The sequence below is a fragment of the Sphingomonas kyeonggiensis genome (assembly GCF_014204495.1).
GTDB lineage: Bacteria > Pseudomonadota > Alphaproteobacteria > Sphingomonadales > Sphingomonadaceae > Sphingomonas > Sphingomonas kyeonggiensis_A.
The window spans coordinates 57672-288357 of the sequence record NZ_JACHLN010000002.1 but is presented as its reverse complement, the minus strand read 5'-3'; the positions used below and the strand labels follow the sequence as shown (position 1 = coordinate 288357).

At 67.2% G+C, this 230686-nt stretch carries 176 protein-coding genes and 1 tRNA gene (2 of these 177 only partly in view); 92 read left to right on the top strand and 85 right to left on the bottom strand.

Annotation, left to right across the window (positions count from 1 at the left end; genetic code table 11):
* Positions 1-228 carry the 3' portion of a hypothetical protein gene (locus HNP52_RS08975; RefSeq protein WP_184165720.1) on the top strand. The gene continues 87 nt to the left of window position 1, outside the view, so only the last 228 of its 315 coding nucleotides appear in the window; its start codon lies off the left edge, out of view; the stop codon is at positions 226-228.
* Here the strand turns inward: HNP52_RS08975 and ssuD are convergent.
* The 3 genes from ssuD to HNP52_RS08960 form a co-directional block, all read right to left on the bottom strand.
* Complete coding sequence (ssuD, locus tag HNP52_RS08970) at positions 225-1433, bottom strand: FMNH2-dependent alkanesulfonate monooxygenase (protein ID WP_184165717.1); 1209 nt, start codon at positions 1431-1433, stop codon at positions 225-227. The two genes, HNP52_RS08975 and ssuD, sit on opposite strands and share 4 nt — an antisense overlap.
* 69 nt (positions 1434-1502) lie before the next feature.
* Positions 1503-1946: an Rrf2 family transcriptional regulator gene (locus HNP52_RS08965; protein ID WP_184165713.1), complete on the bottom strand. Its 444-nt coding sequence runs from the start codon at positions 1944-1946 to the stop codon at positions 1503-1505.
* Between the two features lie 98 nt (positions 1947-2044).
* The gene (locus HNP52_RS08960) at positions 2045-4918 is read right to left on the bottom strand and encodes a TonB-dependent receptor domain-containing protein (RefSeq protein ID WP_184165710.1); all 2874 of its coding nucleotides are present in this window, start codon (positions 4916-4918) and stop codon (positions 2045-2047) included.
* Between the two features lie 229 nt (positions 4919-5147).
* Here HNP52_RS08960 and HNP52_RS08955 point away from each other — a divergent pair, with 229 nt between their 5' ends.
* The 3 genes from HNP52_RS08955 (at position 5148) to HNP52_RS08945 (ending at position 10003) form a co-directional block, all read left to right on the top strand.
* Positions 5148-6245 (top strand): membrane dipeptidase, encoded by a 1098-nt coding sequence (locus tag HNP52_RS08955; protein ID WP_184165708.1) that lies wholly within the window; start codon positions 5148-5150, stop codon positions 6243-6245.
* Positions 6246-6401: 156 nt separating this feature from the next.
* On the top strand, positions 6402-8465 hold the full coding sequence (locus HNP52_RS08950) for a phosphocholine-specific phospholipase C (RefSeq protein ID WP_184165705.1): 2064 nt from the start codon (positions 6402-6404) through the stop codon (positions 8463-8465).
* Between the two features lie 182 nt (positions 8466-8647).
* Entirely contained in the window at positions 8648-10003 is a 1356-nt protein-coding gene (locus tag HNP52_RS08945) for an MFS transporter (RefSeq protein ID WP_184165702.1), read from the top strand.
* Here the strand turns inward: HNP52_RS08945 and HNP52_RS08940 are convergent.
* The 7 genes from HNP52_RS08940 to HNP52_RS08910 all read right to left on the bottom strand — a co-directional run bounded on the left by HNP52_RS08940 (position 9961) and on the right by HNP52_RS08910 (position 18198).
* On the bottom strand, positions 9961-10728 hold the full coding sequence (locus HNP52_RS08940) for a DeoR/GlpR family DNA-binding transcription regulator (protein ID WP_184165699.1): 768 nt from the start codon (positions 10726-10728) through the stop codon (positions 9961-9963). The two genes, HNP52_RS08945 and HNP52_RS08940, sit on opposite strands and share 43 nt — an antisense overlap.
* Positions 10729-10828: 100 nt before the next feature.
* The gene (locus HNP52_RS08935) at positions 10829-13792 is read right to left on the bottom strand and encodes a TonB-dependent receptor (RefSeq protein ID WP_260396035.1); all 2964 of its coding nucleotides are present in this window, start codon (positions 13790-13792) and stop codon (positions 10829-10831) included.
* A 201-nt stretch (positions 13793-13993) separates the two neighbouring features.
* A complete protein-coding gene (locus tag HNP52_RS08930) occupies positions 13994-14932 on the bottom strand; it encodes a copper resistance protein B (protein ID WP_184165693.1) in 939 nt (312 codons plus the stop codon).
* Positions 14929-16602: a copper resistance system multicopper oxidase gene (locus HNP52_RS08925; RefSeq protein WP_409372631.1), complete on the bottom strand. Its 1674-nt coding sequence runs from the start codon at positions 16600-16602 to the stop codon at positions 14929-14931. Before HNP52_RS08925 ends, HNP52_RS08930 begins: the two co-directional genes overlap by 4 nt.
* Before the next feature lie 326 nt (positions 16603-16928).
* A complete protein-coding gene (locus HNP52_RS08920) occupies positions 16929-17495 on the bottom strand; it encodes an RNA polymerase sigma factor (protein ID WP_184165687.1) in 567 nt (188 codons plus the stop codon).
* A complete protein-coding gene (locus HNP52_RS08915) occupies positions 17492-17929 on the bottom strand; it encodes a Spy/CpxP family protein refolding chaperone (protein ID WP_409372615.1) in 438 nt (145 codons plus the stop codon). The genes HNP52_RS08920 and HNP52_RS08915 overlap by 4 nt, the downstream gene beginning before the upstream one ends.
* Positions 17929-18198, bottom strand: a complete 270-nt coding sequence (locus tag HNP52_RS08910; RefSeq protein WP_184165684.1) for a hypothetical protein — start codon at positions 18196-18198, stop codon at positions 17929-17931. The genes HNP52_RS08915 and HNP52_RS08910 overlap by 1 nt, the downstream gene beginning before the upstream one ends.
* A gap of 297 nt (positions 18199-18495) precedes the next feature.
* Between HNP52_RS08910 and HNP52_RS08905 the strand changes: the two genes are divergently transcribed.
* Positions 18496-20856 carry a heavy metal translocating P-type ATPase gene (locus HNP52_RS08905; protein ID WP_184165682.1) on the top strand — a complete coding sequence of 787 codons (2361 nt, stop codon included), beginning with the start codon at positions 18496-18498 and terminating at the stop codon, positions 20854-20856.
* A gap of 16 nt (positions 20857-20872) precedes the next feature.
* A complete protein-coding gene (gene cueR, locus HNP52_RS08900; protein ID WP_184165679.1) occupies positions 20873-21262 on the top strand; it encodes a Cu(I)-responsive transcriptional regulator in 390 nt (129 codons plus the stop codon).
* A gap of 6 nt (positions 21263-21268) precedes the next feature.
* On the opposite strand, the gene copD is transcribed toward cueR, so the two are convergent.
* The 7 genes from copD to HNP52_RS08865 form a co-directional block, all read right to left on the bottom strand.
* Positions 21269-22132, bottom strand: coding sequence for a copper homeostasis membrane protein CopD (gene copD, locus HNP52_RS08895; protein WP_260396034.1), 864 nt, complete (start codon positions 22130-22132; stop codon positions 21269-21271).
* A 4-nt stretch (positions 22133-22136) separates the two neighbouring features.
* Positions 22137-22511: a copper homeostasis periplasmic binding protein CopC gene (gene copC, locus HNP52_RS08890; RefSeq protein WP_184165676.1), complete on the bottom strand. Its 375-nt coding sequence runs from the start codon at positions 22509-22511 to the stop codon at positions 22137-22139.
* 67 nt (positions 22512-22578) lie between these two features.
* On the bottom strand, positions 22579-25764 hold the full coding sequence (locus HNP52_RS08885) for an efflux RND transporter permease subunit (protein ID WP_184165673.1): 3186 nt from the start codon (positions 25762-25764) through the stop codon (positions 22579-22581).
* 2 nt (positions 25765-25766) lie between these two features.
* Complete coding sequence (locus tag HNP52_RS08880) at positions 25767-26894, bottom strand: efflux RND transporter periplasmic adaptor subunit (protein WP_184165670.1); 1128 nt, start codon at positions 26892-26894, stop codon at positions 25767-25769.
* 54 nt (positions 26895-26948) lie between these two features.
* Positions 26949-27281, bottom strand: coding sequence for a hypothetical protein (locus HNP52_RS08875; protein WP_184165667.1), 333 nt, complete (start codon positions 27279-27281; stop codon positions 26949-26951).
* A gap of 42 nt (positions 27282-27323) precedes the next feature.
* The gene (locus tag HNP52_RS08870; RefSeq protein WP_184165665.1) at positions 27324-28244 is read right to left on the bottom strand and encodes a FecR family protein; all 921 of its coding nucleotides are present in this window, start codon (positions 28242-28244) and stop codon (positions 27324-27326) included.
* Entirely contained in the window at positions 28241-28768 is a 528-nt protein-coding gene (locus HNP52_RS08865) for an RNA polymerase sigma factor (RefSeq protein WP_260396033.1), read from the bottom strand. The genes HNP52_RS08870 and HNP52_RS08865 overlap by 4 nt, the downstream gene beginning before the upstream one ends.
* Before the next feature lie 190 nt (positions 28769-28958).
* Between HNP52_RS08865 and HNP52_RS08860 the strand changes: the two genes are divergently transcribed.
* Genes HNP52_RS08860 through HNP52_RS08850 form a run of 3 tightly spaced genes read left to right on the top strand, consistent with a single transcriptional unit; the run spans position 28959 to position 35564 of the window.
* The gene (locus HNP52_RS08860) at positions 28959-32336 is read left to right on the top strand and encodes a TonB-dependent receptor (protein ID WP_184165662.1); all 3378 of its coding nucleotides are present in this window, start codon (positions 28959-28961) and stop codon (positions 32334-32336) included.
* Positions 32336-34069 carry a gamma-glutamyltransferase gene (gene ggt, locus HNP52_RS08855; RefSeq protein ID WP_184165659.1) on the top strand — a complete coding sequence of 578 codons (1734 nt, stop codon included), beginning with the start codon at positions 32336-32338 and terminating at the stop codon, positions 34067-34069. Before HNP52_RS08860 ends, ggt begins: the two co-directional genes overlap by 1 nt.
* Positions 34070-34085: 16 nt before the next feature.
* Positions 34086-35564 carry an amidohydrolase gene (locus HNP52_RS08850; RefSeq protein WP_260396032.1) on the top strand — a complete coding sequence of 493 codons (1479 nt, stop codon included), beginning with the start codon at positions 34086-34088 and terminating at the stop codon, positions 35562-35564.
* A 154-nt stretch (positions 35565-35718) separates the two neighbouring features.
* Here HNP52_RS08850 and HNP52_RS08845 read toward each other — a convergent pair whose 3' ends face one another.
* Complete coding sequence (locus tag HNP52_RS08845; protein ID WP_184165653.1) at positions 35719-36183, bottom strand: YbaK/EbsC family protein; 465 nt, start codon at positions 36181-36183, stop codon at positions 35719-35721.
* Positions 36180-37799 (bottom strand): MFS transporter, encoded by a 1620-nt coding sequence (locus HNP52_RS08840; RefSeq protein WP_184168258.1) that lies wholly within the window; start codon positions 37797-37799, stop codon positions 36180-36182. The genes HNP52_RS08845 and HNP52_RS08840 overlap by 4 nt, the downstream gene beginning before the upstream one ends.
* 281 nt (positions 37800-38080) lie before the next feature.
* On the opposite strand from HNP52_RS08840, the gene HNP52_RS08835 reads away from it, so the two are divergent.
* The 3 genes from HNP52_RS08835 to hppD all read left to right on the top strand — a co-directional run bounded on the left by HNP52_RS08835 (position 38081) and on the right by hppD (position 40947).
* Entirely contained in the window at positions 38081-38347 is a 267-nt protein-coding gene (locus tag HNP52_RS08835; RefSeq protein ID WP_184165650.1) for a DUF6356 family protein, read from the top strand.
* Positions 38348-38365: 18 nt separating this feature from the next.
* The gene (locus tag HNP52_RS08830; RefSeq protein ID WP_184165647.1) at positions 38366-39712 is read left to right on the top strand and encodes an FAD/NAD(P)-binding protein; all 1347 of its coding nucleotides are present in this window, start codon (positions 38366-38368) and stop codon (positions 39710-39712) included.
* Positions 39713-39909: 197 nt separating this feature from the next.
* Positions 39910-40947: a 4-hydroxyphenylpyruvate dioxygenase gene (hppD, locus tag HNP52_RS08825; protein WP_184165644.1), complete on the top strand. Its 1038-nt coding sequence runs from the start codon at positions 39910-39912 to the stop codon at positions 40945-40947.
* 184 nt (positions 40948-41131) lie between these two features.
* Here the strand turns inward: hppD and HNP52_RS08820 are convergent, their stop codons facing one another.
* Entirely contained in the window at positions 41132-42475 is a 1344-nt protein-coding gene (locus tag HNP52_RS08820) for a dicarboxylate/amino acid:cation symporter (RefSeq protein WP_184165641.1), read from the bottom strand.
* A gap of 161 nt (positions 42476-42636) precedes the next feature.
* Here HNP52_RS08820 and hmgA point away from each other — a divergent pair, with 161 nt between their 5' ends.
* The 4 genes from hmgA (at position 42637) to HNP52_RS08800 (ending at position 45867) form a co-directional block, all read left to right on the top strand.
* Positions 42637-43917 (top strand): homogentisate 1,2-dioxygenase, encoded by a 1281-nt coding sequence (hmgA, locus tag HNP52_RS08815; protein WP_184165638.1) that lies wholly within the window; start codon positions 42637-42639, stop codon positions 43915-43917.
* Positions 43914-44270 (top strand): Rieske (2Fe-2S) protein, encoded by a 357-nt coding sequence (locus tag HNP52_RS08810; RefSeq protein WP_311768430.1) that lies wholly within the window; start codon positions 43914-43916, stop codon positions 44268-44270. The genes hmgA and HNP52_RS08810 overlap by 4 nt, the downstream gene beginning before the upstream one ends.
* Positions 44271-44350: 80 nt before the next feature.
* Positions 44351-45502 carry an isovaleryl-CoA dehydrogenase gene (locus HNP52_RS08805; protein WP_184165635.1) on the top strand — a complete coding sequence of 384 codons (1152 nt, stop codon included), beginning with the start codon at positions 44351-44353 and terminating at the stop codon, positions 45500-45502.
* The gene (locus tag HNP52_RS08800) at positions 45499-45867 is read left to right on the top strand and encodes a hypothetical protein (protein ID WP_184165633.1); all 369 of its coding nucleotides are present in this window, start codon (positions 45499-45501) and stop codon (positions 45865-45867) included. The genes HNP52_RS08805 and HNP52_RS08800 overlap by 4 nt, the downstream gene beginning before the upstream one ends.
* 37 nt (positions 45868-45904) lie before the next feature.
* Here HNP52_RS08800 and HNP52_RS08795 read toward each other — a convergent pair whose 3' ends face one another.
* Positions 45905-47974, bottom strand: a complete 2070-nt coding sequence (locus tag HNP52_RS08795) for a M13 family metallopeptidase (RefSeq protein ID WP_260396030.1) — start codon at positions 47972-47974, stop codon at positions 45905-45907.
* A gap of 127 nt (positions 47975-48101) precedes the next feature.
* On the opposite strand from HNP52_RS08795, the gene HNP52_RS08790 reads away from it, so the two are divergent.
* Positions 48102-49703 carry a carboxyl transferase domain-containing protein gene (locus tag HNP52_RS08790; protein WP_184165627.1) on the top strand — a complete coding sequence of 534 codons (1602 nt, stop codon included), beginning with the start codon at positions 48102-48104 and terminating at the stop codon, positions 49701-49703.
* 20 nt (positions 49704-49723) lie between these two features.
* Here the strand turns inward: HNP52_RS08790 and HNP52_RS08785 are convergent, their stop codons facing one another.
* Positions 49724-50155: an endonuclease domain-containing protein gene (locus HNP52_RS08785; protein WP_184165624.1), complete on the bottom strand. Its 432-nt coding sequence runs from the start codon at positions 50153-50155 to the stop codon at positions 49724-49726.
* Positions 50156-50231: 76 nt separating this feature from the next.
* Here HNP52_RS08785 and HNP52_RS08780 point away from each other — a divergent pair, with 76 nt between their 5' ends.
* From HNP52_RS08780 to HNP52_RS08760, 5 genes are all read left to right on the top strand, one after another.
* Positions 50232-50735 carry a hypothetical protein gene (locus tag HNP52_RS08780; protein WP_184165621.1) on the top strand — a complete coding sequence of 168 codons (504 nt, stop codon included), beginning with the start codon at positions 50232-50234 and terminating at the stop codon, positions 50733-50735.
* Positions 50732-51055: a DUF3088 family protein gene (locus tag HNP52_RS08775; protein WP_184165618.1), complete on the top strand. Its 324-nt coding sequence runs from the start codon at positions 50732-50734 to the stop codon at positions 51053-51055. The genes HNP52_RS08780 and HNP52_RS08775 overlap by 4 nt, the downstream gene beginning before the upstream one ends.
* Complete coding sequence (locus tag HNP52_RS08770) at positions 51052-52995, top strand: acetyl/propionyl/methylcrotonyl-CoA carboxylase subunit alpha (protein ID WP_184165615.1); 1944 nt, start codon at positions 51052-51054, stop codon at positions 52993-52995. The genes HNP52_RS08775 and HNP52_RS08770 overlap by 4 nt, the downstream gene beginning before the upstream one ends.
* Before the next feature lie 98 nt (positions 52996-53093).
* Positions 53094-53549, top strand: coding sequence for a MaoC family dehydratase (locus HNP52_RS08765; protein ID WP_184168256.1), 456 nt, complete (start codon positions 53094-53096; stop codon positions 53547-53549).
* A complete protein-coding gene (locus HNP52_RS08760) occupies positions 53546-54757 on the top strand; it encodes an NAD(P)/FAD-dependent oxidoreductase (protein ID WP_184165610.1) in 1212 nt (403 codons plus the stop codon). The genes HNP52_RS08765 and HNP52_RS08760 overlap by 4 nt, the downstream gene beginning before the upstream one ends.
* Here HNP52_RS08760 and HNP52_RS08755 read toward each other — a convergent pair.
* The 8 genes from HNP52_RS08755 to HNP52_RS08720 form a co-directional block, all read right to left on the bottom strand.
* The gene (locus HNP52_RS08755) at positions 54754-56220 is read right to left on the bottom strand and encodes an NAD(P)/FAD-dependent oxidoreductase (protein ID WP_184165607.1); all 1467 of its coding nucleotides are present in this window, start codon (positions 56218-56220) and stop codon (positions 54754-54756) included. The genes HNP52_RS08760 and HNP52_RS08755 overlap by 4 nt on opposite strands.
* Before the next feature lie 52 nt (positions 56221-56272).
* On the bottom strand, positions 56273-60499 hold the full coding sequence (locus tag HNP52_RS08750) for a translocation/assembly module TamB domain-containing protein (protein ID WP_184165604.1): 4227 nt from the start codon (positions 60497-60499) through the stop codon (positions 56273-56275).
* Positions 60499-62799, bottom strand: coding sequence for a BamA/TamA family outer membrane protein (locus HNP52_RS08745; RefSeq protein ID WP_311768429.1), 2301 nt, complete (start codon positions 62797-62799; stop codon positions 60499-60501). Before HNP52_RS08745 ends, HNP52_RS08750 begins: the two co-directional genes overlap by 1 nt.
* A 109-nt stretch (positions 62800-62908) precedes the next feature.
* Positions 62909-64942 (bottom strand): malate synthase G, encoded by a 2034-nt coding sequence (locus HNP52_RS08740; RefSeq protein ID WP_184165602.1) that lies wholly within the window; start codon positions 64940-64942, stop codon positions 62909-62911.
* A 79-nt stretch (positions 64943-65021) separates the two neighbouring features.
* Positions 65022-65471, bottom strand: coding sequence for a MarR family winged helix-turn-helix transcriptional regulator (locus tag HNP52_RS08735; protein ID WP_184165599.1), 450 nt, complete (start codon positions 65469-65471; stop codon positions 65022-65024).
* A 369-nt stretch (positions 65472-65840) separates the two neighbouring features.
* Complete coding sequence (locus tag HNP52_RS08730; RefSeq protein WP_184165595.1) at positions 65841-67253, bottom strand: coniferyl aldehyde dehydrogenase; 1413 nt, start codon at positions 67251-67253, stop codon at positions 65841-65843.
* Positions 67250-68008, bottom strand: a complete 759-nt coding sequence (locus HNP52_RS08725) for an SIMPL domain-containing protein (RefSeq protein WP_184165592.1) — start codon at positions 68006-68008, stop codon at positions 67250-67252. Before HNP52_RS08725 ends, HNP52_RS08730 begins: the two co-directional genes overlap by 4 nt.
* A gap of 28 nt (positions 68009-68036) precedes the next feature.
* Positions 68037-68804: an A24 family peptidase gene (locus tag HNP52_RS08720; protein WP_184165589.1), complete on the bottom strand. Its 768-nt coding sequence runs from the start codon at positions 68802-68804 to the stop codon at positions 68037-68039.
* Between the two features lie 105 nt (positions 68805-68909).
* Here HNP52_RS08720 and HNP52_RS08715 point away from each other — a divergent pair, with 105 nt between their 5' ends.
* Complete coding sequence (locus tag HNP52_RS08715; RefSeq protein WP_184165587.1) at positions 68910-70097, top strand: acetyl-CoA C-acyltransferase; 1188 nt, start codon at positions 68910-68912, stop codon at positions 70095-70097.
* 96 nt (positions 70098-70193) lie between these two features.
* Positions 70194-70478, top strand: a complete 285-nt coding sequence (locus HNP52_RS08710; protein ID WP_184165584.1) for a hypothetical protein — start codon at positions 70194-70196, stop codon at positions 70476-70478.
* A gap of 190 nt (positions 70479-70668) precedes the next feature.
* On the opposite strand, the gene HNP52_RS08705 is transcribed toward HNP52_RS08710, so the two are convergent.
* Positions 70669-71145 carry an SH3 domain-containing protein gene (locus HNP52_RS08705; RefSeq protein WP_184165581.1) on the bottom strand — a complete coding sequence of 159 codons (477 nt, stop codon included), beginning with the start codon at positions 71143-71145 and terminating at the stop codon, positions 70669-70671.
* 99 nt (positions 71146-71244) lie between these two features.
* On the opposite strand from HNP52_RS08705, the gene HNP52_RS08700 reads away from it, so the two are divergent.
* On the top strand, positions 71245-72243 hold the full coding sequence (locus tag HNP52_RS08700) for a D-glycerate dehydrogenase (RefSeq protein WP_184165578.1): 999 nt from the start codon (positions 71245-71247) through the stop codon (positions 72241-72243).
* Between the two features lie 159 nt (positions 72244-72402).
* The gene (locus tag HNP52_RS08695) at positions 72403-72849 is read left to right on the top strand and encodes a PilZ domain-containing protein (protein ID WP_260396029.1); all 447 of its coding nucleotides are present in this window, start codon (positions 72403-72405) and stop codon (positions 72847-72849) included.
* A 50-nt stretch (positions 72850-72899) separates the two neighbouring features.
* Here HNP52_RS08695 and HNP52_RS08690 read toward each other — a convergent pair whose 3' ends face one another.
* From HNP52_RS08690 to HNP52_RS08680, 3 genes are all read right to left on the bottom strand, one after another.
* Positions 72900-74303 (bottom strand): nitronate monooxygenase, encoded by a 1404-nt coding sequence (locus HNP52_RS08690; protein ID WP_184165572.1) that lies wholly within the window; start codon positions 74301-74303, stop codon positions 72900-72902.
* Positions 74304-74369: 66 nt separating this feature from the next.
* Positions 74370-75503 carry a glycosyltransferase gene (locus tag HNP52_RS08685; RefSeq protein ID WP_184165569.1) on the bottom strand — a complete coding sequence of 378 codons (1134 nt, stop codon included), beginning with the start codon at positions 75501-75503 and terminating at the stop codon, positions 74370-74372.
* Positions 75504-75610: 107 nt separating this feature from the next.
* A complete protein-coding gene (locus HNP52_RS08680) occupies positions 75611-76474 on the bottom strand; it encodes an alpha/beta fold hydrolase (RefSeq protein WP_184165566.1) in 864 nt (287 codons plus the stop codon).
* An 18-nt stretch (positions 76475-76492) separates the two neighbouring features.
* Here HNP52_RS08680 and HNP52_RS08675 point away from each other — a divergent pair, with 18 nt between their 5' ends.
* From HNP52_RS08675 to HNP52_RS08625, 11 genes are all read left to right on the top strand, one after another.
* The gene (locus HNP52_RS08675) at positions 76493-77857 is read left to right on the top strand and encodes a protein adenylyltransferase SelO family protein (protein ID WP_184165564.1); all 1365 of its coding nucleotides are present in this window, start codon (positions 76493-76495) and stop codon (positions 77855-77857) included.
* A gap of 99 nt (positions 77858-77956) precedes the next feature.
* On the top strand, positions 77957-79372 hold the full coding sequence (gene astD / locus HNP52_RS08670) for a succinylglutamate-semialdehyde dehydrogenase (RefSeq protein WP_184165561.1): 1416 nt from the start codon (positions 77957-77959) through the stop codon (positions 79370-79372).
* A 7-nt stretch (positions 79373-79379) separates the two neighbouring features.
* The gene (locus HNP52_RS08665; protein WP_184165558.1) at positions 79380-79742 is read left to right on the top strand and encodes a hypothetical protein; all 363 of its coding nucleotides are present in this window, start codon (positions 79380-79382) and stop codon (positions 79740-79742) included.
* Positions 79743-79971: 229 nt separating this feature from the next.
* Positions 79972-80679, top strand: coding sequence for a Bax inhibitor-1/YccA family protein (locus tag HNP52_RS08660; protein ID WP_311768428.1), 708 nt, complete (start codon positions 79972-79974; stop codon positions 80677-80679).
* A 5-nt stretch (positions 80680-80684) separates the two neighbouring features.
* Positions 80685-80975: a zf-TFIIB domain-containing protein gene (locus HNP52_RS08655; RefSeq protein WP_184165555.1), complete on the top strand. Its 291-nt coding sequence runs from the start codon at positions 80685-80687 to the stop codon at positions 80973-80975.
* A gap of 154 nt (positions 80976-81129) precedes the next feature.
* On the top strand, positions 81130-82428 hold the full coding sequence (locus HNP52_RS08650; RefSeq protein WP_184165552.1) for a cellulase family glycosylhydrolase: 1299 nt from the start codon (positions 81130-81132) through the stop codon (positions 82426-82428).
* 66 nt (positions 82429-82494) lie between these two features.
* Positions 82495-83292 (top strand): uroporphyrinogen-III C-methyltransferase, encoded by a 798-nt coding sequence (cobA, locus tag HNP52_RS08645; protein ID WP_184165550.1) that lies wholly within the window; start codon positions 82495-82497, stop codon positions 83290-83292.
* Entirely contained in the window at positions 83289-83585 is a 297-nt protein-coding gene (locus HNP52_RS08640) for a DUF2849 domain-containing protein (RefSeq protein ID WP_184165547.1), read from the top strand. Before cobA ends, HNP52_RS08640 begins: the two co-directional genes overlap by 4 nt.
* Position 83586: 1 nt before the next feature.
* Complete coding sequence (locus tag HNP52_RS08635; protein ID WP_184165544.1) at positions 83587-85218, top strand: nitrite/sulfite reductase; 1632 nt, start codon at positions 83587-83589, stop codon at positions 85216-85218.
* Positions 85211-85636, top strand: a complete 426-nt coding sequence (locus HNP52_RS08630) for a DUF934 domain-containing protein (RefSeq protein ID WP_184165541.1) — start codon at positions 85211-85213, stop codon at positions 85634-85636. The genes HNP52_RS08635 and HNP52_RS08630 overlap by 8 nt, the downstream gene beginning before the upstream one ends.
* Positions 85629-86405, top strand: coding sequence for a phosphoadenylyl-sulfate reductase (locus tag HNP52_RS08625; RefSeq protein WP_184165538.1), 777 nt, complete (start codon positions 85629-85631; stop codon positions 86403-86405). The genes HNP52_RS08630 and HNP52_RS08625 overlap by 8 nt, the downstream gene beginning before the upstream one ends.
* A gap of 159 nt (positions 86406-86564) precedes the next feature.
* Here HNP52_RS08625 and HNP52_RS08620 read toward each other — a convergent pair whose 3' ends face one another.
* From HNP52_RS08620 to HNP52_RS08610, 3 genes are all read right to left on the bottom strand, one after another.
* Positions 86565-88004 (bottom strand): S41 family peptidase, encoded by a 1440-nt coding sequence (locus tag HNP52_RS08620; protein WP_184165535.1) that lies wholly within the window; start codon positions 88002-88004, stop codon positions 86565-86567.
* 189 nt (positions 88005-88193) lie between these two features.
* On the bottom strand, positions 88194-90671 hold the full coding sequence (locus HNP52_RS08615) for a PAS domain-containing protein (protein WP_260396028.1): 2478 nt from the start codon (positions 90669-90671) through the stop codon (positions 88194-88196).
* Between the two features lie 100 nt (positions 90672-90771).
* Positions 90772-92265, bottom strand: a complete 1494-nt coding sequence (locus HNP52_RS08610; protein ID WP_184165533.1) for a replicative DNA helicase — start codon at positions 92263-92265, stop codon at positions 90772-90774.
* 83 nt (positions 92266-92348) lie between these two features.
* Here HNP52_RS08610 and HNP52_RS08605 point away from each other — a divergent pair, with 83 nt between their 5' ends.
* From HNP52_RS08605 to HNP52_RS08595, 3 genes are read left to right on the top strand one after another with little or no spacing between them, the layout of a single operon-like run.
* Positions 92349-92834 carry a UPF0262 family protein gene (locus HNP52_RS08605; protein ID WP_184165531.1) on the top strand — a complete coding sequence of 162 codons (486 nt, stop codon included), beginning with the start codon at positions 92349-92351 and terminating at the stop codon, positions 92832-92834.
* A 5-nt stretch (positions 92835-92839) separates the two neighbouring features.
* Positions 92840-93532, top strand: coding sequence for a GH25 family lysozyme (locus tag HNP52_RS08600; RefSeq protein ID WP_184165529.1), 693 nt, complete (start codon positions 92840-92842; stop codon positions 93530-93532).
* Positions 93529-93969, top strand: a complete 441-nt coding sequence (locus tag HNP52_RS08595) for a cytidine deaminase (protein ID WP_184165528.1) — start codon at positions 93529-93531, stop codon at positions 93967-93969. The genes HNP52_RS08600 and HNP52_RS08595 overlap by 4 nt, the downstream gene beginning before the upstream one ends.
* A 294-nt stretch (positions 93970-94263) precedes the next feature.
* Here HNP52_RS08595 and HNP52_RS08590 read toward each other — a convergent pair whose 3' ends face one another.
* The 3 genes from HNP52_RS08590 to HNP52_RS08580 are packed head-to-tail and all read right to left on the bottom strand — an operon-like array spanning position 94264 to position 96355.
* Positions 94264-95097 carry a hypothetical protein gene (locus HNP52_RS08590; protein WP_184165526.1) on the bottom strand — a complete coding sequence of 278 codons (834 nt, stop codon included), beginning with the start codon at positions 95095-95097 and terminating at the stop codon, positions 94264-94266.
* Complete coding sequence (locus tag HNP52_RS08585; protein WP_184165524.1) at positions 95097-95654, bottom strand: hypothetical protein; 558 nt, start codon at positions 95652-95654, stop codon at positions 95097-95099. Before HNP52_RS08585 ends, HNP52_RS08590 begins: the two co-directional genes overlap by 1 nt.
* A 56-nt stretch (positions 95655-95710) precedes the next feature.
* Positions 95711-96355, bottom strand: a complete 645-nt coding sequence (locus HNP52_RS08580; protein WP_184165522.1) for a response regulator — start codon at positions 96353-96355, stop codon at positions 95711-95713.
* 146 nt (positions 96356-96501) lie between these two features.
* On the opposite strand from HNP52_RS08580, the gene HNP52_RS08575 reads away from it, so the two are divergent.
* On the top strand, positions 96502-96870 hold the full coding sequence (locus HNP52_RS08575; RefSeq protein ID WP_184165519.1) for a VOC family protein: 369 nt from the start codon (positions 96502-96504) through the stop codon (positions 96868-96870).
* Between the two features lie 277 nt (positions 96871-97147).
* Here the strand turns inward: HNP52_RS08575 and HNP52_RS08570 are convergent, their stop codons facing one another.
* Positions 97148-99694 (bottom strand): glycosyl hydrolase 115 family protein, encoded by a 2547-nt coding sequence (locus HNP52_RS08570; protein ID WP_184165515.1) that lies wholly within the window; start codon positions 99692-99694, stop codon positions 97148-97150.
* A 97-nt stretch (positions 99695-99791) separates the two neighbouring features.
* Here HNP52_RS08570 and dcd point away from each other — a divergent pair, with 97 nt between their 5' ends.
* Positions 99792-100343: a dCTP deaminase gene (dcd, locus tag HNP52_RS08565; protein WP_184165512.1), complete on the top strand. Its 552-nt coding sequence runs from the start codon at positions 99792-99794 to the stop codon at positions 100341-100343.
* 114 nt (positions 100344-100457) lie between these two features.
* Here the strand turns inward: dcd and HNP52_RS08560 are convergent, their stop codons facing one another.
* From HNP52_RS08560 to HNP52_RS08540, 5 genes are all read right to left on the bottom strand, one after another.
* Positions 100458-100823: a tetratricopeptide repeat protein gene (locus HNP52_RS08560; protein ID WP_184165509.1), complete on the bottom strand. Its 366-nt coding sequence runs from the start codon at positions 100821-100823 to the stop codon at positions 100458-100460.
* 185 nt (positions 100824-101008) lie between these two features.
* A complete protein-coding gene (locus tag HNP52_RS08555; protein WP_184168252.1) occupies positions 101009-101431 on the bottom strand; it encodes a biopolymer transporter ExbD in 423 nt (140 codons plus the stop codon).
* A gap of 31 nt (positions 101432-101462) precedes the next feature.
* The gene (locus HNP52_RS08550; protein ID WP_184165506.1) at positions 101463-101945 is read right to left on the bottom strand and encodes a biopolymer transporter ExbD; all 483 of its coding nucleotides are present in this window, start codon (positions 101943-101945) and stop codon (positions 101463-101465) included.
* Positions 101946-102043: 98 nt separating this feature from the next.
* Positions 102044-102805, bottom strand: coding sequence for a MotA/TolQ/ExbB proton channel family protein (locus tag HNP52_RS08545; protein ID WP_184165503.1), 762 nt, complete (start codon positions 102803-102805; stop codon positions 102044-102046).
* Between the two features lie 88 nt (positions 102806-102893).
* Complete coding sequence (locus HNP52_RS08540; RefSeq protein ID WP_184165500.1) at positions 102894-103568, bottom strand: energy transducer TonB; 675 nt, start codon at positions 103566-103568, stop codon at positions 102894-102896.
* Positions 103569-103798: 230 nt separating this feature from the next.
* Between HNP52_RS08540 and HNP52_RS08535 the strand changes: the two genes are divergently transcribed.
* Positions 103799-104635 (top strand): hypothetical protein, encoded by an 837-nt coding sequence (locus tag HNP52_RS08535; RefSeq protein WP_260396027.1) that lies wholly within the window; start codon positions 103799-103801, stop codon positions 104633-104635.
* 86 nt (positions 104636-104721) lie between these two features.
* On the opposite strand, the gene HNP52_RS08530 is transcribed toward HNP52_RS08535, so the two are convergent.
* Positions 104722-105093 carry a dihydroneopterin aldolase gene (locus HNP52_RS08530; RefSeq protein WP_184165498.1) on the bottom strand — a complete coding sequence of 124 codons (372 nt, stop codon included), beginning with the start codon at positions 105091-105093 and terminating at the stop codon, positions 104722-104724.
* Between the two features lie 182 nt (positions 105094-105275).
* On the opposite strand from HNP52_RS08530, the gene HNP52_RS08525 reads away from it, so the two are divergent.
* The 4 genes from HNP52_RS08525 (at position 105276) to HNP52_RS08510 (ending at position 108350) form a co-directional block, all read left to right on the top strand.
* Positions 105276-105797: a GNAT family N-acetyltransferase gene (locus HNP52_RS08525; protein WP_184165495.1), complete on the top strand. Its 522-nt coding sequence runs from the start codon at positions 105276-105278 to the stop codon at positions 105795-105797.
* A 224-nt stretch (positions 105798-106021) separates the two neighbouring features.
* Positions 106022-106588: a DUF1285 domain-containing protein gene (locus HNP52_RS08520; protein WP_184165492.1), complete on the top strand. Its 567-nt coding sequence runs from the start codon at positions 106022-106024 to the stop codon at positions 106586-106588.
* Positions 106585-107175 (top strand): CoA pyrophosphatase, encoded by a 591-nt coding sequence (locus tag HNP52_RS08515; protein WP_184165489.1) that lies wholly within the window; start codon positions 106585-106587, stop codon positions 107173-107175. Before HNP52_RS08520 ends, HNP52_RS08515 begins: the two co-directional genes overlap by 4 nt.
* Positions 107163-108350, top strand: a complete 1188-nt coding sequence (locus HNP52_RS08510) for a CCA tRNA nucleotidyltransferase (protein WP_184165486.1) — start codon at positions 107163-107165, stop codon at positions 108348-108350. The genes HNP52_RS08515 and HNP52_RS08510 overlap by 13 nt, the downstream gene beginning before the upstream one ends.
* Here the strand turns inward: HNP52_RS08510 and HNP52_RS08505 are convergent.
* Entirely contained in the window at positions 108323-109939 is a 1617-nt protein-coding gene (locus HNP52_RS08505) for a bifunctional diguanylate cyclase/phosphodiesterase (RefSeq protein WP_184168250.1), read from the bottom strand. The two genes, HNP52_RS08510 and HNP52_RS08505, sit on opposite strands and share 28 nt — an antisense overlap.
* 160 nt (positions 109940-110099) lie before the next feature.
* Positions 110100-112340 (bottom strand): DNA topoisomerase IV subunit A, encoded by a 2241-nt coding sequence (parC, locus tag HNP52_RS08500; RefSeq protein WP_184165483.1) that lies wholly within the window; start codon positions 112338-112340, stop codon positions 110100-110102.
* A 425-nt stretch (positions 112341-112765) separates the two neighbouring features.
* Here parC and HNP52_RS08495 point away from each other — a divergent pair, with 425 nt between their 5' ends.
* Together HNP52_RS08495 and HNP52_RS08490 are read left to right on the top strand one after the other, a co-directional pair.
* Positions 112766-113401, top strand: a complete 636-nt coding sequence (locus tag HNP52_RS08495; RefSeq protein ID WP_184165480.1) for an outer membrane protein — start codon at positions 112766-112768, stop codon at positions 113399-113401.
* Between the two features lie 241 nt (positions 113402-113642).
* Complete coding sequence (locus HNP52_RS08490; protein ID WP_260396098.1) at positions 113643-114254, top strand: outer membrane protein; 612 nt, start codon at positions 113643-113645, stop codon at positions 114252-114254.
* 236 nt (positions 114255-114490) lie between these two features.
* On the opposite strand, the gene HNP52_RS08485 is transcribed toward HNP52_RS08490, so the two are convergent.
* Entirely contained in the window at positions 114491-115417 is a 927-nt protein-coding gene (locus tag HNP52_RS08485; protein ID WP_184165473.1) for a LysR substrate-binding domain-containing protein, read from the bottom strand.
* A gap of 115 nt (positions 115418-115532) precedes the next feature.
* On the opposite strand from HNP52_RS08485, the gene HNP52_RS08480 reads away from it, so the two are divergent.
* The 8 genes from HNP52_RS08480 (at position 115533) to HNP52_RS08445 (ending at position 121982) form a co-directional block, all read left to right on the top strand.
* Positions 115533-115853: a UrcA family protein gene (locus HNP52_RS08480; protein WP_184165470.1), complete on the top strand. Its 321-nt coding sequence runs from the start codon at positions 115533-115535 to the stop codon at positions 115851-115853.
* Between the two features lie 173 nt (positions 115854-116026).
* Positions 116027-116944: a hypothetical protein gene (locus HNP52_RS08475; RefSeq protein ID WP_184165467.1), complete on the top strand. Its 918-nt coding sequence runs from the start codon at positions 116027-116029 to the stop codon at positions 116942-116944.
* Positions 116945-117304: 360 nt separating this feature from the next.
* Complete coding sequence (locus HNP52_RS08470) at positions 117305-118201, top strand: DUF4349 domain-containing protein (RefSeq protein ID WP_184165464.1); 897 nt, start codon at positions 117305-117307, stop codon at positions 118199-118201.
* A 198-nt stretch (positions 118202-118399) separates the two neighbouring features.
* Positions 118400-119317 carry a DUF4349 domain-containing protein gene (locus HNP52_RS08465; protein WP_184165462.1) on the top strand — a complete coding sequence of 306 codons (918 nt, stop codon included), beginning with the start codon at positions 118400-118402 and terminating at the stop codon, positions 119315-119317.
* Between the two features lie 104 nt (positions 119318-119421).
* On the top strand, positions 119422-120201 hold the full coding sequence (gene purC / locus HNP52_RS08460; RefSeq protein ID WP_184165459.1) for a phosphoribosylaminoimidazolesuccinocarboxamide synthase: 780 nt from the start codon (positions 119422-119424) through the stop codon (positions 120199-120201).
* A 176-nt stretch (positions 120202-120377) separates the two neighbouring features.
* Positions 120378-120608 carry a phosphoribosylformylglycinamidine synthase subunit PurS gene (purS, locus tag HNP52_RS08455; RefSeq protein ID WP_184165456.1) on the top strand — a complete coding sequence of 77 codons (231 nt, stop codon included), beginning with the start codon at positions 120378-120380 and terminating at the stop codon, positions 120606-120608.
* Complete coding sequence (gene purQ, locus HNP52_RS08450) at positions 120605-121270, top strand: phosphoribosylformylglycinamidine synthase subunit PurQ (RefSeq protein WP_184165452.1); 666 nt, start codon at positions 120605-120607, stop codon at positions 121268-121270. The genes purS and purQ overlap by 4 nt, the downstream gene beginning before the upstream one ends.
* Before the next feature lie 337 nt (positions 121271-121607).
* On the top strand, positions 121608-121982 hold the full coding sequence (locus HNP52_RS08445; protein WP_184165449.1) for an SEL1-like repeat protein: 375 nt from the start codon (positions 121608-121610) through the stop codon (positions 121980-121982).
* Between the two features lie 105 nt (positions 121983-122087).
* Here HNP52_RS08445 and HNP52_RS08440 read toward each other — a convergent pair whose 3' ends face one another.
* The 4 genes from HNP52_RS08440 to HNP52_RS08425 all read right to left on the bottom strand — a co-directional run bounded on the left by HNP52_RS08440 (position 122088) and on the right by HNP52_RS08425 (position 125575).
* Entirely contained in the window at positions 122088-123392 is a 1305-nt protein-coding gene (locus HNP52_RS08440; protein WP_260396024.1) for a methyl-accepting chemotaxis protein, read from the bottom strand.
* A 204-nt stretch (positions 123393-123596) separates the two neighbouring features.
* The gene (locus HNP52_RS08435) at positions 123597-124427 is read right to left on the bottom strand and encodes an alpha/beta hydrolase (protein ID WP_184165443.1); all 831 of its coding nucleotides are present in this window, start codon (positions 124425-124427) and stop codon (positions 123597-123599) included.
* Between the two features lie 55 nt (positions 124428-124482).
* The gene (locus HNP52_RS08430) at positions 124483-124821 is read right to left on the bottom strand and encodes a hypothetical protein (RefSeq protein WP_184165440.1); all 339 of its coding nucleotides are present in this window, start codon (positions 124819-124821) and stop codon (positions 124483-124485) included.
* Positions 124822-124825: 4 nt separating this feature from the next.
* The gene (locus HNP52_RS08425; RefSeq protein WP_184165437.1) at positions 124826-125575 is read right to left on the bottom strand and encodes a queuosine precursor transporter; all 750 of its coding nucleotides are present in this window, start codon (positions 125573-125575) and stop codon (positions 124826-124828) included.
* A 59-nt stretch (positions 125576-125634) separates the two neighbouring features.
* Between HNP52_RS08425 and HNP52_RS08420 the strand changes: the two genes are divergently transcribed.
* From HNP52_RS08420 to nagE, 6 genes are all read left to right on the top strand, one after another.
* Positions 125635-125711, top strand: a tRNA-Arg gene (locus tag HNP52_RS08420).
* A gap of 34 nt (positions 125712-125745) precedes the next feature.
* Positions 125746-126504: a copper homeostasis protein CutC gene (locus HNP52_RS08415; RefSeq protein ID WP_184165435.1), complete on the top strand. Its 759-nt coding sequence runs from the start codon at positions 125746-125748 to the stop codon at positions 126502-126504.
* Positions 126505-126541: 37 nt separating this feature from the next.
* The gene (locus tag HNP52_RS08410; RefSeq protein WP_221416230.1) at positions 126542-127582 is read left to right on the top strand and encodes an SIS domain-containing protein; all 1041 of its coding nucleotides are present in this window, start codon (positions 126542-126544) and stop codon (positions 127580-127582) included.
* A complete protein-coding gene (gene nagA / locus HNP52_RS08405) occupies positions 127579-128712 on the top strand; it encodes an N-acetylglucosamine-6-phosphate deacetylase (RefSeq protein WP_184165428.1) in 1134 nt (377 codons plus the stop codon). Before HNP52_RS08410 ends, nagA begins: the two co-directional genes overlap by 4 nt.
* Before the next feature lie 74 nt (positions 128713-128786).
* Positions 128787-131276 (top strand): phosphoenolpyruvate--protein phosphotransferase, encoded by a 2490-nt coding sequence (gene ptsP, locus HNP52_RS08400; RefSeq protein ID WP_311768427.1) that lies wholly within the window; start codon positions 128787-128789, stop codon positions 131274-131276.
* A complete protein-coding gene (gene nagE, locus HNP52_RS08395; protein WP_184165425.1) occupies positions 131273-132982 on the top strand; it encodes an N-acetylglucosamine-specific PTS transporter subunit IIBC in 1710 nt (569 codons plus the stop codon). The genes ptsP and nagE overlap by 4 nt, the downstream gene beginning before the upstream one ends.
* Before the next feature lie 120 nt (positions 132983-133102).
* On the opposite strand, the gene galA is transcribed toward nagE, so the two are convergent.
* Positions 133103-136015, bottom strand: a complete 2913-nt coding sequence (gene galA, locus HNP52_RS08390) for a beta-galactosidase GalA (protein WP_184165421.1) — start codon at positions 136013-136015, stop codon at positions 133103-133105.
* 58 nt (positions 136016-136073) lie between these two features.
* The gene (locus HNP52_RS08385) at positions 136074-136811 is read right to left on the bottom strand and encodes a GntR family transcriptional regulator (protein WP_184165418.1); all 738 of its coding nucleotides are present in this window, start codon (positions 136809-136811) and stop codon (positions 136074-136076) included.
* Between the two features lie 240 nt (positions 136812-137051).
* Between HNP52_RS08385 and HNP52_RS08380 the strand changes: the two genes are divergently transcribed.
* The 10 genes from HNP52_RS08380 to HNP52_RS08335 all read left to right on the top strand — a co-directional run bounded on the left by HNP52_RS08380 (position 137052) and on the right by HNP52_RS08335 (position 156282).
* A complete protein-coding gene (locus HNP52_RS08380) occupies positions 137052-139376 on the top strand; it encodes a beta-N-acetylhexosaminidase (RefSeq protein WP_184165414.1) in 2325 nt (774 codons plus the stop codon).
* Positions 139373-141958, top strand: a complete 2586-nt coding sequence (locus HNP52_RS08375; protein ID WP_184165412.1) for a glycoside hydrolase family 2 protein — start codon at positions 139373-139375, stop codon at positions 141956-141958. Before HNP52_RS08380 ends, HNP52_RS08375 begins: the two co-directional genes overlap by 4 nt.
* Complete coding sequence (locus HNP52_RS08370; protein WP_184165408.1) at positions 141959-144532, top strand: glycoside hydrolase family 3 C-terminal domain-containing protein; 2574 nt, start codon at positions 141959-141961, stop codon at positions 144530-144532.
* A gap of 2 nt (positions 144533-144534) precedes the next feature.
* Positions 144535-145956, top strand: coding sequence for a glycoside hydrolase family 125 protein (locus HNP52_RS08365; RefSeq protein ID WP_184168248.1), 1422 nt, complete (start codon positions 144535-144537; stop codon positions 145954-145956).
* Complete coding sequence (locus HNP52_RS08360; protein WP_184165405.1) at positions 145953-148277, top strand: GH92 family glycosyl hydrolase; 2325 nt, start codon at positions 145953-145955, stop codon at positions 148275-148277. Before HNP52_RS08365 ends, HNP52_RS08360 begins: the two co-directional genes overlap by 4 nt.
* 14 nt (positions 148278-148291) lie before the next feature.
* Positions 148292-150214 (top strand): alpha-L-fucosidase, encoded by a 1923-nt coding sequence (locus tag HNP52_RS08355; protein WP_184165401.1) that lies wholly within the window; start codon positions 148292-148294, stop codon positions 150212-150214.
* Positions 150215-150485: 271 nt separating this feature from the next.
* Complete coding sequence (locus HNP52_RS08350; RefSeq protein WP_184165398.1) at positions 150486-151484, top strand: N(4)-(beta-N-acetylglucosaminyl)-L-asparaginase; 999 nt, start codon at positions 150486-150488, stop codon at positions 151482-151484.
* A gap of 34 nt (positions 151485-151518) precedes the next feature.
* Positions 151519-154548 (top strand): TonB-dependent receptor domain-containing protein, encoded by a 3030-nt coding sequence (locus HNP52_RS08345; RefSeq protein ID WP_184165394.1) that lies wholly within the window; start codon positions 151519-151521, stop codon positions 154546-154548.
* A 370-nt stretch (positions 154549-154918) separates the two neighbouring features.
* Positions 154919-155761: an NPP1 family protein gene (locus HNP52_RS08340; protein ID WP_184165391.1), complete on the top strand. Its 843-nt coding sequence runs from the start codon at positions 154919-154921 to the stop codon at positions 155759-155761.
* 53 nt (positions 155762-155814) lie between these two features.
* Positions 155815-156282, top strand: a complete 468-nt coding sequence (locus tag HNP52_RS08335) for a hypothetical protein (protein ID WP_184165387.1) — start codon at positions 155815-155817, stop codon at positions 156280-156282.
* Between the two features lie 208 nt (positions 156283-156490).
* Here HNP52_RS08335 and HNP52_RS08330 read toward each other — a convergent pair whose 3' ends face one another.
* Positions 156491-156724 carry a hypothetical protein gene (locus tag HNP52_RS08330; RefSeq protein ID WP_184165384.1) on the bottom strand — a complete coding sequence of 78 codons (234 nt, stop codon included), beginning with the start codon at positions 156722-156724 and terminating at the stop codon, positions 156491-156493.
* Positions 156725-156808: 84 nt separating this feature from the next.
* On the opposite strand from HNP52_RS08330, the gene HNP52_RS08325 reads away from it, so the two are divergent.
* Positions 156809-157963, top strand: a complete 1155-nt coding sequence (locus HNP52_RS08325; RefSeq protein WP_184165381.1) for an aminotransferase — start codon at positions 156809-156811, stop codon at positions 157961-157963.
* 112 nt (positions 157964-158075) lie between these two features.
* Positions 158076-158783: a hypothetical protein gene (locus HNP52_RS08320; protein ID WP_184165378.1), complete on the top strand. Its 708-nt coding sequence runs from the start codon at positions 158076-158078 to the stop codon at positions 158781-158783.
* A gap of 31 nt (positions 158784-158814) precedes the next feature.
* Here the strand turns inward: HNP52_RS08320 and mtnA are convergent, their stop codons facing one another.
* From mtnA to HNP52_RS08295, 5 genes are all read right to left on the bottom strand, one after another.
* Entirely contained in the window at positions 158815-159861 is a 1047-nt protein-coding gene (gene mtnA, locus HNP52_RS08315; protein WP_184165375.1) for an S-methyl-5-thioribose-1-phosphate isomerase, read from the bottom strand.
* Positions 159858-160499 (bottom strand): acireductone synthase, encoded by a 642-nt coding sequence (mtnC, locus tag HNP52_RS08310; protein WP_184165371.1) that lies wholly within the window; start codon positions 160497-160499, stop codon positions 159858-159860. Before mtnC ends, mtnA begins: the two co-directional genes overlap by 4 nt.
* A gap of 84 nt (positions 160500-160583) precedes the next feature.
* Positions 160584-161132 carry an acireductone dioxygenase gene (locus HNP52_RS08305; protein WP_184165368.1) on the bottom strand — a complete coding sequence of 183 codons (549 nt, stop codon included), beginning with the start codon at positions 161130-161132 and terminating at the stop codon, positions 160584-160586.
* On the bottom strand, positions 161129-161746 hold the full coding sequence (locus HNP52_RS08300; protein ID WP_184165365.1) for a methylthioribulose 1-phosphate dehydratase: 618 nt from the start codon (positions 161744-161746) through the stop codon (positions 161129-161131). Before HNP52_RS08300 ends, HNP52_RS08305 begins: the two co-directional genes overlap by 4 nt.
* A gap of 45 nt (positions 161747-161791) precedes the next feature.
* Positions 161792-162502, bottom strand: a complete 711-nt coding sequence (locus HNP52_RS08295) for a L,D-transpeptidase family protein (protein ID WP_184165362.1) — start codon at positions 162500-162502, stop codon at positions 161792-161794.
* A 263-nt stretch (positions 162503-162765) separates the two neighbouring features.
* On the opposite strand from HNP52_RS08295, the gene HNP52_RS08290 reads away from it, so the two are divergent.
* Positions 162766-163482, top strand: a complete 717-nt coding sequence (locus HNP52_RS08290; RefSeq protein WP_184165359.1) for a murein L,D-transpeptidase catalytic domain family protein — start codon at positions 162766-162768, stop codon at positions 163480-163482.
* A 254-nt stretch (positions 163483-163736) separates the two neighbouring features.
* Here the strand turns inward: HNP52_RS08290 and HNP52_RS08285 are convergent, their stop codons facing one another.
* Positions 163737-165248: a hypothetical protein gene (locus tag HNP52_RS08285; RefSeq protein WP_184165356.1), complete on the bottom strand. Its 1512-nt coding sequence runs from the start codon at positions 165246-165248 to the stop codon at positions 163737-163739.
* A gap of 95 nt (positions 165249-165343) precedes the next feature.
* Here HNP52_RS08285 and HNP52_RS08280 point away from each other — a divergent pair, with 95 nt between their 5' ends.
* Positions 165344-167395: an NAD(+) synthase gene (locus tag HNP52_RS08280; protein ID WP_184165353.1), complete on the top strand. Its 2052-nt coding sequence runs from the start codon at positions 165344-165346 to the stop codon at positions 167393-167395.
* Between the two features lie 153 nt (positions 167396-167548).
* The gene (locus HNP52_RS08275; protein ID WP_184168247.1) at positions 167549-169762 is read left to right on the top strand and encodes a glycoside hydrolase family 3 C-terminal domain-containing protein; all 2214 of its coding nucleotides are present in this window, start codon (positions 167549-167551) and stop codon (positions 169760-169762) included.
* A gap of 97 nt (positions 169763-169859) precedes the next feature.
* Here HNP52_RS08275 and HNP52_RS08270 read toward each other — a convergent pair whose 3' ends face one another.
* The 7 genes from HNP52_RS08270 to HNP52_RS08240 form a co-directional block, all read right to left on the bottom strand.
* Complete coding sequence (locus HNP52_RS08270) at positions 169860-170882, bottom strand: oxidoreductase (protein ID WP_184165350.1); 1023 nt, start codon at positions 170880-170882, stop codon at positions 169860-169862.
* Positions 170883-170986: 104 nt separating this feature from the next.
* Entirely contained in the window at positions 170987-172330 is a 1344-nt protein-coding gene (locus HNP52_RS08265; RefSeq protein WP_184165347.1) for a Gfo/Idh/MocA family protein, read from the bottom strand.
* Positions 172331-172356: 26 nt separating this feature from the next.
* Entirely contained in the window at positions 172357-173502 is a 1146-nt protein-coding gene (locus HNP52_RS08260; protein WP_260396021.1) for a Gfo/Idh/MocA family protein, read from the bottom strand.
* Between the two features lie 29 nt (positions 173503-173531).
* Positions 173532-173975: a cupin domain-containing protein gene (locus HNP52_RS08255; RefSeq protein ID WP_184165341.1), complete on the bottom strand. Its 444-nt coding sequence runs from the start codon at positions 173973-173975 to the stop codon at positions 173532-173534.
* A gap of 78 nt (positions 173976-174053) precedes the next feature.
* Positions 174054-175997 (bottom strand): glycoside hydrolase family 97 protein, encoded by a 1944-nt coding sequence (locus HNP52_RS08250; protein ID WP_260396020.1) that lies wholly within the window; start codon positions 175995-175997, stop codon positions 174054-174056.
* A 140-nt stretch (positions 175998-176137) separates the two neighbouring features.
* Positions 176138-176878, bottom strand: coding sequence for a GDSL-type esterase/lipase family protein (locus HNP52_RS08245; protein ID WP_260396019.1), 741 nt, complete (start codon positions 176876-176878; stop codon positions 176138-176140).
* A 237-nt stretch (positions 176879-177115) separates the two neighbouring features.
* Positions 177116-178450 carry an MFS transporter gene (locus HNP52_RS08240; protein WP_184165338.1) on the bottom strand — a complete coding sequence of 445 codons (1335 nt, stop codon included), beginning with the start codon at positions 178448-178450 and terminating at the stop codon, positions 177116-177118.
* A 207-nt stretch (positions 178451-178657) separates the two neighbouring features.
* Here HNP52_RS08240 and HNP52_RS08235 point away from each other — a divergent pair, with 207 nt between their 5' ends.
* The gene (locus HNP52_RS08235) at positions 178658-180151 is read left to right on the top strand and encodes a L,D-transpeptidase family protein (protein WP_184168244.1); all 1494 of its coding nucleotides are present in this window, start codon (positions 178658-178660) and stop codon (positions 180149-180151) included.
* Between the two features lie 20 nt (positions 180152-180171).
* The gene (locus HNP52_RS08230) at positions 180172-180477 is read left to right on the top strand and encodes a hypothetical protein (protein WP_221416224.1); all 306 of its coding nucleotides are present in this window, start codon (positions 180172-180174) and stop codon (positions 180475-180477) included.
* Positions 180478-180604: 127 nt separating this feature from the next.
* Here the strand turns inward: HNP52_RS08230 and HNP52_RS08225 are convergent, their stop codons facing one another.
* From HNP52_RS08225 to HNP52_RS08195, 7 genes are all read right to left on the bottom strand, one after another.
* Positions 180605-181810: an MFS transporter gene (locus tag HNP52_RS08225; RefSeq protein WP_184165336.1), complete on the bottom strand. Its 1206-nt coding sequence runs from the start codon at positions 181808-181810 to the stop codon at positions 180605-180607.
* A gap of 34 nt (positions 181811-181844) precedes the next feature.
* On the bottom strand, positions 181845-182900 hold the full coding sequence (locus HNP52_RS08220; protein ID WP_184165333.1) for a LacI family DNA-binding transcriptional regulator: 1056 nt from the start codon (positions 182898-182900) through the stop codon (positions 181845-181847).
* Positions 182900-184453 carry a tryptophan halogenase family protein gene (locus HNP52_RS08215; RefSeq protein ID WP_184165330.1) on the bottom strand — a complete coding sequence of 518 codons (1554 nt, stop codon included), beginning with the start codon at positions 184451-184453 and terminating at the stop codon, positions 182900-182902. Before HNP52_RS08215 ends, HNP52_RS08220 begins: the two co-directional genes overlap by 1 nt.
* Positions 184450-186000: a tryptophan halogenase family protein gene (locus HNP52_RS08210; RefSeq protein ID WP_221416220.1), complete on the bottom strand. Its 1551-nt coding sequence runs from the start codon at positions 185998-186000 to the stop codon at positions 184450-184452. Before HNP52_RS08210 ends, HNP52_RS08215 begins: the two co-directional genes overlap by 4 nt.
* A 111-nt stretch (positions 186001-186111) precedes the next feature.
* The gene (locus HNP52_RS08205) at positions 186112-189228 is read right to left on the bottom strand and encodes a TonB-dependent receptor (RefSeq protein WP_221416218.1); all 3117 of its coding nucleotides are present in this window, start codon (positions 189226-189228) and stop codon (positions 186112-186114) included.
* 89 nt (positions 189229-189317) lie between these two features.
* Positions 189318-191603, bottom strand: coding sequence for a glycoside hydrolase family 3 protein (locus HNP52_RS08200; RefSeq protein ID WP_260396018.1), 2286 nt, complete (start codon positions 191601-191603; stop codon positions 189318-189320).
* 314 nt (positions 191604-191917) lie between these two features.
* Positions 191918-192799, bottom strand: coding sequence for a transglutaminase-like cysteine peptidase (locus HNP52_RS08195; protein ID WP_184165324.1), 882 nt, complete (start codon positions 192797-192799; stop codon positions 191918-191920).
* 414 nt (positions 192800-193213) lie between these two features.
* On the opposite strand from HNP52_RS08195, the gene HNP52_RS08190 reads away from it, so the two are divergent.
* The 5 genes from HNP52_RS08190 (at position 193214) to paoC (ending at position 210767) form a co-directional block, all read left to right on the top strand.
* Positions 193214-194878 (top strand): ShlB/FhaC/HecB family hemolysin secretion/activation protein, encoded by a 1665-nt coding sequence (locus HNP52_RS08190; RefSeq protein WP_184165321.1) that lies wholly within the window; start codon positions 193214-193216, stop codon positions 194876-194878.
* 80 nt (positions 194879-194958) lie between these two features.
* Complete coding sequence (locus HNP52_RS08185; RefSeq protein ID WP_184165319.1) at positions 194959-206817, top strand: S-layer family protein; 11859 nt, start codon at positions 194959-194961, stop codon at positions 206815-206817.
* A 159-nt stretch (positions 206818-206976) separates the two neighbouring features.
* A complete protein-coding gene (gene paoA, locus HNP52_RS08180) occupies positions 206977-207624 on the top strand; it encodes an aldehyde dehydrogenase iron-sulfur subunit PaoA (protein WP_184165316.1) in 648 nt (215 codons plus the stop codon).
* Positions 207621-208571, top strand: coding sequence for a xanthine dehydrogenase family protein subunit M (locus HNP52_RS08175; protein WP_184165314.1), 951 nt, complete (start codon positions 207621-207623; stop codon positions 208569-208571). The genes paoA and HNP52_RS08175 overlap by 4 nt, the downstream gene beginning before the upstream one ends.
* 3 nt (positions 208572-208574) lie before the next feature.
* Entirely contained in the window at positions 208575-210767 is a 2193-nt protein-coding gene (gene paoC / locus HNP52_RS08170) for an aldehyde oxidoreductase molybdenum-binding subunit PaoC (protein WP_184165311.1), read from the top strand.
* A gap of 220 nt (positions 210768-210987) precedes the next feature.
* Here paoC and HNP52_RS08165 read toward each other — a convergent pair whose 3' ends face one another.
* Both HNP52_RS08165 and HNP52_RS08160 read right to left on the bottom strand, forming a co-directional pair.
* Complete coding sequence (locus tag HNP52_RS08165) at positions 210988-211767, bottom strand: alpha/beta hydrolase (RefSeq protein WP_184165308.1); 780 nt, start codon at positions 211765-211767, stop codon at positions 210988-210990.
* Between the two features lie 33 nt (positions 211768-211800).
* Positions 211801-212631, bottom strand: coding sequence for an alpha/beta fold hydrolase (locus HNP52_RS08160; RefSeq protein ID WP_184168240.1), 831 nt, complete (start codon positions 212629-212631; stop codon positions 211801-211803).
* A 285-nt stretch (positions 212632-212916) separates the two neighbouring features.
* On the opposite strand from HNP52_RS08160, the gene HNP52_RS08155 reads away from it, so the two are divergent.
* Entirely contained in the window at positions 212917-215937 is a 3021-nt protein-coding gene (locus tag HNP52_RS08155) for a sensor histidine kinase (protein ID WP_184165305.1), read from the top strand.
* The gene (locus HNP52_RS08150; RefSeq protein ID WP_260396016.1) at positions 215930-216577 is read left to right on the top strand and encodes a response regulator transcription factor; all 648 of its coding nucleotides are present in this window, start codon (positions 215930-215932) and stop codon (positions 216575-216577) included. Before HNP52_RS08155 ends, HNP52_RS08150 begins: the two co-directional genes overlap by 8 nt.
* Before the next feature lie 24 nt (positions 216578-216601).
* Here the strand turns inward: HNP52_RS08150 and cydX are convergent, their stop codons facing one another.
* From cydX to HNP52_RS08135, 3 genes are read right to left on the bottom strand one after another with little or no spacing between them, the layout of a single operon-like run.
* Entirely contained in the window at positions 216602-216709 is a 108-nt protein-coding gene (cydX, locus tag HNP52_RS08145; RefSeq protein WP_184165302.1) for a cytochrome bd-I oxidase subunit CydX, read from the bottom strand.
* 12 nt (positions 216710-216721) lie between these two features.
* A complete protein-coding gene (gene cydB / locus HNP52_RS08140) occupies positions 216722-217867 on the bottom strand; it encodes a cytochrome d ubiquinol oxidase subunit II (protein ID WP_184165300.1) in 1146 nt (381 codons plus the stop codon).
* Between the two features lie 27 nt (positions 217868-217894).
* Positions 217895-219469 (bottom strand): cytochrome ubiquinol oxidase subunit I, encoded by a 1575-nt coding sequence (locus tag HNP52_RS08135; RefSeq protein ID WP_184165297.1) that lies wholly within the window; start codon positions 219467-219469, stop codon positions 217895-217897.
* Positions 219470-219605: 136 nt separating this feature from the next.
* Here HNP52_RS08135 and HNP52_RS08130 point away from each other — a divergent pair, with 136 nt between their 5' ends.
* Both HNP52_RS08130 and HNP52_RS08125 read left to right on the top strand, forming a co-directional pair.
* Positions 219606-221129 (top strand): ABC transporter ATP-binding protein/permease, encoded by a 1524-nt coding sequence (locus tag HNP52_RS08130; protein ID WP_184165295.1) that lies wholly within the window; start codon positions 219606-219608, stop codon positions 221127-221129.
* Complete coding sequence (locus HNP52_RS08125) at positions 221126-222706, top strand: ATP-binding cassette domain-containing protein (RefSeq protein ID WP_184165292.1); 1581 nt, start codon at positions 221126-221128, stop codon at positions 222704-222706. Before HNP52_RS08130 ends, HNP52_RS08125 begins: the two co-directional genes overlap by 4 nt.
* 400 nt (positions 222707-223106) lie before the next feature.
* Here HNP52_RS08125 and HNP52_RS08120 read toward each other — a convergent pair whose 3' ends face one another.
* A complete protein-coding gene (locus HNP52_RS08120; RefSeq protein WP_184165289.1) occupies positions 223107-223784 on the bottom strand; it encodes an OmpW family protein in 678 nt (225 codons plus the stop codon).
* Positions 223785-223909: 125 nt separating this feature from the next.
* On the opposite strand from HNP52_RS08120, the gene hemN reads away from it, so the two are divergent.
* Both hemN and HNP52_RS08110 read left to right on the top strand, forming a co-directional pair.
* Positions 223910-225232: an oxygen-independent coproporphyrinogen III oxidase gene (gene hemN, locus HNP52_RS08115; RefSeq protein ID WP_184165287.1), complete on the top strand. Its 1323-nt coding sequence runs from the start codon at positions 223910-223912 to the stop codon at positions 225230-225232.
* Between the two features lie 25 nt (positions 225233-225257).
* Positions 225258-226004, top strand: coding sequence for a Crp/Fnr family transcriptional regulator (locus tag HNP52_RS08110; RefSeq protein WP_184165284.1), 747 nt, complete (start codon positions 225258-225260; stop codon positions 226002-226004).
* Here the strand turns inward: HNP52_RS08110 and HNP52_RS08105 are convergent.
* Positions 225991-226455, bottom strand: a complete 465-nt coding sequence (locus HNP52_RS08105) for a hemerythrin domain-containing protein (RefSeq protein ID WP_184165281.1) — start codon at positions 226453-226455, stop codon at positions 225991-225993. The genes HNP52_RS08110 and HNP52_RS08105 overlap by 14 nt on opposite strands.
* A gap of 153 nt (positions 226456-226608) precedes the next feature.
* Here HNP52_RS08105 and HNP52_RS08100 point away from each other — a divergent pair, with 153 nt between their 5' ends.
* Entirely contained in the window at positions 226609-227880 is a 1272-nt protein-coding gene (locus HNP52_RS08100) for a serine/threonine protein phosphatase (RefSeq protein ID WP_184165278.1), read from the top strand.
* A gap of 66 nt (positions 227881-227946) precedes the next feature.
* Here HNP52_RS08100 and HNP52_RS08095 read toward each other — a convergent pair whose 3' ends face one another.
* Positions 227947-230686 carry the 3' end of a right-handed parallel beta-helix repeat-containing protein gene (locus HNP52_RS08095; RefSeq protein ID WP_184165276.1) on the bottom strand. The gene runs 14108 nt beyond the window's last position, so 2740 of the gene's 16848 nt are visible here — the last part of the coding sequence; the start codon falls outside the window, past its right edge — the gene reads right to left on this strand; the stop codon is at positions 227947-227949.

The following is a 230686-nucleotide window of genomic DNA, read 5'->3' as shown; positions in this document are numbered from 1 at the left end:
TCCACCGCCTGCACCGCCCCGCCCCGCGCGGCGGAGAAGCGCTCGGCGGCCAGCCATGCCAGCCTGCTCGATGAAGCCCGGCGCACCGGCGCGGGCAATTTCCTCGGACGCGGCCTGATCCCGACCGCGCCCGGCGACGCGCGTGCCGGCAAGCCCTCGGCAAAGGCCGCGCCGGCCGCGGCGCCGGCCAGTCGCCCTGGTACCTGCCCGCCCTCTCCCGAGCGCTAGGTGAACCGCCCCGCCGGCACCGGCTCCTTCGCCAGCCCGTCCGCCGCCAGCTTCACATCGGCCGGGGTGAAGAAGGGCCTGAGCGGCGGCAGCGTGGCACCGCGGCGATGCGGCAGGTTGAGCCTGGGGAAGAGCAGCTCCGCCACGCGATAGGCTTCCTCGAGATGCGGATAGCCCGAGCCGATGATCGTATCGATACCGATATCGGCATATTCCTGCAGCCGCTCGGCCACCGTATCCGGATCGCCGACCAGCGCGGTGCCCGCGCCGGTGCGCACCAGCCCGATGCCGGCCCACAGGTTGGGCGCGATCTCCAGGTTCGCGCGGCTGCCCTTGTGCAGCGCCTGCATCCGCGATTGCCCCACGGAATCGCTGCCCTTGGTGAGGAAGGACTGGAACAGCGCGATCTGCTCGTCGGTGACGTGGCGGATCAGGTCGTTGGCGGCATCCCAGGCCTCCGCCTCGGTCTCGCGGACGATGAAGTGGATGCGCAGCCCGAAGCGGATCGTGCGCCCGCGCTTCGCCGCGCGCTCGCGGACATCGTCGATGATCTCCTTGAGCTGCGACGGCGGCTCGCCCCAGGCGAGATAGACGTCGACATGCTCGGCGGCGATCTCGCGCGCGATCTCCGAGGATCCGCCGAACCAGATCGGCGCGTGCGGCTCCTGGACGAAGGGGAAGATCAGCCGCCCGTCCTCGATGCTGAGATACTCGCCCTGCTGCGTCACCGTCTCGCCGCGCGCGAGCTTGCGCCAGATGTCGAGGAACTCGGCGGTCTGCTCGTAGCGCTGGGTATGGTCGAGGAAGATGCCGTCCTGCGCCAGCGCCTTGGGGCTGCCGCCGGTGACGACGTTGAGCAGCGCGCGGCCGTTCGACAGCCGGTCGAGCGCCGCCGCCTGGCGTACCGCCTCGGCCGGCGCGGTCAGGCCCGGGCGCAGCGCTACCAGCAGCTTGAGGTTCTCGGTGAAGGGCGCGATCGAGGCGGCGGTGATCCACGCATCCGCGCACATCGCGCCGGTGGGCATCAGCACGCCGTAATAGCCGAGCCTGTCCGCCGCCACCGCCACCTGGCGCAGATATTCAGGATCGGGCGCGCGCTCCCCCTCGGGCCAGGCGAGCCGGCGATTGTCACCGCCCGACGGGATGAACCAGAGGAAATTGAGCGGACTGCGCTCCGCCGCGCCTGCACCGATGAAACCCGCCATGGCCGTCACTCCTGCCCTTGGGATGGAGCGCACAGACCAGCCTTTCCGCCGCCGATCGGCAAAGCAGGATTAATTGTCTACATTATAAGTAGAGTTTAGTGCCTCGGGCAGCGGATTGGCCAGGGTGACGCCGTCGAGGATGCGCGCGGTCTCGTCGCGCAGATAGAGCATGAGGTGGTGCAGCCGGCATTCCTCCTCGGCCACGCAATTGTCGCACTTCTCATAGGCGAAGCGGCTCGCACAGGGCACCAGCGCCAGCGAGCCATGCGTCTTGCGGACCAGGTCGCCGATGCGGACCTGCTCGGGCGGCTGCGCGAGCATATAGCCGCCGTCCCTGCCCCGCTGCGAATTGACCAGCCCCTCGCGGTTCATCTCGGAGAGGATGACCGTCAGGAACTTGCCGGGGATGTTCTGCTTCTCGACGATCTCGGCCAGCGGCACCGGGCCCTGGCCATAGCGATCGGCGAGATGCTGGAGCGCGCGGATGGTATAGCGGGTCTTCTGCGAGAGCATGGCGCCGCTCTATGCGCGAGCGGCCCGCCCGATACAATCCGATCGCCCAGCATTCGGATATCCCCGGAGAGCCGCAAGGGCTCCCCGGGGATGCCGCATCAGAAGCGGAAGTCCACGCCCGCATAGAGCAGGCGGCCATAGAGGTCGTAGGTGGTCGCGGAAGTCTGGGTACCCGGGAAGGTCACCAGGCTCGTGTCGCTGAAGATCGGCGGCTTCTTGTCGAACACATTGTCCACGCCGAGATAGAAGGCGTAGCGCGTGCCCAGCGGCTCGAAGCGCACCTGCGCGTCATGGTACCAGAAATCGCCGGTCCGCCGCGGCGTCGCCGAGGTCAGGTCATCGACCACCGACGACAGGTAATTGACCCGCCAGTTGACCGACACGCCGTCGAAGCCGAGCGTCGCCGACGCGTTCACCTTGTCCCGGAAGCCGGTGCCCAGGCGGCCGCAGGCATAGCAGTCGAGCTGGCCGAGTTCGTCCTGGGTCGGCCCGCCCGGATAGGAGGTCTGCTCCTGCTTGAGCAGGTGCGTCCAGCGCAGGTTGAAGTCGATCTTCGCGAACGGCAGCTTGGTCGAATATTGCGCCTGGGTGTCGATGCCCGAGACTTCGAACGAGCCGGTGTTCAGGTTGATCGCGTTGACGCTGGTCAGGTGGCCGGTGTTGTCGCGGACGATGTTGTTGCAGAAGATCGCCTCGCCGCCGCCGGTGTAGCACTCGTCGAGCGAGGTCTGCTGGCCGATGATGCCGATCGCGTTCTCGACCTTGATCTGGTAATAATCGACCGACAGGCTGAAGCCGCGCGCGAAGCGGGGCTGGAAGACGCCGCCCAGGGTGAGCGTCTTGGCGGTTTCCTCGCGCAGGTTCGGATTGCCGCCGGTGAAGCCGTTGATCGTCTGGATCTGCGCGGTCGAGTAGACGAAGCCGCCGCCAGCCGCCGCCGCGGCGATCGCCGGGACCGCGCGGCACGCCGCCGACAGGTTGGTCACCGATATCGGCGCGCCGTCACCATTGCCCGCGCGCTGGTCGCACGGATCGATCACCGCCGGGAACGTCTCGTTCTGCGCCGAATAGAGCTCCGAGATGTTCGGCGCGCGCGTCGCCTGCGAATAGACGCCACGGAAGCGGATGTCGGGGATCGGCGCCCATTCCGCGCCGGCCTTCCAGCTCCACACGCCGCCGACCGTCGAATAGTCGGCATAGCGCGCAGCACCTTCGATGCTCAGGCTGTGGAAGAAGGGCTTGTCCTTCAGGATCGGCGCGTTGAGCTCGATAAAGGCTTCCTTGACGTTGTACGAACCGCGCGTGTCGCTCAGCTGGTTGCCCAGCGTCAGGCCCAGGTTGGTCGCCTCGTCGAAATCCTCGGTGCTCTTCTCATGGCGATACTCGCCGCCGATCGCGAAGCCGAGCGGGCCGCCCGGCAGGCGGAACAGATCGCCCGAGACCGTCGCCGAGACGACGTCCTGCTTCACCCGAGCCTCGTAGCGGGTCTGCTCGCCATTGCGCGTCACATAGGCCGCGGCGGCGGCCGAGACGGTGTTGAAGCCGAAGATGTTGATCGGCACGCAGGCCGCGTCGTTGTTGTTCGGATTGGCATCCGCGTTGATCGCGCAGACCGGCCCGTTCGGGCCCGCCACGGCGTTCAGCGCATTGGCGTAGTTCGGGCCATAGACGGTGCCCGACTGGGTGACGTCGCGGGTCTCGCCATGCGTGTAGTAGACGTCATAGTGCAGCGTCGGCGAGAGGTCGCCGCGGATGCCGGCGACGCCGCGCCAGGTCTCACGATCATTGCGGTTGCTGCGGTCGAAGATGTCGTTCGAACGGCGGCGGAACGGCAGCGCGGTAACCCCGGCAGTGACCATCGCGTTGCGGATCTGGGTGGGGATCAGCGGGTTGGTGATCGGGATGCCGGCAAAGGCCGAACCGTCGGCATAGACCAGGTCGGTCGAGGCCACGGCCTGCGGCTCGAGCGAGCTCTGCGACTTGGACTTGGCGTACTGGAACTCGCCATAGACGGTTGCCGCCGGCGCGATCTCGAACTTGGCGAGCGCCGAGCCGAGATAGCGTTCCACCGGCAGCGCCAGATAGCGATCGAAGTTACGGTTATAGCCGTCGATGTTCGCGCTCTGATACTGCTTGAGGTTGTTCAGCGCGTCATAGGTGAAGGTACCCGCGCCCGGCGCGAAGGTGCCGCTCGGGCTGAACAGGCCCTGTGCCGAGAAGGAGCTGCGATTGGGATTGTCCGTCGCGGAGAAGCTGCGGTCGCGCGAGCGCAGGCCATGGTCGAAATCATAGCTGCCCGACAGCACGATATGGCCGCGGCCATCGGCGAAGCTGGCGCCGGCCACGGCCGAGACCAGCTGCCGGGGCGCATCGCCCTTGTCGCTGACCGTCCCCTGCCCGTGCAGGCGCAGGCCGACGAACTCGTCGTCCAGGATGAAGTTGACCACGCCCGCGATCGCTTCCGAGCCATAGACGGCCGAGGCGCCGCCGGTCACGACGTCCACCCGCTTGATCAGGTCGGTGGGGATCGTGTTCAGGTCGACGATCGACGTGCCCGGAATACCGGCGACGTAGCGACGGCCGTTCACCAGCACCAGGGTGCGCGACGAACCGAGGCTGCGCAGGTTCACCGATGCCTGGCCGTTGCCCGTGGTCGAGAAGTTGGTCGAGGTGCGGCTGATGTTCTGGCCCACGGCCGGCAGGTCCGCGAGCACATCCTGGATGTTGGCGGCGCCGGTGCGCGCGATATCCGCGCTGCTCACCACGGCTACCGGAACCGACGCTGCAAGATCGGAACGCGCGATGCGCGAGCCGGTCACGACGATGTCACCCTGTGATTCCTGGGCATCCGCAGGTGCGGTGGGACCATCGGCCTGCTGTGCATGGGCAACGCCGCCCGCGCATAGCGCAAGCGCGGTCGCCACGGGCGAGACCGCCCGGAACAGAGCCTGTCGATTAGGAAATTGACGCATGTTTCCTCCTGTTGATGCCATTACCCGAAACCCCGCGCGCACGGCTCCGACACACCGTGGTAACGCGGTTGAAACAAGGCTAGGTCAAATCCCACTGGATTAATATGGTATTTTGTGAACGATTGTTTTCGGGTTCGAAACAATTGATTGCTGCCCGCTCGCAGCCGCTTGCGCATCCTTGCGCCGGTCCGGCGATATCGAGTCGGCCAGTTCCTCGGGAGAAAAATGCATGGTGACGCGGCGCGGCGCAGTGATCGGAATGGCGACGACGGCTCTGGCGGCGCCCATGGTCGCCCGGGCATCGCGGGCGCCCCGGCTGTTCTTCGACTCGCTCAGCTTCCTGCCCGAAGACCTGAACGAGATCACCGCCGCCGGGCTGGGTGGGATGATCGCCGACGTCTCCGACCTGATCGAGGTACGCGGCGCGGACGGCGTGCCGCGCTACAGCCGCAACTTCGCGGCGAACGATCCGGCGATCGACCGTGCCGTCGCGAAGCTCAAGGACTCCAAGGTCGCCTGGCTGGCGCGCAAGGGCAGCGAGATCGGCACCCGCCCCGGCTGCGCGGTCTTCCTGCAATTCCAGTCGACCGAGATGATGGGCGACGATCTCGCGCGCATCGCCCATTTCCACGACAAGGGCCTGCGCGTCCTCCAGTTCACCCATCACAACAACACGCAATATGCCGGCGGCGCGCTGGAAACGGTGCAGACCGGGCTCACCCCGCTCGGGATCGAGGGGCTGGAGGAGATGAACCGCCTGCGCATCCTGCCCGATGTATCGCACGGATCGGTGCCGACGATGCTCGAGGCGGCGCGCCGCTCGAAGACCCCGATCGCGCTCAGCCACGGCTCCGCGCGCGCCATCGTCGATCACCCGCGCTGCGCGCCCGATGAAGCGATCCGCGCGATCGCCGAGCGCGGCGGCGTGATGGGCATCTTCATGATGAGCTTCTGGCTCACCCGCAACAAGGTGCCGACCGTCGCCGACTATGTCGCGCAGATCCGCCATGTCGCGCGCGTCGGCGGGATCGACGCGGTCGGCGTGGCCAACGACTTCCCGATGGCCGGCCAGACCAACCTGATCAAGCTGAACAACGACAATGCCAGGGGCGTCGAGGAATATCTCGAATGGTGGCGCGCGTTGCGCCGCCAGGGTGTGCCCGGCTTCGAATGGACGCCCGAGCATGTCGTCATCCCCGAGCTCAACCGCATCGACCGCATGCAGCGCATCGCCGCAGCCCTCACCGCCTCGGGCTTCCGCGCACGCGAAGTCGACAAGATCATGGGCGGCAACTGGCGCCGGTTGCTCACCGACGTGCTCGGCTGAGCTACTCGCCGCACGGCATGTGGATATTATGCCCGCATCCCGCAAAAACTTCGCGAAACCCGATTTTCGTCACATCCCTTGCACATAGCGCGCCTAGGCGCGACCAAGTCTCGCCGGCACGCCGCCGGGCCGGGACCAATGCGTACGGGAGTAGTCATGCCGATCGATCGCCGCACCTTCATCCTCGGCGCCTCGGGCGTTGCCGCCGCCGAGACGGGCGCCGCGACCGGCCTTGCCCGCGCGGCGAAGGGCCGGAAGGGCTCGATCCAGGATATCGAGCATGTCGTGATCCTGATGCAGGAGAACCGCTCCTTCGATCATTATTTCGGTACGCTGCGCGGCGTCCGCGGCTTCGGCGATCCGCGCCCGATCGCGCTGCCCGGCGGCAAGTCCGTCTGGGCGCAGCGCCGCGCCGATCGCGACGGCGGCCAGGTCGCCTGGCCCTTCCGCCTCGACTATAACGGCAGCAACGCCCGCTGCTTCACCGGGCTCGACCACAGCTGGAAGGACAGCCAGGCGCGCTGGCGCAACTGGGACGTCTGGGCCGACCAGAAGGGCCCGCTGACCATGGCCCACCTCACCCGCGAGGACATCCCTTACTATTACGCGCTCGCCGACCAGTTCACGATCTGCGACAGCTATCACTGCTCGCTCCAGGGGCCGACCGGCCCCAACCGCCTCTATCATTTCAGCGGGACCAACGGCCTGAGCGTCGGCCAGGAAGGCGAATATTGCGTCACCAATGGCGGCACCGATCCCAATCCGGGCGCCGACATGGCGAAGGACGACGCGAGCGAGGGCCTGCCCTGGCGCAGCTATGCCGGCCGGCTCGAGGAAGCCAGCATCTCCTGGAAGCTCTATCAGGAGATCGCAAATTATTCGGACAACCCGCTGGGTTACTTCAAGGAATTCCGTAAGCTCGACCGCGCCTCGTCGCTCTACAAGCGCGGCCGCGCCTATGTCGACTGGGTCGACGGCATCGCGCCGAAGAACCCGGAGAAGACCCGTGCGAAGCACCTGATCGCCGCCTTCGCCGCCGATGTCGCCGCGGACCGGCTTCCCGCCGTCTCCTGGATCGTCCCGATGATGGAGATGAGCGAGCATCCCGACGCGCCCGTCCCCTTCGGCGAAGTGCTGATCTCCAGCCTGGTCGCCGCGCTCGCCGCCAATCCCAAGGTCTGGGCCAAGACCGCCTTCATCCTCAACTATGACGAGAATGACGGCTTTTTCGACCATGTCCCCGCCCCGATGCCGGCGATCGCCCCGCAATATGGCGCGAGCAATGTCGATGTCCGCAGCGAGACCTACCAGGGCGAGCCGGTCGGCCTCGGCCCGCGCGTGCCGATGATGGTGATCTCGCCCTGGACGCGCGGCGGCTGGGTCAACTCGCAGTTGTTCGACCACACTTCGGTGCTGCGCTTCCTCGAGAAGCGCTTCGGCGTCGCCGAGCCCAACATCTCGCCCTGGCGCCGCGCGATCTGCGGCGACCTCACCTCGATGTTCGATTTCGATGTGACCGAGCGCCAGCGCCTCGACACGCGCTGGGCCGCCGCCCTGCCCTCGGTCGCCAGCTATTTCGAGGAGACCGAGAAGCTCTGCAAGACCGCCCCGCCCCCGAAGATCGCGACGGGCAAGGGCGTCCCGGCCCAGGAACCCGGCACCCGCCCCGCCCGCGCCTTGCCCTATCGCTTCACCGTCGAGCCGGCCTGGTCCGAAAGCGGCCTGACCCTGCGCTTCGTCAATGACGGACCCGAAGGCGTGGTGTTCGGCGTGCAGGACGAGACCGCCTTCCCCGGCTGGCGCTATTTCACCGTCGCCGCAAATTCACGGCTGGAGGAGCAATGGCCGCTTCGCCGCGACCGGGCGCATGCGCTGGTCGTGCAGGGCCCGAACGGCTTCCACCGCGAATATCGCGCGAACGGCGCCGCCCGGATCGAAGCGACGATCGCCTGGCAGGGCAGCACCGGTACGCTCCACCTCGCCAATCGCGGCACCGCGCCGGTGACGCTCGCCAGCCACTGCGCCCATAGCGACGCGCGGGCGAGCCACGCCCTCGCGCCCGGCGCCGAGATCCAGGCGCCGGTGCCACTTGCCGAGCATCATTGGTACGACCTGCTGCTCACCGGCGCAGACGGCACCCGCCTGCGCCTCGCCGGCCATGTCGAGACCGGCAACCCCGGCACCAGCGAACCGGCCGCTGCCTTCCCACATCGAGTTTAATACCCTTCAGTTCCCCGGCGAAAGCCGGGGCCCAGGGTTTCTCTGCCGTCCCGCCTGTTACCCTGGGCCCCGGCGTCCGCCGGGGAACAGCTAGTACACGCGGCAGCCCCTCCACGATCGCCCACTGTCATAACCCTGTTGCGAACCGCCCCTAGCAGCACCGCCGGACAAAGGCGGACGCAATGGAATCGGGCGCTGCAACGGACAAACTGCTGAGCCCCCGCTTCCTCGTCCTCGCGGCGATGGAGTTCTGGGAGCGCTTCGCCATGTCCGGCATGAAGTCGCTGCTCGTGCTGATCCTGGTCGATCACGTCCTCGCCGGCGACCTCTCCCGCATCCTCGGCGCAGCCGCGGTCCGCGACGCCAGCACCGCGCTGTTCGGCCCGGTCTCGACCACCGGGCTCGCCTCCCAGCTCTATGGCTATGCCAATGCGCTGATTTATCTCTCGATCCCGCTCGGCGGACTGGTCGGCGACCTGGTCGGCGGCCGCCGCCGCATGGTGGCAAGCGGCGGCGCGCTGATGCTGCTCGGGCTGATGCTGATGCTGAGCAACCAGAGCTTCCTGATCGGCCTGGTCCCCTTCGCGATCGGCACCGGTCTGCTCAAGGGCAACCTCTCCGCCCAGGTCGGCCTGTTGTTCGAGGACGAGGCCCAGCGCCGCCGCGGCTATGCGCTCTATCTCGGCTTCCTCAACGCCGGGATCATCTGCGGGCCGCTGGTCTGCGGCACGCTCGCCGCCCTTGCCGGCCCAGCCTATGCGATCGGCGCGGCGGCACTGGCGCTGCTGGTCGGCCTGGTCTTCTACGCCCGCAACGGCACCGAGCCCGCGCGCAGCAAGGCCCATGCCGCCACCAGCGCAAACACCAGCCCGCTCGCCGCCACCGCGCTGCTGATCGTCGCCCTCGCCGCGATCTATCTCTGCTATTCGGCCTATGAGCAGCTCAGCAACATCTTCCTGGTCTGGTCCCGCGCGCATCTCGACCTCAGGCTCGGCAACTGGGCCATGCCGGTCGCCTGGTTCCTGTCGCTCGACGGCGCCTTCACCCTCGTGCTGATCGCGGTCTCACAACTGGCGATGCGCGCGCTCGAACGCCGCGGCATCACGATCAGCGCCGCCACCCAGATCCTCATCGGCTGCCTGTTCTGCGCGGCGGGCTATCTCGTCCTCGCGCTCGGCACCACGCTCACCAGCGGCGCGCTGCCTTTGGCCTGGGCGCTCGCCTATCTGCTGCTGATCGACATGGCGATCGTGCTGATCTGGCCCTCGGGCCTCAGCCTGATCGCTGGGATCGCGCCAGGCCGGCTGGTCGGGCTATGGATGGGGCTCTTCTACCTCCACGGCTTCTTCGCCAGCCTGTGGGTGGGGTTCAGCGGCGTGTTCTACGAGCGGATGCCGGCCGGCCAGTTCTGGCTGCTCCATGCCGGCGTCGCGGCGGCCGGGGCGCTGCTCATGCTCGCCGCCGGCCTGCCGCTGCTGCGCGCCGTCCGCGCGCGTCAGGCGATCACCACCTCGGCATGCGCGAAGGCCTTGGCATAGTCGCTGTCGAGCGGCTGGTCGGTCACCAGGATGTCGACATCGGTCAGCGCCGCCGTCTGCACCAGCGCATAGCGCCCGAACTTCGACGAATCCGCCGCCAGCAGCACGCGCTTCGAGGTAGCATAGGCGATCCGGCTCATCTCTGCCTCGCCCGGATGGAAGTCCATCAGCCCGCGCTCGATGCTGATCCCGCCGACCGACAGGATCGAGAGATGTGGCGAGAAGCCGCGCACATAGTCCTGCGCACTGTGATCGGAGAAGGCGCGATAGTCATAGTCCATCTGCCCCCCGGCCAGGAACAGCCGGTTGTTGTTGATCCCGCCCAGGTCGTTCGCCACGCGCAGCGAATTGGTGATGACCGTCAGCGAGCGCCGCTCGACCAGCTGGCGCGCGATGAAGCAGCTCGTCGTGCCGGAATCGATGAACACGATCCCGCCATCGGGCACGAACTCCGCCGCGACCGCCGCGATGCGCTGCTTGGCATCGGCATTCTCCTCCATCCGCTGGTGGAGCGGCCCTTCGAGCACCGGCGCGGCGATGCGCGCGCCGCCATGTTCGCGGATGATGACGCCCTGATCCTCGAGCGCACGCAGCTCGCGGCGGATCGTCTCGTCCGAAACCGCGAGATCCGTCGCCAGCGCCGTCACCGACAGCGTTCGTCCGCTGCGCAGCCGCGAGATGATCTCGCGCTGGCGCTGTGACCTCTTCTCTATCGCTCCCTCCATCGCTGTCTCCGCTGGTTGCGCGGAGAGACATGCTGGGCACCCGGTAATTTGCAAGCAGGAATGCCGGGGCCGGCACGAAACCGGCCCCGGCCTGCGCGCCTCAGAAGCCGAGGCGGGCGGTCAGCCGCATCGAGCGCGGCGCCTGGTAGTTCACCGGCGAACGGTAATCGGGGTTGGTCGAGCCATCCCCCTGCTCGCCGAAATTGTTGTACGACGTCACCGACTTGCTGTTCAGCAGGTTGAAGATGTCGACGCGGATCGACGCATCCACGCTGTACGGCAGCGGCAGGCGGAGCGACGCGCTGACGTCGATCTGGGTGCGCCAGTCGCCGTTGAACGCCGTACCGCGCGGGATCAGCTTGCCCTGGCAGTAATAGCCGTAGCCGCGATAGGTGTTGGCATAGGCGTCGACGCTCAGCGGCACCGCGCCGATGCAGCTGTAATGCTGCGGCGACTGGACCACGGCATTGGCGCCCACGTCGAGCATGTCGTTCAACCGGTAGCTGCCATAGGCCTTGAAGTTGTGCCGGCGGTCGCTGGGCAGATAGCCATAGGCGCCGTTGACGAAGCCCGGCGAGTCGAAGTCCGCGGTGCGGTTGATCGCGAGCTGGCCGTTCTCCGAGCGGACACCGCCCTCGTAATTACCCTTGTTGAACGCGAGCGTGTACGAGGCCGAGAGGCTCCACTTCTGGTCGAAGGTGCGATCGAAGGTGAGCGTCACCGCGTCATAGTTGCGGCTCGGCTTGGGATAGCCGAGGTCCGATGCCTTCAGCGTTACCACCGGGGTCGAGCCGTCGGGCAGCGAAGCGAGCTGCACGGTCACGTCGCGACCCGGATTGGCGATAACGAACTGGCGGCCGCCCGGGAACGACGCCTGGCACTGCGCCGCGGTGAAGCCCTTGGTCATGCAATAGGCGCGGGCGCCGATGTCGACCGAGATATCCTCGATCACGTCCTTGAGCCGGCGATGGGTGAAATAGGCACCGATGCGGACATGGTCGGCGAACTGGTGCTCGGCGCCGAAGATGAACTCATTGTCCGACTGCGGCTTGATGTTGCTGGCGATCGCGCCCGAGGGGTTGAACGCCGAACCGTCGGCCGAGACTTCGCAATTCTTCACCTTGGTGTCCGGGCAGGCAGTGGTGTTGGCCACCGTCAGGATCGCCGCACCCGCATTGGGCACGTTGCCCGCGCCGCTGGTGCCGGTGAACAAATTGTAGCGGGTATAGGTGATCAGGCTGCCCGCGACGTTCAGATTGAGGTCGCCGGCCATCGGCAGGTAGTACTGCGCATAGGATCCGAAGATCTTGGTGCGCCCGTCGCCCAGCGGATCGAACGAGGCGCCGACGCGCGGTGCCCAGAGGTTGCCCGATTCGAAGAACGACTTGCCGTTCACGCCCTGGTTGCTGAAGCGGTCGTTGCGCAGGCCGAGGTCGAGCCGCAGCCGGTTGTCGAACAGCGACCACTGGTCCTGGATGTAGAAGGCTTCGTTGCGCACGTGCGCGGTGCCGTTCTGCGCATAGACGCGGGTGGTGTAATATTGCGTGCCGACCGCCTGGCCGATGCGCGCCGCCGATTCCGCGGTGACGGTGTAGATCTTGTACGCGCCGCCGCCGATCGTCTCGAAGGTCTGTTCCTGCGTGTCCTTCTCATGGTCATAGCCGATGCGGACATGGTGGCTGCCGAGCAGGTGGAACTGCAGGTCGACATCGCCGCGATAGAATTCGCGCTCATTGTCGGTCTTGCTGTAGGCGTCGGTCACCTTGTTGGCGCCGATCTGGATGCCGGCCGGATCGGTCCGGTAGTCGGTCACCTGCGGGTTGGTGATGTCGAGCGGGACGTTGCCCGAGCGCAGCTTGTTGACGCCGTAGGCGCCCGAAACGGTCAGCCAGGGCGTGATCGTGCCGGTGTAGCGGCCGACATAGTTGGCGCCGCCCGAGCGGGCATCGGTGCCGCCGGTCTTTCCACCCAGCGTGAAATTGGTGCGATCCCAGTTCTGGCTGCGGTTGCGGGTGTCGTTGGTGGTGTCGAAATAGGTGAATTCGAGGTGGTGGTCGCCGGTGATGTACGCGTCGACCTTGCCGCCCCAGAACGGGCTGGTGTTGACCACGCTGGTCGCGTTGTTCTGGTTCGCCGACGGGGTCATCGAGCGGATGTTGCGGAAATTGTAGAGGCCGTAGACGAACAGGTGATCCTTGATGATCGGGCCGCTCGCCTGGAAGATCAGCTCCTGCCGGCTCGCCGTCGCATGGCGATAATCGGTGGTGCGGGTCGAGGGCGAGGTGCTGCGCAGGTCGTTCGGCTCCCAGATGCCGGTCACGCTGGCATGATACTGGTTCGAGCCCGACTTGGTGGTGGCGACGACATAGCCGCCGGTCGCGCGGCCGAACTCGGCCGGGGCGCCGCCGGTCTTCACTTCGACGGTCTCGTAGAAGTCGAACGGCACTTCGGTCGGCTGGCCGCCCGAGACGAAGTCGGTGACGTTCAGGCCGTTGATGAAGAAGGCATTCTCGGTGAACGCCGCGCCGGCGATCGAGACCTGGTTGGCGAAGCCGCCGTTCGAGGGCGAGCTGCCCTGCACCGTGCCGGGGGTCAGCAGCATCACGTCGCGCAGCGAGCGGCCGATCGGCACGCGCTGGGTGAGCGAGGCGAGGTTGATCGTCGCGCCGACGGTGGTGTCCTGGAAGTCGGCGGTGCGCTGGCGCGAACCGTTGACCACGATCTCGTTGCCGTCTTGGGCAGCGGGGGCAAGGCGGAAGCTGTTGGCGCCGCCGGTCTCGCGGGTCAGCGCGATCGCGCTCTCGGTATAGGTCGCATAGCCCTGGGCGGTGACGGTGAAGTCATAGTTGCCCGGGGTGAGCTGCGGGAAAGTATAGGCACCCGCGCTGTCGGTGGTGACCGTGCGGCTCACGCCCTTGTCCGACGAGGTGATCTTCACTTCGGCGCCGGCCAGCGGCGTGCCGTCCTCGGCCGTCACCCGGCCCGATGCGGCGATGTTGGTATAGTCCTGCGCATGGGCGGAGGGAGCGGCGAGGATCACGGCCGGAGCCGTGGTGCTGAGCATCAACAGCGCGCGCAGGACTGCGCGCGACGAAAGTCGCGTATGGGCGAGCATGGGACCCCCAATGGTGATCGAAATTGCTGCGACCGGCGGGTTACCGTGCCGCAGCCGGGGCACTAGGCGCGCTGCGTGGATATTTTGTGACAATCGGGCATTAAACGCACAAAAATCCCACAAGCCGGTATTTGGGTGCGCCGGGCCTCCTCAGAACCAGGCCCGCACCCCGGCCACGAAGCTCACCCCGCCCGTGCCGTCGCCGCGCGCCCGCGCATAGTCGGCGGTCCGCCCGAAGCTCCGCTCCCAGCTCACGCCCACATAAGGTGCGAACTCGCGCACCCGCTCGTAGCGCAGCCGCAGCCCCAGCTCGGCGCTCGACAGCCCCGCGCCCACGCCGTTCGCGGGCATGTCCTGCGCCGACAGGTTGAGCTCCGCGCGCGGCTGGAGGATCAGGCTCTGGGTGATCCGCTGGTCATAGCTCCCCTCGATCCGCGCGCGCACATCGCCCTTGCCGGAGAGGAACACCGATCCTTCGAGGTCGAACCAATAGGGCGCCAGTCCCTCGACAGCGAGCACCGCCCAGGTCCGCCGCGGCCCGCGCCCGAGATCCTGCCGCACGCCGGCCTGCAGGTTCCAGTAGGGATCGATCGCCCGGCCATAGAGCGCCTGCACCTCGGCACTATCGATCCCCTTGCGGAACACGCCCTCGCCCTGCGACTTGATCCACAGCCGGTGGATGTCGCCGCCCCACCAGCCCTCGCCCTGCCAGCGATAGCCGGTCTCGCCGCTGCGCAGCTGCACCTCGGCCAGATCGAGCATCACCTTGCTCAGCGCCATCCCGCCATGTTCCATCCGCACCGCGCGCTGGGCATCGGCCATCGCCTCCGCCCCCCAGAAGCGATCCGCCGCGCGGCCCGGCACCGGCGCCGGCGCGGTCGCATTGCCCGCCGGCAGGTCGGTCCCGGACTTCTCCCCCGCGCCCGCCATGTCGTGCCCGGCATGCGGATCGGCCGGCACAGGCGTGGGAGAAGGCGCCGGCATCGGCATCGCCGACATGTCATGCCCGGCATGCCCCGAATGGTCCTGCGCCATCGCCGGCACCGCCAGCACCAGCGCCGCCGCGCCGCTCAGCCACCGCGCCTTCATGCCGCATCTCCGGCAAGCGGGCGGACCTGGACGGTCTGCATCATCCCGGCATGCATGTGGTAGAGCAGATGGCAGTGGAACGCCCAGTCGCCCGGCTCGGCGGTGACGTCCCAGCTCACCTTGCCCCCCGGCGCGACATTGACCGTGTGTTTGCGCGGCGCATGGTCGCCATGCCCGGTCACCAGCTCGAAGAAATGGCCGTGCAGATGGATCGGATGCGCCATCATTGTGTCGTTGATCAGCGTCACCCGCACGCGCTCGCCGGTCTCGAACGCCAGCGGCACCTTCGCGTCGGAGAATTTCACCCCGTCGAACGCCCACATGAAGCGCTCCATATTGCCGGTCAGGTGCACCTCCATCTCGCGCCCCGGCGCCCGCACATCGGGATTGCGCTCGAGCGCCACCAGATCGCGATAGGTCAGCACCTTGTGCCCGACATCGCCCAGCCCCTGCCCCGGCTCGCCGGTGCGGTCGACCGGCATCGGCGCGATCGTCTGCACGCCCGGCCCCATCACCACCTGCGGCGCATTGGCCGGATCGCGCATCTTCATGCGCATCGACCCGTGATCCATGCCCGGCATGTCGGCCATGCCGCCCATCGCGCCGTGGTCCATGCCGGACATGTCCATCCCCATGTCCTTCATCGTCGCGATCGGCCGCGCCCGCAGCGCCGGCACTTCGGCGACCATCCCGGCGCGCGGCGCCAGCGTCGCCCGGCCCATGCCCGAGCGATCGACCGCCTCGGAAACCAGCGTGTACGCCCGGTCCTCGGGCTCGACGATCACATCATAGGTCTCGGCCACGGTGATCTGGAACTCGTCCACCGTCACCGGCCGCACGTTCATCCCGTCCGCCGCCACGATCGTCAGCTTCAGCCCCGGGATGCGCACGTTGAAGATCGTCATCGCCGAGGCATTGATGATCCGCAGCCGCACCCGCTCGCCGGGGCGGAACAGCGCCGTCCAATTGTCCTTCGGCCCATGCCCGTTGACCAGGTAACTATAGGTCGATCCGGTCACGTCGGAGATGTCGGTCGGGTCCATCCGCATCCCGCCCCAGTCGAGCCGGTCCTTCGCCGTCTGCCCCCCGGCGCTGGTGAGCGTCTGTTTCTGCCGGTTGAAATAGCCCGGCTGCTGCTTGAGCTTGCGGAAGATCGCATGCGGATGCAGCGGACTATGGTCGGACAGCATCACGACATGCTCGCGATCGAAGCGCACCGGATCGGCGTCGCGCGGCTCGATCACGATCGGCCCGAACAGCCCGACCTGTTCCTGCAGCCCCGAATGGCTGTGATACCAATAGGTCCCCGCCTGCACGATCGGGAACTCATAGGTGAAGCTCGACCGCGGCTTGATCCCGGGAAAGGAAATCCCCGGCACACCGTCCATCTGGAAGGGCAGCAGCAGCCCGTGCCAATGGATCGAGCTGTCCTCGTCGAGCGCATTCTCGACATGCACGCGCAGATTCTGCCCCTCGCGCAGCCGCAGCAGCGGACCCGGCACGGTGCCGTTGATCCCGATCGCATGGCTCTCGCGGCCATCGACCTTCAGCATCTGATGGGCGATGCGCAGATGCAGGTCCTCGCCGGAGACCTCGGGCAGTGCCCCCGCCGTATTGGACTGCGCCCAGGCCGGGAACCAAGCCCCCAGCGCCACCCCGCCCCCGGCCATCAACACCTGCCGCCGATCCAACACGCTAGTCTCCTCAGCGCGAGAACCGCGCTTATGGGAGTTACGCGGGGGAGCGGGGTTGCCCTCCCCAAAATTCGTCATCCCCGCGCAGGCGGGGATCCAGAGTCACAAAGGACCTCGCTCTGCCACCCTGGATCCCCGCCTGCGCGGGGATGACGGAATAAGGCGGGAATGACGGCGAAAAACTGTTCCCCGGCGAAAGCCGGGGCCCAGGGTCACAAGCGAGACAGAAGAGAACCCCTGGACCCGGGCTTTCGCCGGGGAGCAGAAAGCGTTGAAGGCGCCCCCATCGAGCAAGTGAGCGCCTAGCCCCCCAAAACCTCCCCCAGCCGCAGCCTTGCCCGCCGCAACCTTGTCTCCACCGCCTTCTCGCTGACCTCCAGCGCCGCCGCCGTCTCGGCCTGCGACAGCCCCTCGATCGTCCGCAGCACGATCACCTCGCGCAGTGCGGAAGGCAGCCCCGCGATCGCCCGCGACGTCCGCGCCAGCGCCTCGCGATCGGCGACCTCCACATCATGCCCCGGCCGGTCCTCGGCGACCCGCTCCGCCGCATCGTCGATCGGCAGCGCAAGGGCGATCCACCGCCGCACCGCGCGCCGCCGGCCCCAGTCGCGGCACTTGTTGATCGCGATCGTGGTCAGCCAGGCCCGCATCGGCCGCGCCGGATCATAGCGGCGCAGCGCGCCATGCGCCGCGAGGAAGGTCTCCTGCACCAGGTCGAGCGCCTCGTCGGGATCGCCGATCGACCCGACGACGATCCGGTAGATCGCCTCGCGGTGCCGCTGCAATATCTCGGCGAACGCCGCCGTCCGCCCGGCAAGGCTCAGCGCGGCCAGCTCGCCGTCGCTCAGGTCTTTGAAATCGAGGCTCACCGGCTCTCGGCGGTCAGCGCCTTCACCACCGCCTTGTCGAACTTCGCCGCCTGGTCGGCACGCAGCACCGCGCGCATCGCGAAGATATGCGCCAGCGTCTCCTTCTGCATCTCGCCCATCGTCACATGGATATGGTCGACCGCGGCGCGCACGTCCGGCCCGGCCGAATGCTCGCTCTCGATCGCCGCGGCCAGTCGGGCATTGTCGGCGCGCTGCGCCATCTCCAGCGCCTGCTTGCGCAGCGCGAACTGCCGCTCCAGCGTCTCGATCTTCGCATGCTGCGCGGCATCGAGGTCGAGCCCCGAATGGAGCAGCGCATGCAGCTCGCCCCCGGGCGGTTGCGCCGCCGGCCACAGGAACCGTCCGGCCGCCACGCCACCCAGCGCCGCCACGAACGCGATCAGCGCGATCAGCAATACCCGCCGCGCACCCATCAGCTGCCGCCCAGCAGGGTCGAGGGCGCCAGCGCCAGGCTGCTGTCGAAGGTCGCGACCTTGTGCGCGGGCGCCTGCATCGCCCAGCTGCCGCCCAGGCCCATGCCCACCGCCAGCACCGCCGCCAGCGCGCCGGTCACCGCGAAGCGGTCCTGCCGTGGCCGAGGCGCGGCGATCCGGTCGAGCACCGACGCCGACATATCCTCCAGCCCCGGATGCACCGGCCGCGCCGCCAGCCGCCCGAGCATGTCATCGAGATCGTCACGCATGGTCTTCTCCCCAGCCCCTTACGCACTGCGCGCCGCCTGCCCTCAAAGCAAAGCGAAATTTTCGCCCATCCAATTCCCCTCCCTGCAAGGGAGGGGCTAGGGGTGGGTCAGGGATTGCCGGGCTCGATGCCCGGCAATCCCTTTATTCCCCAGCGACTGGCTGAGCTCGCTACGCTCGCAACCCACCCCCAACCCCTCCCTTGCAGGGAGGGGAGTGAAACGCGCACCCGAAACCAAACCACCCCTTGACCCTGACATGATGTCAACCTCTACATAGCCCGGCATCGGAGGAACGTCATGCCAAGCCACACCCACCACGATGCCAGCCACGACCACCAGCACCACGCCTGTTGCGGCAGCGCCCACGCCCAGCCCGACAGCGTGAAGGACCCGGTCTGCGGCATGACCGTCGATCCCGAAACCACCCCGCACCACGCCTTTCACCACGACGCGGAATTCCACTTCTGCAGCGCCGGCTGCCGATCGAAATTCCTCGCCGATCCCGAGCGCTACCTCTCCCCCCAGCCACAGCCCGAAGCCCCGGCCGGCACGATCTACACCTGCCCGATGCACCCCGAGATCCGCCAGATCGGCCCCGGCTCCTGCCCGATCTGCGGCATGGCGCTCGAGCCCGAGACGATCACGCTCGACAGCGGCCCCAATCCCGAACTGGCCGACATGACCCGCCGCTTCTGGTTCGGCCTCGCCCTCGCCCTGCCCGTCTTCATCCTCGAAATGGGCGGCCATTTGTTCGGCCTCACCATGGCGATCGGCCAGCAGCTGTCCAACTGGATCCAGTTCGCCCTCGCTACCCCGGTCGTCCTCTGGGCGGGCTGGCCGTTCTTCGAGCGCGGCTGGGCTTCGCTCCGCACGCGCAACCTCAACATGTTCACCCTGATCGCGATGGGGGTGAGCGTCGCCTATACCTATAGCCTGGTCGCAGTGCTCGCCCCCCGCATCTTCCCCGCCGCCTTTCGCGGGCATGATGGCGCCGTCCCGGTCTATTTCGAGGCCGCCGCGGTCATCACCGTCCTCGTCCTGCTCGGCCAGGTGCTGGAACTGCGCGCCCGCGACCGCACCTCGGGCGCGATCAAGGCTTTGCTCGATCTCGCCCCGCGCACCGCGCGCCGCATCCGCGAGGATGGCAGCGACGAGGAAGTCACGCTCGACCTGATCCAGGTCGGCGACCGGCTCCGCGTCCGCCCCGGCGAGAAGGTCCCGGTCGATGGCGAACTGCTCGAAGGCCGCGTCGCGATCGATGAATCGCTGGTCACCGGCGAGTCGATGCCCGTCACCAAGGAGCCCGGCGCCAGCGTGATCGCCGGCTCGCTCAACACCACCGGCGCCTTCGTCATGCGCGCCGACAAGGTCGGTGCCGACACCCTCCTCGCCCGCATCGTCCAGATGGTCGCCGAGGCGCAGCGCAGCCGCGCGCCGATCCAGCGCATGGCCGACAAGGTCTCGGCCTGGTTCGTCCCCACCGTCATCGCCGTAGCCCTCGCCGCCGCGCTCGCCTGGGGGCTGGTCGGCCCCGAGCCGCGCTTCGCCTATGCGCTGGTCGCCGCCGTCTCGGTCCTCATCATCGCCTGCCCCTGCGCGCTCGGTCTCGCCACGCCGATGTCGATCATGGTCGGCGTCGGTCGCGGCGCCCAGGCCGGCGTACTCATCAAGAATGCCGAAGCGCTGGAGCGGTTCGAGAAGATCGACACGCTGATCGTCGACAAGACCGGCACCCTCACCGAAGGCCGCCCGGCAGTCACGCTGGTCCGCCCCGCCCCCGGCCAGGACGAAGCCGAGCTGCTCCGCCTCGCCGCCAGTGTCGAGCGCGCCAGCCAGCATCCGCTCGGCGAAGCGATCGTCCGCGCCGCAACCGATCGTGGCCTCCCCCTCGCCGAAGTCACCGATTTCGACGCCCCGATCGGTCGCGGCGTAACCGGCACGATCGAGGGCCACGCGCTCCTGCTCGGCGGCCCCCGTCTGATGCGCGAGAACGGCATCGATCTCGCCAGTCTCGCCGATCCGGCCGAGGCGCTGCGCGGCGAAGGCGGCACCGCGATCTTCGTCGTGATCGACGGCGCGCTCGCCGGCCTCATCGGCGTCTCCGATCCGATCAAGGCCAGCACCCCCGAAGCGGTCCGCGCCCTCAAGGCCGAGGGCATCCGCGTCGTCATGCTGACCGGCGACAACCGCACCACCGCGCTGGCGGTCGCCGCGAAGATCGGCATCGACGAGGTCGAAGCCGAAGTCCTGCCCGAGGACAAGGCGGCAGTCGTCCAGAAGCTGCGGGCGGAAGGCCGCGCCGTGGCGATGGCCGGCGACGGCGTGAACGACGCCCCCGCGCTCGCCGCCGCCGAAGTCGGCGTGGCGATGGGCGCAGGTTCGGACGTCGCGATCGAGAGCGCGGGGGTTACCCTGCTTCAGGGCGACCTGAACGGTCTGGTCCGCGCCCGCCGCCTGTCGCGCGCGGTGATGCGCAACATCCGCCAGAACCTCGTGTTCGCGTTCGCGTACAATGTCGCGGGCGTGCCGATCGCGGCGGGGCTGCTCTATCCGTTCACCGGCATCCTGCTTTCCCCGGCGATCGCGGCACTGGCGATGGCGCTGTCTTCGGTGAGCGTGATCAGCAACGCGCTCCGTCTCCGTCTGGTCCATTTGTGATGCGAAGGATTGTACGATGAACATCGGACAGGCCGCACAGGCGAGCGGCGTCTCCCAGCGGATGATCCGCCACTATGAGAAGATCGGCCTGATCCCGGTCGCATCGCGCCGGGAAAGCGGCTATCGGGACTATTCGGACGCCGATGTTCACAGGCTCCGTTTCATCGCCAATGCCCGCGATCTCGGCTTCCCGATCGACGAGATCGGAAAGCTGCTCGACCTGTGGAACGATCGCGCCCGCTCGAGCGCCGAGGTCAAGGCGCTGGCCACCGCCCGGGCGGAAGAGCTCCGCCGCAAGGCCGAGGCGCTGGAGGCGATGCGCCGCACATTGCTGGATCTCGCGGGCCGCTGCCACGGCGACGCGCGGCCCGATTGCCCGATCCTGGAGTCGCTGGCGAAGGGGTAAGTGCGACTATCCGAGGCCGGAAGGATCAACTGTGCCAAGCCAGGCAACGATCAGCAGTATGGAAGCCCCGATCCCGGCCTCGATCGCCAGGCTGGCCCGCAACCGCCCCAATACCCTCCCGGAATCGCCCTCGGCCATGGCGGTCTCGAACCCCGGCACCAGCCGCCAGCGATTGGCCGCGGCCAGCCCCAGCATGAGGCCGAACAGCGTAACCTTAGCGACGATCAGCGTACCATAGAGAGCGCCCGGAAGCGCCCCTCCCGTCACCGCGATCAGGTTGACGATCCCGGTCAGGATCAGCACCCCGACCACCGCCGTTCCGGTACTCGAAAAGCCCCGCAACACCCTGTGCAGGCGCCATAAATCGGCCTGTTCCCTGGGTCGCCCCGCCAGCCACACCATGGCGATCAACGCGCCGATCCAGATGCCGGCGGCCAGCAGATGCGCGATGTCGGCACCCAGCTGCAGCCAGCTCCCCGCCGCCCCGTGCCCGCCCCAGGCCAGGCTCGCCAGCGCGACCGCGCCGAAGGGCAAGCCACCCCGTCCGAGCATGAGGTCCAGGGCCAGCACGGCCACCCGCACCAGCCAGGCCGTCCCCCCGCTCATCCCGAACAGCACCGCCTCCAGCACCTCGCGGTCCGGAGCCAGCAGGCCGGTGCCCCCAAGGCTCGCCACCAGCCCCGCCAGCCCCAGCAGGGAGAGCCCCAGCCCCAGCCCGGCGGTCAGCCGGAACAGCGCCTTGAACGGCAGTACCGCCCCCGAAACCCGCTCGTCCCGGCGCAGGGCGTGGAGGCCGAAGGCCCCCAGCCCGAACAGCGCCATCAGGTCGAGATAGAGCAGGAAGCGAACCGAGATGGCGAGCGCTTCCAAGAGCTTAGCGAACCTTGAATTCGATCGCGCCTTCCACCTTGTGGGTGTCGGCGGAGACGACCTGGTAGCTCAGCCTGTAGCTCCCCGCCGCCAGCGGCCGCGCGAAGGTGACGACCAGGCTCTTGCCGTCCGGCCCGATCGCCACCCGGCCCTGCATCGGCATCGCCGGGTGGTCGGCCATGCCCGGCATCCCGGTCATCACCAGCTGCGCGGTCGAGAGCCGCGCCACCAGCGCCTCGGAGAAGGACAGCTCCACCTTGGCCAGCGGCTTGACCGTGGCATTGGCCGCCGGGGTCGAGGCGAGCAGCTTGGGATGGGCAAGCGCCGGCGCCGCGACGATCAGGGTGGTGGTGGCAAGGGCGGAAATCAGGCTACGCATTCTGGGGGTCTCCAGCCAGCGGCACCAGCGCCGCCACGATCCCTTACGCAGCCCGGCCGCCGCCCCCTCATGTCGCCTCGCTCGCCCCTGGTTTCCCGAAGCGCGCATAGAGCGTCGGCAGCACGAACAGGGTGAGCAACGTCGCCGAGATCAGCCCGCCGATCACCACCGTCGCGACCGGCTTCTGCACTTCGGCTCCGGCCCCGTGCCCCAGCGCCATCGGCACGAAACCCAGGCTGGCGACCAGCGCGGTCATCACCACCGGTCGCAGTCGCTGCATCGCCCCGGCCCGCGCCGCCTCGACCCGGTCCATGCCCGAGCGGACGAGGTCCTGGATCGACGAGACCATCACCAGCCCGTTGAGCACGGCGATGCCCGACAGCGCGATGAACCCCACCGCCGCCGAGATCGAGAAGTCCATACCCCGCAGCGCCAGCGCGAGCGCACCCCCGACCAGCGCCAGCGGCACGCCGGTGAACACGATAGCGGCATCCCGGATCGACCCCAGCGCCCCGTAGAGCAGCAGCAGGATCAGCGCGAAACAGGCGGGCACCACCAGCGCCAGCCTCTGGCTCGCGGCGGCAAGGTTCTCGAATTGCCCGCCCCATTCCAGATAGTTGCCCGGCGGCAACCGCACCTCTCGGGCCACCGCCGCCTGCGCGTCGGCGACCACGCCGCCCACGTCGCGCCCGCGCACATTGGCCTGCACCACCACCCGGCGCTTGCCATTCTCGCGGCTGATCTGGTTGGGCCCGTCGACCACCGCCAGCTCGGCCACGCTGGAGAGCGGCACGAACCCGCCGGCGGCCACCGGCACAGGCACCTGCCGCAGTGCCTCGAAGTCGCCGCGCTGCGCTTCGGACAGGCGCAGCACCACCGGGAAGCGACGATCGCCCTCGAAGATCATCCCCGCCACGCGCCCGCCCAGCGTCGCTTCGATCGTGTCCTGCACGTCCTGCGCGGTGACGCCGAGCCGGGCCATCGCATCGCGGTTCACCCTTATGTCGAGCATGGGCAGCCCGCCGGTCTGCTCCACCTTCACATCCGTCGCCCCGCGCGTCTCGCGCAGGATCGCCGCGATGCGCTCGGCGGTCGCGTTCATCGCCGAGAAGTCGTCGCCGAACACCTTCACCGCGATGTCGCCGCGCACGCCGGCGATCAGCTCGTTGAAGCGCATCTGGATCGGCTGGGTGATCTCATAGGCATTGCCCGGGATCTTCGCGAGCTGCCCCTCCAGCCGCTCGACCAGCGCTTCCTTGGACAGGCCCGGGTCGGGCCACTGGTCGCGTGGCTTGAGGATCACGAACATGTCGGTGGCGTTGGGCGGCATCGGATCGGAGGCCAGCTCCGCCGTGCCGGTCTTGGAGAAGGCGAACTTCACTTCGGGCTGGCGCGCGGCCAGCCGCTCGATCGGCACCTGCATCGCCTGACTCTGCTGCACCGACGTCGCCGGGATGCGCAGGGCCTGGATCAGCAGGTCGCCTTCGTCCAGCTGCGGCAGGAACACCTGGCCGAGCGATACGAAGGCCAGCGCCGCCACGCCCAGGCTGGCCAGCGCCGCGCCCAGGGTGATTCGGGGATGTGCCATCGCCCGGCCGAGCCCCGGCTGGTAGCGTCGCCGCAGCCAGCCCAGGATCCGCCCTTCCTTCTCCTCCACCCGCTTCGACAGCCAGATCGCGATCGCAGCCGGCACGAAGGTGAGCGACAGGATGAAGGCGCAGGCGAGCGCGATCAGCACGGTCAGCGCCATCGGGACAAAGGTCTTGCCCTCCACCCCGCTCAGGGTGAGCAACGGCACATAGACGAGCATGATGATCGCCTGGCCATAGACCGAGGGCCGGATCATCTCGCGCGCCGCCTCGGACACGGTCTCGAGCCGCTCGCTCTCGGATAGCGGCCGCCCCGCCGCGTGCTGGCGCTCGGCCAGCCGCCGCAGCGCATTCTCGACGATGATCACCGCGCCATCGACGATCAGGCCGAAGTCGAGCGCCCCCAGGCTCATCAGGTTGGCCGACACGCCAACGCGCAGCATGCCGAAGCCGGTCAGCATCATCGTCACCGGAATCACCGCCGCCGCGATCAGCGCCGCGCGGAAATTGCCCAGCAGCAGGAACAGCACCGCGATGACCAGCAGTGCGCCCTCGCCCAGGTTGCGTCCCACCGTCTGGATCGTCGCGTTGACCAGCGCGGTGCGGTCCAGCACCGGCTGGACGACGACATCGGGCGGCAGCGAGGCGTTGATCGACTTGAGCTTGTCCGCCACCGCCGTCGCCACGGTACGGCTGTTCTCGCCGATCCGCATGATCGCGGTGCCAACCACGACCTCGGTACCGTTCTCGGACGCCGACCCCATCCGCACCGCCTGCCCGGTACGCACCGTCGCTACCTGGTCGAGCGTGATCGGCACGCCGCCACGGCTCGCGACCACGACACGGGCAAGCTCCGCCGCGTTGCGGATCCGGGCATCGGCGCGCACCGCCAGCCCCTCGCCATTCCGGTCGATCGAGCCGCCGCCGCTGCTGAGGTTGTTGCGCTCGATCGCGGTGGCGAGATCGGTCAGCGTCAGCCCGAGCGAGGCGAGCTTGGCCACGTCCGGCACCACCAGATATTGCCGGGCATAACCACCGATCGAGTCGATGCCCGCCAGCCCCGGTACGTTCTTGAGCAGGGGCGCCACGATCCAGTCCTGCGCGGTACGCAGATAGGTCGCCTTCTCGGTCTCGCTGGCCAGCCGCTCGCCCTCGGGGGTGATGTAGCTGCCATCGGGCTGCATGCCGGGCTCGCCGGGCTTGTGCGTGTCTTCCTTGCGATGGTCGAGCCGGACGGTCCACATATAGACTTCGCCCAGCCCGGTCGCGATCGGCCCCATCTCGGGCCGCACGCCGGGCGGCAAGGCATCGTCGATCCCGCCCAGCCGCTCGTTCACCTGGGCGCGGGCGAAATAGATGTCGGTCGCGTCGGAGAAGACCGCGGTGACCTGGGCGAAGCCGTTGCGGTTGAGCGAGCGGGTATATTCAAGGCCGGGAATCCCGGCCAGCGCCGTCTCGATCGGGAAGGCGACCTGCTTCTCGACCAGCTCGGTGGAGAGCGCGGGCGCGCGGACGTTGATCTGGACCTGGTTGTTGGTGATGTCCGGCACCGCGTCGATCGGCAGCCGGTACAGGGCGGCGGCGCCGACGATCGCGGCGATGGCGGAGAGCAGGACGACAAGCCAGCGCTTGTCGACCGCCCAGCTGGTGATGCGGGCGATCATGCTCAGTCCTCGTGGCTCGCTTCGCCCTTGCCGAGTTCGGCCTTGAGCGTGAAGGTATTGGTCGTCGCGACCTGGTCGTCGCCGGAGATCCCCGAGAGGATCGCGACCATCGCTCCGTCACGGGCACCCAGCGTGACCGGCACCACCCGGAAGCCCTGCGCGGTCCGGACGAACAGCACCGGCCGGTTCTCCAGCGTCTGCACCGCGGTGGCGGGGACCATCAGCGGCGCGTTGCCCGCTCCGCCGATCGCAATGCGCGCCTGCACCGGCTCGCCGACACGCCACTGGCCGCGCCGGTTGTCGAGATCGGCGATCACACGCACCAGCCGCGTCTGCGGATCGAGCGCCGGCGAGACGAGCCGCACCCGCGCCACCGCCATCCGCCCCGCGCCGGTCACTTCCATCGTGTCGCCCGCGCGAACGCGCGCCGCATCGGCGGCGGCGATCGACAGGGCCACGTTCAGGCGATCGAGCGCCGCGATGCGGAACAGCTCGGTCTCGGCCGCGTCGGCGGCGAATACCTGTCCCAGCGAGGCAGTGCGAGCCACCACCCGGCCCGAGATCGGCGCGGTGATGACGATGCGGTTGAGCGAACCGCCGCGCACCCCCGAGGCGGAAACGCGCTGGCGGGCAAGCCGCAGGTCGGTCGCCGCCTGCTCATGCGCGGCCTTCGATATCTCGACTTCGCGCAGCGGGCGGAAGCCGCGCGCATACAGCGCCTCGTCGCGCGCCAGCGTGGCACTGGCCAGGGTCAGGCGGCTGCGTGCCTTCTCCACCTCTGCCTGCAGGTTCGCCGCCTCGCGGCTCTCGATCACCGCGAGCACGTCGCCGCGCCGCACCGGATCGCCGATGTTACGGGTGAGCGAGACGACGCGCCCCTCGAGCGGTGCCGCCACAACGCGCGTGGCATCGGGATCGCTCTCGATCAGCGCGGGCGCTTCGATCGCCGCACCGGCGCCTGCGCGACCGGGCCGGGCAAGCGTGATGTTGGCCGCTGCGATCTGTTCGGCGGTGAGCGTGATCGCGCCATCGCCATGCGCCTCGGCGGCTTCCTTCTCGGGCTCGGGCGCGGGCTTGCCGCAACCGACAACGAGCGTCGCGACGCAAAGCGCCGCTGCAATTCGGTTCATTCTTGAAAACTCCTGACAGGGACAGACGCGCCGCACAGGCGCGGGCAGTCGCTGTCAGGCGATGGGTGGCCGAAGCGGCGTATCGGTCATCCGCGCGACCAGCACGGCGGTCACAGCCGGGCGCAGCATTCCCAACGGGCGGTACGCAACCGGCGCCGCTGGCACCTTCGCGGAGGCCGCAAGGTCATGACCGTGGCAGATCGAATGGTGGTGCGGCGTATCCTTGTCCGGATCGCCCTGCACTTCGTCGGCATCCCCCGGCGCGTGCCAGGCGGCCATTTCCGCCGTCGACACGCCACCGTCCGGTGCCTCGGTCGCATGCGCGATCGAGGTCAGGCTGGTGAGCACCAGCATCAGACAGGCAAGGAAGGGCAGCAACGCACGCATCGCCGCTCCCTTAACACATCACGGCACCGGCGTAAGGCCCGATCAGGGCTCGCGCGGCTCGACCGCGACTGCACCGGGATTGGCGACCAGATCGCGGATCGCGGCGGTGTCGCCCTGGTTGATCACGCCATAGACGCGCACCGATCCCGCCTTGGGATCGGCCAGTACCAGCCGGTCGCGCGAATAGCGGTTCACTTCCTCGATCACTTCGCTCAGCGGCTCGCCCTGGAAGACCAGCCGCCCGCGCGTCCAGGCAACCGCGCTGTCCGCATCGATGTCGGCTGCCTGGCGGATGAAGCCGGTATCGCCGCTCGTGCCCTTGGCGATACCGAAGGACAGGCGCTCACCCTTGTGCGCCAGTTTCTCGATCGGCTCCGCAGCGCCCGGCCGGCCGGGTTCGGACAGGGCAACCCGCACCACGCCCTCGACCACCGTCACCTCGGCTTCGCGCCTGCCGACGCTGACGTCGAACATCGTGCCGACCGCGATCACTTCGCCGTGCCGGGTCTCGACCACGAAAGGGCGGCTCTTGTCATGCGCGACCTTGAACAGCGCCTCGCCCGCGACCAGCCGCAAGCGGCGTTCCTTCGCGACATAGGCGACGTCCACCCGGCTGTCGGCCGCGAGCGTCACCACCGACCCGTCGCTGAAAGCAATGCGGCGACGCTCGGCATGGCCGGTCGCGATGCTCTGCACCGTCTCATGGGTGGGCTGCGGATGCGTCATCCAGAGCGTTCCGCCGAACGCGAGCAGCACCGCGACGCTCGCCGCGATGGCCCGGCCGATCCACACCGGCCGCTGGCGTATCGGCACGGGCACCGGGCCGGGCCGTTCGAACTCGCCAAGCCAGTTCCAGAATTCCGATGCTTCGGCGCGATCCGCCGGATGAAGGTCACCTTCGCGCCCATCCAGGAACGCCTCGAACACTGCGGGCGCGCGCTTGCCGAGATCGCGCTCGCTCATGCTCCGCGCTCCATGAGATGCGCAAGCCGATCGTAGAGATGCGCGACCGCGTGGTTGAGGTGCTTCTGCACCATGCGCGGCGAGATGCCGAGCTCGCGCGCGATCTCGCCGGTGCCGCGCTCGTCGAAGCGGCGCATCACGAACACCTCGCGGCAACGCGGCGACAATTCCGCCAGCGCCCCCTCGAGCGCGGACTGGAGATCGGCCACCCGGCGGCGATCTTCCTGCACCGGACGCACCGGCGGGTGGATCTCCGGCCCCAGCGGCACCACCGGCAGCGCGCGGCGGTGGCGATCGGCGATCAGGTTCGCGGCGATGCGGAACAGATAGGCCTGCGGCTCGTCGACCGTCCGCTCACGCGCGCTGGCGACCAGCCGGGCGCAGGCTTCCTGCACCAGGTCGTCGACCTCGGAAGGGTTGTCGATCCGCCGCGCGACGAATGCCCGCAACGCGGCACGATAGGCGTCGAACGCGCCTTCCTCGCCCTGCGGCACCCGCTGCATTTCCGATCGTCCGGCGGACAATTCCGCGCCTCCCCCAATTGCGCGAATGCGCGCTTTCCTCCTGCCATGACGCGCCATTATCGCAAAGGCGAACCGTGCAAGCGCGCAACACTCGAAAAAAATTGATCCGTTCCGGTTCGCGTGTGTGTCGCACCAGCGTCATAAACCGTGATTGCCGCGTCCAGGCATCGATTCAGGGGGGTCGATAATCATGAACACACGCCAGTTGCTTCTCGCCACCGTCGCCGTCTTCGCCGCGGTTCCCGCCGGCGCCCAGGCCCGCGAGACGCTGCGCCACGAAATCCATTTCGCCGGCGGCCGCCTTGATACCGCGCTGATGCAGGTCGCGCAGCAGACCGGCGTGCAGCTGGTCTTCACCGATCCGGCGATCGCCCGCCTCAAGGCGCCGCGCCTCGATGGCCGCTACACGGTGGGTGACGCGCTCGAGCTGCTGCTCGCCAACAGCCGCTACACCTATCGCTTCACCGGCCCCAACAGCGTCCGGGTGATGCCGCGCAGCGACGTGCCCGCCACCGCCCGCCCGGTCGCGCTCTACCAGGACGCGCCCACCCCTACGCCGAGCGGGGACCAGCAGGCCTCGGCCGAGACCAGCGCGGTTGAGCAGGCCGTCAATGGCGACGGTCCTCCCCCGGCCGAGATCGTCGTGGTCGGCTCGCAGATCCGCGGCAGCAAGGTGACCGCCGCCCTCCCCGTCACTGTGGTCGACGAAGCCCAGATCGGCGCGACCGGCGCCACCTCGGGCGACGAGCTGTTCCGCTCGATCCCGCAGCTCGGCGACGTCAGCTTCAACAGCTCCTACCTGCCGAACAGCTCGAACTCGGCGCGCGGTGACGTCGGCTCGATCAACCTGCGCAACCTCGGCGTCGGCAACACGCTGGTGCTGCTCAACGGCCGCCGCGTCGTGAACCACCCGACCAGCCGCGCCGACGACAATCTCGTGCCGGTGCTCACCGTCAACACCAATGCCATCCCGGTCTTCGGCCTGGAGCGCATGGAAGTGCTGCGCGACGGCGCCGCCGCCATCTACGGCTCGGACGCGGTCGCCGGCGTGGTCAACACCGTGCTCAAGACCGACTATAACGGCGTCGAACTCGAAGGTCAGGTCGGCTGGGGCGAAGGTTCGCAACTGTTCGAGACCAACACCCACCTGCTCGCCGGGCGCAACCTGGGCGATCGCGGCAACATCACCCTGTTCGCCAGCTACGACAAGCGCCAGGGCGTGATGGCGAACGACTTCGACTATACCCGCACCAACGACCTGCGCGCGCTGTTCGCCGACACGCGCTTCGCCGGCTCGACCTCGCTCGACGGTCGCTCGACGATCACGCCCTGGGGCTCGTTCCAGACCGTCGGCAACGTCGTCGTCCGCCAGGGCACGACCGCGCTCACCAACACCTCGGGCCAGTTCCACATCCAGCCGACCAGCTTCACCGGCTGCCCGGCGGGCAATGCCGGCATCATCAACGGCACCAACTGCGTCGCCACCGGCACCAGCTCGACGGCCGGCATCCGCGAGCTGCGCTTCGACGCGCCGCTCGCCTTCAACACCAACGTCACGCCGAACATCCGCCGCATCAACCTGTTCATGAACGGGCATTACGAGCTGGGCGGCGGTGTCGAGCTGTTCGGCGAGGCCGGCTATTACAACGGCAAGAGCAACAGCACCCAGGCCTCGACCGGCACGCTGTCCTCCGGCCCGCTGACTATCGCCGCCAACGCCTATTACAATCCCTTCGGCCCCACCGGCAGCGCCAACCGCCTGCCCGGCATCAACGCCGCCGCCGCGGGCCAGGCGATCACCCTGTCGAGCTACAATTTCGCCGATGTCGGCCCGAACCATGTCGATGTGCTCAACACCCAGTTCCGCCTGCTCGGCGGCGTGCGCTTCAACGTGCTGGGCCTGCAGTGGGAAAGCGCGGCGGTCTATTCGGAAGCACGGGTGCGGGACACCTCCGACGGCATCAGCCAGACCCTGCTCCAGCGGCAGATCAACCTGACCACGCCGGACGCGTACAACCCGTTCAACGGCAGCGGCCTCACCCCGCCGAGTGGTTCGGACAATGTGCCGAGCAGCCTGGCCGCGATCAACGCGGTCAAGGTGAAGACCACCCGCATCAGCAAGTCGACGCTGGCGATGTGGGATATCAAGGGCTCGACCACCAACCTGATCAGCCTGCCCGGCGGCAATGTCGGCATGGCGATCGGCGGCGAAGTACGCCGCGAGACCCAGAATGACGACCGCGACGGGCGTGTCGACGGCACGATCCAGTTCACGGACTCGATCACCGGCGCGGTCAACGGCTCCGACCTGATCGGCACCAGCCCCTCGCCCGACACGAGCGGCCGTCGCACCGTCGCCGCGGCCTATATGGAACTGGCGGTGCCGGTGATCTCGCCGGACATGCATATCCCGCTGATCCGCAACATCGAGCTCCAGCTCGCCGGCCGCTTCGAGCATTATTCGGACGTCGGCTCGGTCGCCAAGCCGAAGATCGCCGCGGCCTGGGACATCGTCCGCGGCATCCGCGTGCGCGGCTCCTATGCCGAGGGCTTCAAGGCGCCGAACCTCGAGCAGATCAACGCCACCCTGGTCACCCGCTCGAACACCCGCACCGACTATGTCCGCTGCGAGGCGCAGCTGCGCACCGGCGCGATCTCAAGCTTCGCCAATTGCTCGCAGGGCTTCGCCACCACCGCGCGGCGTTCGGGCAATCCGGACCTGAAGCCCGAACAGTCCAAGACCTGGACGGCGGGCATCGTGCTGGAGCCGCACTTCCTCGATTCCACGATCGGCCGGATCACCTTCACCGCCGATTACTGGCATGTCGACCAGAAGGGCATTGTCGGCCTGTTCGGTGAGGGCAATGCGCTGATCAACGACTATCTGCTGCGCGTGCAGGGATCGAGCGATCCCAACGTCATCCGCGCCGCGCCCACTGCCGAGGACAACGCGCTGTTCGCCGGCTCGGGTCTGACCCCGGTGGGCCGCGTGCTCTACGTCAACGACAAGTACGTCAACCTGCTGCCGCAGGAAGCGGCCGGCGTCGACCTCAGCATGAACTGGCGCCTGCCCGATTTCGGCGCCGGCAAGATCACGCTCAACGCCAATGCCGCCTATCTCGACAAGTTCTTCCTCGAGCCTTCGCCGCCGATCCAGAACCTGATCGCCGCGCGTACCGCGGGGACGATCAACGCCGGCACCAACATCGCCGATGCCGGCGATCTCGTCCGCCAGAACGGCAAGCCGCGCTGGAAGGTCACCGGCTCGATCACCTGGGAGAAGGGTCCGTTCCAGATCGGCGGCTTCACCCAGTACACCAGCGACGTGGATGACACCGGCCTGCTCGATTCCGCCGGCGCCGCCTGGCTGATCGAGGACCGGATGACCTTCAACCTCTATGGCCAGGTCACGGTGGGCAAGCGCAGCGACGGCGGCCGCTACCGGCTGCGCATCGGCGTGCGCAACCTCACCAACGAAGCGCCGCCGCTCAGCTCGGGCGGCTTCCTCGGCTCGCTCTACAGCCCCTATGGCCGCTACTGGTATGCCAACATGCGGGCGAGCTTCTGATGCGGATCGCCCTGATCCTCGCGCTGGCGTCGCTCGCGACGCCGGCCTTCGCCCAGGAAGCCCCGGAGGCGCCCGCCACGCAGCGCGTCTCCGGCGGCGACATCGTCGCCTATGACCAGATCCACAAGCCCGTGATCGGGCGCGGCGGCATGGTCGTCAGCCAGAACAGGATCGCGGCCGATATCGGCGCGGCGATCCTGCGCAAGGGCGGCAATGCGGTCGATGCCGCGGTCGCCACTGCCTTCGCACTCGCCGTCACGCTGCCGCGCGCCGGCAATGTCGGCGGCGGCGGCTATATGCTGATCCACATGGCACCGAAGGACGGCAAGCCCGCCCAGACGATCGCGATCGACTATTATGGCCAGGCGTCGCGCAACACGACGCCCGACCTGCTGCTCGGCGCCAACGGCAAGTTCGATGCCGCCAAGGGCTACTCGATGAAGGGCGTGGCGATCCCCGGCACCGTCGCCGGGCTGTGGGAAGCGCACAAGCGCTTCGGCGCGCTGCCCTGGGGTACGCTGATCGCCCCGGCCATCGCCATGGCCCGCGACGGCGTGATCCTGTCGGACGACGAAGCGCAGGCGAACGCCGACCAGAAGAAGGCGATGCATGACGATGCGGCCGCCCTCGCCGTCTTCTTCAAGCCCGACGGCAGCGCCTATGCCCCCGGCGAGCGCTGGAAGCAGCCCGAGCTCGCCGCAACGCTGCAGCTGATCGCCGCCAAGGGGCGCGATGGCTTCTACACCGGCGCGATCGCCCGGAAGATCGCCGCGGGCATGAAGGCCGGCGGCGGCGTGATCGACGAGCAGGATCTCGCCGCCTACCAGCCGGTGATCTCCGAGCCGATCTGGTCGAGCTACCGCGGCATGCCGATCGCATACATGCCGCCCACCGCCTCGGGCGTGAGCGTCGCCGAGGCAATGAACATCCTCGAGCGCTTCCCGGTGCGCGAGCAGCGTTGGGGCAGCGTCGCCAACCTCCATCTCCTTGCCGAGACGCTCAAGATCGTCTGGGCGGACCGCAAGCTGATCGGCGGCGGCCCGGACTGGCGGACGCCCGCCAAGGGCCTGGCGAGCAAGGAATACGCCGCCGAGCGCGCGAAGCTGATCCAGGCCGCCTCGTCGCTCGACGCGAAGACCCTGCCCGACGGCAATCCCTATCCGTGGGAAAGCAAGGACACGACGCACTTCTCCGTGGTGGACGCGGCCGGCAATGCGGTGAGCAACACCTACACGCTCTCCGCCTCCTATGGCGCGCATGTCGTCGCGCCTGGCACCGGCATCCTGCTCAACAACTCGCTCGGCAACCTAGCCTGGGGCCGCAGCGGCCCGGACAGCAAGGCGACCCAGCCGGTTCCCGGCAAGCGCGTCGGCTCGACGATCACCCCGATGATCGTGTTCAAGGACGACAAGCCCTGGCTGGTCACCGGCACGCCGGGCGGCGGCTACATCATCGCGACGATGGTGCAGATGCTGTCCAACGTCATCGACCACCGCCTCAACGTCGCCGAAGCCGCCGAGCGCCCGCGCATCAACCAGTCGGGGGGCGACGGCCCGATCGAGCTGGAGGAAGGCTTCTCGCCGGACATCATTCCCCTGCTCGAGGCAAAGGGGCACAAGGTACGCAGCTCGAACACCATGGGATCGGTCCAGTCGATCATGGTCGAAGGTGACAAGTTCCTGGGGTCGGCCGACACGCGCCGTCCCGATGCCGCGGCTGTCGGCGCGAAATAAGGGGAGAATGCAGGATATGAAGATCAGGACCGCGCTGCTGCTGGCGAGCATGTTCGCGCCGCTTTCCGCCCACGCCCAGGCCGTGCCCGAGGCGCAGCGCGGCGCGATCCTGTCGGGCATCGACAAGCGCGCACCCGAACTGGAGAGCACCGCCAGGGCGATCTGGGGCTGGTCCGAAGTCGGCTATCAGGAGAGCAAGTCCTCCGCCCTGCTCCAGGCCCGGCTCAAGAAGGCGGGTTTCGCGGTCACGCCGGGCGTCGCCGGCATGCCCACCGCCTTCGTCGCGAGCTTCAAGCAGGGCAACGGCCCGGTGATCGGCATCCTCGCCGAATATGACGCCCTGCCCGGCCTCGCCCAGACCAATGCCCCCACCAAGACCGCGATTGCCGGCAAGGCCGCCGGCCATGGCTGCGGCCATAACCTGTTCGGCGCCGCCAGCGTCGAGGCCGCGATTGCGATTCGGGAATGGATGATCGCCAACAAGGTCCAGGGCGAGCTGCGCGTCTATGGCTCGCCGGCCGAGGAAGGCGGCTCGGGCAAGGTCTATCTCGTCCGCGCCGGGCTGTTCGACGATGTCTCCGCCGTGCTCCACTGGCACCCCGGCGACGCCAATGGCGTCTCCACCGGCAAGAGCATGGCCAACATCTCGGGCAAGTTCCGCTTCCACGGCGTCAGCGCCCATGCCGCCGCCTCGCCCGACAAGGGCCGCTCGGCGCTCGACGGCGTCGAAGTGATGGACGTCGCGGTCAACTTCATGCGCGAGCACATCCCGTCCTCGACGCGCATCCACAACATCATCACCGCCGGCGGCGAAGCCCCGAACGTCGTGCCCGACTTCGCCGAGAGCTATTACTATGTCCGCAACGTCGATCCGCTGATCGTCCGCGACGTATGGGGCCGCGTGGTCAAGGCGGCCGAGGGCTCGGCGATGGCAACCGGCACCACGGTCGACTACGAGATCACCGGCGGCGTCTATTCGATGCTCGCCAGCGAGACGCTCGCCAAGGTCATGAGCAGCAACCTCAACGCGGTCGGCGGCGAGACCTGGACGCCCGAGGAAATCGCCTGGGCGACCGAGCTGCAAAAGAGCCTGCCGACGCAGAAGTCGCTCGACAGCGTCAGGCAGACCAGCTCGCGCGAACGCGGCCCGGACGGCGGCGGCTCGACCGACGTCTCCGACATCAGCTGGACCGTGCCGACGATCGGCCTCAGCACCGCGACCTGGGTGCCCGGCACCCCGGCGCACAGCTGGCAGGCGGTCGCCGCCTCGGGCTCGTCGATCGGCATCAAGGGCGCCACCGTCGCCGCCAAGACGATCGCGCTGACCGGCGCGGACCTGTTCCTCTCGCCCGAGGTCCTGAAGGAAGCCCGCGCCGAGCTCGACAAGGCGCGGGGCCCGGACTTCAAGTACAACGCGCTGCTCGGCACCCGCACGCCGGCGCTCGACTATCGCAAGCCGACCCCGGCCTGGGAGGGGTCGACCAAGTCGAAATAGCAGCGCGCTTCGAGAAAGCTGCTCCCCGGCGAAGGCCGGGGCCCAGTTGCAGTGCCATAGGAGAGGCTCCTGAGCCCAACCAGGTGCGCCGAAGCTGGACCCCGGCCTTCGCCGGGGAACAGCGACACCTTGTCTCACAAACTCTGAGCAGGCCTCAGGCCAGCTTGCAGACGTCCACCCAGCGTTGCGAGACCAGCCCGGCCAGCCGCTCGGGCTCGACTTCCACCGATGCCGTGCGCGACCCCGCCGCCGGGAACACCGTGACGAAGCCGCGGATCGACACATCGCAATAGACCGGCAGCGGCGTCGCCAGCCCGAAGGGGCAGACGCCGCCCACCGGATGCCCGGTCAGCGCTTCCGCCGCCTCCGCGCCGAGCATCGATGCCCGGCCACCGAACGCCGCCTTGGTCCTGGCATTGTCGAGCCGGGCATCGCCGCGGGCGACGACGAGCAACACCGCATCGCCCACCCGCAGCGCCAGCGTCTTGGCGATGCGCCCGGGCTCCACCCCGAGCGTCGCCGCCGCTTCCGCCACCGTCGCGGTGCTTGCCGATTGCTCGATCAGCTTGAGATCGGGCGCATGTTCGGCAAGCCACGCGCGAACGGTTTCTACCGTCAATCCTCGATCTTCTTCTTGAAGGTCTCGGGGAGCAGCAACAGGCCGAGGATGAAGGTGCAGGCCGCGGCCACCACCGGATACCAGAGCCCGTAATAGATATCCCCGGTCGCCGCGACCATCGCGAAGGCGGTCGCCGGCAGGAAGCCGCCGAACCAGCCATTGCCCAGATGATAGGGTAGCGACATCGAGGTGTAGCGGATCCGGCTCGGGAACAGCTCGACGAGCATGCCGGCGATCGGGCCATAGACCATGGTCACCAGCAGCACGAGCGCGAACAGGATCGCGATCACCAGCGGCTTGTTGATCCGGGCATCATCCGCCTTGGCGGGATATCCGGCCTCGCTGAACGCAGCCTTCATCGCGTCCTGGAAGTCGGCGATCGCGATGCCGTGCGCGGCCTTGTCGGCCACCGGATCCTTGCGCGGATCATAGGCCGTGATCGCCTTGTCACCGATCTGCACCACCGCGGTGCTGCCTGCCGGCGCTGCCTTGTTATGATAGTTCACACCAGCCTTCGCCAGCCAGGCCTTGGCGATGTCGCAACCCGAACCGTCGAACTTGTTCTTGCCGACGGGGTCGAACTGGAACGAGCATTCGGCGGGATCGGCGGTGACCGTGATCGGTGCCTTCGCCTGCGCCTCGGCCAGGGCCGGGTTGGCGGCCTGGGTCAGCGCGTGGAACAGCGGGAAATAGCTGATCGAGGCGAGCAGGCAGCCCGCCAGGATGATCGGCTTGCGCCCGATCTTGTCCGAGAGCCAGCCGAAGAACACGAAGAACGGCGTGCCCAATGCCAGCGCGACGGCGATCAGCACGTTCGCCGTCATCCCGTCGACCTTGAGCGTCTTCTCGAGGAAGAACAGCGCGTAGAACTGCCCCGTGTACCAGACCACCGCCTGGCCGACGACCGCACCGAACAGCGCGATCAGCACGATGCGCAGATTGCCCCAGCGCAGGAACGCCTCGGTCAGCGGCGCCTTGGAGACGTTGCCGGTTGCCTTCATCCGGGCATAGACCGGGCTCTCGTTGAGCTGCAGCCGCACCCAGAGCGATACGCCGAGCAGCAGGATCGAGGCCAGGAACGGCACGCGCCAGCCCCAGCTGGCAAAGGCTTCCTCGCCCAGCGCCGAGCGCGTCCCGATCACCACCAGCAGCGAGGCGAACAAGCCCAGCGTCGCGGTGGTCTGGATCCAGCTCGTATAGAGCCCGCGCTTATGGTTGGGCGCATGCTCGGCGACATAGGTGGCCGCACCGCCATATTGGCCGCCCAGCGCCAGCCCCTGCAGCACGCGCAGCGTCACCAGCAGGATCGGCGCGGCGACGCCGGCGGTCGCGAAATTGGGGAGCAGGCCCACCGCGAAGGTCGATCCGCCCATGATGCCCATCGTCACCAGGAAGGTATTCTTGCGCCCGACCAGGTCGCCGATCCGCCCGAACACCAGCGCGCCGAACGGCCGCACCGCGAACCCGGCGGCGAAGGCGGCGAGCGCGAAGATGAAGGCGGTGGTGTCGTTCACCCCGGCGAAGAACTGCGCCGAGATCGTCGTCGCCAGCAGGCCGTAGAGGTAGAAGTCGTACCACTCGAACACGGTGCCCAGCGACGATGCCGCGATCACCATCTTCTCGTTCTTCGTGGCTGTGTGATGATCGCCCTCGGGCGCCGACGGGGTGTCGGACGTCAGATCCTGGCTCAAGCTATCTTCCCCTTATATTGTTAGCGCTAACCAACCACAGTCCTGCCGCAGTTGGAACCCCCGTCGCTTCGCGCGCTCTCCGGCACGCCTCGCCGACAGGTTCGGCGATGCCGCGCACCACGGCAAGCTCTTTCCGCCCAAAGCCCAGCTTGGGATCGCAAAAGCTGTACTTCACAGCTTCGCCGCAGCGCGGTAGAGTCCGCCCCATGTTCGAGCGCTTTTTCCTCTCCCACCCGCGCGCCGTCGGCGAGACCTATGGCGAGCATGCCGCAACCGCCGCGCGATTCGGCTTCACCATGATCGTCGGTGGCGCTGCCTGCGTCGTCCATTCGATCTTTCCCTCGCTGTTCGCCCGCACCGCCAGCGACGCCGTGAAGCGCCTCTATGCGCAGATGATGGCGCGCCAGCCGGGCATGAACGCCAAGCCGCTCGCGCATCAGCAGCCCGAGTGGCAGATCGAATACGAAATCTGAGCGGGGGGACCGCCTGACATGATCGAGCACGTCGCCATTATCGGCGCGGGCTTTTCGGGTACGTTGCAGGCGATCAACCTGCTCCGCCACGAAGGCCCCCGCGCAACCCTGATCGAACGCGCACCGGTGGCCGGCCTCGGCCTCGCCTATGGCGCCGCGCATCCCAGCCATGTGCTGAACGTCCGCGCCGCCAATATGAGCGCCTTTCCGGACGATCCCTCGCACTTCGTCCGCTGGCTCGAAGCGCGCGGCGTGGAGAATGCGGCGACCGCCTTCATCCCCCGCGTCACGTACGGCGAATATCTGCGCGAGCTGCTCGACGCTGCGCTGCTCGACCATCCCGACCGGCTCAGGCTGGTGCGCGACGAAGTCGAGGACCTGGAGTTCGCCGATGGCGTGACCGTGCGCCTCAAGGGCCAGACGATCGAAGCCGATGCCGCCGTGCTCGCGGTCGGCAACCTGCCGCCGCACGATCCGCCCGGCCTCGATCCCGAGGCGCTGTCGGGCAGCCGCTACAAGGGTAATCCCTGGGACGCGAGCGTGCCGGAGGGTCTCGGCCCCGACGATACCGTGCTGGTGATCGGCACCGGCCTGACGATGATCGACGTCGTGCTGCTGCTCGATGCGCGCGGCTTCCAGGGCAAGATCGTCGCCCTCTCCCGCCGTGGCCTGCTGCCGCGCAGCCACGCCCCGGGCAGCGATTGGAAGAAGCTGCAGGAACGCCCCGCCACCAACGCCTCGCGCCTGCTCCAGGCCGTCCGCAACCGCGGCGAGGAGATCGGCTGGCGCAACGCGGTCGACGAGCTGCGTCCCTTCACCCAGGCGATGTGGGGCAATGCCAGCGAAGCTGAGCGCGGCCGCTTCCTGCGCCATCTCCGTCCCTGGTGGGACGTGCATCGCCACCGCCTTGCCCCCGAGGTTTATGCCCGGCTGATGGCGGTGATCGAGCGCGGCCAGCTCGAGGTGATCGCCGGCAAGACGCTCGGCTTCGAGGAAAAGCCCGAGGGCATCGAGGTCACGCTGCGCCGCCGCGGTGCCGATGCGGCCGAGACCATGACGGTCCAGCGCATCATCAACTGCACCGGCCCGCTGGGCGATCTCAACCGCACCGAGGAGCCGCTGCTCCAGAAGCTCGCGGCGCGCGGCATGATCCGCCCGGATGCGGCGCATCTCGGCATCGATGTCGACAACCAGGGCCAGACAATCAACGCCGCTGGCGGCCCCAACGGCAATCTCTACGCGCTCGGCCCGATGACCCGCGGCGCCTTCTGGGAAATCGTCGCGGTGCCCGATATCCGCACCCAGACCTGGAGCGTCGCCCGGCGGCTCTCCAACGCACACTGGGTCGGCGGCGAAGGGCTTTAGGCCCAGCCACCATCGCAACACCCACCGTCACCCTGAACTTGTTTCAGGGTCCAACGCGCCACAGCGGATATCGCCTGGGGAGCGTTGGATGCTGAAACAAGTTCAGCATGACGGATACGGAACTCGACCCAACTAGTATCAATTGACACTACCTCCGCATCGGACTAGCGCACGCCCATAATCTTGGAGCGTGCCCCATGACCGATCCCGCAAATCCGCTCGGCCTCAACGGCTTCGAATTCGTCGAATTCACCTCGCCCGATCCCGAGGCGATGGGGAAGCAGTTCGAGCAGCTCGGCTTCGTGCCGACGCATCGGCATCCGACCAAGAACATCACCCGCTACAAGCAGGGCCGCATCAACCTGATGCTCAACCGCGACGAGGCCGGCCGCGTGGCGGCGTTCCGCGGCGAGCACGGCCCCTCGGCCAGCGCGATGGCCTTCCGCGTCGCCGATCCGGCCAAGGCGATGGAATGGGCGCTCGCGCACGGCGCCAAGCCGACCGAGGAAGACGACACCGTCATCCAGGGCATTGGCGGCTCGTATCTCTATTTCATCCAGGACGGCACCGATCTCTATGCCGACTGGGCGGCGTTCGACGGCTGGGAAGCCGCCGAGGCCGAGAACAATGTCGGGCTCGACCTGCTCGACCACCTCACCCACAATGTCCGCCGCGGCCAGATGCGGGTGTGGTCGGAGTTCTACAAGACGCTCTTCGCCTTCGAGGAGCAGAAGTATTTCGACATCAAGGGCCAGGCTACGGGCTTGTTCAGCCAGGCGATGATCGCGCCCGACAAGGCGATCCGCATCCCGCTGAACGAGAGCCAGGACGACAAGAGCCAGATCGAGGAGTTCATCCGCGAGTATAAGGGCGAAGGCATCCAGCACCTCGCGCTGACCACCCCGGACATCTTCGACACGGTCGAGCGGCTGCGCGCCCGCGGGGTCAAGCTGCAGGACACGATCGAGACCTATTACGAGCTGGTCGACAAGCGCGTCCCCGGGCACGGCGAGGATCTCGAGCGCCTGCGCAAGAACCGCATCCTGATCGACGGCAATGTCGGCGACGAGGGTATTCTGCTGCAGATCTTCACCGAGAACATGTTCGGCCCGATCTTCTTCGAGATCATCCAGCGCAAGGGCAATGAAGGCTTCGGCAACGGCAACTTCCAGGCGCTGTTCGAATCCATCGAGCTAGACCAGATCCGCCGCGGCGTGATCAAGGTCGACGCCTGAACGCTTTCTTCACACAGGCACGCGAAAACGGCCACGATTGCGCGGCCACATTCCGTAGCGTAATGCGCCGGCCTGAGTGAACCATTTCATTCCACCCGCGTTAGGGTGGACGGAAGTTTGGAGAGGGAGACCGGGGGGAGTGACGCTTGTAGCGTAACGCGCTGCTCCACCCCGGCCACAACCTTCAGGCAAAGGCGGGCTCGCCCCGCATTTCTTCCCCGGCCCCTTCCCGGAACCGCGCCTCGTCGAGCAGCCCTTCGCGCTTGGCGACGATCACCGGCACCAGCATCTGCCCCGCCACATTGGTCGCGGTCCGGCCCATGTCGAGGATCGGGTCGATCGCCAGCAACAGCCCGACACCGTCCAGCGGCAGGCCCAAAGTCGACAGGGTCAGTGTCAGCATCACCGTGGCGCCGGTCAGCCCCGCGGTCGCGGCCGAGCCCAGCACCGATACGATCGCGATCAGCGCATAATGCTCCAGCCCGAGCGGGATACCGTAGAATTGCGCGACGAATATCGCCGAGATCGCCGGATAGATCGCCGCGCAGCCATCCATCTTGGTCGTAGCACCCAGCGGCACCGCGAAGGCGGCATAGGCCCGCGGCACGCCCAGCGCACGCTCGGTGATCTCCTCGGTCACCGGCAGCGTGCCGACCGAGGAGCGCGAGACGAAGCCGAGCTGGATCGCCGGCCACGCCGAAGCGAAGAAGCGCAGCGGGCTCAGCCCATGCGCCGCGAGCAGCACCGGATAGACGACCAGCAGCACCAGGGCGAGACCGAGATAGACCGCGCCCGCATAGGTGCCGAGCGCCGCCAGCGACTCCCAGCCATAGCGGACCACCGCGTCGCCGATCAGCGCGGCGGTGCCGATCGGAGTCAGCCGGATCACCCAGCGCAGCAGCAACCGGAAGACGGAAAGCGCCGAAGCGTTGAAGTCGAGGAAGCGATGCCCCGCCTCGCCTGCCTTCACCGCCGCCGCGCCGATCGCGACGGCCAGCACGATGATCTGCAGCACGTTGAACGAGAGCCCGGTGGTGGCGCCGCCGTCATTCAGCTTGGTCGAGGCCGCGATGCCGAGGAAATTGGCCGGCACCAGCCCCTTGAGGAAGTCCAGCCAGCTGCCCGTGCTCGAAGGCACCGCAGCGGCCGCAGCCGCTACCGCGCTATGATGCCCCGGCTGCAACACCAGCCCCAGCGTGATGCCGATCGCCACCGCGATGCCCGCCGTGATCGCGAACCACAGCAGCGTGCGCACCACCAGCCGCGCGGCATTGTTCAGGTCTCGCAGCGCCGCGATCGACGCGACGATCGCCGTGAACACCAAAGGCGGCACCAGCACCTTGAGCAGCTGCACGAAGATCTGCCCGATCGTCTGCAGCGCCTGGGCCAGCCCATTGGCCGTCTCGCCATCGCTGCCGAGCGAGCGCGCCGCAAGACCCAGCGCGAGACCCGCAACCATGCCGATCGCGACCTGCACGCCGAAGCTCGGTAGGCGCCGCGACGGTGCGGCTGCGCTGGTGGTGGCCATTGGTTACGACTCCGGAATTAAACCCACTAAAGAAGTAGGAATTAACCCGACGGCCCCCAACAAAGTTTAGGTTCGCACCCCTAAAGCTCGCCCTCCGCAAGATAGTATCATTTGACACTTTATGTGCGCCGCTACAGAGAGTCCGGCATGGAGAGGATGCGATGACCGACTATTTCCCCGGCTTCGGCAACCATGTTTCGACCGAGGCAGTCCCCGGCGCACTGCCGGTCGGGCGCAACAGTCCGCAAAAGCCTGCCTATGGCCTCTATGCCGAGCAGCTTTCGGGTACTGCGTTCACGGCGCCGCGCCATGAGAACCGCCGGTCCTGGCTCTATCGCCTGCGCCCCACCGCCGAGCATCCGCCCTTCACCCGCTATCAGGGCGCACGCCATTTCGCCGTCGACCTGCTGGGCGAGCCCCTGCCCCCCAATCGCCTGCGTTGGAACCCGGTCGAGGCACCGCCCCCCGGCACCGATCTGGTCGATGGCATGGTCACCATGCTCGCCAACCGCGATCCCGCTGATCTCGAAGGCGTGGCGGTCCATGTCTATGCCGCCAACAAGGACATGGAGACCCGCGTCTTCTTCGACGCCGACGGGGAACTCCTGTTCATCCCGCAGGCCGGCCGCCTGACCCTGCTCACCGAGCTCGGCCGCATCGATATCGCTCCCGGCCAGGTCGCCCTGGTCCCGCGCGGCGTGCGCTTCCGCGCGCTGCTGCCCGATGGCAGCGCCACCGGCTATGTCGCGGAGAATCACGGCGCGCTGTTCCGCCTGCCCGATCTCGGCCCGATCGGCGCGAACGGCCTCGCCAATCCGCGCGACTTCGAAACGCCTGCGGCCTGGTTCGAGGATCGCGACGGGCCGTTCGAAGTGATCCAGAAGCATCTCGGTCACCTGTGGACCACCACCCTGCCCCACAGCCCGCTCGACGTGGTCGCCTGGCACGGCAATCTCGCGCCCTGGCGCTATGACCTCTCTCGGTTCAACACGATGAACACGGTGAGCTTCGACCACCCGGACCCCTCGATCTTCACGGTGCTGACCTCGCCCTCGGACGTGCCGGGCCGGGCCAATGCGGACTTCGTGATCTTCCCGCCGCGCTGGATGGTCGCCGAAGATACGTTCCGCCCGCCCTGGTTCCACCGCAACATCATGAGCGAGGCGATGGGCCTGATCACCGGTGCCTATGACGCCAAGGCCGAAGGCTTCGCACCCGGCGGCCTGTCGCTGCACAATCTGATGGCCGGCCACGGCCCCGATGTGACCAGCTGGCAGGGCGCGACCAACGCCGACCTCAAGCCGCACAAGATCGCCGGCACCATGGCGTTCATGGTCGAGACCTGCTGGCCGTACAAACCGACCCGCTACGCCCTCGACCGCGCTCAGCCCGATTATGACGCGGCGTGGGAGGGTTTTCCGAAGGCGCAGCTTCCGAAGTGAGTGAGCGCCTCACCGAAACTCCGCCCAACGTCACCCTCGGCCCGCTCGACCTCATCGCCGAAGGCAAGGCGCGCAACTTCGTGCTCGAGATGCGCGCCGGCCGTTTCCACGGCTTCGTCGTCCGCCAGGGCGACACCGTGCGCGGCTATCTCGACCTTTGCGCCCATATGGCGCTGCCGCTGTCGAACAAGCTCGACGACTACCTCACCCCCGATGGCAGCCATATCCAGTGCAGTTGGCACGGCGCGCTCTACCGGATCGAGGACGGCGTCTGCGTGGGCGGACCGTGCACCGGCGCCAGGCTCCGCCCCTGGCCAGTGGCCGTGATCGACGGCAAGATCGTCACTGCCTGATCGTCCTTGCGCGCGCTCGCGAAATGCGGGATTAGAGACGATAATAAGTCAGCAATACTGACCATATTTGGAGAGTGGCCATGACCCCCGATTTCGATTTCGGCCTGGGCGAAACCGCGGACATGATCCGCGAGACGACGCAGCGCTTCGCCAAGGAGCGGATCGAGCCGCTCGCCGCCAGGATCGATGCCGAGGACTGGTTCCCGCGCGACGAACTCTGGCCCGCCATGGGCGAGCTCGGCCTGCACGGCATCACCGTCGAAGAAGAGTTTGGCGGCCTCGGCCTCGGCTATCTCGAGCATGTCATCGCGCAGGAAGAAATCGCCCGCGCCTCGGCCTCGATCGGCCTCAGCTACGGCGCCCACTCCAATCTCTGCATCAACCAGATCCGCCGCTGGGCCAATCCGGAGCAGAAGGCCAAGTATCTCCCCAAGCTGATCTCGGGCGAGCATGTCGGCAGCCTCGCCATGTCCGAGGCCGGTGCCGGCTCGGACGTCGTCTCGATGAAGCTGCGCGCCGAGAAGACCGCCAACGGCTACGTCCTCAACGGCACCAAGTTCTGGATCACCAATGCGGCCTATGCCGACACGCTGGTGGTCTATGCCAAGACCGGCGAGGGCTCGCGGGGCATCACCACCTTCCTGATCGAGAAGGACATGCCCGGTTTCTCGATCGGCCAGAAGATCGACAAGATGGGCATGCGCGGCTCGCCTACCGCCGAGCTGGTGTTCAACGATTGCGAAGTGCCCGAAGAGAACGTCATGGGCCCGCTCAACGGCGGCGTCGGCGTGCTGATGTCGGGCCTCGACTATGAGCGAACCGTGCTCTCGGGCATCCAGCTCGGCATCATGCAGGCCTGTCTCGACGTGGTGTTGCCCTATATCCGCGAGCGCAAGCAGTTCGGCCAGGCGATCGGCCATTTCCAGCTGATGCAGGCCAAGGTGGCGGACATGTACGTCGCGCTCAACTCGGCTCGCGCCTATGTCTATGCCGTGGCGAAGAGCTGCGACGCGGGCAAGACCACCCGCTTCGACGCCGCCGGCGCGATCCTGCTCGCATCCGAGAGCGCGGTGAAGGTCTCGCTCGAGGCGATCCAGGCGCTGGGCGGCGCCGGCTACACCAAGGACTGGCCGGTCGAGCGCTTCGCCCGCGACGCCAAGCTGCTCGACATCGGCGCGGGCACCAACGAGATCCGCCGCATGCTGATCGGGCGGGAGCTGATCGGCGCGTGAAGGCGCTCCGCATCCTGGGGCTGATCGGCGCAATCCTGCTGATGGCGGGCGAAGGCTATCGCTCCTGGGGTGCCGGCCGCCCGGCGGTGTTCTGGATGGACGACATGCTGGCGGGCGCGATGATGATCGCCGCGGTGATCCTGGTCCGCCGCCAGACCTTCGCCACGCGCAGCCTTTTCGCCGCGAGCTGGGGCGTCGCGGTCGGCATGCTTTACGGCAGCTTCTTCGGAAAGCTCTACGATCCGGCGAGCAGCAATCCCGGCAATTTCTCGATCGGCCTGCTGACCTGGCTGGTCGGCGCCGCCTTCGTCATCGCGATCGGCGGGCTGATCGCAAGCATCGCGCTGCCAGGCCCGCGCCGGTAGAACCTCCCCGAGCGCCGCCCCGGGGAGGTCGCACCGATCACCAGATCTTCACGCGCTTCTCGGGCGCCAGATACAGCTTGTCGTTCGGCTGCACGTTGAACGCCGGATACCATGCGTCGAGATTGCGCACGGTGAAGGCGCGCCAGCGGCCCGGTGCGTGCGCATCCGTCGCCACTTCGGCCCGCAGCGCCTGGTCGCGCTGCTTCTCGCGCCAGCTCTGGGCAAAGGCGAGGAAGAAGCGCTGGTCGCCGGTCAGCCCGTTGATCACCGGCGCTTCCTTGCCCTTTAGCGAAGCGTGATACGCCTCATAGGCCGCGGTCAGCCCCGCCACATCGGCGATGTTCTCGGCCAGCACCTGCTTGCCGTTGAGAAACAGCCCGGGCAGCACCTCATACGCGCTGTACTGCGCCGCCAGCGCCGCGCTCGCCTGCTCGAAATGCTTCAGGTCCTCGGGCGTCCACCAGTTGCGCAGCTTGCCGGCGCTGTCGAAGCTCGATCCGGTGTTGTCAAAGCTGTGGCTGATCTCATGCCCGATCGTCGCGCCGATCGAGCCATAGTTCGCCGCCGCATCCGACTTGGGGTCATAGAAAGGCGCCTGCAGGATCGCCGCCGGGAAGTTGAGCGCATTCTGCAGTGGCAGGTTCACGGCGTTGACGGTCTGCGGCGTCATCCACCACTCGCCCTTGTCGACCGGCTTGCCGATCTTGGCGAGCTGGTGCGCCGTCTCGGCCTTGTCCGCTCGGATCAGGTTGCCGACCGGATCGTCCGCCTTCACGTCGAGCGACCCATAGCTGCGCCACGTCTCGGGATAGCCGACGCCGACGCGCATCGTCTCGATCTTCTTGCGCGCCTCGGCCTTGGTCGCTTCGTCCATCCAGCTGAGCCCGGCAACGCGCTTGTCGAACGCCGCCTTGATGTTGGTCACCATGTTCTGGATGTCGGCCTTGGACGAGGCCGGGAAATAGTCCTTCACATAGAGCTGGCCAACCGCGTCGCCGAGATTGTTGTTCACGCTCGCGATCGCGCGCTTGTCGCGCGGGCGCATCGCCTGCTGGCCGCGCAGCTGCTTCGCGAAGAAGTCGAAGCTCGCCTGGTCGAACCGGCTCGGCAAAACCGAGGTGACCTGGTTGATCTGGTGGAAGGCCAGCCAGTCCTGCCACGCCTCGACCGGCTCGCTCTCGACCAGCTTGGCCAGCTTCACCGTGGTCTCGGGCTGCCAGACGATGAATTCCTGCTGCGAGCCGAGGCCCGCCGCGGCCCAGAAGCCGTCCCAGTCGATCCCCGGTGCCTTGGCGGCAAAGTCGGCCTTCTTCCACCAATTGTCGGCCTTCTTCACGTCCTGGCTGGCGACCAGGTCCGTATGCGCGTTGGCGATCTTGGTCTCCAGGTCGAACACCCGCCCGGCCCGCGCCGCCGGATCGCTCATGCCGGCAAGCGTGAAGATCTTGACCAGATACGCCTTGTAGCCCTCGCGCGCCTTCTTCATCTCCTCGGTCTGCGAGAGATAATAGTCGCGGTCCTCAAGCCCCAGCCCGCCCTGCAGCACGTACGGCACCGTCACATCAGGCTTGTCGAGTGCCTGGCTCACCCACAGGCCGAACAGATTCTCGGTGTGGAAATTGGTCGCGTTGAGCGGATCGACATCGGCGCGGACATTGCCGCCGAGCATCGCCGACAGCGCCTTCTTGTCCTTCACCGCCGCGATCGCATCCAGGGTCGGCTTGAGCGGCGTGATCCCCCGCGCCTCGATCGCGCCGGTATCGGTATAGGCATTGTACCAGTCGGCGATCCGCCGCGTGTCGGTGCCCGCCGCGGCATTGGCCTTCAGCGCGGCGTCGATGATCGCCTTGTTGTTCGCCTCGGCCTTGTTGAACACGTCGAGGAACATGCCGGTCGCGGTGCGGTCGGCCGGGATCTCGGTCTTCGCGCGCCAGCCGCCATTGGCATATTCCTCGAAATCGTCGCCCGGCTTCACCTGCTTGTCGAGCCCGGCCAGATCGACGCCGACGCCGGTGCCGGCCGAAACGCTGGTGCCCGCACCGTTGCCCGAGGGCGTGCATGCGGTGGTCGCGAGCAATGCCGCGACGAGGAGTCCATAGGTCTTCAAGGCGACTCTCCTGTATTGCTGTATGGCAGGGGTGCTACTCCTGCGTTTCCCTTTGCGCCAGCACCTTCCCATGCCAGTCTCACCGGTGTAGGGAGAAGAAAACTAGGACAGGAAGGATGCCCTATCTATGAGCGCCCCGGTGCTCGATTCGAGGGTTGCGGCGGACAGCGCGGAGTTCCGCGCCCGTGCCGCGCATAACCGCGCGCTGATCGATCAGCTGCGCGCCGATGTCGCCCAGGCGGCGCTCGGCGGCAGCGAGGCTTCGCGCACCCGTCACACCAGTCGCGGCAAGCTGCTGCCCCGCGAACGCGTCGAGCGGCTGCTCGATCCGGGCGCGCCGTTCCTCGAGATCGGCCAGCTCGCCGCGTGCGACATGTATGAAGGTGAGGTCCCCGGCGCCGGCATGATCGCCGGTGTCGGCCGCGTCTCGGGCCGCACCGTGATGATCGTCTGCAACGACGCCACGGTGAAGGGCGGCACCTATTATCCGATGACGGTGAAGAAGCATCTCCGCGCCCAGGAGATCGCCGAGCAGAACCGTCTGCCCTGCATCTACCTGGTCGATTCGGGCGGCGCCAACCTGCCCCACCAGGCCGAGGTCTTCCCCGATCGCGAGCATTTCGGCCGCATCTTCTTCAACCAAGCGAACATGTCGGCCAAGGGCATCCCCCAGATCGCCTGCGTGATGGGCAGCTGCACCGCCGGCGGCGCATACGTCCCCGCCATGTCCGACGAGACGGTGATCGTCCGCGAGCAGGGCACGATCTTCCTCGCCGGGCCGCCGCTGGTGAAGGCCGCCACCGGCGAAGTCATCTCCGCAGAGGATCTCGGCGGCGGCGACCTGCACGCGCGCAAGTCGGGCGTGGTCGATCATCTCGCCGAGAATGACGAGCATGCGCTGACCATCGTCCGCGACATCGTCAGCCACCTCCCCGCCGATCGCACCCCGGACCTCGCCCTGCTCGATCCCCGCGCGCCCAAATACGCACCGGAAGAACTGTACGGCATCATCCCCGAGGATGTCCGCGCGCCATACGACGTGCATGAGGTGATCGCCCGGATCACCGACAATAGCGAGTTCCACGAGTTCAAGGCGCTCTACGGCAGCTCGCTGGTCTGCGGCTTCGCGCATATCTGGGGCATGCCGGTCGGCATCATCGCCAACAACGGCGTGCTGTTCAGCGAGAGCGCGCAGAAGGGCGCGCATTTCATCGAGCTGTGCTGCCAGCGCCGCATCCCCCTGCTCTTCCTCCAGAACATCTCCGGCTTCATGGTCGGCGGCAAGTATGAGGCAGAAGGCATTGCAAAACATGGCGCAAAACTGGTCACCGCCGTCGCCACCGCAACGGTGCCCAAGATCACAGTGCTGATCGGCGGCAGCTTCGGCGCCGGCAATTACGGCATGTGCGGCCGCGCCTATTCGCCCCGTTTCCTGTTCACCTGGCCCAACAGCCGCATCTCGGTGATGGGCGGCGAGCAGGCCGCTTCGGTACTCGCCACCGTCCACCGCGACGCCGACAAATGGACGCCAGAGGAGACCGAAGCCTTCAAGGCCCCGATCCGCCAGCGCTACGAGGACGAAGGCAATCCGTGGCACGCCACCGCACGGCTATGGGACGACGGCATCATCGACCCGGCCCAGACCCGCGACGTCCTCGGCATCGCGCTGGCGGCAACGCTCAACGCGCCGATCTCGGAACGGCCCGCGTTCGGCGTGTTCCGGATGTGATGGCGGAGGGATTCCCTTCATCATTCCTCCCCGAGCTTGTCTCGGGGAGGGGGACCGCCCGGCGCAGCCGGGTGGTGGTGGGGCAAGCGCGCAAGCGCTTCCGCAACGATCCCCCGCAAGACAGCATCCAGGTCACGCAACACCTCGAACGCGGGAATCCGCAACGTCGCGATCCCGCAACCGGCCAACCAGGCGTCCCGTCGCGCGTCCCGCATCGGCCGCTCGCCAAACCCATGCGCGTCGCCATCCACCTCGATCGCAAGCCGCGCATCGCTGCAATAGAAGTCGAGACTGAACGCGCCTGTCGCATGTTCATGTCGAAACTTGAGCCCGGCTGGTCCCTTGCGCAGTTCCCGCCACAACAACCCCTCAGGCAGACTCATCTCGCGACGCCGTGCCCGCGCTCGCTGCACGGCCTGTTTGCTCCCCTTCGGCGCATGATCCTTGAACATCGCACCTGCCCCTCCACCATGCTTCGCATGGTCCCCCTCCCCGAGACTAGCTCGGGGAGGAATTGAAAGGTCCGCTATGAAGCTTGTTGTCGCAGCCGCCCTCCTCCTCGCTCCGCTCCCCGCGCTGGCGCAGACCACCCCCACGCCCAAGCTCCCCCCGGCCAATCCGCTCCCCTATGAGGACGCCGAAGCCGCCGCGGTGCTCGCCCCGATCAACGCGATGTTCGCCGGGCTCGCCGCGCATGACGGCGCCGCGATCCTCGCCCAGACGCGCCCCGAAGGCGGCGCCACCGTCGCGGTCGAGAAGCCCGACGGCAGCCGCGTGATCCGCCACCTCAGCTGGGCCGATTTCGCCGGCGGCATCAAGCCGGGGCCGGAAAAGCTCGAGGAGCGCATCTCCACTCCCGCGATCGAAGTCGATGGCGACATCGCCATGGTCTGGGCGCCCTATGTCTTCCTGATCGACGGCAAGGCGCATCATTGCGGCATCAACCATTTCGACCTGCTTCGCGAGAATGGCAGCTGGAAGGTGCTCAACGTCACCTGGTCGCAGCGCACCACCGGTTGCACCGCGCAATGAGCCGCGACACGCTCTTCCTGCTCGATCCCGACTGGGCGGACCCAGCCCATGGCGGCGAGCGGCATTTCTACTGCAAGGAATGCATGATCGTGGAGGGCCTGCTCGCCACCTTCCCCGAGCGCGCGAAGAATATCGACGTCGTCCGCGTCGCCTGGCCGCGCCCGCGCGCCGCGGTGGTCGAAGCGATCGGCGAGGACAACCAGAACCTACCGGCCCTGGTCTGGGACGAGGAAGACGGAAGCGCCGGCTTCGCCAACGACATCGAGGCGCTGCTCGCCGCCCTCGCCACCCGCCACGGCTTCCCGGAGCGTCACCCGTGATCCAGTCCCTGCTCATCGCCAATCGCGGCGAGATCGCCTGCCGCATCATCCGCACCGCGCGTGCGATGGGCATCCGCACCGTCGCGGTCTTCTCCGACGCCGACGCGAAGGCGCTCCATGTTCGCCAGGCCGATGAAGCCGTGCATATCGGCCCCTCGCCTGCCCGCGAGAGCTATCTGGTCGGCGAGAAGATCATCGCAGCTGCCAAGGCGACTGGGGCAGAGGCGATCCACCCCGGCTATGGCTTCCTCTCGGAGAATGCAGATTTCGCCGAAGCGGTGATCGCCGCCGGGCTCGTCTGGGTCGGGCCGAAGCCTGACAGCATCCGCGCCATGGGCCTGAAGGATGCCGCCAAGGCGCGGATGATCGCCGCCGGCGTGCCCGTTACCCCGGGCTATCTCGGCGAGGACCAGTCTCCCGAGCGGCTCCAGGCAGAGGCGGACGCGATCGGCTATCCCGTCCTCATCAAGGCCGTGGCCGGCGGCGGCGGCAAGGGCATGCGGCTGGTCGAGGCTGCGGGGGATTTCCTCGACGCCCTCGCTTCCTGCAAGCGCGAGGCCGCCAGCTCGTTCGGCGACGATCGGGTGCTGCTCGAGAAGTACATCCTCTCGCCGCGCCATATCGAAGTGCAGGTGTTCGGCGACACGCACGGCAATGTGGTCCACCTGTTCGAGCGCGACTGCTCGCTCCAGCGCCGCCACCAGAAGGTGATCGAGGAAGCCCCCGCGCCGGGCATGACCGAGTTCACCCGCGCCGCCGTCTGCTCCGCCGCAGTCCGCGCGGCCAAGGCGGTCGACTATGTCGGCGCCGGCACGATCGAGTTCATTGCCGATGGATCGGGTCATCTCGATCCGGATCGCATCTGGTTCATGGAGATGAACACGCGTCTCCAGGTCGAGCATCCGGTGACCGAGGAGATCACGGGCGTCGACCTGGTGGAATGGCAGCTCCGTGTTGCGAGCGGCGAGCCACTTCCGCTCCAGCAGTACGAATTGTCGATCAACGGCCATGCCATGGAAGCGCGACTATATGCGGAGGACCCGGCCAAGGGCTTCCTGCCGAGCATCGGACAGCTCGATACGTTCGCGCTGCCCTACGGCATCCGCATCGAGACCGGCGTGATCGGCGGCGGCGCGGTCAGTTCCTTCTACGATCCGATGATCGCCAAGCTCGTCGTGCACGGGAGCGACCGCGAGGAAGCGCGCGTGCGGCTATACGATGCGTGTCGCGAGGTTCGCATCCAGCCGGTGCACACCAATGCGGAGTTCATGGCCAAGCTGCTGGCAACGCACGAATTCGCTACGGGCAACGTCGATACCGGCCTGATCGAGCGCAGGCTCGACAGCCTGGTGGAACGGGAGGTGCCGGACGCGCGCATTCTCTCGGCCGGGGCATTGCTGCTGCTGGCCCATCCGGACAAGCGGCTTGCCGAGCAGCCCGTTCTTTCGAGCGACGGCGGCCGCGAATGGGTGGCGTCCGCTTCGACGTCCTGGAATCCGCTGTTCGGCTTCCGGCTGAACGCTGCCGCCAATCATACCGTCAGGCTCGCGGTCGATGGGCAGACAATGGACATCGACCTGGATGCGACCGGACCGCTCGAGCCTGACCATTATGACATCGAAAGGGACGCTGTCTGGGTGCAGGCGGAGGATGGCCTGGCAGCGCATCGCTTCACCTGGCCGTCGTCGAATGTCGCCCAGGACAGTGCCTCGGCTGGCGACGGCGCGATCCTCGCCCCGATGCCGGGCCGCGTGACGTCTGTCGAAGTCGCGGCGGGCGATCCGGTTACCAAGGGCCAGCGCCTCGTCACGCTGGAGGCGATGAAGATGGAGCATGGCCTCGCCGCCCCGTTCGACGGTATCGTTACCGAACTTGACGTGACGCAAGGCATGCAGGTGAGCGAAGGCACGCTGCTGGTAAAGGTCGAGAAGGCGGAATAACCCCAACCGTCACCCTGAAAACCTTCCACGGGCGATACCGCTTGCGGTGCCTTGGATGCTGAAACAAGTTCAGCATGACGAAGAAGAAAGCGGATCGAATGGCAGGCAGGTATTTCGACGAATGGCAGGTCGGCGACACCGTCGCCCACGAACTCCGCCGCACGGTGACGGAGACCGACAACCTCCTGTTCTCGACGATGACCCACAACACCCAGCCGCTCCATCTCGATGCCGAGGCGGCGAAGGCGAGCGAGTTCGGCCAGATCCTCGTCAACGGGACCTTCACGTTCAGCCTGATGGTCGGCATCACCGTGGGCGACACCACCGCCGGCACGCTGGTCGCCAATCTCGGCTATGACCAGTTGCGCATGCCCAAGCCCGTCTTCATCGGCGACACGCTGCGCGCCGAGAGCGAAGTGATCGAGCTCCGCCCCAGCAAGTCGCGCCCCGGCCAGGGCATCGTCACCTGGCAGCACCGCATGCTCAACCAGCGCGGCGAGCTGGTATGCGAATGCCTGCGCTCGGCCCTGCTCAAGAGCCGGCCGGCGGCATGAAGGACAGCGCCGACATCGTCGTTATCGGCGGCGGTGCGGCGGGCGTCGGCGCGCTGCGCACCCTCGCCGATGCCGGCAGGGACGCACTACTGCTCGAGGCGCAGGACCGGCTCGGCGGCCGCGCCCATACCGTCCATATCGCCGGCATGCCGATCGACATGGGCGCGGGCTGGCTCCATTCGGCCCCCAAGAACCCCTGGGTCGGCATCGCCGAGGCGCGCGGCTTCACCGTCTATCGCGCCCCGGCCCGCTGGGGCGAGCAATGGCGCGAACTCGGCGCGAGCAAGGCCGAGCAGCAGGCGCTGTGGCACGCCTTCGAAGCCTTCATGGAGGCGATGCGCACCCCACCCCCCAGCGACTGCGCCGCCGACCTGCTGCCGCCCGACGGCGAATGGAACCCCGCGCTCGACGCGCTCTCAGGCTATATCAACGGCGCCCCCATGCGCGAGATGTCGGCGATCGACTGGCAGGCCTATGAAGACGAATCGATCGACGTGAACTGGCGCGTCGAGCAGGGCTATGGCGCGCTGGTCTCCTCGCACGCTGCCTGGCTGCCGGTAGTGCTCGGCACCCCGGTCACCGCGATCGACACTTCGGGCAAGCAGCTCCGCATCGAGACGCCGCGCGGGAGCATCACCGCCAATTCCGCGATCATTACCGTCTCGAGCAACGTCCTCGCCAGCGGTGCGATCCGCCTGCCCGGTCATGACGCGATCCTCCACGCCGCCGCCCAGCTCCCGCTCGGCCTGGCCGACAAGCTGTTCTTCACGCTGGACGACGCGGGCGATGTCGATGACAACGCCCATCTCCTCGGCAATCCGCGCAGCGCGCTCACCGGCACCTACACGCTCAAGCCGCTGGGCCGCCCGCTGGTCGAGTGCATGCTCGGCGGCGAAGGCGCGCGGGCGATGGAGAAGGAAGGGCTGAACGGCGCCGCCGATTTCGCGATCGGCGAGCTGGTCCACCTGCTCGGCAGCGACTGGCGCAGGAAGCTCCGGTTCGTCGCCGGCTCGGCCTGGGGCCGCGAGACCTATGTCCTGGGCGGCTACAGCCATGCCCGACCAGGCCAGCACGCCGCCCGCGCGGTGCTGCGCGCCGGCGCCGACCCGCGCATCCGCTTCGCCGGCGAAGCGACCTCGGACGGGGAATTCTCGACCGCGCACGGGGCGTACAACACTGGCGTCGCGGCTGCGAAGGCGTTGCTCTAAGCCGCCTTCCCGACCTTCCCCACCGGATTGGAAAACTCCATCTCCTGGTCGATCCCGCCGAACTTGAGCGCCATCACGTCCCGCGCATAATTCTGGTTCAGCCGCCACGGCTTGCGCGAGCCCTGGCGCGGGAGCTTGGCGTTGGCGCGCTGGACATAGCCCGAGGTGAAGTCGAGGAACGGCACTTCCTCCACCGGCGCGGCGATCCGCGGGGTCACCTGGCGCATGCCCCGCTTCTTCATCGCATTGAGCAGCCGCGTCACATAGTTGGCGGTCAGGTCGCTCTTCAGCGTCCAGCTCGCATTGGTATAGCCGAACGAGATCGCGAAATTGGGCACGTCCGCGAACATCATGCCCTTGTAGGTCATCGCCTTGCCCGGATCGAAGGCCTTGCCGTCCACGCTGATCGGCATCCCGCTGAACAGCTGGATCTCCAGCCCCGTCGCGGTCACCACAAGGTCGGCCGCGATCTCCTTGCCCGAGCCGAGCTTGAGCCCGTCCGCCGTGAAGTGATCGATCGTGTCGGTCACCACCTCGGCCTTGCCGCTCTTGATCGACGCGAACAGGTCCGCGTCGGGGACCAGGCAGACGCGCTGGTCCCAGGGATTGTAGCGCGGGGTGAAGTGCGTCCCCACGTCATAGTCCGGTCCCAGCTCGTCCTGGACCATCTGGACGATCCGCTCCTTGGCTTTGTCCGGGTTCTTGCGTGCCAGCCCGTAGAAGAATTGCTGGAGCAGCACATTCTTCCACCGCGTGATGCCATAGGCGGTCTTCGCCGGCATCCAGCTGCGCATCCAGTTCGCCACCGCATCCTGCGAGGGCCGCGAGACGATATAGGTCGGCGAGCGCTGCAGCATCGTCACATGCGCCGCCTGTTTCGCCAGCTCGGGCACCAGGGTCACCGCGGTCGCGCCGCTGCCGATCACGACGACGCGCTTGTCCTTGTAATCGATATCCTCGGTCCAGAATTGCGGATGGACCACCCGCCCCTTGAAGTCCGCCACCCCGGCAAAGTCGGGCGTGTAGCCTCGTGCGTAATTATAATAGCCGGTGCACAGGAACAGGAAGGCGCAGGTGAAAGTCACCGCTTCCCCGCCCCGCTCGGCGGTGACCGTCCACAGCGCATCGGCGCTCGACCAGCTCGCCCCGGTCACCCGCGTCGAATAGCGGATATGCTCGTCGATCCCGTAGTCCTTCACGGCCTCGTCGAGATAGTTGAGGATCGAGGGGCCGTCGGCGATCGCCTTGCTCTCCGTCCAGGGCCGGAAGGAGAAGCCGAGCGTGAACATGTCCGAGTCCGATCGGATGCCCGGATAGCGGAACAGGTCCCAGGTCCCGCCCAGCCGTTCGCGCCCTTCGAGCACGACATAACTGCGGTCCGGGCTGTTCTTCTGCAGGTGCCAGGCCGCGCCGACGCCGGAGATACCGGCGCCCACGATCACCACGTCGAAATGCTCGGCCATGTCCTCTCCCGACCTTCTGTTTACATCACTGTAAGCAGAGAAACCGGCAGGCTCAATAATCCCGCGAATATTTGAGGCTGACGCTCGATCCGCCGAACGATCCGGCCTGCGAGAGCAGGCTCAGCGTGCGGCTAAGCGAGATCTCGAGCTGCGTGGCGGTGAAGCCCCGCGCATCGGTGATGATCTCCACATAGATGTCGTCGGTCAGGTACTTGCCCGCCGCCAGTGCCATGCCGCGTCCGGTCACGTCATCGGCGCCCAGGATGCGCAGCCGGTCGATGCCCGTGGCCGATTTGAGCTGCCCCAGCGGATTGAGCCCGCCGCCGGTGCTGCTCAACGACTGGAGCGCCGCCGCCAGCTGGATTGCCTCGGTCGCCGACAGGTTCGTCACGTTCGTCCCGAAGAACAGCCGCGCCAGCACTTCCTCCTGCGGCAGCGTCGGCGTCGAGCTGAACGCGATCTGCGGCTGCTGCGCGGTGCCGGATACGGTGAGGATCGCCGTGATCCCCTCCGCCGTCGTGCTCGCCTGGATATCGACCGACGGGTTGGTCAGCGTCGATCCCTGGAAACGGATCGTGCCGCGGCTGATGTCGAAGCGCCGGCTGGCGAAGCTGTAGGTGCCGCGCACGATCTCCATCGTGCCGCGCACATCGGGCGCCAGCGTCGTCCCGCGCACGGTCACCTGCGCGCGCCACTCGCTCTCCAGCCCCATGCCGTTCACGAACAGCCGGTTGTCGGCGTTGATACGCAGGTTGAGGTCGAAATCGCCGAAGGAGCGGCGGATCACCTGTGCCGGCGTATCCTCCTGTCCATTGGGGTTCTTGCGGCGCACGCCGGTCAGCTCGGGCACTTCCGCGGCGCCCTGGCGGATGATCTGGTAATGCGCCTCGGGCACGGTCAGCCGTCCGTCGATCCGCGAGACCTGCGGGTTTTTGGTGATCGTGATCCTGCCCGTCGCGGTCGCGCCAAGCGCATCGCTGCGCGCCAGCCGGGCATTGTCGAGATCGGCGGTGATCGCGATCGGATAGCCGTTCGCCGAAGACAGGCTCACCTTGCCCTGCGCCTTCACCGTCCCCTCACCGGCCCTGGCGGTCAGCGAATTGAGGAGGAACTCGTCGTTCGAGAAGGTGCCGTCGATCTGCATGCCCGTAAGCCGGGTGCCGAAATTCTCGTTCTCGTAGGTGAGGTTGCTGGCCCGCACGACACCGGCAAGCTGCGGCGCCTCGACCTTGCCCGAGAAGTCCGCCGCGATCCCGATCGGCCCGTCGAGCTGCTGGCCCGAAAGCCCCGCCAGCGAGAAAGGCACTGCCGCCGGCCCGTTATACCGGATGCCACCCGAGAGCGGCGCGGCGAACATCCGCTCGGTCCAACTGCCCGCGTCGGGCCCGAGCGGGCTCAGCGTCGCGATCACGCGGCCGATCGTCGTGTTGCCCCGGCGGATCAGCGCCCGCGCGTCGCCGCCATTGGGCAGCAGCTTGCCGACGAAGCTGACATTCACCGGCGTCGACACGCTGGCCAGGCTCGCCCGGGTGAAGTCGCTGATCTCCAGCCGCGCATCGGCGCTCGGAAAAGCCTCGGGCGAAGCCTGGGCGAAATCCAGGCTGCCGGTCGCGGTGCCACCGATACCGAGATCGGGAACGAAGGCATTGACCACCGAAATGTCGAGACTGTCGAGCCGCGCCTGCAGCACCATGCCCTTGCCATAGCTGCCGGCGATGCGCGCGCTGCCCTTGTCGAAATCCAGCTTGGTCGGCAGCAGGTGATAGACGCCGTCGCGCCGCTCGATCCGCGCCGGCTGGGCCGTCCTGAAGCCGATCCCGCTGCCCTGCCCCTGCACCGCCACCAGCCAGTTGTCCGGCGCCAGCTTCGCGTTCGCGGCGATCTGGAACGGCACGCCGGTCGAACCATTGGCGAAGAGCTGCGCGGTGCCGTTGCCGCCGGCATAGGCGATCTTGGCCCGCCCGGTCTTGAGCACGAAATTGCCCTGGCGCAGGTTCGCCAGCTGCACATCGGCGTTGATCTCCGGCGTATCGGCCAGCACGATATTGGCGTCGATCAGCGCGCGCCCGATCGTCAGCCCCGCTTGGCCCGGTATCTTGGCGTTCGAGGCCGTCGCCTTCACGTCCGCCCGCTGCAGCTTGCCCTGCGCCGAAAGCGCCGCGCGCCCGACCACACCCGATCCGTTGAACGCCAGCTCGCCCTCGAACGGCCCGGCCGCGGTCTGCGCGATCTTGCCGGTGATATCCATGCCGGCGAAGCGGCCCGAATTGACGTCGATCGCCAGCCGGTTGCCGGTGCGCACCAGCACATCGGCGTTGAACGGCCCGTAATCGGTATCGCCCTTGGCCAGCACCGCCCAGGCGTTGCCGCGCCCGCGCACCTGCGCCTCGAGATTGGCGAGCCCGATGCCCAGCCCCGGCTTGGCCGCCTTCAACAGCACCACCGGCGCGTTCAGGGTACCGGTCACCCGCGCGGTCAGCGGTCCATAGTCGTCGGAAACCGCATCGGCGTTGATCAGGATCGGCCCCGCCGGGTCATAGCGCCCCGATCCGCGCAGCACGCGGAACTTCGGCGCCTTCATCTTGACGTCGCTGATGCTGATCACGCCCTTGGGATCGAGCATCAGCCGCGCCGAAGCCACTGCATTGCCGCCCAGGAACTCGCGCGCGCCATCGTTGAAGATCTTGCGCGAATTGCCGGCGATATGGCCCTTGATGCCCCAGCCGCCGCCCGGCGCGGCATAGAGTTCCGCGTCGGTCTTCAGATCGACGATACCGACCCCGTCGATCTGATAGTCGTTCACCCGCCCCTTGAGCGCGCCGGTATAGCGCCCCTTGCCGATATCGGCGGCGATGATCGCGGTCGCATCGATCTTTTCCGATCGGATGCGCAGATTGTCGGAAAGCACCTGCTGGCCCGAGATCGCCAGGTCGCCGTTCACCGTCAGGTTGGTCACCAGCCCGCCCGCCGCGGCATTCAGCCCGGAGACCCGCTTCGCCCGCGCCCGCACCGGCACGAGGATGCGGTTTGCGTCCACCTGCGCCCGGCCCTCGGCATAGAGCTGCTCGGCCACCGTCTCGCCGAAGCCGATCGCGCCCGCGCTCAGCTTGTAGTCGACCACCGGCCGGTTGAACGCCCCGTCCAGCGCCAGCGACGCACGAACCGACCGCCCGACCAGGTTCGGCGCGATCGCCCCGGCCTTGAGCAGGATCGCGTCCACCTTGAGATCGTCGAACTGGTTGTTGCCCAGGTCGATCTTGCCCTTGGCCTCCACCGACAGCGCACCGGAGTGGAGCTTGACCACGCCGTCCGCCACGCGGTCGGCCCATTTGGCGTCAAGATCGAGATCGAGCTGCGGTGAGGCCAGCCGCTCGACCGGCCCCTTGAGCCACACGCCCGGATGCAGCGGCCCGCGCAGCTGGAAGCGGCCATTGGTCGCAATCAGGTCGAGATTGGCGAGCTGCGCGCCGCCGAGAGTACCCAGCGCCTTGCCCTGCCAGCGCGCCCAGTCGCCCTTGCCCTGCACCGCAAGCGCCAGCGGCGCCTCCAGGCCGGCCAGCCCGGCAACCAGCCCCTTGGCCGGCGCATCGAGCTTCAGGTCGATGTCGAACCGGTTCTTGTCCGGCGTCGCGTCGAGGGTGAGCGCCAGCTTGTCGCCGCCCGCGATGCTCGGCCCGGTCAGCGTTGCGCCGTCGAGCACCAGCTGCGCGCGGCCATCTGCCAAATGCGCCTTGCCGGCCAGCCGCCCGAGATAGCGCGCCCGGCCATCCACTTCCTTGGCGATGTCGATCCGAGCCACGTCGAGCCGGCCGATATCGATGTTGAGGTCGGGCAGCAGCGGCGCGTTGGGGTCGCCCGAAGCCTTGAGCGCCGGCATGCGCAGCAGCTTCACCTCGGGGCTGGTAAGGCTGCGGATATCCACGCGGTTATTGAGATAGGCGAAGGGCCGCCAGTCCATCCGGATCTCGCGGGTCGTAGCGAAGACACCCTTGGTGTCGCGCACCTGCACGTCGCGCAGGATCATCGCGCCATACAGCGATCCGTCGATCCGCCCGATCCTGAAATTGAGCCCCGATCCCAGCGTCAGCCCGGCGATCTGGTCGGCAACGAAGCGCCGGCCGGGCTGGGTATTGATCCCCAGCACGAGCGCGCCCACCGCAAGCGCCAGCCCGGCGAGAGCGATGCCCGTCCATTTTACCACGCGCTGCCACAACGGCCGCTTCACCACCACCACTTCCGGTTCAGCCGGCGTCACGGCCTCGGGCGTTTCCTCGGCCATCAAAAGGCCTGCCCGATCGAGATGTAGAGCGAGATCTTGGATTCACCCGGCTTGCGCTTGATCGGCGTCGCAACGTCGACTCGGATCGGGCCGAAATTGGTGTAGAGCCGCCCGCCGATGCCCGCGCCGAAGCGGATGTTCTGCCCCGTCGGGTAGATGCCCTCATAGACCTGGCCGGCATCGATGAACGGCACGATGCCGTAATTGCCGAAGCGGTACCGCGCCTCGATCGCGAACTCGTTGAAGCTCCGCCCGCCCACCGGCTTGCCGTCGGGCGATCGCGGGCCGAGCTCCTGGTAGCCGAAGCCGCGCACCGATCCGCCACCGCCGGCATAATAGCGCCGCGAGGGCGGCAGGTCGTCGCGCGCGATGCCCACGATCGAGCCGACGCGTGCCCGCCCGGCGACCACGATGTTGGTCGATACCGGCTGGTAGTAGGTGCCCTCGAGCATGAACCGCGCATAGGGCCTCGCCGCGCCGCGCACCGAGGTCTCGGGGCTGGCATTGCCCTTGATCCGGAAGCCGCGTGTCGGGTTCAGCAGATTGTCGGAGCTGTCATAGCCCAGGAACAACGGCGCGGCGGCGATCAGCCAGGTGCCGCGGTCGCGCTGGTTGCTGTTGTAGTTCCAGCGATCCTCGTTCGAGCCGACCAGCTCGGCGCCGTAATAATAGGTCCAGCGCTTCTGCCAGATCGGCGTGGAGTCGCGCGAATAGCGGAACGAGAGCGTGCCGGTGTAGCTCTCATACGCGTCATAATCCTGGTGGTTGAGCTGCGCGGCGATCTGGAAGGTCCTGTCACGCTGCCCGGCGTTGGAGCGGCGGAAGGTGGTGGTCAGCCCCTGTTCCTGCGTGCCGAGCACGCCCGCGACGATCAGCGCGCCTTCGGGCGGGAACAGGTTGCGGTGCGTCCAGCTGCCGGTCAGGCGGATGCCCTGCCCGGTCGAATAGCCCAGCTCCGCCGCCAGCGTCCGCGCCGGGCCCGGATTCTGGCGCACCAGCAGGTCGACCACTTCGGTCCCGTCCGGTCCCGCCTTGTCGGTCCGCACCGGCTCGACCGAGACGGTGGAGAACAGGCTGGTCGCGATCATCGCCTCGCGCAAATCGTCCACCGCGCGCACGTCGTACAGGTCGCCCGGCTTGTAGCGGCGCAACACCTCGATGTGCTTCGTGTCGAACACCACCTTGCGCGCCCGGCGCTGGCGCCGCTGCCGCCGCTCCGTATTCGCCCCGCTGCCGTCCCCGCGCTGCGCCCGCCGCTCGGCCTGCTCGGCCAGCGTGCCGGTGCCCACTTCGGTGCGGATGTCGCCGAACACCGCCCGCGGCCCCAGCGACACCGGCAGCACATAGTCGCCGATATGGCTTTCCTCATCGAGCAGGATGTCGCGCTGCCCGACCTTAACGAAGGGATAGCCCTGCTGCGGCAGCCGCAGCGCCACATTGGCCTCGGCGCCCTGCACGCGCTCCGCCTCGATCGGATCGCCCGGATTGAGGTTCAGCTCGCGCAGCAGCAGCCCCGGCGGCATGGTCGGGTCGCTCTGCACCTTCACGTCGCCCAGCCGGTAGAGCGGCCCCGGCGTCACGCTGATCGTCGCGGTCACGGTGCCCGGGGTCTTCGGGTTCTGGTCGATCGTCGAGAGCGCGGTCGCGTCATAATAGCCGCGCGAATTGAGCAGCCTTATCGCCAGCCTTTCGTCCTCGCGCGCCCGCGCCGCGACCATCGCGGTGTTCGCCGCTCGCCCGCCGCCATTCTCCAGCGCCGACAGGTCCTCGAACAGCCCCTCGAGCCCGACCGCCGACAGCCCTTCCTCGCGCGTCACATAGCGGATCGTCACCGACTTCTTGTCGGCGACCTTGTCCTCGGGCGCGGGCTCGACCTTGAACTCGGCAAGCGGCGGCAGCGGCTTCGCGAATTCGGGATCCTCGGCCGGCGCCGCCGCGAACGTCTCCTCGGCCTGCTGCTGGATCTGCTGGGTAGCCTGACCCTGCGTCGTCGGCACCGGCTTGGCCTCTCCCCCGGTCGGCGAGGGCATCGCTTCCAGGGGCGCGTTGATATCGCCCTCGATCTTGGGCATCGCCGCCTCGAAATCGGCATCGGGCACGATCGGGCTCTCGTCCACCGGCGCGACGACGACCACACCGCCCTGCCCGGGAGTCGGCGCAGGCGTCGGGCTTGCCGAAGGCGCAGGCGCGGGGCCGGAGGGCGGCGCGCCCTGGCCCGGCTTCGGATCGGAGATCTGCGCATGCGCAAGCCCCGGCACGAATGCCGTACCGGCGAGCGCCGCCAGCCAAATCCGCTTCACCCCTCTACGCACGCGCTCCCTTTCGAGCCGCGTTCCTACCCCGGCCCTCTCGCAAGCGTAACGACCCAAATGCGCTTTGGGTCCCCCTTTTTGCGAATAGCGAGCGATTTCAGCGCGCTACAGCCTTCGCTTCGGCGCGAAACCTGTGGAGAAGTGGTTCGGTATAGCCGTTCGGCTGTTCCAGCCCCTCGAAGACCAGTGCCCGCGCCGCCTGGAAGGCAAGGCTGGTATCCTCGTTCCCCGCCATTGGCAGGTAGAGCGGATCGCCCGCATTCTGCGCGTCGACCTTGGCCGCCATCCGGCTGAGCGCCGCATCGACATCCGCCGCCTGCGCCACCCCGTGGAGCAGCCAGTTGGCCATGTGCTGCGAGGAGATGCGCAGCGTCGCGCGGTCCTCCATCAGCCCGACGTCATGGATGTCGGGCACCTTGGAACACCCCACCCCCTGGTCGATCCAGCGCACGACATAGCCAAGGATGCCCTGGGCATTGTTGTCGAGCTCCTGCGTCACTTCCTCGGCCTGCCAGTTGCGCCCCTCGGCCAGCGGCACGCTGAGCAGCGGCGCCAGCGGCGGGATCGCCTCGCCGGCAATCGCCTCCTGCCGGGCGAAGACATCGACCTGGTGATAGTGGAGCGCATGCAGGGTCGCCGCGGTCGGGCTCGGCACCCAGGCGGTGTTGGCGCCGCTCATCGGATGCGCGATCTTCTGCGCGAGCATGTCGGCCATCCGGTCCGGCGCCGCCCACATCCCCTTGCCGATCTGCGCCTTGCCGCTCAGCCCGCAGGCGAGGCCGATGCGGACATTGCGGTCCTCATAGGCCTTGATCCAGTCCGCCCCCTTCATCTCGCCCTTGGGGATCATCGGCCCGGCGCGCATGCTGGTGTGGATCTCGTCGCCGGTGCGATCGAGGAAGCCGGTGTTGATGAAGACGATCCGGTCCCTCACCGCATGGATGCACGCGGCGAGATTGGCCGAGGTCCGCCGCTCCTCGTCCATCACGCCCACCTTGATCGTGTGGCGCGGCAGCACGAGCAGATCCTCCACCGCGTCGAACAGGTCGTTGGTGAAACCGCATTCCTCGGGCCCGTGCATCTTGGGCTTCACGATGTAGATCGAGCCCGTCCGGCTGTTGCGGTATCGGCCCATGCCGCGAATGTCGTAGAGCGCGATCGTGCTGGTCAGGATCGCGTCGAGCACGCCCTCGGGCGCCTGGCTGCCATCGGCCAGATGCAGCGCCGGCGTGGTCATCAGATGCCCGACATTGCGGACGAACAGCAGCGCGCGGCCGGGCAGCGCGCCACGGTCCGGATTGAGCCTCCGGGTCAGCGTCCGCCCCCCCTTGTCGAAGCTTTCCTCCAGGTCGCCGCGCATCAGCCCCAGCCAATTGGCATAGGCGGCAGCCTTGTCCTCGGCATCGACCGCGGCGATCGAATCCTCCAGGTCGACGATCGCGGTCAGCGCACTTTCCAGCACGACATCGGCGATGCCGGCGGGATCGTCACGCCCGATCGGATGCGCCCGGTCGATCACCACTTCGATGTGCAGGCCATTGTGCCGGAACAGCCAGGGCCCGACCTGCTGCAACGGATCGGCCAGTACCGGCTCCCCGCTCAGTTCGGCCCAGCTCCCGCTCGCCAGCGGCACCGCCCTGTCGAGAAACGCCTTGGCATAGGCGATCACCTGGCTCCCGCGCGCCGCATCATAGCCGCCCGGCTTCGCCGCGCCCGGCAGCGCATCCGTCCCGTACAGCGCGTCATACAGGCTGCCCCAACGCGCATTGGCCGCATTGAGCACGAAGCGCGCGTTGAGCGCCGGCACCACCAGCTGCGGCCCGGCCATGGTCGCGATCTCGGGATCGACATTGCGCGTGCCGATCTCGAACGGCGCCGGTTCGTCGACCAGATAGCCGATCTCGCGCAGGAACTTCCCGTCGCCCGACAAGGTCGGATTGACGTCGATCATCGCCTGCAGCGCATCGCGCTTGGCCAGCAGCGCCCGGTTCTCCGGCGCGAACCGCGCGAAGATCTCCGCCACGCCGGCCCACCACCCCTCGGCCGCGATGTCGAGCCCGGGCAGCACCTGCTCCTCGACGAAGCGCGCGAGCGGCTCGGCGACGGACAGGCCGGAACGAATGACGGTCATGAAAATCCTCCTGCGACACGATACTCAAGTGTTCGCCTGGGGAGGGCTCGCCCGGCTTAGGCGATAGCTGTCCCCGGGATCAAGCCTTATGCTCCAGATCCTGCACCGCGCCCTCGATCCGGTCCAGCATCGCGCGCAGCAGCACGCGCTCCTCGGCGGTAAACCCGGCGAACACCTGCTTCTCCAGCTCGATCGCCTTGGGCGCCACTTCCTCGTACAGTTCCCAGCCCGCCTTGCTCAGCGTCAGCAGGTGCGAGCGCTGGTCGCCCGGATTGCTCGCCCGGCTGATCAGCCCGCGCTCGGACAGCGCGATCGCCGCCCGGCTCACCGTCACCTTGTCCATCCGCGTCCGGCCGCACAAAGCCTGCTGGCTCATCGCCCCGCCCTCGGCCAGGATCGTCACGAGTCGCCACTCGGGAATCTTGAGCCCGAACAGCGCGCGATAGGCGCTGGCCACCGCGTCCGACACCGCGTTCGATGCGATCGACAAGCGATAGGGCAGGAAATCGTCCAGCTTAAGCACGGTCATGGCGTACACTCATTTATCGTATTTCTGCTTTCGCAACTGACAACGTTGGCCAATTGCATTTTTTGCAATGCTACCGGTAACATTACGCACTTGCGATATGAACCGCTGCGATGCACAAAGATCGGGCCTTTCAGGCATCCTCTCCTAAGACTTTCACGGCCGTCCTTCGGGGCGGCCTTTTTTTGCGCGTAACCGGCGGGCATATTCCCCTCCCTGCAAGGGAGGGGCAAGGGGTGGGTTAGAAAAGGCCGGGCTCGATGCCCGGCCTTTTCTGTTTCACCACGCGCCCCGTTGGGCTCGCTACGCTCGCAACCCACCCCCAGCCCCTCCCTTGCAGGGAGGGGAGCGAAGAGGCTCCACCGAGCTAACTTACTTCATCTGCCGCGCGATCGCCGCCCGCGTCTTCTTGCCATAAGGCGGCTTGAGCCCCGCCAGCCCGGCCACATCCAGCTTCGGCTGGCTGTACACCGCCTTGGCATGGCTGAACGTCCGGAAGCCGATCTCACCGTGATAGGCACCCATCCCCGACGGGCCGATGCCGCCGAAGGGCAGCTCTTCCTGGCTGACATGGAAGATCACGTCGTTGATCGTCGCTCCGCCCGAGATCGTCCGGTCGAGCACCGTGCGCTTCTCGCCCTCGTCCTTGCCGAAATAATAGAGCGCCAGCGGCCGGTCGCGCCGGTTCACTTCGCCGATCGCGTCCTCGAGCTTGCCATAGCGCCGCACCGGCAGCACGGGGCCGAAGATCTCCTCCTGCATCACCGTCATGTCGTCGGTCGGGTTGCGGATGATGTGGAGCGGCAACTTGCGCGAATTGGAGCTGCCCAGATCCTCGTTCGCCGGATTGACCGCGATCACCTCGGCACCCTTGGCCCGCGCATCCTCGATCCAGCCGGTCAGCCGCTCATAATGCCGGTCGTTGATGACCGCGGTATAGTCGGGGTTGGAGAGCAAAGTCGGATACATGCGCGTGGCCGCGGCGACGAGCCCGTCGACCACTTCGGCTTCCTTCTCCTCGGGCACCAGCATGTAATCGGGCGCCAGGCAGATCTGGCCGGCGTTGAGCATCTTGCCCAGCGCCACCCGCTCGGTCGTCTGGGCGATGTCGGCGGAGCGGCTCACCACCACCGGCGACTTGCCGCCCAGCTCGAGCGTCACCGGCACGAGGTTATCCGCCGCCGCGTGCAGGATGTGCTTGGCGATGCCCGTAGCGCCGGTGAACAGCAGGTGGTCGAAGGGCAGCTCGGCAAAGGCCTTGCCCGCCTCGGGCCCGCCGCTGACGAAGGCCAGCTCGGTCGCGTCGAAATAGCGCCCCGCCAGCTCGGCCATCACTTCGCTGGTCACGGGCGTGTATTCGCTGGTCTTCACCATCGCCCGGTTGCCCGCGGCGAACACGCCGGCCAGCGGGCTCACCACCAGCTGCACCGGGAAGTTCCACGGCGCGATGATCCCCACCACGCCCTTGGGCTGGTACTCGATATGCCCGCGCCCGCCGAGCAGCCCGAGCGGGAACAGCACCGGCTTGCGTGCCGGCTTCGCCCAGCGCGCGAGATGCTTGAGCGCATGCTTGAGCGGCCCGACCGAGGCGGCGATGTCGGTGATCATCGATTGCTCGCGGCTGCGATGCCCGAAATCCTCGCTTAGCGCGTCGCAGAGCTTGTCGGCATTGTCGGAGACCATCGCGATCGCGCGCTTCAGCCGGTCGCGCCGGCTGTCGAGCGAAACGGGCAGTTCGGCCATGAAGGCCGCACGCTGGGCGTCAAGCAGGTCGCGCATGCTCATCGTACCACCTCGAAGGTTAGGACCAGCCGGGCGCTGGTCTCGACGGATTTGGGCGTGATCGCAATCGGCACCGGCTCGGGCGCAGGTGCATTCGGAAGGCCGCCGATGCTCTCGCTGACGATGGCGTCGACACGCACCACGCTCGCATCGCCATCGACCGCGCGGATCAACCGCCCGAGCTTGACGTGCGACGCCGCCGCGATCGCCTCGGCTTCCGCAGTCCCGTTGGCCACCGCAGCCGCCATCGCTCGCTTGCGCGCAGCGCGCGCATCGAGGATTTCGAAGCCCTGCAGGCCCACATCGCTTCCGCCTGCCCGCGCTGCGAGCCCGGTGAGCGTGCCCGCCTTGTCCACCGGCGAGACCCTCGCCGCGACCGTCATCTCCGCGATATAGCCCTCGATCGCGCAGGCGCCGGTGGAAAGGCGTGCCGTCGCGTCATAGCGGTTGTCACCGCAATCCTTGCCGCGCACTTCTCGGATGGTGAGCGTGCCGGTGGTGATCCGCAGCTTCGTCCCGGCGACGCTGGCCAGCGCCTTCTCGACCGCCGCCTTGCCGGCGACCAGCGCGCGGCTGGCATCGTCGGGCAGCTTGCCCTCCCCGCGCAGGCTGTAGCTTATCGTGGCAACTTCAGGCGGCGTCTCGACCGATCCCGTCGCGAGCACCTGGATCGTCTCGGCGTCCCGGTCCTGCGCCGCGGCGTCTTGTCCGATCGTCAGTCCGAGCAGGATCCCCGCCCCCAGCATCACGCTTCGCATGCCCTTCTCCCTCTTTTTGGGCCCGAGCCTAAACCGGCATCGGTCCGATCGCCATTCCAAGCCACACCGCGAATGCGGCCGCCGCGAGCATCACGCCGAAGGGCAGCCGGTCGGTCGCGGTGATCCTGCGCCCGCCCAGCATCAGTCCGAGCACGCCCGCCAGTCCGATCAAACAGGCCGCAAGCAACACCAAAGGTAGCGCCTGCCATCCGAGCCAAAGCCCGATGCCGCCGAACAATTTGGGGTCGCCGCCGCCCAGTCCCTGCCGTCCGCGCAGCCTCCGGTAGCTCCAGGCGACGATCCACAGCACCCCGAAGCCCGCTGCGCCGCCGATCAGCCGGTCCTGTAACGCCGGCTGTAACCCGATGATTCCCGTGGCCAATCCGGCGATCGCCAGCGTCGCGGTCAACTTGTTGGGCAGCCAGAGCGCCTCGATGTCGAGCGCGGCGAGCGTCAGCAGCAGCCAGCCGAACACGGCACCGGCTGCCCCCGCCGGATCGGGCGAGGCGATGGCGGCCGCGATGCCGATTGCGCCCCCCACCATCTCGGTCAGGACATGCTGTACGCGGATATGCGCACCGCACCCCCGGCAGCGCCCGCGCTGGAGCAGATAGCTCAGAACCGGGATCAATTCGCCCGCGCGCAAGCCCTTGGCGCAAACATCGCAGGCGGAGCGTCCGCTACTGATCGCTTTTCCGGCCGGCCAGCGTATCGCCAGCGTCGCGATGAAGCTGCCGAAGACCAGCCCCAGCACCCCCAGCAAAACCGCCCATCCCCAGACCGGGTCAATCGTCATCTGGCACCCCGATCTGCTCCATGCCCCCGTCATGCCGCAGCGTGTCACTTTTGCAAACGATCACTTCCGATACTAGATGGTCCCAAACCAATGAGAGGATCCCAAATGTCCGCCGACGACGTCGTCATCGCTTCCTATGCCCGCACCCCGATGGGGAGCTTCCAGGGCGCGCTGGCAGAGGCTTCCGCCACCGATCTCGGTGCCGCCGCGGTGGGCGCCGCGGTCCAGCGCGCGGGGCTGAAGGGCGAGGCGATCGAGCGGATCTACATGGGCTGTGTCCTCCCCGCCGGCCTCGGCCAGGCCCCGGCGCGCCAGGCCGCGCTCAAGGCCGGCCTGCCCAATCACATCGAGGCCACCACGGTGAACAAGATGTGCGGCTCGGGCATGCAGGCGGCGATCATGGCCGCCGAGGCGCTTGCCGCCGGCTCGGTCGACATGCTGATCGCGGGCGGCATGGAGAGCATGACCAACGCGCCCTATCTCTCGCTCCGCCACCGCGCCGGCGCCCGGATCGGCCATGACGTGCTCAAGGACCACATGTACCTGGACGGGCTCGAGGATGCCTATGAGCCCGGCAAGCTGATGGGCAATTTCGCCGAGGAAGTGGCGCAGGAATATCAGTTCACCCGTCAGGCGCAGGACGATTTCGCCATCGCTTCGCTGGAACGCGCCAAGGCCGCCCAGGCGAGCGGCGCCTTCGACCGCGAGATCGTGCCGGTCGAGGTGAAGACCCGCAAGGGCGTGGTCCAGGTCGCCGCCGACGAGCAGCCCGCCAAGGGCGATCCGGCCAAGATCCCCACGCTCAAGCCCGCCTTCTCGAAGGACGGCACGATCACCGCCGCCAACGCCTCGTCGATCTCGGACGGCGCCGCTGCGCTGGTGATGACCCGGCTGAGCGTCGCCGAAAAGCTCGGTCTCACCCCCGTCGCCCGCGTCGTCGCGCATGCCGCCCATGCCCATGCCCCGGCCCGCTTCACCACCGCCCCGGTCTTCGCGATGAAGAAGGCGCTGGCAAAGGCCGGCTGGGCGGTCGGCGATGTCGACCTGTTCGAAGTCAACGAGGCGTTCGCGGCGGTCGCGATGATCGCGATGAAGGAACTGAGCCTCGATCACGCCGTGCTCAACGTGAACGGCGGCGCCTGCGCGCTCGGCCATCCGATCGGCGCGAGCGGCGCGCGCGTCCTCGCCACGCTCCTCTCCGCGCTGGAGACGCGCGGCGCGCGTCGCGGCCTCGCCTCGCTCTGCATCGGTGGCGGCGAAGCGACCGCGATGGCAGTGGAACTGCTGGACTAAATCCAAACTGCACCCCGGCGGAAGCCGGGGCCCAGGGTCACAAGCGACATCGTTCCTGGCTCTGGGCCCCGGCTTCCGCCGGGAACTGGAGGAAAGATGGTCTTCGATCTTCGAGGCGCACTACTCAAAAAGGCCGAGGTCGAATCGGCGCGCCTCGACGATTTCGAATTCCGCCTGCGCGCCCGCACGATGCGCCTGCTCGCGCCCTTGCTCGGCGTCGAGCCCGATCAACTGGTCGCCCGCATCGCGGTCGAACCCGATGAGGCAATCCTGGCCTCGCTCCCCGGGCCCGCTCGCGCCTGGTACGACGAAGCGCGCACTGAAGCCCGCCGCCAGCTGATCGCGGAACGCGGCGATCCCAGGCCGTACAAACTGGCGTGATTTAGCCTCTTCCAATGTAGGATTTCGCCTGACACGGTCGCCAGGCTCTTTCTCATCGCGAAGACAGAATCGTCATCCCGGGCGATGGCACCCGCCGGAGGCCGACTGGACGCTTGCGAGCGCCAATTTCCAAATTCCCCGAGCGCCCGGCAGCAACCCTAGCGAACTTCCACGTCGCAAAGGGACTGGTTCAGTTCACCGCTTCGCCCGGATCGGTGCCCCAGATATGGCTCTGCTCGATATAACCGCCGCGCCCGGCGACATCGAACCAGCACCAGCCGCTGGCGCAGCGGCTCACCCGGCCGACCACCCCCGGCGCCGCGCGCCAGCTTACCCGGGCATTGAAGCGCGGTGCGTCGCGCATCTCGCTCACCGTGCCGATCACCATCGCGGTGCGCACATCGTCGAGCAGGTTCGCCAGCATCCAGCCTTGGGTGCCGTCGGGATCCTCGACCTTGCGCCACTCGCCATAGATGTCGATCACCTTCAGCGGCAGCCCGCGGCGCTGGTAGAGCCAGTTCGACGGATAGTTGCGCCCCGGCCCGGTGCGCATCCGCGCCTTCTCGGCCTTGATCGAGACGAAATAGGGCGTCTTGCGCTGTGCGAATGCAGGAACGGCCAGCCCAAGCGCGACGACGCCGAGCACGACCCATTTCCCGAAACGCATGCGACCCCCATGAATATTGTGTGTGGGAACCGTTTACCCTGAGCAGCCCCTCGCCATCAACCGTTGACTGGCGCCCCTGCACCGGCCAAGCCGCCTTTTATGGCACAAGGCCCGCGCCCTTCCCGCCCCCGGGTGATCGTCACCCGCGCGCTGCCCGAGAGCATCGAGGCGCGCATGGCCGAATTGTTCGATGCCGCGACCAATCCCGGTGACGTGGCGCTAACCCGCGATCAGCTAGCCGCCGCGATGGCCGATTGCGACGTATTCGTCCCCACCGTCACCGACCGGATCGATGCCGCGCTGATCCAGGCCGCACCCGATCGCCTTCGCCTGATCGCCAATTACGGCGCCGGGGTCGGCCATATCGATCTCAAGGCCGCCCGCGAGCGCGGGATCACCGTCACCAACACTCCGGGCGTGCTGACCGAGGACACTGCCGACATGGCGCTGGCGCTGATCCTCGCCGTGCCGCGCCGGCTGGTCGAAGGCGATGAACTGGTCCGCCAGGGCGCGTGGAAAGGCTGGGCACCCACGTCGATGCGCGGCCACCGGATCGGCGGCAAGAAGCTCGGTATCCTCGGCATGGGCCGGATCGGCCAGGCCGTCGCGCTCCGCGCCCGGGCCTTCGGCCTGCAGATCCACTACCATAACCGCCACCGCCTGCCCCAGGTGCTGGAGGCCCAGCTCGGCGCCACCTGGCACGGCGAACTCGATTCGATGCTCGAGGCGTCGGACATCCTGACGATCCACACGCCGCACACCGGTACCACCAGCGGCCTGATCGACGCCCGCCGGCTCGATCTGCTCGGCCCCAAGGGGTGGCTGATCAACACCGCCCGCGGCGAAATCGTCGATAATGAAGCAATGATCGCCGCGCTGACCGAAGGCCGCATCGCCGGCGCCGGGCTCGACGTCTATGTGGGCGAGCCCGCCGTCGACCCGCGCCTGATCGCGCTCGATAATGTCGTGCTGCTTCCGCACCTCGGCTCGGCCACTTTCGAGGGCCGCGAGGATATGGGCGTGAAGGTGATCGCCAATATCCGCGCCTGGTCCGACGGACACCGCCCACCTGACCAAGTACTCGATGGCTGGGTGTAGTTTATCTTATAAATACTTTGGATTATTTGGAACAATAGCTCCAATCCGGAGCATCTTCCGCCCAATTAACCAAGGTCAGCAAGTCCTCGGTAAACGCATTTCCACGTAGTTATACCCTACGCAAAGCCACCTATAGGGTGCACCGCAAGGGGGACTTGAATGCAACCGAGAGAATCGAGGCGGGAGGTCGTCATTCCCGCCCAGATGCGCAGCAAGCGAGGATGGTCTGACGTAACCATCCGCAACATCTCGCCGCATGGCATGATGTTGCTGGCGCCGTTCCCGCCCAGGCCGGGAACCTATGTCGAGGTCCGCCGGGCCTCGCTGGCGATGGTTGGCCGGGTCGTGTGGGTGAAGGGCAAGACGCTCGGCATCCAGCTGATCGAGCGGCTGAACTTCAACGCCCTGCTGCGCGCCGCCAACGAGACCTTGGCCATCACCAGCAACCGCACGGCGCGGAACAGCGAGCCGCAGGCACCCGCCCCGACGCTGCCGGCCGATACCTCACCAAGCATCTTCCAGAGCTGGCTACGCGCCGGCATCGACCTTATCCGCGGCCAGAGCCGCCGCGACACCGCCACGGCGGATCTTACCGAAGCTTCCTGACGACTTTCCAAGACGTGGCCGAAGCCACGCAGGAAACCCCTCGATCGCCCTTAGTCGCCCGTCAGGATCCGGTCCACCAGCTGCTTCACCGTCGGCACGAAACCGTTCGAATAGAACGGGTCCCGCTTGAAGTGATAGGCAGCGTGCCCAGCGAACATCAGATTCTCGTCGGTCGGACCGCCATGCGCGATGTCCTGCAGCGTCTTCTGGATGCAGAAGCTGCGCGGGTCCGCCAGACGCCCGGTCGAGTTGGTCTCGGTATCCGCCCAGGACGAGAAGGCGCACTGGCTCAGGCAGCCCATGCAGTCCTTCTGGTCGGTGCGGATGATCTGCTGCTCTTCCGGCGTGACGAACACGAGCGTGTTGTCCGGCGTCTTGAGCGCGGCGGTGAAGCCGTTGCCGAACCACTGGCGCGCGCGCAGCAGATCGTTGCGCGTCACCCAGAAATTCTTGCCCTTCACGCCCACATCGAGCTGGAAGGTGTGGTCGCCCGCCTCTTCCGTCGAATAGGGGATCTGGCGCTCCGAGCGCGCCTCGAGGTTGCGCAGGAACGGGTTGCGCACGGCGCTCGAATAGAAGCCGGTCGGCGAGAAGCGGTGCAGCAGCACTTCGCCTTCCTCGATCTCGGTCAGCTTGGCCTTCCAGCCCTGCGGGATCGGGCTTTCCTGGGTCAGCAGCGGGCGCGTGCCAAACTGGAAGGCGATCTTGCCGAGCTCGGGATTGTCGATCCAGTCGTTCCAGTCGCGCAGGAACCAGACGCCGCCGGCCATCACGATCGGCACATCGTCCGAGATGCCGCCCTCGCGCATCACCGCGCGCAGTTCCTTGACGCGCGGATACGGGTCCTGCGGCTGCAACGGATCCTCGGCGTTCGACAGGCCGTTATGGCCGCCGGCAAGCCAGGGATCCTCATAGACCACCGCCGCCAGCCACTCGCTCGCCTTGGAATAGGCGCGCTTCCACAGTGCGCGGAAAGCACGGCCCGAGCTGACGATCGGCAGATAGTTGACGTTGTACGACGCCGCGATCTCGCTGAGCTTATAGGGCATGCCCGCGCCGCAGGTGACGCCGGCCACCATGCCGCGGGTACGCTCGAGCACACCGTGCAGCACGCGCTGCGCGCCGCCCATCTCCCACAGCACGTTGATGTTGATCGCACCCTTGCCGCCGGCGATCTCGAAGGCCTTCTTGACCTGCTGGACGGCGCCCTCGATCGCGTACTGGATCAGCTCCTCATGGCGCTCGCGGCGCGTGAGTGCGTTGTAGATCTGCGGGATGATCTTGCCGTCGGCATCATAGCTGTCGGCATTGACCGCGGAGACCGTGCCGATGCCGCCCGCGGCGGCCCAGGCGCCTGCGCTGGCGTGGTTGGTGGCAGCCACACCCTTGCCCCCCTCGACGATCGGCCAGACCTCGCGGCCGTTGTACAGGATGGGCGACAGACCCTTGAACACAGAACCTCCAGACTAAAAATTCGGGCGACGCTAGACGCATTGGACGCAACAAGCGAGCAACATTCGTTATTGCAGTGCGTCAGGCCGTCCCATTGCGGCGCCATAGAGCCGCGCATAGGCGGCGATCATTTCGCTCTCATCGTAGAACGCACGGGCGCGCGCGCGGTTCTCCTCGCCGACGAGCCTGCGCTCCTCGGGATGCTTCACGAACATGTCGATCCGGTCGCGCAGCACCACTTCGCTGCGCTCGGGGGGCAGGAAGTGGCGGTTGCGGTCTCCCACCATCGCGGGAATGTCGCCTACCATCGGCGCCACCACCGGCAGCCCGGCGGCCATCGCCTCGAGCACCGAGAGCGGCGCCTGCTCGCTCTTCGAGGAGAGCGCGAACACGTCGAACAACCCCATATAGCGGTGCGGCTCGCGCAGGAATCCGGGCAGGATCACGTCATCCTCGATCGCCATCGCCTCGGCGGCATCGAGGATGGCCTGGCGTTCGGGGCCCTCGCCCACGATCACCAGCTTGAAGCGCGTGTTGAGCCCGGCGACGGCGCGGACCAGCATCGGCAGGTCCTTGACCGGCCGCAGCCCCGCCACCGCGCCGACCACCAGCGTACCGGGCCTCTTCTTCTTGAGCTCCGGGATCAGCTCGACATCGGGCTTGCCGGCGAACTGCATCGTCGGGATGCCGTTGGCGATGCGGAACAGCCGGTCGGCGGGCTGGCGCCAGTGCTTCAGCGCGATCCGCTCGAGCACTTCGGAGGGCACCACCAGCGCATTGGCGGCGGGCAGCGCGATCCGGCGATACATGTTGCGCACCGGGCTGAGCCGCTCGGCCTCGTCCTGGTTGAACCCGTCCTCGTGGTGGATCACCGGCGGCAGGCCCTTGCCGAACACCCGCGCCGCCATCACCCCGTCGATCGCCCCCCAGTTGTAGGTCAGCACCAGGTCGAACCGGCGCATGTAGCGCGCGATCGCCTCATAGCGCTTGGCCGAGGGCTTGCCGGAGAGCGGTGGCGGATCCAGCGCGATCTCGTACTTGATCCCCTGGGCGATCATCGCCCGCGCCTCGAGCTGGTCGGGCATCGCCGACACGATCGTGTGCCGCGCCTTGTCGCCGAACGCATTCATCAGCCGCACGGCGCGCGCTTCCTTGCCGCCGAGGTTGAAGGTCGAATGGAGATGAAGGATGTGGATGGGCATCGTTGGAAAGGCTCGATAGTCAATCCGTCATCCCGGCGAAAGCCAGGATATCGCGTGGCAAGAGTTCGACACGTGCCACGGGATCCCGGCCCGCGCCGTGACGGCGATCAAATCTTCGCCAGCAGCCGCTCGATCCCCGCCACCGCCTCGGGCTCCTCCAGCGTCGGGGCATGGCCGATGCCTGGCACCGTCACCAGCTCGGCACCCTGCACCCGCGCCACCATCCGCTCGGCGGTGTCCTCGCTCAGGATGTCCGAGCGCTCGCCGCGCACGATCAGCAGCGGGCGGCCGTTCATCGCATCGATCGTCGGCCACATGTCCGGCCCGGTCTCGTTGCCCGGCACGCGGAACGGCTCGGCGATCTTCATGTCATAGTCCAGCACGATCCGCCCCGAGCTGTTCACCCGGTAGAGCCGCTTGGCCATGCGCAGCCAGTCCTCGATCCCATAGTCCGGATAGACATCGGCATTGCCCTCGGCGACGCCGCGCGCGGCGTGCATCCAGGTCGGGTACCACACCGCCTTGCCGACATAGGTGCGGATCCGCGCCAGCCCGGCCGGATTGATCTCGGGCCCCACATCGTTGAGCACCACGCCCGCCAGCTTGTCGCGCTCGGTGGCGGCGAGCAGCATCGTCACCAGCCCGCCCAGCGAGGTGCCGACCGCGACGAACCGGTCGACCTTCAGCTCCTCGAGCAGCGCTTCGACGTCCTGGAAATAGGTGAGCGGCACATAGGACATCGGGTCCTTGGCATAGCCGCTCTCGCCGCGCCCGCGGAACTCGACGCACAGCACGCGCCACTGCCCCGCCAGCCGCTCGGCCAGCGCCTCATAGTCGCGTGCATTGCGGGTCAGCCCGGGGAAGCACAGCACCGGTGGCTTGTCCGCCGGGCCTGCATATTCGCGATAGTGGAGACGAATCCCGTCCCGCGACCACCAGAAACCGTCGGAATAGTTGCGTCGCTCGGCCATCCTTCCCCATATCGCTGCATGGACTTCACTCCGCAACAGGCGATCCTCGAACTCGGCGACAGCTTCTACGATCCCGTAGCAGCCGCGCGCTTTCCCCAGACAATCCTGCGCTTCCGCAACGATCGCGCGGCGGCGCAGGTCGGGCTGGAGGGCCTGTCCGACGAACAATGGATCGCCCATTTCGGCCGGTTCGAGCCGCTGAAAGGCAGCCTCCCGACTCCGCTGGCGCTGCGCTATCACGGCCACCAGTTCCGCGTGTACAATCCCGAGATCGGCGACGGCCGCGGCTTCCTGTTCGCCCAGATGCGTGATGACAAGGGCCGGCTGATCGACCTCGGCACCAAGGGATCGGGCCAGACGCCGTACAGCCGCTTCGGCGACGGCCGACTCACCTTGAAGGGCGGCGTCCGCGAGATCCTCGCCACCGAGATGCTCGAGGCGCTGAATGTCGAGACCAGCCGCACCTTCTCGCTGATTGAGACCGGCGAGGAACTGTACCGCGGCGACGAGCCCTCGCCCACCCGCTCCTCGGTGCTCGTCCGGATGAGCCACGGCCATATCCGCATCGGCACCTTCCAGCGCCTCGCCCATTTCCAGGAGACGGAGGCGATGGAACGCCTCGTCGCCTATGTGCTGCGCCAGTTTTATGGCGAGGAACCCGGCGAGGATGCCCCCGCCCGGCTGCTCGCCCATGTCGCCGAGCGCACCGCGACCATGGCCGCGCGCTTCATGGCCGCCGGCTTCGTCCACGGCGTGCTCAACAGCGACAATATCAACGTCACCGGCGAAAGCTTCGATTACGGCCCCTGGCGCTTCGCTCCCTTCTGGGAATCGGGCTTCACCGCCGCCTATTTCGACCATGCCGGGCTCTATGCCTTCGGCCGCCAGCCCGAGGCGATCTACTGGGACGTGATGCAGCTCGCCATAGCGCTGCGCCAGATCGCCGCCGAGGAACCGCTGATCGCGGCGATGGAGGGCTTTGCCGACGTCTATCAGCGCGAAGTGACCGCCGCGCTGCTCTGGCGCCTCGGCGTCGCCCCGCGCAGCGCGGAGGCCGACCGGGTGCTCGCCGGCGTGCTCGAAAAGGCACTGGCGGAGACGCTCACCCCGATCGACCAGTTCTTCTTCGATGCGTTCGGCGGCACGCTGCCCGAGGAATATGGCGAAGCATTCGACGATCTGCGCGGCCAGCTCGCCTTCTACCAGCCCCGCAAGGCCCGCGATCACGGCTATTGGAGCGGCGCACCCTGCTCGATGCTGATCGACGAAGTCGAGACGATCTGGGCATCGATCGCCGAGTCGGACGATTGGGAGCCTCTCCACGCCAAGGTGGCGGCGATCCGCCGGATGGCGGAGGCCCTTGGGGGTTCCGATAAGGCATAGCCATCGTCAGAAACGTGCCGGGGCCTGGCACTGGCCTCGCCGCGAAAATTGGTGCAAGAGCGCCTGAACCTTCCTGAAAGACCAAGTTCCCCTACATCGATGCCCGGCACGGAAATCATCTCGACCGAACCCGCAACCGGCGCCGTGCTGTGGCGCCAGATGAGCGGAGACGCCGACAAGGAAGTCGCCCTTGCGCGCGCCAGCTGGGCCGCCTGGGCCGCCCATCCCCTTGCCTATCGGATCGAGGCGCTGCGCCGCTTCGCGAACGTGGTGCGGCAGAAGGCGGATGCCTTCACCGACCTGCTCGCGCGGGAGACCGGCAAGCCGCTCTGGGAAGCACGCACCGAAGTCGAGACGGTGATCGCCAAGGTCGATATCTCGATCACCGCCTATTCGGAGCGCACCGGCCAGCGCCGCATCGATGCGCCGATGAACACCCGGCTGGCGCTGCGCCACAAGCCGCACGGCGTGCTGGCGGTGCTCGGGCCTTACAATTTCCCGGTCCACCTGCCCAACGGCCATATCGTCCCCGCGCTGCTCGCGGGCAACGCGGTGGTGTTCAAGCCATCGGAGAAGACCCCGGCCTCGGGCGCCTTTCTGGTCGATTGCTATCACGCCGCCGGCATTCCGGAGGGCTGTGTCCGCCTGCTGATCGGCGGTCCGGACGAGGGCAAGGCGCTTGCCGGCCATCCGGACATCGATGGCCTGCTGTTCACCGGCTCGGCCAATACCGGCATCGCGCTCAACCGCCAGTTCGCCACCCGGCCCGAGAAGATCCTCGCGCTCGAGATGGGCGGCAACAATCCGATCGTCGTGTGGGACACGCCCGATCTCTATTCGGCCGCCGTGCTCGTCGTGCAGTCCGCCTTCACCACCGCCGGCCAGCGCTGCACCGCCGGCCGCCGCCTGATCGTCGACGAGAAGCTCTACGATCCGCTGATGGCCGAGCTCAACAAGCTGATCGGCCGCCTCATCATCGGCGAGCCGCACGCTGATCCCGCCCCGTTCATGGGCCCGGTGATCGACAATGACGCCGCCGACATGCTCACCGAGAGCTTCCTCGCCCTCTCCACCATGGGCGGCTGGCCGCTGCGCCACATGGAGCGCCCGATCGAGGGCCGTCCGTTCCTCACCCCCGGCATGATCGACATGACCGAGGCGAAGGAGAAGGTCGATGTCGAGCTGTTCGGCCCGATCCTCCAGGTCTTCCGGGTGGACAGCTTCGAACAGGCGATCGTCGAGGCGAACGACACGCGCTACGGCCTGTCCGCCAGCCTGGTCTCGCAGGATCCCAAGCTCTACGACCAGTTCTGGGCGAATATCCGCGCCGGCATCGTCAACTGGAACCGCCCGACCAACGGCGCCTCCTCGGCGGCGCCGTTCGGCGGCGTGGGCTGGTCGGGCAACCACCGTCCCAGCGCCTATTACGCCGCAGACTATTGCGCCTATCCGGTGGTCTCCTCGGAGAGCGAATCGTCCCGCGCCTCGATGGGCGTCGGCCTGCGCGACGGCTGACCTGGCCATGGGGTACGATCTCCACATCACGCGTCGAGAAGACTGGTCCGATGAGGGCCATGATATTTCGTTCGAAGAGTGGCAGGCCTATGTCGCCGGCGATCCGCAGATGCGTATCGACGGTTTTGCCGAAACGGTGTCGGGCTCGGGAGAGACCATACGGATCGAGGCACCAGGGCTGACCCTTTGGACCCGCCCGTCCGCCGATAACGATCCGCGATGGTTCCATCATTTCCGCGGACGCATTGACGTCAAGAATCCGGACGCCGAACTGTTTCCGAAAATGTGGCATATCGCACAGCACTTCGGCGCGCGGGTGCAGGGTGACGAGGGCGAATGCTACGACGGGAACGGCAACATCATCAGCTGACCGCACCAGCAACACTTTGTTACCGTCGCGTCGTTGAAGCGGCCATAACCGCCCCCTAGATTATCCCTTGCGGACCGGGCCCCTCTGGCGAGGGCTTTCAAAGCCCTCGTGATGTCGGACCGCATCGAGCGCGCTCGGTGCAGGTTTGGACGGTACTCCCCCTTCCCTCCCCACCAAGCCTGAGCCGGGTGCCGCTCGATCGAACTTGCTTCGATTGGAGTTTTCGCACGTGAACCCTCTTTACCAGATCCCCCGCACCGGCGCTGCCGCGGCGCGCTTTGACGAGGGACTGCGCCAGCACATGCTGGGCATCTATCGCAACATGGGGATCGGTCTGGCGATCACCGGCCTCGTCGCGCTCGCCGTGGCGAACACGCCGGCGCTGGTCGCGCTGATCTTCGGCACGCCGCTCAAGTGGGTGGCGATGTTCGCGCCCCTCGCCTTCATCTTCTTCTTCCAGTTCCGCATCGAGCGGATGAGCACCGCCGGCGCCCGCACCGCCTTCTTCGCCTTTGCCGGCGTGATGGGCGTGTCGATGGCAAGCATCTTCCTGGTCTTCACCGGGCAGAGCATCGCCATGGCCTTCTTCGCCGCCGCCGCGATGTTCCTGGCGCTGAGCCTGTTCGGCTACACCACCAAGCGTGACCTGACCGGCATGGGCACCTTCCTGTTCGTCGGCCTGATCGCGGTGGTGCTGGTGAGCATCGTCAACGTCTTCATCGGCTCGACGATGCTGCAGACCCTGCTCTCGATCGTAGGTATCGGCGTATTCGCCGGCCTCACCGCCTGGGACACGCAGCGTCTGAAGAGCGAATATGCCTATTACGGCCGCAGCGAAGCCGCCGACAAGCTGGCGATCATGGGCGCGCTGTCGCTCTACCTGAACCTGATCAACATGTTCCAGCTGCTGCTGAACCTGGTGGGCGAGAAGGAGTAACCGGCATGGCCAGCTTCACCTGCCCCGTCGACGGCACCGTGCTGGTGCCGGTCGAGCGCTCGGGGATCGAGATCGACCATTGCCCCAGCTGCCGCGGCGTATGGCTCGATCGCGGCGAGCTCGACAAGATCATCGAGCGGAGTGCCGTTTCGGCGGCGCCCGTTCAGGCCCAGGCGCCGCAGCCGCAATATCGCGAAGAGCGCCCGCGCTACGATGATCGTGGCGGCTACGGCCATGGCGGCGGGAAATATCCGCCGAAGCGCCGCAAGTCGTTCCTCGAGGAACTGTTCGACTGATCCTTTCCCAGCCCGTGTGCACGGCGCAGTCACACGGGCGGACGGGAGCGCGGCCCTTCCACCCCCTCACCTGCGAGGGTCGCGCCCCGTCCAACCCCACTTCCTCCCCGCGCCACACTGGCTATCATGTGATCGCTAACAGGGGAGGAAGACCATGATTACCCGCAGGTCCGTGCTCGGATCGACCGCCGCCGCGCTTGGCGCCGCCGCACTCCCCCTTCCCGCCACCGCAAGCGCCCCCGGCGACTTCGTCACCCGCAAGGGCACCGGCCTGTTCCTCAGAGGCAAGCCCTATCGCTTTGCCGGCAGCAACATGTGGTACGCCGCCTGGCTGGGTGCCGACGCGCCCTGGGGCAATCGCGACCGCCTCCGCCGCGAGCTCGACACGCTGGCCGGCATCGGCGTGCGCAACCTCCGCGTCGCCGCCTCGGCCGAGGATTCGCCGCTCAAAAACTCGGTGAAGCCCGCCTTCCGCACCAGGGGTAGCGCCTGGAACCCGGCGCTGGTCGATGGCCTAGCCTATGCGCTCGCTGAGATGGGCAAGCGCGACATCAAGGCCGTGCTCTACCTCACCAATTTCTGGGAATGGTCGGGCGGGATGATGACCTACCTGTCCTGGGTGAATGGCGGGAAGTATCTCGACATGAACGACCCCGCGCATCCCTGGCCGGAATTCCCGGACATGACCGCGCAGTTCTATGCGAGCAGCGAAGCCGTCGCCCTGTTCCACGACTATGTCCGCGCCACCGTGAAGCGCCATGCCGGCGACCCCACGATCATGGCCTGGCAGCTCGCCAACGAACCGCGCCCGTGCGGCAGCCCCAAATCCGCCGAGCCTTTCCTCGCTGCATATAATGGCTGGATCCAGGGCACCGCGAAGCTCATCAAGTCGCTCTCGCCCAAGCACATGGTCTCCACCGGCAGCGAGGGACTCAAGGGCTCGGTCGAGCGCGCCGATGTCTACAAGGCCGCGCATGCCTTCCCCGAGATCGACTATCTCACCGCGCATATCTGGCCGCTCAACTGGGGCTGGGTCGATGCGAAGAACATTGCCGGCACCAACGACGCCAGCTTCGCCAGGGTGCGCGACTATATCGCCCAGCACATCGCCCTCGCCACCGACATGGGCAAGCCGCTGGTGATCGAGGAATTCGGCTATCCCCGCGACGGCGGCGGCTATGATCCGGAGAGCGCGACCAGTTTCAAGGACGGCTATTACAAGCTGATCTACGACGCGGTGGAGGCCAATCCGGGGATCATCGCCGGCTCGAACTTCTGGGCCTGGAACGGCGAAGGCCGCCCGGTCCACGGCGACCACCGCTTCCGCCCAGGCGACACCGCCTGGCTCGGCGACCCGCCGCACGAGCCCCAGGGCTGGTACGGCGTGTTCGACAGCGACGCGAGCACGCGGGCGGTGGTGGCCGCCCATGCGAAAGCCCTTGCCGCGGTATAGTTTGGCTAGGCCACGGCCAAGCAAGCGTCAGTTGAAGCAAAGGGTGGCGGGGCGCATCTGCCACTGATGGCGACCCTTCTCGATCCCACCGCGCGCGGGCGCGTGATTCTCGTTGGTGCCGGCCCGGGCGATCCGGGCCTGCTCACCGTGCGTGCCGTCGAGGCGCTCAGGCAGGCGGACGTGCTCGTCCATGACGGCCTCGTCGATCCCCGCGTCCTCGATCTCGCCCCCCAGGCGCACCGCATCTCGGTCGCCAAGTCGCGCTCGAAGCACACCGTGCCGCAGGACGCGATCAACGCGCTGATCGTCGCGCATGTGAAGACCGGCGCGATCGTCGTGCGTCTCAAGGGTGGCGACCCGTTCATCTTCGGCCGCGGCGGCGAGGAAGTCGAAGCCGTGCGCGCCGCCGGGCTTCCCGTGGAAGTCATCCCCGGCATCTCCGCCGCGCTCGGCGCCGCCGCCGAGGTCAACCTGCCGCTCACCCACCGCGACTGGTCGAGCGCGGTCAGCTTCGTCGCCGGCCAGTGCAAGGGCCTGTCCGAGCAGGACTGGTCCGGCCTCGCCGGCAAGGGTCGCACGCTGGTGATCTACATGGGCGTCGCCACCTGCCCGGACATCAGCGAGAAGCTGATGAACGACGGCGTCTCGCCCGACATGCCCGTCGCCGTGCTCGAGCGCGGCACGCTCGAGGGCAGCCGCGCGCTGCGCACCATCCTCGCCGACCTTGGGCCCATGGTGAGCCGCGAGAAGGTCAAGAGCCCCGCGATCATCATCGTCGGCGAAGTCGTCATGCTGGCCGACGCCCAGGACAAGCTCGCCAACTGGGCCAAGGCGGCGGAGAGCCTGGAAGGACTTGGGGCATGAAACTCCTCACCGGCAACGACCTCGCCAGCGGCGACGTCACCTGGTGGACCGGCGCCGGCTGGTCGCGCCATGTCGAGGACGCCGTCGATGTCGGCGACCAGGGCGAGGCGATCGCCCATGCCGAGGAAGGTGCGCGCCGCGTCAACGGCCCCTATGTGATCGACGCGACCCTTACGCCGGAGGGCCCGCGCCCCGCGCACATCAAGGACCGCATCCGCGCGCTCGGCCCCACCGTCCGCCCGGACCTGACCCTCAAGCCCGCCGACCCGAACGCCGGCAGCTGGGTGATCTGACATGTACAAATACGACGAATATGACCATTCCATCGTCGCCGCGCGCGTCGAGGAATTCCGCGACCAGGTGAACCGCCGCCTTGCCGGCCAGATCACCGAGGACCAGTTCAAGCCGCTGCGGCTGATGAACGGCCTCTATCTCCAGCTCCATGCGTACATGCTGCGCGTCGCGGTGCCCTATGGCACGCTCGACAGCCGCCAGATGCACATGCTGGCGCACATCGCCCGCAAGTACGATCGCGGCTATGGCCATTTCACCACCCGCCAGAACCTCCAGTATAACTGGATCAAGCTCGAGGACGCGCCCGACATCCTCGCCGAGCTGGCCACGGTCGAGATGCATGCCATCCAGACCAGCGGCAACTGCATCCGCAACATCTCGTCGGACCAGTTCGCCGGCGCCGCCGCCGACGAGCTGACCGATCCGCGCCCCTGGGCCGAGCTGCTGCGCCAGTGGAGCACCTTCCATCCCGAGTTCAGCTACCTGCCGCGCAAGTTCAAGATCTGCGTGATCGCCGCCGAGGAAGACCGCGCGGCGATGCGCCTGCACGACATCGGCATCCAGATCGTCGAGAAGGACGGCCAGCTCGGTGCCGCGATCTATGTCGGCGGCGGCATGGGCCGCACCCCGATGATCGCCCCGCTGATCAAGGACTTCGTGCCCTTCGACGATTTCGTCAGCTATCTCGAGGCCTGCCTGCGCGTCTACAATCGCTACGGTCGCCGCGACAACATGTACAAGGCGCGGATCAAGATCCTGATCCACGAGCTCGGCGCGGACAAATACGCCGCCGAGGTCGAGGAGGAGTTCGCCGCGGTCAAGGCGCTCGGCATCGATCCGCCCAGGGCAGAGTTCGACCGCATCGCCGCCCATTTCGCCCCGCCCGCCTATGACGCGGACGCGCCCGACACACTCGATCGCAGCGATCCCGATTTCGCCGTCTGGCTCGACCAGAATGTCTCGGCGCACAAGCAGCCGGGCTATGCGGTCGTCACGATCAGCCTGAAGCCGATCGGCGGCATTCCCGGCGACGCCACCGCCGACCAGATCGACCTGATGGCCGATCTCGCCAAGGCCCACAGCTTCGACGAGCTGCGCGTCACCCACGCCCAGAACATCGTGCTGCCGCATGTCCGCAAGGCCGATCTCTACGCGCTCTGGCAGCAGCTGCGCGACGCCGGGCTGGCCGAGGCCAATCTCGACCTGATCAGCGACATCATCGCCTGCCCGGGCCTCGACTATTGCAGCCTGGCAAACGCCCGCTCGATCCCGCTCGCGCAGAAGATCGCAACGCGCTTCTCGGACATCGGCCGCCAGCGCGAGCTCGGCGAACTGAAGCTCAAGATCAGCGGCTGCATCAATGCCTGCGGCCACCACCATGCCGGTCACATCGGCATCCTCGGTGTCGATCGTAAGGGCGTCGAGAACTACCAGCTGCTGCTCGGCGGCTCGGGTGCGGAGGACGTGTCGCTCGGCACGATCACCGGCCCCGGCTTCAGCGAGGACGGCATCGTCGACGCGATCGAGAAGGCCACCAACGTCTATCTCGCCCAGCGCGAGGACGGCGAGCGCTTCCTCGACACCTATCGCCGCCTCGGCATGGCCCCGTTCAAGGAGGCGATTTATGGGTGATCTGCTGCGCTACCGCGACGACGAGGCGCATGAGGAGCCCGCGGTCACGCTCGACGCGTTCCTCGGCCAGTCCAACGCCACCGCCGTCCGCATCGAGAGCGGCGAGGACGCCCGCGTCCTCCTTCCCTATCTCGATCGCATCGCGCTGGTCGAAGTGAGCTTCCCCAAGTTCCGCGACGGCCGCGGCTATTCCACCGGCCGCATCCTGCGCGAGGCGGGCTATCAGGGCGAGCTGCGCGCCCAGGGCGATGTGCTGGTCGACCAGATCCCGCTGATGCGCCGCTGCGGCTTCGACAGCTTCGCGCCCGAGGCGCCGGTCGATGAAGCCGTGCTCGCCGCCAGCCTCGCCCGCTACGAGTTCCATTACCAGGCCGCCGCCGATCCGGCGGTGCCGGTATGGAAACGCCGGCATGGCTGAGGCCGCGCGCAAGGTGGACCGGGAGATCGACCGTATCGATGTCGCCCCGCGCTGGACGGCGGCCGACGCGATCCGCCTGAACAACCTGTTCCGTGGCACCGACACGCCCGAGATGCTGCGCGAGGTGCTGGGCAACCACATGCTCGGCGACGTCGCGCTCGTCTCGTCCTTCGGCGCCGAAAGCGCGGCCCTGCTCCATCTCGTCGCCCAGGCCGATCCCAACACCCCGGTCATCTTCCTCGATACCGGCAAGCATTTCCCCGAGACGCTGGCCTATGTGCAGCAGCTCGCGGACTTCATCGGCCTGAAGAACCTCCAGATCATCGCGCCCGATGCCGAGACGATCGAGAAGCGCGACGCCACCGGCCTGCGCTGGTCCTATGATCCGGACGGCTGCTGCGAGATCCGCAAGGTGATCCCGCTCGAGAAGGCGCTGGCCGGCTTCGATGCCAGCATCACCGGCCGCAAGGCGTTCCAGGCCTCCACCCGCAACGCCCTGCCCCGCTTCGAGCTCGACGGGGACCGGATGAAGTTCAATCCGCTGGCCAGCTGGACCAAGCAGGACATCGAGGCCTATTTCGAGGCGCACGACCTGCCCCGCCATCCGCTGGAGGCGCAGGGCTATCTCTCGATCGGCTGCGCGCCCTGCACCAGCGTGGTCAAGCCGGGCGAAGACCCCCGCTCGGGCCGCTGGCGCGGCTGGGACAAGACCGAGTGCGGCATCCACACGCCGGTGGAAGACGGCGACCCCAACCAGCCGAGCTTCTGATAGGGTCGGGCCGATAGGGGCCGGCGACATTCAGCCCTTTCCGCTCCCCGGCGAAAGCCGGGGCCCAGGGTTTCTCTGCCGTATCGCTCGTGGCCCTGGGCCCCGGCTTTCGCCGGGGAACGACTAGGTCAGCAGCTTATCCTTGATGCAGAAATACCCCTAGCAGCCAGGAGAGGCAGACACCGTCCACCCTTTGTCCAGCGCGCGCAGCGCCACATCATACGCAGCATCCTTCGTCACCCGCACCTCGCCTATCCGCGGCGGAACCAGGCATTGCGGCCACAGCCCATGATTTTCCGGGCTCTCCTTCCAGGTGAAGCGGAAGGCGAGCAGCGGGATGCCGATCTCCATCCCCGAATTGGGCAGGGTGATCTCCCATTTATAGCCGCTGGTGTTGCCGCCATGCGTGCCGCCCACTTCCTCGCCTACGAACAGCCCGCGATTGGTCGCGCGCAGCATCGATGCCAGCTCCGCCCCGCCCGAGAAGGTATACCCACCCGCCAGCACCGCCAGCTGCCCCTTGTAGACCGGGCTGGCCTTTTCCCAGCGCGTCATCAGCCCCTCGGGCGGCGCGTTGGTGCGCAGCAGGTCGCCGTTGGGCGCCGCCGCCACGGTCTTCAGCTCGTCCGCGTCGTAGATTTCCTGCTCGAACACCTTGCCTGACAGGCTGGTCACCCGAAGCTTGTTCGGCCGCGAGCGGACCGACGCGTATTTCTGGAACGGCTCCTCCACCAGATAGGAGAAGAGGATGCTCTCGTTCGGCTCCGATCCGCCGCCATTGTCGCGCAGGTCGAGGATCAGCTTCTTCGCGCCGTGCGCGGCAAGCTGCTCGAAGATCGCCTGGATCGTCTTGCGATAGTCCGCTCCCGCCGCCCGGTAGCGCTTGTTGCTGAACGTCGGGACGTAGAGATAGGCGGTATCGGCATTGACCCAGCTCAGCGTCGCCACCGGATCGGGATCCGCCGGCGGCGCCGGGCGGGCGCTGACCGGCACCGGCTTCAGCCGCCGCGTCATCATCTTGCCGTCGGGCAGTTTGAGCTCCACCAGATAGTCGGGCTCGTTGCCGCGCAGCCACCACCGCGCCACCGCATAGCCGCGCCCCTCCCGGTCGCGCATCACGCCGGTGCGGATGTCGCCGTCGTGCGGACTGACGGTCATCATCTCGCTGACCATGTCATGGTCCGAGGCACCGTTCAGCCACCGCAGCTCGGTGCCCGGCGGGATGTCCGCCGCCTCGCCATAGCCGGCGATCACCGAGGGATTGTACTCGCCCCAGAACAGGTCGAGCGGAAACAGCCGCGCGGACTCGCGGTAGCGACAGTTCATCCCCTCGCTGCGCGCGACCGAGAGATGGCCTTCGCCGATCCCGCGCAACAACGGGCTGAGCGCCCGAAACAGTTCTTCCTCGTTCGTCGCTTTGGCCGCTTCCGCGCGCGCCACCGCCTTGCGCCGCGCCCAGTCCTCGGGCCTTTGCCGCCAATAGATGTCGGGAAGCCCCGCCTCGGCCGCGGAGATCGCCAGTTCGAGATCCTCCCGCGCCTGTTCGGGCGTGAGCTGGCCCGCCGGGCAGGCGGCCGCAAGAGCAAGTGCGAGGAACATGACCGTTTGATACGCCGGCGTATCGAACCGCGTCGACAGAATATCTCAACTCAAGGCAGATCTTCGCCGACTTAGTTCCCCGGCGAAGGCCGGGGCCCAGTCCCGGCGCAGTGGGTTGGAGCGGCCAAACCTCTCGAACGACGTCGCAACAGTCCTGGCCGCGGCAGAACGCGACGCGCCTATGCCCGTCTAGCGCTCGCGCATGATCCGCTCGACCCGGTTGGTCAGGTCGTCCACTGCGAAGGGCTTGGTCAGCACTTCCATGCCATGCTCGATATGGCCGTGGTTGAGTACGGCATTCTCGGCATAGCCGGTGACGAACAGCACCTTGAGTTCCGGCCGCGCCACCCGCGCCGCGTCGGCCACCTGGCGGCCGTTGAGCCCGCCCGGCAGGCCGACATCGGTGATCATCAGGTCGATCCGCTCCGCCCCCTCCAGCAGCCGCAGCCCCGCCGGTCCGTCGGCGGCCTCGATGCAGGAATAGCCGAGCTCGCCCAGCGCATCGACGATCAGCATCCGCACGGTCGGCTCGTCGTCGACCACCAGCACGGTCTCGCCGGCATGGCTGCGCGCCACCGCGCCGCCGCCCAGTTCGGGCGCGGGCGCATCTTCCTCGCCCAGGTGGCGCGGCAGGTAGATGCACACCATCGTACCCTGGTCGAGTTCGGAATAGATCCGCACATGGCCATGGCTCTGCCGCGCGAAGCCATAGACCATCGACAGGCCCAGCCCCGTGCCCTCGCCCAGCGGCTTGGTGGTGAAGAAGGGATCGAACACCCGGTCGAGGATGTCGCGCGGGATGCCGACGCCGGTGTCGCTCACGCACACCGTCACATATTGCCCCGGATCGAGCCCGCGCTCGCGCGCGGTGCGGTGGTCGAGCCACTTGTTGCCCGTCTCGATCGTGATCTTGCCGCCGCCCGGCATCGCGTCGCGCGCGTTGATGCACAGGTTGAGGATCGCATTCTCGAGCTGGTTCGCATCGACCAGGGTCGGCCACAGCCCGCCCGCCGCGATCGTCTCGACTTCGATCGCCGGGCCCACCGTGCGCTGGACCAGCTCGACCAGGTCGGCGAGCAGCCGGTTGATCACCACGGCCTTGGGCGACAGCGTCTGCCGGCGCGAGAATGCCAGCAACCGATGCGTCAGCGCCGCCGCGCGCCGCGTCGCGCCCTGGCCGGCGGTCAGGTATTTGTCGACGTCGCGGCTGCGCCCTTGCGACAGCCGCGTCCCGATCATCTCGAACGCGCCCGAGATGCCGGCGAGCAGGTTGTTGAAGTCGTGCGCGATCCCGCCGGTCAGCTGGCCGACCGCTTCCATCTTCTGCGCCTGGCGCAGCGCTTCCTCGGCATTGCGCAGCCGGGTCTGTTCCTGCAGCCGGTCGGTCACGTCATAGGCGAACTGATAGGCGCCGATCTGCTTGCCCGCGGCATCGTGCAGCGGGCTGAAGCGCACTTCGTAGAAATGCTCCTCGTCGCTGCCCTGCCCGGTCTCGACGATCTCGGTGAAGCTCTCGCCCGCCAGCGCCCGCGACCAGAGCGCATCGACCGATGCGCGCAGCGCGGCATGGTTGACCACCAGGTCGGCCATCCGGTCGCCCACCCGCGAGTAGACGCCGAACACCGCCTCGAACTCGCGCGCCGCCGCGCCGTTGATCGCCACCCAGCGCCGGTCCATGTCGACCACCTGGATGAACGCCGCGGTGCCCTCGACCACGTCCGCGAGCACCCGCCGCTCGGCCAGCGCATCGGCGACGCGGGCCTCCAGCGTCTCGTTGAGCCGCTGGAGATCGATCTCGGCCCGCCGCCGCTCGGTCACGTCCTCGAACAGCACCGCCACCTGCTTGCGGCTCGCCGGCTCGATCCGGAAGGCGGAGAGCGACAGATAGCGCCGCGTCGCCTCCAGCTCGCGCTCGAAGCGGATCGGCTCGCCGCTGCGCAGCACCTCGCCGTAGCGCGCCACCCAGTCGCCCGCCTCGTCGGGCACCATCTCGCGCACCTTCTGCCCCACGACATTGGGGATGCCGGCGTGGCGCGCATAGGCGGCGTTGGCCTCGACATGGACATAGTCGCTCAGCGGCCCGTGCGGCCCGTCGAGGAACTCGATGACGCAGAAGCCCTCGTCCATCGAATCGAACAGCGTGCGGTAGCGCAGATCCGCCTCATCGCGCCGCCGGAGCTCCCGCCGCGCATCGAGCTGCGCCATCACCTGGCGCGCCAGCACCTTCAGCGTGCGCTGCTGCAGCTCGCTCAGCTGCTTCGGCACGGTATCGAGCACGCAGAGCGTCCCGATCGGCCAGCCTTCCGCCGACTTGAGCAGCGCCCCCGCATAGAAGCGCAGATGCGCCTCCCCGGTCACCAGCGGATTGCAGTCGAACCGCCCGTCCCGCGTCGCGTCCGGCACCTCGAGGAAATCCGCCTCCAGGATCGCATGCGCGCAGAAGCTGGTCTCGAGCGGCGTCTCGCGCACGCCCAGCCCCACTTCGGCCTTGAAGAACTGCCGCCCCTCGCCGACCAGGTTCACCACCGCGATCGGCGTGCCGCAAATGTCCGCCGCCAGGCGCGCGATCTCGTCGAACGCCGCCTCGGGCTCGGTATCCAATATGTCATAGGCCGCGAGCGCCTCGAGCCTTTGCCGCTCGCGCCCTTCCGGCATGTTTTCTGTCATCGACCCGGGGAAACCGCTCTCTCCACCACGCCGCGGGACGCGCGGCGCTAGCTGCTAGACGCTTGGCGCGCGATTTGGTTTCGATGCGCTGCCGAAACCATCAATACCCGCCCGGCGCCAGGTCGCTGAACTTGGTGAACTGGCGGTCGAAGCGCAGGTCGACCGTGCCGGTCGCGCCGTGACGCTGCTTGGCGATGATCACGCTCGCCTTGTTCGCCACCTGCAGCTGGTGGTCCTGCCAGGCCTGGTATTTCGCGATCTCGTCCGGCGTCGAATTGCCGTCGGGCACCTTGGGCGCCTTGAAGTCGTGATAATATTCGTCGCGGTACACGAACAGCACGATATCGGCGTCCTGCTCGATCGAGCCCGATTCACGAAGGTCGGAGAGCTGCGGGCGCTTGTCCTCGCGGCTTTCCACCGCGCGGCTGAGCTGCGACAGCGCCAGCACCGGTACATGAAGTTCCTTCGCCAAAGTCTTGAGACCACGGCTGATTTCCGAAATTTCCTGCACGCGTCCATCGCCCGAGGCCTTGGCCGAGCCGGTGAGCAGCTGGAGATAGTCGACCACGACGAAGCCGATCTTGTACTGGCGCTTCAGACGCCGCGCACGCGTACGCAGCGCCGCGATCGTCAGGCCCGGCGTATCGTCGATATAGAGCGGCAGCCGCTCGAGATCGCCCGCCGCCCGCGCGAACTTCATGAACTCAGGCCCGGAGATATTGCCGGTACGCAGCTTCTCCGACGACACTTCGGACTGTTCGGAGAGGATACGCAGCGCCAGCTGGTCGGCCGACATTTCGAGGCTGAAGAACGCCACCGGCGCGCCGATCGACTTCTCCTCGGGGATCCCGGCCTCGATATCGTCGAGGTACCGCTTGGCCGCGTTGAACGCCATGTTGGTGGCGAGCGAGGTCTTGCCCATGCCCGGTCGACCGGCAAGGATCAGAAGGTCGGAGCGGTTGAGACCGCCGGTCATCGCGTTGAAGTCGGTAAGGCCCGAGGTGATGCCCGAGACGCTGCCGCCCGAGTTCATCGCCCGCTCGGTATGCCGCACCGCCGTGACCGCGGCGCGGTTGAAACTCTTGGCGCCCGTATCCTCGCCGCCCTTTTCCGCGACTTCGTAAAGCTTTAGCTCGGCCTGTTCGATCTGCTTGGCAGGATTGATCTCCTGGCTGGTGTCGAGCGCATTGTCGACCAGGTGGCGCCCCACGCCCACCAGCGCGCGCAGCACCGCCAGGTCATAGACCTGGTCGGCGAACGCGCGCGCGCCGATCAGGCTGGCCGGGTTGCCGGTCAGCTGCGCGAGATAGGCCGGGCCGCCCAGCTCCTTCATCGCCGGGTCTGCCGCGAACAGCGGCTTGAGCGTCACCGGCGTCGCCAGCCGGTTGTCGCCCACCATCGTCGCGATCGCGTCATAGATCCGCCCGTGCAGCGGCTCGAAGAAATGCTCCGGGCGCAGCTTCTGCAGCACGTCTTCCGCGACTCGGTTGTCGATCATCATCGCGCCGAGCAGCGCCGCTTCCGCCTCCACGTTCGCGGGCAGGCTCAGGCCTTCGGGAGAATCGGGAATCGGAAGGGGGATCGGTTGCGCCATCCTCATCCTATGCGCACCGCCCGGCGTTTCCGGCAACCGCACAGCTTGTGGAAAACGGTAATAGGTCCCAAAGCAGGGCCGATATGGCCGCCGATCCGCGCATCATCGACGTCACGCTCGACGAGCGCACGATATTGTGGCGCTCGGCCGATATCGAGCAGGAGCGCCGGATCGCGATCTTCGATCTGCTCGAGGACAATCACTTCGCTCCCCAGCGCCACCAGGCGGACGGCTATGCCGGCCCCTACAAGCTCCACCTCGCGGTGCAGGAGGGCCGGCTCGCGCTGGAGATCAAGCGCGAGGACGGGTCCCAACAGGAGACGCTTGTCCTCGGTCTCGCCGCATTCCGCCGCCCGATCCGCGATTACTTCGCGATCTGCGACAGCTATTATGCCGCGATTCGCAACGCCACGCCCGCCCAGATCGAAACCGTCGACATGGCACGGCGCGGCATACACAATGATGCGGCGTCGCTGCTCAAGGAACGGCTGGAAGGCAAGATCGACGTGGATTTCGACACTGCCCGCCGCCTGTTCACGCTGATCTGCGTACTCCACATAAAAGGTTAGGGTCGGTGCATATTCGCGTTCTGGCGCGCCGGCTCCGCTTCGTCGTGCCGGCGCTTCTGCTTTTGGCCCTGCTCGGCTGGAGCGCCTGGCTGTTCGCCTCGCGCTGGCGGCCCTCGCCCACCGATTTCCCCGTCCAGGGCGTCGACGTGTCGGAGGAAACCGGCCCGATCGAATGGTGGACCGCCAAGAAGGCCGGCATCGACTTCGCCTATATCCGCGCGACCAGCGGCGCCCAGGCACGCGACCTGCGCTTCCCGGAGAATTGGCGCTGGACCTTCGAGGCCGGCATCCGCCGCGGCGCGCTCCACGTCTATTCGCTCTGCCAGCTCGCCGCCGACCAGTCGGGCAATTTCATGAGCACGGTGCCGCGCTCGGACGATCAGCTGCCGCCTGCGGTGGAGATCGATTTCCAGGCCGAATGCCGCGCCCGACCCGAGCGTCAGGTGGTGATCGGCGAGCTCGGCCGCTTCCTGCATGACGTCGAGACGCATATCGGCAAGCCGGCGATCCTGCTGGTTTCGAGCCGCTTCGAAGATCAATATCGCCTTAGCGACGCCTTCCCGCGCCTGCTCTGGGCCCGCCAGGGCTTCTTCCCCCCCTCGTATTTCGCGCGGCCATGGTCGATATGGCAGGCAAACCGCCACCGCCGGATCGAGGGCGTGGGCAAACCGGTCAATTGGGATGTGATGGCGAAATGAGCGAAGTGAACCCCAGGGCGCTGATCGAGGCCGCGCGCGAAGCCTCGAAGAACGCCTATGCCCCCTATTCGAACTTCGCGGTCGGCGCCGCCGTGCTGCTGTCGGACGGCAGCGTCGTCACCGGCGCCAATTTCGAGAATGCGAGCTACGGCCTGTCGCTCTGCGCGGAAACGGTGGCACTGGCCAGGACCAGCAGCGAGGGCCGCCTCAAGGACGTCGTCGCGATCGGCGTGATCGGCGGCCGGATGGGCCATGCCGACACCGCACCGGTCAGCCCCTGCGGCCGCTGCCGCCAGATCATCAACGAAGCCGCCCAGCTCGGCGGCCGCGACCTGCCGGTATTCTGCGGCGGCGCGACCGGCGACGAGATCGCCGAATACACGCTCTCCCAGCTGCTCCCGGCTGCGTTCGGCCCGCGCGACCTCGGCATGGCCTAGGCTGCGTTCCACATTCGGCCCTTTCTTGGTTCCCCGGCAAGCGATTGGTCACCGGCTGCTCCCAGTCGAGTAGGCGGCGGGTTGGCCCGCCTCCTTCCCCGTCATCCCCGCGCAGGCGGGGATCCAGAGTAGCTCGGGATGCGGGATGAAATCGGGCGCATGCGTGCCGGAGAGTGCAAGGCAAGCTCTTCGTTCCCCATCCCTGGCTCTGGATCCCCGCCTGCGCGGGGATGACGAGAGGTAACGCGGGAAAATGACGTGCGGCCCTGAGCACCCTTTGAATGTCGATACAGCCTACCAGGCCGGCTCCCACTCCGGCTCCGGTTCCGGCCTGCCCCCACTCAGCATCTCCGCGGCCCGGATCGGCAGCCAGGCGATCTCGTCCCGGGGCAGGTCCTCGAACATGGTTCCCCCGTTTCGGATGGCAATCATGCCGAGCACGACGGTCGAGATATCGAGCAGCGCTGCGGGGGAAAGCAGGCGGTCCCAATGGAAACGATCGGCCTGCATCGCTTCCACCTGCTCGAGCCGATGCGCGATCAATCGGCTCAGATCATCCGGATGCGGGTCCTCATAGCCCCAGCCCTCCGTACCTTCGAGCCGATCGAGCAGCCGCAGATACACGGAGATGGGCAATCCGCTCGGGCCGGCCGGCTGTGGAACAAGCGCATCCCGCTCGCGCAAACTCGCGGCAAGCTCCAGCCCGTTCTGCTCCTTGTCGAAGGATAGCGCCTGTATCAGCGCCAGGCGCTGCACTGGCACCTGCAGCGCGGGCGGCAATTGGATCTCGGCCTGATCCGCCGCTTGCCCCCGGTGCAGCGCCCATCCCGCATCGAACCGGGCTTTGGCTAGCGCCTCGCCACCCTCTTCCCCGGCGAGCAACCGAAGGAGATGACCGTGCGGGATGCCCAGCGCCTCGAACATTGCGCCCGCCTGTCCGAACAGTCCGCGGGCTTTCTCCACATCTCCTGCGATCAGCGCAACGGCAGCGGCATCGCGCAGCAGCGTTGCCGCATATCCCTGCGTTCTCGGCTCCCCCCTGCCCAGCTCCTGATGCGCCCTGGCGCGGCTGGTAAGGAAGCTTATCCTGCGTTCGAGAAACTCGGGCTCGAAGCCATAGGTTTCCATCAGAACCAGGTCCTCAGGTTGAGCACGCCGTCCGGAGGCACATAGCGCGTATTCTGGAAGGTGTCGGCCGGCCGCATCATGCTGATGCCCCCGTCCCACCAGTCGACATGCGAGATTTGCGACGCCGGGATATGAACCTTGGCGGTGAGCTCGCCTTCGAGCTGATAGTCCGACCATCTGCGATAGGTGAGCAGGTCCCGTACCGCCTCTGCGACGAATTCCACTTCGACCGAGGGGTTGAGCGCCACCGGCACCCAGCAATGGAATATCGCGCCCGGCTGTTGCCAGTTGTTCGTGGCAAACAGCAGCGCGGTATCGAGTGCGCTATAGTCGTGGTTCCTGCGCGCCAGTAAGTCTCGCGACACGGCTCCGGCGGTGAGCGAAATGAAGGGCGTCTCGTCGCCGTAATTCTCATAATCGTGCAGGTGGCGATCGAGATTATCCTCGCTGAGGATATCTGCTTTCTCCTGGACGGTTATGGTCCCCTTCCCGCGCCACCAGTTTGATGTGATGCCGTGCCGGCCGGAGAGCCTGATCTTGGCCTCGTCCCAGCTCATCCCGGCGTGCCCATTTCCTTCCCCGGCAATTCCCTTCAGGCAATGCTGGATATACATCAGCTCCGCTCCCGGCTCAGCGCATCGATCACCAGATGCATGAGTTCGATCGGCTCGACGGTGCAGCCAAATGCGCCCTCCGGGCAGGGGCGCTCCATTCCGACATAGAAGATCAGTCGCGGTGACCGGCGCCGTGCTCGGACCAGGTCGAGCAGCTTCAGGCCTGCAGTGGGATCCTCTCCCCGCGTCATGTCCGAAACGATGAGGTCGATCCGGGTGGCATCGAGCCAGCGCACGGCCTCCTCCGTCGAAACCGCGGTGAGAATGTCCACGCCAGCGCGCCGCAGCACATCGGCTTCGAGATCATTATTGGACGGCTCGTCATCGACCCAGAGCAGCCGGGCGTTCTTCAACACTGGTTCGGCCGCCAACAAACGGCGCGCTATCAGGTTCGACTCCGTCGTCGGCGCGCCAGTGCCCTTCGCCGCCTCGGCGGCCTCGATGCCCTCCCGGAATTCCAGCTCGATCCCAAAGGCGCCAACCTTGCTGATCCGCCGCACGATATTCTCAAGCTTGGGGCGGCCGAGCAGCACCCACAGCAGCGCGATGCCGAGGATCCACATCAATGCCGGCACGCCCGCGGAAATCAGATCGGGCCAGAAGGAGGAATCGGGCTCCTTCCCAAACAGGACAGTAATATTCACAGGCGCCCCCTTCACGCACGAGACCGGGTCTCGATGCATGCCTTGTCATGCTTTACGCGAAGGGTCGGGGATGCAATCGCAACTTGGTCCGGAAGGGTGCATGTCCAGCCCTTGGGCAAACCGACCTCACCTGGGAAAGCACTGGAATGTCGACTCTCGCCACCACCACGATCCGCCCCTTCGTCCCCGGCGGCAAGGATTTCGCCCTCTCCAAGCGCTTCTACCAGGCACTCGGCTTCGAGCTGACCTTCGAAGCGGGCGGCGTCGCCGGCTTCGCCTGCGATTCCGGCAGCTTCCTGCTCCAGGACTATTATCATCAGGGCTGGGGCGACAATTTCATGATGCAGCTCATCGTCAAGGATCTCGACGCCTGGTGGGCGCATATCCAGTCGCTCGACCTGCCCGGCCAGTTCGGCGTCGCCGAGCCCAAGCCTCCCGCGCTGATGCCCTGGGGCCTCACCCTCGCCTATGTGTTCGGCCCCTGTGGCGAGCTGTGGCACGTGGTGCAGGGGTAAGGCCGCGATCCTGCGTGCCGGGAAAGCAGGTCCTCGACTGCCGGCGCCCTCCGACACGCAACGCTTCAGTTCCCCGGCGAAGGCCGGGGCCCAGCCTCGGCGCACCGTCGATGGCGCCGGAACCGCACGAACGACATGGCAGCTGGGCACGGCCCGCCCCACTCCGTCACCCCCGCAGAATCCACCAATACGGCACTCTTGAAATGTAGGATGTCACCTGCTTGGTTCACGTAGTCCACGTGCAACCGCGGCCGCTCCTTGACTTCGTTGGCGAACCTCACCGCCCGCCCAGATAGCTCCCCGGCAGCTCGCCGGTGCCCACCACGATCCGCTGGAGCACGACATTGTCGTCGATCCGCCAGACCTTGAGCACATGCCTGCCCGCGGCGACGCCCGGGAAGCGCACGGTGAGCGTACGGGCATTGTCCTCCACCGCGCGGTTCCAGTCGCGCTTGGGCTGGCTGTCGGCGGCGTTGGGCGCCGGGGTGAGCAGGTCGCTCAGCAGCTGCACCGGGCCATCGTCGATCGACACGCCGATGCGCAGCTTGCCGTCCGCGCCGGTGCCGAGCGTCGGCACCAGGATCAGTTGCACCGCCAGCGGGCCCGGCTGGCGGGCGGTGACGGCATATTCCAGCCGCACGCCGTCCGCTGGCGTCGTTGCCGGCTGGCCCTGGGGCAGCGCCAGCACCGCGCCCCTGGTGCGTCCCAGATGCGGGATCGTGCGCCAGGCCAGCCCCTTGCCGCCGATTGCGCGGGCATAGTCGCCCGCCTCGATCACGGCGGCATCGGTCTCGACCTTGTGCAGGTCGATCGCGGTGATGCGCGGGCCGCCGGTCACCCGCTTCACTTCGGGCATCACCTGCTTCTCGGGCTGCTGCCAGTTGGTGTAGCCGATATGGGTCTGGAGCATCATCCCGTCCCATTTGCCGCCGGCGATCGCGTGGTAGCGGTCGCTCAGCTGCTGGTCGCGGGCGAAGAATTGCTCGGCCTGGTCGGCGAAGCCGTTGGCGCGCGGGTCGTTGGCGGCGGCGAGGCTGCGGTTGCGGGCAACCGCGTGGTAGAGCCGGTACAGGTTCGCCATGGCCGCGATCGGGTGTTCGACCAGCTGGAAGTACGAATCCCTCCCCTGCGGCGCGACGCGCGATTTCTCGGCCAGCATCGCGGCTTCAAGCTGGTCCCATTCGGCAATCATCGCCGCGAATTCCGCCGGTCCAAAGCTCCCGGCATCGATCAGCTCCGGCTTCCGCCGCGCGGCCAGCTGGGAATAGCGGGTCAGCAACGCCCCGATCGCCTTGCCCCGCCCCGCCCCGAACTGCTCCGCGGCCCATTGCGCGGGATAGGCGGCCAGCGCCTCCGGGGTCATCGCTTCGGGGTTCCAGGCCTGCTTCATGAAGAAGCTCAACGGATATTCCATCGGCTTCAGATCGCCGACATTGACGATCCACAACGCCCTGGCCCCACGCTGCCAGGCCAGGTCCATCTGCTGCCAGCTCTTCTCGATCTGATTGGTGTTCAGCCACTTGTAGTTGCGGGGACCACCTACATAGTCGAAGTGGTAATAGACCCCGTACCCACCCTTGCGCGGGGCGCTGCCGGGATCGGGAAGCCGACGCACCTGCCCCCAATTGTCGTCGGCGAACAGCAGGATGACATCGTCGGGCACCTGCATGCCATGGTCGTAATAATCCTGCACTTCCTTGTAGAGAGCCCAGACCTGCGGCGTCTTGTCGGCCGGCTTGCCGGTCACCTCGGCGATGATCCCGCGCTGGTCGGCGACGATGCCCTCCAGCAGCCTGGTCGCAGTGCCCTCGGCCATCGGCTCGTCGCCATCGCCGCGCATGCCGACGGTCACCAGGCTCTCATAACCCTTGCCGTCCCCCTTCGACATCATCCGCTCGATCCCGCCCCGCCAGAAGGCGCGCAGATTGGCGGCGTTGGTCGTGTAGTCCCACTTCCCCCCGGTCACCCCGCCGGCGGTGTTCCGGTGCCACTCGTCCTGCGCGCGCGTCATCGGCTCGTGGTGCGAGGTGCCCATGACGATGCCCATCTCGTCGGCGAGGATCTTGTTTTGCGGATCATCGTCGTTGAAGGCGCGCGGTGCCCACATCGCCGGCCAGAGATAGTTGCCCTTCAGCCTGAGTTCGAGCTCGAAGATATGGGCATAAGCCTTTGCATTCGCACCGCCAAATTTCTTCTGCGCCCAGGTGGAGAAGGCCGGCGCCTCGTCGTTGATGAAGAAGCCGCGATAACGCACCCGGGGCTGGTCGCGCCGTGCTCCGGCGGTCAGCCAGACATTGGCCCGCCTGGCGACCGGCACATCGGCGAACCAGTGCCAGGGCGACACGCCGATCTTCTCGGACAGGTCATAGGCGCCATAGACCGCGCCACGACGATCCGAGCCGACAATCACCAACGCGCGCGGCACGCCCGGCGCGGGATTGTCGACCACGATCTGGCGGAATGCCTCCCACTCGCCGGCAATGTCCTGCGCCTTGATCCTGCCGTCGCGGACCAGCGCATCGATCATCGGGCTCTGCCCGAGCACACCGATCATCACCACCGCGCCGGCTGCACCAGCCTCTCCCAGCCGCGGTGCGACCCTGGTGCCGCTCACACGCGCGAGATCGCCGGCGAACCCCTTCGCGGCATGGCGCACCGCCGGGTCTGCGGCCGGATCGACCAGCACGGTCGCGGGCTTGCCGTCCGCGATCAACGCAAAGCTCGTCCCGGCAGCCGTCGGGCAAACCGTCACCGCGCCTTCGCAGGCCAGCGCCGGCATCGAAGCCACCGTCGCAGCCAGTGCAGCCGCCACCAATCCGCGCATACCCTCTCCCGTATCTATTTGTCTGCGTTATGCGCACCCGATCGCAATCGGGCAACAGGGACTTGCCCCGCCGCCCGCTTCCGGCAAAACCGGGCCCATGATCCTTTCAGACCGCTGGATTCGCGAACAGGCCCAAACCACCGGGATGATCGAGCCCTTTGTCGAGGCGCAGCGCCGCGAGGGCTGCATCAGCTACGGCCTCTCTTCCTATGGCTATGACGCGCGCGTCGCCGACGAATTCAAGATTTTCACCAATGTCGATTCGGCGGTGGTGGACCCCAAGGACTTCGCGGCGAACAGCTTCGTCGACCGCAAGACCGACGTCTGCATCATCCCGCCCAACAGCTTCGCGCTGGCCCGGACGGTGGAGTATTTCCGCATCCCACGCGACACGCTGGTGATTTGCCTGGGCAAATCGACCTATGCCCGCTGCGGGATCATCGTGAACGTCACCCCGCTCGAGCCCGAATGGGAAGGCCATGTGACGCTCGAATTCTCGAACACGACGCCGCTGCCCGCCAAGATCTATGCGAACGAAGGCGCCTGCCAGTTCCTGTTCCTCAAGGGCGATCAGCCCTGCGAGACCAGCTATGCCGATCGTGCAGGCAAATATATGGGCCAGCGCGGCGTCACTCTGCCCCGGCTCTAAGCTTCTGACCTGAAATGGAGAAGGCGCCGGGATGGGCCGGCGCCTGTCAGCCCCTTGGGCTGCCGCCGTCGACCGCGCGAGAGGGATGCGCGGCCGCCGACCCTGGTTCGCGCCTTAGCGCGAAGTCAACTGGAGCGCATTGACGCGCTGGAGACCCTTGTTGGCGACGGCATAGGACGTCGACTGCCGGTCACCGGGCAGGTCCATCTCGAAATTCCGCTGCGCGAGCACCTGGCGATAGAGATCGCGGGCTTCGGTGGCGCGGCCGGTCTCGGCATAGATGGCGGCAAGGTTGAGCAGAAGCTCCGGCGCGCCGGGATTCTGGCGCAGCTGGGCGGTGAGCTGGCGCTCCGCCTGGGCATATTGGCCATGCTGGATGGCAGTACTTGCTACGGGGTCCCCGTCCGGGCGCTGGGCCTGCGCGGGCAGCGCGGCGAGCGCGAACGGGGCGGCTGCAAGGACAATGAGCGCGATGCGCATAACTCCTACTCCTTCTGTTACGCCATGGAGACACTTCCATGACTCTTTGAAGACAATAGTGTTACACTTCCATGACTGCCCTGCAAGCGCATTTGCGTGGATCCGTAGATATACGGGCAAAAGAAAAGGCGGCCCCGAAGGACCGCCTTTCCTGTTTCCGGATCCAGGCCCCGAAGGGCGGCGGATCAGAAGTCGTTGCGATACTGCTCGTTGCCGACGAAGCCGAGCTTGGTCACATTCGCGCGCTTGATGATCGCGAGAATGCGGTCGACAACGTCGTACGGCGTCTGCGGATCGGGCTGGAAGTGCAGCTCCGGCTCCGGCGACATCTGCAGCGACTGGTCGAGATACTGACGCAGCGTCACGTCATCGACCGGCATGCTGTTCCAGAACACCTGGCCCTGCGCGTCGATATAGACCTTGTTCTTGGTCGCTTCGACGATCGGCGCCGTGTTGTTGCTGTTCTGCGGAAGGTCGACCTTCACGGCATGCGTCTGAATCGGGATCGTCATGATGATCATGATGAGGAGCACCAACATGACGTCGATCAGCGGCGTCGTGTTGATTTCCATCATCGGGCCGTCGTCACCGCCGCCGCCCACGCTCATACCCATAGTCTAAACTCCTTTGAGCCGGCCGTCAGAGACGAACCGTGGCCGAACCGGCGGGCGGTTCAGAGATGAAGCCGACCTTGGCGAACCCGGCCATCTGCATGGCATAGATCGTGCCACCGATGCAGCGGTACGGCGTGTTCACGTCGCCGCGGATGTGCACTTCGGGGAGCTCGAGGCCGGCAGCGTTGATGCCGCCCTGCTTGTCGATCTCGGCCCGCAGCTTCTTCGCGCCACGCTCGACCAGCTCCTGGCTGGTCACCGGGGTCATGTTCCAGAACACTTCACACTTGCCGCCATTGGCCGTGACCGAGAGCGAGACGTTCTCGGGCTTGGTGGTCGTCGGCTCGAACTGGACCTTCGGCAGCTCCAGCTTCACCGTCTGGATCACGACCGGAACCGTGATCAGGAAGATGATGAGGAGCACCAGCATCACGTCGACGAGCGGCGTGGTATTGATGTCCGACATGGGGGCGTCATCACCGCCACCCCCTCCTACGCTCATCGCCATTGCGCGCTATCCTATTCTTCTAATCCAATCCCCTGCCCCGAGGGGCTGGAGAGGGCCGCGCATCCGGGAAGGAGCGCGGCCCGTATATTCCAGATCGCTTAGGCGCGCGGCGCGGTGCTGGTGGTCGCGGCCGGAGCGGCCTTGGCCGGAGCAGCCTTGGCAGCGGTCGGGCGCACGCGGCCGTCCGAAGCCAGGTAGCCGAGCAGATCGTTCGAGAACGCGTTCAGGCTCTCGTTGATCTTCTTGTTGCGAGCCTGCAGCCAGTTGAAGGCGAGCACGGCCGGAACGGCGACGGCGAGACCGACGGCGGTCATGATCAGCGCTTCACCGACCGGACCGGCGACCGCGTCGATCGACGCCTGGCCAGCCGCACCGATCTTCACGAGTGCGCGGATGATGCCGATAACGGTACCGAACAGACCGATGAACGGAGCAGTCGAACCCACGGTAGCGAGGAACGACAGGCCGCTCTTCAGCTGCGAGTTGATCAGGTCTTCCGAGCGGGCGAGCGAACCGTGCAGCCAGTCATGGGCTTCGACCGGATCGGTCAGCTTCGAGTGCTGCTCCTGAGCGGCCAGGCCGTCGTCGACCAGCTGGCGATAGGCCGAGTTCTTCTCGAGCTTCGCAGCGCCTTCGCGCAGGCTGTTGGCGTTCCAGAAGCCGGCGCGGACGCGCTTCGCCTGGTTGAGGATCTTCTGCTGCTCGAACAGCTTGGTGAACAGGATGTAGAGCGAGAAGAAGAGCATCAGCACGAGGATGCCGAACACCGTCTGCGAGATCAGGCCGCCCTCACGGAGCGCGGGAATCAGGCCGTACGGATTTTCCTTGGGCGCCGCAGCGGCGAGAATGGTGGTGAGCATTGTCGGTTCTTTCCTCTAACTAAATAGCGCTTTTTGTTTCCAAATCCGGCGCGCACCGGATCGGCGCGCGCCATCCAAATCACACGGCCTAGCTCGGAATCTTCCAGGTGAAGCTGCCGTTATACGGTGCCGGGATCTTGTTGCCACCCTCGTCCTCGGCCGGGTTGAACCGGGCGCGGCGCTTGAGGAGATTGCAGGCCGTGCTGTCGAGGACGGACACGCCGCTCGAGCCGGTGACGGTGCAATTGGTAACCTTGCCCGAAGCGTCCACGTCGAGACGGAAACGCACGGTACCGGCCTGCTCGGCGCGCAGCGCGGAGGCAGGATAGTCATCGTCCGTAACCCAGCTCTGCGGCGAACCGCGCGGGGACAGCTTCTTTGCGATCCGCGGCGGAGCCGGCGGCTGCGGCGGAGCCGGCTGCGCGGGCGGAGCCGGCGGCGTGATCGGCGGAGGCGGCGGAATAACCGACGTCGTCGGAATCGGCGGCGCCTGAGTCGGCACCGGAACCTGAGCCGGCGGCACCACGATCTGGGTGGGCGGCGGCGGAACGGGCGTGTCTGGCGGCGGCGGCGGCGGCGGCACTTCCTCCGGCGGGGGCGGCGGCTCCTGCACGTCGAACGTGTTCAGCTTCTCCGCCTGCTTCTTGATGTACTGATATGCTAGGCCAGTGACGAAGGCATATCCCATGCCAGCCACGATGACCGCGACCATGACGATCGCGATTACACGGCTGCCACTTGTATTACGGTCAGCGTAAGCCATTCGGCAACGTCACTCCTCTAATCCCTGACATGCAGTCCTGTGCGGCGGATTTGCGACCCGTGCACATGCCTGCCCGCCGTGCGCTATATGCGTCCTAGTCGGCAGCGGGCGAGTCTCTATCGCGCGCACCCGGAGGACGCAAACCCTTTGTCGGACAATCGGGGCGTACAATCGCCCAATGACAGAATTATTTCTGTATAGCCGAGCTACAATCCGGTAACCCGAACGGCATGAACCGAACCTTTCCCGCCATATTTTATTGCGCGATTGCGCTGACCGCATCCTTAGGTGCAGCTGCTAAACCCCAGCAAATGCAGGCACAAACCGGCCCTGTTTTACCCAGCTATGCCACCTTGGCGCGGCAGGTTACCAGTGCTCCGCTGATCATTGATGCGCGCATCCGCAAGGCGGATCGCCTCAAGGCCGAGGAATCGCCCGGCCTGGCCCCCGGGATGACCCGATTCCTTGTCGAAGCCGACGTTTCCGCCCTGATTCGGGGCACTCAGGCCATGGCGTCACGCATTACCTATACCGCGGACGTGCCCCTCAACGCCAAGGGCAAGCCGCCCAAGCTCGCCAAGCAGCGCGTGCTGCTCTTCGCCCGCACCGTGCCGGGCCGCCCGGCGATGGTGCAGCTCACGGGATTGCAGAGCCAGATGAACTGGCTGCCCGAGCTTGATGCGCAGGTTCGCGCGATCACCAGGGACGCGCTGGCCGCCGATGCACCGCCTGCCATCACCGGGGTCGGCAATGCCTTCCACGTGCCCGGGAGCCTTCCCGGCGAGGGCGAGACCCAGGTCTTCCTGCAGACCGCCAGCGGTGCGCCGGTGTCGCTCCAGATTCTCCGCCGCCCGGGCGAGACGACGCGCTGGAGTGTTTCATTGGGGGACATTGTCGACGAATCGGCCGGCGCGCCGCGGGCGAATACCTTCCTCTGGTATCGCCTGGCCTGCGGCCTACCGCGCACCCTGCCGGCGGAAGCAGTCGAGTCGGACGACGCCCAGAACGCCGCCAAGGCACGCGAGGACTATCAGTTCGTCCTGCGCTCGCTGGGACAATGCGCTTGATGTAGCGGCACCCCGGCGAAAGCCGGGGTCTCGTGCGGCAGGCGCACGTTGAAGGCCTGAGATCCCGGCTTTCGCCGGGATGACGGTTATTTCCGCCCGCGCACCAGCGTGATCCCGATCGATTCGCCCTGCTCGGCGATCGCCAGCTTGATGATTCGCACCTCGACCCGGCGCACGCGCGGGTCGCCGACGAACAGCGTGTCGCAGATGTGCTCGGCCACCGCTTCCACCAGCGTGAAGTGCACGTCCTTGGGCAGCCCGTCGGTCGCCGCGTGCTTCACGTCCATATAGTTCTTGGACGCCTTTAGCGGCGTATCCGGCTCGAAGCGCTCGGGCATGTCGATGTCCACGGTCACCGAGATGCGCAGCGGCTGCGGCAGATGCGTCTCTTCCGAATAGACGCCGGTGAGGACTTCGACTTCCAGGTCGTGCACCTGGAGCTGCAGGGAATCGGACAAGTGGCCTGGGCCTTTTCAGGGGAAACAGGCCGCGGCCCATAGCAGATGCACGCGCTCGCGAAACCCCGCCCCTCCTGCGGCGGGAGCGGCTGCGTTATATTCAGTATTGCGAAAGCGCTGATCGTCGCTATCTCGCGCGGCCCCGAGCCCGTGCTCGGGGCGTTATGAAAGGAATGTATGAAGTGATCGCATTGCTGCCGCTCGGAACCGTGGATCCTCAGGCCGTCGAGACCTTGCTCGACCGTGCTTTTGGTCCGGGCCGACGTGCACGCACTGCCTACAAGGTTCGACTTGGCACTTCCGAGATTCCCGAGCTCAGCTTCGCCGCGGTCGGCGACGACGGCAGCCTGCTCGGTTCGATCCAGGCATGGCCGGTCGCGCTCGAGTGCGATGGCGGCGGCAGCGTGCCGATGGTGATGGTCGGCCCCGTCGCCGTGCAGCCCGATCGCCAGCAGGGTGGCATCGGCCGGATGCTGATGGAGCGCATGCTGGAAGCGGCCGAGGCTTCGTCGCTGCCGGGCGCCGACGCGCTGATGCTGATCGGCGACCCCGAATATTATGGCCGCTTCTTCGATTTCACCGCGGAGAAGACGCCTGGCTGGCGCCTACCCGGCCCGTTCGAGCCGCGTCGCCTCCTGGCGAGAGGTGCTGGCGTCCCCACCGGCCCTGGCCTGCTCGGGGCCCGTCTTCGACGGGCGGCCTGAACATCGATCCTAGATGAAGCTGTTCCCCGGCGAAGGCTGGGGAACGGTTAGGCTTCCAATGTTGGATTTTGTCTGCTTGGGTCGCCGGCATGGCCGATCGCACGCAGCCTTTCCCTCGCCTCCTTCGTTCGCAGAACCGTTCGAGGCCGGGAAGCCGGGCCGCCCGTAGCGTATGTTTCGTAAACTTCCGCGGCCCCCGCCGCGCTGCCGATTGAGGCGAATCGATGCCCTCTCCGCCCCCGCCCGACTTCGCCAGCCTCTCGCTCGCTGAGATCGCGCGCCTGGCCGAGGAGAATCGCCTGCCCCCGGTCGAGAGCTGGAACCCCAGCCATTGCGGGCACAGCGACATGCGCATCGCGCGCAACGGCACCTGGTTCCACCAGGGCTCGCCGATCGGCCGCATGCCGATGGTCCGGCTGTTCTCGACGATCCTGCGGCATGAGCCTGACGGGCGGTTCGTGCTGGTCACCCCGGTCGAGAAGCTCGACATCGATGTCGAGGACGCGCCCTTCGTTGCCGTGGAGATGAAGCGCGAGGGCGAAGGCGAAGCGATGAAGCTCGCCTTCCGACTCAACACCGGCGACCTGGTAACCGCCGGTCCCGAGCATGGCCTGCGCTTCGAGGAGCGCGAGGACGGCCCCCGGCCCTATCTCCATGTCCGTCGCGGCCTGGAAGCGCTGGTCGCGCGCACCGTCTATTACGAGCTTGCCGAGATCGCGCTCGCCAATGGCAGCACGCCGCCGGGCGTGTGGAGCAACGGCAGCTTCTTCCCGCTGGAGCCGGCTGCGTGAGCCTGGCCGATCGCCTCCGCCTGGCGCTCGCGGCCGATCATTCGCCGCTGCTGCTGCCAGGTGACCACTACGACTTCGATCCCGAAGTGCGCGGCAATCCGGCAGCGGTGCTGATCGCGGTGACGGATCGCCCTTCGCCGGGCGTGATCCTCACCCAGCGCACCGAGACGCTGCGCCGCCATGCGGGCCAGGTGGCCTTTCCGGGCGGCCGCATCGACCCCGGCGATGACGGCCCGATCGGCGCGGCGCTGCGCGAGGCGCAGGAAGAGATCGCGCTGCCACCCGCCCTGGTCGAAGTGGTCGGCACCACCGACGATTATCGCACCGTCACCAACTATGTCGTCACCCCGGTGATCGGCGTCGTCCCGCCCGATCTCCTCCTCACCCCTTCCGAGGCCGAGGTCGCCAGCGTGTTCGAGGTGCCGTTCGATTTCCTGCTCGACAGCGCCAATCAACGCCAGCAGGTGACGCAATATCAGGGCCGGGACCGGCATTATTACGAGATACTCTGGCAGGATCGCCGGATCTGGGGAGCAACGGCGGCGATGCTGGTAAATTTGTCGAGGCGGCTGAAATGGGCGGCATGATCCTGCCCGATGCCGAATGGCGCCACCGCGAGGGGCTGGACCGGCTGATCGACGTGCTGGGCGACGCCCGTTTCGTCGGCGGTTCGGTGCGCGACACCCTGCTTGGCCTGCCCGTCTCCGATCTCGACGTCGCGACTCCCCTGTCGCCCCAGCGCGTGATCGAACTGCTGAAGGCCGCGGGCATCCGCGTCGTGCCCACCGGAATCGATCACGGAACGGTCACCGTGGTGCTGGAGAGCGGCCCGGTCGAAGTCACCACGCTGCGTCGGGACGTCTCCACCGACGGCCGCCGCGCCACGGTCGCCTTCACCGATGACTGGCGCGAGGACGCCGCCCGGCGCGATTTCACGATGAACGCGCTTTATGCCGATCCCGCCACCGGCGCGATCTTCGACTATTTCGGCGGGCTGGCGGACCTCGAGGCACGCCATGTCCGCTTCATCGGCGATCCGCTCCAGCGCATCGCCGAGGATCATCTACGCATCCTGCGCTTCTTCCGCTTCCTCGCGCGCTTCGGCGACATCGCCGACCCGGCCGGGCTGGAGGCCTGCACTGATCGCGCCAACGACCTGATGGCGCTCAGCCGCGAACGCATCGCCGATGAGCTGCTCAAGCTGCTCGTCGCCAGGGACGCGGTCCATGTCGTGGCGCTGATGATCGAGCGCGGCATCTTCCTGTCGGTGCTGCCGGAAATCACGTCCGCCGATCGCTTCGCGCACCTCGCCGCGCGCGAGAGCGAGGCTGGCGTCACGCCAAGCGCGATCCGCCGCCTGGCATCGCTGATCCCGGCCGATCCCGCGCTTGCCGAACTGATCGCGGCCCGGCTCAAGCTCTCCAACGTCCAGCGCAAGCGCCTGGCCGCGGCGGTGATTGCGCCAGAGGGCGAGCCCCGCCCCCTCGCCTATCGCGCCGGCGTCGAGACGGCGCTCGACCAGCTGCTGCTGTCCGATCGTCCTCTCGCCGATGCGCTGGAGATCCGCGACTGGCAGCCGCCCCGTTTCCCGCTGGGTGGTGGTGCGATCGTCTCGCGGGGGGTGAAAGCCGGGCCGGAAGTGGCGCGGCTGATGAAGGAAGTCGAGCGGAGCTGGATCGAAGAGGGCTTTCCGGGCGACGAGCGCGTATCGGCACTGGCCGATCAAGCCGTGGCTCAGGCGTTGCGCTCGGTCAGCAACTGATAGGCATCGTCGCGCTCGAGCGCGCGCGAATAGAGGAAGCCCTGGCCATAGGTGCAGCCCAGCGCCGCCAGCGTCTGGGCCAGCTCGTTGGTCTCGATGCCCTCAGCGGTGGTCTGCATGCCCAGCGCCTGGGCGAGGCTGAGGATGGCGCGGACGATGGCGACCTTGTCGCGGTCGGCCAGCATCCCGGAGACGAAGCTGCGGTCGATCTTGAGCAGGTCGATCGGCAGCTTCTGGAGATAGGCGAGGTTCGAATAGCCGGTGCCGAAATCGTCCATCGCCAGCGTGGCACCAAGGTCCTTCAGCGCATTCATCGTCTGGGCGATGCGGTCCGGATCGGTGACGATCGCGCTCTCGGTAAGCTCCAGCGTCAGACGCCTGCCGTCGACGCCGTGCCGGTCGAGCGCGTTCTTGACCATTGCCGGGATGTGATCGCGCTGGAGCTGGATCGCCGACAGGTTGACCGCGACCTTGACGCCGCAATCGCCGCCCGCGGTACGGTCCCAGGCCGCGATGGTCTGCGCCGCCTCTTCCATCGCCCAGCGGCCGAGCGGGATGATCAGGCCGGACTCTTCGGCGACGGGGATGAAATCATTGGGCGACAGGCGGACGCCGTCCTCGGTTGTCCAGCGAGCCAGCGCCTCGAACGAGGTGATCCGGCCGCTCGCGAGGTCGCAGATCGGCTGGTAGCACAGCGTCATCTGCCCGTTCTCGATCGCTCGGCGCAGTTCGGTCTCGATGCCGAACTGCTCGCGGGCGATGTCGAACGTGTGGGTCTGATAGATCTCGGTGCGGCCGCTCTTCTTGGCGCGCTTCACCGCGAACTGGGCGTTGCGCACCAGATCCTCGGGGTCGCCGTCATTGTCGGCGCCGAGCGCGATGCCGATCGAGCAATCGACCCGGATCTCGAAGTCGGAGAGGCGGAACGGGTTGGCCAGCGCCGCCTGGATGCGCTTGGCAACATGGAGCGCGTCGCCCGGCCCCTCGTCGAGGGTCAGCAGCACGCCGAACTCGTCGCCGCCCATCCGGGCCAGCGTGTCGCGGCTGCGCAGCGCGCCCTTGACCCGGCGCGCCACGGTGATGAGCAGTTCGTCGCCGGCCAGGCCGCCCATGCAGGCATTGACGCGGCTGAACCGGTCGAGATTGACCACCAGCACCGCGAAATCCCGGGCATTCTCCGGCGTGATCGCATGCTCGAGCGCATCGGAGAAGCCGGCACGGTTGGGCAAGCCGGTCAGGCTGTCCGTCGCCATCTCGCGGCGCAGGCTGTATTCGGTGCGGAGCTCCGAAGTGTGGTCGATCAGCGTGACCATGCATCGCGGCGCGGTGCGGCGATCGGCACGCTTGGCCATGATAACCCGGAAATGGCGGGCATCGACTTCGTCGCCGAACTGCCAGCCGATCTCGCACTGCATCTCGTTTGATTCGACGAACTTCTTGAGCCGCGGCCCGAGCAGCCGAATCAGGGGTGATTCGCTGGCGATGGTGCCGAGCCCGGCGAGGCGGAACGGCCGGTTGACCGCGTCGAAGACGAAGCCGTCTTCCTGCAATTCGATGATCGCCGCGGGCACCGGCAGCATGTCCAGCATCATCGCGGAGACGCCCGGGCCGAAGACAAGCGGGTCCGCCGGCTGCGGCGGGGGCAGCGGTGCCTCGACTCGTTTCTTCTTTGCTCTGGCGAACACCATCGTGACCGGCCTAGCCCCGATTGGTTAAAACCACCTGAAACAACAGACTTTTATCCGCGGGTCAGAAACGATTGTCCCGCGGGAAGCCATTGGGTGCCATCCGCCCCGCCGCGCCGCGCGTCGCGCGCCAGGGCGAGAGGTCGCTTTCCGTCCGCGTCCGGCCGCTCTCGCCGCCCATCGCCCAGCTCAGGCCATCGACCATCCTGAACGTCCGCACGTCGCTCAGGCCACCGTCCCGGTAGCGCTGCAACTGAACGCCCTGGCCGCGCCCAAGCTCCGCCACTTCGGAGAGCGGGAATACCAGAAGCTTGCGATTGTCGCCAACCGCCGCCACCGCATCGTCCTCGCCCCCGATCGGCCGGACCAGCTTGAGATGCGCGCCGGCGCGCGGCGTCACCACCTGCTTGCCCTTGCGGGTCTCGGCGATCACATCCTCGACCTTCACGACGAAGCCACGCCCGTCATCGGCCGCGACCAGCAGCTTCGGGGCCTGGCTCGACGGCAGCAGCGCGACGATGTTCCGTTCGCCTTCGAGGTCGATCATCAGCCGCACCGGCTCGCCGAACCCGCGCCCGCCGGGCAGCTTGTCCGCCCCCAGCGTGTAGAAACGGCCATTGTCGGCGGCGAGGAGCAGCTTGTCGGTGGTCTGGGCGTGGAAGGCGAGATAGGCGGCATCGCCTTCCTTGAACTTCAGCGCGTCGCCCGACAGATCCTCGACATGCCCCTTCATCGCGCGGATCCAGCCGCGCGCCGACAGGATCACCGTGATCGGCTCGCGCTCGATCATCGCTTCCAGCGGGATCTCGCGCGCCGGGGCAGCTTCCTCGACCACGGTGCGGCGCTTGCCGAGCACCGTCTCCGGCCCGTAGCGCTCGATCATCTTGGCAAGGTCGCGCTTCATCCGGGTGCGCTGGCGCGCGTCGGACGAGAGCAGCAGCTCCAGATCGGCCTTTTCCTTTTCCAGCGCGTCGCGCTCGCGCTTGAGTTCCATCTCCTCGAGCTTGCGCAAGGAGCGCAGCCGCATGTTGAGGATCGCTTCGGCCTGGCGGTCGGTCAGCTCGAACTCGGCCATCATCACCGGCTTGGGCTCATCCTCGGTGCGGATGATCTCGATCACCCGGTCGAGGTTGAGGAAGGCAATGATATAGCCGCCGACCAGCTCCAGCCGGTCGGTGATCTTCGCGACGCGGTGCTCGGACTTGCGGCGCAGCACCACGAACTGGTGCTCGATCCAGCCGAGCAAGGCTTCCTGCAGGCTCATCACCCGCGGGGTGCGATGCTTGTCGAGCACGTTGAGGTTGAGCGGCACGCGCGTCTCGAGGTCCGAGAGGCGGTAGAGGCTGTTGATCAGGTCCTCGGCCACCACCGTGCGGCTGCGCGGCTCGAGCACGATGCGGATATCCTCGGCGCTCTCGTCGCGGACATCGCCGAGGATCGGCAGCTTCTTCTCGTTGATGAGATCGGCGATCCCCTCGATCAGCTTGCCCTTCTGGACGCCGTAGGGAATCTCCGAGACGACGAGGTGCCAGCCCCCGCCCTTCTCGGTGACCTTCTCGATCTTCGCCCGCACCCGGAAGCCGCCGCGCCCGGTATTATAGGCCTCGGCGATTGCGGCGGGACTGTCGACGATGATGCCGCCGGTCGGGAAATCCGGACCCTGGACATAGTCGAGGACGTTCGCCTGGGGATTGTCGATCAGCGCCACCGCGGCGTTCATCAGCTCGGCGGCGTTGTGCGGCGGGATGCTCGTCGCCATGCCCACCGCGATGCCGGCCGCGCCATTGGCGAGCAGGTTCGGGAACAGGCCCGGGAAAAGCTCCGGCTCCTCGTCTTCCCCGTTGTAGGTGGGGCGGAAATCGACGGCATTCTCGTCGAGCCCGTCCATCAGGTCGATGGCGACCTGGGTGAGCCGTGCCTCGGTATAGCGATAGGCCGCCGCGTTATCGCCGTCGATATTGCCGAAATTACCCTGGCCGTCGACCAGCGGGTATCTGAGCGCAAAGGTCTGGGCGAGGCGGACCATCGCGTCATAGACCGACTGATCGCCATGCGGATGGTATTTACCGATCACGTCGCCGACGACGCGGGCGCACTTCTTGTAGCCGCTCGCGGGATCGAGCCGCAGCAGCCGCATCGCCCAGAGCAGGCGGCGGTGGACCGGCTTCAGCCCGTCGCGGACATCGGGCAGCGAGCGCGCAGTGATCGTCGAGAGCGCATAGACCAGGTAGCGCTCGGAAAGCGCGCTGTCGAAGGGGACATCGGAAGGCGCGCCGGGGTCTTGGAGATCGGTGTCTAGGCTCATTTCCCACCCCGGATAGCAGCAGCAAAGCCAAAGCGCCAAGCCGGGTGGCGGCGACATTCAACCATGTCGTCGGGCATTTCGATGCTCAACCGATCGGCTGAATCCCTAAGCCACGCATTTTCCACGCTTTTACTGAATCCCTCGCCAGAAAATGTTGAATCCCTTGAATCCCCACGCACACGCGTGGACGGCAATGCGGCCGATGATCGAAGCCAGGGTTCGGAACGGAAAGCCATTCCGGAACCAAAGCAGAACATTTCCAACTTTGCCAGCCCGCGGCGCACTCTATTTCGCTCCGCATCCCCAAGGCGCGTGCGGTCCCGATCGCATGCCGGTCGGCCCTGGTCGCAGGTTCCTGCGGGCGGCCGGAACCACCTCCGTGTCCGGGCCAGACGCGTGACGTCGTTCCAGAACAAGGATATCCCATGCGCAAGTCGCTGCTGCTTACCGCCCTCGCCCTCACTGCCTTCGGCGCCTCCGCCGCTGCCGCGCAGGACAGCGCCGAACCCCGGGACACCGGCCGGAATCCCTTCACCGGGCCCCGCATCGAAGCCACGATCGGCTATGACCAGACCAATGAGGAAGATCTCGGGATGGATAGCCGGGGTGCGCGCGTCGGCGGCGCCATCGGCTATGACTTCGCGATCGGCAAAACCCTGACGCTTGGCGTCGAGGCCGGCATCGGCTGGGGCGTGGCGGCCGGGAAGGAGCGGATGGGGTACAGCTTTCCCAATGGCCATATCTACGAATTCCAGCTGAGCGCCGGACGCGATATCGACGCTTCTGTCCGCCTCGGCGCCAGGATCGGCAAGGGGACGCTGGTCTATGGCAAGGCCGGCTGGGCCGATGCGGTCTATCGCTACATCGTCTATTCGCCGATCCCTGCGACCGGCCATGGCAGTACCGACAACGGCTTTCGCCTTGGCGCTGGCGTCGAGCAGATGCTGGGCAAGCACATCTACGCCAAGGCCGAATATCGCTACTCTCGCTATGACCCGCTGGGCGACGCATCGGGCACGAGCCGCCACCAGCTGCTCACCGGCCTGGGCGTCCGCTTCTAGCGCAATACCCGGCGGAGGGCGCTGCATAAATCGCCCTCCGCCGCATCAATAAAAAAGGCAAATCCGCCATAAAATCCGGAATCCGCCACAATAGAGTCAGTATTAAAACAAGAACTCTGCCGCATTCCGCATTTTCTCGCGAAATCTCACCAAAGCATTACAATTCTTCGCGGATCATTGCGGGATAATCATCGTCGTTCCGTCTCCGAAACACAGGGGAATTTGAACGAAAGTGAGCAACATGCGTAACTCGATCCTGATACTCGCCGCCGCGACTTGCCTCGCCGGCGCGAACACTGCCTTTGCTCAGGAAACCGAACAGGCGCCTGCCAAGGCCTTTGCCGGCCCGCGCGTCGAAGCGACCATCGGCCTCGACCAGAGCGGCGACGACGCTATTGCCGGCCAGGAACTGACCGGCATGCGCGCCGGGGGCGCCGCAGGCTTCGACGTCGCCGTCGGCAAGCGCGTCACGCTCGGCGTGGAAGCCGGTATCGGCTGGATGGTCGCCGGCAACGCCAAGGTCGGCCCGTTCCCGCCGAGCGATCCGAACAGCTACAAGGTCAGCGCCGGGCGTGACATCGATGTCTCCGGGCGCCTCGGCTATGCGCTGAGCTCCAAGACGCTGATCTACGGCAAGGTCGGCTGGGCGAGCCAGAGCTACAATATCGCGAGCAGCGCCGGCCCGTCCTTCGACAGAAAGTCCGATGGCCTGCGGCTGGGCGCCGGCCTCGAGCAGAAGCTCACCTCGAACGTCTATGCCAAGGCCGAATATCGCTACACCAGCTACAGCGATGTCGGGAACCTCAAGAACGATCGCCACCAGCTGCTCACCGGCATCGGCGTGCGCTTCTAGGGCGTGACGCCGGCAGGGGGACGGCTTGTCCCCGTCCCCCTGCTCCGCCGCTGGGTTGGAGCATCACACCCGAAATTCCCCTCCCTGCAAGGGAGGGGCTAGGGGTGGGTTAGAGAAGGCCGGGCTCGATGCCCGGCCTTCTCTTTTCGCGATGCCGTCTCGCTGGGCGTCCCCGGAAGACCGGGGCCGCAACCCACCCCCAACCCCTCCCTTGCAGGGAGGGGAGAAAAATCCCGCTACGCCTCGGGCGGCACACCCGCCCCCCAGCGATCGTCGCGCAGCGAGAGCTTCACTTCCGCGAGCAGCCAGTCGCGAAAGGCGCGGATCTTGGGCTGGTTGCGCTTGCTCTCGGCATACATCAGCCAGAAGGCGTTGCGGTAATGCGCCACCTGCGGCAGCGGCTGGACGAGCTGGCCGGCATCGATCGCCGGCTGCCATAAAGGCGGGCTGAGGATCGCGAAGCCATGCCCGGCGATCGCGGCATTGCCGTCGAGGATCTGCGAATCGAAGCGCAGCCCGGGCATCTGGCTGGTGTCGGGCGCCTCGCCCAGCGCGGCCGCGAACCACAAGTCCCACCAATCGTCGCGATAGGTAAGCCGCGGCAGCTCAAGCAGGTCCTGCGGCGTGCGCACCGGCGGATGCTTGGCCAGGAAGGCCGGGCTGGCCATCGGCGTGACCGGCATGCGCATCAGGAAATGGCAGCAATGGCCCGGCATCGGCCCGGGCGCGCCGCGCAGCGCGATATCCGCTTCCCCGGCCAGCAGGTCGATCATCTCGTCGCCGACATGGAGGCGCACCGCCAGGTCGGGCCGGGCGAGCTGGAACGAGCCCAGGCGGCTCGCCAGCCAGTTGGTGGCGAGCGTGCGCGGCGCGGTGATGCTGATCACGCTCTCGGTCTCGGCATGGATCGATGCGAAGGCCTTGCCCATCGCATCGAACGCGCCGGTGAGCTGGGGCGCGATCCGCTGCCCGACCTCGGTGAGCGCGATGCCGCGGCCGCTGCGCGCGAACAGCGCCACGCCCAGCCGCTCCTCGAGCAGCTTCATCTGATAGCTCACCGCTGCCTGGGTCATGCCCAGTTCCTCGGCGGCACGCGTGTAATTGCCGTGGCGCGCGGCGGCTTCGAACACGCGAACGGCGGCGAGAGGCGGAAGGCGGCGCATTTCCATATACAAGCACAGCTTATGCCTTTTGGCCAAGGATTAGTTGGTCCCGGCGCGGCTTCGGGCGCAGATGGAGGGGGTGCCGAACATGGCGCGCATCCAAAGGAACCAAGCCATGCTGAAGATGCTCATCCCCCTCGCCCTGATCCTTTCCCCGGCGCTGATCCCGCTGGCCGCGAAGGCGCAGGACCGCACCAATATCGCGCGTGTCAGCTACGCCGATCTCGACCTTTCCCGCGCCGCCGATCGCAAGGCGCTCGACCGCCGGCTTGCCCGCGCACTCGACGAAGTCTGCGGCAAGGTGCGCCCCGGCTTCATCAATCCCGCGCCGGAATCGCTGCGCTGCCAGGCCGAGGCCCGGCGCGCGGTCGCCACGGCACGCGAGCAGGCGGTGGCGCGCAGCGCGGCGCCGGTCCGGATCTCCGCTGTTCCCTGATTGGTCCCTCGGAACACGAAGAGGCGGGCGGCAGTGCAACGCCGCCCGCCACCCATAAGCATTGCTGATATCGATCGGCGCGATCCCGAAAAGGGATGACCGGCGCGATCCAGGCGGGTTGGGCCTGTCACGAAATTATGGTTACTCCTTCGTGAAGGAACAGGGAGGAACCCATGCGATTCGTTTGGGCACTGGCGGCGTTCGCGCTGCTCGCGGGCTGCGATGACATCAATCGCTCCGCGGACGGCAAGGACAAGTCGGACTTCGCATCGTCCGCCAATGCCGAGGCATTCGCCTCCACCGGCACCGGCTTCGACTATCGCTATGCGTATCGCCTGCCCGGCGCCAAGGTGAAGGGCGTCCTCCAGTCCAATGCCGATGCCTGCGACCGGATCGGCCCGGCGCGCTGCCGCATCCTGGCGATGCGCTACCGGGTGGACGACGGGAACAAGACCCGCGCGGTGCTCACCGTACGCATCGATCCCTCGATCGCGCGCCAGTTCGGCGATGCGGTCACCAAGAATGTCGCCGCTTCCTATGGCGTGCTGACCGATACCGAGATCACCGGCGCCGATTCGACCGCGACCGCGCGCAGCGTCGCGGTGGTCAAGCGGCTGCAGGACCAGCTCCAGAATGCCCGCGCCAGCACCACGCCCGACGCCCAGGCGCGCACGGCCCGGCTGCAGAACGCGCTGTCGGTGATCGCCGAGGTCGAGGCCAGCCAGGGCCAGACCCTCGCCAATGTGCCGATGCTCTTCACCTATGAATCGAGCGGCGCGCTGAGCGGGCTCGGCTCGTCCGAGGCGAATTTCCAGACCGCGGGGCAGACGCTCGAGAATTCGGTCGCCCAGCTCGTCCAGCTGCTCGCCAGCATCGGGCCCTGGTGCCTGCTGATGCTCGCGGTCGTGCTGGTGCTGCGCTGGATCATCCATGGCCGCGCGATCGGCTCCGATCCCGAACCGCGCCGGGCGGAAGGCTATGACGACGGCTATCATGACGGCCATGACGGGCACGACACCCGCCCCCGCGCCGACAATCGCAACCTGATCCAGCGCTGGTTCTCCCGCGACGAAGAGGATCACCACGCCTAGGGGAAGCTTGGCTTCCCCTTTCGGCACCCCTCCCTTCCTGTTCCCCGGCGAAAGCCGGGGCCTAGGGTTTCTCTGCCCTTCCGCTTGTGACCCTGGGCCCCGGCTTTCGCCGGGGAGCAGCGGATTTCGAATTTCCGCCCGAATGCCACAGGCTCCAAGGTTCAGCGCAAGCCCTTCCCCTTCCCCGCCATCCCCGCCTGCACGGGGATGACGAAGGGGCGTGCCTGCACGCCTTCGCTCCAGTGCCGCAACCCACGCCGACGCAGCCTTCTGCGCATCACCCGCCACAATCATGCCGTAATTAAGGCGAAATTGTGTCTTGACATAAATCCCACCTCTATGATGGATTATGGCCATATTGTGGCAAGGAGGGATTATGAAACGTCTTGTCCCCTGTTTCTGGCAGCTTGCGCGCTGGCGGGATGCTCCGCCGCAGAGAACACCCAGACCACCCGGGCCGACGACAGCGCCGCCCAGCTGCTCGAATCCACCGACGCGCCGGCAAGCGAGGCCAAGGGCGCCGACAAGCAGGGCCCGGCCGAGAAGGTGAAGGTCAGCCTGCCCCAGCTCGCCTATAGCTATTCGCTCGGCTACCTCCTGCCTGGCGACCGGCTCGCCTCGGTGCAGGACGCGCATCGCCGGCTGTGCGAGGACATGGGTCCGGCGCGCTGCCAGCTGCTCGCTTTCGAGCGCGACGACAGCGAGGACAAGTCCGGCGACGCCTTCACCAAGCTGCGCGTCGTCACCAGCGAGGCGCACCGCTTCTCCGACGCACTCGGCAAGGTCGCGGGCGATGCCGGCGGCCGCGCGACGGGGACCAAGGTCGCTACCGACGACGTCTCCAAGCAGATCGTCGACACCAAGGCGCGGATCGCCCAGCGCGAGCTGCTCGTGGCCCGGCTGACCGAAGTGCTGCGCACCCGCTCGGGCAAGGTCTCCGAACTTGTCGAGGCCGAGCGCAGCGTCGCCTCGGCGCAGGAGGAGCTCGACCAGGCCAAGGGCTGGCTGAGCGAGCTGCAGGGCCGGGTCGCGATGTCGGACTTCGAGATCCGCTATTCGGCGATCGCTCCGGCAACCAACTCCGGCAGCGTCGCCGGGCAGCTCACCGAGGCGGGCCAGGGCTCCTTCGCCAGCTTCCTGATCGGCGTCCGCGCGCTGTTGACGCTGGCGATCTATCTGCTCCCCTGGGTGCTGCTCGCCATTCCGGTAGTGCTGCTGGTTCGCCGCAAGCGCGCCAAGCCCGCCGAAGCGGCCTGACGCGGCCCGACCCGGCGGAAACGGCCGGTTCTCAACCGGCAAGGCTCGACCGAACCGCCAGGTCTCGACACGGTTTCTAGGGAGGCAAGCGGGGCAGCGAAAACTGCCCCGCTTGTTTTTGCTCTGATTATGTGATGTTATATCATTTAACAACAGAGGGGAGATGCAATGCTCAGGCCGAAGCGGCGGGTCCTTATCGTGAGCGGCGGACTGGCCGCGCTGCTGGTGGCGATCACCTGCGCGATATTGTTCAGCACGACGCAGCGAAACTATATCCACAAGAACGCCGAGCCGTCGCTGCTGGCGACCTATGAAAACCCGGGCGCCCCTGCCCCTGCGGCCCGACCGGACAGCGACAGCGTCGGCACCACCGCGATTCCCGTCGCGGTGCCGCAGATCGCCTACAGCTTCACCCTGGGCTACCGCCTCCCCGCCGCCGCGATCGCCGGCGCGCAGCAGGCGCATATCGACCTGTGCAACCGGCTCGGGCCACGCTGCCAGCTCGTCGCGATGCAGCGCGCGAGCGGCGATGACGGCACCCAGAGCGCCCATCTCAAACTGCGCGTCGCCAGTACGATCGCCCAGCAGGTCTCGACCGACCTGACCGCGGCGGTGGGCAAGGCCGGCGGCCGCGCGGTCGACACCCAGATCTCGGCCGAGGATGTGTCGAAGGACCTGGTCGATACCGACGCACGCCTGCGCCAGCGCGAGATCCTGGTCGCGCGACTCACCGACATGCTGCGCGGCCGCCAGGGCAAGGTCGGCGAGCTGGTCGAGGCCGAGCGCAGCGTCGCCCAGGCGCAGGAGGAGCTCGACCAGGCCAAGGGCTGGCTCGGCGAGCTGCGCCGCCGCGTCGCCTATTCGGACTTCTCGATCAGCTATTCCCCAGTCACCGCACCGGTGGCGGCGCCGACGCGCCAGGGCTTTTTCGGCCAGCTGGGCGACGCGGTCGCGCAATCCGGCGCCACGGTGACGGGCACGGCGCGCACGTTGCTGCTGCTCGTCATCTACCTCGCGCCCTGGGCCCTGATCGCCGCGCTGGCGCTGTTCGCCGCCCGCCCGCTGCTGCGCCGCTGGCGCCATGCCGGATTGGGTCCCGTTAACGAGGATGCGTGATTGCGCGCGCACCCCCGTTTCGTTATAGGCCGCCTCTCGCCCCGGCAGGCTCGCGGATTCCCCGCGCCGCCGGGGCAATGACTTTCCAGGGGAAAACGCACCCGATGGCACGCCGCCGGCAGATCTACGAAGGTAAGGCCAAGATCCTTTACGAGGGTCCCGAACCCGGCACGCTGATCCAGTATTTCAAGGACGACGCGACCGCCTTCAACGCCCAGAAAAAGGGCACGATCAACGGCAAGGGCGTCCTCAACAACCGGATCTCCGAGCACGTCTTCACGCTGCTCGCCGGCATCGGCATCCCGACTCACTTCATCCGCCGCCTCAACATGCGCGAGCAGCTGATCCGCCAGGTCGAGATCGTCCCGATCGAGGTCGTGGTGCGCAACGTCGTCGCCGGTTCGCTGGCGAAGAAGCTCGGGATCGAGGAAGGCACCCCGCTGCCCCGCACGATCATCGAATATTACTACAAGGACGACGCGCTCGGCGATCCGCTGGTCACCGACGAGCATATCCTCTGCTTCGGCTGGGCGAGCCAGGAAGAGCTGCACGACATGGCCGACATGGCCATCCGCGTGAACGACTTCCTCTCGGGCCTGTTCGCCGGCATCGGCATCCGCCTGGTCGACTTCAAGCTCGAGTTCGGCCGGATCTGGGACAACGACTATTCGCGCATCATCCTGGCCGACGAGATCAGCCCGGACGGTTGCCGCCTGTGGGACATGACCACCGGCGAGAAGCTCGACAAGGATCGCTTCCGCCGCGATCTGGGCGGCGAAGTCGAAGCTTATCAGGAAGTCGCACGCCGCCTGGGCCTGTTCCCGGAAGGCGAGGACTCGGCGGTGCTCGACCTCGAAAGCCACCGGAAGCGCCGGGGCAAGTAAGCTCCAACCGCTTACAAGGCATATCGTCATCCCGGCGAAAGCCGGGATCTCATGCGGCTCTTTCCGAGCGCCTTCGCCTGAGATCCCGGCTTTCGCCGGGATGACGCGTATTTAGGCGCGGAAAATCACGCGCTTTGGGTTGCAGCCCGGCGCACTCCGCGCCATAGGCGCTGCCCATGAAGCTCCGCATCATCGTCACCTTGAAGAACGGCGTGCTCGACCCCCAGGGCAAGGCCATCCAGCACGCTCTTGGCGGCCTCGGCTTTGACGGCGTCGAAGACGTCCGCGCCGGCAAGATCTTCGAGCTCGTGCTCGCAGACGGCACCAGCGACGAGGCCATCGACGAGATGTGCCGCAAGCTGCTCGCCAACACCGTCATCGAAAACTACCGGGTGGAAAAGCTGTGAAGACCGCGGTCATCGTCTTTCCGGGCTCCAACTGCGATCGCGACATCGCAGTCGCGCTGGAAGCGGTGACGGGCGTGAAGCCCGCCATGGTGTGGCACGGCGAGACCGAGCTTCCCTCCGGGCTAGGCCTGATCGCCCTGCCCGGCGGCTTTTCCTATGGCGACTATCTCCGCTGCGGCGCCATCGCCGCGCGCTCGCCGGTGGTGAAGGCCGTGATCGAGGCAGCCGACAAGGGCATGCCGGTGATCGGCATCTGCAACGGCTTCCAGGTTCTCACCGAGACCGGGCTGCTGCCCGGCGCGCTGATGCGCAACTCGGGCCTCAACTTCGTCTGCCGCGACGTGCCGCTGACGGTCGACAATTCGCAGTCGATCTTCACTTCAGGCTATCGCTCGGGCGAGCAGATCACGATCCCCGTGGCGCATCACGACGGCAACTATTTCGCCGACGCCGAGACGCTCGACCGGATCGAGGGCGAAGGCCGAGTCGCCTTCCGCTATGCCGCCGACATTAACGGTTCGGCCCGCAACATCGCCGGAGTGCTCAACAAGGCCGGCAATGTGCTCGGCATGATGCCGCACCCCGAGCGCCGCATCGAAGCCGCGCATGGCGGCACCGACGGCCGCCGCCTGTTCGAGGGCCTGCTCGAGGCGGTGGCGTAAGCCACACCTTCGGGCCTCCATTCCGGACAAAACCCTGCTCCCCGGCGAAAGCCGGGGCCCGGGGTTCTTGCGCCTGCCCCCTGGGCCTTCCCGGTCCCGATCGGTGCGGGCTTGCAGAGCTGTTCCGCCGCCGCGCACCAGGCGGCAAGATCAGCCATCGAATAACCGCATCCCGCCATTGCTGCCCGTGCGCGCGCGGACCATAGTGCGACAGTCACGGCCCGAATCTGATGGCGGGCAATCGATGTCGTTTCTTTGGCGACCGCGAACGAGAACATTGAAAGGGGTGGACGGGGTGCAGCCGACAATCCTGGTTTCATGGGCCCGGCGCAGTGCATTGGCGATAGCCGGCGGTCTGTCCTTGTGCCTGGCTGGCGGCTGCACGCGCGGGCCGCAGGGCATCGAGGCGCTGACCACCGCACCGAACCCCATCGTCCGCAGCCTCGCCAACGCCGCCAACAGCGGCGACAAGCAGTCGCAACTCGCACTCGGCGTCCTTCTCGAGGAGGGCGTTGCCACCCCCCGCGACTGGCCGACGGCCCTGTACCTGTACCGCCAGGCCGGGCAGTCGCGCGGCGGCACGCTGTGGATCTACACGCCGAATGTCGGGTCCAAGGGCGGCCAGGTCATGCCCTATGATTCCGGCCCGGCGGAACCCGGGCTGCCCGAAGCGCGGGAACGCTATCGGGCGCTGCGCAAGCGGATGCGGTAATGCACCCAGCCACAAACGAAGGAGGCGGCCACGGATAGCCCCCGTGGCCGCCTCACCCCGTGACGAACTGTGATGCCGCCCCGCGCCCAATCGCGGGGTCGCGAATCAGTTGTACGCATGCTCCCCGGCCAGCGCGTCCGACGAGGCGGCAAGCCCCCGCGCCGGGAAGGAGATCGGGCGCCCGCCCGAGGCCGTGACCGGCGCGGCACCGGTAGTGCGGAAGCGCGAGGCCTGCTCGGCCAGCGCCGAGATCTCGACGGTCAGGTTACGCGCCGCGGCCGAGGTTTCCTCGACCATCGCGGCGTTCTGCTGGGTCGACTGGTCCATCGTGCCGATCGCCGAGCTGATCTCGCTGATCACCGTCGACTGGGCGCGATTGTCGGTCGCCATCTGGTTGAGCAGCTCGTGCACGCCGCTGACATCCTCGGCGATATGCGCCAGCGCGCCATCGACCTTCTCGACCATCGCCACCGCGGCGACGATGTCGACCTGGGTCGCGGTAAGCTGCTCGCGGGCGCGGCCCGCCTCTTCCTCGGCACGCATGGCAAGCGCGGAAACGAGATCGGCGACCACCGCGAAACCACGGCCGGCCTCGCCGGCGCGGCCGGCCTCGACCGCGGCGTTCATCGCCAGCACGCGGGTCTGGAAGGCGATCTTGTCGAGGCCTTCGATCACGCTGTCGATGCCCTTGGCGCTGTCATTGACGCGGTTCATCGCCTGCACCGCCTCGTCGACGACCTGGCGGCCGTCCGAGACCGTCGCGGTCGCGCCATCGGCGCGCTCCACGGTGCGGTTGGCGGCTTCGGCGGTGCCCCTAAGGCGCTGGTCCATCTGGCTGATCGCGGCCGTGGTCTGCTCCAGGCTGGCGGCATTCGCTTCGGTGCGGCGGGCCAGGCTCTCCGAGGCCTGGGCGATCTCGCCCGAGCCGGTGCGGATCGCGATGGTGCTTTCGGTCACCGTGCCAAGCAGCGCGCGCAGCGATGCGAGCGCCGCGTTGAAATTGTCGCGCAGCTTCGCATAGGTCGCCGGATATTCCTCGACGATGTCCGCGGTCAGGTCGCCCTGGGCGAGCCGCTCGAGATTGCTGGTCATGCCACGCACGATCTCGCCGTGACGCTCGGCTTCCTCGTTCTGGCGGATCTGCGCCGCGGCGGCATCGCGGAAGGTGAACATCGCCTTGGTCAGGCGGCCCACGCAGTCCCGATACTCGGTGAACTGGATCGGGCTGGCGAGATCGCCGGCGGCAAGCGCCTCCATGCGCACCACGGTGGTGACATAGGGATCGGCGATCGCCTTGCGATACCAGACGCTCATGGCCGCGGCAGCCACGATGGTGGCGATGCCGACGGCCAGGGCCAGGGTGGGAAACAGCAACAGCGTCAGCGGCGTAAGCGCGACGAGCGCGGTCATGGAGCCGAACGCTACTAGCAGCTTACGGCGGATGGGCGCGTTAGCGACGAACCAGTGCATGGGCATTCTCTCAGATCATGCAACAAAATGTTGCTACCTCGAGCATTATAGAGTGCCCAATCACGGGAAACGCCGCTTCGGCAATATACGTAACAATAATTTTTGCCTTTGCGTACAAACACATAAATTACGCAAAGTTGATCGTTACGTTCGCGCTTCAACCCATTCCAGGATATCCGCCATCACGCTTTCCTTGCCAAGATCGGCAAGCAAGTCGTGGTAATGGCCTTGATAGATCTTGAGCGTCTTGTCGCTCGATCCAACATGTTCATAGAAGAACTCGCTGCCGTGGCAGACCGTGGCATGGTCCTCGGTGCCGTGCAGGATCATCACGGGAATCGTGATAGTGTCGAATTCCTTGCGCATCCGCTCATCGGCGCGGACCAGCGCAGCCACGGTCGCGGCGGGCTGGACCTCGTCCTTGATGTACGGATCGGCGTTGAGCTTCGCGACCCATTCGGGATCGCGCGAGAAATCCTCGTTCTTCAGCTTGAGCACGCCGAGATGCGGCGCGACATGGCTCAGCCCCTTGATCGCGGCAAGCGCGAAGCCGGGCGCCGGCACCTGGAAGGCGAAGCTTTCGCAGATGAAGCCGGCCAGCTCCTCCTGGTTGTCGAGCGTATAGGTGCAGGAGGTGACGCCGCCGGCGCTATGGCCGAGCAGGAAGACCTTCTTCCCCGGATGGCGCGACTTGGCGATGGCGATCGTGCCGGCGACATCGTCGACATAGTCGGCGACCTTCTCGACATAGAAGCGCTCGCCGTCCGAACGGCCGCGGCCGCGCAGGTCGAGCGCATAGGCGGCATAGCCCTTCTCGACGAAGCGCTGCGCGGTCCATTCATGCTGGCCGCCATGCGAGTTCACCCCGTGGCAGATCACCACCACCGCCCGCGGCTCGCCCTCGGGCAGCCAGGAGCGGAAGAAGATGTTGATATGGCCGGTGCTGCCGAACGTTTCTTCCGTGGTCGCGGTCATGCTCTGCCCTCCTCAGAGAATTACGCGCGGAGGATGCCAGCGTTGTCGGAGCGAGTCACCCACTCCTTCGGGTATTCGCAGATGTCGCGAAGATCCCCGTGGTGCGGGCGAGGAGCAGCAGCATCGTGGGCCAGAACATCGTGTTCCAGATGTCGTGCCAGTTGCCCCACAGGTCGATGCGCGTGCGGTAGATCAGGCTGTCGCGCAGGTCCCATGCCTCGCCCAGCAATGCGGCGGCGAACACCACGGCCAGCGGCTTCCAGCTCCGCAGCGGCCAGCGAAATGCCAGTGCCGCGCCCAGGAACAGCGTGAGCCCGACATAGATGTGGAGCGCATCCTTGGCGAGCCCGACATGCTGGATCAGCCAGAACTTGGCCGATTGCAGCGGGCTCATCGCCTCACACCCGGGTGGCGAAGGGGGTGAAGTCGGTGCCTTCGTCGAACACGTCGACGCCCTCGCGGCGCTTGAGGAAGCCGACGACGAGATAGGTCACCGGGGTGAGGATCACTTCCCAGGCGACCTTGAGCGCCCATTGGGTGAAGAGCACCTGGATGACGAGGGCGGTGGTCCAGCCCTCGGCGCCGAGGAAGGCGAGCGGGTAGAAGATCAGGCTGTCGATCCCCTCGCCCGCGATCGTCGAGCCGATCGTGCGGCTCCACAGCATCCTGCCGCCGGTCCAGATCTTCATGCGGGCGAGGACATAGGAGTTGACGAACTCGCCGGCCCAGAAGGCGCAGACCGAGGCGAGGACGATGCGCGGCACCTGGCCGAAGATCGTCTCGTATGCGGCCTGGTTGCCCCAGCTCGGCGCCGGCGGAAGTGCCACGACCACCCAGGACATCAGCGCCATGAACAGCACCGCGCCGGTGCCCGCCCAGATCACCCGGCGGGCGCGGGCATAGCCATAGACCTCGGTCAGCACGTCGCCGATCACATAGGAGACGGGGAAGAACAGGATGCCCGCGCCGAACGGCCAATAGTCGTTGTAGAGCGGCAGCCAGATCTGCGAGACCTTGCCCGCGCCGAGCACGTTCGACAGCAGGATGATCGCGACGAACGCGGCCATCACGAAGTCGTAATAGCGGAAATGCCCGCCGCGCAGCGTGTTTGCGGCGACCTGCGCCGGCTTCCCTTCCCCCTGGCTCATGCAGGCGTTTATGATCCCGGTTCCGCTGCCGCGCAATCCACGCTAGGGAGCCCCGGCGCGCGTCCGTAGCTCAGTTGGATAGAGCACGTGCCTTCTAAGCTCGTGGTCGCTGGTTCGAATCCAGCCGGGCGCGCCAATTTCCGTTCTTCGCCCGTTCTCCGGAAGGCTTCATGCTCGAAATCTGCATCGACACGCTCGCCGGGATCGACGCCGCCATCGAAGGCGGGGCGGACCGGCTCGAACTGTGCGCGGCGCTGGCCGTGGGCGGGCTCACCCCGCCCCGCTCGCTGGTCGAGCGCGCCGCCGCCGCGCCGATCCCGTCGCACCTGCTGTGCCGCCCGCGCGACGGCGGTTTCCGCTACGGGCCGGGCGAGGCCGCGATGGTCGCGGACGATATCCGCCTCGCCGCCGAGGCCGGGCTGGCCGGCGTGGTGATCGGCGCCAGCGCCGCCGACTACCGACTCGATGCCGGACTGCTCGCCGCCTGGGTCGCCCATGCCCGCGCCGAGGGAGAGAAGGCCGGGCGCACGCTAAGTCTCACCCTCCACCGCGCCTTCGATCTCGTCCCCGATCCGCTCGCGGCGCTGGAGACCGCGATGGAGCTGGGTTTCGACCGGATCCTCACCTCGGGCTGCGCGCCCCGCGCCGCCGATGCGCTCGACACGCTCGCCGCGCTCGCCCGCCAGGCCGATGGCCGCATCATCATCCTCGCCGGCAGCGGTATTGACGTGACCAATGCCGGTGCCATCCTCGCCACCGGCGTGCCCGAGATCCACGCCTCGTGCCGCAGCCCCGGCGGCACGCCCGGCGAGGCCGAGCAGCGCTTCGGCTTCCAGACCGGTCCCAGCCTGCGCACCGACCCCGATAACGTCGCCGCGCTGCGCCGCATCATTGCCGACTATAGAACCTTGAACAGTACCAATATATGACTTATCACTGCCCGCTTCGATAGTAAGCGGGGGTATGATGGCGGCTGACGAACACCTGACGACGACCGTCACGCTGATGGAGTCCGAAGCGGCCGAGGCGCCCGAGGCCGTGCGCCGGCTGGTCGCGGCGAACCAGGCAAGCTTCGCCGTGCTGGCCGAGCGGCTGCGGGCCAACCCGCCCGCGCGCATCGTCACCTGCGCCCGCGGCTCGTCCGACCATGCCGCCAGCTATGGCAAATATCTGATCGAGACGCTGATCGGCATCCCCGTCGCCTCCGCCGCGCCGTCGGTCGCCTCGGTGTTCGCCGCACCGGTCACGCCCGGCTCGGCGCTGTGCATCGCGATCTCGCAGAGCGGCCGCAGCCCCGACCTGCTCGCCACGGTCCGCGCCCACCAGCAGGCCGGCGCGCATGTCGTCGCCTTCGTCAACGACGAGACCTCGCCGCTCGCCGAGATGGCCGACACGCTGATCGGCCTCAAGGCCGGTCCCGAGCGCTCGGTCGCCGCGACCAAGTCCTACATCACCGCGCTCGCCGCCTTTGTCGGGCTGGTCGCCGCCTGGTCGCAGGACGAGGCGCTGACCGCCGCGCTCGACACCCTGCCCGCCCAGCTCGAGATCGCCCGCGACCTCGACTGGAGCGACGCCGTCCAGGCGTTCCGCGACGCGACCAACCTGTTCGTCATCGGCCGCGGCTACAGCTTCGGCATCGCCCAGGAAGCCGCGCTCAAGTTCAAGGAGACCTGCGGCCTCCACGCCGAGGCGTTCAGCGCCGCCGAGGTCCGCCACGGCCCGATGGCCATCGTCGGCCCGGGCTTCCCGATCCTCGCCTTCGCCACCTCGGACACCGCCGGCGACAGCGTCCGCGAAGCCGCCACCGAGTTCGCCTCGCGCGGCGCCCGCATCTGCCTGGCCGATGCCAAGGCGAGCGGCAGCCTGCCCGGCATCCCCGGCCATCCCGCGATCGAGCCGATCCTGATGGTCCAGAGCTTCTATCCGATGGCCAATGCGCTCTCGCTGGCACGCGGCCATGATCCCGATCGCCCGCTCTACCTCAAGAAGGTGACCGAGACGCGATGACCGTGTTCGCCTTCACCAACGGGCATATCGTCACGCCCGGCGGCATTTTGGAACAGGCAGCGATCGAGGTCATCGACGGCCGCATCGCCAGCATCGCGCCCGATGCCGCGGCCGATACCGCGATCAACCTCGACGGCGGCTGGATCGTCCCCGGCTTCATCGACACCCAGGTCAATGGCGGTGCCGGCGTGCTGTTCAACGATTCGCCCGATGTCGAAGGCATCGCGGCGATCGGCCGCGCGCATGCGCGCTACGGCACCACCGCCTTCCTGCCGACGCTGATCAGCGACACGCCCGAGATCGTCGCCCGCGCGCTCGACGCGACCGACGCGGCGATCGAGGCCGGGGTGCCCGGCGTCATCGGCGTCCATATCGAAGGCCCGGTCATCAGCGTCACCCGCAAGGGCATCCACGACGCCGACAAGTTCCGCCGCCTCGACGACGACTTCCTGGCGCTGCTCACCCGCCCGCGCCGCGGCAAGGTGATGCTCACGCTCGCGCCCGAGATGGTCTCGCTCGAGGATATCGCCACGCTCCACAAGGCCGGCGTGATCCTCAGCATCGGCCATAGCGACGCGGATTACGAAACGGCCAAGGCGGCGATCGCCGCGGGCATGACCGGCGTCACCCATCTCTACAACGCGATGTCGCCGCTGCTCCACCGCGCGCCCGGCGTGGTCGGCGCCTCGATCGAGGACCAGGCCATCTATTGCGGCCTGATCCTCGACGGCTTCCACGTCCATGACGCGCCCGTCCGCATCGCGATGCGCGCGCGTCCGCTCGACCGGTTCCTGCTGGTCACCGACGCGATGCCCTGCGTCGGCGCGGACGTCGCCGAGTTCGACCTGCACGGCCGCCGCATCCTGGTCGAAGGCGGGCGCTGCCTGGGCGAGGACGGCACGCTTGCCGGTTCGTCGCTCGACATGGCCGGCGCCTTCCGCAATGCTGTCAACCGCATCGGCCTGTCGCATGCCGATGCCGCGATGATGGCCGCGACCAGTCCTGCCGCCTTCCTGGGCCTGGGTGACGAGCGCGGGGCACTTGCCCCCGGCCTCGCCGCCGACTGGGTCCAGCTCACCAGCGATCTGATGCCGGCCGGCACCTGGATCGCTGGCAACCGCATCGCCTGATCTCCGGGAGACAAGCCCTGCCCACGCACTCGCCGCCGCCGCTCGACGAAACTCTCGCGGGGCGCATCGCCATCGTGTCTCCGCTGGCCGGATGGCTGTCCGGCCTGGACGAGGTTCCCGATCCCGTCTTCGCCCAGCGCATGCTGGGGGACGGCGTCGCGATCGATCCCACCGGTGATTGCCTCCACGCCCCGTGCGGCGGCGAAGTCACGGTGCTGCAGCCCAGCGGCCATGCCGTGACGATCCGCACCGCCCAGGGTGCCGAGATCCTCATGCATATCGGCCTCGACACCGTCGCGCTGAAGGGCGAGGGCTTCGCCCCCTGCGTCGCCGTCGGGGACCATGTCGCTGCCGGCGCGCCGCTGATCCGCTTCGATCTCGATGCGATCGCCTGCGCCGCCCCGTCGACGATCACCCCGGTGCTGCTGCTCGAGACCCCCGGCTTCGCGCTGGTCCGCAGCCGCGAGGACGGCCCGGTCCAGGTCGGCGACGCGATCTTCGCGCTCGAGCCCCAGGCTGGCGCTACCGCCGAAACCGTCCAGGTCACCGGCGAGACCGTCGAGCGCACGATCATCGTGCCGCTCGCGCACGGCATCCACGCTCGCCCCGCCGCGCGCATCCGCGATCTGCTCGGCGAGCATGCCGCCGACGTCACGATCACCAGGCAGCAGCGCAGCGCCAATGCGCGCAGCCCGGTCGGCCTGCTCACGCTGGCGATCGGCTATGGCGACGAGATCCAGATCCTCGCCACCGGCCCCGATGCCGCCGCCACGGTCGAAACCCTCGCCGCCCTGATCGAAAGCGGCATGGGCGAGAAGGGCCATGGCCCCGCCCCCGTCGCCGCGCCGGCGGCGCCCGTCGTACAGGCTCCCGCCACCCTCCCCGCCGACGGCATCCTCACCGGCGTCACCGCCGCTCCCGGCCTCGCCGTGGGCCAGGCCCGCCGCTTCCGCCTGCCCGAGATCCAGGTCGACGCGACCAGCAAGGGCGCGGCCGAGGAACAGGCCCGGCTCGACGCCGCCTGCGCCAGCCTCACCGCGCGTCTCGATGCCGAGATCGGCCATGCCGCCGGCCCGCAGCGCGCGATCATCGAAGCGCACCGCGCGATGCTCGGCGATGCCGACCTTCGCGCCAGCGCCGCCAAGGCGATCCAGGATGGCGCCAGCGCCGGCATCGCCTGGCGCGCCGCGATCGCGCCCCAGGCCGAGGCGCTTGTCGCATCGGGCGACGCCCGCCTCGCCGAGCGCGCCGACGATCTGCGCGATCTCGAGCGCCGCGTGCTGCTGATCCTGGCCGGTGCCGAGGAAGCGCCGCTCGCCTTCCCGGCCAACACCATCCTGATCGCCGACGACCTGCTGCCGTCGCAGGTCACCGCGATCGATCCGCGCCAGGTGATCGGCCTGTGCGTCGAGCGTGGCGGCCCCACCTCGCACGCTGCGATCCTCGCCGCGAATATCGGCCTGCCGATGCTCGTCTCGCTCGGCCCGGTGCTGCGCCAGATCGCGGAGGACACGCCGCTGATCCTCGATGCCGGCCTCGCCCGGCTCCAGGTCGGCCCGAGCGTGGAGACGCTTGACGAAGCGCGCCGCGAAGTCGCCGAACGTGCCGCGCGCCGTGCCGTGGCGCTCGCCGCCGCCGCCCGGCCCTGCCACATGGCCGACGGCACCCGCATCGAAGTGTTCGCCAATCTCGGCTCGCAGGCCGATGCCCGGATCGCCATCGCCAATGGTGCCGAGGGTTCGGGGCTGCTGCGCACCGAATTCCTGTTCCTCGATCGCGAAACCGCACCCAGCGTCGATGAACAGGCCGCCGACTATCAGGCGATCGCCGATACGCTTGCCGGCCGCCCGCTGATCGTCCGCCTGCTCGATGTCGGCGGCGACAAGCCCGCGCCCTATCTGCCGATCCCGGCGGAGGAGAACCCGGCGCTCGGCCTGCGCGGCATCCGCGTCGGCTTCGCCCATCCGCAGCTGCTGGAAGACCAGATCCGCGCGATCCTGCGCGTCCGGCCGATCGGCCAGTGCCGGATCATGATTCCGATGATCGCCGGGGTTGATGAGCTGCGCCGCGTCCGCGAAATCCTCGATCGGGTGCGCGCCGAGCTCGGTATCACCGAAAAGGTCGAACTCGGCGTGATGGTCGAGACCCCGGCAGCGGCGGTCACCGCCGATCTGCTCGCCGCCGAGGCGGATTTCCTCTCGATCGGCACCAACGATCTCACCCAATATGCCCTGGCGATGGATCGCGGCAATGCGAGCGTGGCGAGCGCGATCGACGGGCTCCATCCCGCCGTGCTGCGCCTGATCGCCGACACCTGCAAGGGTGCCGCAAGCCGGGGCCGCTGGACCGGCGTGTGCGGCGGGCTCGCTTCCGATCCGCTGGCGGTGCCGATCCTGATCGGCCTGGGCGTGACCGAGCTTTCGGCCACCGCCGCCATCGTCCCCGAGATCAAGGCGCTGGTGTCCGAGCTCAAGCTCGACGCCGTCCGCGCCCATGCCCAGGCCGCGCTTGCCTGCGCGACCGCCGCCGATGTCCGCGCTCTTGCCCGGGAGTTCACCGCATGAAGTCGATCCTCGAACTCCTCCAGCCGCTCGGTCGCGCGCTGATGCTGCCGATCGCGGTGCTGCCGGTCGCCGGCCTGCTGCTGCGCCTCGGCCAGCCCGACCTGCTCGACATCGCGTTCATCAGCGCCGCCGGCGATGCCCTGTTCTCGCATCTCGGCCTGCTCTTCGCGATCGGCGTCGCCACCGGCTATGCCCGCGACGGCAACGGCGCCGCGCCGCTGGCCGGCATCACCTGCTTCCTGGTCGCCACCGAAGCCGCCAAGGTGCTGCTCACCGTCCCGGCCGACGTCACCGCCGGCATGGACGGCCCGCTGCTCGAACTGACCACCGCCGCGTGGAAGGCCAAGGCGATCACCCGCCTCGACGTGCCGATCGGCATCCTGTCGGGCCTGATCGGCGGCAATTTCTACAACCGCTTCTCCACGATCAAGCTGCCGGAATATCTCGCCTTTTTCGGCGGGCGCCGGTTCGTGCCGATCGTCAGCGGCTTTGCCGGCGTCCTCATCGCCGGCCTGATCGGCCTGTGCTTCGCGCAGCTGAGCGCCGGGATCGATGGGCTGGGCCATGGCATCACCGGCGCGGGCGAGATCGGCCTGTTCCTGTTCGGCCTGATCAACCGCCTGCTGCTCGTCACTGGCCTCCACCACATCTTCAACAACGTGTTCTGGTTCGTGCAGGGTGATTTCCACGGCGCGAACGGCGATCTGCGCCGCTTCTTCGCCGGGGATCCGACCGCCGGATCGTTCATGGCCGGCTTCTTCCCGGTGATGATGTTCGGCCTGCCCGCCGCCTGCCTCGCCATGTACCGCGCGGCGCGTCCGGAGCGGCGCAAGGCCGTCGGCGGCATGCTGTTCAGCCTCGCGCTCACTTCGGCGCTCACCGGCGTTACCGAGCCGATCGAGTTCAGCTTCATGTTCCTCGCGCCGGCGCTGTTCGCGGTGCATGCGGTGCTCACCGGCATCGCGATGGTGGTGATGGACCTGCTGAACGTGAAGCTCGGCTTCGGCTTCTCGGCCGGTCTGTTCGATTACGTGCTGAACTTCGGCAAGGCGACCAACCCGTTGCTGCTGATCCCGGTCGGCATCGTCTATTTCGCGCTCTACTACGGCATCTTCAGCTTCGTGATCCGGCGCTTCAACCTGCAGACGCCGGGCCGCGAGCCCGAGGCTGCGGTGGCGTCGGTGTCCACGGCCAGCACCGGTGTGCGCGGCGCCGACTTCGCCCGCGCGCTGGGCGGCGGCGCGAACATCACCAGCGTCGATGCCTGCACCACCCGCCTGCGCCTGATGGTCAAGGACCAGGACCAGGTCGATGAGGCCGCGCTCAAGGCGCTCGGCGCGCGCGGCGTGATCCGTCCCTCGGCCAATGCGCTCCAGGTCGTGCTCGGCCCGATCGCGGACTCGGTCGCGGTCGAGATCCGCGATGCGCTGGCGATGGGCGGTGTCGTCACCGCTGCCGCGCCGGTCGCGGCGCTGTCCGGGCAGACCGTGCTTACCCCGGCCGCGCTGGCGGCGCTGGGCGGTGCGGACAATGTCCTCGGCGCCCGCCTGCTCGGCTCGCGCCTGCGCGTCGAGCTGTGCGAACCGGCCAAGGCCGGCGAGCCCGCGCTGGCGGCACTCGGCGTCCGCTCGGTCGCGCATCCGTCGGAAGGCGTGGTCCACCTGCTCCTCGCCCCCGATGGCGCGAAGGCGCTGGTGGCGGCGTAGAACCCCTCCGTTCCCCGGCGAAAGCCGGGGCCCAGGGTTTCCCTGTCCTACAGCTATCGAATCTGCGTACATGGAGCGGCCGGCATCAAAACCGGCCGCTCTTTGATTCAGTCGGAAGCCTCAGCGCGGCGTGATCGCCACCGCGCCCAGCAGCCCGGAAGGCGCATTCGCGGCACCTTCGACGAGCAGCGCCGCGATCCGCGCGCCCTGCCCGGCCGGCAGCGTCGCGTTCAGCGGGCCCGGCGCGGATCCGGCCTTGGTCGCCAGCAGCTTGCCGTCGACCCAGAGCTCGGCCTTGCCGCCGATGTTCTCGAACGCGATCGTCCCGCCTTCGCCGGCAACCCGCTTCCACGGCGTGAAGCGGGTGCGATAGACCCGCCAGCCCGGCTGCTCGGCCGGGGTCGGCACGCCGCTGCGGACAAAGTCCCAGCTGTTATTGTCCCCGTCCGCCGGCGCCAGCGAGGGCTCGGGCCGCGTGGCCAGCAGCGGCGAGCGCCGCCACTCGCGCAGGTCCTGCACCTGGCGCACCACAGCCACCTGCGGACGCGGCTTTACATCGGTTCTCGCGATGATCAGCGAGGCGGGTTCGAATCCCTCCGCTTCCGCGCGCAGGGCAATTTTCCCGGGTCCGCTACCGGCCCGGATCAGGATCTGGGCCAGCCCGTTGAACAGGGATCGCGATCCCGAGTTCGGCTGTACCTGCTCCGCCTCATGGCTGTTGGGATCGCCATTGCCGACGCCAAGGATCGTGGCACCCTGGACGGTGAACCGGGTCATCAAATTGGCGGTCGGCACATGCCGTCCCCTGGAATCCACGGCATCGATCGTGATCGCCTGGCATTCCTCGTCGTCCCCGGCCATCAGGCTGCGGGCAGGCGTAAGCCGCAGGGCAACGGCCTTCCCCGCGGTTTCCTTGACGGCCCGGGCAACAACCTTGCCGCCCCGCATGGCGATCGCCTCGATCCGGCCGGGCGCATAGGGCACGCTCCATTCATTGCCCATGATCCGGTCGACCTTCTGCACCCCCAGCTCCCGCCCGTTCAGCCGCAATGCGATAGTCTCGGCATTGCAGCTGACGAACACCTTGATCGCCTCGCCTTCGCGACCAGGCCAGGTCCAGTGCGGCGCGATCCCGACGACATCCTGGTCGTCGATCCAATGGGCACGGTGGATGTCGAACGCGGTCTTGGGAAAGCCGCACAGGTCGAGGATGCCGAAGAAGCTGGCGATCGTCGGCCAGGCATAGGGGGTCGGCTCGCCATGATAGTCAAACCCGGTCCACACGAACCCGCCGGCAACGAAGGGCCGCTCGGCGATGTTCTTCCAGGTGTCGCGATGCGTAGCCCCCCAGCTCGTCGCCTCGGTATCGTAGGAGGTGATGACGTGCCTGGCCGGATCGCTGGCAAAGGCACCGCGCGTCTCATAGGCGCTGGTGTCTTCCGAGCTGGTGATCGGCTGGTTCGGGTGGAGCTTGTGGTATTTGTCGTAATCGGCCTGGTAATAGTTGAAGCCCATCACGTCGAACTCGCCGGCGACGCTGACCTCGTTGTAGAACGACCCGTTCATCGCCCCGGTCACCGGTCGGCTGTCGTCCAGCCTCTTCACCGCCGCGATCATCCGCCGGACCATCTCGACACCGGCGCCGGTGCCCTGCATCGGCTCCTCGTTGAACACCGACCAGAGGATCACGCTCGGGTGATTGCGGTCGCGCCGCACCAGCCATTCGAGCTGGGCCATATAGTCGGGCGCGGGGTTGAACAGGCGGTTCTCGTCCATGACGAGGAAGCCCGTACGGTCGCACCAGTCGAGCAGCTCGGCGGTGGGTGCGTTGTGCGACATGCGGATCGCGTTGCAGCCCATTTCCTTGAGCCGTTCGAGCCGCCAGCGATGCAGCGCATCCGGCACCGCGACGCCGACGCCGGCATGGTCCTGATGCAGGCACACGCCCTTCAGCTTGACGTGCCTGTCGTTGACGAACAGCCCCTGGTTCGCATCGAAGCGGATCGTGCGGAAACCGATCGCGACGCGCCGCTCATCGATCGCAGCACCGTCCCGCAGCACCCGGGTGCGCACGGTGTAGAGCGTCGGTTCCTCGACCGACCATAGCCGCGGCGACCCGGCGTCAAGCCGCAGCACGGCGTCGACGCTGTCGAGCACCGGTACGGTAACCTGCACTTCGCCCCGAGCAACTTCGCGACCGTCGGGATCGAACAGGATCGCCTCGACCGTGACCGCCGCCGCCGAACGAGCAACATTGGCCAGGGTCACGGTCACCGGCACCTGCCAGCGACCGTCCACCAGGCGCGGATCGCAGTGCACGCCGTCGCTGACGATCGCCACCGGCGGGCGCCGTACCAGCCAGGCATGGCGATAGAGCCCCGCGCCTTCGTACCACCAGCCTTCCTTGGCATCGGCATCGACGCGGATCGCGATCACATTGGTCTCTTCGCCGAAGCGCGCGAAGGGCGTCAGATCGACATAGACGCTGTTGTAGCTCGACCAGTTGTGCGCGACGGTGCTGCCGTTGATCCAGATCGTCGCATTGCTCGCAATGCCGTCGAAATGCAGCTCGAGCGTCTTGCCCTTGTCCGCCGGATCGAGGCGCAGCGTGCGGCGATACCAGCCGATCCCGCGCGGACGATAGCCCTGCGAGACATTGGCGGTCTCGACAAAAGGCTGGGCCGCCGCCCAGTCATGCGGCAATCGCACTTCGCGCCAGTCGCTGTCGTCATAGCCGGTCGCCGCCGCGCCCAGCGCATTGCCCGCCTTGACGCTGAGATAGGTCTCGTGATGCCCCTGCGGCTCGGGCGTGGGGATATCGCCTTCATGGAAGCGCCAACCGAGCTCGAGCAAAGTGCGCGAGGGGTCGCCCTCGGCCAGGCGCGGCGCCACGCTGTTCAGCGGGCGCGGCATCGGGAAGCCGTCGCCTTCCCCCTTTGCCGCGGCAACCGGCGCCGCTCCGGCTTCCGCCATGGGAACCGCCAGCAGAGCGCCGACGCCGACGCTCCCTTGCAGGAGTTGACGACGATCCATGGCGATACTCCGACTGAGGCCGCTGCACCGCGCGGCCCGAATGGCAAGGAAATAAGGGCTAGATGTCGCTCAGCTCAGCCACGAAATCATAGGCGTCACCGCGATAATAGGAGCGGGTGACTTCGGCCGGACGACCGTCGCGCAGGAAGGCGCGGCGCTCGATCAGCAGGCCGGCATGGCCCGCATCGACGCCCAGCATCTTGGCATGCTCGGCCCCGAACGGCACCGCGCGCAGCCGCTGGAGCGCGCGCACCGGGCGGTTACCCACCTTGTCCAGCGCGCTGTAGAGCGAGTCCTCGACGGCATCGACGGACGGCAGGCAATAGCCGGCGATCGTCGAGAATTCGAGCGCCATCGGCTCGTCATCGGCGTAGCGGATGCGCGCGAAACGCAGCACCGGCGCGCCCGGCGACAGCCCCAGCATCATCGCTTCTTCCGGATTTACCTGGCCTGGCGCGCGCGAAACCCAGCTGCTGCTGGCCTTGCGGCCGCGCGCCGCCATATCCTCGGTAAAGGACGAAAGCTTGGAGAAGCTCTTCTCGACGCGCCCGGCGACGAACGTGCCGGCGCCCCGACGCCGGGTGAGCAGCCCTTCCTCGACCAGCCCGCCGATCGCCTTGCGCACGGTGATGCGCGACACGTCATATTCGGTGGCAAGATCGCGCTCGGGCGGGATCGCGTCCCCCTGGTTGAGCACGTTTGATCCGATGCCTTCGCGAATGAGCTGCTGCAGCTGGAGGTAGAGCGGGGACGGGTTGTCCTCACGAAAACGCCCTAACTGTTCCGAAAATCCCATCAATCCTCCCCGGGCGTGCCCCCTGCGCACTCCGTTGGCCATGAAGCTAACGCACCAGCCCTGCCTCGGCAACGGCATGCTGTGGATTTATATTGGTAACCCCTACAATATCAATATTTCGCGCGCTTGTCTGTGAGCGCAATGCCCTTGCAAGGGAAAGCAGGGACATGACCCTATTGTGCCACAGGACTTATATTGGTTACACCGGCCGCTCAGCCAATGTCATGAGCGGAGGAATGCATGGGCAAATCTGGAGTTCGGCGGGCACGACATCTGGCCTGGGCAGCGCTGCTGGCGAGCCCGGCATCGTTTGCGCAGGAACTTCCGATCACGCCCCTTCCCGCTTCGGTCACGCTCGGCACCGGCGGATACACGGTGCGCGACGGCGCCGCGATCGGATTTCCGGAAGGGGATCCCGGCGCCGCCGCTGCCGCGAAGCTTCTCGCTGCGCATGTGAAGATCGAGCGCGGCATCACGCTCGCGCCGCAGCCGAACACCGCCGCGATCCAGCTGGTCCGCGACGACGCCGTGGCGGGTGAGGAAGCCTATCGCCTCACCGTCGATGCCAAGGGCATCCGCATCTCAGCCTCCGGCGATCACGGCCTGCTCTATGGCGCGATGACGCTTTCCCAGTTGCTCAGCCCGGATCGCGCCTTCGGCAAGTCCGTCCTGGTTCGCAGCGCGGCCATCGAGGATGCGCCGCGCTTCCGCTGGCGCGGGCTGCTGATGGACGTCGCACGCCATTTCCAGCCGATCGAGGAAGTATACAAGATCGTCGACCAGATGGCGTCGGTGAAGCTCAACACGCTGCACCTGCACCTTACCGACGACCAGGGCTGGCGTTTCGAGGTCAAGCGCTACCCGAAGCTCACCGAAATCGGTGGCTGGCGCACGCCGCCGTCGAGCGGCGGTCCGGTCGGCCCGAAGCATGGCGGCTTCTACACCCAGGAGCAGCTCAAGGCGCTGGTCGCCTATGCCGCCGAGCGCGGCGTGACGATCGTCCCCGAGATCGACCTGCCCGGCCATGCCCAGGCACTCGCGGCCGCCTATCCCGAATTCAGCGTCTTCGCCGATGCGCCGGAGGTTGGGCACGACTGGGGCGTGATGCCCTATCTGTTCAACCCGGCGCCCGAAGGCATCGCGTTCATCAAGAACGTGATCGACGAGCTGATCGAGGTGTTCCCGAGCACCTATATCCATCTTGGCGGCGACGAGGCGATCAAGGACCAGTGGGAACGCTCGCCCAAGGTGCAGGCGCAGATCAAGGCGCTTGGCCTCAAGACCGAGAACCAGTTGCAGAGCTGGATGATCGAGCAGTTCGGCACCTATCTCGCCGGCAAGGGCCGCCGCCTGATCGGCTGGGACGAGATCCTGGAGGGCGGGCTGCCTGCTTCCGCCTCGGTGATGTCGTGGCGCGGCGAAAAGGGCGCGGTGGAAGCCGCCAACCAGGGCCATGACGTGGTGCTGAGCCCGGCCCCCCTCCTCTATCTCGACCAGCTGCAGAGCAATCTTCCCGACGAGCTGAACGGCCGGTTGGCGGTGCAGTCACTCGAGAAGATCTATCGCTATGAGCCGGTTCCGGCCGGGATCGATGCCGAAAAGGCCAAGCATGTGCTCGGCGCGCAGGGCAATGCCTGGAGCGAGTATATGATCACGCCGCAACAGGTGCAGCACGCCTATTTCCCGCGCGCCGCGGCGATCGCCGAGATGACCTGGTCAGCGAAGGACCGCCGCGATTTCGCCGGCTTCCTCGATCGCGTCCAGCCGCAGATCGCGCGCTGGCGTCGCTCGGGCATGGAAGTGGCCGATGGCGCCTTCGCGGTCGGCTACCAGCTCCAGGGCAGTCGCGGCGATGCGCTGCGCGCGAACAAGGCGACCGTCGCGCTGGCGACCCAGGCGCCGTACGGCACGATCCATTATACGCTCGACGGCCGCGAACCGACCGCCAAGTCGCCGGCCTATAAGGTGCCGCTTTCGGTCAAGCCGGGCGTCACGATCCGGGCTGCGGCGTTCGACAGGAATGGCAACGCCACTGCCGCGCCCCGTGCCTTCGACACCAGCCGCGCCGCGCTGCTGACACGCACCACCTCCGAAATGGCGGCGTGCCCGGGGGGCTCGCTCTATCTGCGCATTCCGCTCACGCCGGATTCACCCGCCAACACGCCGGTCTACAATGTCGACCTGTTCAATACCTGCACGGCCTATCCGGCTGCGCCGCTCGACATCGCCCGGGGCTTCACGGTCAGCGTGGCGCGGCTGGCGCGGCATTGGGGGCTGGCGCACGACACCAGCCGGCGCCGCGATCCCTATCCGGCGACGATGCATGGCGAGTTGGTGATCACCGCCCGCTGCACCGCTGCCGCCGCCGACAAGAGCATCAAGCCGATCGTGATCGGCAGCTTCGCGCTGCCCGATCCCGAAAAGGCACCCAACCAGTTCAGCTTCTCGGGCACGATTCCCGAGATGCAGGGAGAGGACGACCTTTGCTTCCAGTTTACTTCGCCGGCATCCGCCCCCTTCTACACGGTCGAGAAGGTCGTGCTGACCGAGGGGGCAGCCAAGTGAAGCGCGCACTGCTCCTGCCACTGCTCCTCGCCAGCACCGCCGCCTGGGCCGATCCGCGCGACACGGTGTCACTCGACGGCGCCTGGGAAGTGCGCATCGATCCGGCCGATGCCGAAGCGGCGAAGACCCATCCCAAAGAAGCGAGCTGGTTCACCGCGAAGGTGCCCGGCAGCGTCCAGCAGGACCTGATCGCCTCGGGGCGCGCGCCCGATCCGTTCAAGGGTATCAACCAGGCGCCGATCCAGTGGGCGGGCCTCACCAACTGGCAATTCCGCAAGGTGATCGAAGTCACTCCGGAAATGCTCAAGCGCGATCATGTCGACCTGGTGTTCGACGGGCTCGATACCTTCGCCACGGTATCGCTCAACGGCCAGAAGCTGCTCACCACCGCCAATGCGCATCGCCGCTGGCGGATCGATGCCAAGTCGGTGCTCAAGCTCGGCCGCAACGAGCTGGTGATCGCGATCGCCTCGCCGATCCGCACGCTCCAGCCGATGGTGCTCGCCCAGACCAATACGCTGCCCGGCGAATATGATTCCGAGTTCGGCGACGAGCCCAAGGGCAAGCAGACCTCGCCTTACATCCGCAAGCCCAAATACCAGTATAGCTGGGACTGGGGTCCCCGCCTGGTCAATATCGGCATCTGGCGCCCCGCGCGGATCGAGACATGGGACAATGCCCGGATCGACAATCTGCGTGTCGACCAGGAAGCACTGAACGATGCCGAGGCGCGTCTGGTCGCCCGCTACCGGATCGTCGCCGGTGCCAGCACCAAACTGACCCTGCGCACCACCCTCACCGGCCCGGACGGCAAGAAGCAGACGGTGTCGCGCAGCTTCACCGTGGCCCCTGGCATCAACGAAGTCAGTGTGCCGCTCACTATCGCCTCGCCGCGGCGCTGGTGGCCGGTCGGCTACGGCGCGCAGACGATGTACGACGTGTCGGGCCAGCTCTCCGATCATGACGGCAAGGCGGACAGCGTCAGCCACAAGACCGGGCTGCGCACCGTCGAGCTGATCCGCAAGGACGGCAGCTTCGGCTTCAAGGTCAACGGCATCCCGATCTTCGCCAAGGGCGCGAACCTGATCCCGTTCGACAATTTCCCCAGCCGTGTGCCGCGCGCCCAGATGCAGCAGGTGCTGCAGAGCGCGCGCGAGTCCAACATGAACATGATCCGCGTCTGGGGCGGCGGCTATTATCTCGACGACGCTTTCTACGAGATCGCCGACGAGCTCGGCCTGATGATCTGGCAGGACTTCATGTTCGGCGGATCGGTCACGCCGCCCGATGCCGAGTTCCGCGACAATGTCCGCGTCGAGGCCGAGGAGCAGGTCGAGCGGCTCCAGCCGCATCCTTCGGTGATCGCCTGGTCGGGCGGCAACGAGATCCTGGCCGGCTGGGAGAACTGGTCCGACCGCAAGGCGTTCAAGAAGCGTGTCGGTGCAGACGAGCAGGAGCGGATCGGTGTCGGCATGGCCGTGCTGTTCGATCGCGTTCTGCGCGATGCCGTGATCACGCGCGCGCCCGGCACGCCCTATTGGAACAACTCGCCGGCCACCGACTATGAGGCGCCGACGGACACCGACAAGGATGGCGACCGCCATTTCTGGGATGTGTGGTCCGGCTCCAAGCCGGTCGAGCGCTATCTCGACAGCTGCCCGCGCTTCATGTCCGAATATGGCTTCCAGAGCATGCCGGGCCTGTCGACGATCCGCGACTTCGCGGGCGACGGCCCGTTCACGCTGGAAAGCCCGGTGCTCAAGGCGCACCAGCGCTTCCTGTCGGGCGAAGGCAATGCGCGGCTCCAGCTCTATCTCGACCAGCGGCTCCGCCCGGCGAAGGATTTCGCCGACACGGTGTACCTGACCCAGGTCAACCAGATGCAGGCGATCGACATGGCCGCGCGCCATCACCGCGCCTGCCGCCCGGTGACCTTGGGCTCGCTCTACTGGCAGCTCAACGACACCTGGCCCGCCATTTCCTGGGCGAGCATCAGCTATGACGGTCAGTGGAAACTGCTGCAGTACGCCGCCAAGCGCTTCTTCGCGCCCCAGGCGATCGTGACCGAGCACAAGGACGGCACCACGCGCGTCGCGCTGGTCTCCGATGCGACCGCGCCGATCGCCGCCGAATGGCGAATCCGCGCCTTCGACATGACGGGCAAGAAGCTGGGCGAGCGCGGCGCCAAGGTTTCGCTCACCCCGCTCGGCGCGCAGGAAGCCGCCAGCATCGCCGATGCGGACCTGTTCGCCGGCGCCGCCCCGGAAGCGAGCTATGCTGTCGCCGAGCTGCTGATCGACGGCCGCACCGTGTCGCGCACCATCCTTGAGCGCGCGCTGCCCAAGGACATGGCCTATCCCGCCCCCGGCCTCAGCACGCGCTGGGACGGCAAGCGGGTGACGATCACCGCCGGCGCGCTCGCCCGCGCCATCATGCTCGATTTCGGCACCATCGCCGCGCATCCGAGCGATGACGGCTTCGACCTGTTGCCCGGCGAAAGCGTCACGATTGAAGTGCGATCCGATGCCTCTGCCGAGGCGCTGCAGAATGCCCTCACCCTGCGTACCCTGGGGACCAAGTAAATGATTCCGTTCCTGCTGCTTGCCGCTGCCGAGCCCGATCCGGATGCCGATGCGCTCGCCCGCGCCATCGCGACGATGACGATCGAGGAAAAGGCCGCCCAGCTCCAGAGCACCGCGCCTGCCGATGCCGAAGCGGACCTGCCCGCCTATGACTGGTGGAACGAGGGCCTGCACGGCCTCGCCCGCAATGGCTATGCCACCGTCTTCCCCCAGGCGATCGGCCTTGCCGCGACCTGGGACGTCGATCTGATGCACCAGGTCGGCGACGTCGTCTCGACCGAGGCGCGCGCCAAGTTCAACGCCAAGCCGCTGGGCGCCAACCGCCGCATCTATGAGGGGCTGACGATCTGGTCGCCCAACATCAACATCTTCCGCGATCCGCGCTGGGGTCGTGGCCAGGAAACCTATGGCGAGGACCCGTACCTCACCGGCCATCTCGGCGTCGCCTTCATCCAGGGACTGCAGGGCCCGGACCCCAAATATCCCAAGGTGATCGCCACCCCAAAGCATTTCGCGGTGCATAGCGGACCGGAAGCAGGGCGCGACGGCTTCGATGTCGATCCGAGCCCGCAGGATCTGGAATCGACCTATCTCCCGGCGTTCCGCCTCGCCGTGACCGAGGGCAAGGCGCGCTCGCTAATGTGCGCGTACAACTCGATCCTCGGCACCCCGGCCTGCGCCCTGTCCGACCTGATGAACACCCGGCTGCGCAAGGACTGGGGCTTCAACGGCTTCACCGTGTCGGACTGCGACGCCGTCGCCAACATCCACATGTTCCACCACTACAAGCTGGATGCAGCGGCGGCTTCGGCCGCGGCGATCAAGGGCGGCAACGATTTCAACTGCGGCACCACCTATGCCGCGCTGCCCCAGGCGGTGAAGCGCGGGCTGGTGACCGAGGCCGAGATCGACACGGCGCTGACGCGCTCGCTGTCGGCCCGCCAAGCACTCGGCACGATCTTCGGCGCGACCAGCCCGTGGAACCGGATCAAGCCCAGCGAAGTCGGCACGCCCGCCCACCGCGCGCTGGCGCTCGATGCCGCGCGCAAGGCGATCGTGCTGCTCAAGAACGATGCTGATCGCCTGCCGCTCAAGCCCGGCAGCCGCATCGCGGTGATCGGCGCGGATGCCGATGATCTCGGCGTGCTCGAGGGCAATTACCACGGCACCGCGCAGAACCCGGTCACGCCGCTCGACGGCATCCGCCGTCAGTTCGGTGCGGCCAATGTCGTTTATGCCCAGGGCTCGGTGCTCGCCGACGGAGCGCCGGTGGTGATGCCGGAGACCGCGTTCGCCGCCGATGGCAAGCCCGGCCTCAAGGCCGAGTATTTCGCCAGCCCGACCGTGACCGGCACGCCCGTCGCCACACGCCAGGATCGCCGGATCGACTTCAACTATACCCGCGTTGCCCCGCTGCCGCAGCTCGATCCCAAGGGCTTCGCCGTCCGCTGGTCGGGCGAGATCGTGCCGCCGGGCCCGGGCCGCTACACGCTGGCGATCGACATCCCCGCCTGCTGGAAGGACTGCAAGACGCATGACAGCGTGCGGCTGTGGGTCGACGGCAAGCCGCTGCATGAGGGGCTGCTCGGCAAGGGCCGGGTGGAACTGCCCTTCACCAGCGACGGCAAGCGCCACGCCTTCCGCATGGAGATCGACCATGCCGGCGAGGACGAGGGCCTGCGCCTGATGTGGCTCCCGCCCGCCGAGCCGCTGCTCGCCCAGGCAGTGAACGCCGCGAAGGACTCCGACGTGGTCGTCGCGGTGCTCGGCCTGTCGCCCGACCTCGAAGGCGAAGCGCTGCAGGTGACCGTGCCCGGTTTCGTCGGCGGTGACCGTACCGAGATCACCCTGCCCTTCGCGCAACAACGCTTGCTTCAGGCGCTGCGCGACACCGGCAAGCCGGTGGTGGTGGTGCTGACCAGCGGCAGCGCGGTCTCGATCGATCCGTCGCTGGCCGACGCGATCCTCGCTGCCTGGTATCCGGGCGAGAGCGGCGGCACGGCGATCGCCGAGACGCTGGCCGGGCTCAACAACCCGTCGGGGCGCCTGCCGGTAACTTTCTACAAGTCGGCGTCCGATCTGCCGGCGTTCATCGACTATGGCATGAAGGAGCGCACCTATCGCTTCTTCACCGGCACGCCGCTCTGGGGCTTCGGCCACGGGCTGAGCTACACCAGCTTCGCCTATGACCAGCTCGCCGCCAAGTCCGGCAGCACCAGCGCCCCGGTCGAAGTCACCGTGCAGGTGCGCAACAGCGGTGCGCGGCCGGGCGAGGAAGTGGTCCAGGCCTATCTGGTGCCGCCGGCGAGCAAGTCGCGCGGCAACGGCATGACCACCCCGGTGCTCCAGCGCGAGCTGGTCGGCTTCCAGCGCGTGTCGCTCAAGCCGGGCAAGGCGGGCACGCTGCGCTTCCGCCTTGATCCGCGCAGCATCAGTTCGGTGTCGCGCGACGGCACCCGCCAGGTGGTTCCGGGCGCCTATCGCCTGTGGGTCGGCGGTGGCCAGCCCGGCACTGCGCCGGGGCTATGGACCGACTTCACCCTGACCGGCGAAGCACAGGAGCTGCCCAAGTGAAGATGGACCGCCGCACCGTGATCGGCGCGGGGCTCGCGCTCACTGCCACGCCTGTCTTCGCCCAGAAGGCGACCGGCTTCACCAGCCATCGCCCCGCCCCTGCGGACCGCAAGTTCGTCAGCAAGTCGGTCGAGCGCGAGATCGTCCGTGTCTCGAAGAAGATCGGCGATCCGAAGCTGCGCTGGATGTTCGGCAATTGCTATCCGAACACGCTCGACACCACCGTGGCGATGCGCACGATCGACGGCGCGCCCGATGCATTCGTGCGCACCGGCGACATCAATGCGTTGTGGCTGCGCGACAGCTCGGCGCAGGTGAAGCCGTATCTGCATCTCGCGAAGCAGGATGCCGATCTGCGCCGCCTCTATCATGGCCTGATCGCCCGCCAGTCGCGCTCGATCCTGATCGATCCGTACGCCAATGCGTATATGGAAGATCCGACCGCGACGACCAATCTGAGCTGGTCGCTCGACGATCGCTTCCCGCTCAAGCCCGGCGTGGCCGAGCGGAAGTGGGAGATCGACTCGCTCTGCTATGCGATGCGCCTCGCGCACGGTTATTGGCAGGCGACCGGCGACAAGACCCCGTTCGACGCCCGCTGGGCCGAAGCCGCACGCCTGAGCATCGCGACCTTCCGCGAGCAGCAGCGCAAGCATGGCAAGGGCCCGTACCGCTTCCAGCGCAAAAGCCCGATCCCGACCGAGAGCCTGATGCTCGATGGCTATGGCGCGCCGACCAAGCCGGTCGGACTGATCCACTCAGGCTTCCGCCCCTCGGACGATGCCTGTGTCTATCCCTTCCTGATCCCGTCCAACTATTTCGCGGTGACGGCGCTGCGCGAACTCGCCGTGGTCGCCAATGCCGCGCGCAGCGATGCGGCGCTGGCCAATGATGCCGTCGCGCTGGCCGATGAAGTCGATGCGGCGCTGCGCAAATATGCCCGGATGCGCCTGCCCGATGGCAGCGAAGTGATCCCGTTTGAAGTCGATGGCTTCGGCAACACGATCTTCATGGACGACGCCAATGTGCCGTCGCTCTCGGCGCTCGCCTATCTCGGCTGCCTGAAGGCGGACGATCCTCTCTTCCAGCGCACTGCAGCAGCGGCGTGGAGCGAAAACAACCCCTATTGGTCGCGCGGCAAGGTCGTCGAAGGCATTGGCGGGCCGCATGTCGGGCTCGGCCAGGTCTGGCCGATGTCGCTGGTGATGCGCGCGCTCACCTCGTCGGACGACGCGACGATCCGCCAGTGCCTGCGCATGATCCGCGACAGCGATGGCGGCACCGGCTTCATCCATGAGGCGGTTGACCAGGACGATCCCGCCAAGTTCACCCGCGAGTGGTTCGCCTGGGCCAATGGCCTGTTCGGCGAACTCATCGTCCACCTCGCCGATACCCGTCCTAATTTGCTGGCAGAAACGCTGTGAACCCTACGCGTCGTCAACTCCTCGCTTCCACCGGCCTCGGTCTTGCCGCCACCGCCACGCTTCCCGCTCACGCCCGCCTTCCCGTTGCCGGGACCAAGCCGAACCTGTTCATCGGCACCGGCGGCACCGGTCACACCTATCCCGGCGCCACCCTGCCCTTCGGCATGGTCCAGCTGAGCCCGGACACCGGTGTCGAGCGCTGGGAGACCTGCTCGGGCTATTACAAGACCGACACCTCGATCCTCGGCTTCTCGCACACCCATCTCTCGGGCACTGGCATTGGCGACATGCTCGACGTGCTGGTGGTGCCTTCGGCCGGGCCGGTGCAGCTCCAGCCGGGCACGCTCGAAAACCCCGACGCGGGCTATCGCCAGCGCTTCTCGGGCGAGCATGCCGAGCCGGGCTATTACCGGGTCGCACTGGAAACCGGCGTCCAGGCCGAGCTGACCGTCACCGAGCGCACCGGCTGGCACCGCTATCGTTTCCCCGCGGGCAAGGGCCATGTGCTGATCGACCTGTCGCACCTGATCCTCGACAAGTCGGACTCGCCGCCGCTGGTGGACGAGGCCCTGCTGGAGCTCGCCGCCGACGGCACGCTCAGCGGCACGCGCCGCGTGTTCCGCTGGGCCAAGGGCCGGCGGATCTTCTTCGCGATGCAGCTGTCGCGGAAGCCCGATCGCATCACTTTCATCGGCGACGGCGATACTGAGCAGCCGGCGGGTGCAACCCGCGTCGCGGGCAAGCGGCTCAAGGCCGTGCTCCAGTTTGACGATGCCGGCAGTGCGCCCCTGGTCATCCGGTGCGGCATCTCCGCCGTCGATGCCGATGGCGCCCGCGCCAATCTCGCCGCCGAGGCGAAGCACTGGGACTTCGATCGGGTCCGCCGCGAGGCTGCGGCCCTGTGGAGCAAGTCGCTCGACAGCGTGAAGGTCGAGGGCGGCACGGCCGACCAGCGCACGATCCTGTCCTCCGCGCTGTACCACGCCCAGCTTGCACCTACGCTCGTCTCGGACGTCGATGGCCGCTATCCGGGCATGGACGGCAAGACGCAGACCGTGCCCGCGGGCGGCGCGGCGTTCAGCACCTATTCGCTATGGGACACCTATCGCTCCCTGCATCCGCTGCTCACCCTGGTTGCGCCCGAGCAGACCAAGAAGCTGGTCGACGACATGATCCGCCAGACGGCGCAGTCGCGCTTCGGCCCGCTGGTCTGGCCGCTGCAGGGCAAGGAAACCGGCACGATGATCGGCTGGCACGGCGTCGTCCCGCTTGCCGAGGCACATGCCAAGGGCATCCCCGCCGACTATGCCGCCGCCTGGCCGGCAATCCGCAAGCGCAGCTTCGATTTCACGGCGCCGGACAAGGACAACAGCCTGGGCCGAGACCTGTACGACAAGCTCGGCTATGTGCCGGCCGACAAGGTGTTCGAGAGCGTCAGTCGGACGCAGGAATATGCCTATGACGACTGGGCCTCGTCGCACCTCGCCCGCGTGGCCGGCGCGACCGAGGATGCCGAGCGGCTGCACAAGCGCTCGGGCAACTGGCGCAACGTCATCGACGGCAAGATCGGCTTCGCCCGCCCTCGCTTCGAAAATGGCCAGTGGTGGAAGGACTATGATCCCGTCCAGCTCGGCCACATGCCCAAGCCGTGGTGGCGCGACTATACCGAGGCCAATGGCTGGCAGGCGACCTTCCTCAACCAGCACGACATCTATGGCATGATCGCGCATATGGGCGGCGATGCGGCGTACGAGGCAAAGCTCGACGCACTGTTCACCGCGCCTTCGACCCTGCCCGACAACGCGCCGCCGGACATCTCGGGACTGGTCGGGCAATATGCCCATGGCAATGAGCCGGATCAGCACGCCGCGTACCTCTACAGCTATGTCGGCGCGCCGTGGAAAACGCAGGCGATGGTCCGTCGCCTCTGTGTCGAGATGTACAAGAACGATCCTGACGGCATCATCGGCAATGACGATTGCGGTCAGATGAGCGCGTGGTTCGTGCTGTCCGCGCTCGGCTTCTATCCAGTCGATCCGGTCGAAGCCGTCTATGTCTTCGGCTCGCCGCTGTTCGCGCGCGCCGAGATGCAGCTGGGCAAGGGCCGCAAGCTGGTGGTCGAGGCGCCGGGCAACCGTGCCGACACCCCCTATGTCGCCGCCGTGACCTGGAACGGCCGCCCGTGGCGCAAGAGCTGGATCTCGCACCGCGACCTGGCTGCCGGCGGTACGCTGCGCTTCACCATGTCCGCCACCCCGAACCGCGCCTTTGGCCGCGCGCTTGCTGATCGGCCGCCGTCCTTCGGCCGCAGCCCCGCCTGATCCTGGAGAGATTGATGACCGAACTGTCCCGGCGCACCCTGATCGCCACCGGCCTTGCCGCTGGCGCGCTGCCTGCCGTTCCTGCGCAGGCCGGTGCAGCGCCTGCCAACACCCCCAAGCCCTTCGGCGCCACGCCCAGCCCACGCCAGTGGCGGTGGCATGGCCGCGAGCAGTACGCCTTCGTCCATTTCTCGATCAACACCTTCACCGACAAGGAATGGGGTTTCGGCGACGAGAGCCCGAAGCTGTTCAACCCGAGCGACTTCGACGCCGACCAGATCGTCGCCGCGGTCAAGGCAGGCGGGCTCGAGGGACTGATCCTCACCGCCAAGCATCATGACGGCTTCTGCCTGTGGCCGACGCTGCTCACCGAGCATTGCATCCGCAACAGCCCCTATAAGGACGGCAAGGGCGACATCGTCCGCGAGATGGCCGATGCCTGCAAGCGCGCTAAGCTGCCCTTCGGCCTGTATCTGTCGCCCTGGGACCGCAACCATGCCGAATATGGCCGCCCGGCCTATGTCACCTATTACCGCGCCCAGCTGACCGAGCTGTGCACCCGCTATGGCGACCTGTTCGAAGTGTGGTTCGACGGCGCCAATGGGGGCGACGGTTATTATGGCGGCGCGCGCGAGGCGCGGAAGATCGATGCGCCGCGCTATTATGACTGGCCGTCGATCGTCGCGCTGGTCCACAAGCTCCAGCCCAATGCCTGCACCTTCGATCCGCTCGGCGCGGACATCCGCTGGGTCGGTAATGAGGACGGCGTCGCCGGCGATCCCTGCTGGCCGACCATGCCCAACGAGCCCTATGACCAGAAGAACGGCAATGCCGGCGTGCGCGGCGGCGCGATCTGGTGGCCGGCGGAGACCGACGTCTCGATCCGCCCGGGCTGGTTCTACCATTCGGACGAGGACTCCAAGGTGAAGAGCCCCGAGCGGCTGATCCGTCTCTATGACGAGTCGGTGGGCCGTGGGACCAATCTGAACCTCAATGTGCCGCCCGATCGCCGCGGCCGGATTCCCGACCAGGATTTCAAGATCCTCAAATCCTATGGCGACGCGATACGCGCGACCTTCGCCAAGGATCTGGCCAAGGGCGCGGTGGCGCATGCCAGCACCAGCCGCCCGGGCTTCGCGGCGGCGCGCGTGCTCGACGGCAATCGCGAGACCTATTGGACCACGCCCGACCAGGCAGCCACGCCGACCCTGACGCTCGACCTGAAGCCCGGCACCCGCTTCGACGTGATCCGGCTGCGCGAATACCTGCCGCTCGGCGTGCGCGTGACGCGCTTCGCAGTCGATGCCGAAATCAACGGCAGCTGGCAGACGCTGGCGGAACACGAGTGCATCTCGGCCCAGCGCGTGATCCGCCTGCCTGCCCCGATCGCGCCGCGTCGCGTGCGCCTGCGCATCCTCGAAGCGCCAGCCTGCCCGGCGATCAGCGAGTTCGCGCTGTTCGCCTCGGTCGCGCCGGTTCCGGTGTCCGCGATCGTCTCGACCGACCCGACGGTGCTCGATGTGACCAAATGGCGCGTCGTCGATGCCAGCGCCCCCAATGCCGAGCGACTGCTCGACAATGAGGCGGGCACGATCTGGGTCCAGTCGAGTCCCAAGCCGGGCGCTCCGGCGCACGTCACCGTCGACCTGGGCGGATCGACCGATCTCGCCGGCTTCAGCCTCACGCCTTCGCGCCAGGTGATGACCGGCGCGGCACCGCCGCGCGGTTACGTTGCGGAAACCAGCGCGGATGGTACCAATTGGGAACCGGCAGCATCCGGCGAGTTCTCCAACATCGCCTATGCGCTATCCACCCAGCGCATCAATTTCGCCCGTGCACGCGCCGCGCGCTATCTGCGCCTGACCTTTGCCGAGACCGCTGTTCCGGCCGGCCGCCTGGCAATCGCCGGAATCGGCGGATTCCTGCCCACTCGCTGAGCGCGCCCACTTCCTCCCGGGCTATGCGCCCGGGAGGAAAATCCCCATCGGAATTAGCTGGTTAGCCTGTCATCTCTCGCGGTTCGTGACGGCGAGTGACGCAATTTTGCAACGGCGGTATGCTATTTATCGGATCGATAGCACCAAAGTCGATTTTGGTATTGAAGTGATATTCCACCTATGACAACCATACGACAAGGCTAGGACGTCCTGGTGACGATCCGAACCATTCGCGGCCGCATGTTAGCGCTCGCATTCAGGGTTGGCATCGATGGAAACTACGCGTCGGAGAGCAATGGCATTGGGTATCGGCGGCGCTACGCTCGCCGCGACCGCACCTGTCGTCGCCAAGCCTGGCAACCGCGCCCTCATCGTTTCGACCTGGGATTTCGGCGCGGCCGCCAATGCCGCAGCCTTCGCCCAGTGGAAGAAGACCAACAGCCTGCTCGACGCGGTCGAAGCCGGCGCCCGCGTCCCTGAAGCGGACCCCGAGAATCACTCCGTCGGCTTTGGCGGCTATCCCGATCGCGACGGCCACGTCACGCTCGACGCGATCCTGATGGACGATCGCGGCAATCTCGGCGCGGTCGCCGCGCTCGAGGATTTCATGCATCCGATCTCGGTCGCGCGCCGGGTGATGGAAAAGACTCCGCACACTTTCCTGGTCGGCGAAGGCGCACGCCAGTTCGCCATTGCCGAGGGGTTTGAGCGCACCAAGCTGCTCACCCCGGAAGCCGAGGCCGCGTGGCGCGAATGGCTCAAGACGGCGAAGTACAAGCCGGTCGCCAATAGCGAGAACATGCGCGGTACCGCGCTGGATCACGACACGATCGGCATCGTCGCCTGCGGTCCCGATGGCCGGCTTGCCGGTGCCTGCACCACCTCGGGCATGGCGTTCAAGCTTCGCGGCCGCGTCGGCGATTCGCCGCAGTGCGGCTCGGGCCTGTTCGTCGAGGCCGGCGTCGGCGCCGCGACCGCGACGGGTGTCGGCGAGGAAGTTACTCGGATCGCCGGCTCGGCCCGCGTGGTCGCGTCGATGCGCGCCGGCATGTCGCCCCAGGCGGCGTGCCGCGAAGCCGTGCTCCATATTGCCAAGCTCCGCGGTGACGCGGTGCGCGACGCCCAGGTCGGCTTCCTGGCGATCAACGACCGCGGCGAGATCGGCGCCTTCGCGCTGCAGCCCGGCTTCACCTTCGCAGTAACCGACCTTGAGGGACGAACCCAAGTGCGGCCCGCTGAGAGCTTAAAAAAGCCCGCGGCCACCAAATAACCCGAACCTATTTCCTGATTCCTAGGGGGATGTAATGAAGAAATTGAATGCCCTGTTGCTGAGTTCAACTTGTTTCGCGGTCCTGCTCGCCGCGCCTGCCATGGCGCAGGATGCACAGCAGGACACCAGCTCGGCCTCGACCGCCGACACACAGGACAGCGGCGCCATCGTCGTCACGGGCAGCCGCATCACGCGTCCGAACGCCGCCGCAGCGTCGCCGATCACCTCGGTCACCTCGGAAGCGATCCGCGCCCAGGCAGCCGTGAACATCGAAGAAGTGCTGAACCGCATTCCGTCGGTCGCGCCGGACAGCCAGCAGAACTATCAGGACTCGGACGGCCGCCAGCGCATCAAGCTGCGTAACCTCGGCTTCGAGCGCACCCTCATCCTGGTCGACGGCAAGCGCCTCGGCACGATGAACGGCCTCGACGCCAACATGATCCCGACCGCGCTCGTCTCGCGCGTCGACGTGCTGACCGGCGGCGCTTCGGCCGTCTACGGTTCGGACGCAGTCGCCGGCGTGGTCAACTTCATCCTGGACAACAATTTCGAAGGCATCCAGGCGAACGCGAACTACAATTTCTACGCGCACGACAACAAGCCGGGCCTCGTCTCGCAGGTTGCCAAGAACTACGGCTTCGCCCAGCCCGCGCAGGGCCTGAGCACCGACGGCGGCCGCGTCGACCTGTCGCTCACCGCCGGCAAGAAGTTCTTCGACGATCGCATGCACGTGTCGGCCTATGTCGATTACCGCAAGGCGAACCTGGTTCCCTATGGCGCACGTGAGACCTCGGGCTGCCAGCTCGTCGAAGGCACCAAGGACGGCCCGCTGAGCTGCTCGATCTCGAGCTACACCGGCTATGGCTATGTCTCGCCGCAGAGCGGCCCGAACGCCGGCAACGCCTATCTGAACAACCCGAACGGCACGCGCACCTTCGTGCCCTATTCGTCGGCCCTGGCCGCGAACCCGTATGACGGCTACTCGTTCCAGCGCAAGAACGAGCGCTGGAATGCCGGCGGCTTCGCTTCGTTCAAGATCTCGGACGCGGCGGAAGTCTATGCCAACGCGATGTGGTTCCGCGACAAGTCGGCGAACGTCTATCCGGCCCGCGTCTACAGCTCGACCGCCTATGCGGACGGCCCCTACCAGGTCCGCTGCAACAACCCGTACATGTCGGCCGCTCAGGCGACCGCGATCTGCGGCACCGCGGCAGGCACCAGCACCTTCGTGCCGATCGAACTGCGCTACCGCATGACCAGCGTTCCCGATCTCGAGGACCGCTACACCAATGAAGGCCTGCGCATCACCGGCGGCGTCCGCGGCGAGTTCGCCAAAGGCTGGAGCTACGATGTCGGCGGCGTCTATGCGCGCAACCAGATGGACACCAGCTGGGCCGGCCCGCTCTATGCGCGCGTCAACAACGCCCTGAACGTCGTCAACAACAACGGCACGATCAGCTGCGTCAACGACGTCGCCAATGGCTGCGTGCCCTTCGATCCGTTCAGCGCCAACTCGGCGACGAACAACACCGCGCTGTACAACTATCTGATCGCGGGCACCTACGGCACCTCGACCACGACCAACACGCTCTACAACGGCATCGCCACCATCCAGGGCGATCTCGGCACCTACGGCATCAAGAGCCCGTGGGCGGATGAAGGCGTGGCGATCGCGTTCGGCGCCGAATATCGCGAAGACCAGCTCAAGAGCCACGCTGATGCGATCTGGCGCGAGTCGGTCAGCGACGACGCGGACCGCTATCTCGCCCAGCACGTCTGGGAAGGTAACGTCGAGCTCCAGGTTCCGATCGCCCAGCACAAGGCTTTCGCCGACCTGCTCCAGGTGAACGGTGCGTATCGTCTGTCGAAGTACAGCAGCAACCCGGACACCTTCTCGACCTGGAAGGCCGAGGCGATCTGGGCTCCCGTCGAGGACATCACGTTCCGCGCCTCGATCAATCGCGCCCAGCGCGCTCCGACGGTGGTGGAGTCCTTCCAGGGCTCGAACACCAGCTATGGCCGGATCACCACCGCCTATAACGACATCTGCGCGCCGACCGTCGTCAGCACGTCGATCGATCCGGTCACGGGTCGCCCGGTCAATGTCTATGGCGCCCCGACGGCATCGCGCGAAGCGTGCCGCGCAACCGGCCTGGCCGACAACCTCTACGGCAGCGCCACCCTGCTCTGCCCGACCGATGTTGGCTGCACCTATCGCGCCGGCGGGTTCACCGTGGATCCGGAAACCGCCTACACCAAGACCTTCGGTGTGGTGCTGAAGCCGCGCTTCCTTCCGGGCCTGGTGGTTTCGGCCGATCGCTTCCTGATCGATCTGAACCAGTCGATCGGTTATAACGACTACGCCTACTTCTCGCAGGGCTGCCAGCAGACCGCCGATCCGTTCTTCTGCAGCATGTTCGTGCGTAACGCGGACGGCACGCTGTCGAGCAACCCGACGACCAACCCGACCACTGGCTTCATCCGCCAGGGCACGACCAACTACTACAAGAGCAAGTCGCATGGCTGGGACTTCCAGGGCCAGTATGCGCTGCCGCTCGGTGGCAATATCGGTCGCCTGGACTTCGACTTCGCCGGCACGCTGACCACGCTGGCCGGCGCGCAGGACGCGTCGTTCCTCGCAGAGCGTAACTGCGTGGGCTATTATGGCGGCGCCGGCTGCGGCCAGTTCATCGCCAAGTGGACGCACAACCTGCGTGGCACCTACACCACGCCGGACCAGTTCTTCAGCATGTCGCTGAACTGGCGCCACCTGGGTCCGCTGACGCGTACCTCGAACTCGGGCGAGGCCAGCCTCGGCGCGGATGCGAGCACGGTCCGCAAGACCTTCTACCGGATCGACGCGTATGACTACTTCGATCTGTCGCTGAACTTCCGCGTCGAGAAGAGCTTCTCGTTCCGGATCGCGGCGAACAACATCCTCGACAAGACGCCGCCGGTCATGCCGAACTCGTATGACATCGGCCTGTCGCGCGCGAACACGATCTCGGCCCGGTACGACTCGCTCGGCCGCCAGATCGCCTTCAGCACGACGGTCAACTTCTAAACTAGCCCTTCGCTAGAACCTCTGGGCCCGCCTTCTCCGGAAGGCGGGCCTTTTTATTTGCCCGTCACGCGTCGCCCGCCCGGGGCGACGCGCATCCACCGAAAAATTTGTCCGGATATCGCCGATACTCCGTCTTCCCTTCGAGGGCCGATGTGCGCCCGCGCGGAGCATTCATTCCAGCAAGGGTAAAACGGCGAATAATATCGTTACCAATAATTCAATTCCGACATTGAAATATTAGTTTCACAGTATCGCGCAAATTAAATAATGCGCGATTCGTTTTAAATACAGATAAATGTAATTCGTAACTTAGATTACGAAGGCGATTTGGCGCAACTTCACTCCATATTTTCTTGCATTGGGAGATTGTATGAAGAGCCAATTCAAAACACTGGCCGTTGTCGCCCTTGGCACACTAACGATCCTGCTGCCCGAAGCCGCCCAGGCCCAGGGCTGGCCCGCCCCGGTGGCGCCGCTGCCCGAGCTGGCGACCGCGCTCGACAAGCGCTTCCAGCCGGCGATCGATTTCGACACCGACGTCTGCTTCAACGTGCCGGCGGTCAATTCGTCGGGCGCGATCAGCGCCGGCGCCTCGACCTATGCCACGCTGCCCCCGGCCTCGTGCCGCAACGCGAGCTACCGCACGACGAGCAATGTCTACGTCCGCGCCCGCTGCAACAACGGCTATTGCGCCCGCGTCTACAGCTATTTCTGGCAGTCGGACTTCTCGCACGCCTATGACTGGGAATCGGTGATCGTGTGGACCACCGACCAGGGCACCAACAGCACCGTGGTCGGCGTGACCCGCGGCAACCATGGCGGCTGGGAAACCCGCGCGACCAGCGGCGGTCAGTTGCGCTTTCAGAGCGATTCGAACGGCCAGCACGTGAAGATGGTCTATCACTACGAAACCTGGGGTTTCTCGCACCTTTGGCGCTTCTCGAAGACCGACAATGGCGACGAGCCGCCCGAAAACGGCACCGGCCAGTGGCTGATCCAGCCGCTCGTCAGCTGGAACGGCTATCCGTCGGCCAGCGTCCGCAACGCCATCTCGAACTATAATTTCGGCAGCGGCAATTTCGACCTGAAGGACTCGCGCTTCTCGGGCGTCCTCGCCGCGACGGTGAACTCGAGCATCACGCCGGGCTTCGATCCGAACACCGATTCGGGCGCGAACTCGCCGGGCTGCCCGACCGGCTCGACCATCTGCTGACCCTGCGCCGCCCCGTGCCACCGGCATGGGGCGGACCTTCCGGCGAGATACAAATGGCTTCGAAATATCTGCCGCTGCTCGGCGGCACGGCGCTGGTCGTCGCGATAGGCGGCTTCTGGTTTACCCAGCGGGGCGCCGAGAGCACCCCGATGCCCAGCACGGGCGCGGTGGTGGTCACCGCCCCCGCCGCAACAGAAAGCCCCTCCCCCGCACCTGCTCCCCCGACGAACCTGCCGACCGCGCCGGACAAGGTGATCGCGCATGTCCGCCAGGCCTATCCGCTGCTCGAGAAGGTGGACTTCTCCTGCGACACGAAGGGCTGCGCCGTCACCGCGACGATACCGCCGCCTACCGGCGACGAGTTCCTCAGGGTGCGGCAGGAAATGCTGCTGGGCGGGCTGGCCAGGCTGGTCGAGGCGGACGGGTATCGCATGCCCGGCCCGGTCCATATGGACGAGATCGAGAGCAACCTGTTCCATATCCGCGCGGATGTCGTCCCCGCGCAGCCGCCAGTTTCCTAGCGCGCCAGGACGGACGCCCCGCAAGCGAGGCGTCCGTCAGGCACCGGGTTGGGCGTCGATCCGCACCGGCACAGGGATGTATGCCGCCCAACTGTCGGGTTCAGGTCGAAACGGCATGCAGGGGATGTGGCCGGACACGCGCTTCCGGGCGAGCCGGGTGCGACGGAGACCGAAGATTGCGCGACGAAGCCGTTTCGTCGCGCGGAGATTATTTCTTGCCGCCGCGCCAGTAGAGCAGGCCCGCGACGATCGCGGCCGAGCCGATGCCGATCGCGGCGCCCATGCCGATCTGCTTGGCGTCGGGCTTCCAGCGCTTCTTGGCTTCGGCAAGGTCCTTCACCGCCTGGAGCGCCTCGCTGCCCTCGTCATGATGATCGTGCGGCGCTTCCTCGATCGGATAGGGCGGCTTTGCTTCCTGCGGCTTGGGCGGGGTCTTGGTCATGATCTTCCCTTATTGGCGCTAGGCTGAACGCGAGGCTAATGCGGCGGTTGCACCCAAAGATGCAAGCGGCCACAAGCTCGGGCCATGAACCCGCTCTACGCCCAGCTCGGCACCACCATCTTCGAAGCCATGTCCGCTCGCGCACGTGAGACGGGGGCGATCAACCTGGGCCAGGGCTTTGCCGACGGACGCGGGCCGGAAGCGGTTCTCGAAGCCGCGGCCAGGGCGGTGGTCGACAAGTCGAACCAATACCCACCGATGATCGGCCTGCCCGAGCTGCGCGGCGCCGTGGCGGATCATTATGCGCGCCACCAGGGGCTCAACCTGGCAGCGGAGGAAGTGGTGGTAACCTCGGGCGCGACCGAGGCGCTGGCGGCGGCGATCTTCGCCTGCGTCTCGCCCGGCGACGAGGTTATCTGCTTCCAGCCGCTCTACGACGCCTATGTCCCGCTGATCCGCCAGGCCGGCGGCGTGCCGAAGTTCGTGCGGCTGAGCCCGCCCGAATGGAAGATCGACAAGGCGGCACTGGAAGCCGCCGTCTCCAGCAAGACGCGCGTGCTGATCCTCAACAACCCGCTCAACCCCGCCGCGACGATGTGCAGCGCCGACGAGCTGGCGATGCTGGCGGACTTCTGCGTGAGCCATGACCTGATCACGATCTGCGACGAGGTCTGGGAGCATGTGACCTTCGACGGCGCGCGCCACCTGCCGCTGATCGGCTTCCCCGGCATGCGCGAGCGTACCGTGAAGATCGGTTCGGCCGGCAAGATCTTCGCGCTGACAGGCTTCAAGGTCGGCTGGATGTGCGCCGCGCCGGCGATCGCGCGCGTCCTGTCCAAGGCGCACCAGTTCCTCACCTTCACCACCCCGCCTAACCTGCAATGGGCGGTTGCCGAAGGCCTCGCCACCCAGGACGCCTGGCTGCAGGAGGCCCGCCACCGCTTCCAGGCCGGGCGCGACCGGTTGCGCACCGGGCTGGAGGGCGCAGGCTTCGCCGTGTTGCCGAGCGCGGCGACCTATTTCCTGTCGGTGGACCTCACTGCCTCGGGCATCGCACTCGACGATGTGAGCTTCGCCAACAAGCTGATCGACGAGGCCGGCGTCGCCTCGATCCCGGTCTCGGCTTTCTATGCCGAGGATGCCGTCACCAACGTGCTGCGCTTCTGTTTCGTCAAGGACGACGCGACGCTCGACGCGGCCATCGCCCGCATCGCCGAGGCACGCGACCGGCTGGCCTGACGACTCGGCGCACCTTCGCTTCATCGGCGGAAGCACCCGCTTCACCGTGACGCGCGCAACTCGCCGCGTTTCCGGCACGTTCGCCGGGCCGCGGGACAAGTGGAGTTGTATCATGCGTAACATGAAGTTCCTGATGCGCGGCGCTGCGGTTGCCGCGATCCTGATCGCGACGCCGTCGCTGGCCCAGAGCCGGATCGACCGCGCGCGCACCGCCGTGGCCGAAGCGACGGCCAAGGTGGAAGCCGCCCAGACCGCCGGCGCCGACAAATATGCCCCGGACGCTTATGCGCGCGCTGAAGAATCGCTGCGCACCGCCAAGGACCAGCTGGCACGCGACCACCGCGATTCGACGATCAACGAGGCACGCCGCGCTTCCGGCCTGGCCGATGCGGCGCTGGCCGAATCCGAACGCAACAAGGGCGCCCAGATCGCCGCCGAGCAGGATGCGCGCCGCGATGCACAGGCCGCAGCCGCCAATGCCTCGGCCGATGCCGCCGCGGAAGCCAGCCAGCGCGCTGCCGCGCAGGATGCGGCACTGACCGCGCAGAGTGACGCGGCTGCGGCGAATGCGCGCGCCGAGGCGGCCGCGGTCGCGGCCCAGTCGGCTGCGGCGGATGCGGCAGCAGCGCGTGCCGCGGCGGCCCAGCCGGTCGCCACGACGATCGAGACCACGACCACCCAGCCGGCGCGCACCTATTCCTCGTCGCGCACGACGACGCGCAAGGTCGTGAAGAAGCCGGTCCGCAAGACGACGACCACCGTCACCCGTCCGGCAGCTTCGACGACCACTACGACGACGGTGAAGACCGAGCCGCGTTAAACGCGCCCGGCGGATACCAAGGGGGACAGGGTCAGATCCTGTCCAGCACCCCGCGCTCGGTGATGTAACCCGTCACCAGGCGCGCGGGAGTCACATCGAATGCTGGATTGGCGGCGGGGGAATCGGTTACCCGGACAGTGCCGATTTCCCCGTTTGCCAGCGGCCCGCTGAGCCGGGTCAGCTCCTCGGCGCTGCGCTCCTCGATCGGGATATCGGCGCCGCTTTCGGTATTCGGATCGAAGGTCGTGTAGGGCAGCGCGACATAGAAGGGCACGTCATTGTCGTGCGCCGCGAGCGCCTTCAGATAGGTGCCGATCTTGTTGCAGACATCGCCGTTGCGGGTGACGCGGTCGGTGCCGACCACCACCGCATCCACCTGCCCCTTCATCATCAGCAGCCCGCCGGCATTGTCGGCGATCACCGTGTGCGGCACGCCGTGGTTGCGCAGCTCGAACGCGGTGAGCAACGCGCCCTGGTTGCGCGGGCGGGTCTCGTCGACCCAGACATGGACCGGGATTCCCGCATCATGCGCGAGATAGATCGGCGCGGTGGCGGTGCCGTAATCGACGGTCGCCAGCCAGCCGGCATTGCAATGGGTCAGGATATTGAGCGGGCGATCCGGGTTCTTCGCGTGCAGCTGCTTGAACAGCTCAAGCCCATGCTCGCCGATCGAGCGGCAAAGCTCGGCATCCTCGTCGCAAATCTCGTCGGCGCGCGCGAAAGCCGCCTGCGCACGCTCACTCTCGGGCAGGTCCGCCACCGCCGCGCGCACCGCATCGAGCGCCCAGCGCAGGTTGATCGCGGTCGGCCGCGTCTCGAACAGCTTGTCATAGGCAGCGGCCAGGCTGGCATCGCCCGGATCGACCGCCAGCGCCATCGCATAGCCATAGGCGGCGGTCGCACCGATCATCGGCGCGCCGCGCGTCCACATCTCGCGGATCGCCACCGCCGCGGCGTCGACATCGCGCAGCTCGACCCATTTGATCTCCCAGGGCAGCTTGCGCTGGTCGAGGATCACCGCGCCCTTGCCGTCTTCGGTGCGACGGATCGAGCGGGTCGGACGGCCTTCGAGGATCATGGGAGCACTTCCGCGAGAGAATGGACATCGGCCGCGCCACCGGCGCGATCGATCAGCAATGCTTGGAGCCCCGCCTCATGCGCGGCATCGACCTCCGCCACCATGTCGGAGACGAACAGCAGCTCCGACGGCGCGAGATCGAGGGCGTCGATGATCTTCGTATAGGAATCGCTGTCGCGCTTGGGGCCGGTGGTGGTGTCGAAATAGCTGCTCAGGAACGGTGTCAGGTCCCCGGCGACCGAATGGCCGAAGATCAGCTTCTGCGCCGCGATCGAGCCCGAGGAATAGATGTTCACCTTGATCCCCGCCTCGGTCCAGCGGCGCAGCGCCTCGGGCGTATCGGGATAGACATGGCCCTTGAGCTCGCCATCGGCATAGCCCTGCGCCCAGATCAGGCCCTGGAGCGTCTTGAGCGGTGTTTCCTTGCGGTCCTCGTCGATCCACTGGAACAGGGTCGCGACCGGATCGTCCCCCGGCACCTGCGCCAGGATCGGCGCGACGACTTCGGGATTCGCTTCAACAAATGCCGCCAAATGCTTACGCGCATAGGGAAAAAGCTCGTCGGCAACGAAGCTGATGCTGCTCGTCGTGCCTTCGATATCGAGGAGGATGGCTTTGGGCGGGGTGTGGTTGGTCATTCAACTCTCGTCATCCCGGCGAAAGCCGGGATCTCAGGCGAAGGCGCATATGGCACGAGATCCCGGCTTTCGCCGGGATGACGGTTATGCCTCGGCCGGCTCGTGCCGTGGAAAGCGGTCCGCGATCGCGTCGCCGGTGAAGTTGGCGATCCAGCCATCGGCATTGGTGAACAGGCGGATCGCGGTGAACCGAGGCGAAGGCCCCATGTCGAACCAGTGGCGCGTGCCGGCCGGAACCGAGATCAGGTCCCCCTCCTCGCACAGCACGGCGTAGATGCGCTCGCCCTCGCGCAGGGTGAACAGCCCCTCGCCTTCCACGAAGAAGCGGACCTCATCCTCCGAATGGCGATGCTCGGAGAGGAACTTGGTGCGCAGGTTCGCCTTTTCGGGGTGGTCGGGAACCATGCGGATCACGTCGACCGACTGATAGCCATTCTCGGCCTTGAGCCGCTCGACCTCGGGCGCGAAGGCCTCGAGTACCTCGTCCTGCCCGGCATCGGCGGCTAGCGGGCGCGAAGGCCATTGCTCGAAGCGCACCCCGATCGGAGCGAGCGCGTCGGCGATGGCAACGGCGTCGCGGGTATCGGTCAGCGGGGCGCCGCCCGCTTCGTCGAAGATGCGGAGATGGGTCATCGTTTCCATGCCCTTTCGGCCAGTTCGGCGGCGATCAGCCATTCGGTGCCTTCCAGCACGCGCTCGGCTTCGGCCAGGTCCTTGCCCCAGGCATAGAGCCCGTGGCTGCGGATAAGATAGGCGGGCGCGGCGTTCGGCGCCAGCAAGGCGGGGCGGATCGCTTCCTCGATCACCGCCATGTCCTGGCTGTTGTCGACGATCGGCAGGCGGATCTCGGCCTCATGCGTGGTGTTGCCCGGAAAGACCTTGAGCATCTCGTGCCCGGCGAACACCCATTCGCCGGCATCGGCGGCGGCCCGGCTCATGCCCACGGCCTCGGGCGAATGGCCGTGCAGCACGGCGCCGACATGGGGGAACAGCCGGTAGATCGCCAAATGCAGGTCGGTCTCGGCCGAGGGTTTACCCGGGGTGAGCGGGGTGCCGTCGAGATCGACGCGCATCACGCCCTCGGGCGTCAGCCGCCCCTTGTGCCAGCCGGACACGGTGACGGCGATGCTGCCGTCGTCGAGCCGCACCGAGTAATTGCCGGCCGTGGCGGGCGCCCAGCCGCGTGCGTCGAGCCGGCGGCCGACCTCGACCAGGCCTGTCGCGGCATCTTCGAAGGACATCGTCATGGAATCGCGCTTAGCCGATCCAAGGCTACGCGCGCATTACAGAATTTATTTCGAGCCGCGTCGCCCGATCGGCTGGACGATCTCGCGCGCCGGGCCGGTGACGAAGGTCGCGGGCTGCGGGCGCGGCGCCGGCCCCGACATCGTCACCATGTTGAACGCCTCGCCGCCCAGGTTGCGGGCATCGGCCATCAGCAGCGGGGTGGCGGGGCCGGAGCGCTCGGGCGTGATCACCGGCTCGTCGGTGACCATGACGTCGCCGCCCAGCTCGGTCAGCGCGTAGAGCTGCTTGGCGAAGGCCGCGGGGAAGCGGATGCAGCCATGCGAGGCCGGATAACCCGGCAAGCGGCCGGCATGGAGCGCGATCCCGTCCCAGGTCAGCCGCTGCATGTAGGGCATCGGGGCGTTCGAATAGAGGTTCGAACGGTGAAACACCTTCTTCTGCAGGATGGTGAAGGCGCCGGTCGGCGTCTCGTGCCCGTCCGATCCGGTCGAGACGGTGCTGGCGCCGACCAGCTTGCCGCCGCGATAGACATAGGCCCGCTGGTCCGGGATGCTGACCACGATCGAGACGGGATCCCAGTCATTGGTGCTCGCCTTGATCAGCTGCGGCTCCTCGTACCAGGCCCATTGCCCGTTGCGCAGCGTATCGGGGGCCAGCTGCATCGTGTCCGACGCGGCGACCTGCGCGGTAGCGGGAATGGCGGGAAGGATCGTGGCACTGGCCAGCAGCAGGACGGCAAGGGCGCCGGAACGCATCAAACAGCTCTCCGAATCCGGTGAGCCAGGACGGCTCAGGGCGATTCCTTAACGAAATTAACCTAATTTCGCTCCGCTGCCGAATCGCGGATATTTCACCCGGGCAAATCGCTGGCAATGTTCCGGATTTTCGCGCCGCTTCGGCGAACCGGGCATGCGTTGCGGCGAGCCGCGCAACTTGGGACAGATGTTAAGCGCCCCGCTTACCATCTGTCTGATATAGATTCCCCCAAGGGGTAAAGCAGCGGGTTCTTTGGATAGTGATGGATAGCCTCGATACGATTCAGACGCGTCGCGCCTTGCTGAAGGCTGCGATGGTGATGACCAGCGGCGCGGTGGTCTCGGCCTGCGCCTCGCGCACGATCAACACCGCGATGGCACCGGCGCCGGTGCCGGTCCCCGCCTCGGTCCCGCCAACCCCCAAGGCACCCGAGCTGGCCACCGTCGCCAAGGTGCCGGGCGTGCCGGCCGGCATCCGCCCCGAATTGTTCAAGAAGGCGGTCGCCGCGCTCAACCGCCATTCGATGCGCATCGCCTCGCATGACCGCATCGCGATCGCCGATTTCGCCACCTCGTCGAACAATCCGCGCTTCCACGTCGTCAACCTCGGCACCGGCCAGGTCGAGCGCTTCCTCGTCGCGCACGGCATCGGCTCGGATCCGAACCATAGCGGTATGCTCCAGCGCTTCTCGAACGAAGTGAATTCGGAAGCGACCTGCGAAGGCGCGTTCCTCACCGCCGATTATTATGTCGGCAAGCATGGCGACTCGCAGCGCCTGCTCGGCCTCGACCCGACCAACAACAACGCGCTCGACCGCGCGATCGTCGTCCACTCGGCCTGGTATGCCAATGCCGACATGATCGGCAAGCATGGCAAGCTCGGTCGCAGCCAGGGCTGCTTCGCGGTGGGCGAGAACGAGCTGGCCAAGCTGTTCGAGCGCCTCGGCCCGGGCCGGATGATCTACGCGGCCAAGGTCTGAGCGCATGTTGCCGGGACGCCCCCGCCCCGTTGCAATGTAGGATTTCGCATGTTTCGCTGGAGCGGTCGGGACCCTGGTCCCGGCCGCTCTTTGCTTTGTAGGAAAGATAGGATCGGTCGCGCGCAAGGATCGTGCGAGATGCGGCGGGTTCCCGTGAAAAAGGTCAAATTTGCAGACCGGAAAACCCGCTCTTGGCCTGTACTTTGTGTACTTTCGCGTGTCACCCCAACTTCGATGTTGGATGCCGGTACCGCCTAGTTCTTCGGCAACCCCGGCCCCGGCCCGGTCCCGCACGGGAAGGGCGGCGCCCAGCATGGATAGCCGAAGGTGAGCTTCGTCGCGTAGCGCGCGATCGGCTTTTGCGGCCAGCTGCCGGGCAGCACCACCTCCGCCTTGCCGCTGCCTTTGGGCCAGGTCGCGACGCTGGCAGGCGTGACGCCATACCAGAGCGTATCCCCCTCGAACCGGCGCTTGAAGGCGATGGCCATCACCCGGTCGCCCATCGGCAGCTGGTGATAGTCGGCCGGGCTGCGCTGGGCGCCCTTCGCATCGACCACCGCCGAGCGGGCGAAATAGATGTCCTGCCAGGGCGCCTGCGGCGCGGCGAAGGCGATCGCCTTGGCCGGCTCCCGCGGCTCGGCCGGGCGCGGGACGATGCGGAAGCTGGCGAGCAGCACCAGCGCCACCACCACCGCGATCCCGCGCGCATCGCGCCAGGTGACCAGCAGCCAGGTGAACAGCGCCGCCATCGGGAACAGCCATTTGAAGTAATGCGCGTTGAAGAAGCGCCACATGCCGCTGGGAACCAGATCGACATAGGCGAGCATCATCGTCGTGTAGATCAGGGCGACCAGTACCATGCAGAGCGTCAGCCAGCGCGTCGGCCCCTGGAGGCGCATCACGCCGAGGATCAGGCCCGCCGTGCCGGTGAGCAGCCAGGGCAGCTCGCGCAGCAGCCCGGTCTCGCCGGGGAACCAGGGCGAGGGATCGACGAGCAGGATGCTCGCCTTCCAGCCGAGATCGGCAAAGGCGAAGCCGTAATCGCCTGACAGGATCGTATACTCGGTGAGGCGTGGGCCATAAATGGCGAGATAGAGCAGCAGATAGGGCAGCAGCGCCGCGCCCGCCCCACCCAGCCCCCTCGCCAGATCGCCCCAGCGCTTCTCGATCAGCACCGGACGCCACAGCGCGAAGCCGCCGATCACTGCGCTGACCACCACATCGGCCGGGCGGACCAGCGCGATCGCCATCAGCAGCGCGCCGAGCCGCCAGGGCCGGCGGCGCTCGCCGAACATCATGTCGGCAGCCTCGGCAAAGGCCAGCCAGATGAAGGCGGCCGACATGGTCGTCGTCCAGGGCTCGAGCCAGAATTTGGAGATGCGCAGGTCGCCGATCGTCGCGGCGAGGAACAGCAGGCCCGCCGCAAGGCTCCCCACCCCGAAGCGCGCGCAGATGCGGTGGAAGCCGATAAAGGCGCCCGCATAGCAAAGCAGGTTGATCGGCACGAACGGCGTCGGCGCCCAGGCGAAGGGCGCGCCGGCAAGCGGATAGAGCAAGGGATACCAATGCTGGTCCGGGCTCAGGTCGAAATGCAGGAACGCCTTTGCCGACTTCAGATATTGCATCTGATCGTGCCAGCCCCGCCACCACGGCCCCGCCGGCGCGAAGAACTTCAGGTTGATCTTGAAGACGGTATAGGCCGCGAAGATCACCATGACCGCGCGCACCGGATGCGCATCGAACTGGCGACGGATCCAGTGGAGCATGGCCTGCGGGTAGAGCCTGAGCGGGACTGGCACAAGCGGAGCCGAGCGACTAGGGGATGCAACAGATCGAAACATGTCGCTGCAAGACGGAGACGATGGCCCAGTCCCACCCTTTTTATTCGATCCACCGCCAGGGAATGATCCGGGCGGGCGTATGCACCCCGATCACCACGGTGGCCGCCCCTGTCGCCAATGCCGAGGCGGCGATCGCGCTGGCGCGGCAGGGCGACGAGATGGGTGCGGACCTCCTCGTCTTTCCCGAGCTCAACATCACTTCCTACGCGATCGACGATCTGCACCTGCAGGACGTGATCTGCGACGCGACCGAAGCGGGTATCGCCGCGATCGTGACGGCCAGCACCGAGCTGAAGCCGGTGCTGCTGGTCGGCGCGGCGCTGCGGCGGAGCGGGCGGCTCTACAATTGCGCGGTGGTGATCGCGCGCGGGCGCATCCTGGGCGTGGTGCCCAAGAGCTACCTGCCCAATTACCGCGAATATTATGAGAAGCGCTGGTTCGCGCTCGGCGCCGGGCTTGCCGGGCTGGAGATCGACGTAGCCGGGCAGACCGTGCCCTTCGGCACCGATCTGATCTTCGCCGCCGAGGAACTGCCCGATTTCGTCTTCCACGCCGAGATCTGCGAGGATTACTGGGCGCCCCTGCCCCCCTCCACCAAGGGGGCGCTGGCCGGTGCGCTGGTGCTGTGCAACCTTTCCGCCTCGAACATCACCGTCGGCAAGGCCCGCGAACGGGCGCTGCTCTGCGCCGCGCAATCGGCACGTGCGGTAGCGGCCTATGTCTATTCCGCATCGGGTCCCGGCGAGAGCACCACCGACCTTGCCTGGGACGGCCAGGGCATGATCCACGAACTGGGTGAGCAGATCGCCAGCACCGAGCGTTTCGAGCTGACCACCGAAGTCGTCTGCGCGGACATCGATCTGGAGCGCATCCGGCTCGAGCGGATGCGGATGGGCACGTTCAACGACTGCGCCGCCGCCAATGGCGATCCCGAGACGCGCTTCCGCCGGATCGGCTTCCAGCACCGGCCCGACTATGCCGACAAGGGCCTGCTGCGGAAGCTGCGCCGCTTCCCCTTCGTGCCCAACACCCCGTCGAAGCTAGAAGAGGATTGCTACGAGGCGTTCAACATCCAGGTGGAGGGCCTGCGCAAGCGGCTCGAATCCACCGGTGCGAAGCATATCGTCATCGGCGTGTCGGGCGGGCTCGACTCCACCCATGCGCTGATCGTCGCCGCCAAGGCGATGGACCGGCTCGGCCGTCCGCGCACCGACATCCTGGGCTTCACCATGCCCGGCTTCGCGACCAGCGAGGGTACCAAGTCGAACGCCTGGGCGCTGATGAACGCATTGGGCGTGACCGGCGCCGAGATCGACATCCGCCCGGCGGCGAAGACGATGCTGGAAGGGATCGGCCACCCCTATGCCAAGGGCGAGCCGGTCTATGACGTGACCTTCGAGAACGTCCAGGCCGGCCTGCGCACCGATTATCTCTTCCGCCTCGCCAACCAGCGCCAGGGCTTCGTGCTGGGCACAGGGGATCTCAGCGAACTGGCGCTCGGCTGGTGCACCTATGGCGTCGGTGACCAGATGAGCCATTACGGCGTAAATGCCGGCGTGCCCAAGACGCTGATCCAGTATCTGATCCGCTGGACCGTGCAGACCGGCCAGTTCACCGGCGAAGCGGCTGACGTGCTGACCGCGATCCTCGATACCGAGATCTCTCCCGAACTGGTGCCCGCCGATGCCGACGGCAGGATGCAGAGCACGCAGGATCGGATCGGCCCCTATGAGCTGCACGACTTCTTCCTCCACTACACGATCCGCTTCGGGCTGAAGCCCAGCAAGATCGCCTTCCTCGCCTGGCATGCCTGGCAGGACGCAAGCGCCGGGCAATGGCCGATCGGCTTCCCCGAGGATGCCCGCAACCGCTATGATCTGGAGACGATCGCGAAGTGGCTGCGCGAATTCCTGTTCCGCTTCTTCCAGACCAGCCAGTTCAAGCGCTCGGCGCTGCCCAATGGCCCCAAGGTCTCGGCCGGCGGCGCGCTGAGCCCGCGCGGCGACTGGCGCGCCCCTTCGGACAGCGTGGCGCGGGCGTGGATCGAGGAGTTGAAGGCGAATTTGCCCTAGCCGACCGTCACCATCCTGCTGAACTTGTTTCAGCATGACCGGGGAAGGTGCTGCGGCGGTCTCCTACGACCACGGATTGATAGCGTTACCAGCGCTTGACCTGTATAGCCTTCCCGACAACGCTGACAAAAAGTCGGAGAGGGAATCATGAAGATGCGCCGCCACGCCGTTGCAGGTTCGTTGATCGCGCTGGGCATCGCCCTGGCCGCCGCGGCGCCCGCCGCCGCGCAAGACCAGCCGCGGCCGTGGCTCGACGCCAAGCGCGCGCCGGACGAGCGGGTGAAGGCCGTGCTCGCCCAGATGACCGAGGACGAGAAGCTGACCCTGGTCTTCGGCTATTTCGGCACCGATTTCGCGCCCAAGAACGGCTACAAGGCACCGGCCGAGGCGCGGCCCGGATCGGCCGGCTATATCCCCGGCATCCCGCGGCTGGGCATCCCGCCGCAGTGGCAGACCGATGCCGGCGTCGGCGTCGCCACCCAGGGCGGCGCCCCCAAGAAGCGCGGCCGGACCGCCCTGCCCTCGGGCCTTGCCACCACCGCGAGCTGGGATGTCGACCTGGCGCATGCCGGCGGCGCGATGATCGGCGCGGAGGCGCGCGCATCGGGCTTCAACGTGATGCTCGCCGGCGGCGTCAACCTGATGCGCGAGCCGCGCAACGGGCGGAACTTCGAATATGGCGGCGAGGATCCGCTGCTTGCGGGCACGATGGTCGGCGCGCAGATCGCCGGCATCCAGTCGAACCATATCGTCTCGACCGTGAAGCATTATGCGATCAACGATCAGGAAACCGATCGCGACACCGGCAACTCGATCATCGACCAGGCGGCGGCGCGGACCAGCGACCTGCTCGCCTTCCAGTTCGCGATCGAGAAGGGCGATCCCGGCTCGGTGATGTGCTCGTACAACCGGGTGAACGGCACCCATGCCTGCGAGAACGCGTGGCTGCTAAACGACGTGTTGCGCCGCGACTGGGGGTACAAGGGCTATGTGATGTCGGACTGGGGCGCGACCCATTCGACCGCGCCCGCCGCCAATGCCGGGCTTGATCAGGATTCGGGCTTCCCGTTCGACAAGGAGCCCTATTTCGGCGCGCCGCTGAAGGCCGCGGTGACCAAGGGTGACGTCCCGGCCGCACGCCTCGACGCCATGGCCGGCGCGATCCTCCACGCGATGTTCGCCAACGGGCTGGTTGACCAGCCGGTGACCGAGGCGCCGATGGATCTGGCGCCGGCGATGCTCGCCGATCACGGCGAAGTGACTCGCAAGGATGCCGAGGGCGGCGCGGTGCTGCTCCAGAACAAGGGCGCGATCCTGCCGCTGTCGCCCGCCACAAAGAAGATCGTCGTGATCGGCGGGCGCGCCGACAAGGGCGTGCTGGCCGGCAGCGGCTCCTCGCTGGTCTATCCGGTGGCAGGCAATGCGGTGCCCGGGCTCAAGCCGACCAGCTGGCCGGGGCCGGTGATGTATTATCCCGACGCGCCGCTCGCCGCGATCAAGGCACAGGCGCCCAATGCCGAAGTGGTGTTCGCCGATGGCGGCAATGTCGGCAGCGCGGCGAAGCTGGCCAAGGGCGCGGACGTGGCGATCGTCTTCGCCACGCAATGGGCCGGCGAAGCGTTCGACGTGTCGCTCACGCTCGAGGACGATCAGGACAAGCTGATCGCCGCCGTCGCCAAGGCCAATCCGCGCACGGTGGTGGTGCTCGAGACCGGCGGACCGGTGCTGACGCCGTGGCGCGGCCAGGTCGCCGGCATCCTCGCCGCCTGGTATCCGGGCACCCAGGGCGGCGGCGCGATCGCCAACCTGCTGTTCGGCAAGGTCAATCCCTCGGGCCATTTGCCCGCCACCTTCCCCGCCAGCATCGACCAGCTGCCCAAGCCGTCGACCCCGAACAAGGGCGACACGACCTATAGCGAAGGCGCGACGGTCGGCTACAAATGGTATGACGCCAAGGGACTGACCCCGGCTTTCCCGTTCGGCCACGGCCTCAGCTTTACCGAGTTCGGCTATTCGGGGCTGAGTGCGCGCGCCGATGACGGCAGCATTTCCGCCAGCTTCACCGTGCGCAACACCGGCAAGGTGAAGGGCAAGGCGGTGCCGCAGCTCTATGTCGCCGGCGCGGGCTGGGAAGCCCCGAAGCGCCTGGGTGCGTTCGACAAGGTCGAGCTGGCGCCGGGCGAGGCGAAGAAGATCTCGCTCAAGGTCGATCCGCGCCTGCTCGCAACCTGGGACGCGGCGAGCAGCAGCTGGAAGATCGCGGGCGGCGGCTACAAGGTGCTGCTCGGCACCTCGGCGAAGGACATCGTCGCGACCGTGCCGGTAACGCTCTCGCCACGGACGATCGCGGTGGGCTGGCGGCCCTGATCGAGGCGAGAAACTGATCCCCGGCGAAGGCCGGGGCCCAGGGTTACGGAGCGACGTTCTGCCTTGGCTCTGGGCCCCGGCGTTCGCCGGGGAACCGTTAGAGCGCGAGCCGCCGACCCGTCTTCGCACTCTCCCGCGCGAGCTCGGCAATGCGCAGGCCCAGCACCGCGTCCTCGCCGCGTACCGGCGCGGAGCCGCCCTCGGCGATGGCGCGCGCGATACCGGCATAGAAACCGCGATAGTCGCCCGTCTCGGTTGCCACGATCTCGCTGCGCCCGTCGGCATGGGTGAGTGTGCCGTGGAACTGCGCGTCCTCGTCGCCGACGCCGGGATCGGTGTAACGCGCGCCGTCCTTCACCCGTGGCTCTTGCGGGTCGAGGCCATGCTTGGCGAAGTCCGCCTTGGTGCCGTGCAGCCAGAAGCGCGGACGCGGCGTGACGAACAGGCGCCCGGCGGAGAGCGTCACGCGGCGTTCGCCATAGAAGAGCGTGATCTCGAAATAATCGTCGGTCCGTCCGCCTTCGCGCTGGACGGCGATGTCGCCGCAGACCGCCTCGGGCGCGCCGAACAGCTGGAGCGCCTGGTCGATCAGGTGCGGGCCGAGATCGGCAAGGATGCCCGCACCGGCCTCGGGATCTTCCTTCCAGGCCTGGGCGAGTGCGGGGCGGAACCGGTCCCAGCGCAGCTCCGCCAGCATCACCTCGCCCAGCACGCCGCTGTCGAGCAGCTTGCGCACGGTGAGGAAGTCGCCGTCCCAGCGGCGGTTGTGGAAGGCGCTGGCGATCAGGCCCTTCTCCCGGGCGAGCGCGACCAGCCCCTCGCCGTCTGCGACATTGGTGGCGAAGGGTTTGTCGATCACGACATGCTTGCCCGCCTCCAGCGCCCGGCGCGCGAGCGGCACATGCGTGTCGTTAGGCGTGGTGACGACGACCAGCTCGATCGACGGATCGGCGAGCAGCGCATCGGCATTGGTCACCGTCACATCCGGATAGCGTTCATGCACCTGGTCGGCGCGAGAGGTAGCGATCGCCGCCAGTTCCAGCTCGGGCACCGCGTCCACCAGCGGCGCGTGGAAGGCGAGCCCGCCCAGGCCATAGCCGATAACTCCGGTGCGGATCATGCGCTGCTCCTTCTCTATGCGATACCGCCCCGCCCCTAGCCCCGCCGGGCGACAAGAAAAAGCGTGATCCCGACCCTCGGGCCAGGATCACGGAGGGGAGCCGTTCAGATCGCGTATTTCGCCCGTTGCGGCCGGCTGAGCATCGCGTTCGCCGCATCGTCCCCGATGAACGTCTCGGCCACGGGGTCCCATTTCAGGCGGCGGCCGGTCTTCATCGCGACATGGTGGAGCAGGCAGGTCGAGCAGGCACGGTGGCCGATCTCGGCGGGTGCGCTGACCGGAACGCCCTTGAGGATCGCATCGAGCCAGTTCCGGTGCTGCTCGGGCGCCTTGTAGAGCTGGATCTCGTTCGGGCCGATCACGCTGGCGAGGATCTTCGCATCGCTCGCGGTCAGCGGCACCTCGGCCGGCTTGGAAGGATCGGACGAGGAGACCGCGCCGGTGCGCTGGACGAACACCCAGCCCCTGTCGCCGATGAACTTCACGCCGTTGGGCAGCGCGCCCGAGATCGTCATCGTCACGCCATTGGCATAGCGCGCATGCGTCTCGAACGGGCCGTGCACATCCCACAGGCCGGACTTGGGGAATTCGGCGCTGCCCCAGATCTCGACGGGCCCCGAATGCTCCATGTCCATGCCCCAATGGGCGATGTCGACATGATGCGCGCCCCAGCCGGTGATCATCCCGGCGCCGAACTGCTCCATGCGCAGCCAGCCGGGGCGATCCTCGAAGCTGTTCTGCGGGTGGACGCGGATCTCGGTATAATATTGCTCGGGCGTGGTCCCCAGCCAGGCGTCGTAGTTGAGGTTCGAGGGGATCGGCATCTGCGCCGCCGCAGGTCCCGAAGGGTCGCCGGGCAGGCCGATCTCGACATGCTTGAGCTTGCCGACCCGCCCGTTGCGGACCAGCTCGCAGGCGCGGTGGAATTGCGGCCAGGGGTCCTGCCCGCGCTGCTGCGAACCGATCTGCAGGATCCTGCCGGACTTCTTCACTTCGTCCGCCATCCGCCGCCCCTCGGCGATGGTCAGCGAGGCCGGCTTCTGCAGATAGACATGCTTGCCCGCCTGCACCGCATGCACGGCGAGCGGCGCGTGCTGGTGGTCGGGGGTCGAGACCAGCACCGCGTCGATGTCCGTGGCGGCAAGCAGCTCGCGATAGTCGGCATAGCCGCGCGTGCCCGAATAGGGCTTGCCCGCGCTGGCCGCATAGCGATCGTCGACCAGTTGCATGCCGGCGCCGAGCCGCTTGGTATCGACATCGCACACCGCCACGATCTGGGCATCGGCGTGCTTGTGGATCTCCTTCATGTCGTGGACGCGGCTGATCCGGCCGACGCCGATCGCGCCCACGGTCACGCGGTTGGAGGGAGCATTCTGCCCGAACACGCTGGACGGCACGATCATCGGCGCCGCTACCGCTCCGATCGCCTGACGTCTGGAAAGCCGCATGCCCCTCTCCTCCTCTGTTATAGGGTTCAGGCCGTCACTGGCCTCGTCGCGTTCTTCTGTGCGGTGAGCACCAGCTCGGCGGCGAGCAGGGCCTGTTCCTGGTCCTGCGCCACGCTCGAGCGCTCGACGATGTCGGTGATGAATTGCGGGCCGAAGGGCAGCGGCATCTTCGAGCAATCGATATAGCGTACGCCCTGCTTGTCGCAGATCAGCAGGTGGTTGCCGCCCGGGCGCCCGGCGATGTCCACATATTTGCGCAGCTCGATATAGCCCTCGGTGCCGAGGATGAAGAGCCGGCCGTCGCCCCAGGTCGGCAGCCCGTCGGGGGTGAACCAGTCGACCCGGACATAGCCGGTGCCGCCGTCGCCGGTCAGCATCATGTCGCCGAAATCCTCGAAGCCCGGCTTGTCCGGCCATTTGAGGTTGCCGGTTTGCGCGGCGACGACATGCGCGGTCTTCGATCCAGTGTAGAACAGGAACTGCTCGGCCTGGTGGCTGCCGATATCGGTGAGGATGCCGCCATAGCGGGTCTTGTCCCAGAACCAGTCCGGCCGGCCGACGCCGACGCGGTGCGGCGCGAGGTTCACCGTCTGAATCACCTTGCCGATCCGCCCCTGCTGGACGAGCTCGCCGGCATGGACGGCGGCGCGCACCTCGAGCCGCTCGGAATACATGATCGCGAACTTGCACTTCGTCTCCGCGATCGCCTTGCGCACTTCGGCAAGCTGCTCGAGGCTGGTGATCGCCGGCTTGTCGCCCAGATAGTCCTTGCCAGCGCGCATTGCCCGGATGCCCAGCGGCGCGCGCAGATCGGGGATCGGCGCGCCAACGATCAGCCTGATCGCCTTGTCGCCCAGGATTTCGTCCTCGCTGCGGGCGAGCTTCACGGCATTGCCATAGCGCTTGCGGAAGGTGTCGACCTGCTTCGGATCGGCCGAGAAAAAGGCCCTGAGCACGCCGCCGCCGCGGATCATCGCGTCGGTCATCGAATAGATATGCGCATGGTCGAGCCCGATCACGCCGAAATCGACGCGGTGCTTCACCCCAGGCTCCGGCCCGGTAGGCGCGGCATTCTCGGAGGGTGCATTGCCCGAGCTCTGCGACTGGGCGAGGACTTCGGGGGGCAGCATCGCGGCAATGCCGGCCATGCCGAGGATCGAACGACGGTCCATATCACGCACTCCTGTCATTTCGCCCCACGTCACTTCGTCGGCGTTGCGGCGGTCTTCCAGTTGATAACGTGATAGGTTGCCGGGGTCCCGCCCGCATTGCGCAACGCATGTGGCGCATTCGACGCATTGAAGATCACCGAACCCGGCCCAAGCCGCTCCCATTTGCCGCCCGACAGCGTCTCGACGGTGCCGGTGTCGATGATCACCAGCTCCTCATTCGGATGGGTGTGCGGCGGGTGCGAGGACAGGCCCGGGTTGAGCGTGGTGACATGCATCTCCAGCTCGGACAGCGTCGCGGTCGGCTGGCGAACGAGATTGCGGATCTCGCCGACATCGGTCTTCTGGACCGCCAGCTTGTTCCAGTCCCACACCGCCGGACCGAGCAGGTCATGCCGCTGGGCAACGGCGCTGGCGCCCCATCCGCAGACCAACGCCGCACCCGCGACGAACACATCCCTTTGCGTGATTCGCATCACCACTCTCCTCGTCCGCGCGGTCGTTCGCCGCTTGGGACGAGGAAGTGATAACCGCAATTGTCCGAGTTTTGAACTCTATTTTTCGAACATGGCCACTGCACCGCCATGTGCGGCGAGATCGAGCGTCAGCGTCTCTCCGCTGGCCACGCGCTTCTCGGTGAGGACCGGCGCATCCGGTTGGGCGTCGTCCGCCCAGAGCCGCATCGCCCCACCCCGAGGCCCGAGGAAATCGAGCGATACGGGAACCTTGCGCGCCGTCTCGCTGTTCATCGCGCCGAGATACCAGGTCCGGCCCTTGCGGCGGGCAAGCACGATATACTCCCCCGTCTCGCCCGCCAGGTAGCGTGTCTCGTCCCAGCTCGCCGGCACCGCCTTGATGAAATCGAACCCCGCGGGGCTCGCGGCATAGGTGTCCGGACTGTCCGCCACCGCGGCGACCGGCGACAGGAACACCACATACATCGCCAGTCCATGCGCCCGGGTCGTCTGGACGAACGGCAGGTCGTTCCGGATGCGGAAGGCCTCGGGCGTCACGTTGCGAAAGCCCCCCGGCGTATAGTCCATCGGGCCGATCAGCCCGCGGGTGAAGGCGAGCATGACATTGTGCCGCGAGGTCGCCCGCTTGCTCCACTTGTTGTACTCGGCCCCCATCACGCCTTCCTGCGTCATGAAGTTCGGCCAGGTGCGTGCCAGCCCGCGCGGCGGAAAGGCGCCGTGGAGATCGACCATCAGGTGATGCCGCGCCGCCGCGCCAAGCAGCTTGGTGTACCAGTTGACCATCCACTGGTCGTCCCGGTCCATGAAATCGACCTTGATGCCGGCAACGCCCATCTTCTCGTAGAGCGCGAGCGCATCCTCCATCTGCTCGTCGAGCGCCTGCCAGTGCATCCACAGCCACAGCCGCACCTTCTTCGACTTCGCATAGTCGGCGACTTCCTGGAGGTTCAGCGCATCTGCCCATTTGGTGATGTCCACACCCGGGCGGCGCACCCCGCCCCCGCCGGCGCCGGCATACCAGCCCTCGTCGATCATCGTGTAGGGCAGGCCATTGGCGGCAGCGAAGTCGATCAGCGCCTTGGCAACCGCGGTGGTGCTGCGCTGGCCGGGCAGCGACGCGATCACCGGCCCGCTCCACCAGTCCCAGCTGGTCAGGCCGGGCTTGATCCAGCTGGTATCCTCGATCCGGCTCGGGCTGGAGAGGTTGCTGACCAGATTGCTCTCGTTGAGCTTGCCGAGCTGGTCGGCGAGCATGACCACGCGCCACGGCGTGACGATCGGGCTGCCGACACGGCTGTGCACCGCGATCCGGTAGTCGTCGAGCGACGGCGAGAGCTTCACCTGCAACCCCGGCCCGCCGTCCCCGCGCCCGGTTAAATACATGCCGGCAAAGTCGATCAGGTCCGCCTCGGTGATCGCGAAGGCGGCCTTGCCGGTCTCGCAGGCAAAGGGGAGATCGAACAGATTATGGTCGCGCAGATGCGGCACGTCGACAGGGTCGAACTCGCCCTCATGGCTCGATCCGAACTTGCCGACATTGAAGCCCCAGCATTTGTAGCCGGGCGGGAAATAGAAGCCGGTGCGATCATAGCGGACGATCGCCGCCGCGGTCTGTGGCTGGACGGGAACGACAGTGCGGAACGCGACGCCGTCGTCATAGGCGCGCAGCACGATGTCGAGCTTGCGCTTCGCCCCGGCCTTCTCCTGGAAGTGCACGGTGAGCTGGTTGTAATGGTCGCGCCCCTCCGAGGCGGTACCCGCGACGATCGGATAGCGCGCATCGGCGCTCGCCGTTTCCGATCCCGTAACCGCGAGGTTATAACCCAGCGTATCCGCATCGAGATCGAGCAGGATCGGCGACGGCGCGATCACGATATTGCCGGCACGCGAGATCGCATAGACCGGCGTGCCCGAACCGCTGAGCTGGATCGAGATGCGGTTGCTGCCGTCGGGCGAGACGGCGGTGAGCAGCTGTTGCGCGGAAGCGGGCGTGATCGAGAATAGCGCCGCGATTGCAAGCAAAGCTCCCCTCCCTGGAAGGGAGGGGCTGGGGGTGGGTGAATGCCCGCGATACGTACCGGTCAGGTCCGCCGAAGCAGTATCGCCATGACGCGACCCACCCCTAACCCCTCCCTTCCAGGGAGGGGAATTGCGGACGCGCCTCACGCCTTGTGCGCCTTCAGCACCGGCGCGAGCACGGTCTCCATCGCGGCGTAGCCCTGTTCGGTCGGGTGGACGCCGTCATAGGCCATGCCCGGCTTCATCGCGCCCTCCTCGGTCGCCAGCACGCTGGTATAGTCGACATAGGTGGCGCGGGCGCGGCGGGCATAGTCCGCCAGCCAGGCGTTGATCTTCCGGATCGGCTGCACCGTCTCGAGACCCTGGCGCCACGGGAAATGATCCGCCGGCGGCACCGAGGCGAGCAGCACCTTGATGCCGTTGGCCTGGGCCAGCTCGGTCATCATGCGGAGATTGTCGCAGCTCTGCTGGACGGTCATCTTGCCGGTGTTGCCGGCGATGTCGTTGGTGCCGGCCATGATGTGGATCAGGCGCGGCTTGAGCGCGATCACGTCGGCCATCATCCGCAGCACCATCTGCGGCGTGGTCTGCCCGCTGATCCCGCGGCAGATACGGCCCGGCGTGAAGAAGGCCGGATGCTTGCTCTGCCAGCCCTCGGTGATCGAATCGCCCATGAAGACGATATCGACCTTGCGGCCCGAGGCGATCAGCGTCGTGTTGTCGGCGGCGTAGCGGCCGAGCCAGGGCCAGTCTTCCTTGAGCTGGCGCTGATGCTTGTCCTCCCAGCTCTCCTGCGCCTGGGCGGCCTTGGCAGCGGCGGGGAGCAGGAATGCTCCGGCAAGGAAACCACGGCGGACGATCGGCATCTCGGCACTCTCCGGCATCGGCAGATACCGGTAACACTAGCGTCGGCCGGGTGCGCAAGGAAGCGCCCGATGCAGGATCGGGCGCTCCGAAGAAAGCTACGCAAGTTCTGGCGAAACGGGCCGTTTAATGGATCGGCCCGGTGTTGTGCGCGGATATCGGCGTCGGGTCGGACAGCGTAACGCGCACCAGTTCGTTTCCTTGCCGCCGGAGGGGAGTATCCGGGGTCCGGCGGCAAGTGAACGAAGCTTCTCCGATCAGTGGATCGAAGCAGTCTCGCCTTCGGCATTGACCACCGGCGCACGGCCGGCGGCGATCGCGAAGCCGCACAGCGCGACATAGCAGAGCGCCGGGACGATCAGCGCGAAGCTGTAGCCGTGCGAGCCCGAGACCAGGCCCACCAGCAGCGGCAGGATCGCGCCGCCGACGATCGCGGTGCAGAGCAGGCCCGAGGTCGATTCGGCGCTCGCGGTCGAACGCTCCAGGGTCAGCGTGAAGATCACCGGGAACATGATCGAGTTGAACAGGCCGATCGCCAGCGCGACGAAGCCGGCGGTGACGCCGCCCACCGCGAAGACATAGAGGCACATCGCCGCGGCGATCGCCGTGAACAGCGCGAGCAGCTTGTGTGCCTTCACCACGGTGAGCAGGCCCGAGCCGATCGCGCGGCCGACCATCGCGCCGAGCCAGTAGAAGGCGACCGCCTTGCCGGCTTCCTGCAGCGAGACGCCGGCAATGCCGTCGCTACCCATCGCATAGCCGAGCAGCGGCACGCTGAACGCGGCGTCGGACTGGCCCCAGATCGCGTTCGAGTTGAGGAACAGCGCCATCTGGGTGCCGATCGACACTTCGGCGCCGACATAGAGGAAGATGGCGAGGCCGCCGAACAGCGCCCATTTCGACGAGAAGGCGGCGAACAGGCCGTCGCTGGTCGTCGCCGGGGCCGGAGCCGCCTCGGTGACGACGCGGCGGCTGAGGAAGAAGAACACCGCCAGCGCAGCGATCAGGCCACAGATCCAGAAATAGGCGGAGTCGATACCGTGCAGCGCCTGCGCGCGGATTTCCGGCGTGATCGTCGTGCCTTCCTTCACCTCGACGCCCTGCAGGAACAGGTGCGCGCCGAGCAGCGGGCCCAGGAAGGTACCGAAGGAATTGAAGGTCTGGCTGAGCACCAGACGGAAATGGCTGCCCTTGGGGTCACCCAGCGCGGCGGCGAGCGGGTTGGCCGCCACCTGCAGCACCGTGATGCCGCTGGCCATCACGAACAGACCGAGCAGCACCAGCCAGTAATTGGCGGCGTTGGCGGCGGTCAGCATGATCAGGCAGCCGGCGATCATCGTGACCAGCGCGGCGAGGATCGAGGGCACCGCCTTCAGCCGCGAAACGAGGGCCGAGGCCGGGATCGAGACGAAGAAATAGGCCAGGAAGAACGCAAAGGCGCTGGTCTGGGCCTGGAAATCAGTGAGCGTGAAGATGCCCTTCACCGCGGCGACCAGCGGGTCGACCAGCGAGGTGATGAACCCCCAGGCAAAGAACAGGGTTGTGACGGCGGCGAACGCCAGCGTCGTCTGTGTTGAACGTGTAGATGCCAAGAAACCTCTCCCTGCGGACGTCGCCCGCTCCTTGCCACGGCGGGCGTTTGAGGGAAACTGGTCCGACAACGTTGCCACTGTCAAGGCGCGTCGTCGCAAAGTATAAATTCGACGCTCGCCACGCGCGCCCGCTTTGGCTTAATAGCAGGTGGCGATTCAGGTCGCCCGGCCTCAGGGCGGCCGCGAAGGAGATTGCGAGTGACCAAAGTGTTTTCGGGCCGGGTGGCCCGCCGTGCCGCATGGACAGCGGTACTTGCCGGAATCGCGGCGCCTGTCGTCGCGCAACAGGTTGCCCCCGCGCCGCAGACAAACCCCTCGCAGACGCTGCCCGTCGTACCCGTGCCGCCGTTCGTTCCGAACGCGCCGGTGGTGCTGCCGGTGCTGAGCCCCGCGCAGGCCGCCGAGCTCGCGCCGGTCCTCACCGAGGCCGGCTTCGCCCAGGGCCTGCGCCGCGCCGGCGATCCGACGCCGAGCTTCAAGGACAACCAGGCGCTGGTCCGCGCCGCGCTCGATTATGCCCGCGCCGTCCATTCGGGCCGCCTTGCGGAGGCCGATTTCGACCCGAACTGGGGCCTGCGCCCCACCGCCTATGATCCCCTGCCCGCCTTTGCCGAGGCGGTGAAGCAGAACCGCGTCGGCGCCTGGCTGCGCGACCTGCCGCCGCCCTGGGCCGGCTATGACGCGTTGCAGGCCGGTCTCGCCACCTATCGCCAGATCGTCGCCAAGGGCGGCTGGCAGAAGCTCGCGGCGGGTCCGGACCTGGCCGTCGGCGCCAGCGGCGCGCGCGTCGCGGCGCTACGCAAGCGCCTGTCGGTCGAGGACAGCCAGGTCACCGCCACCGGCGACAAGTTCGATGCCGACCTCAAGGAAGCCGTCGTCCGCGCCCAGCGCCGGTACGGCCTCAACCCCACCGGCGTGGTCTCGTCGGGCACCCTCGCCGCGCTCAACGTGCCGGCCGAGGACCGCGTCGGCCAGATCATGGCGAACATGGAGCGCTGGCGCTGGCTGCCGAGCGAACTGCCCGCCAAGCGCATCCAGGTGAACATCGCCGCCGCCGTGCTCACCGTGTTCGAGGGCGACTCCCCGATCGCGTCGATGAAGGCCGTCACCGGCCGTCCCGGCAACGAGACGCCGATGCTCCAGTCGAAGATCCACTCGATCGTGCTCAACCCGCCCTGGAACGTACCGACCGGCATCGCCCAGAAGGAGCTGTGGCCGAAGGGCGAGGCCGCGCTGAAGGCGCAGGGCTACAAGATCATCGGCACCGGCGCGAACCGCCGCCTGCAGCAGCAGCCCGGCCCGAAGAGCGCGCTCGGCCGCTACAAGTTCGACTTCCCGAACAATTATGCCGTGTACCTGCACGACACGCCGTCGCAGTCGACCTTCGCCAGCTTCAGCCGGCTCGCCTCGCATGGCTGCGTCCGCCTGGAGAAACCCGGCCCACTCGCCCAGCTGCTGCTGCGCAACGATCCGAACTGGCAGCCCGAGCAGATCAACGCCGCGCTCGCCAAGGGCGACACGCTGCGCGTGAGCCTGCAGGACCAGGACCAGGTCTCGGTCTACCTGCTCTACTGGACCGCCTTCGCCAACGCGAACGGCACGATGAACTTCCGCGGCGATCCCTATGGCTGGGACAAGGATCTCGCGGCAAAGATCGAGAAGCGCTCGGCGATCACCGCCGCCGCCGTTTCCGCACGTTGATAACAAGGGGAATGAACCAGATGAAGATCCGCACCCTCGCCCTGATCGCCACCGCCGGCCTGGCGCTCGCCGCCTGCTCGGGCGGCAAGCCCGACGAGACCGCGAACGAGACCATCGTCGCGAACATCGGCGAACCGGAGAGCTTCTCCAACGTCACGATCGACGAGCCGGTCGCCACCCCGGCCGTGACCAACGCGACCACGGCGGACACCGCCCCCTCGGCACCGAGCCTCGCGCCGGACGAGCAGACCCAGGACGACGCCGACGCCACCGGCATGACCGCCAAGGTCGACCGCAATTCGAGCGCCGGCGAGCCGGTGCATTGAGTTCAAGCGCGGGCGGGTACCGCAGGTACTCGCCCGCTCCCATCCTGTCGCCAGTCAGGATGGGACAGCTGACTTGGCAGTTCCCCGGCCTTCGCCGGGGAAGCTGGGCAGCTCATTTTCGACAGACCTAATCCTGCGTCCGGATGCAGAGCGACACCGCGCCGCCGGCCAGCGTGCCGCCCGCCAGGATCAGCAGCCAGATCATGTAGCCGGTCTTCTCCGGCGCCAGCGCCAGCGCGAGCAGCGGCGCGACCATTGCCGGCAGGGTATTGGTCAGGTTGAGCACGCCCAGGTCGCGGCCGCGATGCTCCGGGTTGGGCAGCAGCTGCATCGCGATCGCCGAGTGGATCGCCAGGAACACGCTGAGCCCCGACAGCGCCAGCGCGTGCCCCGCCGCTGCCATGCCCCAGCTCCTGGCGAACGCCATCACCGCCAGCCCCGCCGCCATGCCCACCGCCCCCGCCGCCAGGAACGGCTTGCGCCGCATCATCCTGTCCGAGAAGCGCCCCGCCAGCACCGTCAGCAGCACCGCGATGATCGTCGACGCCGTCATCGTCGCGACGATCGGATTGGCCTCGACGCTGGTCTTGCTGATGTCCTCGCGGTCGAGCACCGACAGGAAATAATAGAAGCCATAGGTCGACAGGCCATTGCCCGCGACCTGGAACAGGATGCGCGAGGTCCAGGCGAGGATGAAGTCGAACCGGCGCAGCTCGCGTTGCGGCGCGGGCGGCGGCGCGGGCAGCGCGGCGCCTTCGCGGGCGAGCAGCAGGAAGGGCGCGGTCAGCGCGATGAACAGCAGGCAGAGCAAGGCATAGCGGGTCAGGTCGCTGCCCAGCCCCGGTAGCGTGACCAGCACCGCCGACATCGCGCCGATCGGATGCGCGATGCCGGTAAGCCCCGCCACCACGCCCTTCTGGTCGTCGGGTATCTCGTCCGCCATCACCGCGGCGATCGGCGCGAACATCATGTTGATGCCGATCTGGATGCAGAACACCGCGAGCAGCAGGCTCACCGGATCGGCGGAGACCAGCAGCACGCCATAAGCGGCGCAGAGCACGCCCAGCCCCACCGTGACCCAGGGCCTGCGCGTGCCGTGGCGCAGGCGCGTGCGGTCGCTCAGCGCGCCGAACAGGATGTTGGTGATGCTCGCCACCGCCGCGCCGCCCAGCGCACCTGCGCTGAGCAGCTGCACCGCATGCTCGCCCCCGGCCTGCGCCGCCTTGAGCGGCAGCAGCACCATGACGAACGGCATGAAGCTGACGAACATGCCCGAATAGGCCAGGGCGTAGAGGAAGATGAAGCCGCGGCCGGGCGAGACGAAGCGTGGCATGGGCGGCGGACAATCGACGCCCCCCGCGCCCAAGTCAACGCCGCGGCGGCGCGGTCGAGACACGTTCGACGAAATCGAAGGGCAGCAGGTGCCGCGCATAGTCGGGCGCCCCGCCCCGCGCCTTGCCCTCGATCAGCAGCTCGGCCGCGCGCGCGGTCATCGCCGCGATCGGCTGGCGGATCGCGGTCAGCGCGGGCACGCTCATCCGCACCGTCGGCGTGTCGTCGAAGCTGACCACCGACAGGTCGCCCGGCACCGACAGCCCCAGCGGCCCGGCCGCGTGCAGCACGCCCAGCGCCATCTCGTCGCTGCTCGCCAGCACCGCGGTCGGCGGCACGTCGAGCGACGCGAGCGTGTTCAGCGCATCGACGCCCGCCTCATAGGTGAAGTCGCCCGGCTGCAGATAGGCGGGCTCGACCTTGAGACCCCGCGTCTCGATCGCGCTGGTGAAGCCGCGCAGCCGGTCCGGGCTCATCGCATATTCGGGATGGCCCTGGACATAGGCGATGCGGGTGTGCCCCAGGTCGAGCAGATGCTCGGTCGCCCGCCGCGCCGCCGCCTCGTCGTCCATATAGACCGCGAAGCCGGGGCCCTCCTGGTGCGAGCCGAGCCGCGCGAAGATCAGCCCGTTGCGGTGGAGCAGCTCGGTGATCCGCGGATCGTCGCTGTGCGGCGGCGTCAGGATCACCCCGTCGGGATGCAGCGCCGAGAGCGCGGCCTGCACCTGGGCTTCCAGTTGGTCCGAATGCGAATCCACCAGCTCGAACAGCATGCGATAGCCATGCTCGGCGCATTTGAGCATGCCGCCGAACAGCATCTGGTCGACCCAGTCATTGCCGCGCCGCGACTGCCAGCCCTCGAGCGTCGGCCGCTCGTCGTTGAACGCCAGGATCAGATAGGAGCGCGATCCCCCCAGCCGCCGTGCCGCCAGGCTCGGCACATAGCCCAGCTTGTCGATCGCCGCCTGCACCCGCGCCTGCACGCCGGCGGTGACGTTCGGCCCCTTGTTGATGACGCGGCTCACCGTCTGCAGCGAGACTCCCGCCTCGGCCGCAACATCCTTGATCGTGATCGCGCGCTTCTTCTGCATCAAACCCCGGCAGACATGGCAGCTTGGGCCGGCCGGCCTAGATCGACCTTCTCCGCGCGGCAATGCGCATCGATGAACTGCTGCTGGGTCGGCAGCTGCTGCATAAAGCCCGCGAGCTGGTCGCGCGCCTGCGCCAGACCGGCATAGAGCCCGGCCTCGTCGATCCGGTCGACCAGCGGATGATAGGTGCGCGGCAGCTCGCCCATCCCGTCGAGCACGGAGAACCAGCTGACCGATCGGAACAGCTCGTCCAGCCCTTCGCGCAGCGTGCCGTTCGCGCGGAACAGCTCCACCCGCTCCTTCAAACTGTCCGGCCATTCCATGTCGCGGCACTTGCGCCAGAACGGCGTGTCGTCGCGCGCGGTGGTGCAATAGTGGAGCACGATGAAGTCGCGGATCTCGGTATAGTCCGCGATCATCCGCCGGTTATATTCCTCCGCCAGCGCCGGGTCGCAGTGGCGATCGGGCAGGAAGCGGAAGAAGAAGTCCATGCCGCGATAGATCAGGTGGATCGCGGTGCTCTCCAGCGGCTCGATGAAGCCGGAAGCGAGCCCGATCGCCAGCACATTCTTGTGCCAGATCTGCTGGCGCACGCCGGTCTTGAACGGCACCACCATCGGCCCGGCGACCACCTCGCCCTCCACCTTGTCGAGCAGGATCCGCGTCGCCTCGTCGTCGCTCATGAATTCGGACGCGAAGACATGGCCGTTGCCGGTGCGGTGCTGCAGCGGGATGCGCCAGCGCCAGCCGGCATCCTGCGCCTCGGCCAGCGTATAGGGTTTGGGCGGGCCGACATTCTCGGTCTGCGCGGCGATGGCGCGGTCGCAGAACAGATAGTTGGACCAGTCGGTATAGCCGGTGCCCAGCGCCTTCTCGATCAGCAGTGCGCGGAAGCCCGAGCAATCGATGAAGAAGTCCGCGTCGATGGTCCGCCCGTCCTTGAGCGTCAGCGTCGAGACGAAGCCGCGATCGTCGAGCGCGACATCGGTGACGATGCCTTCGGTCCGCTTCACCCCGCGCGCCTCGGCATGGCCGCGCAGATACTGGGCGACGCGCTTGGCATCGACGTGGAGCGCATAGGAAGCGCCGGCGATCGGCGTGCCCCGCGCCTTGAACGGCAGCATGAACTTGCCCGCATGCGCCATCACCGTGGCCGGCGCGAAATCCTGCAGCGCGAAGTCATGGCCGTTGAGCTTCGCCTTGCGCCACACCTGGTAGAAGTCGCTCAGCTCGATCCGCTGGCCGACATCGCCGAACGGGTGGAAATAGGTCTCGCCCTGCTTCCACCAGTCCTTGAACTCGATCCCCAGCTTGAAGCTGGCCTGCACCTCGCGGATGAATTCCTGCTCGTTGATGTCGAGCTTGGCGATCAGCTCGAGGAAGGGCGGGATCGTGCTCTCCCCCACCCCGATCGTGCCGATGTCGTCGCTCTCGACCAGCTCGATCTCGAAGAGCCTGCCCTTCATGTGGTGCGCCATCACCGCGGCGGCGATCCAGCCGGCGGTGCCGCCACCAACGATGCAGACTTTGCGCAGCGCGTCCGGGTTGTTCATGCGGGCGTCCTTAGCGACTGGTTCCGGGGCTCGGCAGCGGCGCCGTCCACCGTCGCGAGAAACTCTTCATGCGTCGGCGTGTCGGAGACGGTGCGGGCAACCGCCGCCCGCATCTGCTCCAGCGCCGGCGCCAGTTCGGCAACGCTCACCGCGGCGACGCCGGGATCGATCCGCTCGGGCAGGTGCTCGAACCCGCCATAGATGGCCAGCCAGGATGCCGGGTGGAACATCTCCCAGCGATAGCGGATGAACGCGCCCCGCGCCCGCCACAGTTCCATCTTGGCGGCCAGCGTGTCGGGCAGGCGCATCTCGCGGCACGCCTGCCAGAACGGCCCTTCGCGGGTGCTGAGAGTGTAGTGGAGGATGATGAAGTCGCGGACGCGCTCCATCTCCTCGGCGCACTGGATATTGTATTCGGCGATCACCGCCGGATCGAAGCCCTTGTCCGGGAACAGCTGCTTCAGCCGCTCGATCCCCGTCTCGATCAGCGCGATGCTGGTCGATTCCAGCGGCTCGAGGAAACCCGATGCCAGGCCCAGCGACACGCAATTCTTCGCCCAGGCAACGTCGCGGCGGCCCGGCGTGAAGCGCAGTCGGCGCGGCTCCATCGTCGGCTTGCCCGGCACATGGGCGAGCAGCTCGGCGCGCGCCTCGTCATCGCTCTGGAAACTGCTCGAAAAGACGATGCCATTGCCCTCGCGGCTGCGCAGCGGGATGCGCCATTGCCAGCCGGCGGTGCGCGCGGTGACGGTGGTGCAGCTCGGGGGCAAGCCCACTCGCTCGCTCTGCACCGCAAAGGCGCCGTCGCAGAGTAGCCAGTGCGACCAGTCCTGGTAGCCGACGCCCAGCGCCTCGCCGATCAGCAGACCACGGAAGCCCGAGCAATCGATGAACAGGTCGCCCTCGATCCGCTCGCCGCTGCCCAGCGTCACGGCCTCGATGAAGCCGGTCTCGCCATCCAGCGACACGTCGGTGATCTTCGCGTCGATCCGCGTGACGCCGCTGCGCTCGGCGAAGCTGCGCATGTGCGCGGCAAACAGCGCGGCGTCGAAATGCAGCGCCCAGTCGAAGATCGAGAGCTGACTCGGCGGATTGGGCAAGGGCACGCTGGCATGGCCTTCGCGGGCGAGCATCGCGCCCAGCGAATATTCCTCCAGCGGCGCGGCCTGGCCGGCGGCGCGGGCCTTTGCCCAGAAATGGTGGAAGTCGATGCCGCGCAGGTCCTGCCCGAAGCGGCCAAAGGGGTGGACGAAACTGGTGCCGGGCTTCCAGTCGACGAAGCGGATGCCCAGCTTGGCGGTCGCCTCGCAGGCGCGCATCACTTCGGCGTCGGTCATGCCGAGGCTGGCGTAGAAGCGCCGGATGGTCGGGATCGTCGCCTCGCCGACGCCGATCGTGCCGATTTCCGAACTTTCGATCAGGGTGATCCGGGTGCCCGTCCCCGCCAGGTATGAACCCAGGGCTGCCGCCGCCATCCAGCCAGCGGTGCCCCCGCCGACGATGACGACACGCTCGATCGCGCCGCTGGCCATTCCCCCATCCTTCATGATGTCATCTGATAGTCTTGGTAACGGTATCGCAAGCGAAACCGCCTGCCTTCGCTCCTGAAAAATGGGCCGGCAGTCCATGGGAACTGCCGGCCCAGGAGGGTTGGCTCGTTAGAAGCGGACGCGCACGCCGCCCGAGAAGCGCGGCTCGAACCGGTTCTGCGAGTGGTACTGCTTCGAGTCGTCGTCGAACTGGAAGTAGTAGCGCTCGCGCTCGCCGAAGATGTTCGAGCCGTTCACGTAGACCGCGAAGGCGTCGTTGATGTTGTAGGTCACGTTGGCGTCCACATACTGCGCGGTATCCTGGTAGATGCCGATGCCGCCGAAGGTGGAGGCCAGGCGCGGCGTGCGGTAGTTGTACGCCACGCGCAGCTGCAGGTGATCGTCCTGGTACCAGCCGACCAGGTTGACCTGGCTCTTCGAGTTATCCGGGAACGGGAAGCGCGAACCGTCGAGTGCACGGCCGTTCTGCTTGCTGTCCGAATAGGTGTAGTTGGCGTCGATACCGAAGTTGCGGAAGAAACCGCTGCCGATCAGGTCACTGAAGGCAAGCTTCGCCCCCACTTCGAATCCCTGCAACGACCCACCCGTCCCCTGCTCCGGCTGCGTCACCGGAACCGCGCGACGGATCACGCCGTCACCGTCGGCGAAGCGGCCCGCGCCCGGCGTGGTGCGGCTCTGGACGAAGCTGTTGATGTCCAGCTTGAACGCACCGACGTTGAACATCGAGGCGCGACCCAGATAATATTCCAGGCTCACGTCATAGTTGTTCGAACGCCACGGGTTGAGGTTCGGGTTGCCGCTCGAGCTGGCGCCGGTGACCTGGCGCACGCCGCACGGCGCGTCCGTCGGCCCCGGCGTGCCCGAGCAGGGCGAGTCCGCGGTCGAGATGGTCAGGCCGCCGCCATAATTGCCCAGATCCAGCGGGATCATCGTCTTGGCGAAGGCCGCACGGACCCGCAGCTGGCGCGTGAAGTCGTACGACAGCGTGACGGTGGGCAGCCAGTCGAGATACGAGCGGCGCGAAACCACGTCGCCGGTATCAAGGTTGGTGTCACCATAGGCGCGCGTGTCGCCGGTGAGGTTCTGCTTCACGGTCAGCTTGGTGTTGATCACGCGCAGGCCGAGATTGGCCTTGAACCCGCCGGTGGAGAAGGCGGTGTTCAGGTACGCGCTCTCCTCGACCAGGTCGACGTCATAGGTGTTGCCCGGGATGGTGACTTCGGTCGACGGACCGAACACCTTGTCCTGGAACGCCTTCACGTCGTCGAACGCCTTGGGATCGGCGACCCACAGGCCCGGCATGCCGTTGACCACGCCGCCCCAGTTGGTCTGGAAATAGACCGGGGTATAGGCGTTGAGCTTGGTCGGACGGTTGACGGTATAGCCCTGGAAGCAGGTCGGCGTGTTGGCCACCGTGGCCGCGGTGCAGTTCGACGGCGCGGTCGCCGCCGGCAGTGCCGCATTGTACCCCGGGTTGGAAACGAACTCGCCCGCCGAACACTGGGCGTTGTCCATCACCACGTCGATCGCCTTCCACTGCGCAAGGCAGCCTTCCGGAACCGCGGCGCCGTTGCCGCCGTAGAAGTTCGAGAAGAGGTGGAAGTTGCGGATCTGGGTCTGGCGGTCCGAACGACGGACGCCGACATCGACGCGGTTGAGCAGGCCGAACAGGCCGCCTTCGTCGAAATCATAGCTGCCATCGGCGCGGAACACGCCCAGGCTCGCATGGTTCTCCTGGTTGCCCTCGGACGAGAAGGCCGCGACAGCATAGCTGTCGAGATTGGCCATATAGTCCTTGAGCGTCTTGCCGGCGCCCAGGCCGCCCGAGATGGCGGTGTCGAAGCCGCTGATCGCCGGGTTCGAGCCGCGCAGGTCGAGATGGAGCTGCGGGTCCTGGCCATAGCCGAGCGGATTCGGGTTGATGTAGCGCCCGCCGCGCGAACCGACCACGCCGTTCGAATATTGCGACGCGGGATACTGCGACGCGATGTTCGCCGGGTAGAACGGGCCACGGGTGCGGTCGGCGGCGTTGCGGAACAGCGTGAAGGCGCGGCCCGGCGCGTACTGCCAGTTGCTCAGATCGCCCTGCACCTGGCCGTTCATGCTGCGCATGTTGGCGTTGGACTTCAGCGCGCGGGCGCTGAACTTGAAGTTGTCCTTGTCGTAGTCGATCTGGAAATTGTAGTTGGTCGAGTGCTCGCGCGCGGTGCGGTTGACCGAGAACGAGTTGAACCACCAGACATTGAGATCATACTGGTTCACGTCCAGCCAGGGCTGGCCGTTGCCGGCGGTCTGGCCCGAGGGCGTGCTGTCGGTCGGCGTGGTCCAGCCAAGGCCGTTCCAGCGGTTCGAGATGTTGATGCCGGCGGCGCGGTTGTGCTCGACCAGCTCGGTGTGGAAGACTTCGCCGGTGACGGTCCAGTCGTCGTCGATCTTGAACTGGACGGCGCCGTTGATGCCGAAGCGCTGGCGCTCGACTTCGCGGTTGAAGAATTCATAGCCGTGCGGCGAGATCCAGTTGTTGCCGGAGCCGCCCCAGTCGTTGTTGCCGAACACGCCGCCGCCGATGCCGGCATAGCTGTTGCCCAGGCGGTTGCGGCTATAGGTCGCGCCGACCATCGCGCCGAAGCGGTCGCTGCGCCAGCTGGCCAGGCCGCTGAACAGATAGTCGTTATGCTTGGTGTTCGAGCCCCGGGCATATTCGCCCTGCCCCGAGAACACGAAGCCTTCCTTCATGTCGAACGGACGGCGGGTGCGCAGGTCGATCGTGCCGGAGATGCCCGACAGCGCGTTGCGCGTGTCCTGCGACTTGTAGACGACCACGGCGTTCATCAGCTGCGCCGGGATGTCATTGAGGTTCGGCTGCGCGGTGCCGAGGTTGCCCGGGCTCAGATACTGCTCGCCATTGAGCAGCGTGATCACCTGCGGCAGGCCGCGGATGTTGACCGTCGAGCCTTCGCCGGCGCTGCGCTGGATCTGGACGCCCGAGATGCGCTGCAGCGCATCGACGATCGTCACGTCCGGCAGCTTACCGATGTCTTCCGACGAGATCGCATCGACGATCGCCGTCTCGTTGCGCTTGATATCGACCGACTTGGCCTGCGACGCACGGATGCCGGTGACGACGATCTCTTCACCCGCGTCCTGCGTGTCCTGCGGCACCACAGCCGTATCCTGGGCCCATGCCGGCGCGACCATCGCGGTCGTCGCCAGCAAGCCGGCCATCAAACTGGATATTCCCTTCATTCCCTTCGTCCTCCCACTCTGTTCCGCACCTCGACGCATCTACGCGCGCCTCACCCGGTGCTGTCCCGTCAGGGCGCCAGCCGGCGCTCCTGCAAATCCGCCGCGCCCGTGAGCACCGGTTGTCCGGCATCCCGCGAGATCGCGACGCGATAGGTTCCCGCCGCGACGTGCCAGCCCGGCTGGGCGGTGTCGTAGTCCGCGACGATGCGCGGCTCGGCGGTGAGCGTGATCCGGCGGGTCTCGCCGGGCTTGAGCGTCACCCGCTCGAAGCCCGCGAGGCGCAGCGGGCGGGTGCCCGTGGCCGGAGTCACGTAAAGCTGGGGCACATCGGCGCCTTCGCGCCTGCCGCGATTGGTGACGTCGAAGCTCACCGTCAGCGCGGCACCGCCCTCCACCTTGAGGTTGGCATAGGCGAACTGGGTGTAGCTGAGCCCGTAGCCGAACGGGAAAGCCGGACGCTGGCCCTGCTTGGCGTACCAGCGATAGCCGACGTCCGAGCCTTCCTTGTAATCGATCACGAACGGCTTGATCGCCCGCGCGTCCTGCCCGCGATCGGGCGATGCCTTGACCTGGTCGAAGCCCGGCACCGTGGGGCGCGGCGCCTGGTCGATCGATGCCGGGAAAGTGATCGGCAAGCGGCCCGAGGGGTTCACCTCGCCGAACAGCACTCGCGCCACCGCCTCGCCGCCGCGCTGGCCGGGATACCAGGCGGCAAGCACCGCCGGCACCTGCTTGAGCCAGGGCATCAGCACCGGTCCGCCGGTATTGAGCACCACGGCCGTCTTCGGATTGGCGGCGGCAACCGCAGCGATCACCGCATTCTGGTTGCCCTCCAGGTCGATCGTCTCGGGATCCTCGGCCTCGGTGGTCCACTGGGTGGCCCAGACGATCGCCAGGTCCGCGTTCCTCGCCGCCGCGGCGGCAGCTTCGGGGTTGCTGCCATCGACGAAATCGACGCGCGCCTTGGGGGCCAGCGCACGGATTGCCGCGAGCGGCGAGGACGCGTGCCAGGTCACGCGCACGAAGGACGCGGCCGGGCCGTTCTTGAGCGGGATCTCCAGCGGAATGCCGCCGGTCGAGCGGACCTGCGACGAGCCGCCGCCCGAGAGCACGCCGATATCGGCATGGCCGCCGATCAGCACGATCCGCTTGGCGGTCTTCGCCAGCGGCAGGATGTTCTTCTCGTTCTTGAGCAGCACGATGCCCGCTTCGGCCGCGCGCTGGGCGACGTCGGCGTTCTTCGCGGTATCGATCGGCTGCGGCGTCTCGACCACCGGCGCGTCCATCACGCCCGCCGAGAACATGCCATTGAGGATGCGCCGCGCCATGTCGTCGAGCCGCGCCATCGGCAGCGCGCCGCTCTCCACCGCCTTGCGCAGATCGGCGCGGAAGAAGGGATGCGTGTCGAGCTCGCCGCCCGATTGCTGGTCGAGCCCGTTGCGCGCCGCCTTCACCGTCGAATGCACCGCCCCCCAGTCGGACATCACAAAGCCCGGATAGGCCCAGTCCTGCTTGAGCACGGTGTTGAGCAGGAACGCGTTCTCGCAGGCGAAGTCGCCATTGACCGACATGTAGGCGCACATCACCGAGCCCGGCTTGCCGCGCTCGATCGCCAGCTCGAAGGCGAGCAGGTCGCTTTCCCGGAACGCCGCCTCGCCGATCTTCGCATCGCTGACGAAGCGGCCGGTCTCCTGCGCGTTCAGCGCGAAATGCTTGATCGTCGAGATGATGCGGTTCGACTGGATGCCCTTGATCGACTCGCCCGCAAGCGTGCCGGCGAGCAGCGGATCCTCGCCCAGATATTCGAAGTTGCGGCCGCCCCAGGGGTCGCGGGTCAGGTTGATCCCGCCGGCGAGCATCACGTTGAAGCGCTTGGCCCGCGCCTCCCCACCGATCATCGCGCCGCTCTCATAGGCGAGCTTGGGATCGAAGCTGGCGGCGAGCGCCAGGCCCGAAGGGAGCGCGGTGGCGGTATCGCCCTTGCGCTGCTCGACCTGGTTGGCGACGCCGAGGCTGGCATCGGTCTCGCGCAGCGCCGGGATGCCCAGGCGCGGGATCGCCGGCTGCTGGCCGGCCGAGGGGATCAGGTCGGTCGGCGCGTCGGGCCCCTTCGCGAAGGGCGGGAACCAAGTGTAGACGAGCGCCAGCTTCTCCTCGAGCGTCATCGCCGCGAGGAGCATCTCCACGCGGGCAGCCGCGGGAAGCTTGGGATCGGCCCAGGGGCGGGCGGAAGGATCGGCTTGAGCCGGTGACGCGGCGGGTGCGACCTGCGCGTGCGCGGTCATCGTCCCGGCAAGCGCGGTGGTGGCAAGCAACGCCATGGAGCGCGCCACGTGCCGCAGGCTGAACAACATTCACCTCTCCCCTTCGGCGCATGCAACAGCGCCGCGCACGCCCGGGGGCGTGCCTGTTTATCCGATCCAACCTGGGGGAGGCCTATTCCGACAACGCTGTCGGATTCAGCGACAAACTAAGCCGACGACACCTCGTGGCGCGCACGGCAGCCTGTTCCAACACCCCTCTATCGTTCGCGGAGTCTTGCGCTCCAATGAGGTGCTTAGAGCATAAATTGAGAGCGTTCTCAAGAACGTTCTCAATTTTGTTACAGCCATAGTGGCAGCTTACAGTCAAAGTGTTGTAAGAAAGCGATATTCCGGCAGGTTTTCGGCTATTTTCCGGCGTAGCGGACCGCTATTTCGCCGGCTCGAACAAGCTCGTCGCGCACCGATTTTTCGCGATTTTTGGAAGCGCTTTCAATCGACTGACCCGGCGATTCCCCGGCCGGCACGGCGGCACCCAGCCGTGCGATGCCCGCCGGAACAGGCCGGACAGCGGCAACCTCGATACGCGGCGCGCCCGCAGGCTCAATCCGCTCGCGGCGGATCGGGCGGGTGCGCAACACCAGCATCCTGCCGCCGCGGGTGGTGCGCAGGCGTGGCCCCTGCCCCGCGTCATCCGACACCGCAAGCGTCGCGCCGTCGCGATTGACCGACCAGATCACCCGGTAGCGCGCCGCCAGTTCGGCAGCAGCCACCGGCGCGGCAAACTTGTTGTCGAGCACCCAGCTTTGCCCGTCCGCCTCGACGAACAGCACCGCATGCTGCTCGGCATCCCGATTGTCCCACACGATCGCCAGCCGCATCGCGGACTCGGCAAGCCCCAGCTCGCGCAATGCGAAATATTTGGTGAGCGCGAAATCCTCGCAGTCGCCACCGCGCGCGAACATCTCGGCGGGTGTTTCCCAGCGATCCGCCATGCCCCAATTGGCGAGATCCGGAACATAGGGCAGCTTGTTGACCACCGCCTGGACGCCGGCGACCCGATCGGCAACCGGCTTTCCCTGCAGCCCGGCAAAGGCGGCACGCCAGCCCGAGGGACCGCATTCGGCCGGCAGCTCATCGGCGGGCATCATGCAATGAAGCGGGTTTCGAGCGGCCGGATCGCGTGCGGCGCGGGCAAGCACATCGGTCCAGCGCGGCGCATCCGCCAGGCGAAGCGCAACCACGCCCTCGCCCGCCGAATCACCCGCGGCCGCCATCGCGGCGGACACGGACTGCCCCCAGGCCAGTGCCGCACAGGCAAGCACCAGCCGCGATGAAGATACGCGACGCAAAGCCCCAAACCCCCGGTTCTACGGAGGCTGGGATACGCCCGGGCGCCCTAAGGTCGGGCTAACAAACCCCTAAGTATAAGCCACTGAGAATGGTTATTATTTATGGTTACGCATTGGTTTAACCCGCAGAACGCACAGTGAACGGAATCTATGACTCATGATCTATCCAGAAACAAAGCAGACATAAACAAATAGTCCCGTTGTGGATCAGTGCATTATTGCAAATATTGGCCAGTTAACGCTGACTCCATCTTCCTGAGTCCCACAAAGCCATTGTAAGACCCGACTCTAATGCAACCGATTCGGGGCATCGTTTCCGGCTGCGCAAATCTCGGAGGGGGGACCGGGGCTATGGGACTTAACCGTCGCTGGTTGTTTATTATTGCTGCGGCCGCGATCGTGCCGATCGAGGCGGCGCACGCCCAGCAGACCGTAAATCCCGGACGACTCGACGAGCGGCTGCGCCCGGCGGACAAGGTCCCCGATGCCCGCTCGGTCGATGTGCCCGAGCTTCCCCGCCAGCAGGGCACGCCCGAGTCCGCCGTGCAGGTCCGCTTGACCGCGGTGCGCTTCGAGGGCGTGACCGCCGTGCCGGTCGCCGCGCTCGATGCGATCGCCGCACCCTATCTCAACCGCGACATGCCGCTCGCCGAGCTGTTCAAGCTCGCCGAGGAAGTCACCGCCGAATATCGCCGCCGTGGCTTCGTGCTGTCGCGCGCGGTGGTCGGCCCGCAGCGCATCGAGAATGGCGTGCTGACGATCCAGGTGGTCGAGGGCCATATCGGCGCGACAAAGATCGAGGGCGAGGCCGGCGGCTATGCGCCCTATCTGCGCGGCTATCTGGCCAGCGTCGCCGCCGAGCGCCCCACCTCGGGCGCATCGCTTACCCGGGCGCTGCTGCTCGCCCGTGACCTGCAGGGCGTCGATGTCCGCGCAGTGCTCACCCCCTCCCCCAGCGAAGTCGGCGCCGCCGACCTGACGCTGGCGGTCGAGCGCAAGGGGATCGAGGGCTTTGTCGCCGCCGACAATCGCGGCTCGCGCTGGCTGGGCCCGGTCCAGATCTATGGCGGCCTGTCGTTCAACGACATGCTCGGCGCGGGCGAGCGCATCTCGATCACCGCGGTCAGCGCGCCGGCCCACAGGGAACTGGGTTTCCTGTCGCTCAGCTATGACCAGCCGATCGGCAGTTCGGGCCTGCGCCTCACCGCGTTCGGCAGCTATGCCGCTACCCATCCGGGCGACGAGCTCCGCCTGCTCGATCTGCGCGGCCGCAGCGCCACCTATGGCGTCGCGCTGCGCTATCCGTTCGTACGCAGCCGCGAGACCAATCTGTTCGGCCGGCTGGTGTTCACCGGCCGCGACAGCAGCTCGCGCAACGTCGTCATCGATCCGATCTTCGACGATGCCACCCGCACCGTGCAGGCCGAGCTCTACGGCAATTATGCCGCGCCCTGGGGCGGGATCCTGAACGTGCGTGCCTCGGTCACCCAGGGGTTCGACGCGCTGGGTGCGACGGTGCGCGGCGATGCGAACAAGTCGCGCGCGACCGGCTCGGGCGTGTTCACCCGGCTGAACGCCGAAGTCTCCTTTGCCTATGGCGTGGGCGGCGGCCTCTATTTCCAGGCGAGCGGCACGGTCCAGTATAGCGGCCAGAGCCTGCTCGCGAGCGAGGAGTTCGGGCTGGGCGGCGAGCAGTTCGCCCATGCCTATGATCCGTCCGAAGTGACCGGCGACAAGGGCGCCGCCGGCCGGATCGAGGTCTTCTACGCCGGCAATTTCCAGGGCGGCACGGTCCAGCCCTATGGCTTCTACGAAGCCGGCAAGGTCGCGCAGAACCACCCGCTGCCGGGCGAGCCGCTCACCGCCTCGCTGGAATCGGCGGGCGGCGGCATCCGTATCGGGCTGCGGCCCGGCATCAACGGCTCGGTCGAGTATGCCAAGCCGATCAACCGGCCCGTCGCCTCGCGCGGCGACAAGGATGGCCGGGTCTTCTTCTCGCTGAGCATGTCGTTCTGATCGGCTCTGCCGATCGCGTGCGTACCTGACTGAGAATTGCGGGCTGGCCACCCCGAAGCGGCCGAACAGGGATGAGGGATATGAGCAAGCTGCACCGCGCCAAGGCCGCTATTGCCTCGAGCCAGGCCTCGCGCCGTCTGAAACGATCGAGCCTGCTGGTCTCGGCGGCGGTCGCGGCGATCATGCTCGCCAATCCGGCGCATGCCCAGCTCGCTTCCAATGCCCTGCCCACCGGCGGCGACGTCGTGGCAGGATCGGCGACGATCGGTACCCCCACCCCGTCGAGCATGACGATCAACCAGAACACCGATCGCGCGGTGATCAACTGGAACACGTTCGACATCGGATCGGGCGCGAGCGTCACCTTCGTCCAGCCCTCCACCACTTCGATCGCGGTCAACCGCGTGATCAGCGGCGCCGCGCCGTCGGAGATCGCCGGCCAGCTCAATGCGAACGGCCGGGTGGCGATCCTCAACCCGAACGGCGTGCTGTTCTCGGGCACCGCCAACGTCAATGTCGGCAGCCTGATCGCCTCGACCGGCGACATCGACCAGACCGCCTTCATGTCGGGCGGCAATCTCGACATCACCGGTGCCACCGGCGGCGAGATCGTCGTCAACGGCAACATCAACATCACCGCCGGCAATCTCGGCCTCGCCGCCTTTGTCGCGCCGACGGTGCGCAACAGCGGCGTGATCACCGCCACCGCCGGCCGTGTCCAGCTGGGCGGCGGCACCGCCTTCACGCTCGACCTCGCCGGCGACGGCCTGCTCAGCATCGGCGTGCCCGCGAGCAGCGCGCTGGTCGAGAATAACGGCCAGATCTTCGCCGAGGGCGGCCGCATCCAGATGTCGGCGAAGAGCGCCGGCGCTGCGGTCGACAATCTCGTCAACACCGGCACGCTCAGCGTCGATTCCGCCACGATCGACAATGGCACGATCGTGCTCGAGGCGGTGGGCGGCAGCGCGAACCTGCGCGGCACGGTCGCGGCGAACGATCGCGCCAGCATCAGCCAGAACATCCTGATCAGCTCCGATCAGGCCGTGAACATCTCGGGCAACCTCAGCGGAGCCTCGGGCACGGTCAACATCACCGCGCCGCACATCTATGGCGCGGGCAAGGTCAGCACCGCCACCGCGCTGAAGCTCAACCTGAGCAACAACGGCACCGACACCACCGGCCTCGGCAACTACATCAACGATGCGCTGGGCGTGATCGGCACCACCGGTTTCGGCACCACGATCCGGCTCGGCGCCGGCGTCTACCGGTCGGGCGTCCGCATCGACGCGAGCGACGTGACGATCGACGGCCAGGGCGTCGCGAAGATCGGCTGGACCAGCGGGATCGAGAACGCGATCGACATCTGGGGCGATTACGTCACGATCAAGAACCTGGAGATCTCGGGTCCGGCAACGAGCGGCTATACCAGCTATGCCTGGGGCAGCACCGTTTCGCGCGGCATCTTCGTCAATCGCTATGCCGACACCGTCCAGCTGCTGAACAACAACATCCACGACATCCGCACCGGCATCATCGTCGATGGGCGGAACACGAACACCTATCTGCTCAACAACACGATCGACAACACCAAGTCGGCGATCTCGATCCAGTATACCGACGGATCGAACGTCACGATGACGGGCAATCACGGCTCCACCTATGGCAATGAGTGGGGCATCAACCTCCACCTGAACGGCATCCTGCAGGCGGATGGCGTCACCATCCTGCCTTCGCAGGGTTCGCTCGGCGCCAGCACCCCGCTCGCCGAGCAGCAGCGCCTGCTCGCGCTGCGCGCCGCCAATGGCGGCATGGAAGTACAGAACCAGGCGTATTCGGCGTCGAACCGCACCGCTGTCTATGTCTCTACCACCGGCAGCGACAGCAACCAGGGCAGCCGCCTCGGCACGCTCGCCAGCGTCCAGGCCGGCGTCAACGCCGTGGTCACCGGCGGTACCGTCAACGTCGCCGACGGTACCTACAACCTGTCGAACACGCTGTTCATCCAGAAGAGCCTGACGCTGCTCGGCGCGAGCGAGGCGGGCACGATCTTCGACGCCTCGGGCCTCGGCGTCTACGGCATGCGCGTCCATGCCGATAACGTGTCGGTCGGCAACTTCACCCTGCTCGCTCCCAGCGCGTCGAGCAGCTCGACCTATGGCATGAAGGTCGAGGTCGGCGCGGGCGATGCCAACGGCAATGCCCGGATCGACAATTTCGCGATCAGCAACGTCTCGATCAGCGGCTCGCGCAAGACCGGGCTCGACCTGAACTCGGTGATCGGCGCGACGATCGACAACGTCAATGTGACGGGCGCGCTCGCCGGCAACGGCATCTCGATCACCGACAGCGCCGATATCCTCGTCAGGAACTCCACCACCTCGAACAACGCCTGGGGCGGCCTTGCGCTGTACCTGGCCAACCGCCCGACCGGCAGCGACCAGCAGCTCACCGGCATCACGATCGAGGGCAATAACAGCTTTGGCGAAGCCAATGGCCTGTACCTGCAGGACAGCTCGACGCTCCACAATGCGGGAGCGCTGAGCATCGCGGGCTTCGACAGCATCGTCCGCAACGGCGAGTACATCTTCTTCCGCACCGGCCTGGGCAACGCGACCAGCTATGCCGCCGCGCTGGGCGCCAGCGCCTCGGTCGAAGGCTGGGCGGGCACCGGCGGCGACAACAGCTTCACCGTGATCGCCGGCATGAGCATCGGCGCGGCGGCGCGCGATGTCCGCGCGGGCGGCAGCATCAATGTCGGCGCCGGCACCTATGCCGAGAACGTCGTGATCAACAAGGCGGGCGTCAGCCTGCTCGGCGCCGGCCGCGACGTGACCACGATCAACGGCATCTCGGGCGTCGGCGCGCTCGGCACGGTGACGCTGGCGGCGGGCTCGAGCAATACGACGCTCAGCGGCTTCACGATCAACGGCATCGAGAACGGCAACCCGGGCAGCGAGACCGCCGCGGTCTATCTCCAGCAGACCAACACCGGCTCGCGGATCACCGGCAACCGCATCGTCGCCGCGGGCGATCTCGGCCTCGTCTCCGAATGGGGCTATGCGATCACCGGGCTGGTCGTCGACGGCAACATCATCACCGGCAAGACCTATGTCGGCGCGGCCCCCGCGACCGGCGACCAGTTCACCGTGCCCAACGTCTCGCGCCAGCTCGTAGCACTCGGCGGCGGCGGCGTGGGCGGCGGGATCAGCTTCACCAACAATGTGGTCAACGGCGATTCCGGTCTGAACACCGGCGTGACGATCGACTCCGCCGGCTCGACGATCACCGGCAACAGCTTCGCCACCACCACCGGCGGCTTCGGCGCGATGCTGCGCGTGCGCGGCGCGGGCGCGACCCTCACCGGCAACGCCTTCGACATGGCCGGCGTCGCCTATACCGCCAACGGCCTCTATATCAGCGACGCCGCGCTGGGCACGGCCAGCTTCGCCGACCTGCTCGCCGCCAACACGCTGACCGGCGCCGGCGCCTGGTCGGACCTTTCGGCGACCGGCTATCACACGTTCAGCCGCAACATCCAGGCGGCGGTCAACGAAGCCGCCCCCGGCGCCATCGTCACCATCCGCCCGGGCGACTATCTCGAAGGCGTCACCGGCGTCGGCTACTACGGCGATGCCGGCGCGCAGAGCTTCGGCTTGTACCTCTACAAGGACAACATCACCCTGCGCGGCGTCGATGCCGCCGGCAACGCGATCACCGACGCCGACGACGTCGCCGCCTTCATCACCGCCCGCTACCAGGCCGGTTTCGGCGCGCAGCACTTCATCTCGGGCAACGGCATCACCATCGAGGGCCTGGGCTTCAAGCCCGCCGCCGCCGGCGACAACAAGACCGTCGAGGTGATCGGCAACGCCTTCACCCTGCGCAACTCGGTGATCGACAACAGCGGCAACCAGACCGCCGCCAACCTCTATATCGACGACTTCAACGATCCGGCCCGCACCCGGCTCGAGAGCTTCACGATCACCGGCAACAAGTTCCTCGGCGGCACCTATGCCAGCGCGATGGTCGTCGTCGCCGCGGGCGCCGGCCGCACCACAGACGCCTCGAACCGGGTCTTCGCCAACAACAGCCTGACCAGCAGCCTCACCGGCATGCGCGGCTTCCAGATCCAGGGCTATATGCCCAACACGCCGTGGCAGCAGCTCTACGCCGGCGCGGTGACGGTGACCGGCAACAGCTTCGACGTCGATATCCCCGTGCGCACCGTCGGCCTGCTGAGCAGCGCCTTCGCCTGGGACGATGTGTTCCGCAACAACGGCAACAGCTTCCTGCGCGGTGGCGTGCTCGCCTATGAGGGCAGCTCGACCAGCGCTCGTGCCACGATCACGGCAGGCGGCGATCCCGACATCCGCATCACCAGCACGATCGACGCCTCGATCGCCCGCGCCCAGGCCGGCGACACGGTGCGTATCCTCGACGGCACCTATGTGCTCGGCGCGCAGCTCAAGATCGATCGCGGCATCGCGCTGATCGGCCAGTCGCAGGCCGGCACGATCCTCGACGGCCGCACCGTCAACAATGGCGGCGGTCTCGGCACGATCGGCGTCTATGCCGACAACACCAGTCTCGCCAACTTCACCCTGCTCGGCAGCACGCTCTCGGGCGGCAATTACGGCATCAAGGTCCAGCCCAACCCGGTCAGCTACGCGCCGAGCCAGCGCATCAGCAACGTCACGATCAGCGACGTGACGGTGAAGGGCTCGCGCCGCGCCGAGCTCGACATCAACGGCGCCGTCGGCGTCACGATCACCAACTTCACCGCCGACGGCCAGAACACCGAGGGCGCCGGCGTCCAGATCACCGACAGCGCGAACGTCACGCTGAACGGCGTCCACACGCTGAACAACAACTGGGGCGGCGTCGCGCTCTATCAGACCAACCGCGCGGGTGGCTATGACGGCCAGACCACCAACATCAGCATCGACGCCGCGCAGAACAATTTCGAGGAATTCAACGGGCTGTTCTCGCAGCTGGAATCGACGACGCAGGGCTTCGGCCAGCTCAACCTGACCGGCTATGGCTATGCCCTGCGCAACACCGATCACCGCGCCAATGGCGGCCAGTTCACCTATTTCCGCACGACGCTTCAGGATGCCACGACGTTCGGGCTCAGCCTCGGCTTCGGCTACAGCACCTCGCTCGAAAACTATACCGGCACCGGCTTCAGCAACATCTTCACCGTCGTCCCCGGGCTGACGATCAGCGCGGCCGCGCGTGACGTCCGCACGGGCGGCACGATCAACGTCGCCGCCGGCACCTATGGCGCGAACGCGTCGATCACCACCAACGGCGTATCGCTGATCGGCGCGGCCGGCGCGAAGATCGACGCCAGCACCAGCGGCAGCAACGGCATCACGATCAACGCCGACGGCGTCACCGTCTCCGGCTTCGAGATCTTCGGCCCGGCCGACCAGAGCTATGTCACCTATGTCTGGCCGACGATCACCCGCGGCATCGTCGTCGCCAATGGCGCCGACAATGTCACCGTCACCGGCAACACCATCACCGGGGTGCGCAACGGCATCCTGATCGACGGCCGCAACACCGGCACGTCGCTGACCAACAACGTCATCGACAACACCAAGAGCGCGATCTCGGTCCAGTATACCGACGGCTCGAACCTCAACATCGCCGGCAACAGCGAAGGCGCGTTCGGCAATGAATGGGGCATCATCACCTATCTGAACGGCATCTGGAACGGCACGACGATCACGCCTTCGGCCGGCGCGCTCGGCCCGAACACGCCGCTCAGCGAGCAGGCCCGCCTGCTCGCCCTCGCCGCGGCCAATGGCGGCATGGCGGTCTACAACCAGGGTTACAGCGCGGCGAACCGCACCCGCGCCTATGTCACCACTAGTGGCACCGCCGGCGCCCAGGGCAGCCAGCGCACCCTGCTCAACCTCCAGGGCGGCCTCGATGCCGTGGTCTCGGGCGGCACCGTCTATATCGGCGGCGGGACCTATAACGAGAATGTGACGCTCGACGCGCCGCGCGTGCTGAACATGACCAGCCCGATCACCGTCAACAGCCTGAGCTTCGGCGCGGGCGCCGCCGGCACCAATATCGGCACCAGCATCACCGCCACCGGCGACATGAACATCGCAAGCGGCATGGTGCTGACCGGCGACACGACGCTGCTCGCGGGCGGCGCGCTGAACCTCGGCTCGGTCCTCTCGCCCTATAACCTCACGCTGACCGGCAACACGGTCTCGCTCGGCCAGTCGGTGCTGAACAGCCTGTCCGTGACCGGGACGAGCATCGTCGCCGCCCCTGTCTACACGGTCGGGTCGCAGCAATATGACGGCGCGACCACGCTGAACGGCACCTATTATGCCGGCGACTGGTTCACCGTTTCGGGCCAGGCCACGCTGGCCGGCGACACCTCGATCATCATGACCGAGGGCGATATCGGCATCGCGAGCCTCACCGGCGCCCATGCGTTCAGCGCCTCCGCCGGCACGCGCGACGTCAGCCTGGGCCAGGCGACCGGCCTGGCCTCGATCGCGATCAGCGCGGACGAAATCGTCACGGCGGGCGCTTCGACCAGCGGCGCCCAGAGCTATACCGGCGCGACCACGCTGAACGGCACCTACACCGCGGGTGGCGCCTTCACCGTGAACGGCGCGACGACGCTCGCCGGCGTCACGCAAGTCGATACCAGCACGGGCAATGCCAATATCGCGCTCGGCGCGATCACCGGCGCGACCGACCTCACGCTCCGCGCGGGCAGCGGCAACGTCGTCATCGGCCTCGCCAGCGGCCTCGCCAACCTGTCCGTCTACGGCACCAGCATCACGACCGTGGGCGCCACCACCAGCGGCGCGCAGCTCTACAGCGGCAGCCTCATCTCGCTGGGCGGAAACTTCGCTGCCGGCAGCAGCCTGACCTTCGGCGGCGCGACCCAGCTGACCGCCGACGCCAATGTCGACGGCAATGGCAGCGACACCGGCTTCAACGTCGACTTCGGCACGATCGCCGGCAACGGCCACAATCTCGTCGCCACCGCGCATGGCGGCCAGCTGCGCTTCGGCACCGTCTCCAATGTCGGCACGCTCACCGGCACCGGCGGCATGATCCTCTCGCAGGGCGCCAGCACCAATGGCGCGCAGACCTATAATGGCGGCGGCTCGTTCTCGGGCACCTATGCCACCAATGGCGGCGCATTCACGCTCAACGGCTCGGCCACGCTCGTCGGCACCTACAGCACCGGCGGCGGCGCCTTCGCGATCAACGGCACCTCGATGCTCGGCGGCGCGATGACGGTCACCACGGCGGGCGGCAATGCCAGCTTCGGCAATTTCGCCAGCTTCGGCTTCTCCAGCCCGCTCACCGTGAACGCGGGCACCGGCAACGTCGTCCTCGGCACGGCTACCGGCATCAGCACCTTCACCGCCACCGGCGCGACGATCGCCACCGCGGGCATGACCAGCACCGGCGCGCAGACCTACACCGGCGCGACGACGCTGGCCGGCACCTACACCGCGGGTGGCGCCTTCACCGTGAACGGCGCGACGACGATCGGCGCGAACACCAGCGTCACCGCGGGCGGCAATGCCGGCTTCGGCACCATCGGCGGCACGGGCACCCTGGCGATCGATGGAGGCGCCAACGCCGTCACGCTGGGCGCGGTGACCGGCCTTGCCTCGCTCTCCGCAACCGGCGCGACGATCGCCACCTCCGGCGCCTCGACCAGCGGCGCGCAGAGCTATACCGGCGCGACCACGCTGAACGGCAGCTACGCAACCAACGGCGGCGCCTTCACCGTCACCGGCGCGGCAACCACGGTCAACGCGGTCAGCGTCGCCACCTCGGGCGGCAATGCGAGCCTTGGCACCGTCGGCGGTGCGGGCGGCCTCAGCGTCAACGCCGGCTCCGGCAATGTGACGCTCGGCGCGGTCAGCGGCATCGCCTCGCTCTCGGCGACCGGTGCGAACATCGCCACGGCCGGTGCCACCACTATCGGGGCACAGAGCTACACCGGCGCGACCACCCTCGCGGGCAGCTACGCGACCAACGGCAGCAGCTTCGCAGTCAACGGGGCAAGCACGCTCGGCGGCAACACCAGCATCGCCACGTCGGGCGGCAGCGCCACGCTGGGCACGGTCGGCGCCACCGGTACCGGCAACAGCCTCTCGGTCAACACCGGCATCGGCAGCCTGACCCTGGGCGCCGTCTCGGGCCTCGGGACGCTGACCGCGAGCGGCGGGTCGATCACCACCGCGGGCGCAGTCACGTCCGGCGCGCAGAGCTACACCGGCTCGACCAACCTCAACGGCACCTACGCCGCCGGCGGCGCCTTCACCGTCAACGGCGCGACGACGCTTGGCGGCAACGCCAGCGTCACGGCAGGCGGCAATGCCGTCTTCGGTACGATCGGCGGCGCGCGCGCGCTCGCCCTGGCGGCAACCGGCAGCGTCACGCTCGGCGCGGTCAATGGCCTGACCTCGCTCTCGGTGACCGGCACCGGCATCGCCACCAACGGCGCTGTCACCAGCGGCGCGCAGAGCTACACCGGCGCGACCCTGCTGCGCGGCAACTACACCACCAATGGCGGCACCTTCACCGTCACCGGCACTTCGACTCTCGCCCTCGGCGCCACCAACGTGACGACGCAGGGCGGCAACGCCAGCTTCCGTGCCATCGTCGGCCCGAACAGCGCGCTGAACCTCAACGCCGGCACAGGCAATGTGACGCTGGGCGCGGTCAACGGCATCACGTCGCTCACCGTCACCGGCGCGACGATCACCACGGCCGGCGCCTCGACGGTCGGTGGCCAGACCTATTTCGGCGAGACCCGGTTCGGCGGCAATTACAGCGCGAGCAACTTCAGTGTGCTCGGCAATGCGATCCTCACCGGCTCGACCGTGATGAACACCAATATCGATGGCAGCATCGCCATGGGTTCGGTGATCGGCAACGGCAGCACCAGCTTCTCGGCCAATGCCGGCGGCGACGGCACCGTGCTCGTCCGCTCGGTGACCGGCGTCACCGATCTCTCGCTCACCGGCCGCGTCGTGAACAATTATGGCGCGGTGACCAGCGGGTCGCAGAGCTATACCGGCTCGGTCAGCCTCGCCGGCGAGCACAGCGCGGGCGGTGACTTCACCGTCAACGGCGCGACCGACCTGGCGGAGGACACCAGCGTCACCGCTGGCGGCAATGCCAGCTTCGGCGGCGCGATCACCGGCGCCCAGGCGCTCACGGTCGGCGCGGGCGGCAACGTGACGCTGGGTGCCGTGAGCGGCCTCACCGCGCTCTCGGCAACCGGCAGCTCGATCGCCACGGCCGGCGCCTCGACCAGCGGCGCGCAGAGCTATACCGGCGATACCGTGCTGAACGGCAGCTATGACGCCGCCAGCTTCAGCGCGGGTGCCGCGACGCTGGCCGGTGCGACCAGCGTCACCACCACCGGCGATGCTGCGCTCGGCACGATCGCGGGCGGCGGCAATGCGCTTGCCGTGACCGGCGGCAGCGTCTCGCTCGGCGCCGCTTCGGGCCTGGCTTCGCTCACCGCCACCGGCACGACGATCGCCACCTCGGGCGTGAGCAGCACCGGCGCGCAGAGCTACACCGGCGCAACCAGCCTCAACGGCGCGTACAACACCGGCGGCGGCGCCTTCACGGTCAACGGCGCGGCGGGCACGGTGAATGCCGTGAGCGTCGCCACCGCGGGCGGCAGTGCAAGCTTCGGCACGGTCGGCGGCGCGGGCGGCCTCACCGTCAATGCCGGCACCGGCAGCGTCACCCTCGGCGCGGTGAACGGCATTGCTTCTCTGGCGGTTACCGGCGCGAACATCGCCACCACCGGAGCCGCTACCCTCGGCGCACAGAACTATACGGGTGCGACCAGTCTGAACGGAGTGTACGCCAGCAGTGGCGGATTCACCGTCAGCGGCGCCGTCACGCTGGCCGGCGCCACCACGGTTACCACCCAGGGCGGCAACGCCGTGCTCGGCGCAACCAGCGGTCTGAACGCTCTGGTCGTCAATGTTGGCACGGGCAATGTCACGCTCGGCGCGGCGTCGGGCCTCGCCTCGCTGTCGGTCACCGGCGGCACGATCGTCACTGCCGGTGCTTCGACCAGCGGCGCGCAGAGCTACACCGGCGCCACCGTGCTGGGCGGCGCCTATGCTGCCGGCAGCTTCGCGGTGAACGGCGCCACCAGCCTGGCCGGCGCTACTACCGTGACCACCACCGGCGGCAATGTCTCGCTGGGCAATGTCAGCGGCAGTGCGAACTTCGGCGTGAACACGGGTACGGGGACTGTCTCCGTCGGAGCAGTCACGGGGCTGGCCAGCCTGACCCTTTCCGGCGCAACCATTGCAACAAACGGCGTCTCAACCGTCGGTTCCCAGAGCTACACCGGCGCGACCAGCCTGAATGGCGCCTACACGACCGCCGGCGGCGCTTTCACGGTCGCCGGCGCGACCAACCTGGCGGGCAACACCAGCGTGACCACCGTCAATGGCGCGATCACGCTGGGCACGGTCGATGCGGCGGTGGCCGGCAGCCAGGGCCTCGCGCTCAACGCCGGCTCCGGCTCGGTGGCGCTGGGCAACAGCGGCGCCACCCGCCGCCTCGGCGCGACCACGGTCAATGCCGGCAGCACCGTGCTCAATGGCGGCACCTATGCGGCGAACAGCCTGGCCTTCACCGGCGGCACCGGCGCGACCGTCCGCCTGACCCAGGGCAGCACGACCTTCAACACCACCCTGCCCGGCGGCGCCGGCGGTGCGATCAGCATCCAGCCGGATCTCGTCGGCACGGTGAACGCGCAGCAGAACGTGACCTTCACCGCCGGCAACGGCCTGACCGCGAACAGCGGCGACGTGACGATCGGCAATGCCGGCACCGACGCGATCCGCCTCGGCACGATGAGCGTGACCGGCCACGACTTCACGGGTGCCACCGTGAAGCTCGCCGGCACCTTCACCTCGGTCCTCAGCGGCTCGCAGGCGTTCAGCGCCAACACGCTGGACACGCTGGGCAATGTCAACGCACGCGTGGCCGGCAATGAGAGCGGACCGATCCGCGCCGGCGGCTCGGTGACGATCAACGCAGGCGGTACGGGCAGCGGCTCGATCATCGCAGGCGGCCCGGTCGACCTCGACTATGGCAGCTCGGTCAGCCGCGCGATCACCGCGCAGAGCAACGTCTCGGTGAGCAGCAGCGGCGGCTCGATCACCGGCCCGGTCACCGCAACCGGCGCGGTCGAACTGGTGACCACCACCGGCGCGATCAGCGGCAGCGTCAACGCCGGCGGCGCGGTCACCGCCAGCACGACCAGCGGCAGCATCACAGGCCCGATCACCGCGGGTGGCGCGGTATCGCTCGCCACGGCCAGCGGCGCGATCTCCTCGACCGTCACCAGCGGCGGCTCGGCCTCGCTGACCTCGCAGAGCGGCGCGGTGGGTGCCACCGTTACCGGCACTGGCGGCGTCTCGGTCGCCACCAACGGCAACCTCACGGGCAGCTACACCAGCCCGGGCGCGATCACGCTGACTTCGCTCCGCCCGATCGACGTCACGGTGAACGGCGCGGTGGTGACGGTGACGGCACCCAGCGGCACGGTGACCGGCGTGTTCAGCGAGATCCACACCAACAACACCGGCACGCTGTTCGTGAACGACCAGCCGGTGATCGGCACCGGCACCACCGATGCCCGCCAGATCATCATCGATACCTTCGTGATCCCGGCGGGCGGCAGGGTCGCGGCCAATGGCGAGATCCAGCTGCCGACCGGCCTCGCCCTCGGCCTGATCGCTCCGGCCGGCGACGGCAGGAGCAACCAGCGCCCGCCGGTGGTGGTCAACAGCGTCAGCCGACTCGGCGAGCTGCTGCGCGTCGGCTACACCGCGATCATCATCCAGCTCGACGACAGCAACCTCGAGGTCGAGGAAGAGCTGGCCGGGCAGTAATCCGTCACGTCCCATCGTGTACGAAGGAGGCCGGGGGGAAACTCCCGGCCTTTTCGTCACCTGCGCCCGCCCGGAACGGAGCAAAGCTTTGCGGTCCTCGTTCAGGAGGTCTAGGATCAGTCGCGTCGGGATCGCCAGTCGCAGGGAGCAAGGGCCAAGATGCATGGACCGGGTGAATTCGAACTGTCGCGGCGCGGCATATTGGTCGGCGGCGCGGCGTCCGTGGCGATGACCGCCGCACCACCCATCGCCGAAGCGCAGGAGGCGGCATCCGCCGGCGCCGGTGCGCCGGTGCTGGCCAGGGTCACGCTCAAGGTGAACGGCAAGCCGCACACGCTCGAGCTCGACACCCGCACCACCCTGCTCGACGCGCTGCGCGAGCATCTCCAGTTCACCGGCACCAAGAAGGGCTGCGACCACGGCCAGTGCGGCGCCTGCACCGTGATCGTCGACGGGCGGCGGATCAACTCCTGCCTCAGCCTGGCGGTGATGCACGAGGGCGACAGCGTCACCACGATCGAAGGCCTGGGCACGGCCGAGAAGCTCCACCCGATGCAGGCCGCCTTCGTGAAGCATGACGGCTATCAGTGCGGCTATTGCACCCCCGGCCAGATCTGCTCGGCCGTGGCGGTACTCGACGAGATCCGTGCCGGCATCCCCAGCCACGTCACCGGCGACGTCGCGGGCAAGCCGGCGATGAGCGCCGAGGAAATCCGTGAGCGGATGAGCGGCAACATCTGCCGCTGCGGTGCCTATTCGAACATCGTCGAGGCGATCAGCGAAGTCGCTGCCCGGAGGAAGGCATGAAGGCTTTCACCTATGAGCGCGCGGGCTCGCCCGCCGAGGCCGCCGCGATCGTCGGCCGCACCCAGGGCGCGCGCTTCATCGCGGGCGGCACCAACCTGCTCGACCTGATGAAGCTGCAGATCGAGACGCCGACCCACCTGGTCGATGTCAACCATCTCGGGCTCGACCGGATCGAGGCGACGCCGGAAGGCGGCCTCAGGATCGGCGCGCTGGTCCGCAACACCGATCTCGCCGCCGACAAGCGCGTCCGCAAGGATTACGCCCTGCTCTCCCGCGCGCTCGTCGCGGGTGCCTCGGGCCAGTTGCGCAACAAGGCGACGACCGCGGGCAACCTGCTCCAGCGCACCCGCTGCCCCTATTTCTACGACACCAACCAGCCCTGCAACAAGCGCAAGCCCGGCAGCGGCTGCGCGGCGATCGGCGGGATCAACCGCAGCATGGCGGTGATCGGCGCCAGCGATGCCTGTATCGCCACCCATCCCAGCGACATGGCGATTGCGATGCGCGCGCTCGACGCGGTGGTGGAAACGGTCCGCGCGGACGGCGCGACGCGGGCCATCCCGATCGCCGAGTTCCACACCCTGCCCGGCGACACGCCGAACGTCGAGAACACGCTGGCAGCCGGCGAGTTGATCACTGCGGTGACGTTGCCGAAGCCGATCGGCGGCACGCATATCTACCACAAGGTCCGTGACCGGGCCTCCTATGCCTTCGCACTCGTCTCGGTCGGCGCGATCCTGCAGAAGGACGGCAGCGGCCGCGTCGCGTTCGGCGGCGTCGCGCACAAACCGTGGCGGGTCGAGGCCGCGGAAGCCGCCCTGGCACAGGGCGCGAAGGCGGCAACTGCCCTCGCCTTTGCCGGTGCCAAGCCCACCGAGCAGAACAAGTTCAAGCTGGTGCTTGCCGAGCGCACGCTCGCCGCCGCCATTGCCGAAGCGAGGGCCTGAGCCATGAAGTTCACCACGCCCGCCGGCACCAATCCGATCGACCAGGGCAAGATCGTCGGCAAGCCCACGCCGCGCATCGACGGCCCGCTCAAGACCAGTGGCGGCGCCCGCTATGCCTATGAGCATAACGAAGCCGTCAAGAACCCCGCTTATGGCTATGTCGTCGGCTCGGCGATCGCCAAGGGGCGCATCTCCGCGATCGACCTGCGCGACGCCAAGGCCGCGCCCGGCGTGCTGGCGATCATCACCGCCGACAATGCCGGCAAGCTGACCAAGGGCAGCTTCAACACCGCGATGCTGCTCGGCGGGCCGGAAATCGAGCATTACCACCAGGCCGTCGCGGTGGTAGTCGCCGAGACGTTCGAGCAGGCCCGCGCCGCCGCGGCCTTGGTCCGCGTCGACTATGCCCGCGAAAAGGGCGCCTATGATCTCGCCGCCTCGGTGGACAGCGCGGTCAAGGCGGGCGGCAACAACGCCAAGGTCGGCGATTTCGACGGCGCCTTCGCCGCCGCGCCGGTGCAGTTCGACCAGCGATACACCACGCCGGATCACGCCCATGCGATGATGGAGCCCCACGCTTCGATCGCCGCCTGGGACGGCGACAAGCTGCAGATCTGGACCGCCAACCAGATGATCGCCTGGGGCAGGGGCGATGTCGCCAAGACGCTCGGCATTCCCAAGGAGAATGTCCGGCTGATCTCGCCTTTCATCGGCGGTGGCTTTGGCGGCAAGCTGTTCGTCCGCGCCGATGCGATCCTCGCCGCGCTGGGGGCGAAGGCGGCGGGCCGACCGGTCAAGGTCGCCCTGCCCCGCCCGCTGATGTTCAACAACACCACGCACCGGCCGGCGACGATCCAGCGGATCCGCATCGGCGCCGGTCGCGACGGCAAGATCAGCGCGATCGCGCATGAGGAATGGTGCGGCGACCTGCCCGGCGGCGGCGGCGAGAATTCGGTCGCGCAGACCCGCCTGCTCTATGCAGGCGCGAACCGGCTGATCGGCCAGAAGCTCGCGGTGCTCAACCTGCCCGAGGCGAACGCGATGCGCGCACCGGGCGAGGCGCCCGGGATGATGGCGCTCGAGATCGCGATGGACGAGCTCGCCGAGAAGCTCGGCATCGATCCGATCGAACTGCGCGTGATCAACGATACCCAGGTCGATCCCGAAAAGCCCGAACGCCCCTTCTCGCAGCGCCGGCTGATCGAGTGCATGCGCACCGGCGCCGACAAGTTCGGCTGGGCGAAGCGCAATCCGAAGCCGGGCCAGGTCCGTGACGGGCGCTGGCTGGTCGGCATCGGCATGGCCGCGGCCTTCCGCAACAACATCAACATGAAGTCGGCCGCACGCGTCCGCCTCGACGGCTCCGGCATCGTCACGGTCGAGACCGACATGACTGATATCGGAACCGGCACCTACACGATCGTCGCGCAGACCGCGGCCGAGATGATGGGCGTGCCGCTCGACAAGGTGAAGGTGAAGCTCGGCGATTCCAGCTTCCCGGTCTCGGCCGGCTCGGGCGGGCAATGGGGCGCGAACAGCGCCACCGCCGGCGTTTACGCCGCCTGCGTGAAGCTGCGCGAGGCCGTGGCACAGAAGCTCGGTTTCAACTCGGACGATGCGGTGTTCGCCGGGGGCAAGGTCCGCGCCGGCAAGCGCAGCGTGCCGCTCGCCGATGCCGCCAAGGCCGGCGAGATCGTCGCCGAGGATGTGATGGAATATGGCGATCTGGGTCGCAAGTTCCAGCAATCCACCTTCGGCGCGCATTTCGTCGAGGTCGGCGTCGATATCGCCACCGCCGAGATCCGCATCCGCCGCATGCTCGCGGTGTGCGCGGCGGGCCGCATCCTCAATCCGGTCTCGGCGCGCAGCCAGGTGATCGGCGCGATGACCATGGGCGCGGGTGCCGCGCTGATGGAGGAGCTGGTGGTCGACAAGCGCTTCGGCTTCTTCGTCAACCACGACCTCGCCGGGTACGAAGTCCCGGTCCATGCCGACATCCCGCACCAGGAAGTGATCTTCCTCGAGGAGACCGATCCCACCACCTCGCCGATGAAGGCCAAGGGCGTGGGCGAACTCGGCATCTGCGGCGTCGGCGCGGCGGTCGCCAATGCGATCCACAACGCCACCGGCGTGCGCGTGCGCGACTATCCGGTCACGCTCGACAAGCTGCTCGAGGGCATGCCCGAGTTCGCCTGAACCCGGCTTGCAATGTAGGATTTCGCATGATTGCCTCTGGCGGTCGGGCGCGCAGCCCGGCCGCTCCTTGAGGCTGTTGGTGAAATAGGATCACGCGCTCGCAACAATGTTGCGAGATGCGACGCGTTTCCGTTGAAAAGGTCAAAATTCGAAGGCGAAAAACAGCTCTTGGCCTCTACTTCGTGTACTTTGGCGCGTCGGCCCCGCCCCGGCTGTAGGATCAGCGCCCCGCCGCCGTCCGCGCCCAGGAAAGCGCCCGGTCGGCGACTTCCTCCCAGCCATCCTCGTTGCACAGCCAGTGCGAGCGACCGGGGAATTCGTGGAACACGGTGTCGACCGGCGAGCGCAAATGCTTGCGGTAATTGGCTCGCACCATCGGCGCGGGCACGGTGCGGTCCTTCGCGCCGGCGATCAGCATCAGCGGCGGCCGGTCGGGATTGTCCCAGCGCACCCGGGCGCCGATGCCCAGCACCGCCTGGAAGAACACGCGCCCCGGCGTAGGCACGATGAACTTCTCCCAGGCATAGGGCTTCTCGGCCGCCGGCAGCGTCTGGGCGAAGCCGCTGGCGAATTCGCGCTCGCTCATCCGCAACGCCCGGTTCCAGCCGTTGAACGCCGTGAACACGCAGAGGGAGGTCCATACCGCGAGCGGATGGGCCGGCACGCCAAAGGGCGGCGTTGGGTCGATCGCCACGGCGGCGGCGCCCAGCCCGCGATCGGCGAGCAGCTGGACGATCAGCCCGCCAAAGCTGTGCCCCATCAGGATCGGCGGATGCGGCATCGCTTCGATCAGCGTGGCATAGTGATCGGTGATCTGCCGCAGACCAAGCTTGCCCAGCCGCGGATCGGGCGCCCGGCGGAGCTCGTCCACCGGGCGATCGAGATAGGGCCAGGGCGGCGCCACCACGCTCACGCCCGCCGCCTCGAAGCGCTGGCGGAAGCGGTCCCACGAGCTTGGCGTAAGCCAGGCACCGTGGATGAGCATGACCGTGGGGGCCATCCGATACTCCGAACTGGGAACCGGCCTGGCCGGTCAGCCCTTGATGAAGGCGAGCAGGTCCGGGTTGATCACATCGGCATGGGTGGTCGCCATGCCGTGCGGGAAGCCCTTGTAGGTCTTGAGCGTGGCATTCTTGAGCAGCTTGGCCGAAAGCGGGCCCGAGTCCGCATAGGGCACGACCTGGTCGTCATCGCCGTGCATCACCAGCGAGGGCACGGTGATCTTCTTGAGGTCCTCGGTGAAGTCGGTCTCGCTGAACGCCTTGATGCAGTCGTAATGGGCTTTGATCCCGCCCATCATGCCCTGGCGATACCAGTTGTCGATGATGCCCTGGCTGATCTTAGCGCCCGGCCGGTTGAAGCCGTAGAACGGGCCGGTCGGGAAATCGATGTAGAGCTGGGCGCGGTTGGCGAGCACGCCGGCGCGGATGCCGTCGAAAACCTCGATCGGCAGGCCGCCGGGGTTCTTCTCGCTCTTCACCATCACCGGCGGCACCGCGCCGATCAGGACCATCTTGGAGACGCGGCCCGGCTTGGCGCGGGCGACATAGTGCGCCACTTCGCCGCCGCCGGTCGAATGGCCGACATGGATCGCGCCCTTCAGGTCGAGATGGTCGGTCAGCGCCGCGACATCGGCGGCATAGGTGTCCATCTCGTTGCCGGTATCGGTCTGGGTCGAGCGGCCATGGCCCCGGCGGTCATGCGCGATGACGCGGTAGCCCTGCATCAGGAAGTACATCATCTGGCTGTCCCAGTCGTCCGCCGACAGCGGCCAGCCGTGGTGGAACACGATCGGCGTGGCGGTCTTGGGACCCCAGTCCTTGTAGAAGATCTCCGTGCCGTCGGCGGTCTTGATCGTCGCCATGGTCTTTTCTCCTGCGTGGGATGCCGCCCCGGCCAGGGCGGGAATAGGTAGTGCGGTCACCGCGGCGATCGCGGCAGCGCCTGCCACGAACTCGCGGCGCGTGGTTTCGAGACGCTCGCCCATGCTTTCCTCCTGCCGAACCTGCCCGTCCGGACTTCCACGGGAGGGCAGCGGAAGAAATCCCGACCCGGTGCCTCGCCAAACTCTTTCGGGCTACTCCCGCCCGGCCATGGTTTCGTGCTACCGTGCGCGCTTTCGGAAGCGTCGCGTGAGAAGGGGATCGTCTTGCGACTAGCCTTGCTCATCGCCGGGTTCATCGCGCTGTGCTTCGGAGGCACGGCGACGGCCGACGCGCCCGGCCGGGGCATCGGCCGCTATCTCCACGCCACCTGGACCAGCAAGGACGGCGTGCCCGCCATGGTCCAGGCACTCGCCCAGGGACCGGACGGCTATATCTGGGTGGGCACCGGCAACGGTCTGTTCCGGTTCGACGGGGTGACCTTCGAATATGTCCCCCCCGCCCCCGACCATCCCCGCGGCGCGATCCCGATCAGCGCGCTGCTCGTCACCCGACGTGGCGAGCTCTGGGCCGCCTATGTCGGTGGTGGCGGGGTCGAGATCTATCGCGGCGGGCGCATGGTCGGCACCGGCATGCACGATGCCGCCGGCGAGATCACCGAGCTTCGCGAGGACAAGGACGGTGCGATCTGGGCCGTGGGCGGGCGTACCCGCAAGGCGCTCAAGCGCTACCGGAACGGTGCCTGGGAGACGATCGACCAGCGCTGGGGCCTGCCCGACAAGGACTACGTCTCAAGCCTAGCGACCGGCCGCGACGGATCGATCTGGGTCGCCACCGACAAGCAACTTTACCTGCTGCGCCATGGCAACCGGCGGTTCGAGGCGGTGGGCGTGGAGCTCGGCTTCGGTGCCAATCTCGCGCTCGATCCCGAGGGCAATATGTGGCTGTCCGACGCCCATGGCACCCGCATGCTGCCCGATTATCCGGCCGGCGCCCGCGAGCCGAAGAACCCCGTGGTCTTTCCCTTTTCAGGGCCGGTCCGGCGCACCGCGATCCTGTTCGACCGGGACGGCAATCTCTGGGGTTCGAGCTTCACCAGCGGCATCTTCCAGATCGAGCGGGCCGCGGACAAGGCAAGCGCCGAGGGCAACATCTCGCTCTACCGCACCGAGAACGGGCTGACCTCCAATCAGGCCGTGTCGCTGCTGCAGGACCGTGAGGGCAATATCTGGGTGGGCACCGAGCTGGGGCTCGACCAGTTCCGCCCCGCCAACCTGTTCCGCGTCGAACCGCCGGCCGACGGGGCGGCGGAGGGCTATATGGTCACTGCCGATGATGCCGGCACGATCTGGCTGGCGAGCGGCCCGTCGCTCTATCGCGCCCTGCCCGGCCAGGACCCCAGCCTCTTCTCCACCCAACCGGGCGACATCCAGGCGCTGTGCCGCGGCGGCAACGGCTCGGTCTGGCTCAGCACCGCGCGGCGCATGGTCCGGATGCGCGGCGGCCAGGTAGCCGAGACGATCGACCTCCCCGGCGCCGGAGAGACCTATGGCTGCGCGGAAGATGGGCTGGGCCGGCTTTGGGTAGCGCGGTTCCAGCACGGCGCGCTCGTCCGCCGCGGCAATGGCTGGCACCAGGCCAACCTCCCCTTGCCTGGCCGGCCGCAGGACATCGTCATCGACCGGGACGGCAACCCGGTGATCATCCTGGATCGCAAGGGCATCGTTCGCGTCGTCGGCACCACGGCGCGCGGTTGGACCAACGACCAGATCGGCGTCTCCGGGCTCACCGGCGTCTATGCAGGGCGCGACGGCATGCTGGTGGCAGGCGGTGAAGGCCTGGCCCTGTGGCGAAACGGCCGGTTCGACCGGCTGTCGATCGCCGACCACCCCTGGCTGCGCGGCGTGCGTGGCCTGGTCCAGACGGCGTCGGGCGAGACCTGGATGGTCAACAATATCGGCCTGCTGAGGATTCACACCGTCGATCTCGATCGCGCCTTCTCGCATCCCCGCGCGCCGATTCCCCACGACCTGTTCGACGAGCAGGACGGCTTTGCCAGCCGCACCCAGCGCGCGGACGGCCCGCAGATCGCGGCGGGCGGCGATGGGCGGTTGTGGTTCCTGACCCGGCAGAGCGTGATGCGGATCGACCCGGGCAGGCTTTCCCGCAACGCCGTCGTGCCGCCGGTGGCGATCCGCGCGCTGGTCGTGGACGGCAAGCGCTTCGTCGATCCGTCACGGATCACCCTGCCCCGCGGTGAATCCAACCTGTCGATCGAATATACCGGGCTCAGCTTCTCGGTGCCGAGCCGGGTCCGTTTCCGCTATATGCTGGAGGGCGTGGATCGCACCTGGGTCGATCCCGGTACGCGCCGCCAGGCATTCTACACCAATCTCGAGCCGGGTTCCTATCGCTTCCGGGTGATCGCCTCGAACAATGACGGGATCTGGAACCCCACTCCGACCACATTGGAGTTCACGCTACCGCCGACCTTCTTCCAGAGCAGGTGGTTCACACTTCTCTGTATCCTGGGGGCGATCGGCCTGTTCTGGCTGTTCTACCAGGTGAAGGTCCGTGCCCTGGCCGCGCAGATGCGCGATCGCATGCGCGAGCGACTTGGCGAGCGCGAGCGGATCGCGCGCGAATTGCACGACACGCTGCTGCAGGGCGTGCAGGCGCTGGTCCTCCGCTTCCAGCTCGTCGCTGACGATATCTCGCCGGAGAACCCGGCACGCCGCGAGCTCGAGGAAGCGCTCGACCGCGCCGACAATGTCCTTGCCGAGGGGCGCGACCGGGTGCGCGACCTGCGCCTGATCGGCGGCGCCGATGATATCGAGCACATGATCCTGGAGATCGCCCGCAAGCAGGTCTTCTCGCCCTCCACCCAGATCTCGGTGGTGAGCGAGGGCGAGCCCCGGCCGCTCGACCCGCTGGTGTGGGATGAAGTGGCACGGATCGCCAACGAGGCGCTCTTCAACATCTGGCGCCACGCCCATGCGCGCCAGATTGCGATCCGCATCGGTTTCCAGCCCGATTGCTTCAGTGTCCGCTTCCGCGACGATGGCGTGGGGATTACCGACGACGTATTGCGCGACGGCAAGCGCGACGGACACTTCGGCCTGCCGGGCATGCGCGAGCGTGCAGCCAAGATTCAGTCGCGCCTTGTGGTGCAAAGGCCGCCCGCTGGCGGTACCGAAATCATCCTGATCGTCCCTGCGGCGATCGCTTATTCGAATATGCGGCGTCGCAAGTGGCGCGCACTGGTCACGGGAGGCCGAATTGGTTGAGGCAGCATTGGCGACGCGCGCGAAGACCGTCCGGGTAATGGTGGTCGATGATCACCCGATGCTGCGCGAAGGCATCGTCGCAGTGGTCGAGCGCCAGGCGGACATGGAGATCGTCGCGGAAGCCCAGGGCGGTGCCGAGGCGGTGGAGCGGTATCGCGAGATCCAGCCCGACGTGACGCTGATGGACATCCAGATGCCCGGCATGGACGGCGTGGAAACGATCGAGGCGATCCGCCGCGAATTCCCCGCCGCCCAGTTCGTGGTGCTCACCACCTATCCCGGCGACACCCACGCGCTGCGGGCGCTACGCGCTGGGGCGACCGGCTATCTGCTGAAGAGCTGCATCCGCAAGGACCTGCTCGACACGATCCGTGCCGTGCATGAGGGGCGCCGCGCGATCGCCGCCGATGTCGCCCAGGAAATCGCCCTTCACGCGTTCGACGACCGGTTGAGCGAACGCGAGACGGACATCCTCCGCCTGGTCGCGGAGGGCCATCCCAACAAGCAGATCGCCTGGCGCCTGTCGCTCTCCACCGACACGGTGAAGGCGCATCTCAAGAACATCTTCGCCAAGCTCGACGTAGCTGATCGCACCCACGCCGTGATCATCGCGGCACGGCGCGGCTTCATCGAGATCTGAAGCCACGCCGCACACTATCCGGGTCTAGATCACCCCGTCCTCGGTTTCCGAGCGGAACTCGTGCCACAGGCCGTTGAGGATGCCGAAGCCGACGGCGAGGCCGACACCCAGGATCCAGGCAAAATACCACATGGGAACTGCTCCTCAGTAGAAGTCGGGGTTGGTGCGCACATCCTGCTCGGTCACGCGGCCGAACATGATGCGATAGGCCCAGGCCGTGTAGGCGAGGACGATCGGCAGGAAGATCGCGGTGACGATCAGCATGGTGAACAGCGTGCCGTGGCTCGACGAAGCATTCCACACCGTCAGGCTCGACAGCGGATCGATCGAGCTCGGCAGGATGTACGGGAACATCGACAGGCCGACAGTGGAGATGATCCCGACATTGGCGAGCGACGAGCCCGCGAACACCAGCACGTCATTGCGGCCGCGGATGCCGAGCAGCGCCAGCACCGGGCCGACAAAGCCGAGCAAGGGGGCGATCAGCATCCAGGGATACGCGCCGTAATTGGCCAGCCAGGCACCGCCTTCCGCAACCGTGGTCGAGAAGCGCGGATTGGACGGACCGCCGGCGTCGACCAAGCCATCCAGCCGGTAGCCGATACCGCCATAGGCGACGAACAGGCCGCCGACCGCGAACAACAGGATCGCCAGCACCGCCGCCACCTGTCCGAAGCGGCGGGCACGCTCGCGCACCACGCCTTCGGACTTGAGGCTCAGCCAGCCCGCGCCGTGGAGCACCAGCATCGCCACCGAAAGCAGGCCGGTGACCAGCGTGAACGGAGTGAAGAGGCCAAGCAGCGATCCTTCGTAGAAGGCGCGCAGGTCGCCATCGAAGCGGAAGGGAATGCCCTTGAGCACATTGCCCACCGCGACACCGAAGACGAGCGCCGGCACGAAGCCGCCGACGAACAACGCCCAGTCCCAGCGATAACGCCATTTCAGGTCCGGGTGCTTCGAGCGGTACTTGAACCCCACCGGCCGCAATATCAGCGCCGATAGCACCAGGAACATCGCCAGGTAGAAGCCGGAGAAGCTCACGGCATAAACGAAGGGCCAGGCAGCGAAGATGGCGCCGCCGCCGAGGATGAACCACACCTGGTTGCCTTCCCAGGTGGCACCGATGGTGTTGATCACCATTCGGCGTTCCTCATCGGTCTTCCCCACGAACGGGAGCAGTGCGCCCGTCCCGAGGTCGAAGCCGTCAGTCAGTGCGAAGCCGATCAGCAGCACACCGAGCAGCAGCCACCAGATGATGCGTAGCGTTTCAAAATCGAGAGGGATGGACATGGTCTGTCTCCAAAACCCTGGTTCGGCTCATTCGGCCGGAACGGCGTGAAAATCGGGGCCCGCAGGTGCAGGCGCGGTGGCCGGGCGATATTCCTCCGGCCCCTTCCTGATCGATGCGAGCATCAGCCGCACCTCGATCACCGCCAGCGTGCCATAAAGCGCGGTGAAGCCGATGATCGTCAGCCACAGCTCGGGCACGGTCGGGCTCGACGGTGCCAGGAAGGTCGGCAGCACGCCTTCCACCGCCCAGGGCTGGCGGCCGACCTCGGCCACGGCCCAGCCCACTTCCGCGGCGATCCACGGCAGCGGCATCACGATCAGCGCCAGCCGCAGGAACCAGCGGGCGTCGAACTTGCGGACGGTCGAATAGTAGAAGGCCACCGCAAAGAAGGCGATCATGCCGAAGCCGATCCCGGCCATGATCCGGAACATCCAGAAGATCGCCGGGACGTTCGGCACGGTGCTCCACGCCGCCTTGTCGATCGTCGCCGCATCCGCGGTGCGCGGATCGGCCACGAACCGCTTGAGCAGCAGCGCATAGCCGAGGTCGTTCTTGGTCTTCTCGAATGCCTCGCGCGCGACCAGATCGTTGCGGTCGACCTTGAGCTTCTCCACCGCATCATAAGCGGTCAGGCCGTTGACGATGCGCACCTTCGCCTTGGCGACCAGCGGGAAGATGCCGTTGACCTCACCGGTCAGGCTGCGCGTGGAGATCAGGCCCAGCACATAGGGGATCTTCACCTCGTACTTGGTCTCGCGGCCGCTGTTCGAAGGGATGCCGAAGATCGCGAGGCCGGCAGGAGCAGGCTCGGTGTGCCACATGCCCTCGATCGCGGCGAGCTTCATCTGCTGGTTCTCGGTCAGCGCATAACCGCTCTCGTCACCCAGCACGACAACCGACAGCGACGAGGCAAGGCCGAAGGCAGCCGCCACGGTGAAGCTGCGCTTCGCCAGCTCCAGATGCTTGCCCTTGAGCAGGTAGAAGGCCGAGACGCCGAGCACGAACACGCTGGCCATCACATAGCCGGCGCTGACGGTGTGGACGAACTTCGCCTGGGCGACCGGATTGAAGATCACCGCCGCGAAGTCGGTGACTTCCATGCGCATCGTCTCGGGGTTGAACACCGAACCCGTGGGATGCTGCATCCAGCCATTGGCGACGAGGATCCACAGCGCCGACAGGTTGGAGCCCAGCGCCACCATGAAAGTGGTGAACAGGTGCGCCTGTTTCGACATGCGATCCCAGCCGAAGAACATCAGCCCGACGAACGTCGCTTCCAGGAAGAAGGCCATCAGGCCCTCGATCGCGAGCGGGGCGCCGAAGATGTCGCCCACATAGTGCGAGTAATAGGACCAGTTGGTGCCGAACTGGAACTCCATGGTGAGGCCGGTGGCCACGCCGAGGACGAAGTTGATGCCGAACAGCTTTGCCCAAAAACGGGTGATATCCCGCCAGATCGGGCGGTTGGTCATCACGTACACGCTCTCCATGATGACGAGCATGAACGAGAGGCCGAGCGTCAACGGCACGAACAGGAAGTGGTAAAGCGCAGTCAGCGCGAATTGGAGCCTCGATAGCTCCACGACTGCCATGCTGATCATCGCAGGAAATCCCCCTACGCAAGAGTCTGCGCCCAACGGGTTTGGTCGCGTCCTCATTGTCCCTAGAAGCGGTCCCCGAAGGCGACTTTGACCATGAACAAATACGTGGCGAACGCAACTCGGGCTAAAGGATGATATGATCTGGCTCCTGGATGTACCCGGTGCCGCGCTTTTCGCAGGGGGCATCGCGCTGGCGGTGAGCGCCCTGGCCGGGGGTGACGGCATCTCCCTGCTCGCTGCCTGCATGATCCTGGCAGGCGGGCTGATCCGCGGCGGGGCAGCGTTGCTGGTCCATGCCAGCGCGATCCGCACCGCCCAGCGCGTGGTTAGGGCATGGCGTGCCCATCTGTTCCCACTCCTGCTCGCCGGCCGCCTCGCTCGCCCGCTCCTGGCCGGTGAGAGTGCGGCCCTGGCCATCGACCATATGGCGACGATCGAAGCCTATCAGTCACGCTTCAGGCCCGCGCGTGCCGCCTCTGCCGCAACGCCGCTGCTGGTTGCCGCAATAGTCGCCTTCGCGAGCTGGGTGTCGGCGGCGATCCTGGTCATCACACTGATCCCCTTCGCACTCGGCATGATCCTGGCCGGTACCGCGGCGCGTCGAGCCTCTGAGCGCCAGCTGGCCGCGCTCGCCCAGCTTTCCGGCCTGTTCGTCGACCGCGTCCGCACCCTGCCCGTCATCCGCCATTTCGGCGCCGAGGACCGGATCACCCGCCAGGTCGGCATCGCCACCCGCGAAGTCGCCGAGCGCACCGTGGCGGTGCTGCGAGTCGCTTTCCTTTCCGGCGCGGTCCTGGAGTTCTTCGCGGCACTCTCAGTCGCGCTGGTCGCGGTCTATTGCGGGTTCAGCCTGTTGGGGCTGCTCCCCTTCCCCGCGCCCGAAAAGCTGACACTTGGCCAGGCCTTCTTCGCGCTGGCGATGGCGCCGGAATTCTACCTGCCGATGCGCCGCTTGGCCGCAGCCTATCACGAGAAGCAGCTGGGCGACGCAGCGAGCGCTGCTTTGACCGCAGTCGAGGCCGAGACGCCTGAGCCGCCCACCTCGGCGCGCTTCGACGGGCTGCAGGTGACCGGTCTCGTGATCCAATGGCCGAACCTGCATATCGGCCCGGTCAGCTTCGCGCTGGCACCGGCCGATATGGTTGCGCTGACCGGACCGACCGGCAGCGGCAAATCGAGCCTGCTCGCCTCGATTGCCGGGCAGATCATCCCGTCTGCCGGCGCGGTGCGCACCGCCGGCGGTGGCGTGCTCGATCCCGGCGACATCGCCTGGGCAGCCCAGACTCCGCTGCTGCTACCCGGCACCCTTGCCGAGAACATCGCCCTTGCCCGCCCGGATGCGGGCACTGACGAGATCGCCCGGGTAGCGTCGCAGGTTGGGCTGGACGCGCTGCTCGCAGCGCGCGGCGGGCTGGCGCTGGCGCTCGACCATCGCGGCTCCGGCCTGTCGGGCGGCGAGCGGCGGCGGATTGGACTGGCGCGGGCTATCCTTTCGGGTCGTCCGCTGCTGCTCTGCGACGAGCCCACTGCCGATCTCGACGCCGAAAGCGGTGCCGAGATCGTCGATCTGCTCAAAGCGCTTGCCCGCGACCGCGCGGTTCTGGTCGTGACCCATGATCCAGCCCTCGCCGCCGCGGCACGCCTGGAGGTGGCGCTGTGAACGTCTTCACCCTCGACCCGGCAGGGTGCCGCTGGCTCCGACGCGCGAGCATCGCCGCGGTCGCTGCCGCGCTGGCCGGCATATTGCTGCTGGCCGTGTCGGGCTGGTTCCTGACCAGCGCGGCGCTGGCGGGAGCAGCCGGGCCGGTCGTCGCGCTCGGCTTCAACTATCTGATTCCCAGCGCCGGCATCCGGTTGCTGGCGATCCTGCGTACCGTGTCGCGCTACGGCGAACGGCTGTTCTCGCACCAGGCGGCGCTGGGCGCGATGGCCGGGATGCGCGGCAGCCTGTTCGGCAAGCTCGCAGCACAGGACGCCCGGACCGGCTCCGATCTTTCCGGCGGCGACGCCAGCGCCCGGCTGATCGGCGATATCGACGCGCTTGAAGACCTGATCGTCCGCAAGCCCGCCCGACCCGCCAGCCTGGTCGCGGCGGGCATCGGGGTGCTGCTCGCCGCGTTCGCCGGCTGGGCATCGGCGGTTGCGCTACTCCTTCTTCTCATCGCCCTGCCCCTGCTGCTCGATCGTGCCGCCCGTCGACTGACGAAGCAGCCTGCCCATGACGCAGCCGAGGCGCTGGGCGCGCTGCGCACCCGCTATGTCGAATATGCCGCCGCCCGCGCCGAAATCGCCGCCTATGGGCTGGCCGACCGGGTGACGCAGGACCTGGCGCCGCTCACCCAGGCGCTCGACACCGCCCGGGCGCGGCTGCACCGGGGCGAAGGAGCGATCGCGGCACTGCTCGCCGGCTATACCGGGCTGGCCGTGGCGATCGTGCTGCTGTTCTCCAGCGGCCCCGCCCCGCAGGTCGCGCTGGCACTGCTCGCCACCGCCGGGGCGATCGAGGCGATGGCCGGGCTGGCCCGCACTGCCTTCCGCCAGGCCAGTGTCAGCGAGGGCCTGCGCCGGCTTGAGGCATTGCTGGCCCTGCCCGAACCTGCGGCCACCCAGGCGGGTGGCAAGCCGCTGCCGCTTCGGCTCGGCGCGCTGCGGCTCGAGCCCGGCAGCCGGGTTGCCGTGACCGGGCGCTCGGGATCGGGCAAGACGCTGCTGCTCGAAGCACTGGCCGGGATGCGCGCCGTTGAGGTCGATGCCGCGATCGGCGAGCAACCGCCCATCGCCCAACCGGGCACGCTGCTGCGCAGCCAGTTCGCGCTGTCGCCGCAGGATGCCGCGCTGATCGCCGGGACGATCGGCGACAATCTCCGCCTTGCCCGCCCGGGCCTGGACAATGCCGCGATGTGGGCCGCGCTCAAGACCGTCGTGCTCGACGAGCGCATCGGCGCGATGCCGGCCGGGCTCGACACCAGGCTGGGCGAGGCCGGTGGCACCTTGTCCGGCGGCGAGCGCAAGCGGCTGTCGCTGGCGCGGGCGCTGCTTGCCGGGCGGCCCTGGCTGCTGCTCGACGAGCCGACCGAGGGGCTGGATGCGGCCACCGAACGCAAACTGGTCGTGCAGCTCGACCAGTGGCTGCGCGAGACCGGGACCGGGCTGGTGCTTGTCTCACACCGGGCCGCGCCGCTCTCGCTTGTGGGGAGCAGCGTGGCGATCGAGCGGCTGGCGCCACGGCCGGTCTAGGCTCGGCTCGGCTCCTCACTTCCGGTTCCCCGGCGAAAGCCGGGGTCCAGGGTCATAGGCGATCTGGAAGAGGAACCCTGGGCCCCGGCTTTCGCCGGGGATCAGTGTGGGTTTCGGCGCGGCTCAATCCTACAGCCCCACCAAGCCGACTCGCGAAAGTACACAAAGTACACACCAAGAGCGGGTTTTGCGGGCAGCTATTTTCCCTATGTCCTCGGATACGCATCGCGTCTCGCAACAATCTTGCGCGGGCGTGATCCTATTTCACCAACAGCCTGAAAGAGCGGCCGGAACCGGGTCCGACCGCCCGAGGCAAGCAGGCAAAATCCTACATTGCAAGGCCGCGTAAAAAGGGCCGGCATCGCTGCCGGCCCCTTCCCCCATCAGCGGCTATGCGGGATCAGAGGCGCACCCCAAGGCCCACGCCGAACACCAGCGGGTTGACCTTCACATGGGTGCGCTGCGTACCGATCGCGGTGGTATCGAGCCGGGCATTCGTGGTGATGTCGATGTACTTCACATCGAGGTTCAGGAAGACCTTCCTGGTCAGGTCGACGTCGATGCCGGCCTGCGCTGCCCAGCCGAAGCTGTCCGACATGCGCACTTTGGTCTTGCCCACCGCACCCTGCAGGCCACTCGATGCCTTCTCGTCCCAGAAGATCGTGTAGTTCACCCCGGCACCGACATAGGGGCGGACCTTGCCGCGCGAATTGAAGTGATATTGCGCGGTCAAGGTAGGCGGCAGCACCCAGGTCGAGCCGAGCTTGCCGATCGAACCGGTGGTGCCGCTGGTACCCCCGAAATTGTGCTTGGTGGTCGAGGCGATCAGCTCGAAGCCGATATTGTCGGTGACCATGTAGGTCGCATCGATTTCCGGCATCACGGCATTGTCCAGGCTCACCTTCTCGGCGGGGAAAGCCGGCTTGATACCGTTCGACTTCTCGTTCGGGGCCACCACGATCGTACGCAGGCGAACCAGCACGTCGCCGGCGCGTATACCGGTCTCGTCGCTCGTCTGGGCGCTGGCGGGGACGGCGACCATCAGGCCGGCTGCGGCCAGAGCGATCAGGGTCTTCATTGTTACCTCCACTGTTGACCCCATCGCCAATGGACGCCGCCAAACCCCGCCGCATTGCAGCAACGCAAACGGGGATTTGACTGGTGTCAAAGCCGCCCGGAGCCCCTGCCCGCAGACAGGATGGCATGTGGACCTATCACCCTGAGCTGCTCGCCACGCCGGTGCCCCGCTACACCAGCTTCCCCACCGCGGCGGAGTTCGGCGACGATGTCGGCCCGGCCGACATGGAGCACGCGCTGGCACGGGTGCGCGAGGACGAGCCGATCTCGCTCTATCTTCACGTCCCCTATTGCCATGAGATCTGCTGGTATTGCGGCTGCAACACCGGCGCCGCCAACCGCACCAGCCGGGTCGCCGCCTATGTCCAGCGCCTGGGTGAGGAGATCGACCTGATCGCCCGACGGCTCGACGGGCGCGGCAAAGTCGCCCGGATCGCCTGGGGCGGAGGCAGCCCCAATGCGCTGGCGCCGTCGCAGTTCGATGCACTGATGCACCGGGTCCGCGCCGCCTTTGCCTGCAGCGAGGCAACCGTATCGGTCGAGCTTGATCCGCGCGGCTTCGACTGGGGCTGGGCCGATTGCTTCGGCCGCAACAAGGTGACGCGCGCCAGCCTGGGTGTGCAGACCTTCGCCCCGCACATCCAGCGCGCGATCGGCCGCATCCAGCCGACCGAGGAGATCGCCTGCACGGTCGGCCGCCTGCGCGCCGCCCGGGTGGAATCGATCAATTTCGACCTGATGTATGGCCTGCCCGGCCAGTTTGCCGAGGATCTCGACGAGACGCTGCGCATCGCGCTGTCGATGCGGCCGGAGCGGTTCGCGGTGTTCGGCTATGCGCATGTGCCGCACCTGCTGCCGCGCCAGCGCCGGATCGATGCGACCCGCCTGCCGGGCGCAGCAATCCGGTTCGCGATGGCGCAGCAGGCACATCGCTTGCTGCGCGGCGCCGGCTATGACGCGATCGGCTTCGATCACTTCGCGATGCCACACGATGCCATTGCCCGCGCGGCGCGCAGCAAGGCGCTGCGCCGCAACTTCCAGGGCTTTACCGAGGACCCGTCCGATGTGCTGATCGGCCTGGGCGCCTCCTCGATCAGCGCCTTCCCCGGCGCGCTGCTGCAGAACGAGAAGAATGCCGGCCGTTACCACCTGCGCATCGGCAACGGCCAGCTTGCCACCGCGCGCGGAATCCGCCGCGGCGCCAGCGACCGGCGGCGCGGCGCGATCATCGAGGCCTTGCTTTGCCGTAATGAAGCGGAGTGCACCGGTCTGCCGGACCTGGCCGATATCCGCGAGCGGCTGGCGCCGTTCGAGGAATACGGGCTGATCGCCTGGGCCGGCACGCGCCTCCTGCTAGACCGGGGCGCACTGCCCTATGCCCGCAGCATCGCCGCGACCTTCGATCCCTGGCGCGCCGCCAGCACCACGCGCTTCAGCAGCGCCGTCTGACCCCTCCAGCCGAAAGCGTCTCATCATGCTCACCGACGCCCTGCTTCTCGATCGCACGCCCACCGTTCCCGGTTGCGCGCCTGCCCGCTGCCAGGCGTGCAAGGCGCGCGGCAATTCGCTGTGCGCGGCGATGGGCGATGGCGAGATTTCGGCGCTGCACGCGATCGGCCGCCGGCGCAGCCTGCCTGCGGGCCAGGTGTTCAACTGGGCGGGCGACCAGAACAACCACTGCGCGACGGTAGTCGAGGGGATGCTCAAGGTGACAGCCTCGACCGAGGACGGGCGCGAGCAGATCGTCGGGCTGCTGTTCCCGGGCGATTTCGTCGGCGAGCTGTTCGAGGAGGACGCGACGCTGACCGTCTCCACCCTGTGCGACACCGACCTCTGCACCTATCCGCGCGCGGCGTTCGAGCGGACACTCGAGGATCATCCGCGCATGGAGCGCATGCTGCTCCGCCGGACGCTGGCAGCCCTGGGCGACGCGCGCAGCCGGATGCTGGCGCTCGGCCGCCGCAACGCGAAGGAGCGGATCGCCGGCTTCCTGCTCGACCTGGTCGAGCGCACGGGGCAGCCGGCCGGCAATGGTGGGGTGCGGATCGCGATCCCGATCAGCCGCGGCGAGATGGCCGATTATCTGGGGCTTACGATCGAGACGGTCAGCCGCCAGCTCTCGCAGCTCAAGGCGTCGGGCATCCTAGCCTTCGCCAAGGGCGATCGCGGTTGCACCGTGCTGGGCGAGGAACGGCTGCGGGCGATCCTCAACCCGGCATGAGCCCGCGCCGGGCGATCTCGATCCCGCTCTCCTTGAGCGCGATCGCCCGGCGGCAGCCATCGAAGAAGCAGCGTAGCATGTAGGAGAGCTTGCCGACGTCACGCTCGCCTTCCGGCTCGATACTGTGCCACAGCTCGCTGGCCAGATCCTCGCCGTGCATCCGATCGAACTGGTGCATTTCGTGCAGCGCCGAGAGGAAGGCGGGCCCGGGACGGTGCGCGAGCGGCAGATCCGCGAACAGCCGCTCGGCGCGGTTGAAGTGCGTGGCGGTCACCCGCTGGATCGACTTGCACAGCCGCAATATCTCGTCCGCCGCCGGCAGGCTTGGCAGGCGATCGGCGACGATCTCCAGCTCGTGGCACAGGCTGCGCTGCACGACGTGATCGTCTTCCAGTATCTCGAACGTCGAAATGTTCATCGGCACATCGAAGGGCGAAGGAGGAACCGTCATGATGTGATCTTTCGCATCTGGCCCGATCTAGCCCGTCGCCGGCGATCGCAACTTGACGGGCGTCAAAAGGCTCCGGACGCGCATCGCAACCAGCGCTCGCCTGGCGCCGCGGGTGGTGATAGCGAGCCCCTGCCCAGCCCCAGTGAGGTCCAGATGAAGCGCTTCCGATTTGCCGCCGGCACCGCCCTTGCCCTGCTCGCTTCCACGACGGCGATGGCCCAGCCCAAGTGCGGCCAGTTCACGATCGCGATGATCCCCGACACGCAGAACTATACCGACTACACCCACCAGAAGGCGGCGGGCTATCCGCTCGATGGGGTCGAGCTGTTCTATGAGCAGATGCGCTGGATCGCCGCGAATGCGCGCAGCGCCGGCGGCGACATCGTCTTCGCCACCCAGGTCGGCGATGTCTGGCAGCATTATTCGGAATGGACCGACCCGGAACATGAGGCGCGCGGCTTCAAGGCCATGCCCAATTCGGGAAGCTCGGAAGTCGCCGAGGGGCCGCGCAAGGAAACACGCGCATTCGAGATTCCGGCGGCGATCAGGGGCTTCGAGATCCTCAAGGGCAAGCTCCCCTTCTCGGTGGTGCCCGGCAACCACGACTATGACGCGCTGTGGACCGATCCCGCCTATCCGCCGCAGCCCGAGCGCAAGGATTCGCTGAGGATCGGACTGCGTCACCTGGGTGGGCTGGACGGATTCCGCTCGGCCTTTTCGGATCAGTCCGAGTTCTTCAAGGGCCAGCCCTGGTATGTCGATGCGCATGACGGCGGCGCGGACAGTGCGCAGCTCTTCACCGTCGGCAAGTGCCGTTTCCTGCATATCGGCCTGCAGTTCGATGCGCCCGATGCCTCGCTGGCCTGGGCGAAGCGCGTGCTGCACCGCTTCCCCGGCGTGCCGACGATCGTCAGCACCCACAAATATCTCGATCGCGACGGATCGCATGCCGATACGCCGGCGCTCGACCAGAGCATCCTCGATCACCGCGACAACAACCCGCAGATGGTGTGGGACAAGCTGATCAGCGAGAACGACCAGATCTTCCTGGTGCTGAGCGGCCATATCGGCGGCCAGGGCTATAGCGTCGACCGCAACCTGGCCGGACACGAGGTGCATCAGATGCTCGCCGATTATCAGGGGCGCTGGCAGGTTGCGAAGGAGCTGGGCTGGAAGAACGCCAACGCCACCCTGGGCGACGGCTGGATGCGTTTGCTGACCTTCCGGCTCGACGGGTCGAAGCCGAGCGTGCGGGTGCGTACCTGGTCGACCTTCTACAAGAAGTTCAGCACCGAGCTGCCCGACTATGCCGCCTGGTACAAGGCGCATGAGGGCATGGCGAAGCTCAGCGACGCCGAATATCTGAAGCGCGACGATTTCAGCTTTGAACTGCCCGACTACCAGGCGCGGTTCGGGCGGAAGTAACGCCCCTTCCCCATTCGGAACGACAAGAAAGAGCGCGACGGGAAAACCCGCCGCGCTCTTTCCCTATCAGGGCAGCGGCACCGAGGCCGGCGGCAGCGTCGGCGCCGGCTGGCCGTAATTGAACGTGCCGGTGCCGATGCTGATCTTGGTCGTGTCGTTGAAGCCGTTGGCGTCGTCGAGCTCGCTGGCGATGGCGCTGGCCGTGGCCTGGCCCTGGGTGACGTTGATCGTGCCGCCGCCGCTGGCGGAGAGGCGCAGATACTGGCCGTTGCCCGCCTGGCCGGCGATGCCCGAGAAGCTGTTGCCCGAAATGCTGACATTCACCGTCGGGAAGCCACCGGTGTTCTGGTTGTTGTTGACCACGAGCCCGCGGCTGCCGTTGATATTGCGGATCGTGTTGTTGGTGATCGTGACGTTGGTGGTCAGGTTGCCGGTGGCCTGGCCGACCAGGCCGACATTGACCACGATACCCTGCGACGTCTGGATCTGCTGGATCGTGTTGCCGTTGATATAATAGTTGGCGTTCACCCCGCCTTCGTTCGCAATGCTGATGCCGGCACCGACATTCGAACCCGAATTGGTCACGGCGTTGTTGCCGATGATGTTGTTGGTGATCCGGCCATTGACCGTCCGGGTGAACGGCGCGTTGCCGTTCTGGAAGTCGTTGATCGCGGTCGAACGGGTACCGACGAAGGTGTTGTTGTCGATATTGTAGGTCAGCGTCGTCGAGCCCGGGCCAGTCGAGACGTTGATGCCGTTATTGGTGTTGGTGAAGGCCGAGCCGCTGACCTGTACGGTCATGCTGGTACCCGAGCTGTCGGCGAACAGGCCGCTGCCGACGATCGTGGTCGGCGGACTCGCCGCGTTCCAGTTGCCGGTGAAGTTGCTGCCCGAGACGCTGATCCCCATCGCCGACGTGCCGGTGCCGAGGAAGTTGAAGATATTGCCGTGCGGGCTGGTGCCGTTGCCGTTGATGCCGACACCGTTCGACGCGAAGGTCGAGTTGACCACCTGGAAGTTGGTCAGCGTGCCGGTCGAGTTGGTGATCTGCACCTCGAACTCGTTGTTGTTCTGGATCGTCGAGTTGAAGATGCCGGTCGGCCGCGCGCCGCCCGAGGCGGTGCCGGTCAGCTCCGCGATGTTGATGCCCGATTCATCGGTACCGGAGTCGGTGCCATTGCCGCTGATCAGCATGTTGTCGATCAGGAAGCCGTTGATGTTCGAGCCGCCGATGCCGTCACCCAGGTTGTTGGTGACGTTCATATAGGCCAGGCGGACATTCTCGGTGCTGGTCAGGCTGATGCCGTCGCCGCTCGCGTTCTGGATCGTGCCGCCCGAACCTGCCGCGCCGGTGCCGGTGACGTTGATGCCGCCCGACGAGCCGGTGTTGTTCAGGATGATTCCGCTCGACGCCCCGTTCGACGAGATGCTCTGGAAGCGCAGGCCCGACGAACCGATCGTGGTGTTGACGACGTTGAGCGCAGTGCCCGCGCCCGAGCTGATCGTGTTGCCGCTGCCCGCCGTGCTCACAGTGCCGCCGCCGGTGGCGCTGAAGCCCGTGCCGGTGGTGGTGGTGATCGCCAGGCCGCCGTTCGGGAAGCTGATCGTGCCGCCCGTGTTGTTCAGCAGGTTCAGCGCGGTGTTCGCGCCGGTGCTCAGCGTGGTGTTGCCCAGGAAGCTGATCGTGCCCGAATTGACGTTCTGGACGACGATGCCGTTGTTGAGGCCGCCCGTGGCGCTGATCGCGCCCGAGAAGCTGATGTTGCCCGTCTCGTGGTTGTCGACGAACACCACGCTGTTGCCGGTGGTCTTGGTGATCGACGATGCGATGCTGATCCCGCCGGTGCCGTTCAGGATGTAGACGCCGAAGCCGGTCGGATCGTTGGTGGCACCGATCGCGCCAGCCGCCAGGTTCACGGTGTTGGTAGAGCCGTTGATCTCGACGCCGTTGCCGGCAGTGTTGTTGATCGTGACGCTGCCGGCGGTGAACGTACCGTTGCCCGCACCGTTGATCTCGATGCCTTCGTCGCCGGTATTGGCGATCGTCACGGTGCCGAGATTGACGTTCATCGCCGATCCGCCGCCGTAGAAGATACCGTCCGCCGTCGCGCCGGTGGTGCCGGCAATCGAAACGGTGGTGGCGCTCAGCGTGCCGGTGCCATCGACATTGCTGATGTTGATCGCGCTGCCGTTGGTCGAACCGGTGCTGGTCAGCGAGTCGAAGACCAGGCCGAGCGAGCCGACACTGCCGTTCACCAGGTTGAGGATCTGGCCGGTGGCGGTCTGGATCGAATTGCCGGTGCTGTAGACGATCAGGCTGCCGCCGCCGGTGAAGTCGATACCGTTGCCGGTGCCCGACGCGGTGATGTCGACGCCATTGCCGCCCGCCGCCGAGGAGAAGGTGATGTTGGTGCCAGTGTTGCTGGCCAGCGTGACCGCATTGGCGTTCGCCACGGTGTTGAGCGTGATGCTCTGCCCAGTGAAGTTGATCGAGCCGCCGCTGTTGTTGGCTATGTTGATGCCCAGCGCATTGTCGGTGAGGTTGCCCGGAACCGAGATGGCCCCACCGGTGATGTTGGTCACCTCGACCGAGCGACCAGTGACGCCGCTGGTGGCGACGCTGCCGGCATAGTCGAGCGACAGAGTGCCGCCATCGACATCGATGCCGCGCGAGGTGGCGGTGATCGAACCCGCATTGACGGTGACGCTGCCGGTGAGCGTGCCCGCCGTCCGGCTGATCAGGATACCGTTGGTGCCCAGCGTGTTGCTGGCGCTCGTGAAGGTCATGCCCAGCGTCGTCGTGACC

Excerpts from the sequence above, each read along its gene's own strand:
- ssuD (WP_184165717.1), bottom strand. The coding sequence starts at position 1,433 with ATGGCGGGTTTCATCGGTGCAGGCGCGGCGGAGCGCAGTCCGCTCAAT.
- HNP52_RS08965 (WP_184165713.1), bottom strand. The coding sequence starts at position 1,946 with ATGCTCTCGCAGAAGACCCGCTATACCATCCGCGCGCTCCAGCATCTC.
- HNP52_RS08960 (WP_184165710.1), bottom strand. The coding sequence starts at position 4,918 with ATGCGTCAATTTCCTAATCGACAGGCTCTGTTCCGGGCGGTCTCGCCC.
- HNP52_RS08955 (WP_184165708.1), top strand. The coding sequence starts at position 5,148 with ATGGTGACGCGGCGCGGCGCAGTGATCGGAATGGCGACGACGGCTCTG.
- HNP52_RS08950 (WP_184165705.1), top strand. The coding sequence starts at position 6,402 with ATGCCGATCGATCGCCGCACCTTCATCCTCGGCGCCTCGGGCGTTGCC.
- HNP52_RS08945 (WP_184165702.1), top strand. The coding sequence starts at position 8,648 with ATGGAATCGGGCGCTGCAACGGACAAACTGCTGAGCCCCCGCTTCCTC.
- HNP52_RS08940 (WP_184165699.1), bottom strand. The coding sequence starts at position 10,728 with ATGGAGGGAGCGATAGAGAAGAGGTCACAGCGCCAGCGCGAGATCATC.
- HNP52_RS08935 (WP_260396035.1), bottom strand. The coding sequence starts at position 13,792 with ATGCTCAGCACCACGGCTCCGGCCGTGATCCTCGCCGCTCCCTCCGCC.
- HNP52_RS08930 (WP_184165693.1), bottom strand. The coding sequence starts at position 14,932 with ATGAAGGCGCGGTGGCTGAGCGGCGCGGCGGCGCTGGTGCTGGCGGTG.
- HNP52_RS08925 (WP_409372631.1), bottom strand. The coding sequence starts at position 16,602 with ATGGCCGGGGGCGGGGTGGCGCTGGGGGCTTGGTTCCCGGCCTGGGCG.
- HNP52_RS08915 (WP_409372615.1), bottom strand. The coding sequence starts at position 17,929 with ATGGGTGCGCGGCGGGTATTGCTGATCGCGCTGATCGCGTTCGTGGCG.
- HNP52_RS08910 (WP_184165684.1), bottom strand. The coding sequence starts at position 18,198 with ATGCGTGACGATCTCGATGACATGCTCGGGCGGCTGGCGGCGCGGCCG.
- HNP52_RS08905 (WP_184165682.1), top strand. The coding sequence starts at position 18,496 with ATGCCAAGCCACACCCACCACGATGCCAGCCACGACCACCAGCACCAC.
- cueR (WP_184165679.1), top strand. The coding sequence starts at position 20,873 with ATGAACATCGGACAGGCCGCACAGGCGAGCGGCGTCTCCCAGCGGATG.
- copC (WP_184165676.1), bottom strand. The coding sequence starts at position 22,511 with ATGCGTAGCCTGATTTCCGCCCTTGCCACCACCACCCTGATCGTCGCG.
- HNP52_RS08885 (WP_184165673.1), bottom strand. The coding sequence starts at position 25,764 with ATGATCGCCCGCATCACCAGCTGGGCGGTCGACAAGCGCTGGCTTGTC.
- HNP52_RS08880 (WP_184165670.1), bottom strand. The coding sequence starts at position 26,894 with ATGAACCGAATTGCAGCGGCGCTTTGCGTCGCGACGCTCGTTGTCGGT.
- HNP52_RS08875 (WP_184165667.1), bottom strand. The coding sequence starts at position 27,281 with ATGCGTGCGTTGCTGCCCTTCCTTGCCTGTCTGATGCTGGTGCTCACC.
- HNP52_RS08870 (WP_184165665.1), bottom strand. The coding sequence starts at position 28,244 with ATGAGCGAGCGCGATCTCGGCAAGCGCGCGCCCGCAGTGTTCGAGGCG.
- HNP52_RS08860 (WP_184165662.1), top strand. The coding sequence starts at position 28,959 with ATGAACACACGCCAGTTGCTTCTCGCCACCGTCGCCGTCTTCGCCGCG.
- ggt (WP_184165659.1), top strand. The coding sequence starts at position 32,336 with ATGCGGATCGCCCTGATCCTCGCGCTGGCGTCGCTCGCGACGCCGGCC.
- HNP52_RS08850 (WP_260396032.1), top strand. The coding sequence starts at position 34,086 with ATGAAGATCAGGACCGCGCTGCTGCTGGCGAGCATGTTCGCGCCGCTT.
- HNP52_RS08840 (WP_184168258.1), bottom strand. The coding sequence starts at position 37,799 with ATGGTGATCGCGGCATCGTCGCTGGGCACCGTGTTCGAGTGGTACGAC.
- HNP52_RS08835 (WP_184165650.1), top strand. The coding sequence starts at position 38,081 with ATGTTCGAGCGCTTTTTCCTCTCCCACCCGCGCGCCGTCGGCGAGACC.
- HNP52_RS08830 (WP_184165647.1), top strand. The coding sequence starts at position 38,366 with ATGATCGAGCACGTCGCCATTATCGGCGCGGGCTTTTCGGGTACGTTG.
- hppD (WP_184165644.1), top strand. The coding sequence starts at position 39,910 with ATGACCGATCCCGCAAATCCGCTCGGCCTCAACGGCTTCGAATTCGTC.
- HNP52_RS08820 (WP_184165641.1), bottom strand. The coding sequence starts at position 42,475 with ATGGCCACCACCAGCGCAGCCGCACCGTCGCGGCGCCTACCGAGCTTC.
- hmgA (WP_184165638.1), top strand. The coding sequence starts at position 42,637 with ATGACCGACTATTTCCCCGGCTTCGGCAACCATGTTTCGACCGAGGCA.
- HNP52_RS08805 (WP_184165635.1), top strand. The coding sequence starts at position 44,351 with ATGACCCCCGATTTCGATTTCGGCCTGGGCGAAACCGCGGACATGATC.
- HNP52_RS08790 (WP_184165627.1), top strand. The coding sequence starts at position 48,102 with ATGAGCGCCCCGGTGCTCGATTCGAGGGTTGCGGCGGACAGCGCGGAG.
- HNP52_RS08785 (WP_184165624.1), bottom strand. The coding sequence starts at position 50,155 with ATGTTCAAGGATCATGCGCCGAAGGGGAGCAAACAGGCCGTGCAGCGA.
- HNP52_RS08780 (WP_184165621.1), top strand. The coding sequence starts at position 50,232 with ATGAAGCTTGTTGTCGCAGCCGCCCTCCTCCTCGCTCCGCTCCCCGCG.
- HNP52_RS08775 (WP_184165618.1), top strand. The coding sequence starts at position 50,732 with ATGAGCCGCGACACGCTCTTCCTGCTCGATCCCGACTGGGCGGACCCA.
- HNP52_RS08765 (WP_184168256.1), top strand. The coding sequence starts at position 53,094 with ATGGCAGGCAGGTATTTCGACGAATGGCAGGTCGGCGACACCGTCGCC.
- HNP52_RS08760 (WP_184165610.1), top strand. The coding sequence starts at position 53,546 with ATGAAGGACAGCGCCGACATCGTCGTTATCGGCGGCGGTGCGGCGGGC.
- HNP52_RS08755 (WP_184165607.1), bottom strand. The coding sequence starts at position 56,220 with ATGGCCGAGCATTTCGACGTGGTGATCGTGGGCGCCGGTATCTCCGGC.
- HNP52_RS08750 (WP_184165604.1), bottom strand. The coding sequence starts at position 60,499 with ATGGCCGAGGAAACGCCCGAGGCCGTGACGCCGGCTGAACCGGAAGTG.
- HNP52_RS08740 (WP_184165602.1), bottom strand. The coding sequence starts at position 64,942 with ATGACCGTCATTCGTTCCGGCCTGTCCGTCGCCGAGCCGCTCGCGCGC.
- HNP52_RS08735 (WP_184165599.1), bottom strand. The coding sequence starts at position 65,471 with ATGACCGTGCTTAAGCTGGACGATTTCCTGCCCTATCGCTTGTCGATC.
- HNP52_RS08730 (WP_184165595.1), bottom strand. The coding sequence starts at position 67,253 with ATGAGCATGCGCGACCTGCTTGACGCCCAGCGTGCGGCCTTCATGGCC.
- HNP52_RS08725 (WP_184165592.1), bottom strand. The coding sequence starts at position 68,008 with ATGCGAAGCGTGATGCTGGGGGCGGGGATCCTGCTCGGACTGACGATC.
- HNP52_RS08720 (WP_184165589.1), bottom strand. The coding sequence starts at position 68,804 with ATGACGATTGACCCGGTCTGGGGATGGGCGGTTTTGCTGGGGGTGCTG.
- HNP52_RS08715 (WP_184165587.1), top strand. The coding sequence starts at position 68,910 with ATGTCCGCCGACGACGTCGTCATCGCTTCCTATGCCCGCACCCCGATG.
- HNP52_RS08710 (WP_184165584.1), top strand. The coding sequence starts at position 70,194 with ATGGTCTTCGATCTTCGAGGCGCACTACTCAAAAAGGCCGAGGTCGAA.
- HNP52_RS08705 (WP_184165581.1), bottom strand. The coding sequence starts at position 71,145 with ATGCGTTTCGGGAAATGGGTCGTGCTCGGCGTCGTCGCGCTTGGGCTG.
- HNP52_RS08700 (WP_184165578.1), top strand. The coding sequence starts at position 71,245 with ATGGCACAAGGCCCGCGCCCTTCCCGCCCCCGGGTGATCGTCACCCGC.
- HNP52_RS08695 (WP_260396029.1), top strand. The coding sequence starts at position 72,403 with ATGCAACCGAGAGAATCGAGGCGGGAGGTCGTCATTCCCGCCCAGATG.
- HNP52_RS08685 (WP_184165569.1), bottom strand. The coding sequence starts at position 75,503 with ATGCCCATCCACATCCTTCATCTCCATTCGACCTTCAACCTCGGCGGC.
- HNP52_RS08680 (WP_184165566.1), bottom strand. The coding sequence starts at position 76,474 with ATGGCCGAGCGACGCAACTATTCCGACGGTTTCTGGTGGTCGCGGGAC.
- HNP52_RS08675 (WP_184165564.1), top strand. The coding sequence starts at position 76,493 with ATGGACTTCACTCCGCAACAGGCGATCCTCGAACTCGGCGACAGCTTC.
- astD (WP_184165561.1), top strand. The coding sequence starts at position 77,957 with ATGCCCGGCACGGAAATCATCTCGACCGAACCCGCAACCGGCGCCGTG.
- HNP52_RS08665 (WP_184165558.1), top strand. The coding sequence starts at position 79,380 with ATGGGGTACGATCTCCACATCACGCGTCGAGAAGACTGGTCCGATGAG.
- HNP52_RS08655 (WP_184165555.1), top strand. The coding sequence starts at position 80,685 with ATGGCCAGCTTCACCTGCCCCGTCGACGGCACCGTGCTGGTGCCGGTC.
- HNP52_RS08650 (WP_184165552.1), top strand. The coding sequence starts at position 81,130 with ATGATTACCCGCAGGTCCGTGCTCGGATCGACCGCCGCCGCGCTTGGC.
- cobA (WP_184165550.1), top strand. The coding sequence starts at position 82,495 with ATGGCGACCCTTCTCGATCCCACCGCGCGCGGGCGCGTGATTCTCGTT.
- HNP52_RS08640 (WP_184165547.1), top strand. The coding sequence starts at position 83,289 with ATGAAACTCCTCACCGGCAACGACCTCGCCAGCGGCGACGTCACCTGG.
- HNP52_RS08635 (WP_184165544.1), top strand. The coding sequence starts at position 83,587 with ATGTACAAATACGACGAATATGACCATTCCATCGTCGCCGCGCGCGTC.
- HNP52_RS08630 (WP_184165541.1), top strand. The coding sequence starts at position 85,211 with ATGGGTGATCTGCTGCGCTACCGCGACGACGAGGCGCATGAGGAGCCC.
- HNP52_RS08625 (WP_184165538.1), top strand. The coding sequence starts at position 85,629 with ATGGCTGAGGCCGCGCGCAAGGTGGACCGGGAGATCGACCGTATCGAT.
- HNP52_RS08620 (WP_184165535.1), bottom strand. The coding sequence starts at position 88,004 with ATGTTCCTCGCACTTGCTCTTGCGGCCGCCTGCCCGGCGGGCCAGCTC.
- HNP52_RS08615 (WP_260396028.1), bottom strand. The coding sequence starts at position 90,671 with ATGACAGAAAACATGCCGGAAGGGCGCGAGCGGCAAAGGCTCGAGGCG.
- HNP52_RS08610 (WP_184165533.1), bottom strand. The coding sequence starts at position 92,265 with ATGGCGCAACCGATCCCCCTTCCGATTCCCGATTCTCCCGAAGGCCTG.
- HNP52_RS08605 (WP_184165531.1), top strand. The coding sequence starts at position 92,349 with ATGGCCGCCGATCCGCGCATCATCGACGTCACGCTCGACGAGCGCACG.
- HNP52_RS08595 (WP_184165528.1), top strand. The coding sequence starts at position 93,529 with ATGAGCGAAGTGAACCCCAGGGCGCTGATCGAGGCCGCGCGCGAAGCC.
- HNP52_RS08590 (WP_184165526.1), bottom strand. The coding sequence starts at position 95,097 with ATGGAAACCTATGGCTTCGAGCCCGAGTTTCTCGAACGCAGGATAAGC.
- HNP52_RS08585 (WP_184165524.1), bottom strand. The coding sequence starts at position 95,654 with ATGAGCTGGGACGAGGCCAAGATCAGGCTCTCCGGCCGGCACGGCATC.
- HNP52_RS08575 (WP_184165519.1), top strand. The coding sequence starts at position 96,502 with ATGTCGACTCTCGCCACCACCACGATCCGCCCCTTCGTCCCCGGCGGC.
- HNP52_RS08570 (WP_184165515.1), bottom strand. The coding sequence starts at position 99,694 with ATGCGCGGATTGGTGGCGGCTGCACTGGCTGCGACGGTGGCTTCGATG.
- dcd (WP_184165512.1), top strand. The coding sequence starts at position 99,792 with ATGATCCTTTCAGACCGCTGGATTCGCGAACAGGCCCAAACCACCGGG.
- HNP52_RS08560 (WP_184165509.1), bottom strand. The coding sequence starts at position 100,823 with ATGCGCATCGCGCTCATTGTCCTTGCAGCCGCCCCGTTCGCGCTCGCC.
- HNP52_RS08555 (WP_184168252.1), bottom strand. The coding sequence starts at position 101,431 with ATGAGCGTGGGCGGCGGCGGTGACGACGGCCCGATGATGGAAATCAAC.
- HNP52_RS08550 (WP_184165506.1), bottom strand. The coding sequence starts at position 101,945 with ATGGCGATGAGCGTAGGAGGGGGTGGCGGTGATGACGCCCCCATGTCG.
- HNP52_RS08545 (WP_184165503.1), bottom strand. The coding sequence starts at position 102,805 with ATGCTCACCACCATTCTCGCCGCTGCGGCGCCCAAGGAAAATCCGTAC.
- HNP52_RS08540 (WP_184165500.1), bottom strand. The coding sequence starts at position 103,568 with ATGGCTTACGCTGACCGTAATACAAGTGGCAGCCGTGTAATCGCGATC.
- HNP52_RS08535 (WP_260396027.1), top strand. The coding sequence starts at position 103,799 with ATGAACCGAACCTTTCCCGCCATATTTTATTGCGCGATTGCGCTGACC.
- HNP52_RS08520 (WP_184165492.1), top strand. The coding sequence starts at position 106,022 with ATGCCCTCTCCGCCCCCGCCCGACTTCGCCAGCCTCTCGCTCGCTGAG.
- HNP52_RS08510 (WP_184165486.1), top strand. The coding sequence starts at position 107,163 with ATGGGCGGCATGATCCTGCCCGATGCCGAATGGCGCCACCGCGAGGGG.
- HNP52_RS08505 (WP_184168250.1), bottom strand. The coding sequence starts at position 109,939 with ATGCTGGACATGCTGCCGGTGCCCGCGGCGATCATCGAATTGCAGGAA.
- parC (WP_184165483.1), bottom strand. The coding sequence starts at position 112,340 with ATGAGCCTAGACACCGATCTCCAAGACCCCGGCGCGCCTTCCGATGTC.
- HNP52_RS08495 (WP_184165480.1), top strand. The coding sequence starts at position 112,766 with ATGCGCAAGTCGCTGCTGCTTACCGCCCTCGCCCTCACTGCCTTCGGC.
- HNP52_RS08490 (WP_260396098.1), top strand. The coding sequence starts at position 113,643 with ATGCGTAACTCGATCCTGATACTCGCCGCCGCGACTTGCCTCGCCGGC.
- HNP52_RS08485 (WP_184165473.1), bottom strand. The coding sequence starts at position 115,417 with ATGCGCCGCCTTCCGCCTCTCGCCGCCGTTCGCGTGTTCGAAGCCGCC.
- HNP52_RS08480 (WP_184165470.1), top strand. The coding sequence starts at position 115,533 with ATGCTGAAGATGCTCATCCCCCTCGCCCTGATCCTTTCCCCGGCGCTG.
- HNP52_RS08475 (WP_184165467.1), top strand. The coding sequence starts at position 116,027 with ATGCGATTCGTTTGGGCACTGGCGGCGTTCGCGCTGCTCGCGGGCTGC.
- purC (WP_184165459.1), top strand. The coding sequence starts at position 119,422 with ATGGCACGCCGCCGGCAGATCTACGAAGGTAAGGCCAAGATCCTTTAC.
- purS (WP_184165456.1), top strand. The coding sequence starts at position 120,378 with ATGAAGCTCCGCATCATCGTCACCTTGAAGAACGGCGTGCTCGACCCC.
- HNP52_RS08440 (WP_260396024.1), bottom strand. The coding sequence starts at position 123,392 with ATGACCGCGCTCGTCGCGCTTACGCCGCTGACGCTGTTGCTGTTTCCC.
- HNP52_RS08435 (WP_184165443.1), bottom strand. The coding sequence starts at position 124,427 with ATGACCGCGACCACGGAAGAAACGTTCGGCAGCACCGGCCATATCAAC.
- HNP52_RS08430 (WP_184165440.1), bottom strand. The coding sequence starts at position 124,821 with ATGAGCCCGCTGCAATCGGCCAAGTTCTGGCTGATCCAGCATGTCGGG.
- HNP52_RS08425 (WP_184165437.1), bottom strand. The coding sequence starts at position 125,575 with ATGAGCCAGGGGGAAGGGAAGCCGGCGCAGGTCGCCGCAAACACGCTG.
- HNP52_RS08415 (WP_184165435.1), top strand. The coding sequence starts at position 125,746 with ATGCTCGAAATCTGCATCGACACGCTCGCCGGGATCGACGCCGCCATC.
- HNP52_RS08410 (WP_221416230.1), top strand. The coding sequence starts at position 126,542 with ATGGCGGCTGACGAACACCTGACGACGACCGTCACGCTGATGGAGTCC.
- nagA (WP_184165428.1), top strand. The coding sequence starts at position 127,579 with ATGACCGTGTTCGCCTTCACCAACGGGCATATCGTCACGCCCGGCGGC.
- nagE (WP_184165425.1), top strand. The coding sequence starts at position 131,273 with ATGAAGTCGATCCTCGAACTCCTCCAGCCGCTCGGTCGCGCGCTGATG.
- galA (WP_184165421.1), bottom strand. The coding sequence starts at position 136,015 with ATGGATCGTCGTCAACTCCTGCAAGGGAGCGTCGGCGTCGGCGCTCTG.
- HNP52_RS08385 (WP_184165418.1), bottom strand. The coding sequence starts at position 136,811 with ATGGGATTTTCGGAACAGTTAGGGCGTTTTCGTGAGGACAACCCGTCC.
- HNP52_RS08380 (WP_184165414.1), top strand. The coding sequence starts at position 137,052 with ATGGGCAAATCTGGAGTTCGGCGGGCACGACATCTGGCCTGGGCAGCG.
- HNP52_RS08370 (WP_184165408.1), top strand. The coding sequence starts at position 141,959 with ATGATTCCGTTCCTGCTGCTTGCCGCTGCCGAGCCCGATCCGGATGCC.
- HNP52_RS08365 (WP_184168248.1), top strand. The coding sequence starts at position 144,535 with ATGGACCGCCGCACCGTGATCGGCGCGGGGCTCGCGCTCACTGCCACG.
- HNP52_RS08355 (WP_184165401.1), top strand. The coding sequence starts at position 148,292 with ATGACCGAACTGTCCCGGCGCACCCTGATCGCCACCGGCCTTGCCGCT.
- HNP52_RS08350 (WP_184165398.1), top strand. The coding sequence starts at position 150,486 with ATGGAAACTACGCGTCGGAGAGCAATGGCATTGGGTATCGGCGGCGCT.
- HNP52_RS08345 (WP_184165394.1), top strand. The coding sequence starts at position 151,519 with ATGAAGAAATTGAATGCCCTGTTGCTGAGTTCAACTTGTTTCGCGGTC.
- HNP52_RS08340 (WP_184165391.1), top strand. The coding sequence starts at position 154,919 with ATGAAGAGCCAATTCAAAACACTGGCCGTTGTCGCCCTTGGCACACTA.
- HNP52_RS08335 (WP_184165387.1), top strand. The coding sequence starts at position 155,815 with ATGGCTTCGAAATATCTGCCGCTGCTCGGCGGCACGGCGCTGGTCGTC.
- HNP52_RS08330 (WP_184165384.1), bottom strand. The coding sequence starts at position 156,724 with ATGACCAAGACCCCGCCCAAGCCGCAGGAAGCAAAGCCGCCCTATCCG.
- HNP52_RS08325 (WP_184165381.1), top strand. The coding sequence starts at position 156,809 with ATGAACCCGCTCTACGCCCAGCTCGGCACCACCATCTTCGAAGCCATG.
- HNP52_RS08320 (WP_184165378.1), top strand. The coding sequence starts at position 158,076 with ATGCGTAACATGAAGTTCCTGATGCGCGGCGCTGCGGTTGCCGCGATC.
- mtnA (WP_184165375.1), bottom strand. The coding sequence starts at position 159,861 with ATGATCCTCGAAGGCCGTCCGACCCGCTCGATCCGTCGCACCGAAGAC.
- mtnC (WP_184165371.1), bottom strand. The coding sequence starts at position 160,499 with ATGACCAACCACACCCCGCCCAAAGCCATCCTCCTCGATATCGAAGGC.
- HNP52_RS08305 (WP_184165368.1), bottom strand. The coding sequence starts at position 161,132 with ATGACCCATCTCCGCATCTTCGACGAAGCGGGCGGCGCCCCGCTGACC.
- HNP52_RS08300 (WP_184165365.1), bottom strand. The coding sequence starts at position 161,746 with ATGACGATGTCCTTCGAAGATGCCGCGACAGGCCTGGTCGAGGTCGGC.
- HNP52_RS08295 (WP_184165362.1), bottom strand. The coding sequence starts at position 162,502 with ATGCGTTCCGGCGCCCTTGCCGTCCTGCTGCTGGCCAGTGCCACGATC.
- HNP52_RS08290 (WP_184165359.1), top strand. The coding sequence starts at position 162,766 with ATGGATAGCCTCGATACGATTCAGACGCGTCGCGCCTTGCTGAAGGCT.
- HNP52_RS08285 (WP_184165356.1), bottom strand. The coding sequence starts at position 165,248 with ATGCTCCACTGGATCCGTCGCCAGTTCGATGCGCATCCGGTGCGCGCG.
- HNP52_RS08280 (WP_184165353.1), top strand. The coding sequence starts at position 165,344 with ATGGCCCAGTCCCACCCTTTTTATTCGATCCACCGCCAGGGAATGATC.
- HNP52_RS08275 (WP_184168247.1), top strand. The coding sequence starts at position 167,549 with ATGCGCCGCCACGCCGTTGCAGGTTCGTTGATCGCGCTGGGCATCGCC.
- HNP52_RS08270 (WP_184165350.1), bottom strand. The coding sequence starts at position 170,882 with ATGATCCGCACCGGAGTTATCGGCTATGGCCTGGGCGGGCTCGCCTTC.
- HNP52_RS08265 (WP_184165347.1), bottom strand. The coding sequence starts at position 172,330 with ATGCGGCTTTCCAGACGTCAGGCGATCGGAGCGGTAGCGGCGCCGATG.
- HNP52_RS08260 (WP_260396021.1), bottom strand. The coding sequence starts at position 173,502 with ATGGACCGTCGTTCGATCCTCGGCATGGCCGGCATTGCCGCGATGCTG.
- HNP52_RS08255 (WP_184165341.1), bottom strand. The coding sequence starts at position 173,975 with ATGCGAATCACGCAAAGGGATGTGTTCGTCGCGGGTGCGGCGTTGGTC.
- HNP52_RS08245 (WP_260396019.1), bottom strand. The coding sequence starts at position 176,878 with ATGCCGGAGAGTGCCGAGATGCCGATCGTCCGCCGTGGTTTCCTTGCC.
- HNP52_RS08230 (WP_221416224.1), top strand. The coding sequence starts at position 180,172 with ATGAAGATCCGCACCCTCGCCCTGATCGCCACCGCCGGCCTGGCGCTC.
- HNP52_RS08225 (WP_184165336.1), bottom strand. The coding sequence starts at position 181,810 with ATGCCACGCTTCGTCTCGCCCGGCCGCGGCTTCATCTTCCTCTACGCC.
- HNP52_RS08220 (WP_184165333.1), bottom strand. The coding sequence starts at position 182,900 with ATGCAGAAGAAGCGCGCGATCACGATCAAGGATGTTGCGGCCGAGGCG.
- HNP52_RS08215 (WP_184165330.1), bottom strand. The coding sequence starts at position 184,453 with ATGAACAACCCGGACGCGCTGCGCAAAGTCTGCATCGTTGGTGGCGGC.
- HNP52_RS08210 (WP_221416220.1), bottom strand. The coding sequence starts at position 186,000 with ATGAAGGATGGGGGAATGGCCAGCGGCGCGATCGAGCGTGTCGTCATC.
- HNP52_RS08205 (WP_221416218.1), bottom strand. The coding sequence starts at position 189,228 with ATGGCCGGCTTGCTGGCGACGACCGCGATGGTCGCGCCGGCATGGGCC.
- HNP52_RS08200 (WP_260396018.1), bottom strand. The coding sequence starts at position 191,603 with ATGTTGTTCAGCCTGCGGCACGTGGCGCGCTCCATGGCGTTGCTTGCC.
- HNP52_RS08190 (WP_184165321.1), top strand. The coding sequence starts at position 193,214 with ATGGGACTTAACCGTCGCTGGTTGTTTATTATTGCTGCGGCCGCGATC.
- HNP52_RS08185 (WP_184165319.1), top strand. The coding sequence starts at position 194,959 with ATGAGCAAGCTGCACCGCGCCAAGGCCGCTATTGCCTCGAGCCAGGCC.
- paoA (WP_184165316.1), top strand. The coding sequence starts at position 206,977 with ATGCATGGACCGGGTGAATTCGAACTGTCGCGGCGCGGCATATTGGTC.
- HNP52_RS08175 (WP_184165314.1), top strand. The coding sequence starts at position 207,621 with ATGAAGGCTTTCACCTATGAGCGCGCGGGCTCGCCCGCCGAGGCCGCC.
- paoC (WP_184165311.1), top strand. The coding sequence starts at position 208,575 with ATGAAGTTCACCACGCCCGCCGGCACCAATCCGATCGACCAGGGCAAG.
- HNP52_RS08165 (WP_184165308.1), bottom strand. The coding sequence starts at position 211,767 with ATGGCCCCCACGGTCATGCTCATCCACGGTGCCTGGCTTACGCCAAGC.
- HNP52_RS08160 (WP_184168240.1), bottom strand. The coding sequence starts at position 212,631 with ATGGCGACGATCAAGACCGCCGACGGCACGGAGATCTTCTACAAGGAC.
- cydX (WP_184165302.1), bottom strand. The coding sequence starts at position 216,709 with ATGTGGTATTTTGCCTGGATCCTGGGTGTCGGCCTCGCCGTCGGCTTC.
- cydB (WP_184165300.1), bottom strand. The coding sequence starts at position 217,867 with ATGTCCATCCCTCTCGATTTTGAAACGCTACGCATCATCTGGTGGCTG.
- HNP52_RS08135 (WP_184165297.1), bottom strand. The coding sequence starts at position 219,469 with ATGATCAGCATGGCAGTCGTGGAGCTATCGAGGCTCCAATTCGCGCTG.
- HNP52_RS08130 (WP_184165295.1), top strand. The coding sequence starts at position 219,606 with ATGATCTGGCTCCTGGATGTACCCGGTGCCGCGCTTTTCGCAGGGGGC.
- HNP52_RS08120 (WP_184165289.1), bottom strand. The coding sequence starts at position 223,784 with ATGAAGACCCTGATCGCTCTGGCCGCAGCCGGCCTGATGGTCGCCGTC.
- hemN (WP_184165287.1), top strand. The coding sequence starts at position 223,910 with ATGTGGACCTATCACCCTGAGCTGCTCGCCACGCCGGTGCCCCGCTAC.
- HNP52_RS08110 (WP_184165284.1), top strand. The coding sequence starts at position 225,258 with ATGCTCACCGACGCCCTGCTTCTCGATCGCACGCCCACCGTTCCCGGT.
- HNP52_RS08105 (WP_184165281.1), bottom strand. The coding sequence starts at position 226,455 with ATGACGGTTCCTCCTTCGCCCTTCGATGTGCCGATGAACATTTCGACG.
- HNP52_RS08100 (WP_184165278.1), top strand. The coding sequence starts at position 226,609 with ATGAAGCGCTTCCGATTTGCCGCCGGCACCGCCCTTGCCCTGCTCGCT.